General features: G+C 67.2%; 206 protein-coding genes and 2 tRNA genes (2 of these 208 cut by a window edge). 120 read left to right on the top strand and 88 right to left on the bottom strand.

Annotated elements, in window-relative coordinates:
• Positions 1-1,033: the 5' portion of a type VI secretion system baseplate subunit TssK gene (gene tssK / locus LRH25_RS04640; protein WP_141289879.1), read on the bottom strand. 323 nt of this gene lie to the left of the window's left edge; 1,033 of the gene's 1,356 nt are visible here — the first part of the coding sequence; the start codon lies at positions 1,031-1,033; its stop codon lies beyond the left edge, outside the window.
• 64 nt (positions 1,034-1,097) lie between these two features.
• The gene (gene tssJ, locus LRH25_RS04635; protein ID WP_141289878.1) at positions 1,098-1,808 is read right to left on the bottom strand and encodes a type VI secretion system lipoprotein TssJ; all 711 of its coding nucleotides are present in this window, start codon (positions 1,806-1,808) and stop codon (positions 1,098-1,100) included.
• A gap of 204 nt (positions 1,809-2,012) precedes the next feature.
• Between tssJ and LRH25_RS04630 the strand changes: the two genes are divergently transcribed.
• From LRH25_RS04630 to LRH25_RS04570, 13 genes are all read left to right on the top strand, one after another.
• Positions 2,013-2,780, top strand: coding sequence for a tetratricopeptide repeat protein (locus LRH25_RS04630; protein ID WP_231010242.1), 768 nt, complete (start codon positions 2,013-2,015; stop codon positions 2,778-2,780).
• Between the two features lie 51 nt (positions 2,781-2,831).
• Positions 2,832-3,347 (top strand): type VI secretion system contractile sheath small subunit, encoded by a 516-nt coding sequence (tssB, locus tag LRH25_RS04625; protein WP_141289553.1) that lies wholly within the window; start codon positions 2,832-2,834, stop codon positions 3,345-3,347.
• Positions 3,348-3,354: 7 nt separating this feature from the next.
• The gene (gene tssC / locus LRH25_RS04620; RefSeq protein WP_141289554.1) at positions 3,355-4,839 is read left to right on the top strand and encodes a type VI secretion system contractile sheath large subunit; all 1,485 of its coding nucleotides are present in this window, start codon (positions 3,355-3,357) and stop codon (positions 4,837-4,839) included.
• 40 nt (positions 4,840-4,879) lie between these two features.
• Positions 4,880-5,398 carry an Hcp family type VI secretion system effector gene (locus LRH25_RS04615; protein ID WP_141289555.1) on the top strand — a complete coding sequence of 173 codons (519 nt, stop codon included), beginning with the start codon at positions 4,880-4,882 and terminating at the stop codon, positions 5,396-5,398.
• A gap of 176 nt (positions 5,399-5,574) precedes the next feature.
• Entirely contained in the window at positions 5,575-6,060 is a 486-nt protein-coding gene (tssE, locus tag LRH25_RS04610; protein WP_170200986.1) for a type VI secretion system baseplate subunit TssE, read from the top strand.
• 15 nt (positions 6,061-6,075) lie between these two features.
• Complete coding sequence (tssF, locus tag LRH25_RS04605; protein WP_141289557.1) at positions 6,076-7,923, top strand: type VI secretion system baseplate subunit TssF; 1,848 nt, start codon at positions 6,076-6,078, stop codon at positions 7,921-7,923.
• Positions 7,924-7,936: 13 nt separating this feature from the next.
• Positions 7,937-9,115 carry a type VI secretion system baseplate subunit TssG gene (gene tssG, locus LRH25_RS04600; protein ID WP_231010241.1) on the top strand — a complete coding sequence of 393 codons (1,179 nt, stop codon included), beginning with the start codon at positions 7,937-7,939 and terminating at the stop codon, positions 9,113-9,115.
• Between the two features lie 46 nt (positions 9,116-9,161).
• A complete protein-coding gene (gene tssH / locus LRH25_RS04595) occupies positions 9,162-11,897 on the top strand; it encodes a type VI secretion system ATPase TssH (protein WP_231010240.1) in 2,736 nt (911 codons plus the stop codon).
• Complete coding sequence (locus LRH25_RS04590) at positions 11,894-14,980, top strand: type VI secretion system Vgr family protein (RefSeq protein WP_231010239.1); 3,087 nt, start codon at positions 11,894-11,896, stop codon at positions 14,978-14,980. Before tssH ends, LRH25_RS04590 begins: the two co-directional genes overlap by 4 nt.
• Positions 14,981-14,986: 6 nt before the next feature.
• A complete protein-coding gene (locus tag LRH25_RS04585; RefSeq protein ID WP_141287884.1) occupies positions 14,987-15,850 on the top strand; it encodes a DUF4123 domain-containing protein in 864 nt (287 codons plus the stop codon).
• 29 nt (positions 15,851-15,879) lie between these two features.
• Positions 15,880-18,852: a T6SS effector BTH_I2691 family protein gene (locus LRH25_RS04580; RefSeq protein WP_141287885.1), complete on the top strand. Its 2,973-nt coding sequence runs from the start codon at positions 15,880-15,882 to the stop codon at positions 18,850-18,852.
• A gap of 2 nt (positions 18,853-18,854) precedes the next feature.
• Positions 18,855-19,841 carry a DUF6708 domain-containing protein gene (locus LRH25_RS04575; RefSeq protein WP_141287886.1) on the top strand — a complete coding sequence of 329 codons (987 nt, stop codon included), beginning with the start codon at positions 18,855-18,857 and terminating at the stop codon, positions 19,839-19,841.
• A gap of 398 nt (positions 19,842-20,239) precedes the next feature.
• Positions 20,240-21,214 carry a hypothetical protein gene (locus tag LRH25_RS04570; protein WP_141287887.1) on the top strand — a complete coding sequence of 325 codons (975 nt, stop codon included), beginning with the start codon at positions 20,240-20,242 and terminating at the stop codon, positions 21,212-21,214.
• Here LRH25_RS04570 and LRH25_RS04565 read toward each other — a convergent pair.
• Entirely contained in the window at positions 21,211-22,509 is a 1,299-nt protein-coding gene (locus tag LRH25_RS04565; protein ID WP_231010238.1) for a hypothetical protein, read from the bottom strand. The genes LRH25_RS04570 and LRH25_RS04565 overlap by 4 nt on opposite strands.
• A 148-nt stretch (positions 22,510-22,657) precedes the next feature.
• Entirely contained in the window at positions 22,658-23,776 is a 1,119-nt protein-coding gene (locus LRH25_RS04560) for a hypothetical protein (protein WP_141289502.1), read from the bottom strand.
• A 312-nt stretch (positions 23,777-24,088) separates the two neighbouring features.
• On the opposite strand from LRH25_RS04560, the gene rpoH reads away from it, so the two are divergent.
• On the top strand, positions 24,089-25,006 hold the full coding sequence (gene rpoH, locus LRH25_RS04555) for an RNA polymerase sigma factor RpoH (protein WP_141289501.1): 918 nt from the start codon (positions 24,089-24,091) through the stop codon (positions 25,004-25,006).
• Between the two features lie 69 nt (positions 25,007-25,075).
• On the opposite strand, the gene LRH25_RS04550 is transcribed toward rpoH, so the two are convergent.
• From LRH25_RS04550 to LRH25_RS04530, 5 genes are read right to left on the bottom strand one after another with little or no spacing between them, the layout of a single operon-like run.
• Positions 25,076-25,687: an SCO family protein gene (locus LRH25_RS04550; RefSeq protein ID WP_141289500.1), complete on the bottom strand. Its 612-nt coding sequence runs from the start codon at positions 25,685-25,687 to the stop codon at positions 25,076-25,078.
• Positions 25,688-25,718: 31 nt separating this feature from the next.
• Positions 25,719-26,648: a heme o synthase gene (cyoE, locus tag LRH25_RS04545; RefSeq protein ID WP_170200979.1), complete on the bottom strand. Its 930-nt coding sequence runs from the start codon at positions 26,646-26,648 to the stop codon at positions 25,719-25,721.
• The gene (locus tag LRH25_RS04540) at positions 26,645-27,790 is read right to left on the bottom strand and encodes a COX15/CtaA family protein (RefSeq protein ID WP_231010237.1); all 1,146 of its coding nucleotides are present in this window, start codon (positions 27,788-27,790) and stop codon (positions 26,645-26,647) included. The genes cyoE and LRH25_RS04540 overlap by 4 nt, the downstream gene beginning before the upstream one ends.
• A complete protein-coding gene (locus LRH25_RS04535) occupies positions 27,790-28,461 on the bottom strand; it encodes a redox-active disulfide-containing membrane protein (protein WP_231010236.1) in 672 nt (223 codons plus the stop codon). The genes LRH25_RS04540 and LRH25_RS04535 overlap by 1 nt, the downstream gene beginning before the upstream one ends.
• The gene (locus LRH25_RS04530) at positions 28,448-29,191 is read right to left on the bottom strand and encodes an SURF1 family protein (protein ID WP_231010235.1); all 744 of its coding nucleotides are present in this window, start codon (positions 29,189-29,191) and stop codon (positions 28,448-28,450) included. The genes LRH25_RS04535 and LRH25_RS04530 overlap by 14 nt, the downstream gene beginning before the upstream one ends.
• Before the next feature lie 51 nt (positions 29,192-29,242).
• On the opposite strand from LRH25_RS04530, the gene LRH25_RS04525 reads away from it, so the two are divergent.
• On the top strand, positions 29,243-29,464 hold the full coding sequence (locus LRH25_RS04525; protein WP_211361429.1) for a twin transmembrane helix small protein: 222 nt from the start codon (positions 29,243-29,245) through the stop codon (positions 29,462-29,464).
• A 55-nt stretch (positions 29,465-29,519) separates the two neighbouring features.
• Here LRH25_RS04525 and LRH25_RS04520 read toward each other — a convergent pair whose 3' ends face one another.
• From LRH25_RS04520 to LRH25_RS04495, 7 genes are all read right to left on the bottom strand, one after another.
• On the bottom strand, positions 29,520-30,416 hold the full coding sequence (locus tag LRH25_RS04520) for a cytochrome c oxidase subunit 3 (RefSeq protein WP_375140588.1): 897 nt from the start codon (positions 30,414-30,416) through the stop codon (positions 29,520-29,522).
• A gap of 40 nt (positions 30,417-30,456) precedes the next feature.
• Positions 30,457-30,702, bottom strand: a complete 246-nt coding sequence (locus LRH25_RS04515; protein WP_141288517.1) for a DUF2970 domain-containing protein — start codon at positions 30,700-30,702, stop codon at positions 30,457-30,459.
• A 109-nt stretch (positions 30,703-30,811) separates the two neighbouring features.
• Complete coding sequence (locus LRH25_RS04510) at positions 30,812-31,438, bottom strand: cytochrome c oxidase assembly protein (protein ID WP_141288518.1); 627 nt, start codon at positions 31,436-31,438, stop codon at positions 30,812-30,814.
• A gap of 44 nt (positions 31,439-31,482) precedes the next feature.
• A complete protein-coding gene (locus LRH25_RS33340) occupies positions 31,483-31,596 on the bottom strand; it encodes a cytochrome oxidase small assembly protein (RefSeq protein WP_425551828.1) in 114 nt (37 codons plus the stop codon).
• Between the two features lie 30 nt (positions 31,597-31,626).
• Complete coding sequence (gene ctaD, locus LRH25_RS04505; RefSeq protein ID WP_141288519.1) at positions 31,627-33,249, bottom strand: cytochrome c oxidase subunit I; 1,623 nt, start codon at positions 33,247-33,249, stop codon at positions 31,627-31,629.
• 29 nt (positions 33,250-33,278) lie between these two features.
• Entirely contained in the window at positions 33,279-34,448 is a 1,170-nt protein-coding gene (gene coxB, locus LRH25_RS04500) for a cytochrome c oxidase subunit II (protein ID WP_141288520.1), read from the bottom strand.
• Between the two features lie 363 nt (positions 34,449-34,811).
• Positions 34,812-35,708: a methyltransferase domain-containing protein gene (locus LRH25_RS04495; protein ID WP_141288521.1), complete on the bottom strand. Its 897-nt coding sequence runs from the start codon at positions 35,706-35,708 to the stop codon at positions 34,812-34,814.
• A gap of 56 nt (positions 35,709-35,764) precedes the next feature.
• Here LRH25_RS04495 and LRH25_RS04490 point away from each other — a divergent pair, with 56 nt between their 5' ends.
• On the top strand, positions 35,765-36,508 hold the full coding sequence (locus tag LRH25_RS04490) for a ComF family protein (protein WP_231010234.1): 744 nt from the start codon (positions 35,765-35,767) through the stop codon (positions 36,506-36,508).
• A gap of 28 nt (positions 36,509-36,536) precedes the next feature.
• On the top strand, positions 36,537-37,007 hold the full coding sequence (trmL, locus tag LRH25_RS04485) for a tRNA (uridine(34)/cytosine(34)/5-carboxymethylaminomethyluridine(34)-2'-O)-methyltransferase TrmL (RefSeq protein ID WP_141288501.1): 471 nt from the start codon (positions 36,537-36,539) through the stop codon (positions 37,005-37,007).
• Here trmL and LRH25_RS04480 read toward each other — a convergent pair.
• The 4 genes from LRH25_RS04480 to LRH25_RS04465 all read right to left on the bottom strand — a co-directional run bounded on the left by LRH25_RS04480 (position 37,004) and on the right by LRH25_RS04465 (position 39,426).
• The gene (locus tag LRH25_RS04480) at positions 37,004-37,990 is read right to left on the bottom strand and encodes an NAD(P)H-dependent glycerol-3-phosphate dehydrogenase (protein ID WP_141288508.1); all 987 of its coding nucleotides are present in this window, start codon (positions 37,988-37,990) and stop codon (positions 37,004-37,006) included. The genes trmL and LRH25_RS04480 overlap by 4 nt on opposite strands.
• A gap of 26 nt (positions 37,991-38,016) precedes the next feature.
• Entirely contained in the window at positions 38,017-38,484 is a 468-nt protein-coding gene (gene secB / locus LRH25_RS04475) for a protein-export chaperone SecB (protein ID WP_141288502.1), read from the bottom strand.
• A gap of 130 nt (positions 38,485-38,614) precedes the next feature.
• On the bottom strand, positions 38,615-38,875 hold the full coding sequence (gene grxC / locus LRH25_RS04470) for a glutaredoxin 3 (RefSeq protein ID WP_141288503.1): 261 nt from the start codon (positions 38,873-38,875) through the stop codon (positions 38,615-38,617).
• A gap of 122 nt (positions 38,876-38,997) precedes the next feature.
• Complete coding sequence (locus LRH25_RS04465; protein ID WP_141288504.1) at positions 38,998-39,426, bottom strand: rhodanese-like domain-containing protein; 429 nt, start codon at positions 39,424-39,426, stop codon at positions 38,998-39,000.
• A gap of 103 nt (positions 39,427-39,529) precedes the next feature.
• On the opposite strand from LRH25_RS04465, the gene gpmA reads away from it, so the two are divergent.
• A complete protein-coding gene (gpmA, locus tag LRH25_RS04460) occupies positions 39,530-40,276 on the top strand; it encodes a 2,3-diphosphoglycerate-dependent phosphoglycerate mutase (RefSeq protein WP_141288505.1) in 747 nt (248 codons plus the stop codon).
• 29 nt (positions 40,277-40,305) lie between these two features.
• Here gpmA and LRH25_RS04455 read toward each other — a convergent pair whose 3' ends face one another.
• From LRH25_RS04455 to LRH25_RS04430, 6 genes are read right to left on the bottom strand one after another with little or no spacing between them, the layout of a single operon-like run.
• Positions 40,306-41,091: a lysophospholipid acyltransferase family protein gene (locus LRH25_RS04455; protein ID WP_211361428.1), complete on the bottom strand. Its 786-nt coding sequence runs from the start codon at positions 41,089-41,091 to the stop codon at positions 40,306-40,308.
• Positions 41,091-42,407, bottom strand: coding sequence for a dihydroorotase (locus LRH25_RS04450; RefSeq protein WP_141288506.1), 1,317 nt, complete (start codon positions 42,405-42,407; stop codon positions 41,091-41,093). The genes LRH25_RS04455 and LRH25_RS04450 overlap by 1 nt, the downstream gene beginning before the upstream one ends.
• A complete protein-coding gene (locus LRH25_RS04445; protein ID WP_141288507.1) occupies positions 42,404-43,366 on the bottom strand; it encodes an aspartate carbamoyltransferase catalytic subunit in 963 nt (320 codons plus the stop codon). The genes LRH25_RS04450 and LRH25_RS04445 overlap by 4 nt, the downstream gene beginning before the upstream one ends.
• The gene (pyrR, locus tag LRH25_RS04440) at positions 43,366-43,869 is read right to left on the bottom strand and encodes a bifunctional pyr operon transcriptional regulator/uracil phosphoribosyltransferase PyrR (RefSeq protein WP_231010233.1); all 504 of its coding nucleotides are present in this window, start codon (positions 43,867-43,869) and stop codon (positions 43,366-43,368) included. The genes LRH25_RS04445 and pyrR overlap by 1 nt, the downstream gene beginning before the upstream one ends.
• Positions 43,866-44,279, bottom strand: a complete 414-nt coding sequence (gene ruvX / locus LRH25_RS04435; RefSeq protein ID WP_231010232.1) for a Holliday junction resolvase RuvX — start codon at positions 44,277-44,279, stop codon at positions 43,866-43,868. The genes pyrR and ruvX overlap by 4 nt, the downstream gene beginning before the upstream one ends.
• Positions 44,276-44,854, bottom strand: coding sequence for a YqgE/AlgH family protein (locus LRH25_RS04430; protein ID WP_141289475.1), 579 nt, complete (start codon positions 44,852-44,854; stop codon positions 44,276-44,278). The genes ruvX and LRH25_RS04430 overlap by 4 nt, the downstream gene beginning before the upstream one ends.
• A gap of 75 nt (positions 44,855-44,929) precedes the next feature.
• Here LRH25_RS04430 and LRH25_RS04425 point away from each other — a divergent pair, with 75 nt between their 5' ends.
• Positions 44,930-46,474 carry a cryptochrome/photolyase family protein gene (locus LRH25_RS04425; protein WP_141289476.1) on the top strand — a complete coding sequence of 515 codons (1,545 nt, stop codon included), beginning with the start codon at positions 44,930-44,932 and terminating at the stop codon, positions 46,472-46,474.
• Between the two features lie 33 nt (positions 46,475-46,507).
• Here the strand turns inward: LRH25_RS04425 and LRH25_RS04420 are convergent, their stop codons facing one another.
• From LRH25_RS04420 to LRH25_RS04390, 7 genes are all read right to left on the bottom strand, one after another.
• On the bottom strand, positions 46,508-47,545 hold the full coding sequence (locus LRH25_RS04420; protein WP_141289477.1) for a GGDEF domain-containing protein: 1,038 nt from the start codon (positions 47,543-47,545) through the stop codon (positions 46,508-46,510).
• A gap of 59 nt (positions 47,546-47,604) precedes the next feature.
• Positions 47,605-54,135, bottom strand: a complete 6,531-nt coding sequence (locus tag LRH25_RS04415; protein ID WP_310742406.1) for an Hpt domain-containing protein — start codon at positions 54,133-54,135, stop codon at positions 47,605-47,607.
• 144 nt (positions 54,136-54,279) lie between these two features.
• The gene (locus tag LRH25_RS04410; protein WP_231010231.1) at positions 54,280-56,640 is read right to left on the bottom strand and encodes a methyl-accepting chemotaxis protein; all 2,361 of its coding nucleotides are present in this window, start codon (positions 56,638-56,640) and stop codon (positions 54,280-54,282) included.
• A gap of 51 nt (positions 56,641-56,691) precedes the next feature.
• Positions 56,692-57,219: a chemotaxis protein CheW gene (locus LRH25_RS04405; RefSeq protein ID WP_141287807.1), complete on the bottom strand. Its 528-nt coding sequence runs from the start codon at positions 57,217-57,219 to the stop codon at positions 56,692-56,694.
• Between the two features lie 25 nt (positions 57,220-57,244).
• Positions 57,245-57,610, bottom strand: a complete 366-nt coding sequence (locus LRH25_RS04400; RefSeq protein WP_141287808.1) for a response regulator transcription factor — start codon at positions 57,608-57,610, stop codon at positions 57,245-57,247.
• 63 nt (positions 57,611-57,673) lie between these two features.
• Positions 57,674-58,144, bottom strand: a complete 471-nt coding sequence (locus LRH25_RS04395) for a response regulator (protein WP_310733327.1) — start codon at positions 58,142-58,144, stop codon at positions 57,674-57,676.
• 22 nt (positions 58,145-58,166) lie between these two features.
• Positions 58,167-58,319: a rubredoxin gene (locus tag LRH25_RS04390; protein ID WP_141287815.1), complete on the bottom strand. Its 153-nt coding sequence runs from the start codon at positions 58,317-58,319 to the stop codon at positions 58,167-58,169.
• A 197-nt stretch (positions 58,320-58,516) separates the two neighbouring features.
• Here LRH25_RS04390 and thiD point away from each other — a divergent pair, with 197 nt between their 5' ends.
• Genes thiD through mpl form a run of 4 tightly spaced genes read left to right on the top strand, consistent with a single transcriptional unit; the run spans position 58,517 to position 63,060 of the window.
• The gene (gene thiD / locus LRH25_RS04385; protein ID WP_141287809.1) at positions 58,517-59,476 is read left to right on the top strand and encodes a bifunctional hydroxymethylpyrimidine kinase/phosphomethylpyrimidine kinase; all 960 of its coding nucleotides are present in this window, start codon (positions 58,517-58,519) and stop codon (positions 59,474-59,476) included.
• Complete coding sequence (hemL, locus tag LRH25_RS04380; RefSeq protein ID WP_231010230.1) at positions 59,466-60,782, top strand: glutamate-1-semialdehyde 2,1-aminomutase; 1,317 nt, start codon at positions 59,466-59,468, stop codon at positions 60,780-60,782. Before thiD ends, hemL begins: the two co-directional genes overlap by 11 nt.
• Entirely contained in the window at positions 60,779-61,642 is an 864-nt protein-coding gene (locus tag LRH25_RS04375) for a D-hexose-6-phosphate mutarotase (RefSeq protein WP_141287811.1), read from the top strand. The genes hemL and LRH25_RS04375 overlap by 4 nt, the downstream gene beginning before the upstream one ends.
• A gap of 50 nt (positions 61,643-61,692) precedes the next feature.
• Positions 61,693-63,060: a UDP-N-acetylmuramate:L-alanyl-gamma-D-glutamyl-meso-diaminopimelate ligase gene (gene mpl / locus LRH25_RS04370; RefSeq protein ID WP_141287812.1), complete on the top strand. Its 1,368-nt coding sequence runs from the start codon at positions 61,693-61,695 to the stop codon at positions 63,058-63,060.
• Positions 63,061-63,078: 18 nt separating this feature from the next.
• Here the strand turns inward: mpl and LRH25_RS04365 are convergent, their stop codons facing one another.
• Entirely contained in the window at positions 63,079-65,793 is a 2,715-nt protein-coding gene (locus LRH25_RS04365) for a zinc-dependent metalloprotease (protein ID WP_231010229.1), read from the bottom strand.
• Here LRH25_RS04365 and LRH25_RS04360 point away from each other — a divergent pair.
• The 13 genes from LRH25_RS04360 (at position 65,792) to LRH25_RS04300 (ending at position 77,972) form a co-directional block, all read left to right on the top strand.
• Entirely contained in the window at positions 65,792-65,953 is a 162-nt protein-coding gene (locus tag LRH25_RS04360) for a hypothetical protein (RefSeq protein ID WP_170201015.1), read from the top strand. The genes LRH25_RS04365 and LRH25_RS04360 overlap by 2 nt on opposite strands.
• Before the next feature lie 74 nt (positions 65,954-66,027).
• Entirely contained in the window at positions 66,028-66,663 is a 636-nt protein-coding gene (locus LRH25_RS04355) for a YqiA/YcfP family alpha/beta fold hydrolase (protein ID WP_141289918.1), read from the top strand.
• Positions 66,660-68,708, top strand: a complete 2,049-nt coding sequence (locus tag LRH25_RS04350) for a ribonuclease catalytic domain-containing protein (RefSeq protein ID WP_141289917.1) — start codon at positions 66,660-66,662, stop codon at positions 68,706-68,708. The genes LRH25_RS04355 and LRH25_RS04350 overlap by 4 nt, the downstream gene beginning before the upstream one ends.
• 50 nt (positions 68,709-68,758) lie before the next feature.
• The gene (locus LRH25_RS04345; RefSeq protein WP_141289916.1) at positions 68,759-69,655 is read left to right on the top strand and encodes an energy transducer TonB family protein; all 897 of its coding nucleotides are present in this window, start codon (positions 68,759-68,761) and stop codon (positions 69,653-69,655) included.
• Positions 69,656-69,678: 23 nt separating this feature from the next.
• Positions 69,679-70,527 carry a shikimate dehydrogenase gene (gene aroE, locus LRH25_RS04340; RefSeq protein WP_231010228.1) on the top strand — a complete coding sequence of 283 codons (849 nt, stop codon included), beginning with the start codon at positions 69,679-69,681 and terminating at the stop codon, positions 70,525-70,527.
• Positions 70,528-70,552: 25 nt separating this feature from the next.
• On the top strand, positions 70,553-71,335 hold the full coding sequence (locus LRH25_RS04335; RefSeq protein WP_141291811.1) for a transglycosylase domain-containing protein: 783 nt from the start codon (positions 70,553-70,555) through the stop codon (positions 71,333-71,335).
• Positions 71,336-71,384: 49 nt separating this feature from the next.
• A complete protein-coding gene (locus tag LRH25_RS04330) occupies positions 71,385-72,002 on the top strand; it encodes a hypothetical protein (RefSeq protein WP_141291809.1) in 618 nt (205 codons plus the stop codon).
• Positions 71,992-72,579: a TlpA family protein disulfide reductase gene (locus tag LRH25_RS04325; protein WP_231010227.1), complete on the top strand. Its 588-nt coding sequence runs from the start codon at positions 71,992-71,994 to the stop codon at positions 72,577-72,579. The genes LRH25_RS04330 and LRH25_RS04325 overlap by 11 nt, the downstream gene beginning before the upstream one ends.
• A gap of 310 nt (positions 72,580-72,889) precedes the next feature.
• Positions 72,890-73,345, top strand: coding sequence for an acetyl-CoA carboxylase biotin carboxyl carrier protein (accB, locus tag LRH25_RS04320; RefSeq protein WP_141288007.1), 456 nt, complete (start codon positions 72,890-72,892; stop codon positions 73,343-73,345).
• A gap of 7 nt (positions 73,346-73,352) precedes the next feature.
• Positions 73,353-74,702: an acetyl-CoA carboxylase biotin carboxylase subunit gene (gene accC, locus LRH25_RS04315; protein ID WP_141288006.1), complete on the top strand. Its 1,350-nt coding sequence runs from the start codon at positions 73,353-73,355 to the stop codon at positions 74,700-74,702.
• A gap of 97 nt (positions 74,703-74,799) precedes the next feature.
• The gene (gene prmA / locus LRH25_RS04310; RefSeq protein ID WP_141288009.1) at positions 74,800-75,699 is read left to right on the top strand and encodes a 50S ribosomal protein L11 methyltransferase; all 900 of its coding nucleotides are present in this window, start codon (positions 74,800-74,802) and stop codon (positions 75,697-75,699) included.
• A gap of 127 nt (positions 75,700-75,826) precedes the next feature.
• The gene (locus tag LRH25_RS04305) at positions 75,827-76,990 is read left to right on the top strand and encodes a zinc-ribbon and DUF3426 domain-containing protein (RefSeq protein WP_231010226.1); all 1,164 of its coding nucleotides are present in this window, start codon (positions 75,827-75,829) and stop codon (positions 76,988-76,990) included.
• 73 nt (positions 76,991-77,063) lie between these two features.
• Complete coding sequence (locus LRH25_RS04300) at positions 77,064-77,972, top strand: carbohydrate kinase family protein (RefSeq protein ID WP_141287700.1); 909 nt, start codon at positions 77,064-77,066, stop codon at positions 77,970-77,972.
• Between the two features lie 177 nt (positions 77,973-78,149).
• Here LRH25_RS04300 and LRH25_RS04295 read toward each other — a convergent pair whose 3' ends face one another.
• The 8 genes from LRH25_RS04295 to LRH25_RS04260 all read right to left on the bottom strand — a co-directional run bounded on the left by LRH25_RS04295 (position 78,150) and on the right by LRH25_RS04260 (position 88,918).
• A complete protein-coding gene (locus tag LRH25_RS04295) occupies positions 78,150-78,755 on the bottom strand; it encodes a hypothetical protein (RefSeq protein ID WP_231010225.1) in 606 nt (201 codons plus the stop codon).
• A 259-nt stretch (positions 78,756-79,014) separates the two neighbouring features.
• A complete protein-coding gene (locus LRH25_RS04290) occupies positions 79,015-80,253 on the bottom strand; it encodes a ribonucleotide-diphosphate reductase subunit beta (RefSeq protein ID WP_211361383.1) in 1,239 nt (412 codons plus the stop codon).
• A 214-nt stretch (positions 80,254-80,467) separates the two neighbouring features.
• Positions 80,468-83,398 (bottom strand): ribonucleoside-diphosphate reductase subunit alpha, encoded by a 2,931-nt coding sequence (locus LRH25_RS04285; RefSeq protein ID WP_141287702.1) that lies wholly within the window; start codon positions 83,396-83,398, stop codon positions 80,468-80,470.
• A gap of 438 nt (positions 83,399-83,836) precedes the next feature.
• Positions 83,837-84,397: a 1,6-anhydro-N-acetylmuramyl-L-alanine amidase AmpD gene (gene ampD, locus LRH25_RS04280; protein ID WP_141287703.1), complete on the bottom strand. Its 561-nt coding sequence runs from the start codon at positions 84,395-84,397 to the stop codon at positions 83,837-83,839.
• 23 nt (positions 84,398-84,420) lie between these two features.
• Positions 84,421-85,929, bottom strand: coding sequence for a sigma-54-dependent transcriptional regulator (locus LRH25_RS04275; protein WP_141287704.1), 1,509 nt, complete (start codon positions 85,927-85,929; stop codon positions 84,421-84,423).
• Positions 85,926-87,809: a sensor histidine kinase gene (locus LRH25_RS04270; RefSeq protein ID WP_231010224.1), complete on the bottom strand. Its 1,884-nt coding sequence runs from the start codon at positions 87,807-87,809 to the stop codon at positions 85,926-85,928. Before LRH25_RS04270 ends, LRH25_RS04275 begins: the two co-directional genes overlap by 4 nt.
• Entirely contained in the window at positions 87,806-88,090 is a 285-nt protein-coding gene (locus LRH25_RS04265; protein ID WP_231010223.1) for a PP0621 family protein, read from the bottom strand. The genes LRH25_RS04270 and LRH25_RS04265 overlap by 4 nt, the downstream gene beginning before the upstream one ends.
• Before the next feature lie 15 nt (positions 88,091-88,105).
• Positions 88,106-88,918, bottom strand: a complete 813-nt coding sequence (locus tag LRH25_RS04260) for a cytochrome C assembly family protein (RefSeq protein WP_141290191.1) — start codon at positions 88,916-88,918, stop codon at positions 88,106-88,108.
• Positions 88,919-88,989: 71 nt separating this feature from the next.
• On the opposite strand from LRH25_RS04260, the gene ffh reads away from it, so the two are divergent.
• Together ffh and LRH25_RS04250 are read left to right on the top strand one after the other, a co-directional pair.
• Entirely contained in the window at positions 88,990-90,399 is a 1,410-nt protein-coding gene (gene ffh / locus LRH25_RS04255) for a signal recognition particle protein (RefSeq protein ID WP_141290192.1), read from the top strand.
• A 66-nt stretch (positions 90,400-90,465) separates the two neighbouring features.
• Positions 90,466-90,786, top strand: coding sequence for a thioredoxin family protein (locus LRH25_RS04250; protein WP_141290193.1), 321 nt, complete (start codon positions 90,466-90,468; stop codon positions 90,784-90,786).
• 31 nt (positions 90,787-90,817) lie between these two features.
• On the opposite strand, the gene ftsY is transcribed toward LRH25_RS04250, so the two are convergent.
• Positions 90,818-92,056: a signal recognition particle-docking protein FtsY gene (ftsY, locus tag LRH25_RS04245; protein ID WP_231010222.1), complete on the bottom strand. Its 1,239-nt coding sequence runs from the start codon at positions 92,054-92,056 to the stop codon at positions 90,818-90,820.
• 163 nt (positions 92,057-92,219) lie between these two features.
• Here ftsY and LRH25_RS04240 point away from each other — a divergent pair.
• Positions 92,220-92,296, top strand: a tRNA-Met gene (locus LRH25_RS04240).
• Between the two features lie 526 nt (positions 92,297-92,822).
• Here LRH25_RS04240 and LRH25_RS04235 read toward each other — a convergent pair.
• The 9 genes from LRH25_RS04235 to LRH25_RS04200 all read right to left on the bottom strand — a co-directional run bounded on the left by LRH25_RS04235 (position 92,823) and on the right by LRH25_RS04200 (position 102,411).
• The gene (locus tag LRH25_RS04235; protein ID WP_211361271.1) at positions 92,823-93,473 is read right to left on the bottom strand and encodes a response regulator; all 651 of its coding nucleotides are present in this window, start codon (positions 93,471-93,473) and stop codon (positions 92,823-92,825) included.
• A 366-nt stretch (positions 93,474-93,839) separates the two neighbouring features.
• Positions 93,840-96,884 carry a sensor histidine kinase gene (locus LRH25_RS04230; protein WP_170200697.1) on the bottom strand — a complete coding sequence of 1,015 codons (3,045 nt, stop codon included), beginning with the start codon at positions 96,882-96,884 and terminating at the stop codon, positions 93,840-93,842.
• Between the two features lie 174 nt (positions 96,885-97,058).
• Positions 97,059-97,238 carry a DUF1330 domain-containing protein gene (locus tag LRH25_RS33265; RefSeq protein ID WP_141284606.1) on the bottom strand — a complete coding sequence of 60 codons (180 nt, stop codon included), beginning with the start codon at positions 97,236-97,238 and terminating at the stop codon, positions 97,059-97,061.
• 93 nt (positions 97,239-97,331) lie between these two features.
• On the bottom strand, positions 97,332-97,991 hold the full coding sequence (locus tag LRH25_RS04225; protein ID WP_170200698.1) for a helix-turn-helix transcriptional regulator: 660 nt from the start codon (positions 97,989-97,991) through the stop codon (positions 97,332-97,334).
• 390 nt (positions 97,992-98,381) lie between these two features.
• A complete protein-coding gene (locus LRH25_RS04220; RefSeq protein WP_141284564.1) occupies positions 98,382-99,338 on the bottom strand; it encodes a quinone oxidoreductase family protein in 957 nt (318 codons plus the stop codon).
• Between the two features lie 38 nt (positions 99,339-99,376).
• Complete coding sequence (locus tag LRH25_RS04215) at positions 99,377-100,150, bottom strand: SDR family NAD(P)-dependent oxidoreductase (RefSeq protein ID WP_141284566.1); 774 nt, start codon at positions 100,148-100,150, stop codon at positions 99,377-99,379.
• A 10-nt stretch (positions 100,151-100,160) separates the two neighbouring features.
• The gene (locus tag LRH25_RS04210) at positions 100,161-100,592 is read right to left on the bottom strand and encodes an ester cyclase (protein ID WP_141284568.1); all 432 of its coding nucleotides are present in this window, start codon (positions 100,590-100,592) and stop codon (positions 100,161-100,163) included.
• Between the two features lie 23 nt (positions 100,593-100,615).
• Positions 100,616-101,392: an SDR family NAD(P)-dependent oxidoreductase gene (locus tag LRH25_RS04205; RefSeq protein ID WP_141284570.1), complete on the bottom strand. Its 777-nt coding sequence runs from the start codon at positions 101,390-101,392 to the stop codon at positions 100,616-100,618.
• Between the two features lie 128 nt (positions 101,393-101,520).
• Positions 101,521-102,411, bottom strand: a complete 891-nt coding sequence (locus tag LRH25_RS04200) for a LysR family transcriptional regulator (RefSeq protein ID WP_141284572.1) — start codon at positions 102,409-102,411, stop codon at positions 101,521-101,523.
• Between the two features lie 99 nt (positions 102,412-102,510).
• Between LRH25_RS04200 and LRH25_RS04195 the strand changes: the two genes are divergently transcribed.
• From LRH25_RS04195 to LRH25_RS04185, 3 genes are all read left to right on the top strand, one after another.
• Positions 102,511-103,404 carry a pirin family protein gene (locus tag LRH25_RS04195; protein WP_231010221.1) on the top strand — a complete coding sequence of 298 codons (894 nt, stop codon included), beginning with the start codon at positions 102,511-102,513 and terminating at the stop codon, positions 103,402-103,404.
• A 75-nt stretch (positions 103,405-103,479) separates the two neighbouring features.
• A complete protein-coding gene (locus tag LRH25_RS04190) occupies positions 103,480-103,923 on the top strand; it encodes a DoxX family protein (protein WP_141284574.1) in 444 nt (147 codons plus the stop codon).
• A gap of 68 nt (positions 103,924-103,991) precedes the next feature.
• Positions 103,992-104,786, top strand: coding sequence for an alpha/beta fold hydrolase (locus LRH25_RS04185; RefSeq protein ID WP_211361272.1), 795 nt, complete (start codon positions 103,992-103,994; stop codon positions 104,784-104,786).
• Positions 104,787-104,874: 88 nt separating this feature from the next.
• On the opposite strand, the gene LRH25_RS04180 is transcribed toward LRH25_RS04185, so the two are convergent.
• The gene (locus tag LRH25_RS04180) at positions 104,875-105,312 is read right to left on the bottom strand and encodes a nuclear transport factor 2 family protein (protein WP_141284576.1); all 438 of its coding nucleotides are present in this window, start codon (positions 105,310-105,312) and stop codon (positions 104,875-104,877) included.
• A gap of 283 nt (positions 105,313-105,595) precedes the next feature.
• Between LRH25_RS04180 and LRH25_RS04175 the strand changes: the two genes are divergently transcribed.
• The 3 genes from LRH25_RS04175 to LRH25_RS04165 all read left to right on the top strand — a co-directional run bounded on the left by LRH25_RS04175 (position 105,596) and on the right by LRH25_RS04165 (position 108,305).
• Positions 105,596-107,158: a cation:proton antiporter gene (locus LRH25_RS04175; protein WP_141284578.1), complete on the top strand. Its 1,563-nt coding sequence runs from the start codon at positions 105,596-105,598 to the stop codon at positions 107,156-107,158.
• A gap of 68 nt (positions 107,159-107,226) precedes the next feature.
• Positions 107,227-107,715 carry a Crp/Fnr family transcriptional regulator gene (locus LRH25_RS04170; protein WP_211361273.1) on the top strand — a complete coding sequence of 163 codons (489 nt, stop codon included), beginning with the start codon at positions 107,227-107,229 and terminating at the stop codon, positions 107,713-107,715.
• 26 nt (positions 107,716-107,741) lie between these two features.
• On the top strand, positions 107,742-108,305 hold the full coding sequence (locus LRH25_RS04165) for a YgjV family protein (RefSeq protein WP_231010220.1): 564 nt from the start codon (positions 107,742-107,744) through the stop codon (positions 108,303-108,305).
• A 28-nt stretch (positions 108,306-108,333) separates the two neighbouring features.
• Here LRH25_RS04165 and LRH25_RS04160 read toward each other — a convergent pair whose 3' ends face one another.
• The gene (locus LRH25_RS04160; protein ID WP_231010219.1) at positions 108,334-108,759 is read right to left on the bottom strand and encodes an Atu4866 domain-containing protein; all 426 of its coding nucleotides are present in this window, start codon (positions 108,757-108,759) and stop codon (positions 108,334-108,336) included.
• 227 nt (positions 108,760-108,986) lie between these two features.
• On the opposite strand from LRH25_RS04160, the gene LRH25_RS04155 reads away from it, so the two are divergent.
• From LRH25_RS04155 to LRH25_RS33260, 7 genes are all read left to right on the top strand, one after another.
• A complete protein-coding gene (locus LRH25_RS04155; protein WP_231010218.1) occupies positions 108,987-109,955 on the top strand; it encodes an AraC family transcriptional regulator in 969 nt (322 codons plus the stop codon).
• Between the two features lie 105 nt (positions 109,956-110,060).
• Entirely contained in the window at positions 110,061-111,029 is a 969-nt protein-coding gene (locus tag LRH25_RS04150) for an AraC family transcriptional regulator (protein ID WP_141284582.1), read from the top strand.
• 26 nt (positions 111,030-111,055) lie between these two features.
• Complete coding sequence (locus LRH25_RS04145; protein WP_141284584.1) at positions 111,056-111,430, top strand: carboxymuconolactone decarboxylase family protein; 375 nt, start codon at positions 111,056-111,058, stop codon at positions 111,428-111,430.
• A 66-nt stretch (positions 111,431-111,496) separates the two neighbouring features.
• Positions 111,497-111,847, top strand: a complete 351-nt coding sequence (locus tag LRH25_RS04140) for a carboxymuconolactone decarboxylase family protein (protein ID WP_231010217.1) — start codon at positions 111,497-111,499, stop codon at positions 111,845-111,847.
• A 207-nt stretch (positions 111,848-112,054) separates the two neighbouring features.
• The gene (locus LRH25_RS04135; RefSeq protein WP_141284588.1) at positions 112,055-112,960 is read left to right on the top strand and encodes a helix-turn-helix domain-containing protein; all 906 of its coding nucleotides are present in this window, start codon (positions 112,055-112,057) and stop codon (positions 112,958-112,960) included.
• Between the two features lie 158 nt (positions 112,961-113,118).
• A complete protein-coding gene (locus LRH25_RS04130; protein ID WP_141284590.1) occupies positions 113,119-113,865 on the top strand; it encodes an SDR family oxidoreductase in 747 nt (248 codons plus the stop codon).
• The gene (locus tag LRH25_RS33260; RefSeq protein WP_141284618.1) at positions 113,859-114,272 is read left to right on the top strand and encodes a flavin reductase family protein; all 414 of its coding nucleotides are present in this window, start codon (positions 113,859-113,861) and stop codon (positions 114,270-114,272) included. The genes LRH25_RS04130 and LRH25_RS33260 overlap by 7 nt, the downstream gene beginning before the upstream one ends.
• On the opposite strand, the gene wrbA is transcribed toward LRH25_RS33260, so the two are convergent.
• From wrbA to osmF, 6 genes are all read right to left on the bottom strand, one after another.
• Complete coding sequence (wrbA, locus tag LRH25_RS04125; RefSeq protein WP_141284592.1) at positions 114,269-114,871, bottom strand: NAD(P)H:quinone oxidoreductase; 603 nt, start codon at positions 114,869-114,871, stop codon at positions 114,269-114,271. The two genes, LRH25_RS33260 and wrbA, sit on opposite strands and share 4 nt — an antisense overlap.
• Before the next feature lie 64 nt (positions 114,872-114,935).
• A complete protein-coding gene (locus tag LRH25_RS04120; RefSeq protein WP_259372420.1) occupies positions 114,936-115,274 on the bottom strand; it encodes a response regulator transcription factor in 339 nt (112 codons plus the stop codon).
• Between the two features lie 651 nt (positions 115,275-115,925).
• A complete protein-coding gene (locus tag LRH25_RS04115) occupies positions 115,926-116,672 on the bottom strand; it encodes an ABC transporter permease (protein ID WP_141284596.1) in 747 nt (248 codons plus the stop codon).
• 5 nt (positions 116,673-116,677) lie between these two features.
• Positions 116,678-117,610, bottom strand: coding sequence for an ABC transporter ATP-binding protein (locus tag LRH25_RS04110; protein WP_141284598.1), 933 nt, complete (start codon positions 117,608-117,610; stop codon positions 116,678-116,680).
• Positions 117,607-118,779: an ABC transporter permease gene (locus LRH25_RS04105; RefSeq protein ID WP_231010215.1), complete on the bottom strand. Its 1,173-nt coding sequence runs from the start codon at positions 118,777-118,779 to the stop codon at positions 117,607-117,609. Before LRH25_RS04105 ends, LRH25_RS04110 begins: the two co-directional genes overlap by 4 nt.
• Entirely contained in the window at positions 118,776-119,714 is a 939-nt protein-coding gene (osmF, locus tag LRH25_RS04100; RefSeq protein ID WP_141284600.1) for a glycine betaine ABC transporter substrate-binding protein OsmF, read from the bottom strand. Before osmF ends, LRH25_RS04105 begins: the two co-directional genes overlap by 4 nt.
• 166 nt (positions 119,715-119,880) lie before the next feature.
• Here osmF and LRH25_RS04095 point away from each other — a divergent pair, with 166 nt between their 5' ends.
• From LRH25_RS04095 to miaB, 6 genes are all read left to right on the top strand, one after another.
• Positions 119,881-120,663: an endonuclease/exonuclease/phosphatase family protein gene (locus tag LRH25_RS04095; RefSeq protein WP_141284602.1), complete on the top strand. Its 783-nt coding sequence runs from the start codon at positions 119,881-119,883 to the stop codon at positions 120,661-120,663.
• Between the two features lie 107 nt (positions 120,664-120,770).
• A complete protein-coding gene (clsB, locus tag LRH25_RS04090; protein ID WP_231010214.1) occupies positions 120,771-122,027 on the top strand; it encodes a cardiolipin synthase ClsB in 1,257 nt (418 codons plus the stop codon).
• On the top strand, positions 122,024-123,022 hold the full coding sequence (locus tag LRH25_RS04085; RefSeq protein WP_231010213.1) for a lysylphosphatidylglycerol synthase transmembrane domain-containing protein: 999 nt from the start codon (positions 122,024-122,026) through the stop codon (positions 123,020-123,022). Before clsB ends, LRH25_RS04085 begins: the two co-directional genes overlap by 4 nt.
• A gap of 139 nt (positions 123,023-123,161) precedes the next feature.
• Positions 123,162-124,109 carry a FadR/GntR family transcriptional regulator gene (locus tag LRH25_RS04080; RefSeq protein ID WP_231010212.1) on the top strand — a complete coding sequence of 316 codons (948 nt, stop codon included), beginning with the start codon at positions 123,162-123,164 and terminating at the stop codon, positions 124,107-124,109.
• 168 nt (positions 124,110-124,277) lie between these two features.
• A complete protein-coding gene (locus LRH25_RS04075) occupies positions 124,278-124,709 on the top strand; it encodes a hypothetical protein (protein ID WP_231010211.1) in 432 nt (143 codons plus the stop codon).
• Positions 124,710-124,818: 109 nt separating this feature from the next.
• Positions 124,819-126,159: a tRNA (N6-isopentenyl adenosine(37)-C2)-methylthiotransferase MiaB gene (gene miaB / locus LRH25_RS04070; protein WP_141290271.1), complete on the top strand. Its 1,341-nt coding sequence runs from the start codon at positions 124,819-124,821 to the stop codon at positions 126,157-126,159.
• A 22-nt stretch (positions 126,160-126,181) separates the two neighbouring features.
• Here the strand turns inward: miaB and LRH25_RS04065 are convergent, their stop codons facing one another.
• Positions 126,182-126,460 (bottom strand): hypothetical protein, encoded by a 279-nt coding sequence (locus LRH25_RS04065; protein WP_141290270.1) that lies wholly within the window; start codon positions 126,458-126,460, stop codon positions 126,182-126,184.
• Between the two features lie 95 nt (positions 126,461-126,555).
• On the opposite strand from LRH25_RS04065, the gene hemA reads away from it, so the two are divergent.
• The 6 genes from hemA (at position 126,556) to LRH25_RS04035 (ending at position 131,856) form a co-directional block, all read left to right on the top strand.
• A complete protein-coding gene (gene hemA / locus LRH25_RS04060) occupies positions 126,556-127,863 on the top strand; it encodes a glutamyl-tRNA reductase (protein ID WP_141290269.1) in 1,308 nt (435 codons plus the stop codon).
• Between the two features lie 120 nt (positions 127,864-127,983).
• Positions 127,984-129,084: a peptide chain release factor 1 gene (gene prfA, locus LRH25_RS04055; RefSeq protein ID WP_231010210.1), complete on the top strand. Its 1,101-nt coding sequence runs from the start codon at positions 127,984-127,986 to the stop codon at positions 129,082-129,084.
• Positions 129,081-129,938: a peptide chain release factor N(5)-glutamine methyltransferase gene (gene prmC / locus LRH25_RS04050; RefSeq protein ID WP_231010209.1), complete on the top strand. Its 858-nt coding sequence runs from the start codon at positions 129,081-129,083 to the stop codon at positions 129,936-129,938. Before prfA ends, prmC begins: the two co-directional genes overlap by 4 nt.
• Positions 129,939-130,078: 140 nt before the next feature.
• Positions 130,079-130,732, top strand: coding sequence for a hypothetical protein (locus tag LRH25_RS04045; protein ID WP_141285692.1), 654 nt, complete (start codon positions 130,079-130,081; stop codon positions 130,730-130,732).
• A 222-nt stretch (positions 130,733-130,954) separates the two neighbouring features.
• Positions 130,955-131,269, top strand: a complete 315-nt coding sequence (gene grxD, locus LRH25_RS04040; protein WP_141285694.1) for a Grx4 family monothiol glutaredoxin — start codon at positions 130,955-130,957, stop codon at positions 131,267-131,269.
• Positions 131,266-131,856, top strand: coding sequence for a UbiX family flavin prenyltransferase (locus tag LRH25_RS04035; protein WP_231010208.1), 591 nt, complete (start codon positions 131,266-131,268; stop codon positions 131,854-131,856). The genes grxD and LRH25_RS04035 overlap by 4 nt, the downstream gene beginning before the upstream one ends.
• Positions 131,857-131,870: 14 nt before the next feature.
• Here LRH25_RS04035 and LRH25_RS04030 read toward each other — a convergent pair whose 3' ends face one another.
• The gene (locus LRH25_RS04030) at positions 131,871-132,506 is read right to left on the bottom strand and encodes a lytic transglycosylase domain-containing protein (protein ID WP_141285696.1); all 636 of its coding nucleotides are present in this window, start codon (positions 132,504-132,506) and stop codon (positions 131,871-131,873) included.
• Positions 132,503-134,248, bottom strand: a complete 1,746-nt coding sequence (locus LRH25_RS04025; protein WP_141285698.1) for a proline--tRNA ligase — start codon at positions 134,246-134,248, stop codon at positions 132,503-132,505. The genes LRH25_RS04030 and LRH25_RS04025 overlap by 4 nt, the downstream gene beginning before the upstream one ends.
• A 116-nt stretch (positions 134,249-134,364) precedes the next feature.
• Between LRH25_RS04025 and LRH25_RS04020 the strand changes: the two genes are divergently transcribed.
• Complete coding sequence (locus LRH25_RS04020) at positions 134,365-134,970, top strand: RNA pyrophosphohydrolase (protein WP_141285700.1); 606 nt, start codon at positions 134,365-134,367, stop codon at positions 134,968-134,970.
• Positions 134,971-135,010: 40 nt separating this feature from the next.
• Here LRH25_RS04020 and proB read toward each other — a convergent pair whose 3' ends face one another.
• From proB to rplU, 4 genes are all read right to left on the bottom strand, one after another.
• Positions 135,011-136,129 carry a glutamate 5-kinase gene (proB, locus tag LRH25_RS04015; RefSeq protein ID WP_141285702.1) on the bottom strand — a complete coding sequence of 373 codons (1,119 nt, stop codon included), beginning with the start codon at positions 136,127-136,129 and terminating at the stop codon, positions 135,011-135,013.
• 7 nt (positions 136,130-136,136) lie between these two features.
• Positions 136,137-137,216 (bottom strand): Obg family GTPase CgtA, encoded by a 1,080-nt coding sequence (gene cgtA / locus LRH25_RS04010; RefSeq protein ID WP_141285704.1) that lies wholly within the window; start codon positions 137,214-137,216, stop codon positions 136,137-136,139.
• Between the two features lie 171 nt (positions 137,217-137,387).
• Complete coding sequence (gene rpmA / locus LRH25_RS04005) at positions 137,388-137,645, bottom strand: 50S ribosomal protein L27 (RefSeq protein WP_141285706.1); 258 nt, start codon at positions 137,643-137,645, stop codon at positions 137,388-137,390.
• A gap of 28 nt (positions 137,646-137,673) precedes the next feature.
• Complete coding sequence (rplU, locus tag LRH25_RS04000; protein ID WP_141285708.1) at positions 137,674-137,985, bottom strand: 50S ribosomal protein L21; 312 nt, start codon at positions 137,983-137,985, stop codon at positions 137,674-137,676.
• 325 nt (positions 137,986-138,310) lie between these two features.
• Between rplU and LRH25_RS03995 the strand changes: the two genes are divergently transcribed.
• The 11 genes from LRH25_RS03995 to LRH25_RS03945 all read left to right on the top strand — a co-directional run bounded on the left by LRH25_RS03995 (position 138,311) and on the right by LRH25_RS03945 (position 150,182).
• The gene (locus LRH25_RS03995; protein WP_141285726.1) at positions 138,311-139,252 is read left to right on the top strand and encodes a polyprenyl synthetase family protein; all 942 of its coding nucleotides are present in this window, start codon (positions 138,311-138,313) and stop codon (positions 139,250-139,252) included.
• Positions 139,253-139,367: 115 nt separating this feature from the next.
• Positions 139,368-139,444 (top strand) — tRNA-Pro (locus LRH25_RS03990).
• A 280-nt stretch (positions 139,445-139,724) separates the two neighbouring features.
• Positions 139,725-141,446, top strand: a complete 1,722-nt coding sequence (gene pilB / locus LRH25_RS03985; protein ID WP_141285710.1) for a type IV-A pilus assembly ATPase PilB — start codon at positions 139,725-139,727, stop codon at positions 141,444-141,446.
• A 123-nt stretch (positions 141,447-141,569) separates the two neighbouring features.
• Entirely contained in the window at positions 141,570-142,790 is a 1,221-nt protein-coding gene (locus tag LRH25_RS03980; protein ID WP_141285712.1) for a type II secretion system F family protein, read from the top strand.
• 3 nt (positions 142,791-142,793) lie between these two features.
• Complete coding sequence (locus LRH25_RS03975; protein ID WP_141285714.1) at positions 142,794-143,720, top strand: prepilin peptidase; 927 nt, start codon at positions 142,794-142,796, stop codon at positions 143,718-143,720.
• Positions 143,721-143,790: 70 nt separating this feature from the next.
• Entirely contained in the window at positions 143,791-144,426 is a 636-nt protein-coding gene (gene coaE / locus LRH25_RS03970; RefSeq protein ID WP_141285716.1) for a dephospho-CoA kinase, read from the top strand.
• A gap of 37 nt (positions 144,427-144,463) precedes the next feature.
• On the top strand, positions 144,464-145,219 hold the full coding sequence (gene zapD / locus LRH25_RS03965) for a cell division protein ZapD (protein WP_141285718.1): 756 nt from the start codon (positions 144,464-144,466) through the stop codon (positions 145,217-145,219).
• Between the two features lie 65 nt (positions 145,220-145,284).
• Complete coding sequence (locus LRH25_RS03960) at positions 145,285-145,497, top strand: DNA gyrase inhibitor YacG (RefSeq protein ID WP_170200753.1); 213 nt, start codon at positions 145,285-145,287, stop codon at positions 145,495-145,497.
• Between the two features lie 226 nt (positions 145,498-145,723).
• On the top strand, positions 145,724-146,014 hold the full coding sequence (groES, locus tag LRH25_RS03955) for a co-chaperone GroES (protein ID WP_141285720.1): 291 nt from the start codon (positions 145,724-145,726) through the stop codon (positions 146,012-146,014).
• A gap of 51 nt (positions 146,015-146,065) precedes the next feature.
• On the top strand, positions 146,066-147,709 hold the full coding sequence (groL, locus tag LRH25_RS03950) for a chaperonin GroEL (protein ID WP_141285722.1): 1,644 nt from the start codon (positions 146,066-146,068) through the stop codon (positions 147,707-147,709).
• Between the two features lie 124 nt (positions 147,710-147,833).
• Entirely contained in the window at positions 147,834-150,182 is a 2,349-nt protein-coding gene (locus LRH25_RS03945; protein WP_231010207.1) for a patatin-like phospholipase family protein, read from the top strand.
• A 65-nt stretch (positions 150,183-150,247) separates the two neighbouring features.
• On the opposite strand, the gene yihA is transcribed toward LRH25_RS03945, so the two are convergent.
• A complete protein-coding gene (yihA, locus tag LRH25_RS03940; protein WP_141288350.1) occupies positions 150,248-151,021 on the bottom strand; it encodes a ribosome biogenesis GTP-binding protein YihA/YsxC in 774 nt (257 codons plus the stop codon).
• 100 nt (positions 151,022-151,121) lie between these two features.
• On the opposite strand from yihA, the gene LRH25_RS03935 reads away from it, so the two are divergent.
• The 5 genes from LRH25_RS03935 to msrQ all read left to right on the top strand — a co-directional run bounded on the left by LRH25_RS03935 (position 151,122) and on the right by msrQ (position 157,220).
• Positions 151,122-151,754: a c-type cytochrome gene (locus LRH25_RS03935; RefSeq protein WP_141288349.1), complete on the top strand. Its 633-nt coding sequence runs from the start codon at positions 151,122-151,124 to the stop codon at positions 151,752-151,754.
• 124 nt (positions 151,755-151,878) lie between these two features.
• A complete protein-coding gene (locus tag LRH25_RS03930) occupies positions 151,879-154,041 on the top strand; it encodes a cytochrome c biogenesis protein ResB (RefSeq protein ID WP_231010206.1) in 2,163 nt (720 codons plus the stop codon).
• A complete protein-coding gene (gene ccsB, locus LRH25_RS03925; protein ID WP_141288348.1) occupies positions 154,038-155,423 on the top strand; it encodes a c-type cytochrome biogenesis protein CcsB in 1,386 nt (461 codons plus the stop codon). The genes LRH25_RS03930 and ccsB overlap by 4 nt, the downstream gene beginning before the upstream one ends.
• A 118-nt stretch (positions 155,424-155,541) precedes the next feature.
• On the top strand, positions 155,542-156,543 hold the full coding sequence (msrP, locus tag LRH25_RS03920) for a protein-methionine-sulfoxide reductase catalytic subunit MsrP (RefSeq protein ID WP_231010205.1): 1,002 nt from the start codon (positions 155,542-155,544) through the stop codon (positions 156,541-156,543).
• Positions 156,543-157,220, top strand: a complete 678-nt coding sequence (gene msrQ, locus LRH25_RS03915; protein WP_141291621.1) for a protein-methionine-sulfoxide reductase heme-binding subunit MsrQ — start codon at positions 156,543-156,545, stop codon at positions 157,218-157,220. The genes msrP and msrQ overlap by 1 nt, the downstream gene beginning before the upstream one ends.
• Here the strand turns inward: msrQ and LRH25_RS03910 are convergent.
• From LRH25_RS03910 to LRH25_RS03890, 5 genes are read right to left on the bottom strand one after another with little or no spacing between them, the layout of a single operon-like run.
• Complete coding sequence (locus LRH25_RS03910; RefSeq protein WP_231010204.1) at positions 157,210-158,676, bottom strand: efflux transporter outer membrane subunit; 1,467 nt, start codon at positions 158,674-158,676, stop codon at positions 157,210-157,212. The two genes, msrQ and LRH25_RS03910, sit on opposite strands and share 11 nt — an antisense overlap.
• Positions 158,677-158,680: 4 nt before the next feature.
• Complete coding sequence (locus LRH25_RS03905; protein WP_231010203.1) at positions 158,681-159,622, bottom strand: efflux RND transporter periplasmic adaptor subunit; 942 nt, start codon at positions 159,620-159,622, stop codon at positions 158,681-158,683.
• An 11-nt stretch (positions 159,623-159,633) separates the two neighbouring features.
• Positions 159,634-159,840: a DUF1656 domain-containing protein gene (locus LRH25_RS03900; RefSeq protein WP_231010202.1), complete on the bottom strand. Its 207-nt coding sequence runs from the start codon at positions 159,838-159,840 to the stop codon at positions 159,634-159,636.
• A complete protein-coding gene (locus LRH25_RS03895; RefSeq protein WP_259373855.1) occupies positions 159,837-161,990 on the bottom strand; it encodes an FUSC family protein in 2,154 nt (717 codons plus the stop codon). Before LRH25_RS03895 ends, LRH25_RS03900 begins: the two co-directional genes overlap by 4 nt.
• Complete coding sequence (locus LRH25_RS03890; RefSeq protein ID WP_231010201.1) at positions 161,987-162,487, bottom strand: MarR family winged helix-turn-helix transcriptional regulator; 501 nt, start codon at positions 162,485-162,487, stop codon at positions 161,987-161,989. The genes LRH25_RS03895 and LRH25_RS03890 overlap by 4 nt, the downstream gene beginning before the upstream one ends.
• A 287-nt stretch (positions 162,488-162,774) precedes the next feature.
• On the opposite strand from LRH25_RS03890, the gene LRH25_RS03885 reads away from it, so the two are divergent.
• From LRH25_RS03885 to LRH25_RS03860, 6 genes are all read left to right on the top strand, one after another.
• Positions 162,775-165,360, top strand: a complete 2,586-nt coding sequence (locus LRH25_RS03885; RefSeq protein WP_141289211.1) for a M36 family metallopeptidase — start codon at positions 162,775-162,777, stop codon at positions 165,358-165,360.
• 92 nt (positions 165,361-165,452) lie between these two features.
• Entirely contained in the window at positions 165,453-166,319 is an 867-nt protein-coding gene (locus LRH25_RS03880) for a hypothetical protein (protein ID WP_141289209.1), read from the top strand.
• A gap of 72 nt (positions 166,320-166,391) precedes the next feature.
• Positions 166,392-166,721, top strand: coding sequence for an SMR family transporter (locus LRH25_RS03875; RefSeq protein WP_141289207.1), 330 nt, complete (start codon positions 166,392-166,394; stop codon positions 166,719-166,721).
• Between the two features lie 32 nt (positions 166,722-166,753).
• The gene (locus tag LRH25_RS03870) at positions 166,754-167,155 is read left to right on the top strand and encodes a YfeK family protein (protein WP_141289205.1); all 402 of its coding nucleotides are present in this window, start codon (positions 166,754-166,756) and stop codon (positions 167,153-167,155) included.
• 8 nt (positions 167,156-167,163) lie between these two features.
• Positions 167,164-167,631 carry a hypothetical protein gene (locus LRH25_RS03865; RefSeq protein ID WP_231010200.1) on the top strand — a complete coding sequence of 156 codons (468 nt, stop codon included), beginning with the start codon at positions 167,164-167,166 and terminating at the stop codon, positions 167,629-167,631.
• A gap of 384 nt (positions 167,632-168,015) precedes the next feature.
• On the top strand, positions 168,016-168,525 hold the full coding sequence (locus LRH25_RS03860; RefSeq protein WP_170200890.1) for an energy transducer TonB: 510 nt from the start codon (positions 168,016-168,018) through the stop codon (positions 168,523-168,525).
• Positions 168,526-168,565: 40 nt separating this feature from the next.
• On the opposite strand, the gene uvrA is transcribed toward LRH25_RS03860, so the two are convergent.
• The gene (gene uvrA, locus LRH25_RS03855; protein WP_141287977.1) at positions 168,566-174,214 is read right to left on the bottom strand and encodes an excinuclease ABC subunit UvrA; all 5,649 of its coding nucleotides are present in this window, start codon (positions 174,212-174,214) and stop codon (positions 168,566-168,568) included.
• A 225-nt stretch (positions 174,215-174,439) separates the two neighbouring features.
• On the opposite strand from uvrA, the gene LRH25_RS03850 reads away from it, so the two are divergent.
• The 4 genes from LRH25_RS03850 to LRH25_RS03835 all read left to right on the top strand — a co-directional run bounded on the left by LRH25_RS03850 (position 174,440) and on the right by LRH25_RS03835 (position 179,784).
• Complete coding sequence (locus tag LRH25_RS03850) at positions 174,440-175,561, top strand: ABC transporter substrate-binding protein (RefSeq protein ID WP_141287978.1); 1,122 nt, start codon at positions 174,440-174,442, stop codon at positions 175,559-175,561.
• Positions 175,562-175,714: 153 nt separating this feature from the next.
• Positions 175,715-176,533 carry a winged helix-turn-helix domain-containing protein gene (locus tag LRH25_RS03845; RefSeq protein WP_231010199.1) on the top strand — a complete coding sequence of 273 codons (819 nt, stop codon included), beginning with the start codon at positions 175,715-175,717 and terminating at the stop codon, positions 176,531-176,533.
• Positions 176,534-176,709: 176 nt separating this feature from the next.
• The gene (locus LRH25_RS03840; RefSeq protein WP_141286382.1) at positions 176,710-177,426 is read left to right on the top strand and encodes an EF-hand domain-containing protein; all 717 of its coding nucleotides are present in this window, start codon (positions 176,710-176,712) and stop codon (positions 177,424-177,426) included.
• Between the two features lie 162 nt (positions 177,427-177,588).
• Entirely contained in the window at positions 177,589-179,784 is a 2,196-nt protein-coding gene (locus LRH25_RS03835) for a beta strand repeat-containing protein (RefSeq protein ID WP_141286380.1), read from the top strand.
• A 62-nt stretch (positions 179,785-179,846) separates the two neighbouring features.
• On the opposite strand, the gene LRH25_RS03830 is transcribed toward LRH25_RS03835, so the two are convergent.
• From LRH25_RS03830 to LRH25_RS03790, 9 genes are all read right to left on the bottom strand, one after another.
• Positions 179,847-180,701 carry an alpha/beta fold hydrolase gene (locus LRH25_RS03830; RefSeq protein WP_141286378.1) on the bottom strand — a complete coding sequence of 285 codons (855 nt, stop codon included), beginning with the start codon at positions 180,699-180,701 and terminating at the stop codon, positions 179,847-179,849.
• A 2-nt stretch (positions 180,702-180,703) separates the two neighbouring features.
• Positions 180,704-182,848, bottom strand: a complete 2,145-nt coding sequence (locus LRH25_RS03825) for a 3-hydroxybutyrate oligomer hydrolase family protein (RefSeq protein ID WP_375140562.1) — start codon at positions 182,846-182,848, stop codon at positions 180,704-180,706.
• Between the two features lie 19 nt (positions 182,849-182,867).
• On the bottom strand, positions 182,868-183,953 hold the full coding sequence (locus tag LRH25_RS03820) for a branched-chain amino acid ABC transporter permease (RefSeq protein WP_141286374.1): 1,086 nt from the start codon (positions 183,951-183,953) through the stop codon (positions 182,868-182,870).
• Positions 183,954-183,958: 5 nt separating this feature from the next.
• Entirely contained in the window at positions 183,959-185,008 is a 1,050-nt protein-coding gene (locus LRH25_RS03815; RefSeq protein ID WP_141286372.1) for a branched-chain amino acid ABC transporter permease, read from the bottom strand.
• A complete protein-coding gene (locus LRH25_RS03810) occupies positions 185,005-185,739 on the bottom strand; it encodes an ABC transporter ATP-binding protein (RefSeq protein WP_141286370.1) in 735 nt (244 codons plus the stop codon). Before LRH25_RS03810 ends, LRH25_RS03815 begins: the two co-directional genes overlap by 4 nt.
• Positions 185,736-186,494 (bottom strand): ABC transporter ATP-binding protein, encoded by a 759-nt coding sequence (locus tag LRH25_RS03805; protein WP_141286368.1) that lies wholly within the window; start codon positions 186,492-186,494, stop codon positions 185,736-185,738. The genes LRH25_RS03810 and LRH25_RS03805 overlap by 4 nt, the downstream gene beginning before the upstream one ends.
• Positions 186,495-186,506: 12 nt before the next feature.
• Positions 186,507-188,030: an extracellular catalytic domain type 2 short-chain-length polyhydroxyalkanoate depolymerase gene (locus LRH25_RS03800; RefSeq protein ID WP_141286366.1), complete on the bottom strand. Its 1,524-nt coding sequence runs from the start codon at positions 188,028-188,030 to the stop codon at positions 186,507-186,509.
• A gap of 68 nt (positions 188,031-188,098) precedes the next feature.
• Positions 188,099-189,289: a substrate-binding domain-containing protein gene (locus tag LRH25_RS03795; RefSeq protein ID WP_141286364.1), complete on the bottom strand. Its 1,191-nt coding sequence runs from the start codon at positions 189,287-189,289 to the stop codon at positions 188,099-188,101.
• Between the two features lie 205 nt (positions 189,290-189,494).
• The gene (locus LRH25_RS03790; protein ID WP_141286362.1) at positions 189,495-190,994 is read right to left on the bottom strand and encodes a sigma-54 interaction domain-containing protein; all 1,500 of its coding nucleotides are present in this window, start codon (positions 190,992-190,994) and stop codon (positions 189,495-189,497) included.
• A gap of 144 nt (positions 190,995-191,138) precedes the next feature.
• On the opposite strand from LRH25_RS03790, the gene LRH25_RS03785 reads away from it, so the two are divergent.
• The 9 genes from LRH25_RS03785 (at position 191,139) to LRH25_RS03745 (ending at position 201,970) form a co-directional block, all read left to right on the top strand.
• Positions 191,139-191,849, top strand: a complete 711-nt coding sequence (locus LRH25_RS03785; RefSeq protein ID WP_231010198.1) for a GntR family transcriptional regulator — start codon at positions 191,139-191,141, stop codon at positions 191,847-191,849.
• Positions 191,842-193,161 (top strand): malonyl-CoA decarboxylase, encoded by a 1,320-nt coding sequence (locus LRH25_RS03780; protein WP_141290777.1) that lies wholly within the window; start codon positions 191,842-191,844, stop codon positions 193,159-193,161. Before LRH25_RS03785 ends, LRH25_RS03780 begins: the two co-directional genes overlap by 8 nt.
• A 104-nt stretch (positions 193,162-193,265) precedes the next feature.
• On the top strand, positions 193,266-194,192 hold the full coding sequence (locus tag LRH25_RS03775; RefSeq protein WP_141290781.1) for a Bug family tripartite tricarboxylate transporter substrate binding protein: 927 nt from the start codon (positions 193,266-193,268) through the stop codon (positions 194,190-194,192).
• 13 nt (positions 194,193-194,205) lie between these two features.
• A complete protein-coding gene (locus LRH25_RS03770; RefSeq protein WP_231010197.1) occupies positions 194,206-195,027 on the top strand; it encodes an enoyl-CoA hydratase/isomerase family protein in 822 nt (273 codons plus the stop codon).
• Positions 195,024-196,568 carry a malonate--CoA ligase gene (locus LRH25_RS03765; protein ID WP_141291701.1) on the top strand — a complete coding sequence of 515 codons (1,545 nt, stop codon included), beginning with the start codon at positions 195,024-195,026 and terminating at the stop codon, positions 196,566-196,568. The genes LRH25_RS03770 and LRH25_RS03765 overlap by 4 nt, the downstream gene beginning before the upstream one ends.
• A 76-nt stretch (positions 196,569-196,644) precedes the next feature.
• Positions 196,645-197,451, top strand: a complete 807-nt coding sequence (locus LRH25_RS03760) for a hypothetical protein (protein ID WP_231010196.1) — start codon at positions 196,645-196,647, stop codon at positions 197,449-197,451.
• A gap of 294 nt (positions 197,452-197,745) precedes the next feature.
• Entirely contained in the window at positions 197,746-199,029 is a 1,284-nt protein-coding gene (locus tag LRH25_RS03755; RefSeq protein WP_141290137.1) for a ferritin-like domain-containing protein, read from the top strand.
• 15 nt (positions 199,030-199,044) lie between these two features.
• A complete protein-coding gene (locus LRH25_RS03750) occupies positions 199,045-200,862 on the top strand; it encodes a LodA/GoxA family CTQ-dependent oxidase (protein ID WP_170201042.1) in 1,818 nt (605 codons plus the stop codon).
• Positions 200,849-201,970, top strand: a complete 1,122-nt coding sequence (locus LRH25_RS03745; protein ID WP_231010195.1) for a tryptophan 7-halogenase — start codon at positions 200,849-200,851, stop codon at positions 201,968-201,970. The genes LRH25_RS03750 and LRH25_RS03745 overlap by 14 nt, the downstream gene beginning before the upstream one ends.
• Positions 201,971-202,079: 109 nt before the next feature.
• On the opposite strand, the gene LRH25_RS03740 is transcribed toward LRH25_RS03745, so the two are convergent.
• Entirely contained in the window at positions 202,080-202,649 is a 570-nt protein-coding gene (locus LRH25_RS03740; protein ID WP_231010194.1) for a general secretion pathway protein C, read from the bottom strand.
• Positions 202,650-202,718: 69 nt separating this feature from the next.
• On the opposite strand from LRH25_RS03740, the gene gspG reads away from it, so the two are divergent.
• The 11 genes from gspG (at position 202,719) to gspF (ending at position 213,947) form a co-directional block, all read left to right on the top strand.
• Entirely contained in the window at positions 202,719-203,177 is a 459-nt protein-coding gene (gene gspG, locus LRH25_RS03735) for a type II secretion system major pseudopilin GspG (protein ID WP_211361555.1), read from the top strand.
• A 47-nt stretch (positions 203,178-203,224) separates the two neighbouring features.
• Entirely contained in the window at positions 203,225-203,716 is a 492-nt protein-coding gene (locus tag LRH25_RS03730; RefSeq protein ID WP_231010193.1) for a prepilin-type N-terminal cleavage/methylation domain-containing protein, read from the top strand.
• A complete protein-coding gene (gspI, locus tag LRH25_RS03725; RefSeq protein WP_141290206.1) occupies positions 203,713-204,078 on the top strand; it encodes a type II secretion system minor pseudopilin GspI in 366 nt (121 codons plus the stop codon). Before LRH25_RS03730 ends, gspI begins: the two co-directional genes overlap by 4 nt.
• A 4-nt stretch (positions 204,079-204,082) precedes the next feature.
• The gene (locus LRH25_RS03720; RefSeq protein ID WP_231010192.1) at positions 204,083-204,844 is read left to right on the top strand and encodes a PulJ/GspJ family protein; all 762 of its coding nucleotides are present in this window, start codon (positions 204,083-204,085) and stop codon (positions 204,842-204,844) included.
• Positions 204,841-205,818, top strand: coding sequence for a type II secretion system minor pseudopilin GspK (gene gspK / locus LRH25_RS03715; RefSeq protein ID WP_141290205.1), 978 nt, complete (start codon positions 204,841-204,843; stop codon positions 205,816-205,818). The genes LRH25_RS03720 and gspK overlap by 4 nt, the downstream gene beginning before the upstream one ends.
• Positions 205,819-205,990: 172 nt before the next feature.
• Positions 205,991-207,493 carry a type II secretion system protein GspL gene (gene gspL / locus LRH25_RS03710; protein WP_231010191.1) on the top strand — a complete coding sequence of 501 codons (1,503 nt, stop codon included), beginning with the start codon at positions 205,991-205,993 and terminating at the stop codon, positions 207,491-207,493.
• Positions 207,490-208,002 carry a type II secretion system protein M gene (locus tag LRH25_RS03705; protein WP_231010190.1) on the top strand — a complete coding sequence of 171 codons (513 nt, stop codon included), beginning with the start codon at positions 207,490-207,492 and terminating at the stop codon, positions 208,000-208,002. The genes gspL and LRH25_RS03705 overlap by 4 nt, the downstream gene beginning before the upstream one ends.
• Positions 208,002-208,970 (top strand): type II secretion system protein N, encoded by a 969-nt coding sequence (gene gspN, locus LRH25_RS03700; RefSeq protein WP_231010189.1) that lies wholly within the window; start codon positions 208,002-208,004, stop codon positions 208,968-208,970. The genes LRH25_RS03705 and gspN overlap by 1 nt, the downstream gene beginning before the upstream one ends.
• A 29-nt stretch (positions 208,971-208,999) precedes the next feature.
• Positions 209,000-211,279, top strand: coding sequence for a type II secretion system secretin GspD (gene gspD, locus LRH25_RS03695; RefSeq protein WP_231010188.1), 2,280 nt, complete (start codon positions 209,000-209,002; stop codon positions 211,277-211,279).
• A 20-nt stretch (positions 211,280-211,299) separates the two neighbouring features.
• A complete protein-coding gene (gene gspE, locus LRH25_RS03690) occupies positions 211,300-212,721 on the top strand; it encodes a type II secretion system ATPase GspE (protein WP_141290264.1) in 1,422 nt (473 codons plus the stop codon).
• An 8-nt stretch (positions 212,722-212,729) separates the two neighbouring features.
• Entirely contained in the window at positions 212,730-213,947 is a 1,218-nt protein-coding gene (gene gspF / locus LRH25_RS03685) for a type II secretion system inner membrane protein GspF (protein ID WP_231010187.1), read from the top strand.
• A gap of 98 nt (positions 213,948-214,045) precedes the next feature.
• On the opposite strand, the gene LRH25_RS03680 is transcribed toward gspF, so the two are convergent.
• Positions 214,046-214,534: a hypothetical protein gene (locus tag LRH25_RS03680; RefSeq protein ID WP_141289994.1), complete on the bottom strand. Its 489-nt coding sequence runs from the start codon at positions 214,532-214,534 to the stop codon at positions 214,046-214,048.
• A 79-nt stretch (positions 214,535-214,613) separates the two neighbouring features.
• Complete coding sequence (locus LRH25_RS03675) at positions 214,614-216,179, bottom strand: methyl-accepting chemotaxis protein (RefSeq protein ID WP_141289995.1); 1,566 nt, start codon at positions 216,177-216,179, stop codon at positions 214,614-214,616.
• A 380-nt stretch (positions 216,180-216,559) separates the two neighbouring features.
• Here LRH25_RS03675 and LRH25_RS03670 point away from each other — a divergent pair, with 380 nt between their 5' ends.
• From LRH25_RS03670 to LRH25_RS03635, 8 genes are all read left to right on the top strand, one after another.
• Positions 216,560-217,555: an AAA family ATPase gene (locus tag LRH25_RS03670; RefSeq protein ID WP_141289996.1), complete on the top strand. Its 996-nt coding sequence runs from the start codon at positions 216,560-216,562 to the stop codon at positions 217,553-217,555.
• 48 nt (positions 217,556-217,603) lie between these two features.
• Positions 217,604-218,047, top strand: a complete 444-nt coding sequence (locus tag LRH25_RS03665) for a DUF2946 family protein (RefSeq protein WP_231010186.1) — start codon at positions 217,604-217,606, stop codon at positions 218,045-218,047.
• Positions 218,048-218,185: 138 nt separating this feature from the next.
• Entirely contained in the window at positions 218,186-220,567 is a 2,382-nt protein-coding gene (locus tag LRH25_RS03660) for a TonB-dependent receptor (protein ID WP_231010185.1), read from the top strand.
• Between the two features lie 11 nt (positions 220,568-220,578).
• A complete protein-coding gene (locus LRH25_RS03655) occupies positions 220,579-221,922 on the top strand; it encodes a PepSY-associated TM helix domain-containing protein (RefSeq protein WP_231010184.1) in 1,344 nt (447 codons plus the stop codon).
• Between the two features lie 33 nt (positions 221,923-221,955).
• Positions 221,956-222,411: an NfeD family protein gene (locus tag LRH25_RS03650; RefSeq protein WP_231010183.1), complete on the top strand. Its 456-nt coding sequence runs from the start codon at positions 221,956-221,958 to the stop codon at positions 222,409-222,411.
• A gap of 8 nt (positions 222,412-222,419) precedes the next feature.
• A complete protein-coding gene (locus LRH25_RS03645; RefSeq protein WP_141291402.1) occupies positions 222,420-223,370 on the top strand; it encodes an SPFH domain-containing protein in 951 nt (316 codons plus the stop codon).
• Positions 223,371-223,374: 4 nt separating this feature from the next.
• Positions 223,375-224,376: a 5'-nucleotidase gene (locus LRH25_RS03640; RefSeq protein WP_231010182.1), complete on the top strand. Its 1,002-nt coding sequence runs from the start codon at positions 223,375-223,377 to the stop codon at positions 224,374-224,376.
• A complete protein-coding gene (locus LRH25_RS03635) occupies positions 224,373-225,416 on the top strand; it encodes a DUF3466 family protein (protein WP_141290273.1) in 1,044 nt (347 codons plus the stop codon). Before LRH25_RS03640 ends, LRH25_RS03635 begins: the two co-directional genes overlap by 4 nt.
• A gap of 83 nt (positions 225,417-225,499) precedes the next feature.
• Here LRH25_RS03635 and LRH25_RS03630 read toward each other — a convergent pair whose 3' ends face one another.
• Together LRH25_RS03630 and LRH25_RS03625 are read right to left on the bottom strand one after the other, a co-directional pair.
• Positions 225,500-225,937: an acyl-CoA thioesterase gene (locus LRH25_RS03630; RefSeq protein ID WP_211361563.1), complete on the bottom strand. Its 438-nt coding sequence runs from the start codon at positions 225,935-225,937 to the stop codon at positions 225,500-225,502.
• A 77-nt stretch (positions 225,938-226,014) separates the two neighbouring features.
• A complete protein-coding gene (locus LRH25_RS03625; RefSeq protein ID WP_170201065.1) occupies positions 226,015-226,599 on the bottom strand; it encodes a hypothetical protein in 585 nt (194 codons plus the stop codon).
• A 180-nt stretch (positions 226,600-226,779) separates the two neighbouring features.
• Between LRH25_RS03625 and LRH25_RS03620 the strand changes: the two genes are divergently transcribed.
• Positions 226,780-227,624, top strand: partial view of a peptide MFS transporter gene (locus tag LRH25_RS03620; RefSeq protein WP_231010181.1) — the 5' portion only. The gene runs 631 nt beyond the window's last position; 845 of the gene's 1,476 nt are visible here — the first part of the coding sequence; the start codon lies at positions 226,780-226,782; the stop codon falls past the right edge of the window.

The following is a 227,624-nucleotide window of genomic DNA, read 5'->3' as shown; positions in this document are numbered from 1 at the left end:
CGATCTTCTGCGAGTCCAGCCGGCCCTGGAAATACGATGGTTTCTGCTCGCTCAGCGCGATGGCGAAATAGCGCGTGGAGATCACCGTTTCCAGCAGCTCGCGCAGCATGTGGTCCAGCCGCTCGAAGGCCTGGCCGGGCGCCTCGTGGCGGTAGACCGGCAGATCAGCCAGCGTGAACGAGCGCGAGAAGGTCATCAGCGCGCCGGCCAGTTCCAGCAGGCGCTCGAACAGGCGTTCGGGGTGCAGCTGCGGGTGATGGTGCAGGTGCGACAGCCCGGCAAACGCGGCACTGCAGGTGTGCAGCAGCCAGAACGACGCGATGTCGCCCGAGCGGAACTCGATCACGTGCTTGGACGGTTCGCGGTGCGTGCCGTACAGCGCCTCGACCTTGGCCTGCAGCACGTCCAGCACGCGGCGCAGCACGCCTTGCAGCACCGGCGAAGCCGCCAGCGACATGGTGGGCGGCACGAAGCCTGTGTCGACCTCGAAGGCACCGGTGGCGAGCCTGCGCACACGCACCAGCGGCAGCGAGGTCAGGTGGTCGCGCGCATCGCCATCGGCCAGCAGGCGCACCCGGCGGCGCAGCGTGGCAACGTCGGCATCCACGGCACCGGTGAACCAGTCCGGCGCAGCGTCATTGCGCTGCACGTAGCGCACCCCTGCCCGCCCGCCATCTTCCTCGGGTGTGAAATTGGTGCCGGTGCTGCGCATGGGCGCCAGCGCCAGGTGATAGACGCATTCCGACAGGCCGGACGGCCAGCCCACCAGGGACACCGGCTCAGGCAATTCGTCGTCGGCCGGCGCAGTGCACAGGTCGCCATCGGGGAAGACCACCTGCAACTCAGCCACGCGCAGCACGCCACTGGCCAGTGCGTCGGTGTCCAGCTTCAGCCGGCGCACACCCCAGCTGTACGGATGCAGTGACTGCGCCGTCTCGGCCAGCCGCCACTCGTGGTAAGCATCCTGGCGCTGGAAATGCTGCGGCCGCAGGAACAGGCCTTCGCCCCAGAGAACTTTGGAAGAGCGGATCAAGGGAATGATTCCTGTGCAGGGAGAAACGGGAAGCGAATCCAGGCAGCCGCCAGCAGGTTCGGCATCAGCTCGCGGGGCATTGCACGCCAGCCAGCCGGGTCAGCTCCAGGGCCACGTCCAGCGCCTGCCCGGTGGCCACGCTGAGCGCGCAGCCATGCACGCCAAGCGTCAGCCCGGTGGCCGCGGCGGCCCGCGTATCGAACACAAAACGCCAGCGGCCTGCGGCTGGCGCACGGAACAGCGCCACCACGCCGATGTAGCCCGCCTCGGCGGGAACGGCCTCCGTCACCTCGTAGCGCTGGCCTGGCGTGAGCGCCACTTCCTTGACCTCGACCACATCGCTGGTCAACTCTGAAGTGCGCGCCGATTTAATGTCCTGGAAAGCCGAGTCCGGCACTTGCATGAATGCAGACTTGTCTCTCAGTTTGTAAATTCTAGTAACCACCGGCAACGAATTCCCGGCAGCGTCGATATTCATCACCTGCGCCGCATGCAATCTCAATGCAACCTTGCTCGACTTAGGGTTTTGCGCGGACGGAGGAATCGACAGGTTATCGGGTACCTGCAGTTGCGGCCGTTGCAGGCCCACGGTTTGTAACGCGGTGTCAAGCGCACCACCTGTGCTGGTGGTGCCACAGCCGCCCTGCAGAAGCGCCAACGAAAGCACCGCCAAAGCGCACTGTTGCCGAGAGGAAAACGCCCATTCCTGGCTGCTGCGGGCCCGACCCTTGATGGTGCGGGAGATCGGAAAGACGGCACTCCGAATATGTTTCATTTTGCTGCAATTTGACAGAAGCCCCCACCAGACAAGCTCGGCTGGCGCGACAGTCTATCGGGCAATCCGGCGAAGAGCAGCCAGATCGACTCCCCTAAAGGAGGGTTTGCCGGCCGCCATCCGGCCATATAAAGTGCCCTGCCTGAGATTCGCAAACAGCACTCTCGGAAAACAAAGTTTCATATAACAAGGAAGTAACAAGACATGTTGTCGACGCGCCGCGGCCCCGCGCTCTCCGCCTCTGAAGGTTTCCCAGGTCCCGCACTTCGCACGCCCCTCACAGCGCTGTCCCAGGCTTTGATCCGTGGCGGTCGCTGGGCCGCCATCTCGGCTGCGCTGGCCCTCGCCGCCTGTGCCGCGCCGCCCACCAAGGGACCTGAAGCGCCGCCGCCAGTGCCGTCGATGGAAGACCTGATGAGCCAGGCCGACCAGGCCCAGCAAGCCGGCCAGCGCGAAAAGGCGCGCGACGCCTACCGCAGCGCCGCCAAGGCCTACCCGACCGCCAAGCAACCGTGGCTGAAGCTGTCGGAAGACTATTTCGCCGCCGCCGACTACGGCAACGCCGTGCTGGCCGGCCAGGAAGTGCTGCAGCGCGACCCGCAAGACGCCACCGCCAACAGCATCCTGGCCGTCAGCGGCCTGCGCCTGACTGCCAGCTCGCTGAAGGCCCTGCGCAAGGACGCCGCCTACCCGGTGGGCTCGCGCGAAGAAGCCCTGGCCGTGACCCGTTCGCTGCGCGAAGCGCTGGGCGAAACCGCGTTGCTGCCCATCGTGTCGCCGGACGACGCCGCGCAAAAGGCCGCGGCCGCACCCGTCAAGCCGCGTCCGCCGGTGCGCAAGGCCAGCACGCCGCCCGCCGCCGGTGGCGCGGCAGCACCTGCTGCAGCCGCGGCCGCAACCGCCGCGCCGGCCAGCCCGCCGCCAGCGCCGGCTGCCAAGCCCAGCGCCAATCCGCTCGACAAGCTCAAGTGAGCTCGCGCCCCGTCGTCACCCGCCTCCAACGCGCCGCAGAAGGAATCCGCCATGGCCAAGAAAGACAGCGTTCAGAAGCGACTTGAAAAAGTCCGCCCGCCCCGCGTGCAACTGACCTACGACGTGCAGGTTGGTGAAGCCATCGAGCAGAAGGAGCTGCCTTTCGTGGTGGGCGTGCTCGGCGAGTTCTCCGGCCAGGCCGATCCGGACAAGCCGCTGCCCAAGCTGAAGGACCGCAAGTTCATCAATGTCGACCTCGACAACTTCGACGACGTGATGGCCGGCATGGCGCCCAAGACCTCGTACCGCGTCAAGAACACGCTGACGGCCGACGGCGGCGAGTTCGGCGTGAACCTCGAGTTCAAGGCGATGGAAGACTTCCGGCCCGAGGCCGTGGTGCAACAGGTCGAGCCCCTGCGCAAGCTGCTGGAAGCACGCACCAAACTCTCGGACCTGCGCAACAAGCTGGCCGGCAACGAGAAGCTGGACGACTTGCTCACCGACGTGCTGTCGAACACCGAGAAGCTCAAGCAGCTCGGTACCGAATCCACCCCCGTTCAGGAGTGATGCCCGCATGACGCAGACCCTCACCGCAACGTCGGGCGGCACCACCCTGGCCGAGCCCAGCCTGCTCGACGAAATCGTCGCCCACAGCAAGGTTGCCCGCTCCGAGACCGAGCACACCCGCGCCAAGGACATCATTGCCGAACTCGTGCGCGAAGTGATGGCCGGCACCGTGGTGGTGTCGGACAACCTGAGCGTGACGCTGGATGCCCGAGTGGCCGAACTGGACGCGCTGATCTCCGCGCAGCTCAGCGAGGTCATGCACCACGCCGAGTTCCAGAAGCTGGAGTCCAGCTGGACCGGCCTGCAGTACCTCTGCCAGCACACCTCGACCGGCGCCGGCATGAAGATCCAGGTGCTGAACGCGACCAAGAAAGAGCTGGTCAAGGACTTCAAGACCGCGATCGACTTCGACCAGAGCGCGCTGTTCAAGAAGGTCTACGAAGAAGAGTTCGGCACCTTCGGCGGCGCCCCGTTCGGCGCCTTGATCGGCGACTTCGACATCTCCCGCCAGCCCGAGGACATGTACCTCGTCGAGCAGATGGCGCACGTGGCCGCTGCGGCGCATGCGCCGTTCATCAGCGCTGCGTCGCCCGAGCTGTTCGGCCTGGAGACATTCACGGACCTGGGCAAGCCGCGCGACCTGTCCAAGGTCTTCGACACCGTGGACTACGCCAAGTGGCGCTCGTTCCGCGAATCCGAGGATTCGCGCTACGTTGGCCTCACGGTACCGCGCTTCCTCGGCCGCCTGCCCTTCAACCCGAAGGACGGCACGGCCACCGAAGGCTTCAACTTCGTCGAGGAAGTGGACGGCACCGACCACGCCAAGTACCTGTGGGTCAACGCCGCCTATGCGATGGGCGCGCGCCTGACCTCGGCCTTCGAGAACTACGGCTGGTGTGCGGCCATCCGCGGCGTGGAAGGTGGCGGCCTGGTCGAGGACCTGCCGACCCACACTTTCAAGACCGATGAAGGCGAAGTGGCGCTGAAGTGCCCGACCGAAATCGCCATCACCGACCGGCGCGAAAAGGAGCTGAGCGACCTCGGCTTCATGCCGCTGGTGCACTGCAAGAACACCGACTACGCGGCCTTCTTCGGCACCCAGTCGACGCAGCGCGCCAAGAAGTACGACAGCGACTCGGCCAATGCCAACGCGGTGCTGTCGGCACAGCTGCAATACATGTTCAGCGTGTGCCGCATCGCCCACTACCTGAAGGCCATGATGCGCGACAAGATCGGCAGCTTTGCCTCCGGTCCGCACATCGAGGAATTCCTGAACCGCTGGATTCGCCAGTACGTGGTCGAGGACGACAACGCCACGCAGGAAACCAAGGCCACCTACCCGCTGCGCGAGGCCAAGGTGCAGGTCTCGGAAGTGCCGGGCCGCCCGGGCACCTACCGGGCGGTGTCTTTCATCCGACCCCACTTCCAGCTTGACGAGCTCTCCGTGTCCCTTCGTCTCGTCGCCGAGCTGCCGCAGTCCCAGAAGGGCTAATCATCACTAACGCTGTCATCTAACAGGAGCAAGAAAAACCATGAAAGACATTTACGTCAAGTTCGAAGGCGCGAGCGAGCTGCAAGGCGATAGCACCGACACCAAGCACGCCCAGGAAATCGAAGTCTCGACCTTCCAACACTTCGTGCGCCAGCCGAAGTCGTCGAGCGCTTCGTCGGCCGGCGGCCACACGGCCGAGCGCACCGAACACGGCGAAATGCTGTTCACCAAGGACATCGACAAGGCAACGTCCAAGCTGAACCGTGCCGCTTCCGCCGGCACCGTGTATCCCAAGGTCACCGTCACTTTCTACCGCGCCTACGGCGGCAAGAGCGCGACCTCGACCTCGCAATCCCGCGTCGATTACTACAAGATCGTGCTGGAAGACGTCGTCGTGTCGTCGGTCGCCACCGTGATCGAAGAAGGCGAACTGCCGGTCGAAACCTTCGGCCTGAAGTACGGCAAGATCACCTGGGAATACAAGCAGCACCGTCCGGACGGCTCGACCACGTCGACCGGCATGGCGGGCTGGGACCTGCGCAAGAATATCGCGGTCTGATCCTCCGGTCCTTGGACCGGCTTCCGGGAAGCCAGCGGGCCGGTATGGTCCGCCGCGCCTCCCGGCGGACCCAGGGCGGCCATGTGCCGCTCTTTTGCATTCAAGCCGGCCGCGTGCCGTGCGGCCTGCCCGGGCCGTGCCGCACGAGGCCGCAGTTCCAGGCTGGTTGTCGCCCCATGGATTTTTTCAGTCCCTCGCTGCTGGACAAGCTGCTCGGCGCAGACGCCGACGGCCAGCAACGCGCCACCAGCCCGCGCTGGTCGATCGAGCAGATCAAGGAATCCGTCGCCCGTGACATCGAGACCCTGCTCAACGCCCGCCCCGGCATCGCGCCCGAAGACCTGCAGGCCTTCCCGCAGCTCACGCGCTCGCTGCTGACCTACGGCCTGATCGACATCACCTCGCTGAACGTCGCCAGCGACCGGGACCGGCTGCGCATCACCGAATCCATCCGGCGCTCGCTGGCCGCCCATGAGCCGCGCCTGACGCAGGTGGAGGTGCAGGTGCGCGAAACGGCCAAGGTCGGCGCCGGCCTGTGCTTCTCGATCCGCGCCAAGCTGCAGCTGAGCCCGACGGCAGAGCCGGTCGCGTTCGACGCCATGCTGCAGCCCGGATCCAACCGCTACGCCGTGGCCCGCAGCGACCCGCGCGCCGCGCACTGATCACCGAGTTCGCCCATGCAGGACCTGCTGCCCCACTACGAACGCGAACTCGCCTTCCTGCGCACCCAGGCGGACGACTTCGCGCGCCGTTATCCGCGCATCGCCGGCCGGCTTTCGGTCAGCGGCGAGGTGCTGCAGGATCCGCACGTCGAGCGCATGATCCAGTCGTTTGCGCTGCTCAGCTCGCGCATCCACAAGCGGCTGGACGACGACTTCCCGCTGTTCACCGAGTCCTTCCTCGGCCTGCTTTACCCGCACTACCTGCGGCCCTTCCCGTCCTGCGCGATTGCCAGCTTCGACCTGGGTGGCGCCGCGGCCCAGATGAGCAAGGCCCAGGTGCTGCCGCGTGGCACGCCGCTGCACACCCGGCCGCTGCGCGGCGTGACCTGCCGCTTCCAAACCAGCACCGAAGTGCAGCTGCTGCCGCTGCGTGTCAGCGCGGCGCGTTTCCAGGGCGCGGTGATGGTGCCGGACGGCACCATCGTGCCACCGCAGACCACCGCGATGCTGTCCATCCAGCTGGAGCTGCTGTCGCCGCAGGCCAGCTTCGCCGGGCTGGGCATCGACAGCCTGCGCTTCTTCATCGACGGTGATCCTTCGCTGGTCACCGCGCTGCGCGAAGCCATGACCGGCAAGGTGCTGGCCACGCTGTTCCAGACCCAGGCCCTGGGCCCGTGGCAGGCCGCCCGCGGCGTGCTGCCGCAAGGCGCAGGCTTCGACGACGCCGAGGCGCTGATCGACTTCGACGCCCGCTCGCATCCGGCCTACCGCCTGCTGACCGAATACTTTGCGTTCCCGGAGAAGTTCAACTTCGTCGACGTGCCGCTGCCTGCCGGCGTGCTGCAGCAGGCCGGCCGCAGCCTCACGCTGCACTTCGCGCTGGGCGGCCTGCGGCCTGACAGCCATGAGTCGCGCATGCTGGAGCTGACCAGCGCGCGCAACACCGTGCTCGGCTGCGCGCCGGTCATCAACCTGTTCAGCACCCGGGCCGACCCGATTCGCATCACCCAGAGCCAGGCCACCTACCCGGTGCTGCCCGACGGCCGGCGCGCCTTCGGCCACGAGGTCTATGCGGTGGACCGGGTCTACCGTGTGCAGCAGACGGCCGAAGGCGAAGCGATCCAGGTCTTCAAGCCTTTCTACTCGCTGCAGCACGACGACCTGCTGCGCGAGGGCGAGGCCATGGGCCGCTACTGGTACACGCAGCGCCACCCGCTGGACGCCGGCCAGAGCCCGGGCTTCGAAACCGAGATCGGCCTGGTCGACCTGCACTTCAATCCCAGCCAGCCGCAGGCCGACACGCTGTCGCTGGACGTGCGCGCCACCAACCGCGACCTTCCCAGCCTGATGAGCATTGGCAGCCCCGGCGGTGACCTGTTCGCCGAAGGCGGCGGCAGCTGGCGCGAGATCAAGCTGCTGCGCAAACCCAGCGCCAGCCAGCGCTTCGAGGCCGACCGCGGCGCGCTGTGGCGGCTGATCTCGCACCTGTCGCTGAACCACCTCTCGCTGACCGCGGGCGGGCTGGACGCGCTGAAGGAAATGCTGCGCCTCTACGACCTGCCGCGCAGCGCCAACAACGAGCGCATGCTCGAAGGGCTGATCCGCGTGGAATACCGCGCCGCGCAGGCCTGCCTGCCGGGCAACCCGTTCGCCAGCTTCGTGCGTGGCACCGAGGTCCGGCTGACGGTCAACGAGCAGCACTTCGTCGGCAGCGGGCTGACGCTGTTTTCTCAGGTGCTGGACCGCTTTCTCGGCCTGTACGCCCACATCAACAGCTTCGTGCAGCTGAAGCTGATCTCCGAGCGCAGCGGCGAGGTGCTGATCACCTGCCCGCGGCGCACCGGTGACATGCCACTGCTCTGAGCTACCCGCCCGCATGGATGCCGCCCGCCACCCGTTGATCCCCGCGCCTGCCGCGGCGCTCACGCCGCCACGCGCAGCGCCGGCCCGCGCGCTGCTGGCCAGCGCGGTGGACAGGCTGTTCGCCGAGCCGCACCGCTTCGGCTTTCACCAGGCGGTGCGCCTGCTGCAGCGCTGGGCCGACAGCCACGACGCCGCCTCCAGGCCCGAGCTGCAGTTCCGCAACACGCTGTCGCTCAGCTTCCCGGCCAGCGAGATCGCCGCGCTGGAGCGCCACGCGCGCCAGCCAGCGCAACTGTTGCCGCAGACCGGCACCGGCCCTGCGGCAGACGCACTGGCCGCCTCGCTCGCCGAACTGCCCGCCGCGGCGCCGGTACCCGAGCGCATTGAGCTCACGCCAGCCTTCATGGGCCTGCTCGGCGTGATGGGCACGCTGCCACTGTCGTACACCGAACAATTCCTGGCCCGCGAGGTCTATGACCGCGACGGCGCGGCGCGTGCCTTCCTCGACATCTTCCAGCACCGCGCCGTCTCGCTGTTCCATGAAGCCTGGCGCAAGCATCGCCTGCCGCTGGCCTTCGAAGCCGACCCGCAGCGGCAGTTCCGCCCGATGGCGCTGGCGCTCGCCGGACTGGGCCTGCAGGGGCTGCAGGGCCGCATGCAGGCGCCGGAAGGCGCGGTGGCCGACGACGCGGTTGCGTTCTACGCCGGCCACCTGCAGCAGCGAGTCATCGGTGCGCGCCAGCTGCAGCAGATGCTGGCCGACTACCTCGGCCTGCCGGTCACGTTGACCCAATTCGTCGGCCGCTGGTTCTCTCTGGAGGCAGACAACTGCACCTCGCTCGGCCTGGCCAATGCCACGCTCGGCAGCGACGCGCTGATCGGCGACCGCGTCTGGCAGCGCGACCTGCGCGTTCGCCTGTCCATCGGCCCGATGACACGCACGCAGCACCGCCGCTTCCTGCCCGGCGGCCCCGGCGCGCTCGCCCTCAAGCAGCTGGTCACGCTGGCCACCGGCATCAGCCTCGAATACGAGGTACGGCTGTGCCTGAAGGCCGAAGAGATCGCACCCGCGCAGCTGGGCGAAGACCCGCAGCAAGGCGGCGCCCACCTCGGCTGGAACACCTTCCTGCTGTCCGGCCCCAGCGCCACCGACCGCGAAGAAGCGGCCTACGACATCCACGCCGCGGCCTGAGCCCCGCAGACCGCGGCCATGACAACGACAACCCCGTCCCGCTTCCATGAGCAACAACCTCAAGACGCTGATCGCCAAACTCAACAGCACCTGCCGCCGCGCCGCGGAGCGGGCTGCGTCCATCACCTTGTCGCACGGTCACTTCGAGGTGGACGTGGAGCACCTGCTGCTGGCGCTGCTCGAGTCGCCGCAGTCCGACTTCGGCCTGCTGTGCCGGCGCTATGACATCTCCACCAGCGCGCTGCAGGCCGACCTGCAACGCGAGCTGGCGCGCTTCAAGAACGGCAACACCCGCACACCGGTGTTTGCCTCGCACCTGCTGCAGCTGCTCGAGAACGCCTGGCTGATCGCGTCGCTGGACGCGCACGATGCACGCATCCGCAGCGCCCACCTGCTGCTGGCCTTGCTCACCGAGCCGGCGCTGAGCCAGCTGGCCTTCCGCGTCAGCAAGCTGTTCGTGCGGGTCAAGGTCGACGAGCTGAAGCACAGCCTGGGCGAAGTGACCCGCGGCTCGGAAGAGGCACAGCAATCGGTGAAAACCGGCGGCGCCTCCACGAGCGAGGCCGAAGCCGCCGACGAGCAGGCCGCGCCCACCGCGCAAGGCACGCCCGCGCTGGACCAGTTCACCAGCAACCTGGTGCAGCGCGCCCGCGAGGGCAGGATCGACCCGGTCATTGGCCGCGACGCCGAGATCCGCCAGGCCATCGACATCCTGATGCGGCGCCGCCAGAACAACCCCATCCTCACCGGCGAGGCCGGCGTGGGCAAGACGGCGGTGGTCGAAGGCCTGGCGCTGCGCATTGCCGAAGGCGACGTGCCCGAGCCCTTGCAAGGCGTGGCGCTGCATGTGCTGGACCTGGGGCTGCTGCAGGCCGGTGCCAGCGTGAAAGGCGAGTTCGAGAACCGGCTGAAGAACGTGATCGACGAGGTCAAGCGCAGCCCGCATCCCATCATCCTGTTCATCGACGAGGCGCACACCATGATTGGCGCCGGTGGCCAGGCCGGCCAGAACGACGCCGCCAACCTGCTCAAGCCCGCACTGGCGCGTGGCGAGCTGCGCACCGTGGCCGCGACCACCTGGAGCGAATACAAGAAGTACTTCGAGAAGGACGCCGCGCTGGCACGGCGCTTCCAGGTCGTCAAGGTCGAAGAGCCCACCGAAGAGCTGGCCTCGGCGATGCTGCGCGGCATGGCGCCGTTGATGGAAAAACACTTCAAGGTGCGCATCCGCGACGAGGCCATCACCGAGGCCGTGCGCCTGTCGGCACGCTACATCACCGGCCGCCAGCTGCCTGACAAGGCCATCAGCGTGCTGGACACCGCCTGCGCCAAGGTGGCGCTGGGCCAGGCCGCCACGCCGGCCGCGATGGAAGACCTGCAAAAGCAGGTCGGCCGGCTGGATGCGGAGATTGCCTCGCTGTCCCGCGAGGCCGCCATCGGCACCTCGCATGACACCCGGCTGGGCACGCTGCACAGCCTGCGTGAAGCGGCGCAAGCCCGGCTCACCGCGCTGAGCGACCAGTACGCCTCGGAAAAGACGCTGGTGGCCGAGGTGCAGCAGCTGCGCGCCGAACTCGAAGCCGCCGTGACGGCAGACATGGCCAGTGGCGCCGTGGTGCTTGCGCCGCCCGTCGCGGCCAGGCCGGCCAAGGCCAGGTCCGCCGCCAGCAAGGCAGCGGCAGTCCCGGCCGCGCCACCCACGCCGCTGCAAGGCAAGCTGGCCGAGCTGGCCACGCTGCAGGGCGAGCAGCCGCTGGTGCCGATCGAGGTGGACGCGCACGCCGTGTCCGCCATCGTCGCGGCCTGGACCGGCATCCCGCTGGGCAAGATGGTCAAGGACGACCTGAAGACCGTGCTGAACCTGCAGCCACTGATGGGGCAACGCATCATCGGCCAGCCACACGCGCTGGCCGCCATTGCGCAGCGCGTGCGCACCAGCCGCGCCAACCTCGAAGATCCGAACAAACCCAAGGGCGTGTTCATGTTCATCGGCCCCAGCGGCGTGGGCAAGACCGAGACGGCGCTGGCGCTGGCAGACCTGCTGTACGGTGGCGAGAAGAAGCTGGTGACGATCAACATGAGCGAGTACCAGGAGGCGCATTCGGTCTCCGGCCTGAAGGGCTCGCCACCGGGTTACGTGGGCTATGGCGAAGGCGGCGTGCTGACCGAAGCCGTGCGCCGCCAGCCCTACAGCGTGGTGCTGCTGGACGAAGTGGAGAAGGCCCACCCGGACGTGCTGGAGATGTTCTTCCAGGTCTTCGACAAGGGCGTGATGGACGATGCCGAAGGCCGCGAGATCGACTTCCGCAACACCACCATCATCCTGACCAGCAACATCGGCTCCTCGCAGATCATGCAGGCCTGCGTCAACAAGCCGGCCAGCGAGTATCCCGAAGCCGAGGCCCTGGCCGAGGCGCTGCGCCCTGTGCTCTACAAGAGCTTCAAGCCGGCCTTCCTCGGGCGCATGAAGGTGATCCCGTACTACGCGATTGGCGACGAGGCGCTCGACAGCATCATCCGCCTGAAGCTGGACCGCATTGCCAGGCGCGTGGGCAGCAACCACCAGGCCGAGTTCGCCTACGACGACAAGCTGGTCGACGCCGTGCTGGCGCGCTGCACCGAGGTCGACACCGGCGCGCGCAACGTGGACCACATCCTCAACGGCACGCTGCTGCCCGAGATCGCGGGCCAGGTGCTGGCGCGCATGGCCGAGGGCCAGGCGGTGCAGCGCATCAAGGTCAGTGCCGGCAAGAGCGGCGACTTCAAGTACACCGTGCAATGACGCTCACCTCGATGGCCACCTCGATGCTGGCCGCCGTCGGGTCATCGGCGCCGGCCGCCGTCACGTCCCTGCTGGGCGGCCACACCCAGGCCGAGCGCCTGCTGCGGCTGCACACGCCGCTGGGCGCAGATGTGCTGTTTGCCGAAGACCTGCACAGCTGGGAATGCATCGGCCCCTTCATCGGCCCCGCACTGCCGGGCAACGCGCAACTGGGACCGGCGCGCGCCGGCATGCGCCTCGTGGTGCATGCCTTCAGCGCAGACGCGCACCTGGAACTCAAGACATTGATCGGCCAGCCGGCGCTGGTCGAGCTGCTGTGCCAGGACAGCCGTGATGAACTGCGCCCCTGGCACGGCCACATCGTGGCCGCAGCCCTCACCGGCTCGGACGGCGGCCTGGCGCGCTACCGGCTGGTCATCGAGCCCTGGCTGGCCGTGCTGGCCCACCGGGTGGATTCGTTCGTGTTCCAGGACCTGTCGGTGCCGCAGATCATCGATGCGGTCTTTGCCGACTACCAGGGTCAAGGCCAGCTCGCCCCGCTGTGGCGCTGGGATCTCGCCGACGCCTCGGTCTACCCGCGCCGCAGCCTGTGCACCCAGTACCAGGAGAGCGACCTGGACTTCGTGCAGCGGCTGATGCTCGAGGAAGGCCTGTTCTGCTGGTGGGAACACACCGGTGCGGCCGACGACGACACACTGGGCAGCCACACGTTGGTGATCGCCGACCACAACGGCGCCTTTGCCGAGAACCGCCAGCCGGTGGTGCGCTTCACGCACAGCGACCACAGCTTCGGCGAAGACAGCCTGACCCGCTGGCGCAGCGTGCAGCGCGTGGCCAGCGCCCGGGTCGACCTGAGCAGCTGGGACCACCGCAGCCGCAGCACGCGGCCGGTGCAGGCTGGCGTGGAAGGCGGTCCGCTGGCCGAACTGAGCATCAGCGACACGCCCAGCAGCTACGCCTACGAGTCCATCGACCAGGGCCAGCGCCTGGTGCAGCGCCAGGCCGAGGCGCTGGGCGCCTTGCGCCAGCGCACGCTGGGCCATGGCCCGTGGCGCCGCGCCGAAGCCGGCAGCAGCTTCACGCTGGCCGAGCACCCGCGCCACGACGGCACCGACCGCGAGGCCGACACCTTCGTCATCCTGGCCTTGCAGCATCGCGCCCGCAACAACTTCCGGGCCGACGAGCAAGCCCGGCTGACGGCGCTCAGCGAGGTCTTCGCCAGCGAGGTGGCCCAGGGCACCGGCTCGTCCGACGCATCCGGTACGGACGATCGCCCGCTGCACGAGGCCGCGCTGCTGGCCCAGCCGCTGGCCGTGCCGGTGCGGCTGGCTGCGGGCCACACACCATCCTCTGGCGAACCGCGTTTCGGGGTGCTGCGCGAGCAGGTCCATGCCAACGCGGTCGACGCAGCGGACGACGCCGGCCCCGATCTGTTCGACCCGCACGCGCTGCGCACGCTGGGCCAGCCCGACGTGCGGCTGCACCGCAAGCCCACGGTGCATGGCACGCAGACGGCGCTGGTAATGGGCGGCGGAGGCAGCAGTGGCCCGGTGATGACCGACCGCGACGGCCGCGTGAAGCTGCAGTTCCACTGGCAGCGCGGCGCGGGCGCCAGCCACCGCCTGAGCCACCCGGCCGGTGACGACAACGCCCCCGCCAGCGACGCCAGCTTCACCTGGGTGCGCGTGGGCCAGGCGCAGGCCGGCGACAACCATGGCGCGGTGTTCATCCCGCGCGTGGGCCATGAGGTGGCGGTCGCGTTTGTCGGCGGCGACATCGACCGCCCGGTGGTCATCGGCTCGGCCTACAACGGTGAAGGCACGGCCGATGCGCAGGCTAACCAGGTGGCCGCGGGCGCAGCCGGTGCAGTCGGCAATGCGCCGGCCTGGTTCCCGGGCGAAACGGCTGCGGGCGACCGCCAGGGCCACCAGCACCCGGCCGTGATGCTGGGCCACAAGAGCCAGGAGTTGGGCAGCAGCGCCAGCGGCTTTGGCGGCTACACGCAGCTGGTGTTCGACGACAGCCCCGGCGCCAACCGCATCGAGCTCGGCGCCAGCACCTTGGGCAGCCGCTTGCAGCTGGGCCACCTGATCCAGCAGGACGACAACCAGCGCCTGGCCCCGCGCGGCCATGGCCTGGACCTGGCCACTGCGGGGCACGGTGCGCTGCGCGCCGGCAGTGGCCTGCTGGTCAGCGCCCATGCCGAAGCGCCCAGCACCGCCGGTGGCCTGCAATTGCAATCACGCGACCCCTTGCAGCAACTGCAAGCCGCGCAGGACCTGGTGCACACGCTGGCCGAGACGGCGCAGGCCCACCTGGCCAAGCTCAAGGACGAGCCCGACGTGCAAGGCGCCAAGCCGGAAGACACGGCCAAGCAGTTGCCGGCAGAACAAGGCATGCAGGCGCTCAACGAAAGCCTGGCCGCCACGGACAGCCGCCAGGGTGGTGCCAACCCGGCCAGCTCGGACGGCACCGTGGCCATCGAAGGCGGCTGGGGCAGCGTGCCCGCCTGGGGCAGGCCCGAGCTGGTGCTGGCCGCGCCCGCCGGAATCGGCCTGTTCACGCCTGCCCACGCCATCACCAGCAGCGGCGCCAACCTCACGCTGTCGGCCGGACAGGACATTGCCAGCATCGCCCAGGGTCACCACAGCATGGTCGCCAACGGCGGTGTCGTGCTGTTCACCCATGGCAAGGCCAACAACCCCAACAAGCCCAACGCGGAAACAGGCCTTGCGATCCATGCCGCGACTGGCAGCTTGCAGGCCAGTGCAAATACTTCGACCGCCAGTCTCGCCGCGAGCCTGTCTGTCGAAGTGGTGAGCACCACCGCGAATGTGCTGATCGGCGCGCCGAACCATGTGCTGCTGACCGCGGCGGGGGCGGCACTCGACATCCAGTCGGGGTCCATCACGCTCAAGGGGCCGGGGAAGGTGGAGTTCAAGGCGGCACAAAAGAATCTGACTGGACCAAGTTCGATGCAAGCCAATGCCCAACTCGCCAAACCCGCCGAGGTCAAGCTGTGCGAATTCCGAATGCACGGCGCCAACGCGTCCGGTGCGGCTCTGGTCGCCGCGGGCAATTGACCGGCGATGACGGTTGACCTGCCTGTCCTCGACCATCGCGTTCTGCTCGCGCAAGACTTCGCGTTGCTGAACCCGTCCGATGTCGATGAACCAATGTGGATCGCGCTCGAGGCCCAGCCGCTGGGCACCGAGCAGTTCGAATGCGACGCGCGCCTGTTGCCGCGACTGGCCTGCCTGCGTGACATCCCGCTGGCGTTGCGGCTTGAATGCCTGGACCTGGCCGAAGCGCGCATGGCCCAACAGCTGCCGCCCCTTTTCGGCGCCTTGCTCGAGACCAGTGAATCGTTCGCCAGCCTGAAGGCCCGCCTGGGCCGGCAGCTGCTGCTGCGGCTAGAACGCAGTTCCCGCTCCTATTTTTTCCGCTACCCGGACCCGCGCGTCTTCCAGCACCTGCCACGCATCTTCACCGATCAACAGCTTGATGGCTTCATCTGGCCAGCTCGGGCCTGGACCTGGTTCGATGGCCTTGCCCGAACTTGGCGGCGGCGCAGTGTGGCGAATCGCCCGGCCACCGGCCTCCGCCCGGTGCTGTCGCTTGCCCAGATCGACGCGCTGGCCCGCCTGGACCTGCTGAACCGAACCGCCCTGAAGCTGCAGGCCGACGAGTTGCTGCCCGCCCCGCCCTCGCCTGAGTCGCTCGACCAGCTGGACGATCTCGTGCGGCGCGCCATCGTCGACGAGGCGCTCGCCGACCCGGACGACCAGATCCAGTACGCAGTGAATGCGGTGAAGTTCGGGGCCGACGTGCACGACGTCGAGGCCGTGCGCCGGCTGCTCGGGCAGGTCAGGGCCGGAGAGCAAAGCTACCTCGCGGGGATGCAGGAACTGGCAGACGCGGGGCAGCTGGCGCCTTTAACCACCCGCGGCTGAACCGCCGTCGGGCCAGAAAGCAAACGAACATGTCCACATTCAAACCCGGCTGGTACGAAGTTGCGAGGGATCCCAAGACCGGCAACGTGAAGTGCTGGCACTTCACCTCGCCAACCTCGGTGACCGCCGAGTGCCACCTGACCCCTGGCGGCCTGCAGATCCTTCACTGGACCACCAAAACCCAGGGCCATGAGAAGGGCATGAGTGCGCGCTGGCAGGCGTCGTACAAGTACCTGCCCAGCGAGGCTGGCGGGCAATGGGACAACCAGAACGCCAGCCAGTCCGCGAAGAAGGCCGGCGCGGCAGCGGCGGCGCCCGCACGGTCGCCATGCGACGACTTGAGCAACAAGTGCGACCTGTGTGATCGAAGAGGGCTGCTGCTGTTCCCCGCCCTCTACGCCGTGGCGCGCACGGATGTGATGCTGCCGCAACCCGTCCCACCGCTGCGCGCGCCGTTCGGCGCCGGCTTGGCAGCGTATGCGCTGCCTCCAGCACTCACCCAATACACCCTCCGCACCGTGCGGCCCGGCTACCTGTACCTCTTCAACGAAAAGCTGGGGGATGCCGGCTGGAAGGGATACCAGGTCAGCGCCAAAGGCTACCTCTTCGAGTTCAACCTGGATCAGGCAGCCCCTCCTGCCGATGCCCCCCAGGGCGAACCCTGCGGCCGGCGGCCCGGCGCCCAGGCGGCGCGGTGCATCGCATTGCCGAACGCGAAGCACATCGGCAACGTGTACCTGACCTTCTCGGACACGCCCTGGACGCCAGCCACGTTGAAGGCCTACAAAGCCAACCAGGACAACCGTCGTAGCTCGATGCGGAAGATCGACGCCCGCGCCTGGGTGGACGGCAAGGGGGCCACGACCCAGCCCCACGTTGGCTCGCCGCTTGCGCACCTCGATGCGGTCGCCGAATTCAGCCAGCAGTCCAACAATGTGCTGGCCTGGTTTTCCTCAAACCTGCCACATCCCGCATTTTCGGACTCGCTGACGCGCTTCGAATCGCTAGCGATGACAAAGGATGGCTTCGTGCAGGCGCTGTCCAAGGTGTCCGATGGCGTACCGCCCATGATGGTGGCGCTCGATGACCCCACGGGCATCGCGGCAGACCTCAACCAGCAGATCCTGAACCGGTTGGTGGCCTGGTACGAACAGCCCGAACGGCGATGGAAGCGCGAGTCGGCACAAACGGTTGAAGTGCTCCGGCTCGCGGTGCAGAACGGCGCCGTCGAAAGCGCACGCGACTCACAGCAGACCGCAGGGGGGATCCTGCTGTCCATCATGCCCGCCCACGCGGGGCCGTTCATGCGTGGAAGTTCAATCCCAGAGAAGTACGGCAATCTCCGCTACATCTCGGAAGAACGTCAAGATGTCATTGGTGCCGAAGAATGGGAGAAGGATCACGTCCGCCTGTACCGAAAAACCGCCGTCGACAATTACCTGAACACGGAGTTTCCAAAGGAGTTGTCGGATTTCGAATCACAGGTCGTCCGCCCCTTGGATGCCATCTATCGCAAATGGCTGGAGAGCGACGCGATGGCCCAGTATTTCCAATACAACTTCGATCCGGCGGACCCGGAGAACGGCGAGGCCTATACGCTGAAGCTCTCGGTTGTCCTGAACGATGCCTCCGGCCGGCGTGGCGTATGGGAGTTCATCTCGACTCAACTCGAACAAGATCCGACCCAGGCCCGAAGCCTCATCCTCAGGGCGCTGATGCTCAACCAGGACGCTGCCCTCAAGGAGTGGACGCACAACGCCTCTGGCGATGGCGGAGATGGCAAGGCCATGCAGCTCGACCCGTTCAAATGGGACAAGATCGCGGAGAAGACATGGGGCAGCTTCAAGAAGTTGGCCAAAATCGATCACTACAAGGCACCGGTCACGACCCCGACCGCCATGAACAAGTCCATGAACGCCGTGGTACGCCTGACACAGCAAGTGGCCGGCCCCATGCTTCACAAGATCGGCATTGCATTCGACAACGCAGCCGCATGGACAGCCGCAAAGTTGCCGGAAAAGCGATTGATGGCGCTGCTGGGCTCCCTCGCAAAGGCGGGAAATCCCAATCTCGTGCTCATCGACATGCGTGCGGTGACCACCCGAAAGATGGCTGTAAGGCGACTGGCGGATGCCATTGCAGAATACTCTGGCAAGGAGAGCAATCAATATCGCACGAAGGTCAGAACCATACTGGATGAAGCCGAGGAATTGAGAGGTACAAAATATGCGTACAACGCGATTGCGCTCGTGGACAGAGTAGAGGCGGAAAGCTTGAAGGAGTACGCTTCACGCAGCCTGCGAAGCACGCGGGACGAACTCGTCGCAGGCCGTGTGCTGCAACTCCGGCAGGCGAACGACATGCTGGAATCGGGCATGCGCAACATGTTCGCGCGGGACGTGAAGATCAACATCGCCGCCAGTTTCTTCATCGCTCTCACGTTACGAAGCGCCTACACGGACATGGCAAAAGCCCATGGGTCCGAGAAGACGACAAAAATGGTTGCCTTCGCCGGTGCCATTGCATCGCTCAGCGGCGCCATCATCGAATCGGTCGGCGGAGCCCTTCAAGCCACGTCGTGGGGCGCCCAGAAACTGGGGCAGCCGGTGAAATTCCTGCTCAACAACTTGGACACCCGTGCCAAGTTGCTGGGCTATGGTGGCAAGGTGATTGGGGCTGTTGGGGGGTTCATCAGCGGCGCCTTGGCGCTCAAAGAAGGGTATCAGGCCCTGGGTATCAGTCCCACCTACGGAAGTATCGTCATTGCACTGGGGTTGTTCTCCATCGTCGGCGCCATTCTGACTTTGATCGGCTACACCGGCCCTTGGGGGTTCCTGCTATCGCTGGTGGTTGCAGCCATTTATCTGGTAGTCGGGTACTTCAAGCCAACCAAAGTCCAAAAGTGGTTGCACAAGTCATACTGGGGAAAACATGAAGATGGCGATGGATTCCCTTCACTTGCTGAAGAACTCGAGGCATTGAAGGCCTTAAGCGAGACTTGACAATGTACAGCGGATGGTTTCAGCCATTTCCACATGGCGAGCGCGTTTCGGGCGGCGAAGAAGATCGCGAACTCCTTCGTGGTCGCCGTTACTCCCGGAGTGATAATCATGCAAGTTTGATTCGCTTCAACTCCACTTTCATAGAGATCATTGATCGCCAGTTCAGGCAGCGCGGCATGATTGCCACACTGATGTGCCTACTCGCTGTGGTGCTTTTCGTCGGTTTCTGGGTTGCATCTGCAATAAAGTTGGGCTTTACTGATTGGGACGGAAATAGCCTCCTGGGGCACCAAGTCTTCTTAGCGGTTATCTTCTGGGGCAGCGGTATATTTCTTAGTAAATTAATCCTTCTCAAGGATTTTTTTACATTCACCTATTACCCTATCCGCTTTAATCGCAAGACACGCATGGTGCATGCGTTCCTCAGCAAGCGTGATGGCGGGGTGGTCAGTGTCCCGTGGGATCAGGCCTTTTTCCATATCGGCCGTGCCAATGGCGACGAGACCTTTCTGCGGGACCTCCGCTGCCACGTTTGCGATGCTGATCGGAAGATCCTGCATACCTTTGCCGTGGGGCATTATTTCGACGCTGACGAAAAGATCGAGGAGATCTGGGAATTCATCCGGAGGTACATGGAAGAAGGCCCCGAGCATGTGTTCGAAGATGCTTCCGAGCAGGCTCGCGCCGTGGCCCCCGATTTGCAAGTTCCCTTGCGCCGCATTGACCTGTCTGTCCGAACGTCTTGGCGGAACTGTTTCGACTGGGTCGTGATGGCAATGCCCGCCTCCTGGTATGAAGCCCGCTACGCTCTGTCACCGCTGTATGCGCCGCTGGCGCTCTGCCGCTGGCTGGTCTTCAAGAGCTGCAAGCTGCCCACCTGGCCTGCGTCCATTGAAGCCGAGAGTCAAATCGAAGAGAACGACCCGTTCCGGTTGCCTGAACCGCCGGTTCATGCGGCTTGGGGACCGCGGGCGGTACTGCAAGGCTGACAGGCCACTAGAGGCTGGTCATCGAACCCTGGCTGGCCGTGTGCTGGCCCACCGGGTCGATCAGCCAAGCCGACAAGGACTTTGCGCTCGGCGCTGTACCGTCAAGCCAGCCCGGGCGGCCAATGGCAGGCTGTCGAGTGGAACGATGCTGCCGTTCCGACGAACTGGCTGGAGGCCGCCAGGGAGATTGCCGTCCAGCGGGCCTTGCCCGGCCTCGCCGAGGCGAAGAGCCCTGCCTCTGCAGCGGCGCATTGATCGCGTTCGATCAGACCAGGACACAAGGGAGAGACGACGCACGGACAAGCCCCACCGCCGCGAGGTGAGCACCGGTTGGTCCTGCCGGCTTTCGCGGCCAAGCGACAATGGCGACCTGTTCCGCCCCGGGCCCTTGGCTGTCCATGCCCATCGACGACTACGACTCCAGCTCACTGGATTCTTCGCAAGACTCCCGGCTGACGCCCCGGCCCACCACGGTGCGCCAGACCCCGCGAGCCTGGCTGCCCCATGCGCTGCTGGTGGTGGGTGCGCTGGCCGCTGCCGCCACCGTGTTCTGGTTGCAGACGCAGCGCCACCATGTGCCCATCCGCATCGAGGCCGACGAAGTCATCGAAGCGGTGATGCAGCGCAACTATGGTGCCTACTCTGCGGAGCAAAAGGGCTGGCTGTGGACCGGGCCGCAGCAGGTGCACTACCTGATGCAGGTGGTGCAGCAGGCCAAGGTGGGGCCGGAAGACGGCGCGCAAGGTGACGACGAGCTGTATTTCGTCGCCGCCGGCACGCCGCTGCGGCCCACCCAGGCGGAGCCGGCGCTGACCGGGCTGTTCCAGGTCAAGGGCAACATGGCCAAGCGCGACGGTTCGCTGCTGGAGGTCAGCACGCCACTGCGGCAGGAGCAAGGTGCCAGGCCATTGCAGCCGCAGGACGTGAAGTTCATGGCGCTGGGCGCCAAGACCTGGGGCTGGGTGCTGACCACGCACTACGACGCCAAGGCGGCGGACAAGCCGGCGGCGACCTGGCAGGTGGTGATGGCGCCGCACGAGGTCGACATCGCCGAGCTGGTCCGCTTCCCGGCCTCGCTGGCAGACGGCCCTGGCAGCGCATGCGAACCCACGGCAGGCCAGGCCGGCACAGCGGTCACCGAAGCCGACGGCAAGGTGGACGACGAGGAAACGGCTGCAGCCGAAGAACAGCGGCGCTGCAGCCACGCCCGCTGGACCTACCGCGCCGGCCCGGTGCCGGCCAAGGGCTTGTTGAGCTTCAGCGTCACGGGCGGCGGATTGGTCAATGGCGAACAGCGGCCGCAGAAGACCTGGGAGCTGGCGTTCGATCCCAAGCGCTTCCGCTATGCGTTGCCGGAAGACCTGAGCTTCTAGCTCGCAGCGCTGGCGGCCGGATCGATGTTGTCGATCACGATCTGCATCTCGATCAGCGGCACCGGGTAGGCCATCTCGCAGCGCCAGCCGCGGAAGCGTTGGCCAGACAAGCCTGCGCGCTGCAGCGCCAGGGCCAGCGTGTCCTGGTGGTCCGGCACGCCGGCCAGCGCCCAGGGCTTGCTGTCGTCGGGCATGCCGTGCGGCAGGGGGTCGATGGTGGCGCTGAGGTTGAGTTGCCGGTAGTGCCGATGGGTCGGGTCCGGTGGCGCCAGCGGCACGCCGGTGGGGCCGGGCAGGAAGAAGGTGATGCGCGGGCGGGCCCGCGGCCACAGACTTTCGGCCATGAAGACGTCGCGCACCAGGCGGTGGCACGGGGTGTGCAGCATGTAGATGCGCAGGATCTGGCTGCTGGCGGCATCGTCCAGCTGGTGCCCGCGGTCGGCGCGGAAGGCAGTGGTCAGCGGACTGGGGATGGCAGCACTGTCGCCGGGCAGCACGAAGGTGTTGATGCGCCCTTCACGTTCCAGCTGCAGCGCCGGCAGCGGCTGGCCGCTGGCTTCGGCGAGGATGAAATCGGCCGCGTCGTCGGTACCGGGCCTACCTGCCAGGCTGCGCATGCGCGGCTCCTCACCATCGGGCGCGACCTCGTCCTGCACATGCAGGCTCAGCAGCGGCACCGCAGTGCCGGGTGTGACCCGCTGCAGGCCGATGCGGCGATGCACTTCGATGAAATCGAGGTGCCGGCCGTCCGGGCTCGGCACGATGAACAAGGCGGTGCTGACGGTCTCGGCGTAGTGGCCGAACAGAAAGGACACGGCCTTGAACGAGGCCTGGCGGGCCATGTGCTCGCGGCGGGCGCGCACGTCTTCCTCGTTGGCGCCGAGTTGGGCATCCAGCCCCTGGCGACCACCGGGCAGCCGGTCCAGCAGCGACTGGAAGGCGTCGATGGCCGCGGCCAGCGGGCTGACCAGCGCCTCGTCGGCATGGCCCTGGGCACCGTCGATCAGCATGCGCAGCCCGGTGGGCGATGGCAGGCGGTGCAGGAATTCGGCGTCGGACTCCGCGCGCGTGGCCTGCACCAGCCGGCTGGCCAGGCTCTTGTCCAGTCCGGCGCTGCGCATCAGCCGGATCGGCCGCGGCGGCATGCCGGCGAGCTCGGCGATCAAGGGCGTCAATGCGGCTCGCAGCGCAGTCGCAACGGCCGTCACCGGCGACGTGCCACGGGCCGGCAGGTCGGCAGGCTCAGCGGCCGTGGCATCCGACGAGGACAGCGGGGAAAGCGCGAGGGAAGACATCGAAACAGCGGCCAGCGGTGCGGGACTAGGTGGTCCCGAGTATCGGTGAAGTAACCCCGGCGACGGCGCCAGCAAAGACGGGCCTGCCGCAGTGGCAGGCCCGAAAAACACCCGCATCGGTCACGAGGACCGCGAGCGGATGCTGGACTCAAGGCGCGATGGCCGCGTCCGGCAGCGTGATCAACATGCTGCGCTGGGTGTACGGCGAGCGCTTCATGACTTCGACGATGACCAGCTTGTCGCCCTTGGGCGTGATGGCGATCACGTTGGTCAGGTTGTAGCCCCTGGACGAGTAGCCATGGGTCTTCAGGAAGTCGGCCGCCAGGACCAGGCCGGTGGCCTTGGTCCAGAGGAAGCCGCTGGTGGCCGGCGTGAAGGTGGTGCGGGCCAGGCCGCCGACCAGCTTGCCATCGTCGGACAGCGCATTGGCATAGGCCATGCCGCCCCAATCGCTGTTGGGCAGGATGCCCAGGATCTTGGTCTCCCACTTCTTGCCGTTCCACTTCCAGCGTGCGGCCGCCGGGATGCCGGTTTCCGGGTCCGGCGCCTGGCCGACCAGGATGTCACCGTCACCGTTCACTGCCTCGGCTTCGCCGTAGTTCAGGTCCAGCCAGGTGCGCTCGCCGTTCACCCACACGGCCGGCAGGCGGCTGCCGGTGTTGGGGTCTTCTTCCCAGCCGGCCAGCACGTTGCCGTCCTTGTTGGCATCGTCGATGCGGGCCGAGCCGCCAGCGGTCGGCATGCCGACCATGCCGACCTTGGCCTTCCAGACGCTGCCATGTGCGCTGCCACCTCTCTGGTTCGGGCGCCAGTACAGGCCGGTGATGACCTTGCCGTCGCGCGACATGCCCCAGACCGAACCGTCGTCGGTGTCCATCACGCCGCCATCGGCGGGCAGCGGCTTCAGCACGGTCCAGCCTTTTTCCGCGGTCCACACCGCTTGGGTGCCGTAGGTGTTGGCGTCGTTCATCACCGTGGCCGCCACCTTCTTGCCATCACCGGAAATGGCAGGAAGGCCAGGCGGCGGAATGCCGATCTCGGTGGCCATGTTGCGGCCCAGCAGGGTCAGGCCGGTGCTGGCGTTCCAGTGGAAGGTCTCGTAGGTGCCGTACATCTGGCCGGTGGCGGACTGGCCATCGGTGGACAGGTCGGTCACCAGGCATTCGCAGATCTGCACCGCGGTAGCGGTTTGGGCCTGCGCCAGCGAAGGCAGCAACGCGGCGATGGCCGCAGCGATCACGCCGGCAGCCGGCAAGGACTTGCTCATCAACATCTCCAACCCCTCTATGTTCAGACTCAATCCATCCACACGCAGGCCGGCGCGCTGCTGGCCCACAAGGTCATTGCCGGCGTGCAATCCATCACCACACCCGGCACCGTGAACCGACTTTAGCCATCTGTCATCTTTTCTTCAAGAGTTCTCCCAGAGATTTTTACGACCTTTTCACCCTTCTTTCTAGGGGAGCAAAAACCCTGGAACTCGAACCCACGCGACCCCACATGACCCGCCTTAGCACTCAACCGGAGGGAGTGCTAATATCCGCGGAACCAATTTCCTGGCACACGAGTCCACCACCACATGACCATGACCTCCACCAACGCCCTGGCCTTGCGTGATCCGTGGGCCCTGGTGCCGCCGATCGGCAACCTGGATGCCTATATCACCGCGGTCAACCGCATTCCGCTGCTCACGCCGGAAGAAGAAGGTGAGTTCGCGCGCCAGTTGCGCGACAAGGACGACGTACAGGCCGCCGGCCGATTGGTGCTGTCGCACCTGCGCTTGGTCGTGTCGGTCTCGCGCCAGTACCTGGGTTACGGCCTGCCGCAAGGCGACCTGATCCAGGAAGGCAACGTCGGCCTGATGAAGGCGGTGCGCCGCTTCGACCCGGAACAAGGCGTGCGCCTGGTCAGCTACGCGCTGCACTGGATCAAGGCCGAGATCCACGAGTACATCCTGAAGAACTGGCGCATGGTCAAGGTCGCGACGACCAAGGCCCAGCGCAAGCTGTTCTTCAACCTGCGTTCGATGAAGCAGACGCTGAAGAGCAAGTCTGGCGACCAGAGTTTCCGCGCGACGCTGACGCCTGACGAAGTGGCGACCATGGCCCGCGACTTGAACGTCAAGCCGGAAGAGGTCGTCGAGATGGAAACCCGGCTGTCGGGTGGCGACGTGGCTTTCGAGCCGCAGGGCGACGAAGGCGAGGAAACCTTCGCCCCCATCGCCTACCTGGCCGACGACACGCAGGAGCCGACCCGGGTGCTGGAAGCACGTGGCCGCGACTGGCTGGGCAGCGACGGCATTGCCCATGCGCTGGACCAGCTCGACCCCCGCAGCCGCCGCATCGTCGAGGAACGCTGGCTGAAGGTCAACGACGACAGCTCCGGCGGCATGACGCTGCATGAGCTGGCGGCCGACTACGGCGTCAGCGCAGAGCGCATCCGCCAGATCGAAGTGGCGGCGATGAAGAAGATGCGCAAGGCGCTGGAAGCGGCCTGAACGCTTCCGCCGCCCTGCGATGCAAAACGGCTCCCTCGGGAGCCGTTTTCGTTGTGGGGCCAGCCGGCCTCAGCCTTCGGCCAGCAACTGCTTCAGGTCCTGCGCCAGCACGTCCGGCCCGCCGCCATAGCGGGTGAACACGCGCACCCGGCCCTGGCGGTCGAACAGGTAGGAGCCGGCGGTGTGGTCCAGCGTGTAGCTGCTTTCGGTCTTGCCAGGCACCTTCGCGAAAAACACCTTGAAGCTCTTGGCTGCCGCCAGCGTCTGCTCCGGCGTGCCGCGCAGCGCAATGAAGTCCGGCCCGAAGTTGGCCATGTAGGCCTTCAGCACCGGGCCGGTGTCGCGCTCCGGGTCCAGCGTGACGAAGATCGGCAGCACGTCCTTGCCCTGCTCGCCGAGCTGCTGCTTGACTGCCGCCAGCTCGCCCATGGTCGTCGGGCAGACGTCCGGGCATTGCGTGTAGCCGAAGAACACCACCACCACCTTGCCCTTGTACTGGGCCAGCGTGCGCGGCTGGCCGTCCACGTCCTGCAGGCTGAGGCCGCTGGCGTATTCGGCGCCGGTGATGTCCACGCCCTTGAAGCCGGCGGTGGCGCCTGGGCGGTCACAGGCGGCGAGCGCCAGCGCGGCGGTCGCCGCCAGCCAGTGGCGACGGGACCAGGCAGTTGCTTGAGGGTTCATCGAACGGACATCGGGTTGCGACGCAGCCGGCTCAGCGCAAGCCGGCCAGCAGCGGACTCAGGTAGTGGTCCACCAGCAGCGCGGCGAACAGCAGCGCCAGGTAAAGGATGGAGAAGAAGAAGGTGCGGCGGGCCAGCGCGTCGGAGTAATTGCGCCACAGCCGGAAACCGTAGGCAATGAACCAGAAGCCCAGCACCAGCGCGCTGGCCAGGTAGATCCAGCCGCTCATGCCGTAGACAAACGGCATCAGCGTGCCGGCCAGCAGCACGATGGTGTAGAGGAACACATGCAGCCGCGTCAGCTCGGCGCCGTGGGTCACCGGCAGCATCGGCAGGCCGGAGCGTCGGTAGTCGTCGGCGCGGTACAGCGCCAGCGCCCAGAAGTGCGGCGGAGTCCACAGGAAGATGATCAGGCACAGCAGCCAGGCTTCCGGCCCGGCGTCGCCCCGCACCGCTGCCCAGCCCAGCACCGGCGGCATGGCGCCCGATGCGCCGCCAATGACGATGTTCTGCGGCGTGCGCGGCTTCAGCACCACGGTGTAGATGACGGCGTAGCCGACGAAGGTGGCCAGCGTCAGCCAGGTCGTCAGCGGGTTGACCCAGATCCACAACATGAGGCAGCCGGCCAGGCACAGCACGCCCGAGAACAGCAAGGTGTCGCGCGGCGCCAGCTCGCCCTTGGCGGTCGGCCGCCAGGCGGTGCGCTTCATGCGCTGGTCGATCTTGGCCTCGATCAGGCAGTTGAACGCCGCCGCCGCGCCCGCCACCAGCCAGATGCCCAGCGTGCCAGCTACCAGCACCCGCCACGGCGGGATGCCAGGGCTGGCCAGCAGCATGCCGATGACGGCGCAGAAGACGATCAGCTGCACCACGCGCGGCTTGGTCAGCGCCCGGTACTGGGCCCATTTGGACATCGGAGCGGGAGACGAAACAGCGGGCGCGGCGGCCATGGGCGGACTCATGTGGACAAGGCAGGGCCGCGCGACGCGGCAACGGCCGGAGAAGATGACACCTGTTGCACCCGCGCCAACCTGGCACGGGCGAGCAAGCCCACCATTGTCGCCAACAGTGCAGCCGCGCCGGCACTGTGGGCTAATGCCCCCAGCAAAGGCCACTGCAAGACCACGTTGCCAATGCCACTGGCCACCTGCAGCGCCAGCAAGGCCAGCAAGGCTTGCGCGTAGCCGCGGGCTTCGCCACCCCGGCGCCACAAGGCCACGATGAACGCCAGCATGGCCACGCTCAGCAGCGCCGCCACCAGCCGGTGCACCCAATGGATGGCCACCAGCGCGTCCAGCGCCAGGTAACCGCCATGGCCGGCCCGGCCCAGTTCGCGCAGCAGCGTGAAGCCCTGGTGGAAATCGGCCTGCGGCCACCACTGGCCGTTGCACTGCGGAAAGCCCTGGCATGCCACGACGGCGTAGTTGGTGCTGACCCAGCCGCCCAGCGCGATCTGCAGCACCAGCAGCGCCAGGACGCCGCCCGCCCCGCGCCGCAAGGCAGGCGACAGCAACAATGCACGATCGCGGTAGGCTTGGTGCTGCAGCATCAGCAAGGCCAGCAACACCATCGCGCCCAGCAGGTGGCCAGTGACGATGGCCGGGTAGAGCTTCAGCGTCACGGTGTACTTGCCGAACATGCCCTGCACGATGACCCAGACCAGCGTGAGCACCGGCCAGGCCAGCGAATGCGGCAGGCGTTTTCGGGCCATGAAGCTGAGCACCGCCAGCACCAGGCACAGGGCGCCGACGACCATCGCCAGGTAACGGTGGACCATCTCTATCCAGGCCTTGTGCCAGGTCACCGGGCCGGTGGGCATCGCGGCCTGCGCGGACTGGATCTCTTCCTGTGCATGCAAAGGGCTGGCTTCACCGTAACAGCCAGGCCAGTCCGGGCAACCGAGGCCCGAATCGGTCAGCCGGGTGAAGGCGCCGAAGGCAATCAGGTCGAAGGTCAGGAACAGCGTCAAGGCCGTCAGCGCAGCCAGCCGGGCCGGCGTATCCGCTCCGCGGCGGCGCAGCCAGACCCAGCCCAGCGGCAGCAGCGCCAGCGTTGCCGCGCCCAGCAGCAGCGGCACGAAAACCGCCCAGCGCGGGTCCAGCATCAGCGCGGCTCCCGGCCCGGCCGGTCCCAGAAAGCCGAGGCGCGCAGCAGGCGCTCCAGGTCCTTCTTGAACTTCTCTGGCGCCAGCGGCACAGGCGTGCGCATCATCCACTCGCCCATCGGATCGACAAGGTAGAGGTGGCTTTCCAGCGCCTGGCCTGGCGCCGGCTGCAGCCAGTCTGTCAAGGCCTCGCGTGGCACGCGCAGCACCGTCGCCGGCACGCCGGCCTGCATGGCCTGGGCGATGGGCGGGCGCAGCGGTGCGTCGTCCACCACCAGCCAGACGCGGTCGATGCGATCCTTCTCGCGGCCCATCATCTCGCGCAGCTGGCGCTGGTCGTACAGCAGCGCTTCGCAGCGGCTGTCGCAATCGCCGCCAGCCACGACGATCATCAGCCACTGGTTCTTCAGGCTGCCGGCGGGTACAGGCTGCCCGCCCAGGCTGCGCAGCGGCAGGTCGGCCGGCAGGCCGCGCGTGGGCTGGATCAGCTCGGCGTAGTTGCTGCGCGTCTGCGGCCGCACCACGAAATACAGGAAGTAGGACGCCGCCACCGGTGCCAGGCAGGCCAGCAGCACCAGCAGCATCGTCGCGCGGCCCCGCTTGCGCTGTGCGTCTGGCAGCGTCACGGCTGGCGTGTGCACCGTCATGGCCAGCGGATCATGCGCGGGCACGGCGGGGTCGAATGAGTTGGAACCAGACATAAAGACCCGCGATCATGGCGCAGAAAACAAACCATTGGGCTGCGTAACCGTAATGCTTGGCGACGTCGACCGCCGGCTGTGGCCAGTCGCGCAGCAAGCCATCGTCCTGAGGCACACCGCCCAAGGCCATCGGCGCCAGGGCCTGTACCGACAGCGGCCGCAGCGACAGGCCTTGCTGCGCTGCGAAAGCCTCACGGTCCAGGTTCTGGCGGATCGGCCCGGGCGCATCTTCGCCCAGCTGCGTCAGCCGAGACGGCCACGGTGCCACGCGGCCGGTGACCCGCACCTCGCCGTCAGGCGTCGGCACCTGCGGCAGGCGCGTGCGGTCCCGCTGGTCACGCGGCGCCCAGCCGCGCTGCACCAGCACCGCGTCGCCAGTGGCCAGGCGCAGCGGCGTCAGCATGAAGAATCCGGGCCGTCCCTGCATCTGCCGGTTGTCGAGGAAGACGGTGGCGCCGGGCACCCAGTGGCCTGTGAGCGTGATGGGGCGATAGGCCTGCTCGTCGGCCTGCAACTGGGTGCGTGCCAGGCTGTCGTTGCCCAGCGCCGGCAGCTGGCCGTGTTCGTTAATCTCCGCCTGCAGCGCCAGCTTCTGTTTGGCGCGGTCCAGTTGCCACAAGCCCATGCGGGCCATCAAGGCCATGCCCAACAAGGCAGCCAGCAACACCAGTCCGCGACGTTGGCCGGCCGTCATTGCCATGCGGCAAACCCTGCCCATTCCCGGGTCCGGCGAACGCAAATAATGCTCGGCATGAAAATCGTGATCCTGCTGGCGCTGTTCGCCATTGTCGTGGTGCTGGCCAGCGCCGGTGTGTTCATGCTGCGCCGGCCTGGCAGCGACGGGGCCCAACACAAGCGCATGGCGAGGGCCCTGGCGTTGCGCGTGGGGCTGTCGATCACGCTGTTCCTGCTGGTGCTGCTGGCCTGGCAGATGGGCTGGATCGAGCCGCGCGGCATTCCGCTGGGGCGGTGAAGCCGGCACAAAAAACGCCGCGTCGAGCGGCGTTTCTGTCAATCGCCGAGCGAGCTCACATCCAGTAGACGACCAGGTACAGGCCCAGCCACACCACGTCCACGAAGTGCCAGTACCAGGCGGCGCCTTCGAAGCCGAAGTGGCGCTGCGGCGTGAAGTGGCCCTTGCTCAATCGGATGGTGATGAACAGCAGCATCAGCATGCCGACGAACACGTGGAAACCGTGGAAGCCGGTCAGCATGAAGAAGGTCGAGCCATAAATCCCGGAGCTGAGCTTGAGGTTCAGCTCGGTGTAGGCATGGTGGTACTCGTAGACCTGGAAGCCCAGGAACAGGATGCCCAGCAGCACGGTCACGCACATCCAGGCAACCGTCTTGCTGCGGTGGCCGGCGATCAGCGCGTGGTGGGCAATCGTCAGCGTGACGCCGGAGGTCAGCAGGATGCCGGTGTTGATGGTCGGGATGGGCCACGGGCCCATGGTGGTGAACGGCGCCACTGTGCCTGCCGGCGAAGCGGTCATGCCGGCGGCAGTGCTGGGCCACACGGCCTTGAAGTCCGGCCACAGCAGCTGGTTCTCGATGCTGCCCAGCGACGGCAGCGCATGTACGCGAGCCCAGTACAAGGCGCCGAAGAAGGCCGCGAAGAACATCACCTCCGAGAAGATGAACCAGCTCATGCTCCAGCGGTAGGAAACGTCGATGCGGTCCGAATACTGGCCCGATTCGCTTTCGCCAATCGCCTGGCTGAACCACTGGAACAGCACGGTCAGCCAGATCAGCAGGCCGGCCGCCAGCGAATACGCGCCCCAGCCGTGGCCGTTGACCCACTGGCCGGCACCGAGGATGACGAAAAACAGGCCAACGGCCGCCATCACCGGGTGTCGCGATGGCGCCGGGATGAAGTAGTACGGCGCGGTGCCTGGGCTGCCGGCAGCGGGCATGTGAGCGGACATGTTCGGGGTCTCCTCGTCTTCTCTCGAAACTTTGAAATTGCTAGGCGCTGGCGGCCGCGCCGCTGCCCACCACCCAGTTCGCCAGCAGCACCAGCGCCAGCACGAACAACGCCGCGCCAATGACCGCCGCCACCACCAGGTGCAGCGGATTGAGCTGGCCCAGGTCGCGCTCGTAATCCGTGCCGCGGCGCACACCAAAGAAGGACCAGGCGACCGCCTTCAGCGTGCCCAGGAACGAGCCTTTGCGCGCCAGCAGCGAAGGTTCAGCAGCGGGCTTGTCGGTCATGTCAGCCCCTCGTCCAACGAATACGTCGGCCGATCCCCCGAGGGGATGCGGGCCAGCTTGGGAGCGGCCCGGCGCCCGGCCCGCGCGGAACAGGATGATGCAAAGGGGTTCATGACGGCGCTCGCACGGCGTCCGCCAGCACAGGCGACGGTGCCTGCGCGGTGTGCCCGGCCGGTGCCGCTGGCACTTTGCCGCCGACCTCGAAGAAGGTGTAGGACAGCGTGATCGTGGTCACGTCCTTGGGCAGCTTCGGGTCCAGGTAGAACACCACCGGCCACTGCCTGCCTTCACCAGGCGCCAGCACGTACTCGTTAAAGCAGAAGCATTCGAGCTTGTTGAAATACGGCGAGGCCTGGTGCGGCGCGTAGCTGGGAATGGCCTGCGCGGCCATCGTGCGGTCCTGCACATTGCGGAACTGGTACATCACGGTCGCCATCTCGCCCGGGTGCACCTGCAGCGAATTGACCGCCGGCTTGAACTCCCACGGCCCGCGTGCATTGGCGTCGAACTCCACCGTCACGGTGCGGCTCATGTCCACCTGCGTATTGGCCGGCAGCTTGCGCGCGCCGCCACCGCCATTCGGCTCGGCCAGTGACAGCACGTTGATGCCCAGCGCTTCGCAGATGTGCTTGTACAGCGGCACCAGCGCATAGCCAAACGCGAACATGCAAAACGTCACGACCAGCAGCTTGGCCGTCATCTGCAGGTTGTCGCGGCGCAGGGCGGTCAGTTTCATGGATGAAGCGGCAGACCGTCAGAGGAAAGCAAGCGGGCCTGCACTCAGTGGCCTTGGGTCAGCAAGACCTTGAGCACAAAGCCGACACCCAGCGAGATCGAGATCGTCGCCAGGATCAGGGCCAGCCGCAGGTTGGCCTTGCGTTGTTCGGGGGTCAGGGCCACGGAGGTGCGTACTCGGAAATGCGATCAGCCGATGATGCGCGTGGCGCTGGCGTCCAGCTTGGGCGGGGTTTCGAAGGTGTGGAACGGGGCCGGCGACGGCACTTCCCATTCCAGGCCCTCGGCACCTTCCCAAGGCTTTTGCGGCGCAGGCTCGCCCTTGCCGCGCATCGCAGGCACGACCACGAACAGGAAGAAATAGACCTGCATCAGCCCGAAGCCGAAGGCGCCGATGGAGGCCAGCGCATTGAAGTCGGCGAACTGCATCGGGTAGTCGGCATAGCGGCGGGGCATGCCGGCCAGACCCAGGAAGTGCATCGGGAAGAAGGTCACGTTGAAGAAGATCAGCGAGCCCCAGAAGTGGATCTTGCCGCGAGTCTCCGAATACATCACGCCGGTCCACTTGGGCGACCAGTAGTAATAGCCGGCGAACATGCCGTACAGCGAGCCGGCCACCAGCACGTAGTGGAAGTGGGCGACGACGTAGTAGGTGTCCTGCAGCTGCTGGTCGATCGGCGCCATCGACAGGATCAGGCCGGTGAAGCCGCCCATCGAGAACACGAACAGGAAGCCGACTGCGAACAGCATCGGCGTCTCGAAGGTCATCGAGCCACGCCACATCGTGGCGATCCAGTTGAAGACCTTCACGCCCGTGGGCACCGCGATCAGCATAGTCGCGTACATGAAGAACAACTGGCCCGTCACCGGCATGCCGGTGGTGTACATGTGGTGGGCCCAGACGATGAAGGACAGGATGGCGATCGAGCCGGTCGCGTAGACCATCGAGGTATAGCCGAACAGCTTCTTGCGCGCGAACGCCGGGATGATGGCGCTGACAATGCCGAAGGCCGGCAGGATCATGATGTAGACCTCCGGGTGCCCGAAGAACCAGAAGATGTGCTGGTACATGATCGGGTCGCCACCGCCGGCCGGATTGAAGAAGCTGGTGCCGAAGTGGCGGTCGGTCAGCGTCATCGTGATCGCGCCGGCCAGCACCGGCATCACGGCGATCAGCAGGTAGGCGGTGATCAGCCAGGTCCAGGCGAACAGCGGCATCTTCATCAGCGTCATGCCGGGCGCGCGCATGTTCAGGATGGTGACGATGATGTTGATCGAACCCATGATGGACGAGGCGCCCATGATGTGCATCGCGAAGATGCCGGCGTCCATCGACGGGCCCATCTGCAGCGTCAGCGGCGCGTAAAGCGTCCAGCCGGCCGCCGGTGCGCCACCGGGCATGAAGAACGATGAAACCAGCATCAGCGCGGCCGGGATCAGCAGCCAGAAGCTGAAGTTGTTCATGCGCGCGAAAGCCATGTCCGCCGCGCCGATCTGCAGCGGGATCATCCAGTTCGCGAAGCCGACGAAGGCCGGCATGATGGCCCCGAACACCATGATCAGCCCGTGCATGGTGGTGAACTGGTTGAACAGTTCGGGGTTGAAGAACTGAAGGCCAGGCTTGAACAGCTCGGCCCGGATGCACAGCGCCAGGATGCCGCCGATGATCAGCATCGTGAAGCTGAACAGCAGGTACAGCGTGCCGATGTCCTTGTGGTTGGTCGCAAAGACCCAGCGGCGCCAGCCATGGGGATGCCCATGGTCGTCGTGCGCGTGGCCGTGATCCCCGTGATGGTCGAGAACAGCACTCATGACTTTTCCTTTTCAGATCGCTCGGGGATTCAAGGCTGCTTGCGGGCCGCAACAACTTCGGCCGGCTGCACCGTCTGGCCGGTCTTGTTGCTCCAGCTGTTCTTGGTGTAGGTCACCACCGCGGCGATCTCGGTGTCGGAGAGCTGCTTCCACGACGGCATGGCGCCATTGTTCTGGCCGTTCAGCAGCACATGGACCTGCACCGTCTTGTCGGCATCCAGCACCTTGGGCGAGCCGTCCAGCGGCTTGATCGGGCCGGCGCCCTTGCCGTCTGGCTTGTGGCAGACGGCGCAGTTGGCGGTGTAGACCTTCTCGCCGCGGGCGATCAGCGCGGCCTGTTCCCAGACCTTGCCCGGATCGTCGGCCTTGGCGGCGATCTCCTTCTTCTTGCCGTCGACCCACTTGCTGTAGTCCTCGGTGGAGACAACGCGCACATGGATCGGCATGTAGGCGTGTTCCTTGCCACACAGCTCGGCGCACTGGCCGTAGTAGTCGCCCACCTTCTCGGCCTTGAACCATGTGTCGCGCACGAAGCCGGGAATGGCGTCCTGCTTGACGCCGAAGGCCGGCACCATCCACGCGTGGATCACGTCGTTGGCGGTGGTGATGACACGCACCTTCTTGTTGACCGGCACGACCACCGGGTTGTCGACCTTCAGCAGGTAGTTGTCGCCCTGCGGCGCGCCTGCGTCGGACATCTCGCGCTGCGCGGTGTCCAGCGTGGCCAGGAAGCTGATGCCCTCGCCTTCGCCCTTGAGATAGTCGTAGCCCCACTTCCACTGGTAGCCGGTGGCCTTGATGGTCAGGTCGGCGTTGCTGGTGTCCTTCTCGGCGACCACCGTCTTGGTGGCCGCGAAGCCCATCACCGTGACGATGATGAACGGCACGATGGTCCAGGCGATCTCCACGCCAACGCTCTCGTGGAAGTTCGCCGGCTTGGCGCCCAGCGACTTGCGGTGCTTCAGGATGGAATAGAACATCACCCCGAAGACCAGCACGAAGATCACCAGACAGACGATCATCAGCCCGTAGTGCAGGTTCTGGATGTCGGTGGCAATGCGTGTCACCGGGGCCTGCAGGTCCATCTGGTTGACGCCCGGGCCACCCGGTAGGTCATTGACCGGCGCCGCGATTGCCGCGCCAACCAGCAGCGGGGCGACCAGCGCCAGGGCTGTGCGCGTGACGTTCTTGCAAAGCATGGTCGTCATCATCATCGTTGTCGTCAGTTCCGTTCCAAACCCATGATCACACTGACTGCCGCAGCGTGCCCCTGATCTTCTCCGTCGTCTCGCACACCCTCAGCCGCGGCGAGCGGACCGCCAGCCCGGCAGCGCACATCGGGCAGTCCGGCCCAGCGGCCATCGCAACCGGGCTCGGCGAGCAGGCTACCGCGAATCGGGGGTCGGCCGCATCAGGTCCAGTACCGCCCCGCGTATGGACAGTGACGCGCGCGCGAACCCGAACAGCCCACACTGACCGGGCCACCGGTCTTCAATCGATCGACCGACGAAGATCCGGGCACCCAGGACTGATCAATATCAATCAGGAAATTCTATCCGAGCCTATTTGCGGCCACCGGACTTGCGCAACATCAATTTCATCGCATCCAGGCCGACGCTGGTCTCAGCGGCCACCTGTGGTCCACGGTCCGGCGCACGGAAGGCGTGACCGTAGACAAGCTCAAGCTCCAGCGCGATGCGGCCGTCAGCACCGGCCCGCGCACGCAATGCCGCGAGCAAGCGCTCGCGCCAGCGTGGCGTGCGCAGGCCGGCGAGGCGCTGTGGCTCGGTGTTGCCGCCCCACTCGCGCAGCTCTTCGAGCAGGCGCGTCGGGTCGGCATAGGTCAGCGTCAGGACCTCCTGGTCCATCACCGGATCGGCAAAACCGGCCTCGACCATCATGTCGCCCAAGTCGTGCATGTCGACAAACGGCGCATGCGGTAAAGGCCAGCCCGCCGCCGCATAGACCGCGCGCAGCATCGCCAGCGAGCCAGGGCCCACGGTCGAGAACATCACGAAGCCATCCGGCTTCAGCGCCTGGCGCCAGGCGCGCAGCGTTTGCGGTGGCTCGGCCTCGTGATGCAGCAGCATGTTGGACCAGAGCAGGTCGGCACTCTCGGCAGGCACTGCCGCGGGCGCAACGCGCGGCAATGCAGCGGACGCCCCGCGAAAGCGCGCCCACCAACCGGGGCGCTGCGGCGTGGCAGCGGCATCGCTGGCAGTGGCGTCCACCACGGTGATCGTGGCCTCGGGGTTGGCTGCTACCAGCGCCTCGGACGGCGGGCCGGCGTCCAGCGACCAGTCCAGCACCTGGGCCGGCGTGCGCAGGATCAGCGACAGCCGCTCGGCCATGCGGCGCGCGACTTCCTGATGCAGCCAGGGCATCTGACCAGCCTGAAGACGGCGCTGCATCACGCGGCGCAGGGCGGCTGGATCGAGCCGGGACGAAGAAGCGGACATGGACACCGGCTCGGAGGCTGAGAATTTTTCGGGCGCGCCAGTATATTGAGGCCCACATGTCCTGGCTTGCCACGGGTCGCTGGCCCGCACCCTGCCCCATCTGCCGCCAGTGGACGCGCGGCGGCCTGTGCAGCCCCTGCCTGCAGCGTTTTGCCGCGCCGCAGAGCCGCTGCACCGGCTGCGGCCTGGCGCTGGCCGCGGATGCCTTGACGGCCGCCCGCGCGCAAGCGCCGCGCTGCGGCCGTTGCATCGAAGACCCGCCGCCGGTCACCGGCACGCTGGCCGCGCTGGACTACGGCTTCCCGTGGGACGGCCTGATCGGTGCGATGAAGTTCGGCGGCCGGCCCGAAATGGCCGGGCTGCTGGTCAAGCCATTGCTTGAAGCCATCCAGCAAGACCAGCAGCACAGCGCCAAAGCCGTGGAGCTGCTGCTGCCAGTGCCGCTGTTCGAGAAACGGGCGCAGCAACGCGGCTACAACCAATCCTGGGAACTGGCCCGCCGTCTTGGCAAGGCGCTGGACAGGCCAGCACACGCGGACTGGCTGCTGCGCTGGCGCGCCACCGAAACCCAGTCGCTGCTGGCCGACCCGGCCGCGCGCCGCGCCAACCTGCGCGGCGTCTTCCTGCTCAGCACCGCCGGCAGCCGCCTGCTGGCCGGCAAGCGCGTGGCGCTGGTCGACGACGTGATGACCACCGGCGCCACCGCGTTCGAGGCGGCACGCACGCTGCAGCAAGCCGGCGCAGCGCAAGTCTGGCTCTGGGTGCTTGCACGAACACCGACCGCAGCGCCGAAGGATTGAGTGCGGCGACAGACGCGACAATGCCGCGATGTTCCGCATCGTGCTCGTCCACCCCGAAATCCCGCCCAACACCGGCAACGTGATCCGCCTCGCGGCCAACACCGGCTGCGCGCTGCACCTGATCGAGCCACTGGGCTTCAGCATGGAAGACAAGCTGCTGCAGCGCGCCGGGCTGGACTACCACGAGTACGCCGCAGTGCATCGCCACGCTTCATGGCAGGCCTTCCTGGACGCCGAGCAGCCCGACCCGGCGCGCTGCTTTGCCTTCACGACCCACGGCCGGCGCCGGCCCAGCGAGGTGACCTGGCAAGCAGGCGACGTGCTGGTCTTCGGCCAGGAAACCGCCGGCTTGCCGCCGGCACTGCGCGAAACCTTCCCGGCCGAACAGCGCCTGCGGCTGCCGATGCGGCCGGACCAGCGCAGCCTGAACCTCAGCAACGCGGTCGCGGTGTCGGTCTTCGAAGCCTGGCGGCAGTGCGGTTTCGAGGGCAGCGTCTAAAGCGTTTCGACGCGCGCGTCGCGCTGCATCAGCTGCGCCACCGCCTGGGCCGGCGTGCACCCACCGTTCAGCACCTGGCTCACCGCTTCGCACAGCGGCATGTCCACGCCCAGGGCCTGCGCCCGTGCAGTGACGGTGGCAGCGCTGTAGACGCCTTCAGCAACATGGCCCAGCCGGGCCAACGCGGCCGGCAAGTCCAGACCCTCGGCCAGCGCCAGGCCAACCTGGCGGTTGCGCGAAAGATCGCCAGTGGCCGTGAGCACCAGGTCGCCCAGGCCGGTGAGGCCCATGAAGGTGTCGGCGCGTGCGCCCATCGCCACGCCCAGGCGTGACATCTCGGCAAGCCCGCGGGTGATCAGCGCCGCGCGGGCGTTCAGGCCCAACCCCAGCCCGTCCGCAATGCCAGTCGCAATCGCCAGCACGTTCTTCACCGCACCGCCAACCTCGACCCCGATGGGATCGGGCGACATGTAGACGCGCAAGGCGCCACCATGGAAGGCATCCACGGCCAGACGGGTCAACGCCTCATCGGCACTGGCGGCGACCAGTGCGGTCGGCAAACCTGCCGCCACTTCCTGCGCAAAGCTGGGGCCGGACAGCACGCCTGCGCGCGCATTCGGCAGCTCCTGCTCGGCAATCTGGTGGCCCAGCAGCCCGCTGCCGGCCTCGAAGCCCTTGCAGAGCCAGAAGACCCGCGCCTGTGCCGGCAGCGCGGCCAGCGTGGCGCGCAGGCCGGCCATCGGCGTGGCGACGATGAAAAGACCGTCGTCGGCTGCATGCGCCATCGCTCGCGCCCAGTCGGCGCTGGGCAACAGGCCAGCCGGGAACGCAAGCCTGGGCAGGTAACGGGTGTTGCAGCGCGCAGCGACCATCTCGGCCACCTGTGCCGCATCCCGCGCCCACAGCAGCACCTCGTGGCGCTGTGCGGCGGCAATCGCCAGCGCAGTGCCCCAGGCGCCAGCGCCGAGCACCGTGATGCGCAGCGGCGGCGCAGCGCTTGGCACGAGGATCAGTTGATCGCTGCGGGGTTGCCTGCGGCGCCGGCAGCGGCTTGCGCCTGCTGGGCTTCGAACATGGCCTGGAAGTTGACTTCGGCCAGCAGGATGGGCGGGAAGCCTGCGCGGGTGCAGACGTCCGAGACGATGGCGCGCAGGTACGGGTAGATCATCTGCGGGCAGACCACGCCGACGATGCCCGACAGCTGCGCGTCCGGCACGTTGCGGATCTCGAAGATGCCGGCCTGCTTGGCCTCGACCAGGAACAGCGTGCGTTCGCCGACCTTGGTGGTCACGGTCGCGGTGACGCTGACCTCGAAGATGCCTTCGGCGATCGGCTCGGCGCCCATGCCCAGCTGGATGTCGACTTGCGGCTGCTGCTGCTCCAGCAGGATTTGCGGGGAGTTCGGTTGCTCCAGCGACAAGTCCTTCAGGTACATGCGTTGCAGCTGGAACACGGGGGTCTGGTCTTGTTCGGCCATGAAGCGCTTTCGGGAAAAGACAAAGCCCGCCCCGGGATGGTGGCGGGCTGCGGGCGGCATTATGGCGCAGCGCCTGTGACACTGGCCGAGGCGCAACGCCGCAGGGCCTGCACTTGGCCGCGGACGGGTTTCAGGACTTTTGCAGCAGAGGCTGCAAACCACCGCGCTGGTCCAGCGCCATCAGGTCATCACAACCGCCCACATGGGTGTCGCCGATGAAGATCTGCGGCACCGTGCGGCGGCCTGTGCGTTCGATCATCAGGTTGCGCTGCGAGGGCTCCAGGTCAACGCGGATCTCCTCGATGGATTCCACGCCGCGTTGCTTCAGCAAGGCCTTGGCGCGAATGCAGAACGGGCAGACCTGGGTCGTGTACATCTGGACTTTGTTCATGGCGTCAGCTTTGGTCAGGACAGGCCTGAATTGTCCGCCGCGGCCCACCGGCCTGCAGGGCCGCACGGCAAGGCCGCAGGCGGCATCAGGACATGCGCCGGCACAAGCCAGCCCAAGCCCACTCAGGCCTTGCTGGTTTCCACCGGCAGGTTGGCTTCGCGCCAGGCGCGCATGCCGCCGGCCAGCACCTGCACGTTTTCATGGCCGCGCTGGCGCAGCAGCGCAGCGGCCTTGTTGGCCCGTGCGCCACTGGCGCAGACGACCACGAGCGGCAGGGTCTTGTTGGACGGCAGTTCCTTGCCGGCCTTCTCCAGCGTGTCCAGCGGCACGCTGCGCGCACCCACCACATGGCCGGCGGCGTATTCGGCCGGCTCGCACACATCCACCACCACGGCCTTCTCGCGGTTGATCAGGCGCACTGCCTCGGCCGGCGAGACGCCGCCGCCCTGCGCGCCCCGGCGCAGCGACGGCAGGGCCAGCAGCCCGCCCGACACCAATGCGGCAGCGATCAGGTACCAGTTTTGAACAAAGAATTCTTGCGTGCTGCCCATGGCGTGTCTCGGCGGCCAAGGGCCGTAAGGAAAGGAATCGCGAATTATAGAATTCGGGCCTTTGCAGCTGCCACCAGCGCGCCACACCGCGCCCCAAAAGTCCATGTACAAGCTCGTGCTGATCCGCCACGGTGAATCCACCTGGAACCTGGAAAACCGCTTCACCGGCTGGACCGACGTCGAGCTGACCGACACCGGCGTGGCCCAGGCCCGCGCCGCTGGCGAACTGCTGAAGGCCGAGGGCTACGAATTCGACGTGACCTACACCTCGGTGCTCAAGCGCGCGATCTGGACGCTGTGGCACTGCCTGGACACGCTGGAGCGCACCTGGCTGCCGGTCGTCAAGGACTGGCGCCTGAACGAGCGCCACTACGGCGGCCTGCAAGGCCTGAACAAGGCCGACATGGCCAAGCAGTACGGCGATGCGCAAGTGCTGATCTGGCGCCGCAGCTACGACACGCCGCCGCCCGCACTGGAAGCCGACGACCCGCGTGGCCAGCGCCAGGACGTGCGCTACGCCAAGCTCTCGCCCGAGCAGGTGCCGCTGACCGAATGCCTGAAGGACACCGTGGCCCGCGTGATCCCGTTCTGGGACGACACGCTGGCTCCGGCCATCAAGTCCGGCCAGCGCCTGCTGGTGGCCGCGCACGGCAACTCCATCCGCGCGCTGGTCAAGTACCTGGACAACATCTCGGACGACGAGATCGTCGGCGTCAACATTCCCAACGGCATCCCGATGGTCTACGAGCTGGACGCCGAGCTGAAGCCGATCAAGCGCTACTACCTGGGCGACGCCGAAGCCGCCGCGGCCGCTGCAGCCGCCGTGGCGAACCAGGGCAAGAAGGCCTGAGAAGCTGTGAACGAGGGCCGGGCGCGGCTTCAGGTGTCCAGCCGCTGCTGGATCTGCTCGCGCAGTTGCTCGGCCAGCGCGCGGCGGTCCATCCCGGCGGTGGGCAGCAGCGGCAGGAAGTGCACCTCGACCGCCAGGCCGCGCGCCGACGCGATGCGCCAGATGCTCTGGATCAACGTGGTGTCGCCGATGTATTGCGCCGCCACGCTGAAGCCCAGGCCAGGCTCGCGGTAGCGCAACACCACAGGCTGCACCGGCGCGCCTACGCTGATGGCCGCCTGCAGCAGGTTGGCATGCATGGGCAACATCGTCGGACCCGGACCGGTCGTGCCTTCGGGGAAGACCGCCACGGTGTCGCCATCGCGCAGCGCCTCGGCCACCTGGTGCACCACGCGCAGCGCGTCACGCTTGCGTTCGCGCTCGATGAACAGCGTGCCCACGCCGTAGGCCAGTGTGCCGATCATCGGCCAGTGCGCCACGTCAGACTTGGAGACAAAGCGCGCCCGCGGCAGCGCCGCATGCACACAGGCAATGTCCAGCCACGAGATGTGGTTGGCGGCGATCAGCGCAGGCTCGGCGGCAGGCTCGCCATGCACCGTCAGCTGCATGCCGATCATCGCGAAAAGCCGCAAGCTCCAGGCCTGCACCGCCACGTGCCGCTGGGCCTGCGTCATGCCGCCGAACTGCAGCTTGATCAGCACCAGCCCACGCATCACATGACCGAAGAGCCGGACCATGCGCGCCAGCGCCGTGATGCCGTTCAGCAGCCCCCCCTCGGCACCAGGCACGGCGCCCTGCACTGCATCGCCCGCCATCAGGCCAGCGCGGGCGCCTGGTAGGCCAGGTGGCCGGCCACCAGCGTGGCGCGCACCTGGCCTGGCAATGCCGTGCCGCTGGTGGCGAAGTCGAACGGCGTGTGCTTGCCCTGGCTCTTCAGCACGCCGGGCTTGACCTGCCACAGCGCGTCCGGGTCGAACAGGCAGATGTCGGCCACGCCGCCTTCGACCAACTGGCCGGCGCTCTGCACCAGCGAGCCCAGCGTGTCGCCCAGCACCTGCACCGGCTTGCTGGTGATGCGCGAAAGCGTCTCTGGCAGGCTCAGCTTGCTTTCCTGGCCCCACTTCAGCGCCATGCTGAGCAGCAGCTCCAACCCGGTCGCGCCCGGCTCGGCCTCGCCAAACGGCAAGGTCTTGGCATCGGCATCGACCGGCGTGTGGTCGGACACCAGTGCATCCAGCGTGCCGTCGGCCAGCGCGGCACGCAGCGCTTCGCGGTCCTTCTGCTGGCGCAGCGGCGGGTTCAGGCGCATGGACGAGTTGAAATAGCCGATGTCCACGTCGGTCAGGTGCAGCGAGTTGATGCTCACGTCGCCGGTCACCGGCAGGCCTTCGGCCTTGGCCCGGCGCAGCAGCTCGACACCCGCGGCGCTGGACAGGCGGCACAGGTGCACCCGCGCGCCGGTCACGCGCACCAGCTCGAAGATGGTGTGCAGCGCAATCGTCTCGGCAATCACCGGCACGCCCGACAGGCCCAGCCGCGTGGCCATCGCACCGCTGGCCGCGACACCGCCGCCCAGCGAACCGTCCTGTGGCCGCAGCCAGACGGTGTAGTTGTAGGTCGCCGCGTACTGCAGCGCGCGCTGCAGCACCTGGGTGTTGGCGATTGGCACCTCGGCCTGCGAGAAGCCGACGCAGCCGGACTCGGTCAGCTCGACCATCTCGGTCAGCACCTCGCCCTGCAGGCCGCGCGTGAGCGCCCCCAGCGGGAACAGCCGGCACAGGCTGAGCTTGCGGGCGCGGAACTTCAGCATGTCGACCAGGCCGGGTTCGTCCAGCGTGGGGTCGGTGTCGGGCGGGCAGACCAGGCTGGTGACGCCACCGGCTGCCGCCGCGTTCAGCTCGCTCTCCAGCATGCCTTCGTGCTCATGGCCGGGTTCCCGCAGGCGTGCGGCCAGGTCCACCAGGCCAGGGGCGACGACCAGGCCCTTGGCGTCGATGTCGCGATCAGCCTGGAAGTCAGGCGACACGCTGCCGATGGTGACGATGCGGCCGTTGGCCACGGCCAGGTCGGCCAGCTCGTCGCGGCCAGTGGCGGGGTTGACCACCCGGCCGTTGCGGATCAGGACCTTCATGCTTCGTTTCCTGCAAGGGTGGACATCACGGCCATGCGCACGGCAATGCCGAAGGTGACCTGCGGCAGGATCACGCTGTGCGTGCCGTCGGCGACAGCAGAGTCGATCTCCACGCCGCGGTTGATCGGGCCGGGGTGCATCACGATGGCGTCTGGCTTGGCCAGCGCCAGCTTCTCGTCGGTGAGGCCGAAGCTCTTGAAGAACTCGCCGGCGCTGGGCAGCATCGCCCCGCTCATGCGCTCGTTCTGCAAGCGCAGCATGATGATCACGTCCGCGCCGCGGATGCCTTCGGCCATGTCGTGGCAGACGCGCACGCCCATTTCCTTCAGGTCGCCCGGCACCAGCGTCTTCGGGCCGACGGCGCGGATCTCCGGCACGCCCAGCGTGGTCAGCGCGTGGATGTCCGAGCGGGCCACGCGCGAGTGCACGATGTCGCCGACGATGGCCACGGTCAGGTTGGAGAAGTCCTTCTTGAAGTGCCGGATCGTGTACATGTCCAGCAGGCCTTGCGTGGGGTGCGCATGCCGGCCGTCACCGGCGTTGACCACGTGCACGTGCGGCGCGCAGTGCTGGGCGATCAGGTAAGGCGCACCGCTTTCGCTGTGGCGCACGACGAACATGTCGGCGTGCATGGCCGAGAGGTTGGCAATCGTGTCCACCAGGCTTTCGCCCTTGGCGGTGCTGGACTTGGCGATGTCCAGGTTGATCACGTCGGCCGACAGTCGCTTGGCGGCGATCTCGAAGGTGGTGCGGGTGCGCGTGCTGTTCTCGAAGAACAGGTTGAACACGCTCTTGCCGCGCAACAGAGGCACCTTTTTCACGTCGCGGTCATTGACCGACAGGAAGGTGCCCGCGGTGTCGAGGATCTGCGTCAGCACCGCTTTTGGCAGGCCTTCGATCGACAGGAGGTGGATCAGCTCGCCGTGTTTGTTGAGCTGCGGATTTCGCTTGGAGAGCATCAGTGCTCCTCTTGGACAGTGAAGGTGAAACGGCCATCGTCACCGCGGGCCAGCGACAGGCGCTGCGCTGCGGGCAACACGATGCGCGCGGCCGCGTAGGCCGGCTGCACCGGCAGCTCGCGCCCACCGCGGTCGACCAGCACCGCCAGCTGCACGCTGGCCGGGCGGCCGTAGTCGAACAACTCGTTCAGCGCGGCGCGGATGGTGCGGCCAGTGAACAGCACGTCGTCGACCAGCAGGATGTGGAGGCCGTCGACCGAAAACGGCAGCTGCGTGCTGGTGATGCTGGCGGACATGCCGCGCTCGCCGAAGTCATCGCGGTGCAGCGAGCTGGACAACACGCCGTGGCCGCCCGCCAGGCCCAGGTCGGCCTGCAGCCGCTCGGCCAGCCAGGCGCCGCCGGACCAGATGCCGACCAGCGACAGCTCCGGCCGCAGCAGCGCACGCACGCCTTGCCGCAGCTCGGTGTAAAGCGCCTCGGCGTCGAGTGAAAGGGTGCTCATGAAAGGTGCTCCCGAAAGAACTGCTCAAGAATCAGAACGGCCGAGGCGGCGTCGGCATCGGCGGCACCTGCGGCCAGCGCCTCGGTGGTCGTGTAGCGCTCGTCCACCTCGTGCACCGGCAGGCCGTAGCGGCCCTGCAGCTGGCGCGCGAAGCGCCGCGCGCGGCGGGTATTGTCGTGTTCGGCGCCGTCCGGGTGAAAGGGCACGCCGACCACCAGGGCATCGGGCTGCCATTCCTTGATCAGGGCCGCGATGGCCGTGAAACGCGCGTCACCTTCGGCGGCGATGGTGCGCAGCGGCTGGCCCTGGCGCAGCAGCGCCGAGCCGGTCGCCGTGCCCACCCGCTTCACACCAAAATCAAAGGCCAGAAAAGAGGAGGATGACGAAGCAATGCGCCCTGGCGGCGTCATGCATGCCCCGCTTCGGTCGACAGCATGCGCGGGTCGATGCCCAGCTCGGCCAGCGCGCGGCGGTAACGGTCGGCCACGGGAGTGTCGAAGATGATCTCCGGCGTGGCGTCCACCGTCAGCCAGTTGTTGCGGCCCAGCTCCTCTTCGAGCTGGCCGGCCGACCAGCCGCTGTAGCCCAGCGTGATCAGCACCCGCTTCGGGCCCTGGCCGTTGGCCAGCGCCTCCAGCACGTCCTTGCTGGTGGTCATGGACAGGCCACCGGGCACGCTCAGCGTGGAGTTGTACGCGCTGGCGTCGTCGTTCTGGCGGTCATGCAGCACGAAGCCGCGTTCGGTCTGCACCGGGCCACCGTAGAAGACCGGCTGCGCACCCAGGCCTTCTTCATCCAGCGCCAGGTCCACCTTCTCGAACAGGTTTTTCAGCGTGATGTCGATCGGCTTGTTGATCACCAGGCCCAGCGCGCCTTTCTCGCTGTGCTCGCACAGGTAGATCACGGCACCCGCGAACGCGTCTTCGGCCATGCCGGGCATGGCGATCAAAAACTGGTTGGTGAGGTTGATGCCGTCGGCCGCCATGGCCGGCATTCTATTTCAGGGCCGATCCCCGCACTGTTTCCGGCCCCGCCGGAAATTCAGAAGACACTGCGGACCATGCACAATTCCCTGGACCGGGCGCTGGTATGGTTCCGGCGCGACCTGCGGGCGGACGACCATGCTGCTCTTTACGCCGCCTTGCGTGCCGCGCGCCAGGTCTGGTGCGCCTTCGTGTTCGACGACGAGATCCTGGCGCCGCTGCCGCGCGCCGACCGCCGCGTCGAGTTCATCCGCGACAGCCTGGTCGACCTGGACGACCAGCTGCACAGCCTGGGGCTTTCGCACGGCGTCCAGCCGGTAAGGCTGATCGTGCGCCACGGCCAGGCCCGCGCGCTGCTGCCGCAGTTGGCTGCGCAACTTGGCGTGCAGGCGGTGTTCGCCAGCCATGACGACGAACCGGCCTCGCTGGCACGCGACAACCAGGTTCGCGGCGAATTGGCCGCGCAAGGCGTGTCGCTCTACACCAGCAAAGACCATGTGGTCTTCGAGCGGGCCGAGGTGATGACCGCCACCGGCACGCCTTACAGCGTGTTCACGCCCTACAAGAACGCCTGGCTCAAGAAGCTCACGCCGTTTTTCGTCAAGGCCTGGCCAGTGGCCCGCCATGCCGGGGCGCTGGCGCCATGGCCGGCCGAGCTGGGCGAGCCGGGCGTGCCGGAGTTGCACGACATCGGCTTCGAGCGCACCGACCTGCACCAGATGCGCCTGCCTTCGGGCAGCAGCGGCGCCCACGAGTTGCTGGCGGACTTCCTGGCCCGCATTGACGCCTACGACCGCGCGCGCGACTTCCCCGCCGTCAAGGGCCCGAGCTACCTGGGCCCGCATCTGCGCTTTGGCACGGTTTCGATCCGCCACCTGGCGCGCGAAGCCTGGCAGCGCATGCAGGCCGGCTCGCGCGGCGCGGAGGTGTGGCTGTCCGAGCTGATCTGGCGCGATTTCTATCACCAGATCCTGCACCACCACCCCCGCGTGGACGGCCACGCCTTCAAGCCGGAATACGACCGCATCAAATGGGCACACGGCAAGGAAGCCGACGCGCTGTTCGAAGCCTGGTGCGAGGGCCGCACCGGCTATCCGCTGGTGGACGCGGCCATGCTGCAGCTCAGCCGCACCGGCTACATGCACAACCGGCTGCGCATGGTGACGGCCAGCTTCCTGGTCAAGGACCTGGGGCTGGACTGGCGCCGGGGGGAGGCCTGGTTCGCACGCTGGCTGAACGACTTCGACCTGGCTGCCAACAACGGCGGCTGGCAGTGGGCCGCGTCGACCGGCTGCGACGCCCAGCCCTACTTCCGCATCTTCAACCCGGTCTCGCAGAGCGAGAAGTTCGACCCCGAAGGCAAGTTCATCAAGCGCTACCTGCCGCAGCTGGCCGCGCTGTCGGCCAAGGCCATTCATGCGCCGTGGCAGGCCTTGCCGCTGGAACTGGCTGCTGCTGAAGTCACGCTGGGCGAGAACTACCCGCTGCCCGTCGTCTCCCACGATGAGGCGCGCGAAGCAACGCTGGCGCGCTTTGCCGCTGCGCGTGGCGGCCCGGTCCAGGCCAGGGACAGCCCGCCGCGCAAGACCAGCAAGCGGTTGACGGCGATCCGCAACCACTGACGCGCCGCCAGCGCGTCGGTCGCAGTGGGCGCGTCAGAACAGCTCGACGTCGCTGGATTTCTCTTCGTCGGCCAGCAGGCCGTCGCGCCGCAAGGCCTCGCGGCAGCGCACCTGGTTGCGGCCGTTGTGCTTGGCGTAGTAGACCGCCTGGTCGGCGCGCTCGACGGCCGCCGTCGGCGAGTCGCCTGTGCGCACGTCGGTGAAGCCAATGCTGACGGTGATGTGCTTGACCTGCGGGAACAGGTAGGCCTCGACGCGGGTGCGGAAGCGCTCGAAAGCCAGCATCGCATCGTGCTCGGTGCCGCAGCGCAGCAGCAGCACAAACTCCTCACCGCCGAAACGGTAGAGCTGGTCGTAGAAGCGGAAGCTGCCGCGCATCACCCGCGCCACCAGCAGCAGCACCTCGTCGCCTATCAGGTGACCAAAGCCGTCGTTGACCAGCTTGAAGTGATCGATGTCCACGACGGCCAGCCAGTAGCGCAGCGGCGATTCCCGGCGGCGCGCTTCGTCGTCGGTCAACACCGCGACCGGCAGCGGCGCCGAGGCGCGGTAGAAGGATTCGTCGAAGCTCTTGCGATTGAGCAGGCTGGTCAGCGTGTCGCGCTCGCTGTAGTCCAGCATGCCAAGCTGGTTGCGCATCACCTGCAGCAGCGCCAGCGCATGCTTGCGCATGGTCGGCGTCAGCGCCTGGGCCGTCTCCAGCTCGATGATGGCCACCGGCGTTTCGTCAACCCACAGCGGAAACAGGCTGGTGGCCTCGGTCGGCCGCCAGGCGCGTGCCTGCTGCGACAACAGGCAGTCACACCAATCGGGCCGCTCGTCGAAACGCGGCTGGCCACGCAGGTCGGCCCACAGTGGCTCGATCTGCACCTCGGTGTGGCCGCCAGCTGCCGCAGCCTCGACGTGGGCCCGCATCAGCCAGCGCCGCCCCGGGTCTTCGCCCACCAGGCGGTGCAGCGCGACCCGGCGCGCACCGGAGAGCTCGGCCAGCGCGCTGAGCAAGCTGACATCGAGCGCGTCCCGGTCCCGAAGGCCGGTCAGTTCGGCGAGCCGTTCGACAATCGGTCGCATCGACAGCGCGGTTGCATGAACCCCCTGCTCCAACCGTCTATGCCTGGCGCCCCTTGCGCTCAGGCCGCAGCCGTCTCGCCAGCATAGTCGCGCACGAGCGAGAGCAGCAAGTCTTCGTCATAGGGCTTGCCCAGGTAGTGGTTCACGCCCAGCTCACGCGCATGCTCCTGGTGCTTCTCGGCAATGCGCGAGGTGATCATCACGACCGGCAGCTTGGCCAGGCGAGGATCGCTGCGCACGTTGTGCACCAGGTCGAAACCGTCCATGCGCGGCATCTCGATGTCGCACAGCATCACCGCCGGCGCTTCATCGGCCAGCTTTTCCAGTGCGTCCAGCCCGTCCTTGGCCAGCACCACGCGGTAGCCTTCGCGCTGCAGCAGGCGCTGCGTCACGCGGCGCACCGTCAGCGAATCGTCGACCACCATCACCAGCGGCGCCAGGCGCACCGGCTCGACCACTTCCGGCAGCACCGCTTGGGTCGCGGCATCCACCGGCGCAGCCAGCAGGCGCTGGCGCACTTCGGCACCGTACACCGCCGTCAGCGCCACCGGGTTGTAGATCAGCACCGTGTCACCGGTCGGGAGCAGCGACATGCCGGCGAGACCCGGCAGGCGCGAGAGCTGCGGCCCGAGGTTCTTGACCACCACTTCCTGGTTGGCCACGACCTGGCTGACGTGCACCGCAACCAGCTGGGCCGCCGAGCGCACGACCACCACCGGCAGGCTCTTGCCTTCAACCGGCCCGCGCAGCGACTGCTGCAGCAGGCTGCCCAGCCAGAAGAACGGCACGTCGACCTCGCCATGGCGCAGCAGGCCCGTCTGGTAGGCCGCCTCGACCTCGGCCGCCGGCACGCGGCGCACCATGTCGACCAGCGTCGACGGCAGCGCCACGGTCTGCGCGCCGGAATTCACCACCACCACCTGCGTCACCGCCGTGGTCAGCGGCAGCACCATCCGGAAGGCCGTGCCCTGGCCGGACGAGCTGGCGGTTTCGATCCGGCCGCCCATCGCGGTCACCTCGGAACGCACCACGTCCATGCCAATGCCACGGCCAGCCAGCTCGGTCACCTGGTCGGCAGTCGAGAAGCCTGGCGTGAAGATCAGGCCAGCCAACTCTGCTTCGGTCGGCCGGCTGTGTTCGTTGAGCAGGCCCATCGCGGTGGCGCGTTCGGCAATGCGGGCCAGGTTCAGGCCGGCACCGTCGTCACGCACCTCGATCTGCACTTCGTTGCCAGCCTGGCGCAGCGTCACGTCAATCGTGCCGCTGGCCGACTTGCCCATGGCCTCGCGCAGCGAGCCGCTTTCAATGCCGTGCACCACCGCATTGCGCAGCAGGTGCTCGAACGGCGGCGCCATGCGGTCCAGCACCGCGCGGTCCAGCTCGATGCCGCCGCCCTGCAGGTTCAGGCGCACCTGCTTGCCGGATTCCTTGGCCGCCTGGCGCACCACGCGGTAGAGCCGGTCAGACAGGGTGTCGAACTCCACCATGCGCGCGCGCAGCAGGTCGTCCTGCAGGTCGCGGTTCAGCCGTGCCTGCACGGCCAGCTGGTCTTCGGTGTCCTGCAGCGTCTGCTGCAGGCCGCGCTGCACGGTGCCCACGTCGTTGACCGACTCGGCCATCATGCGCGTCAGTTCCTGCACGCGGGTGAAACGGTCCATTTCCAGCGGATCGAAGTCCTGCTTGGAGTGGCGGGCCGCTTCCATGCGCGTGGCCATCTGGGTTTCGGCCTGCAGTTCCAGGTCGCGCAGCTGGCGGCGCAGCCGCTCCAGGTTGTCCGTCAGTTCCTTCAGGCCCAGCTGCATCTGGCCCATGTCGGATTCGATGCGGGCACGCGCAATGCCGACCTCGCCGGCATGGCTGACCATGCGGTCCAGCAGCGGCGCACGCACGCGCACCGAGCCGGCTGACGCCTGCTCGACCGGCAGGCCCGCCTGCACGCCTTCGCGCAGGCCGGTGCGGCGCGCCAGACGCTGCCAGTCCACCTGCACCACGACCGGCAGCTCGGCCGGCACGTCGGCAATAGCCTCGGCCGGCTGCAGCGGCTGTTCGGACACGAAGTGCTGTTGCGGTGCCTGGAAGGTCAGCGCATCGCCTCGCAGCGGCGCCAGTTCGTGAGGCCGGTCCGTCGTGTTGGCGAAGCCCATGGCCTGCATTTCGGTGTCGCCCATGTGGCGTGAGATGCCGTCGCCCGGCACCGCCGAGCCACCGCCCAGGCGCAGGCGCTGGAACTCCTCGTTCAGCGCGTCCACGCCCTGGTGCAACTGGGCCAGCACGGCGGCATCCGCGCCACCACGCACGGTCAAGCGCTCAATGGCGGTTTCCAGCCGGTGCGCCAGCTCGCCCAGGCGCATCGCGCCAGCCAGCCGGGCGCCGCCCTTGAAGGTGTGCAGCGCGCGCAAGGCGCCAACACCCGCGTCCAGGTCGTCCGGCAGACGTTCCCACTGGCGGATCTGTTCGGCCAGCACCGGCAGCAGCTCTTCGCCTTCTTCGACAAAGATCTCGAAAAGCTCGTCGTCGATCGCGTCGCGCGCTTCCAGGTCCTCGGCCAGAGAAGCCGTGGCGCCCAGGCGCTCGCTGTCGCCACGCGACGGCGTGGCATGGGTTTCCAGCGCAGGTTCGGCGGCCAGCGGCTCCAGCGCGCTGAAACGCACCTCGCCCAGCGGGTTCAGCGACGCCATCTGCGTGACCGAACCGCCAAAGCCGTCGTCCGGCTCGTCCTGATCCTGGTCCAGGTCCAGGTCGTGCTCAGCCTCAGACAGGCCTTCCAGTTCGGCAGCGCGGCTGTTGTGCTGCAGGGCGTCGGCTTCTTCGTGGCGGTCCAGGCGCTCGATCAGCTCGATCGGCACCGGCTTCAGGAAGCCGGCAGCGAACTGGTGCAGCAGCCGGCGAATCTCGTCGGCCACGTCCAGGTACAAGGCGGCCTCGGCCTCCTGGCCCAGGCCACGGGCGCAGGAACGCTCCAGCGCATGTTCCAGCCGGTGCGCCAGCGAAGACAGGTCCTGGTAACCCACGGTGGCCGAATTGCCGGCCAGCGAGTGGGCCAGCGCCACCGCGGTGTCGCCCACCGGCCGGTGCAGTTCGTGCTGCCACTCGGACAGCGCCACCGTCAGGCGGCGCGACTGTTCGTCGGCCTCGTTGAGGAAGATGTTGAACAGCGTGATCTGGATGCGCAGCGGGCCAACCACCTTGTAGCGCTCGGCATCGTCGACCGGTGCGTCCAGCGCGGGCGCTTGCGGCACCGGTTCAGGCTGCGTTTCCAGCGGCTGCGCCGTGACCATCGCATCTTCCAGGTCCAGCTCAAGGTCGACCTCGGGCAGGCGCAGGTCGCCGCCCGCCTGGTGCGTGGTTTCGGGCCAGTCGTTGGGTGCGTACTCGTCCTCGGCGGTCACCAATGGCTGCGTCGGCTCGATCACATCGCCTTCGAGCAGCGAGATCGCCTGCACAGCTTCGGTGTCGACCAGCGGCGCTTGTTGCGGCTCGCCGAACTCGGGCAACGGCAGGTCCAGGTGCTCGGCGTCCAGGCCGGCGTCCAGCTGCGGTGCGTCCAGTGCCTGGTCCAACACCGGCAGCTCGATCGGCTCGAAAGGCTGGGTCAGCTCGGCCGGCGTCCAGTCCGGCTGGTCTGGCAGTTCCAGGACTTCCGGCACATCGGCCGGGGCCTGCGGCTCGAAGGTCTCAGGCAGGCTGGCCAGTGGTTCGAGCGGCGCGGTTTGCTGGGCCCAGTCGGCCGGCGCGGCATCGCCTTCCAGCGCGTCCAGGTTCAGGTCCGGCAGATTGAGCTCGGTCAGGTCCGCAGGGCCACGGGCGAGCCCCTCGCCCATCGGCAGCGGCGCGTCGTCGCCGGCATCCAGTTCCGGCTCCGCCCCGGCTTCCGGCAGCCAGTCGCCGGAAGCGGCCAGCGCTCCGGACAGCGCGGGCGGCTGGGCTTCGGGCAGCACGTCGCCGTCCCACACGTGGTCAGGCACCGGCATGGCGTCGCCAGCGGGCAGCAGTTCGCCAGGCAGGCTGTCGATCGGCTCGAAGCCGGACACTTCGCCTGCTGCCAGCGGCGGCAAGGCTTCGTCGGACAGCGGTTCCGGCGGCAGCTCGGCCACCGGCATGGGCTCGGCAAACGCTTCGTCGAAAGCAGGGGCTGTCCATTCCGGTGCTGGCGGCTCGCTGGATTGCAGCGCCACTGCGGCCGGCTGGCGCAGTGCCAGTGCGGCAGCGATCAGGGCCGGGCCCACGTCGGCCGGCGCCTGGCCGGCGGCAATCGCCTCGACCCACTGGCGCAGCTCGGCCAGCGCCTGGGCGGTGAAGTTCTGCAGCGGCGGGTCGGCCTGCACGACGGCGTCGGCCAGGCGGGCATTGAACAGCTGTTCGCAGGCCCAGGCGGCATCGCCATACGCCTTCAGCCCGACCATGCGCGAGCTGCCCTTGAGGGTGTGGAAGGCGCGGCGCACGGCCGTCATCGCTTCGAGGTCCTGCGGCTCGCGCGCCAGCCGGGCCAGCGCTTCGCCGGCCTGCTCGATGACTTCCTGTGCCTCTTCGATGAAGACGGCCTGCATGTCGTCGTCATCGTCCAGCGGCATCTGCTTGGAGGCCGACGCTTCGGCCGGCGGCTGGCTGGCAGCTGCCAGGTCCGACAAGGCTTGCACCACGTCGGCCCGTGCGGCCTCTTCCTCCACCGCGTCCTGGGCCTTGGCCAAGGCCTGGCGCGCCTGCGTGGCGGCCACGGCCAGCGAAGGCTGGTCGGCAGCCACGGCCTGGTCGGCCAGGCCTTCGAGGTGGCGGCCCAGGTCCTCGTTGGACAGCTCGTCCTTGGCCGCGTCGCGGGCCAGGATCTGCAGCTGGTCGGCCAGGCGCGGCTCGACGGCCGGCTCGGCAGCGGCGCTGCGGGCCCGGCCCATCAGCGCCGAGAAGCGGCCGGTGTCGGCGTCGAAGCGGAACAGCGACTTGGCCAGCTGCGGCTGAACGCCCAGCATGTCGATCAGGAAGGACAAGGCGCCGAGGTTGTCGGCCAGTTCTTCGGTGGCCTTGGCGGCATCTGCATGCTGGTCGATGACGGCATGCACGTCGTCGCGCATGCGCTGCACCGCCTGCGCGGCCTGGTCCAGGCCCAGCACCGACAGCACGCCGCGCATCGCACCCAGCTGGCCGGGCACACCCAGCAGCACGTCGCGCTGTTCGGGCTCGCGGTTGAAGCGGTCCAGCTGCTGCTCAATCTCGGCCAGCGAGGCGCGCAGCTCCTGCACCACGCTGCCCATGGACTGGCGGTCCGACACGTCGCGGTACAGGTCTTCGACCCAGGGTTCCAGCGGCGCGGCCGGCAAGCCCTTGGACGCGGCCTCCAGCCGGTCGGCCAGGCGCTGGATGCGGTGCTGCAGCTCGGGCTGGTCGGGGTCCACTTCGTCCAGCGAAGCGTCCAGGCACAGCAGCGTGGTGGCAACTTCCATCGCCAGCTCGGGCCGCGGCGCCTCGCCACGGCGCACGGTGCTTTCGAGCGCCGATTGCAGCGCCTGCGCGAGGCGTGCGCCGTCGGGGTAGATCTGGTGGATCGAGTCGGCGACCAGCGTGGACTGCTCCGGGATGCCAGGCATCGCCGCCAGCTCGCCCGCGGCCACGGCCGACCAGGTTTCCTTCAGCGCGGCCACGCGGCGGCGCGCCACCGGCACCAGCGCCGGGTCGAAGCGGCCCAGCGGGCTCTGCTCGTAGTCCACCTCGGGCAGCGGCTGCAGTTGGTGGCCATTGACCACCGCGGCCAGGCGCGGCGCATTGACCGCCGGCTTGGCGCGGGCGCAGAAGAACAGCAGATCCTGCAGCAGGCGATCCGGCACCTCGGTCTGGCCACGCTCGGCAGCGCGCAGCTGGGCCAGCAGGCGCGAGGCCATGCGCTTGGCGTACAGGTCGGCCGGCAGCAGGCCCTGGGCCTGGGCTTCGAAGAAAGCGGCGGCCAGCGCCCACAGCTGGGCCAGCCGGCCGTGGCCAGCATCCGCCAGCTGGCCAAAGCGCTCGCCAATGCGGCGCGAGGCTGCGGCGTCGCCACGGAAATACTTCAGCAGCCTGGCCTCGATGGCCTGGCGGATCTGCGCCTCGGGCAGGGCCGAAGGCGCATTGTCCGAAGGCAGCGGCAGCGCAGGCGTGTCGCTCCACAGGTCGGCCGGGTGCACCCGCTCGGCACCGGCCAGCACCAGCACGTCACGGTACTGCGGGAACAGGCTCAGCTCGGAGGCCGGCTTGCCGGCCAGTTGGCGGCGCAGGTAGTCCAGCACCGCAAACGAGACACGCTCCAGCGTCTGCACCGCTGCTAGGTCGAAGGTCGCCTGGCCCAGGCTCAGCCGTTGCAGGGCCTGCTCGCTGCCGCGCAGCAAGCGGGCCGGTGCGGCCACGCCGATCAGTTCCAGTGCGCCCACGCCCTGGTGGATCAGGCTGCGGGCCTGCAGCAAGGCGGTCGGGGCGCCGCCGCCTTCGTCGCCCGCCGTGCTTTCAAGACTGCGCAGATGGCGGCGCAAGGCCTTGTGCGCGTTGTCCAGCGTGCGGCGGAGTTCATCCTGAACCCAGGCCAGCGCGCTCAGGTCACCCGGCAGTTCGTGGTCTTGTGCTTGGTCCATGGTGTTGCCGGAATTCCTGTCCATGAAATGAGCCCGCCGGACCCGCCGCGTGTTCGCGTCAGGCCCGGCTCGGGCTTTGAGTCACCGCGTCGGCACCGCCGACCCGCGAAAACACGACCCCCAACAGGCCGTGCAGCGCATCCATCAGGCGATCTTGAACCGGTCCACAGACTGGCGCAATTCGTCCGCCGAACGCGACAGGTCATGGACCATCTGAGCGGTCGAGCGCGTGCCCTCGCCGGTCTGCTCGGTCACCGCGAAAATGTGCTGGATATTGGCGGCCACCACGTTGGCGGACTCGGCTTCGCTGCGCGCTTCGCTGGAAATGCCTTCAATCAGCGACGACAGTTCGCGCGTCACACGGTCGATGTCGGTCAGTGCGCTACCGGCCGCGTCGGACAGCTGGGCGTTCTGCACCACACCTTGCGTGGACTGTTCCATGGCGGCCACGGCGTCCTGGGTGTCGGTCTGAATGGTCTTCACCAGTGCCGCGATCTGCCGCGTCGCATCAGCCGAGCGTTCGGCCAGCCGCTGCACTTCTTCGGCAACCACCGAGAAGCCCCGGCCCGCTTCACCGGCCGAAGCGGCCTGGATGGCGGCGTTCAGGGCCAGCACGTTGGTCTGCTCGGTAATGTCGGAAATCAGCTCGGTGATTTCGCCAATCTCCTGCGAGGACTCACCCAGCCGCTTGATGCGCTTGGAGGTCTCCTGGATCTGTTCGCGCAGCGTGTTCATGCCGCCAATCGTGTCGGCCACCGCCTTGCGGCCGGTGGTCGCCGCGTCCAGCGACTGGCGCGCCACCGCCGCGGTTTCCTGCGCCTGCGCGGACACCTGGTTAATCCGCGATGCCATCTGCAGCACCGACTCGCCGGTTTCGCGAATCTCGCGCAGCTGTTCGGTCGAAGCGGCCAGCAGCTCGGTCGAGGTCTGTTCAACCTGCTGCGTGGTGTCCGTCACCCGGGCCGCCGTGCCCTGCACCGAGGCCACCAGGCTGCGCAGTTCTTCCACCGTGTAGTTCACCGAGTCGGCGATGGCGCCGGTGATGTCTTCCGTCACCGTGGCCTGCTGCGTCAGGTCGCCTTCAGCCACCGTCTGCAGTTCGTTCATCAAACGCAAAATCGCGGCCTGGTTCGCATCGTTGACGCGCTTGGCTTCACGCTCCTGCTCCTCGGCCGCAAGACGCTGGCCTTCGGCCTGCTGGGCACGCAAGGCCTGATTGCGCACATACAAGCGCAGGAAGCCGACACCGCCGGCAATGATGGCCGCAGCCGACAGCAGCAGGGCCAGCAGGTAGCCAGCGCTCAGGCCGCCCTGGCCTTCCAGGCTGGACTGGACCTGCTCCAGGCCTTTTCGCAGCGGCTCGGAGTCGGCCACGATCACGGTCTGGGCTTCACGTGCCGAAACCAGGCCTTGCAGGTTGCCCAGAATGGCGCTGGCCTGCGCCCGCGTCTGCTCGTACTGGGCGACCAGCTGTTCCAGCCGTTCCTTGGTCTGCGGGTCCTTGGTGCCAGGCAGGCGCAGCTCGGGGTTGCCGTGCAACAGGCCGTCGGCGATTTCGCGGAACGAGTTCAAGTCCTTGCCGAGCAGGAACACGGCCTCGGGGCTCACGCCCTCCAGCGTCAGGAATTCGTTGGCGCTCTTGCCAATCCGCTGGGTCAACATCACCAACTGGCCGACGGCGGACAGCTCGGCCGCCGAAGCGTTGGTCTGCAGCTTCAGCGAGGACACCGTTTCAGCGGTTTCCAGCAGGTCGGACGACTGGCGGTTGATCAGGCGCAGCGCCTGGCCGACCTGCGTCAGCACCGTCTGCTGGGCCAGCACGATGCCGGCGTTCTTCTCGGCGCGGTCCACCAGCGGCAGCAGCGGCGAGACCACTTCCTGCGTGGCCGCGGGCGCGGCGGCCAGCGTTTCGCTGCCGGCGCTCAGGCCGCGCACGTTGCGCGCCAGCACCTCGCCGCTCTCGCGCACTTCGGGGAAGGCCGCCGGGCTGCCGATCAGCGCCTGCGAGACCGATTTCGCGAGCCGCTGCGACTGCATCAGCGCCTGGCCGGTGGCGGACAGCTGGCTGGCCTGGCGGTTCGCGGCGCCCAGCGCCAGCGCGCCGGTGATCACGAACACCGCCGCACCACCGCCGATCAAGCCCAGCAGCAGCCGCTGCTGCTCCAGCGCCGGACGCCGGCCGATCAACGGCAAGCCGGTGCTGGCCTCGCCGAAGGTTGACAGCTCGGGCGCCAGGCGCGAAGCGGCAGCCTCTTCTTCGCTCACCTCGGCAACGGGCGCAGCCGGAGCAGCGGCCGCGGCCAGTGCAACATCGGGCTCGATCGCCGCCTGGGCCTGCTGGCCCAGGCGCTGGTCGATCTGGCTCAGCAGCAGGTCGACTTCCTGGTCGGCATGGGCAGCCACGGCAGGCGTTGCGGCCGGCTGAGGCACGGACTCGGCTCGGGACGTCTCCTCCTCGGTCGGGCGGGCACCAAACTTGTCCTTGAACTGATCGAGCAGGCTCATGTCTTCCTCACAGGGGTTGCCGCAGCAAGCGGCAGCAGGGGACCGCCATCGTCAGGCGGCCACATCCAGAAACAACGGATCGTGGACCAGCGCAGACAGGTCCAGCTCATCCCACACGCGGTCTTGGGCGCCCCGCCACTGGCGCGGCGCAAAGGCCGGCCTCGGCGTGTCGCCCTCCGGCAGGCGCTGCAGCTGTTCGCTGTCACGCAAGCCCGCCAGACGGTCGATCAACAGCGCGCAGTTCACGCGCATCGACTGATTCAGCACCACCAGCTGGCCGCCGGTACGCGGCGCGACACCCGGCTGCGGCTCGCGCAGGCCCAGGAAGACGGCCAGGTCCAGCACGGCATGCAGCTGGCCGCGCACATTCGCAACGCCGGCCAGCCAGGGCACCGCGTGCGGCACCGGCGTCACGACGCTGGCAGACTGGATCTCGCCCGCCTGGCCCAGCGGCAGCAGCAGGCCAGCGGAGCCGCATTCCACCGCCAGCCACCCGGCTTCACGCGGCTGCTCACGCGCCGCCTGCAAGCGGCTGGCAAGCCGGAGTTGCAATTCCCTGAGGGCTTCCTTGTTGGACATCGTTGTCGCGAGCGGGCCGGGGGGCTCAGCCCAGGGCCTGGATCTTGGCCATCAAGTCATCGGCATTCACCGGCTTGACGACGTAATCGCGTGCGCCTTGGCGCAGGCCCCAGACCCGATCGGTCTCCTGCCCCTTGCTGGTGCACATGATCACCGGCACGTCGGAGAAGCGCGGGTCGCGGGTGATGGCCCGCGTCAGCTGAAAGCCGTTGGTGCCGGGCATCACGACGTCCATCAAGATCAGGTCCGGCTTGGCCTCGGCCAGCCGACGCATGGCCTCTTCACCACTCTCGGCAGTGCGCACCGAGAAGCCGCGCTTGGTCAAAAGCTCGGTCAGGAAGTGCAACTCGGTCTTCGAGTCGTCAACGAGGAGAATGTTCTGAATGGTCATGGGACTACCCAAAAAGCAGGCGGCCGCGGATACCCGCCAGCAAGAGGCGGGCCCGCCACGGTTTCAACGCTGCGTGGCGAGGGCGCGGAACTGCGCCACTGCCTGCAGCAGTTGATCCTTGGTGAAAGGCTTGGTGAGGTAATCGTCGGAACCCACCATCCGGCCGCGCGCCTTGTCGAACACGCCATCCTTCGAGGACAGCATGATCACCGGCACATCGGCAAAACGGGGGTTGCGCTTGATGATGGCGCAGGTCTGGTAGCCATCGAGCCGCGGCATCAGGATGTCGCAGAAGATGATGTGCGGCTCGTGGTCATTGACCTTCGCGAGCGCATCGAAGCCGTCCTCTGCCAGCAAGACTTCATAGCCGCCCTGGCGCAGGAAAATCTCCGCGCTGCGGCGAATCGTGTTGCTGTCATCGATGACCAATACCTTGGTCACTGCCGACGGCGTTTCCGTCAGACCTAATGTGGTCACCTTGCGCCCCTCAACGAATAGCGTCTTTGTGCGCCTGGCGAGCCCGCGTCGTGCCATGCAGCGTGCATGTGCGCGGTCTTCAGATCTGAACCATTTCGAAATCTTCCTTGCGTGCGCCGCACTCCGGGCAGGTCCAGTTCATGGGCACATCGGCCCATGCGGTGCCAGGGGCGAGGCCGTGCTCAGGATCCCCGGCCGCCTCGTCATAAAGCCATCCGCAGATGAGGCACATCCAGGTTCGGTTTTCGCTCACGGGTTCGATGCCAGATCACTACAATCGGCCCGGAGTATAGCGACGGCCCGAGGCGAAATCCCAAGGGTTTGTCGGCACATACACAACACAGCTCAAACAAAGCTCCAACAATCCACACATCGTGCCGGCCCGCCGGTTCGCGCCTTCCGCCGAACGCCTTGCGCCAGGCCATCACCATGACCACAGACATTCCCTCCGACGCCGGCACCGCCGACGACGCCTTGCAGGAAGCGCCGTCGCCGGCCTGCGTGATGAGCTTCAACGCCAGCGACCCCAGCGGCGCCAGCGGCCTGGGCGGCGACATCGCCACCATCGCCGCGATGGGCGCCCACGCACTGCCGGTGGTGACCACCATCATCATGCGCGACACCGCCGAGATCTTCGACCAGCACGTGATCGAGGGCGACGCCATCGTCGAGCAGGCCCGCAGCATCCTGGAAGACGTGACCGTCACCGGCTTCAAGGTCGGCTTCCTCGGCTCGGCCGAAAACGTCAGCGCCGTGGCCGAGATCCTGTCCGACTATGCCGAGGTGCCGCTGGTTTCCTACCTGCCCAACCTGTCCTGGGTCGACGAGGACGAGCAGCAGAGCTACCTGGACGCCTTCCGCGAGCTGATCCTGCCGGCCACCGAGGTGCTGGTGGGCAACCACAAGACGCTGACCGACTTCCTGCTGCCCGAATGGGACAACGAGCGGCCGGCCTCGCCGCGCGAGCTGGCCGTGGCCGCGGCCGAACACGGCACGCGCTTCGTGCTGGTGACCGGCGTGATGCTGCCGGCCAAGGCAGGTCAGTTCATCGACAACGTTCTGGCTTCGGCCCAGGGCGCCCTGACCGGCGAGAAGTTCGAGCTGTTCGAAGTCTCGTTTGTCGGTGCTGGCGACACCTTGTCCGCCGCGCTGGCCTCGCTGCTGGCGGTCAACAGCGAACTGCAGGCCGCCGTCGGCGAAGCACTGCAGTTCCTGGACCAGAGCCTGGACGCGGGTTTCCGCCCCGGCATGGGCCATGTGGTGCCGGACCGCTTTTTCTGGGCCTTGCCGCCCGACGAGGAAGAGCCGCCCGTCCTGCCAGGCGAGCCTGGCGCGGTGACGCCGGACGATGCCACACTGCCGCCGGGAGGCTCGCGCCGTGTCCACTGAGAATCCCAGCCAAAACCGCCGCAACGCCGGCCTGTTCGAGCGCGCCCAGCAATCCATTCCCGGCGGCGTCAATTCGCCGGTGCGCGCCTTCCGCGCCGTCGGCGGCACGCCGCGCTTCATCGCCCGAGCCGAAGGCGCCTACATGTGGGACGCCGAGGGCACGCGCTACATCGACTACATCGGCTCCTGGGGCCCGATGATCCTGGGTCATGGCCACCCGGCCGTGCTGGACGCCGTGCTGAAGGCCGCGCATGACGGCTTCAGCTTCGGCGCGCCGACCGAGCGCGAAGTCGAACTGGCCGAGGAAATCATCCGCCACGTGCCCAGCATCGAGCAGGTGCGCCTGGTCAGCTCCGGCACCGAAGCCGGCATGAGCGCGATCCGCCTGGCGCGCGGCGCCACCGGCCGCAGCAAGATCGTCAAGTTCGAAGGCTGCTACCACGGCCATGCCGATGCGCTGCTGGTCAAGGCCGGCTCGGGCCTGGCCACCTTCGGCCACCCGACCTCCGCCGGCGTGCCGCAGGAAGTGGTGCAGCACACCCTCGTGCTGGCCTACAACGACGTCGCGCAGATCGAGGAAGCCTTCCGCACGCAGGGCAACGAGATCGCCTGCGTGATGATCGAGCCGATTGCCGGCAACATGAACTTCGTGCGCGCCAGCGTGCCGTTTGTGAAGCGCATCCGCGAACTGTGCGACCAGTACGGCGCGCTGTTCGTGTTCGACGAGGTGATGACCGGCTTCCGCGTGGCCCTCGGCTCGGCGCAAAGCCTGTACGCCAAGGCCATCCCCGGCTTCCGGCCGGACATCTCGGTGTTTGGCAAGGTCATTGGCGGAGGCATGCCGCTGGCCGCGTTTGGCGCCGGCCGCAAGGTGATGCAGCAGCTCGCGCCACTGGGCCCGGTCTACCAGGCCGGCACCTTGAGCGGCAACCCGGTGGCCACTGCCTGCGGCCTGGCCACGCTGAAGGAAATTGCCAAGCCCGGCTTCTACGAAGCCTTGGCCGACAAGACCCAGCGCCTGGTACGAGGCCTGGCCGGCGCGGCCGAAGCGGCCGGCGTGCCGTTTGCGGTGGACAGCGAAGGTGGCATGTTCGGCTTCTTCTTCGGCAGCCAGCTGCCGCAGAACTATCCCGAAGTGCTGGCCACCGACCAGCCCCGCTTCAACCGCTTCTTCCACCAGATGCTGGACCGCGGCGTGTACTTCGCGCCCGCGCTGTACGAAGCCGGCTTTGTCAGCGCCGCCCACAGCGAGGCCGACCTGGCCGACACCGTGGCCGCGGCCCGCAGCGCGTTTGCCCCAGCATGAGTGAAGACCTGAATCCTGCGGTCGTGCTCGGCAGCTTCCTCGGCCAGCCCGCGCTGCGTTTGCGTGCGCCGGACGGCGCCAGCGCCACGGTGCTGCTGCACGGCGGCCACGTGGTTTCGTGGATCCCGGCCGGCGGCGAGGAGCAGCTCTACCTGTCGCCCAGCGCCAACTACGGCGCCGGGGCCGCGATCCGCGGTGGCGTGCCGGTCATCTTCCCGCAATTCAACGAACGCGGCCCGCTGCCGCGCCACGGCCTGGTGCGCACACGCTCCTGGCAGGCCACGGAATCGGTGCTGCGCGCGGGCCACGCCATCGGCGTGCTGCGCTTCACTGACGACATCGCAACCCGCGTGCACTGGCCGTACCGCTTCGAGCTGGAACTCACGGTGAGCCTGGCCGGCAAGGAGCTGGACCTGGAGCTGGCGGTGACCAACACCGGCGACAAGCCCTTCTCCTTCCAGGCCGCGCTGCACACCTACCTGCGCTGCATCGACCCCACCAAGCTGCAGGTCGAAGGCCTGCAAGGCTGCGACTTCGAGGACAACGCCCCTGACGCGACGCACAAGACCGGCCAGCAATGGGGCGACGTGCTGACGCTCGCCGGCCCCATCGACCGCGTCTACCGCCAGGTGAACCGGGCGCTGACGCTGCGCGAGATCGGCCGCAAGGCTTCGATTGCGATGCAGGGTTTCGACGACGTGGTCATCTGGAACCCCGGCGAGAGCGGTGCTGCGAAGATCGCGGACCTGCCCGACGACGACTGGCAGCATTTCCTCTGCATCGAGGCCGCCCGCATTGCCGAGCCGGTGCAACTGGCGCCCGGTGAAGAATGGGCCGGCATGCAGCATTTGCGCGCCTAAGATTTCCGCCTGGCCGAGGCGATGACGCCTCGGCCCTGCCCCTCTCCAACATGCACCTTCACATCCTCGGCATCTGCGGCACCTTCATGGGCGGCCTGGCGGCACTGGCGCGCGAGGCCGGCCACCGCGTGACTGGCTGCGACGCCAATGTCTACCCGCCAATGAGCGACCAGCTGCGCGCGCTGGGCATCGAGCTGATCGAAGGCTATGGCGCCGAGCAGCTGGCACTCAAGCCGGACATGTTTGTCATCGGCAACGTCGTGACCCGTGGCAACCCGCTGATGGAAGCCATCCTCGACGCCGGTGCGCCCTACACCAGCGGCCCGCAATGGCTGGCGGAAAACGTGCTGCAGGGCCGGCATGTGCTGGCCGTGGCCGGCACGCACGGCAAGACCACCACGACCTCCATGCTGGCCTGGGTGCTGGATCAGGCCGGGCTGCAGCCGGGCTTCCTGGTCGGCGGCGTGCCGCAGAACTTCGGCCTCTCGGCGCGGCTGGGCAGCACCGCGCCCGGCGCACCATTTGTCATCGAGGCGGACGAATACGACACCGCTTTTTTCGACAAGCGCAGCAAGTTCGTGCACTACCGGCCGCGCACCGCGATCCTGAACAACCTCGAGTTCGACCACGCCGACATCTTTGCCGACCTGGCCGCCATCGAAACCCAGTTCCACCACTTGGTGCGCACCGTGCCGGCCCAGGGTCGGCTGGTGGTCAACGCCCGCGAAGACGCGCTGCAGCGTGTGCTGGAGCGCGGCTGCTGGAGCGCGGTGCAGCGCTTTGGCGCGCGCAAGGAAGAGCCCGGCACGCTGCGCGCGCGCGGCGAGCCGCAGAGCTTCGACGTGTTGCGCGGCTCGATGAAGATCGCCCACGTCGAATGGCCGCTGCTGGGCGAGCACAACCAGCTCAACGCGCTGGCGACGATTGCCGCGGCCGAGCATGTGGGCGTGGCGCCCGAAGCCGCCGCGTCAGCCCTGGGCAGCTTCCAGAACGTGCGCCGCCGGCTGGAACTGCGCGGCGAGGCCGGCGGCGTGCAGGTCTACGACGACTTCGCGCACCACCCCACCGCCATCCGCACCACCATCAACGGCCTGCGCCGCAAGGTCGGCCTGGACCGCATCCTGGCCGTCTTCGAGCCGCGCTCGAACACCATGAAGCTCGGTTCGATGAAGGCCCAGCTGCCCTGGGCACTGGAAGAAGCCGACCTGGCCTTCTGCCACAGCGGCGGCCTGGGCTGGGACGCCGCCGAGGCGCTGGCGCCAATGGGCGAGCAGGCCGTCGTCTGCCCGACCATCGAAGCCACCGTCAAGGCCGTGGTGGCCGCGGTCAAACCGGGCGACCATGTGCTGTGCATGAGCAACGGCGGCTTTGGCGGCGTGCACGAGAAGCTGCTCGCCGCGCTGGCCGTCAGGGCCTGAAAGACCCAGGACTGCGGCTCAGCTTCGGTTCATCGTGGCCTTCAGCGCCTCGTTCAGGCTGGACAGGCTTTCGGCCAGGTGGGCGCGGCTGTCGACCGACAGCGTCGGCTTGTTGGCCGCCGTGCGCAGCTCGGTCTGCAGCTTGACGGCCTGCCAGCGCACCAGGCTGACCGCATCCGCCGGCAAGCCGGCGCCGCCGCGCGTCAGCACGGTGACCACCCGCTTCAGGTGCTCGCGCTGCAGGTTGCGGCGCATGCTGTCGATCTCCTTGCCGCTCTTGAGCTCGCTCCACACGGCAGACTGCAGCGTGCCGTAGACCTCGTCCAGCGTCAGCGTGCCCTTGCGTTCTGCCGGGCTCAGGTAGGCCGGCAGGTCCAGCACACGCTGCGCGGTGCTGGCAGCCATCAGCCGGTCCAGTGCCTGGCTTTGCAGCGCCAGCACGATGGCCGGGATGGGCACCGGCTTGTCGCGCTCCCACTCGGTGTAGTCCGGGCTCAGCGAGGCCAGGAACTCGGGGCGGAACTGGAAGCTGTCGACGCTGAACACACCGTCGGCCAGAAACTTCAGCGCCTCGCGCTGGCGCGCCGGGGCCACCGGCTTGTAGGCCGGCCGGCCGGTGGTGCCGGGCAGGTCGCGCACGGTTTCCATGCCGCCCACGTACTTGGCCGTCATCTCCGGCAGGTTGCGCAGCTGGCGGAAACCGCTGGCCAGCGAACGGCGCGCGCGCAACGGGTCGTCGCCCGCATGCGGCGTGCGGGCCTGCACGCGTTCCCACAGCTCCCTGGACAGCGTCAAGCGCTTCTTGTAATACGCCAACGGATCGTCGCCAAGGTCAAAACGGTTGGCCAACGGGTCCAGCCCGCCGATCGGGCCGCCTTCGGCATCGGCGTCGTCAGCATAGGCCAGCGCCGGCTCGGTGCTGCGGCCGGCAATGCGGCCCAGCTCGGCGGCCTCCTGCTCGGCCGGGATGGTCTTGTAGGCGTATTCGATCGCCCAGTAGTCGTACGGGCCCAGCGTGCTGTTGTTGGGCGCGGCGGCGGTCTCGCCGCGCAGCGGCAGGTTGTAGGCGTTGTAGTCCATCACCGAGCCGGAGACCCCGTGCGCCTCGGTCCAGGCCTTGTCCTTCAGCTGCGCCTGGCTGATGGTGGTGGAGGCCTTGAAGTTGTGCTTCAGGCCCAGCGTGTGACCCACCTCGTGCATGATGGTGTCCTTGATCACGGCCTGCACGAAGGCATCGGCCTCGGGGCTGTCGGGCGCGATGTCGCCACGCGATTCCAGCAGGTCCATCGCGAAGCTCATTTCGGCGGCAGACTCGTGTTCGTAGTCGCAACGCTCGGCGGCTTCACGGGCTGACAGCACGGAAGCGCGCGCGGCACTGTTCGCGCTGCTGCCACCCAGGTCTTCGACGATCAGGCGGCGCGCACCGCGGCCGAACACATCGCTCATGCCAATGTCGGCGTCCAGGATCTCGCCACTGCGCGGGTCGTGCTTGCTCGGGCCAATGGCAAAGCCCACGTCGGAGCCGACAAACCAGCGGATGGACGCATGCTCGGCATCCATCGTGTCGAAGTCGGCATCGTCCGGCTGCTGCTTGACAACCACCGCGTCCTTGTAGCCAATCTTCTCGAAGGCCTTGTTCCACTCCAGGATGCCAGCCGTGACCGCGCCGCGGTAGCGCTCGGGAATGTTGCGGTCCAGCCAGTAGGTGATGGGCTTGACCGGCTCGGACAGCGCCGCGTTCGGATCCTTCTTCTCCAGCCGCCAGCGGGTGATGTAGTGCACCCGCTGGTTGGGCTTGAAGTCGCCGCTGAAGTCGGTGAAGTCTTCGGTGAAGTGACCCAGCCGCGGATCGGCCAGGCGCGCGGCCATCGGCTGCTCGGGCAGCTTGGCCATGCTGTAGACCACCGTGACGAACAGGCTGCGCGGGTCCGGCGTGGTGGTCGGCGGCGGCGGCATCGGTACCGGCGGCGGCGTCATCGGCGGGGCCGGCAGGCGCGGGGTACTGAAGTGCAGCTTGGCGCTCAGCGAGGTCAGGCTGGCATCGGCGCGCAACTGGTCGAACGAGGAATTGCCACGGTCCAGGCCATAAGGCAGGCGGAAGGCGGCTTCCAGCCGGGTGGAGTAGCCCACCAGGTCGGCCAGCAGGAAGCTGGCGTCGATCAGGAAGCTCTTGCGCTCGGGGTGCGGCGCGCTGGCCACCGCCGCCGAGCCGATCAGGCTTTCGGAGAAGGCCTGGCGCACGCTTTCGCGCGATGCCGTGTCGGCGCCCGGGCGGAATTCATTGTTCAGCGCGACCAGCTGCACCAGGTTGCCGATGCGCCGCCACTCGACCATCCAGTCCGGCCCCATCTGGCTGGCATACAGGCCACGCTCGCCAACCGACTGGGCGATGTTGGCCGTCAGCAGGAAGGGCTTGTTCAGCTGCTCGGGCGAGATTTCCAGCCAGACCTTCTCTTCCTTGCGCCAGAACGGCAGGAAACCGTCGGTGCGGGTGGCGTCACGGCTGACGTCGGCAAAGGGCTTGGGCGCCGCCGGGTCCACAGGCTTGGCGCCGGCTGGCGCGCTGGCAGCTGCAGCGGGCGGTGCGGCTGCGGCGCCGGAGGCCGCCTGGGCCACGGCTTGTGGCGGCACCATGGCCAGCGCGGCACCGTTCAGCGCCAACAGCGCGGCCACGGTCAGAACAGAACGCGCCGGGCGCAGCCGGCGGGACAAGGCAAGGTGTTGGATGGGCATGAAGGCGATGAACGAAGCCAGCCGGGTTCTGGCTGGCAGGAAGAAAGCGGAACAACCGCCAAAAGGAGGCCGCGATCTTGTGGACCGTTGGCCTGAAGTCAAGTTCCGGCAAGTCGGCAGCCTGCTGGCCCGCCCGGTTGCAAAACCGCGCACTTTGTAGGGGCCGGCCAACGCCGTCAATGCCCAGTTTCCTCAGCAAGGCCCATGCCCAGGGCTGCAACCTACACTGGCGTGATGCCCGCCCCGCCCAGCCATTTGCTCTACCTGCACGGTTTCCGCTCTTCCCCGCAGTCGATGAAGGCCCAGGTGGTGGGCCGCTGGCTGGCCGAGCACCGGCCCGAGCTGCAGTTCTGGTGCCCGCAGCTGCCGCCCTCGCCGGCCGAGGCCATCGCGCTGGCGCTGCAGGGCGTGGCCGACTGGCCGAAGGCGCGCATGGCCATCATCGGCAGCTCACTGGGCGGCTTCTACGCCAGCGTGCTGGCCGAGCGACTGGGCTGCCCGGCGGTGCTGCTGAACCCTGCGGTCAACCCGGCGCGCGACCTGGCCAAGCACATCGGCGAACAAAGCACCTGGCAGACGCCGGAGCAACGCTTTTATTTCCGCGCCGAGTTCATCCCGGAGCTGGAGGCGATGAAGCCAGTCTCACTGACCCGGCCCGAGCGCTACGCGGCGGTGATCGCCAAAGGCGACGAGGTGCTGGACTGGCAGGAGATGAGCGCCCGCCACACAGGTGCCAGCACCCTGCTGCTGGAAGGCAGTGACCATGCACTGAGCGAATTCGCCGGCCCGCTGGCCTTTGTGCTGGACTTTCTGGGCTTGTCGGACGCGCCAGCGGCGCGTCCCATGCCTTCAGCGACAATCCGCCGGTGACTTACGCCCTGTTTGATGATGCTGGCAAATTCCTCGCCGGCCGTGTGATGTCCGAGGCCGACAGTTCGATGCAGATCGAGCTGGAATCGGGCAAGCGCGTCAAAGTGAAAACCGCCAATGTGCTGCTGCGCTTCGAGAAGCCGCAGCCGGCAGAACTGATTGCGTCCGCGCAGGCCAAGGCCGCCGAGATCGACCTGGACCTGGCCTGGGAATTTGCGCCCGAAGGCGAGTTCGGCTTTGCCGAGTTCGCGAAGGACTACTTCTCGGCCCAGGCCGGCCTCGAACTGCAGGCCGCCGCGCTGTTCCGCCTGTTCGAGGCGCCGCACTACTTCCGCCGCGCCGGGAAGGGCCAGTTCAAGAAGGCGCCGGAGGAGATCGTCAAGGCCGCGCTGCTGGCCATCGAGCGCAAGGCGCAGCAGGCCGCGCAGATCGACACCTGGGCGGCCGAACTGGCGGCAGGCAGCACGCCCGCGCCGATCCGCGATCAGCTCTACAAGATCCTTTTCAAGCCGGACAAGAATGCGCCCGAGTACAAGGCCGTGGTCGAGGCCGCCAAGCGCAGCCAGCGGGCGCCGCTGGACCTGCTGAAGGAGGCGGGCGCGATCAACAGCCCCTACCAGTTCCACTGGCAGCGCTTCCTGTTCGAGCAGTTTCCCAAGGGCACCGGCTTTCCCGCGCTGCAGGCGCCGCAGATTGCCGACGAACTGCCGCTGGCCGCCGTGCAGGCCTTCTCCATCGACGATTCGCAGACCACCGAGATCGACGACGCGCTGTCCGTCACCGGCCTGGGCTCGGGCGAGATCACCTTCGGCGTGCACATCGCCGCACCCGGCCTGGCCATTCAACCCGATTCGCCGGTCGACAAAGTGGCCCGCGAGCGCCTGTCCACGGTCTACATGCCGGGCTGGAAGCTGACCATGCTGCCCGACGAGGTGGTGCAGGCCTACACGCTGATCGAAGGCCGCGACTGCCCGGCGGTGAGCCTGTACGTGCGCTTCGACGAAGCCACGCTGGAAGTGAAAAGCACCGAGACCAGGCTGGAGCGCGTGCCGATTGCGGCCAACCTGCGCCATGACCAGCTGGACGCGGTGATCACCGAAGCCTCGCTGACCGGCGAGGCGCCGGCCGACTATGCGTTTGCGCCCGAGCTGGCCTTCTGCTTCCGCCTGGCGCGGCACCTGAAGGCGGCGCGCGAAGTGGTGCGCGGCAAGCCGGAGAACTTCAACCGCCCCGACTACAACTTCAAGCTCGACGGCAGCGGCAGCGAGCCCGCCGGCAGCGAGAAGGTCATCATCACCGAGCGCAAGCGCGGTGCGCCGCTGGACCTGATCGTCTCCGAGGCGATGATCCTGGCCAACAGCACCTGGGGCGGGCTGATGGGCGATGTGGGCGTGCCCGGCATCTACCGCAGCCAGGCCAGCATGGCGCCGGGCGTGAAAGTGCGCATGGGCGTGCGCCCCGCCCCGCATGCCGGCATGGGCGTGGCGCAGTACAGCTGGGCCACCTCGCCGCTGCGCCGCTACGTGGACCTGGTGAACCAGTGGCAGATCATTGCCTGCGCGCGCCATGGCCGCACCGCCGCACTGGTCGCGCCGTTCAAGCCCAAGGACGCCACGCTGTTCTCGGTCATCTCGGCCTTCGACGGCGCCTACAGCGCGTACAACGGTTTCCAGCAGGCCATCGAGCGCTTCTGGACGCTGCGCTGGCTGGAGCAGAACGAGGTGACCGAGCTGGATGCCAGCGTGATGAAGGACGGCCTGGTACGGGCCGAGACGCTGCCGCTGGTCTTCCGCGCGCTGGGCACCGAGGCCATGCCGCGCAATGCCCGCGTGCGCGTGCGCATCACCGGCCTGGACCTGCTGACGCTGGACCTGCACGCCAACCTGCTGGTGCGCCTGGACGACCCAGGTGCAGCACCGACCGAAGGCGCCGACGAGCCCATGGACGACCAGGACGAGGCGCCGGCCACTGGTGGTCTGACGCTGGCCATCGACCTCAGCGATGGCGATGCTGCGCCACCGGCGCCGGCTGCCGACGCCGGCTGAGCCCGACCTTCGCAGTTCCACCCCGCCACCGCCCACCTCGCCTGCCGACGATGAGTTCGCCTGCCGCTGCCGCCCCACCGCCCCGCACTTCATGGCGCCCCTCGGTGCTGCAGACCGCGCTGCTGGTCTCGGTCGCGGTGCATGCCGTGCTGCTGAGCCTGCGCTTCGTGGACCCGGAGCGCTTCAACCGCATCTTCGAGGACACGCCGCTGGAGGTGGTGCTGGTCAATGCACGCAGCGATGAGCGGCCTGAGAAGGCGCAGGCGATCGCCCAGGCCAGCCTGGCCGGTGGTGGCGAAGCCGAAACCGGCCGCGCCACCTCGCCGCTGCCGCCCTCGCCTTTCTCGCTGCCCGGCGAGGCGCTGGATGATGCACAGCGCCAGATCAAGCAGATGCAGGACGTGCAGCAACAGCTGCTGGCCGACATCCGCCGTGAACTCGCGCTGCTGCCGCCACCGGACCCCAGCAAGCCGGTGATGTCGCGCGAAGAAGCCGAGCGCGAAGAGCGTCGGCGCCAGATGCTGAGAACGCTCGCCGAGATCGAGAAGCGCATCAACGAAGAAAACGCGCGGCCGAAGAAGCGCTACATCAGCCCGGCCACGCGCGAGGAGGTCTACGCGATCTACTACGACAGCCTGCGCCGCAAGATCGAGGAACGTGGCACGCGCGACTTCCCGCAGTACAAGGGCCAGAAGCTGTACGGCGAGCTGACGATGAACCTGACCATTGACGCCGCCGGCCAGGTGATAGACGCCGACGTGGTGCGCCCCTCGAAGTCAGCCGAGCTGAACCGCCGCGCGGTGGCCATCGTGCATGCCGCCGGGCCCTTCGGCAAGTTCACCGACGCGATGCGCCGCCAGGCCGACCAGATCGTCGTCACCTCCCGCTTTCGCTTCACCCGCACCGACGGGCTGGAAGCGACTGCCGAAGCGACGATTCGCCAGTGACTTCCCCGACCGCCTTTGCACCGATGCCCGAATCCTTGGCCCGCTACGCCGTCTTCGGCAATCCGATCTCGCACAGCCGCTCGCCGCGCATCCACGGCTGGTTCGCCGAGGCCACCGGCCAGGCGCTGCGCTACGAAGCGCTGCTGGCGCCGGTGGATGGCTTTGCCGCATCGCTGCAGGCTTTTGCCGACGCTGGCGGCCTGGGCTGCAATGTCACGGTGCCGTTCAAGTTCGAGGCTTTTGCGCTGGCGCACCAGGCTTCGCCACGCGCCCGCCTGGCCAGCGCTGCCAATTTCCTGCGTCGAGAAGGCCAGGGCTGGTGGGCCGACAACACCGACGGTGCCGGCCTGGTGCGCGACCTGGTGCATAACGCGCAGCAAACCATTGCCGGCAGCCGCGTGCTGCTGATCGGCGCCGGCGGTGCCGCAGCCGGCGTGCTGGGACCGCTGCTGGCCGAAGCGCCGGCCGAGCTGCGCATCGTCAACCGCAGCCCGGACAAGGCGCTGCGCCTGGCGGCAAGCCACCGTGCGCTGGCAGCCGAACACGGCGTGGCGCTGCAGGCCGACGGCCTGGACGAGCCAGGCAGCGCGTTTGACCTGGTGCTGAACGCCAGCGCCAGCAGCCTGGCCGGCCAGGCCTCGCCGGTGCCAGCCAAGGTGCTGGGCTCGGATTGCCTGGCGGTCGACCTGATGTACGGCCCCGCCGCGCGACCCTTCCTCGGTTGGGCGGCCCAGCACGGCGCGCGTGGCCGCGACGGCTTGGGCATGCTGGTCGAACAGGCAGCCGAAGCGTTTGCGCTGTGGCGCGGCATGCGACCCGAGACTGGCGACGTGCTGGCCCGGCTGCGCGCCGAGGTGGATGCAGCGGCATGAAGGCCGCCGGATCGAGAAGCGCGGCATGAAGGCCGCTTGGGGCCAGCTCGCCCGCTTGCTCGCACTGCTGGTGCTGAGCACGGTCGCGCTGCAGCTGTATTTCCTGCTGCGCGTGGCGCTGATGCTGGTGATAGACCCGCAGTCCACCAGCTTCCAGCGCAGCGAAGCCTGGCGGCTGCTGCGCGAGACGCACCAGCTGAGCTGGTCGCAGGACTGGGTGGCCGATGAAGAGATCTCGCCCAACCTCAAGCGTGCGGTGATCGCCAGCGAAGACGCCGGCTTTGTCGAACATGCGGGCGTGGAGTGGGACGCGATCGAGAAGGCCTGGGACCGCAACCAGAAGGCCGAGGTGCGGGCCGAGAAGGTCAACGAGCGCATCGAGCAGCGCGAGGCCACGCGCAAGACGGCACCTGCCAAGCCGCCCACGCGTGCGGTGCCCAAGGTCGTCGGCGGCTCGACCATCTCCCAGCAGTTGGCCAAGAACCTGTTCCTCTCAGGCGAACGCACGACGCTGCGCAAGGCGCAGGAGTTCGTCATCACCTTCATGCTCGAAGGCCTGCTGGGCAAGCGCCGCATCCTGGCCATCTACCTCAACAGCGTCGAGTGGGGCGAAGGCGTGTTTGGCGCCGAGGCTGCCGCGCGCCACTACTTCCATGTGGACGCCAGCAAGCTGTCGGCCCCGGCTGCAGCCCGGCTGGCGGTGATGCTGCCAGCCCCCAAGCGCTTCGAGAAACAACCCGGCTCGGCGTATGTGCTCGGCCGATCGGGCACCATCGTCGCCCGCATGGGCGCGGTCGAACTGCCCTGATCGGTGCCTGCGGCCGCGCCGCCGTGAACCCTTTGCCCAGGAGCGCTGCATGAGCCAAACGGAAGCCACTGCCCAGATTGCCGCGACCGCCGCCAGACTGGTGGTCGAAGAAGGGATGGAATACAGCGCCGCCAAGCGCAAGGCGGCGCGTGACCTGGGCCGCCGCAGCAGCCGCCAGGGCGAGCTGCCGTCCAACGAGCAGGTCGAAGACGAGGTGCGCGACTACCTCGCGCTGTTCTGCGCCGACACCCAGCCGGCCGAGTTGCGTGCGCTGCGCGAATTGGCTTTGCGCTGGATGACACGGCTGGACCAGCTTGGCGAATTCCGCCCGCACCTGGGCGGCGCCGTTTGGCGCGGCACGGCCACCCGGCTGTCCAACCTCATCCTCGACCTGTATTGCGACGATGAAAAAGCCGCCGAAATTGCCTTCCTGAACGCCGGCCTGGATTTCGACAGCGGCGGCGCAGGCGAACACGAAGCGCTGGTGCTGAGCACTGTCGACCGCACGCCCGGGCTGGCCGAGCCGGTGACACTGCACTTTGTCGTGCACGAGTACCTGGCACTGCGCGGCGCGCTGAAACCCGACACCCAAGGCCGCAGCTGGCGCGGCGACGCCAACGCCTTGCGCCGCCTGCTGGCCAGCGAGGCGCAAGACCATGCGCACTGAAGCCGAAGCCACGGCTGGCGCGGACGCCAAAGACGGAACGGTTCGCGACGCCGCCTCGCGCCGCTGGCTGCTGGGCCTGGCCGCCGTGGGCGCGCTGGGCGCTAGCGTGGGCTGGCAGCGCTGGGGCTCGTCGCCAGACCCCACCGCCGCCGCGCTGGCACGGCTGTGGCAGCTCGAACTGCCGACGCCGGCCGGTCCGCCACTGGCCTTGCGGGCCTTCCAGGGCCGGCCTTTGCTGGTCAATTTCTGGGCGGCCTGGTGCCAGCCCTGCGTGGCCGAAATGCCGGAGCTGGACCGTTTTGCGGCGACCTGGCAGTTGCAGGGCGGTCAGGTACTGGGCCTGGCCATCGATCAGGCGGAGCCCGTCAAGCATTTTCTGACGCAAACTCCTGTAAGCTTTCCGATTGCGCTGGCCGGCGCCACGGGCCTGAATCTGGTGCGGGATCTGGGCAACAGCGCCGGCGGCCTGCCCTTTACTGTGCTCATCTCCGCCGAAGGTGAAGTGCACGGCCGAAAGTTGGGAGCGACCACGGAAGCTGAGCTGCTCGGCTGGGCAGCTGCGCTGCGCAAGCGCTGAGGACCAAGCGCTCATCTACATTATTTTGGTCCAATTCATCGCAAAAACCGACCAAAGCGCGTAAAGTCCGCGCTTCCTCAGTCAAGCCAGCGTGGCCTGACAGCTGCTGGAGCGAGCAAGATGCCTCCTAAAGATAGGGGGCGTAACTTCCAGTTAGCGCCAGATTCCGCATAATCCAGCGCTTTGCTGCACGTAGCGTGCAGTCGATTTGGTGACGGCACGGCGCTTGCATGTGCTAGCACCTTCCAAGACGTGCCACCCGGCCGTGACCGGGGCCCTTCCCTTCTTCCTGACAGGAGAAAAAATTCCCATGGACCTGCGCAAACTCAAGACCCTGATCGATCTGGTGTCAGAGTCGAACATCGCCGAGCTGGAAATCACCGAGAACGAAGGCAAGGTGCGCATCGTGAAATCGGGCGGCGCCGCCTTTGCTGCGCCGATGATGCCGATGCCGATGGCCAGCGCCCCCATGGCGCCTGCCCCGGCGCTGCCAGCCGCCGACGCCGCACCGGTTGCGCCGGCCGCCGCGACCGGCGTGGCCATCAAGTCGCCAATGGTCGGCACTTTCTACGCTTCGTCCACCCCGGGTGGCAAGCCCCTGGTCGAAGTGGGCAGCGTCATCAAGCTCGGTCAGCCGGTCTGCATCATCGAAGCGATGAAGATCATGAACGAGATCGAAGCCGAAATCACCGGCACGGTGACCCAGGTGCTGGTGCAGAACGGCCAGGCTGTCGAATTCGGCCAGCCGATGTTCATGGTCGAGTGATCGCACCATGTTCAAAAAAATACTGATCGCCAATCGAGGCGAAATCGCGCTGCGCATCCAGCGCGCGTGCAGGGAAATGGGCATCAAGGCGGTGGTGGTCTATTCCGAGGCCGACCGCGACGCCAAGTACGTCAGGCTGGCTGAGGAAGCCGTCTGCATCGGCCCGGCGGCCTCGTCGCTGAGCTACCTGAACATGCCGGCCATCATTTCCACCGCGGAAGTGACCGATGCCGAAGCAATCCACCCAGGCTACGGCTTCCTGTCGGAAAACGCCGACTTCGCCGAGCGGGTGCAGCAAAGCGGTTTTGTCTTCATTGGCCCGACGCCCGAATCGATCCGCCTGATGGGCGACAAGGTCTCGGCCAAGCAGGCCATGATCAAGGCCGGTGTGCCTTGCGTGCCGGGCTCGGAAGGCGCGCTGCCTGAAGACCCGAAGGAGATCATCAAGATCGCCCGCACCGTGGGCTATCCGGTCATCATCAAGGCAGCAGGCGGCGGCGGTGGCCGCGGCATGCGCGTGGTGCACACCGAAGCAGCGCTGGTGAACGCCGTGCAGATGACGCGCACAGAAGCGGGCGCGGCCTTCGGCAATCCGCAGGTCTACATGGAGAAGTTCCTGGAGAACCCACGCCATGTGGAAATCCAGATCCTGGCCGACGAGCACAAGAACGCCGTCTGGCTGGGCGAGCGCGACTGCTCGATGCAGCGCCGCCACCAGAAGATCATCGAGGAAGCGCCGGCACCAGGCATTCCACGCCGCGTGATCGAAAAGATCGGCGACCGCTGCGCAGCGGCCTGCAAGAAGATGGGCTACCGCGGCGCAGGCACTTTCGAGTTCCTGTTCGAGAACGGCGAGTTCTATTTCATCGAGATGAACACCCGCGTGCAGGTGGAGCATCCGGTGACGGAACTGGTCACCGGCATCGACATCGTGCAGATGCAGATCCGCGTGGCCGCTGGCGAGAAGCTGCCTTTCCTGCAGCGCCAGATCGAGATGCGCGGCCATGCCATCGAATGCCGCATCAATGCCGAGGACGCGTACAAGTTCACGCCGTCGCCAGGCCGCATCACGATGTGGCATCCGCCGGGCGGCCCGGGCGTGCGCGTGGATTCGCATGCGTACACCAACTATTACGTGCCGCCGAACTACGACTCGATGATCGGCAAGATCATCGTGCACGGCGACACCCGCGAGCAGGCGCTGGCCCGCATGCGCACCGCTCTCAGCGAGATGGTGGTCGAGGGCATCCAGACCAACATCCCGCTGCACCGCGAGTTGATGGCCGATGCCAAGTTCATCCAGGGTGGCACCAGCATCCACTACCTGGAACACTGGATGAGCGAGCACACGCGCTAAAGGCGCAACGCCACCTTCTTGTGACCCCGACAACGGCCAGGCGCGCACCCGCACGCCTGGCCGTTGCCCCTTGGAAAAAAGGAATGCCGAAGTGGCTTTGTTCGAGTTGGTGCTGAGCGCGCCGCAGACTTTGGTCGAACCGGTGTCCGAGGCCTTGATGAACGAGCTGGACGCCCTGGCCGTGTCGGTCGAGGATGCCGACGCGGACACCGAAGCCGAGCATGCGCTGTTTGGCGAACCGGGCATGCCGGCGCCCAAGCCCGGCTGGGACCGCTCCACGCTGAAGGCCTTGTTCGACACCGAGGACCTCGCCGTGCAGGCCAGCACGCTGCTGCTGGCCCAGGACTGGGCGGCCGGCCTGGGCGTGAAGAGCCTGGGTGAAGTGCCCGAACAGGACTGGGTGCGGCTGACGCAGTCGCAGTTCGAGCCGGTCGAGATCACGCCGGCGTTCTGGATCGTGCCGAGCTGGCATGAACCCCCCGCTGCGGCGAGTCGGGTGATCCGCCTGGATCCGGGCCTGGCCTTTGGCACCGGCACCCACCCGACCACCCGCATGTGCCTGCGCTGGATCGCCGAGCACGCACCGGCGCTGTCGGCCAGCTGGGACAGGGTGCTGGACTACGGCTGCGGCTCCGGCATCCTGGCCATCGGCGCGGCGCTGCATGGCGCAAAGCAGGTCGACGCGGTCGACATCGACCCGGCCGCGGTGACCTCGTCCGAGCACAACGCGGCAGCCAATGGCGTGACGCTGCGCTGTGGCCTGCCGGAACTCGCGCAGGGCAAATACCCGCTGGTGCTGGCCAACATCCTGGCCACGCCGCTGAAGCTGCTGGCACCGCTGCTCAGCACCCACCTGGCGCCCGGCGCGCACCTGGTGCTGGCCGGCATCCTGGACCGACAGGCCGCCGAGTTGCAGGCCGCCTACGCACCCTGGGTCAAGCTGGAAGTGCTGAACCAGGACGACGGATGGATCCTGATGGGCGGCCAGCGCTTGTGACCCGCCCGGACCTTGCGCAGCGCGGCTGCGCAACGCGTTGTGCCGTCGCAGCACGGGCCAGCGCGATGGGCACTGCTCAACCGGCCACGGCCCGGAATCCCCCTGCCGTCATGGCATCATTCCCCGCATGAGTCTGGCCACCCGTTGTCCTGCCTGTGGCACGGTTTTCCGTGTGGTGCAAGACCAGTTGAAGGTCTCGCAGGGCTGGGTGCGCTGCGGCCAGTGCCACGAGGTCTTCAACGCGCTGGAGGGGCTGTTCGAGCTGCCTCCACAGCCGCCCGTCGCGCCACCGCCCGTGCCGGCGCACGGCTTCGGGCCGTCCATCGTCGACCGGTCGACATTCGGCGCCACCTCCGCGGCGACGCAGGCAGTCAACACCGCCAGCGCAACAAGCGCCCAGGCGCCGATGCCGCAATCGTCCTCGGTGGTGTTTTCCGACCTGGACGACGACGAGGCCGCGCAACGTGCCTTCGAAGCCACCGAGCCAGCCGCGCTGGATGCCCTGGCCGAACGCCCAACACGCGGCGAGCGGCCCGACTTCACCTTCACGCGCAGCCCCTCCGAACGCGAAGCGGCCGAGGCGCTGCCACCACCACCACCGCCGCCAGTTCCCCCCGTCGCCACAGAGCCGGTTTCGTCCTTCGTCGCGGAAAGCCCGTCTGCCCTGGAAGACGAAGCGAGGTTGCTGGACACCGACGCCCTGGCCGCGCCTTTCGACGCCAGCGAGACCCCGGACAGCAGCTTTGCACCCGGACGGCAGCGCGACCCGCACCTGCCGCGCCAGCCCGAGTTCATTCGCCAGGCCGAGCGCGCGGCCCGCTGGCGGCATCCCGCCGTGCGCGCGGTGCTGGCCAGCGCATGCGGCCTGCTGGGCCTGCTGCTGCTGGGCCAACTGGCGCTCTACCAGCGCGACGTGCTGGCCGCCCGCTGGCCCAGCCTGCGGCCCGCCCTCAACGCCGCCTGCCAGACCCTGCGCTGCCGCGTGGCCAGCCCTTACGCGCTCGACCAGATCGTGCTGGATGCCAGCCACCTCAGCGCCACCGACAAGCCTGGCGTGCTGCGGCTGGACGCCGACCTGCACAATCGCGCCGAGCACCCGGTGCGCACTCCGGCGCTTGAGTTGAGCATTTCTTCTGACAGCGGCAGCGTGCTGTTGCGCAAGGTACTGCTGCCAGCCGAGCTGGGCCACGGCGACACGCTGGAAGCCGACGGCGCCTGGCACCTGGACCTGCGGCTGGACATTGGCGAGCTTCACGTGGCCGGCTACACGCTGGAAGTCTTCTACCCCTGAGCCCCATCGTTTCCTGATGCCCGGCGCCGGCCCCAAGCCGCTGCGCCGCCCTTCCTCCATCCGACAACACACCATGGCCAGCCTCGTCTGCGGTTCCCTCGCCTTCGACACCATCACCACCTTCCCGGGCCGCTTCGCCGAGCAGATCCTGCCCGAGCAGGTCCACATCCTGAACGTCTCGTTCCTGGTGCCCACGCTGCGGCGCGAATACGGCGGCTGCGCCGGCAACATCGCCTACACGCTGAAGGCCCTGGGCGGCGAGCCTGTCGTGCTGGCCGCGCTGGGCAATGACGGCGGCGACTACCTGGCGCGCTTCCAGCAACTGGGCATCGACACCAGCAGCCTGCTGCAGGTGCCTGACAACTACACCGCCCAGGCCATCATCATCACCGACCGGGACAACAACCAGATCACCGCCTTCCACCCCGGCGCGATGCAGCAGGCGCACGAGATCGGCCTGCCGGCGCGCGACGACATCAAGCTGGCGCTGATCGGCCCGGACGGCCGCGACGCGATGCTGCGTCGCGCCCGAGACCTGCATGCCGCCGGCATCCCGTTCGTGTTCGACCCGGGCCAGGGCCTGCCCATGTTCAACGGCGAAGAGTTGCGCGCCTTCGTCGCGCAAGCCACCTGGGTGGCCGTCAACGACTACGAAGGCCGCATGCTCAGCGAGCGCACCGGGCAAAGCCTGGCAGAGATGTCGCGCTCGCACCTGGCCGGCATCATCGTGACGCTGGCCGCCGAAGGCTGCGAGCTGTGGATCCAGGGCGAGCGCACACTGGTGCCAGGCGTGAAGGCCACCGAAGTGGTGGACCCGACCGGCTGTGGCGACGCCTTCCGCGCCGCGCTGCTGTTCGGCCTGGAGCAGGGCTGGCCGCTGGCACGTTGCGTGGCACTGGGCAACCAGATGGGCGCGCTGAAGATCGCGCAGCGAGGCGGCCAGAACCACGTGGTGGACCGCACGGCGCTCGGCCTCGGCTGACGACGGGGGGATGCCAGAGCGGCGACGCCCGATCGAGGAAGAAAGCCCGGCGCAAGGCCGGCAGGATGCCCAAAGAAAAGCCCGACGCAGGGCCGGCAGGGCACTCAAAGAAAAGCCCGGCGCAAGGCCGGGCTTTGGGAGTTGAGCCAAGGGCCGGCTTCACGCCGGCCCAAAGGCTCAGGGCTTGTTGCCCGTAGGGAACGGCCAGGCGGCCGCGGGGCTCAGCGCAGTCTTGGCTGCAGGCGCGGCGGGGGCAGAAGCCGCAGGCGCAGGCGCAGGGGTGGGCGCAGCCTTCTTGGCAGCGGCCTTCTTTGCAGCCTTCTTGGCGGGGGCCTTGGCCGTGGCGGTCTTCGCAGGCGCGTCGGCGACCTTCTTGGCGGGCGCAGCCTTCTTGGCCACAGGCTTCGAAGACACTGCCTTGGTCGCCGGCTTCACCGGCGCCACGGCCTTGGTTGCCGGCTTCACCGGTGCAAGCGTCTTCTTGGCCGGAGCCTTCTTCGCCGGAGCTGCCGCCTTCTTGGCCGGTGCAGCCTTCTTCGCCGGAGCCGCCGCCTTCTTGGCCGGTGCAGCCTTCTTCGCCGGAGCTGCCGCCTTCTTGGCCGGTGCAGCCTTCTTCGCCGGAGCTGCTGCCTTCTTGGCCGGCGCAGCCTTCTTCGCCGGTGCAGCGGCCTTCTTCGCCGGTGCTGCCGCCTTCTTGGCCGGAGCGGCCTTCTTTGCCGGAGCTGCAGCCTTCTTGGCCGGAGCCGCCTTTTTGGCCGGAGCGGCCTTCTTCGCAGTTGCCATTTCAAACTCCTTGATCAAGTTGCAAAAATACCGGGCCGCTCGATACAGCCCGGCAATTCACCGCCCGCGGTGTTGTCCCGGCCAAAGCCGGGTGCCCCCTCGGTGCGGTGAATGGGGAGACGACTCGCCGCATGGTTTCTGATGCCCGTGCTGCACGCGTCGCGGATCTTGATCTCTCAACATGCTGGGAAGGACTGCTCTCTGGCAAGCCTCTTGAATGCGACAAGAGGCCGGTACAGGACCGGCCTCTTGTTCACCTTCAATCCCAGCTCAATGCGCCACCGGATTGATACTCGATGACGCGGGTTTCAAAAAAGTTGCGTTCCTTTTTCAGGTCAATCATTTCGCTCATCCACGGGAACGGGTTTTCCTCGTTCGGGAAGAGCGCATCCAGGCCGATCTGCGTGGCCCGCCGGTTGGCGATGTAGCGCAGGTAGCCCTTGAACATCGAAGCGTTCATGCCCAGCACGCCACGCGGCATGGTGTCTTCGGCATAGGCGTACTCCAGGTCCACCGCCTTCAGGAACAGCGCGGTGATCTCGGCCTTGAAGTCCGCGGTCCACAGCTGCGGGTTCTCGAGCTTGATCTGGTTGATCAGGTCGATGCCGAAGTTGCAGTGCATGGACTCGTCACGCAGGATGTACTGGTACTGCTCTGCGGCACCGGTCATCTTGTTCTGGCGGCCCAGCGCAAGGATCTGCGTGAAGCCGACGTAGAAGAACAGGCCTTCCATCAGGCAGGCAAAAACGATCAGGCTCTTCAGCAGCGTGCGGTCGTTTTCCAGCGTGCCGGTCTTGAAGTTCGGGTCCATGATCGCGCCGATGAACGGGATCAGGAACTCGTCCTTGTCGCGGATGGACTTGACCTCGTTGTAGGCGTTGAAGATCTCCGATTCATCCAGGCCCAGCGACTCGACGATGTACTGGTAGGCGTGGGTGTGGATCGCTTCTTCGAAGGCCTGACGCAACAGGAACTGGCGAGCCTCGGGCGCCGTGATGTGGCGGTAGGTTCCCAGCACGATGTTGTTGGCGGCCAGCGAGTCGGCAGTGACGAAGAAGCCGAGGTTGCGCTTGACGATGCGGCGCTCGTCTTCGGTCAGGCCGTTGGGATCCTTCCAGGTCGCGATGTCGCGCGACATGTTGACCTCTTGCGGCATCCAGTGGTTTGCACAGGTGGCGAGGTATTTCTCCCAGGCCCACTTGTACTTGAACGGCACCAGCTGGTTGACGTCGGTCTGGCCGTTGATGATGCGCTTGTCGGCAGCGTTGACGCGGCCACTGGAGACGGGGGTCGCATGCGAGGCTGTGACCACCGCAGCGCGAGCGGCGGCAGCTTGGACAGTGGCTTGCGCAGTGGACATCGCCGATGCGGCGGACGATGAAGAAGGGGTCAACGCAGACGGCGACAGGTCGGCTGTCCGTGCGCCGGCAGTCGGCTCGGGCGCGGTACGTTGAACAGGATTCGGCGGGGTACGAGCGTCGTCTTCCCAGACCAGCATGGCGTGTTTCCTTGGGGTGGAATTATCAGAGTGTTGTGTTCAAACACCAAGCACTTCTTGACAGCGCAAACGCCTGCGTGTTGCCTCTCAACATCGTCTCGATGCGAGCGATGCGGCAGGCTTCACGCAGCGCGTGGTGTGAACACTCGATGAGCCGATGAAGAGAAGCGCATCGCAGGCCTTGCATGCGGTGCGCTTCACGTTCACTTCAAGCTCACTGGCAGGCTTCGCAGGTCGGGTCGTCGACGCCGCAGAACTTGATGTCAGTCGCAGGCGTGGCCTGCTGCGCGGCCATCATGGCCTGGGCTTGTGCGGCCGCTGCGTCGAGCGCCGACATCACTGGCGCGGCATGCGAACCACCGATGCCGCCGGACGAGGGCACGCTGTTCATCGCACCCGCTGCGACCGTGCTCTTCTCTGCGTGCGTGGCACCCACGGTGCGCAGGTAGTAGGTGGTCTTGAGGCCACGCAACCATGCGAGCTTGTAGGTGTCGTCCAGCTTCTTGCCCGATGCGCCGGCGATGTAGATGTTCAGCGACTGGGCCTGGTCGATCCACTTCTGGCGACGCGCCGCGGCCTCGACCAGCCACTGCGTTTCCACTTCGAAGGCGGTGGCATAGAGGCGCTTGATGTCCTCGGGCACGCGGTCGATGCGGCGCAGCGAACCATCGTAGTGCTTGAGGTCCATGACCATCACGTTGTCCCACAGGCCGAGCTGCTTCAGGTCGCGCACCAGGTACTCGTTGACCACGGTGAACTCGCCAGACAGGTTGGACTTGACCGACAGGTTGCCGAAGCAGGGTTCGATCGACGCGTCCACGCCAATGATGTTGGAGATGGTCGCGGTCGGTGCGATGGCCACGCAGTTGCTGTTGCGCATGCCGTGGGTGGCAATGCGCTGGCGCAGCGCGTCCCAGTCCAGCGTCATGCTGCGGTCCACTTCGACGTAGCCGCCACGCTGCTCGGCCAGCAGGTTCAGCGAGTCCAGCGGCAGGATGCCCCGGTCCCACAGCGAGCCGTGGTAGGTCGAGTAGCGGCCACGCTCTGCCGCCAGGTCGGTCGACGCCCAATAGGCGTGGTAGCAGATGGCTTCCATCGACTGGTCGGCAAACTCGACCGCTTCCTGGCTGGCGTAGGGCAGGCGCAGTTCGTACAGCGCGTCCTGGAAGCCCATCAGGCCCAGGCCGACCGGGCGGTGACGCAGGTTGGAGTCACGCGCCTTCTTGACCGCGTAGTAGTTGATGTCGATGACGTTGTCGAGCATGCGCATCGCCGTCGACACGGTCTTCTTCAGCTTCTCCTGGTCGACCTTGCCATCCTTCAAGTGCTGGGCCAGGTTGACCGAGCCCAGGTTGCAGACGGCGATCTCGTCTTCATTGGTGTTCAGCGTGATCTCGGTGCACAGGTTGGACGAGTGCACCACGCCCACGTGCTGCTGCGGCGAGCGCACGTTGCAGGCGTCCTTGAAGGTGATCCAGGGGTGGCCGGTCTCGAACAGCATCGAGAGCATCTTGCGCCACAGGTCGCGGGCGGCCATGCGCTTGAAGAGCTTGATCTCGCCACGGTCGGCCTTGGCCTCGTAGGCCACGTAGGCCTTCTCGAAGGCGGTGCCGAACAGGTCATGCAGGTCCGGGCAGGTGGACGGGCTGAACAGCGTCCAGTCGCCACCGTCCATCACGCGGCGCATGAACAGGTCAGGCACCCAGTTCGCGGTGTTCATGTCGTGCGTGCGGCGGCGGTCGTCGCCGGTGTTCTTGCGCAGTTCCAGGAACTCTTCGATGTCCAGGTGCCAGGTTTCCAGGTAGGCGCAGACAGCGCCCTTGCGCTTGCCGCCCTGGTTGACCGCCACGGCCGTGTCGTTGACCACCTTCAGGAACGGCACCACGCCTTGCGACTTGCCGTTGGTGCCCTTGATGTAGGAACCCAGCGCACGCACGTTGGTCCAGTCATTGCCCAGGCCGCCGGCAAACTTCGACAGCAGCGCGTTTTCCTTCAGCGCTTCATAGATGCCGTCCAGGTCGTCGGCCACCGTCGTCAGGTAGCAGGACGAGAGCTGCGAGCGGCGGGTGCCGGCGTTGAACAGCGTGGGGGTCGAGGACATGAAGTCGAAGCTCGACAACACGTTGTAGAACTCGATGGCGCGCGCTTCGCGGTTGATCTCGTTCAGCGCCAGGCCCATGGCCACGCGCATGAAGAAGGCCTGCGGCATTTCGATGCGCTGCTCTTCGATGTGCAGGAAGTAGCGGTCGAACAGGGTCTGCAGGCCCAGGTAGTCGAACTGGAAGTCGCGGTCGGCCTTCAGTGCGGCGCCCAGCTTGGCCAGGTCGAACTGCAGCAGCTTCTCGTCCAGCAACTCGGCCTGAACGCCCTTCTTGATGAACTTCGGGAAGTACTCGGCGTAGCGGGTGTGCATGTCGGCCTGCGTCAGCTCCTCGCCGAGGATCTCGCGGCGGATCGTGTGCAGCAGCAGGCGGGCGGTGGCGCGGGTGTAGCCGGGGTCGCTCTCGATCAGCGTGCGCGAGGCCAGGATGGCGGCCTTGTAGACCTCGTCGATCGGCACGCCGTCGTACAGGTTGCGGCGGGTCTCGGCCAGGATCGGGTCCGGCTTCACGTCAGCACCCAGGTCGGCACAGGCCGACACGATCAGGGCCTGCAGCTTGGCCTCGTCCAGCGGCACGCGCTGGCCCTTGTCGATCACCGTCAAGGTGGTCACGGCCACCGGCGCCGCCTCCACGCCCTGGCGCGCACGCTCCTGCGACCGGCGCTCGCGGTAGAGCACATAGGCACGCGCCACTTCATGGTGGCTGCCGCGCATCAGGCCCAGCTCGACCTGGTCCTGCACGTCTTCGATGTGGAAGGTGCCGCCGCCCGGACGCGAGCGCATCAGCGCACGAACCACGCTCTCGGTCAGCACGTCGACCGTCTCGCGCACGCTGGCCGAGGCCGCGCCTTGCGTGCCATGCACCGCCAGGAAGGCCTTCATCAGCGCGACGGCGATCTTGTTCGGCTCGAACGAGACGACCGCGCCGTTGCGGCGAATGATCTGGTAGGCGTGGAAGGCACTGGCCGGCGCGGCGGCGCTGGCAGTGGAGGCGGCGCTGGGACGCGCAATGGCGGCGTCGACGGTGCTGGAAACAGCTTGCATGGATTCCCCTGTGTGGATTCGGTGAAGACGAAAGAAGTGCGGGCGCTGCGGCCGCTTCGGGTCCGCGCCTGTCAGGCCAAACGTCAGGTCAGACGTGGCCGGCTGTGGCAAGGCAATCGCCAGGCGTCACGGCCCTGAGGTGGGCGCGGCGCCTGGCGTTCGTCGACTGCTGCATCTCCACCCCCAGGGAGAAGCGAAGAGGTGCTGCTGGCAGCCCGCCAACACATGGCTGGCGGGGTCAAGCAAAGGCATGTCGACGTGCTTGAACATGGCGAATTTCCGAAACCCGAGGTTATCACAGCGGACGCTAGATGTAGGCTGGGAAACCCTGTCGGACACTACCGGTAGCGTCTATTTTTCCACCAAGCCAAGCCCGGAAGGGCTTGACTCGCCTTCGGAAATGCGCCAGCCGCGAGCTGCTCGGAAGGGCTGTGCGGCTCAACCGGCCGCGGGAAAACAGCTCACCGGCCAGCCCAGCCGGACGCGCAATGCGGCCCAGTCGAAGCCGGGGCCTGGGTCCTGCTTGCGGCCCGGTGCCACATGCTCGTGGCCGACCACTCCCTGCAGCGGATAGGCAGCCGCCAGGGCCGGCAGCAAGCCCGCCAGCGTGTCGTACTGGGCCTGCTCGAAGGTCTCGCCCTCCAGGCCTTCCAGCTCGATGCCGATCGAAAAATCGTTGCAGCCTTCGCGGCCCTGCCAGGCCGAGCGGCCGGCATGCCAGGCCCGCTGGTCACACGAGACGAATTGCAGCGGCTCGCCAGTCCGCCGGATCAGAAAATGGGCTGAGACTTTCAAGCCGCGGATGCCCTGGAAATACGGGTGCGCATCCCAGTCCAGCGTGTTGGTGAACAGGCGCTCGATCTCGTCACCACCGTATTGGCCTGGGGGCAGGCTGATCGAATGGATCAGCGCCAGGTCGATGCACGTGCCCGCCGGGCGAGGACCGAAGTTGGGGGACGGCACAGCCCGCGCACCGGACCACCAACCGTCACGCCACATTGCGTCACCCGTTTGCGGGACGCTCACGACAGGTCGTCACCGCCAGCGTCCTGCGCCGCCTCGGTGATGCCCAGACGCGCCATGCGGTAGCGCATCTGCCGCAGCGACAGGCCCATGCGCGCGCCGGCCGCCGTGCGGTTGAAGTTGTGCTGCTGCAGCGCCCGCACCAGGATGCCGCGCTCGACCTCATCCAGGTACAGCGCCAGGTCGTCCGGCAACGGCGGCGGGCCGCTGGCAACGCGGGGCGCCGCCAGCGCTTCGACCGGCACCAAGCTTTCGACCGCCAGCGCCGCAGCCTTGTCGGCAGGCTCCTCGTCGCCCGCGCTGTCCTCGAAGAGCGTGTCCGGCAGGCCCAGGTCGGCCGCCTCGATCAGCTCGCTGCTGCTCATCGCCAGCGCGCGGTGCAGCAGGTTCTCCAGCTCGCGCACATTGCCCGGGAAGCTGTAGGCCGCCAGCAGGCGCCTGGCGCCGGCCGACAACCTCGGCACCGGCGAGACGCCCGCGTCCCGCGTGATGCGGTCCAGCAAGGCGCTGCTGATGCTGTCCAGGTCGTCCAGCCGCTCGCGCAGCGGCGGCACCGGAATGCGGATCACGTTGAGCCGGTAATACAAGTCCTGCCGGAAGCGGCTGGCCGCCACTTCCGCGGCCAGGTCCTTGTGCGTGGCGCTGACGATGCGCACGTTCAGCGGCAGTTCGTTGACCGCGCCGATGGGCCGCACCGCGCGCTCCTGCACCACGCGCAACAGCTTGGACTGCATGGCCAGCGGCAGCTCGCCAATCTCGTCCAGGAACAAGGTGCCGCCATTGGCCGCCTGGAAGAAGCCGCTGCGGTCCTCGTTGGCACCGGTGAACGCGCCTTTCTTGTAGCCGAAGAATTCGGACTCCAGCAGGTTCTCCGGAATGGCGCCGCAGTTGACCGCAATGAAGGGCTGGCCCGCACGCGCGCTGACCTCATGGATGGCCCGCGCGACCAGCTCCTTGCCGGTGCCGGATTCGCCTTCGACCAGCACCGGCGCCATGCTGCGCGCGACCTTCTCGATCAGGTTGCGCACCTGCAGCATCGCATCCGAGCGACCGACCAGTTTGGCCAGCGGCGCGGCCGACACCGGCGGCGCCACCGCGCCCGGCGCTGCCACCGCGGGTTGCGACACCACCCGCCCCATGGCCGCAGCCACCACGCCGCGGAACTGCTTCAGGTCGACCGGCTTGGTCAGGTAGTCGAACGCGCCAGCCTTCAGCGCCTCCACCGCGTTCTCGGCCGAGCCATAAGCGGTGATGACGATGACCTTCTCGCTGCGGTTCTGCTCTTCCAGCCTGTGCAGCAGCGTCATGCCAAAGCCGTCGGGCAGCCGCATGTCGGTGATGACCAGGCGGAACACGCGCTGCTGCAGCAGCGCCCAGGCCTCGGCCACGCTGGCCGCGGTCTCTACCTCCAGGCCCTCGCGCAGCAGGGTCAGCTCATACAGGGTCAGCAGGTCCGGTTCGTCGTCGACGACCAGCACGCCATTCCCGGCGCTCAGCGATTCATTCATAGGTGCAGCCGGCCTTCCGCCGCGAGGCTGTCGCGGCGCATCACGATCAGGAACACATTGCCGTGGCGCACGCCTTCATGGCGCACATAGTCGATGATGGCCCCATGGCGCGCGCACAGCTCGCGGCAAATGTACAAGCCCAGCCCGGTGCCGCGGCTGCGCGTCGAGTGAAACGGCTCGAACAGGTGCGGCTCGACCTCGGGCGCGATCAGCTCACCGTCACTGGCCACGGCCAGCCGCGCAAACGCACCTTCCAGCGCCTCCAGCGTGACCACCACCGCGCCGGGTTGGTCAGTGGCATGGCGCAGCGCGTTGTCCAGCAGGTTCACCAGCACGCGGCGCAGGTGGTCCACGTCGAAAGACACGCCCAGCGTCTCGGCCGGCAACTGCACCTGCAACCGGCTGCCGGCGCCCAGCGGCAAGCGCTCGGTCTGGGCCCAGTCGGCAATGATGGCGCCGACTTCGGCACTGCCGTCCAGCGTGCGCGACGGCGCGCTGCCGCCGGGTGCGGCTTCCAGCACGTCATTGACGATGCGCTTGAGCCGCTCGACGTTGTCGGCCACGATGCCCACCAGCCGCTGCTGGTCCGGCCGCAGCACGTCTTCCTGCAGCAGCGCATTGGCCTGCGCCACGGCGGCCAGCGGGTTGCGGATCTCGTGCGCGATGCCGGCCGAGATGCGGCCCATGGCCACCAGCCGCTCCTGCCGCTGGCGCGCCAGCACCGTGCGCAGCTCTTCGGCAAACAGCACCGCCAGCACCTCTTGCCGGCCCCGCACCTGGCCGGCCACCAGCAGCCGCGCGCCACGCGTGAAACGAGCCCGCAGGCGGATCGAACGCGGCACCTCGCCATTGGCGCTGATGGTCAGGTCCTGCGTGCCGCCTGGCCATTCGCCGGTCTCGAAGGCCTGCGTCACCAGGTCCAGCAGGCTGCGCCAGCCCGGCTGTTCGCCCAGGTGGAACGGCGCTTTCGGGCAGCTGCCGTCCTCGGCCAGCAGCTGGCGCGCGGCCGGGTTCGCGGCGCGCACCCGGCCGCGCCGGTCCACCACCAGCACGCCGTCGCCCATCTCGTCGATCACCAGCCGGTTCAGCTCGGCCTGCTGGTGCGCCAGCGCCAGGCTGCCACGCGCGGCGCGCTCCTCGCGCGCCAGCCGGCCCGCCATCTGTCCGGCCACCAGCGCAATCACGAACACGCCCGCGCCTGCCATGCCAGCCTGCGACAGCAGGTTGCCCATGTCGCCGCCCAGCAGGATCTTGTGCACCGCGGTGGCCAGCAGCAGCAGCGTGACGGCCGCCGCGGTGGCCAGCGCCGGCACACGGGCACTGAGCACGCCGGACATCAGCACCGGCAGCACCAGCAGCGCGCCATAGTTCAGCGCTGCCGAAGTGTCCAGCCAGTGCATGGCACCAAAGGCCGCGACGTCGAAGCCAATGGTCGCCCACCAGTGCAAGGTCGACAGCCGCGGCGCGCGCGCTGCTGCACGGCCCAGCCACAGCCACCAGATGATGGCCTGCGTGGCATGCACGCTGCAGACGATCAGCATCCAGCTCGGCCCGCGGCCAGCCAGCCAGCCCATCACCGCCTGCGCCAGCACCAGCGCAAAGCCCAGGCCGGCGCGCACCAGCAGGTAGGTGAGGAAGATGCGGCGGTGCGTGGTGTCGCCGCTCTGCAGCAGGCGCTGCACCTGGCGGGTCAGGAAATGGCTGTCTTCCGACGCCGAATGCGTGTCGCCCCAGCGCCCGCCCAGGCTGGTGGCCACGCCACCGGTGCTGTCCAGGCTGCTGTGGTCGCCACCCAGCCCGCCGAACCACGAGCCGCCGTCAGGCTTCTCATCGTTGCGGTGCTTGGCACGCCGGTCCGCGCCCTGGGACCAGAGACTCATGACGAATGGCCCGCCGGGCCCAGCGCGCGGTGCGCCTCGCTGCAATAAGCCAGGCCTTGCGAATCAGTCAACACGTCGTCCTGCGGCAGGTGCAGCCCACACTGCGCGCAGCGCAGCATGGGTTTGGCGGTGGCGACAGGCCGGGTAACCGGCGGCGCGACAGGCCGGGTAACCGGCGGCGCGACAGGCGCCTGACCGGCATCGGGCGGCGGCCGGCGCCGACGCCCGACCCACCAGATCGCCGCCAGCACCAACAAGATCAGCAACACGACACGTGACATGGCACTCCGCGGCCTTCAGGTCAGCTGGCGCTGCAGGACCACTTCCATCACGAAGCGCGAACCCACGTAAGCCAGCAGCAGCAGCAAAGCTCCGGCATACAGCCAGCGCGTGGCCTGCCGGCCGCGCCAGCCGCGCCACTGCCGGCCGGCAATCAGCGCCGCGAACGTGGCCCAGCCGAGCAGCGACAGCACCGTCTTGTGGTCCCAGCGCCAGTAGCCTGGAAAACTCAGGCCCAGCGCAAGCGCCAGCGTCAGCACCGCGAAGCCGGCCTCGACGAAGCGGAAGGTCAGCCGCTCCAGTCGCAGCAGCGGCATGCCAAAAGCGGCGGTCGCCGGCCCGCCGCTGCGCAGCCGCTGCTCGGCCGAGTCCAGCATCATGCCGTGCAGCACCGCGGTGCCGAACAGACCGTAGGACGCCAGGCCCAGCACCCAATGCAGCGGCGCCCAGCGCGAATGCGCCACCGCGCGCAGCTCACCGGGGAACAGCCAGGCCAGCAGCATTGCAGCCGCGCTGAACAAGGCCAGCACACGCCGCATGCCCACCACCGGCAACAGGCGGCTCTCGATCACGTGCACCGCCAGCACCAGCCACAGCGTGAACGACAGCACCGGCGCAAAGCCGATCAAGAGGCCTCGCTCCGGCTCGCCGGGCACGTCGGGCGCCCAGATGCCGGTGCCTGCCAACAGGGCGAGCGCATGCAGGCACCATGCCGCCACCAACACCCGCAGCGGCCAGCGCTGGCCGGGTGCCGCGGGCCAGGCCGCCGCCAGGTAGCCGACGATGGCCAACCAGGCCAGGGGGTCAGCGGGGGCGGCGGATAAAATCATCCTCACAGTTTACCGGCGCCCTGCGGCCAGCCCCTCCGTGCTGGCGCAAAGGAGCGCACTGCCCCGCACGCATGGCCACTACCCTCACCGATCGCCTGTCACGCCTGGTCAAGACCATGCGCGGCCAGGCCCGCATCACCGAAGACAACGTACAAGAGATGATGCGCGAAGTGCGCATGGCCTTGCTGGAAGCCGACGTCGCGCTGCCCGTGGTGCGCGACTTCATCGCCCGCGTGAAGGAAAAAGCGCTGGGCCAGGAAGTGGTCGGCTCGCTGAACCCAGGCCAGGTGCTGGTTTCGGTGGTCAACAAGGAACTCGCCGCGACCATGGGCGAAGGCGTGGCCGACATCAACCTGAACGCGCAACCGCCCGCCGTCATCCTGATGGCCGGCCTGCAGGGCGCCGGCAAGACCACCACCACCGGCAAGCTGGCCAAGCACCTGATCGAGAAGCGCAAGAAAAAGGTGCTCACGGTCTCGGCCGACGTTTACCGCCCGGCCGCCATCGAGCAGCTGAAGATGGTGACCAAGCAGGCCGGTGCCGAATGGTTCCCGTCCGAGCCGAACCAGAAGCCGCATGACATCGCGCTGGCCGCGATCGACTACGCCAGGCGCCATTACTTCGACGTGCTGCTGGTCGACACCGCCGGCCGGCTGGCCATCGACGAAGCGCTGATGGCCGAGATCCGCGACCTGCATGCCACGCTGAACCCGGTCGAGACGCTGTTCGTCGTCGACGCGATGCAGGGCCAGGACGCGATCAACACCGCCAAGGCCTTCAAGGAAGCACTGCCGCTGACCGGCATCGTGCTGACCAAGCTGGACGGCGATTCGCGCGGCGGCGCGGCTTTGTCAGTGCGGCAGATCACCGGCGCGCCGATCAAGTTCGCCGGCACCTCCGAGAAGATCGACGGCCTGGAAGTCTTCGACGCCCAGCGCCACGCCGGCCGCATCCTCGGCATGGGCGACATCGTCGCGCTGGTCGAGGAAGTGCAGAAGGGCGTGGACGTCGAGGCAGCGCAGAAGCTCGCTGAAAAGCTCAAGAGCGGCAGCGGCTTCGACCTGAACGACTTCCTGGCCCAGATCAGCCAGATGAAGAAGATGGGCGGCCTGTCCAGCCTGATGGACAAGCTGCCCACGCAGATGACCGCCAAGGCCGGCCAGCCCGACATGGACAAGGCCGAGCGCGACATGAAGCGCATGGAAGGCATCCTCAACGCGATGACCGCCAAGGAGCGCCGCCAACCCAGCCTGCTGATGGATGGCAAGAGCAAGGCCAGCCGCAAGCGCCGCATTGCCACCGGCGCCGGCGTGCAGATCCAGGACGTCAACCGCCTGCTGAATCAGTTCGACCAGATGCAGGGCATGATGAAAAAGATGAAGGGCGGCGGCCTGATGAAGATGATGAAGCGCATGGGCGGCATGAAAGGCATGGGTGGCCCCGGTGGCATGGGTGGCATGGGCGGTGGCATGGGTTTCTGAACCCGCTGAACCCTGGCGTGTCTCCAGGGTCCATCCATGACGTGAACACTGCCTGGAGACCTCGCCATGCCCACCTCCGTGCCCTATGAACCCGAAGCGCCCAGCCGGGCCGAAGTCGATGCGCTGAGCGGCGCCACGCTGCTGGAGTTCGGCACCGACTGGTGCGGCTGGTGCCGCGGCGCACAGCCCTTCATCGATGCAGCCTTGGCGGCCCATCCCGGCCTGCGCCACCTGAAGATCGAGGACGGCCCGGGCCGTGCGCTGGGCCGCTCGTTCAAGGTCAAGCTCTGGCCCACGCTGATCTTGCTGCGCGACGGCCAGGAACTCGCCCGCGTGGTGCGGCCCGGCGAGCAAGACGCCATCGCCGAGGCGCTGGCCCTGCTGTAGCGCCAGCCCTCCCGGGCGGCGCCGTGCCCACTCAGCTGAGCAAAGCCTGCGCGAACTCGCTCGCGCGGAACATCTGCAGGTCTTCCAGCTTCTCGCCCACGCCGATGAAGTAGACAGGCAGCGGCCGTTCGCGGGCAATCGCCGCCAGCACGCCGCCCTTGGCCGTGCCGTCCAGCTTGGTGACGATCAACCCGGTCAGCCCCAGCGCATCGTCAAAGGCCTTGACCTGGGTCAGCGCGTTCTGGCCGGTGTTGCCATCCACCACCAGCAGCACCTCGTGCGGCGCGTCCGGCTGGGCCTTGCCGATCACGCGCTTGATCTTCCTCAGCTCTTCCATCAGGTGGAGCTGCGTGGGCAGCCGACCGGCCGTGTCGGCAATCACCACATCGCAGCCACGCGCCCTGCCCGCGCTGACGGCATCGAAAGTCACCGCCGAAGGGTCGCCACTCTCCTGGCTGATGATTTCGACCTGCGTGCGGTCGGCCCACACCGCCAGCTGCTCACGCGCCGCCGCCCGGAACGTGTCGGCCGCGGCCAGCAGCACCTTCTGGTCAGCATCCGCCAGGTGGCGCGTCAGCTTGCCGATGCTGGTCGTCTTGCCGGCACCGTTGACGCCCACCACCATGATCACGGTCGGCTGGTGCTCGCCCACCACCAGCGCGCCCTCCAGCGGCTTCAGCAGCGCCGTCACCGCCTCGGCCAGCAGCGCCTTGACCTGCGACGGCTCGGTCGCCTTCGCGTCCTTCACGCGCCGCTTCAGGTCCAGCAGCAAGGCCTCGGTCGCCTTCACGCCGGTGTCGGCCATCAGCAGCGCCGCTTCCAGTTCTTCGTAGAGCTCGTCGTCAATGCGCGTGCCGGTGAAGACCTGGGCAATGCTGGAGCCGGTGCGCGACAGCCCTTGCGTGAGCTTCTTCAGCCAGTTGGCCCGCGTGGGCTCGGCCGGCGGTGTCGCCGGTGCCAGGGCAGCGACCGGCGGCGGCGCTGGCACCACAGGCGCCTTCGCAATGATGGGCACAGCACGCGGCGCGGCAGGCGGCGGCGCGACCGCCTCTCGCGCCGGCACAGGCGCGGCCACCACAGGCGGTGGCACCGCAGGCTCCGGCGCCTTGACCGGCGCTCCGGTGACCCACGAGGCCAAGGTGTTCCAGGCAGACGGTGCCGATGGCGCTGGCGGCGCTTCAACGGCAGGCGCCGGAGCGGCAGGGGCGCTGGCCTCGGCCGGCGAGGCGGCATCTTGCGCGGCCGGCTTCTTGCGGAAAAAACTGAACATCCGCCTATTGTCACCGGTCACCACAACAGGCTCGCACTTCCCTCCCCCTTCCACGCTCCCAGGATGCGCCGCTGCAGCGCGCCCTGCGCCAACCCGCCCGGCAAACTTTTTTCCCAAAAGTCTTGCCCAATTCGCTTTTCCCACCCTAGAATAGAAGGCTGTTGGCGCTTTAGCTCAGCCGGTTAGAGCGACGGAATCATAATCCGCAGGTCCGGGGTTCGAATCCCTGAAGCGCCACCAAAATCTGGAAGGCTTGTGAGTCGACGACTTACAAGCCTTTTTCTTTTCCAGGGGTGCCACTTGGGCTCCATTTCGACACCAAGGCTGTACCGCAAACCGTGCGGTACCTACTTTCTTCGCGTCCTCTTGAGCGCCGGGCCTTCAGGCCCCGGCCAGGCCAGCCGAAAACGTCGTGAGGTCGCTGCTCGTTGCGGACCAGGAATCCCGGCCAGGCACGCGCCATCACGGCCTGGGCCAACGCAAGGTTGGCGCTGGCTCTCACGATGAGCGACCGCGACGAAATTCTCAGAGCCCCGGGGTAACAACATCCGCACCCGGACCATCGGACCAGGCGGCATTTCCGCGTTCATGACATTGGCGCGCACCACCTTTCGCGCTTCCTGGACTCGGTGTCCAGGGTGACCGACACGGACGGGGCAGCCACCGACGAGGCGGCGGCGCCGCGCACGCTGACGAAGAAGATTTCAGGGCGCTGTGAAAGGTCGCAGCGAAGACGAAGGAAAGCAATGTGCCGGGAAAGCGGTTGCTATAGGCACAAAACACCTCTCTGCACGGCGATTGCCACGGCATGGGCACGGTCGGCGGCCCCCAACTTCGCGAGGATGCGGCAGAGATGGCCCTTGACAGTTTGCTCGGAGATCTCGAGCTGACGTCCGATGGCCTTGTTCGAACCGCCCGCGGCGACGCGCTTGAGGACATCGACTTCGCGCGCGGACAGGCCAGGCTCGTCCACACGAAGTGCGATATCGCGAGCCACTTCGGCGGAGATGAATTTCTCGCCGGCGTGGACTCGACGCACTGCGTCCACCAGTTCCATCTCCAAAGCACTTTTCAAGATGAATCCTGATGCGCCAGCCTTGAGCGCCTGGACTGCCAGCATGTCACCGCGATAGGTCGTGAGGATGATGACCTTGGCCTGCGGATCCGCTTCGCGTATGCGCTTCAGCGCCTCGATTCCATTGATGTCGGGCAGACTCACGTCCATCAAGGTCACGTCAGGGCGCAGTTTCCGATGCTGCTCCACCGCTTCTGTCGCCGTCGTCGCTCCACCTACGAAGCAGATGTCCGGGCTTTGTTGCACCACGGCCTCAATGCCATTCAGGATGAGCAGGTGGTCGTCGACGGCCAACAGTGCGATTGCGGAAGCATGGCCCCGGTCATCAGTGGGCATCACCATTTGGTCTCTCCATTTCTTGCCTATCAATAGGCATGCGCGCACTGCCCTGGTTGCAGATACTCTTTGGATGTCCCATCCGTCCCTCCTCATCTTCGGCGCTGAGAAAAGTCTTGGACTTTTGGTGCTACGAGCCACGCTGTTCTGCTGCCTGATCTGGATTGTGGTGAAGCTGAGCGATGGCCAAGTCGTTGGACTCTTCGGCTTTTTATCCGCAATTCTGCTGTTGGTAGGTTACCGAACGCGCGCTGCAGCAGTGACTGCGACAGTTGTGCTATCGATTGCTTGGTACACCGAAGCCTCCCCGTTCCACGCCATCGTTCTCTCAGGCTGTGTGGCCGCAGCGTTGGCATTGACCGGCCCCGGTCGCTACTCTGTAGACGCATGGCGCTCCGCCCGAAGGATTGTTGTGGTTTCGATGCGGCGCCGGCGCTGAACCAACTGGCTCGGCTTGTGCAAGCGTTCAGCCACAGGGAGGGTGAGCTGCACGGTCGTACCAGGGCTGCCGCCCAAGATTTCGAGCGCACCTCCCAGAGATTTGGCGCGCTCGCGCATGCCGACGAGGCCGAAGTGGCCAGCCTTCAGTGCTTCATCTGCTCTGTCGGAAGGCAGTCCGATGCCGTTGTCGCTTACCGTCAATCGCAAGGCGCCCGGGGTATACAGGAGCAAAGCTTCAATGCGTGTCGCAGACGAATGCCGGAACGCGTTGGTCAACGCCTCCCGCGCGATGCTGTAGACCTCAACGGCCCTGTCGAACTCCATGCCCACTTCGTCGCCTTCAACCGCGACTTGATAAGAGGCCTCAACATGCAGGCGGCCCAGTTCGACACATGCTTCGGCCACAGCCTCAGAAAGCGCGCCCGAGGCCAGGCGCTCCAGGTTCGGCGCCCCACGCAAGCCTTCCAAACGTTCGCGCCCCTCTCGCATCACTGAGCGTGCCCCTTGAAGTGCCGCCTCCAGCCGAGCTTTTGTCGGGTTCTCGGTTGGAAGCTGCTCCGCGGCCGCCCTCACCTGCAAAGTGAGCGCGGTGACGCCCTGCAGCACCGTATCGTGCAGGTCGCGCGCAATGCGCTCCCGTTCGATGGTCCGCGCTTCGATGTTCGCTCGAACTGAAGAGGCCACGGCACGCAGCCGCAGTCGATACGCAAGATGCAGCAAGGCCAAAAGCACAGCACCAGCCAAGACGTAGAACCATCGCGTCTGCCAATAGAACGGAAGCACGGATATCTTCAGCGAAGCTGGCTCTGCCGCCTCCAAACCTTCATTCGTTGTCGTCCTCACCAGGAACTCGTAGTTGCCTGGGGGCAGATGCGTATAGATGGCCTGACGTCGATTGCCTGCCTCGTGCCAGTCATTGTCGTAGCCGACCAAACGGTAGGCAAAGCGCAGACGAGTTGCGTCTGACAGCTGAGGTGCCGTGTAGCCAATTTGGAGCAGCGAGACGCCCGCCGGGGCCTGCAGGCCGGGCTGCCGAATCAATTCGGCATCGTCGGCGAGCACCTGCCGGACAAATGCCTTCGGAGCCTGGTTCGATGCAAGCTCCTCGGCGGGGTCGATGCGGCCCAGTCCCGCCTGGGTGGCAACCCAGACCACCCCGTCATTCGATACGACAAGCGTCGGCGTCTTCTGCAACTGCGGGATGGCACCTTCCAATCCATCCCTGAAGTCGTAGCGACGCGCCTTCACCGCGTAGTTCTTCTCTGTCGCTGCACGCATCCATTCGGCCTGAGAGATTCTGACGACGCCGTTGACCTCAGCGAGCCACAGGTCGCCCGAAGGAGACAGCGCGATGCCGGTCACGCCCGAGAGCTCCGGCTGCGCCGCTTCCAGGCGAATTGGCAACATGTGTCCATCGGGCGTTCGCAGGACCAGGCCTCGCTCCCCCCCAAACCAGGTTCCAGCGCTGCTTGCGTGGACGGAAAGGACGTTCCCGACCGTCAAGCCGTCTTCTTCCTCTACAGATAAAACTTGCCCGTCAGCGCCCACACGCCGTGCTCGCCCCGCCATGTAGGTCAACCAAACGCCGCCGTCCGTCTCCGCCGCCATGGCTATCGCCGTGCCTTTGGGCACACCCTGGAACTCTGACGCATGACGCCACTGGTCTCCCACTCGCCGGAACACGCCCGCGCGGGTGATTGAGGCCCAGAGAATCCCTTGAGCATCCTCGACTATCGCCTGATAGCGGTCGTGATTCGCGCCGCCTCGTCTTGGCCCAACGCCGTCAGGCGGCATGAGCTCGAGTCGTTGACCGTCGGTGACGTGCCAAAGCCGGTCATACGAGGCCGCCCAAGCTCCCCCATCGTTCGCCGATGCGATGGCGAAGATTTCCTCCTTCGGGCCGATTTTCAAAAGTTCGGCCTTCTCCTTGTTCAGCCTGAGCAGTCCGTCGTCTGAAGTGCCGACCCAAGCACCGCCGGCCTGGGACCGAGCCACCACTGGGTACTGCATGTTCGCAACCGGGAACTGCATCTGCACCGCTCCGCGCCGAAAGCGGTCCAGCCCTCCCGTCGTTGCAATCCACATGTTTCTCTTCGAATCCTCGAACATGTAGGTCGTCGTGCCGCCTGACATGCCCTGCGCCTGTGGAAAGCTCTCAAAAGTCCCTTGTGTAAGGTCGCCGGCTCCAGAACGGTCAACGACTCTGGTCACCCCTTCGTCGGAAAGAACCCACCCCGCCCCGTCGGCATCAACGACCAGTCGGTCCGAGTACGCCGAAGCCGGCAGTGCGAGTTGAGACTGGCCGACCTTGTACGAGCCGTCTCTGTACATGACCTCGCGCAACTTGCGCTTGTCAGCCGTCATCATCCATAGACGACCATCCGCGCCGGCCATGACCATCGCGAGCTCACCCTCAGACCCCGGCAGGAAAACGAAGTCTTCGTCGTTGACTCGCCTATACCAAACGCCTTTGGCGTCGTCAGTGAAGATGGTGCCGCGCGCGTCTATCTCCAGCAGGAGGCCAAAGTGCCCCTTGTCCTTTCGTTCGGTCCGCTGCCACCTTTTCCCGTCGAAGCGCGCGATGCCCTGCCCACAGCCAGCCCAAATTGCGCCGTCGGGCGCCTGACGAAAAAATTGGACCGTGCCGGTAGGCAGTCCCTCGGCAGGCTCGTATGTCTTCAGCGCCCCGTCCTTGAACACGCTCACGCCGCCCATCTGATATCCGATGAACAAGCGCCCGTCAGGGAACGCGCGCACGGATTGGACACTGTTGGCGGGAAGGCGAACTCCGCCCAGGGAATTGAAGCGTTCGAACGTCGCTCCGTCGAAACGGTAGAGGCCACTTTTGGCGCCCAGCCAGAGGAAGCCCTCACGGTCCTCCGTGATGCCAGCAATGCTCGACGGAGCCCCGTCGGCTTGGCGCCAAGCTGAGTGTTGGAACTGCCTGATGAGTGGAATGGGAGACGGGTCTGCCAAGACCGGAATGGGGCCAAGCCAAAAAATTCCAACCAGCAAAACTCGGACGAGATTTCTTCCCATTGGCAGCGCGGACGAGGATTCAGGGCGGGGGAGAGAACAAGCATGAATCGAGCCGCCGCCGTCAATTCGGCAGCACGGTCGCCCAGGTGCGACCGGCACCAGACCAGCCCGTCATGCGAACCGCGTTTCCACCACCACGATGCCGTTGGATCTTGCAGCCCCGAAGCGCATTTTCTTCAAAGGTTCGTACTCTGGTGAGTCATGGAAGCGCTTCACTGCTTCTTTGCTCGGAAACTCCAGCACCACAACAAAATTAGGCTGCCATATACCTTCGTAATTGACAGGCTGCAGGTCCGCACGCTATGGGCTTGGCGCCATGCTTTGCGAGCAGCGCGATGGCAGCCTGTCGCGCAGACGGCGAACCGCGAGGCGCCTGCGGCGTCGCTACCTGCGTCGGCCGATACCGTCCTTGCCATCGCGCTCGCCTTGGGCCTCTGCTGCAGGCGGCGATGGTTCCTCAGCAGTCCGAGTATTCAGAGCCCTCAATGGGCCGGCAGAGCGCGCCGCCAGGCGTGCAGGATGAGGAACTGCAATGAGACCGCGGCGCACGGAAATTTGCACCGCTTCCGTGCGACCCGAAGCACCCAGCTTCGAGAGGATCGACGTCACATGACTCTTGACCGTGCCTTCGGTGATTCCCACCTTCTCTCCCACGGCCTTGTTGGGCAAACCAGCGGCCAGGCACTGCAGGACCTCAAACTCTCTGCTGGTGAGCTCCGGCGAGTACGCGTTCTCCGCCATGGCCGCAGCGAGTTCCAAAGGAATGTAGCGTCCGCCAGAACGCAGCTTCAGCAGACACGCAGCCAACTCTTCCGAGGTGGTCCCGACCTGGAGCAGGCCTCTCACCCCCATGCGCAGCATTTCCCGCGCAGAGAGGTCACCAAAAACATCCAGGACCGCTATCACCACCGGCGTCGGCGCCGCATCTTCAAGTAGCCGCTTCACCACGGTCATGCTCGCAACCACGAGTGCGCGGTTTGGCAGCTGTGGCAGTTCGTCGTCACGCTCGAACTCGCCCACTTGACAGCCCATGGCCTTCAGCATGACGCCGAGCCCCCTCCGAACAACTTCACATTCATGGACGACCCAGATTCCTCGGTCTGAGGTCTGCCTCCCGTACATCGCTGAACCTCCGCATGCGGCGAAGGTCGCAGTGTCCCCAACGCGAGCGGGACGCACCAAGCCTACGAACGCATCGACGTGAGATACCCCATTTGGCATAGGCCAGCGGGCCACCTTGTGGGCCATGTGTGGGCCATGCGAACGCCTCTCGCTTCAATAGGGACCACGCGCGCCGGTTCGGCGTTTCGCCGGCGAAAGATGCCGCGGTAAAACACCAAGCCATCCGCGCCATGGTCTCGCGCCAGAGAACACGGTCGACATCCGCCGCCGCCTACGCACAGGCATGAGCTGCAGCGAGGCTGAGCAACAGAATTAAGGCAGCAGTACCAGTGAGCCGGTCTTGGCGCGAGCCGCGATGTCTTCGTGCGCCTTGGCGGCGTCACGCAGGGCGTACGTGGTGATGGCGACTTCGCCGAAGACACCGGCCTTGAGGGCGCTGAAGACGTCACTGGTCGCCTGCTCGACACGGCCGGACAGGTAAGTGGCCATTGGGCCGCCGACCATCTTGAGACCGCGCTTGGCCACCGCGTCCCTGTCGACATTCGGAGCACCGGACGCCGAACCTATGGAGACGATGGTGCCACCGTCTTTCACCGCCACAAGCGTCGCATCGAACGTCGCCTTGCCGACGAACTCGTAGACCACGTCCACGCCGGTCGGAACGAGCTGACGCACCTGCGCTCCCAAGTCGGGTGCGTCAGAGGCCAAGACGTGGTCGATGGCACCCACGAGCGCGGCACGCTTTGGTTCGCTGCCCGCGGTGCCGATGACGGTCGCACCTCGCGCCTTGGCCCAACGTGCCAGCAGGCTGCCGACGCCGCTGGACGCCCCCTGCACCAAGACCGTCTGCCCGGCCTGCAACTTGTGATAGCCGTTGAGGCCGGCCCAGGCCGTCAGGCCTTTGGTCAGAACAGCGGCAACTTGCTCAGCGCCGAGGTCATCGGGCACTGCGACCAGCGCACTGGCGTCCACATGCCGCGTTTGGGTGTAGCTGCCCGGGGCCAGGTAGTAGGCAACGCGCTGCCCGACCTGGACGTTGTTGACACCATGGCCAATCGCCTCGATGACACCAACGCCTTCGACGCCGGGAATGGCGGGCACAGGCAGGGGGAAGACGCCCTGACGGAACATCGTATCGATGAAATTCACGCCGATGGCCAGCTGGCGCAGGCGGACCTGGCCATCGCCGGGCAGGCCGATGTCTGGGTTGTCCTCGACCTCCAGGACTTCAGGGCCGCCGTAGGAATGGTAACGGATGGTGGTGTTCATGATGACTTCTTTCGCAGTTTTTGAATGCGTTGGCGGGCTCAGATGACGGCGAGCAGGCCGCCATCCACGAGCAGCGCAGTACCGGTCACGTAGCTCGACAGGTCCGAGCCCAGGAATGCAACGGCGTCGCCGATTTCCGAAGGCTGGCCCAGGCGGCGCAGCGGGGTGCGCAGGCGGAAACCTTCTGCAGCCTCGGCAATGCCCGGTGCCGTGCGCAGCAGGTGGGTGTCGATGGTTCCTGGCGCCACGGCGTTCACGCGAATGCCGTCGGGTCCCAGCGCGTCAGCCAGCGACTTGGCCATCAGCACGACGCCGCCCTTGCTGGTCGAATAAGCGACCGTGATGCCTGCACCGGAGAGTCCGCCCATGCTGGCCATGAGCACGATGCTGCCTTTCTTGCCGTTGGCCTTCATCTGACGGGCTGCGGCTTGTGCGCTGAAGAGCGTCCCGTCCAGATTCACGGCCAGAAGCTTGCGGAAGTCGTCAGCAGAAACGTCGGGGCCGTCGGCCTTGAGGCTGATGCCGGCATTGGCCACCATCACGTCCACGCCACCGAATTCGGAGGCCGCCTCAACGAGCGCGTCGACCTCTTCCTTCTTGCTCACGTCCGCCTTCACAAAGGTCGTCGCAACGCCGAGCGCCTTGATTTCGTCGGTGGTTGGCACACCGCCTTCGCGAGGGTCCGGGCTGATGTCTGAAACCACCACCGCCTTGGCGCCATGCCTGGCCGCATTGATGGCGATGGCACGGCCAATGCCGCTGGAGCCGCCAGTGACGACGACGACTTTGTTCTGCAGGATGTTGGTGTTCATGTCGCTCTCCTTATTGCGGCAGTGCATTCAGTTGCTTCAGGACCGAGTACAGGTTGGCGACGCCCCAGTGCTCGGTAATCTTTCCGCCTTGCACTCGCATGGCGTCCACTGTTTCAAAGTGGATGGGTTTGCCGCTGGCGGGAAGGCCCAGGAAATCGCCCTTGTGGGTGCCGTGATACGTCTTGTAGGTCGTCACGACATCGCCGTCGGAGCGCTGCCAGTGGATGACCGCATGGAAATCCGGGAATGCTTCGCGCAGCTTCTTGTAGAGGCCGAGGGCGCCAGCCTTGTCGGGTGTGCAGTTCGGCTGCGGCGTGTGGTCCAGGAAGTCGTCAGAGAAGAGCTCGTCAAACAGGGCCCAGTTGCCGCCACCTTGCACTTCGGCGGTGTTTCGACGAATGACGGCCTTGGCGGCCTCGCTGATGTTGGTGGTGTCAGTCATGTTGATTCTTTCGAGTGAGAGGTTCAGATTTCGAAGCCGCCGATGGTCATGCCGCCGTCCACGACGAGCATCTGACCCATGACGTAAGAAGAGGCCTCAGAGGCCAGCCACACTGCAGCAGCGGCAATCTCGGAGGGAAGGGCGCCGCGCTTGGCCGGGATGGCCGAGGTAGCGAGCTCTGCGAAGCCGGGGTTCTGGGCACTGGCTTCCTTGACCATGGGCGTCTCGGTCCAGCCAGGGGCCAAGGCATTGATGCGCAGGCCATGCGCGGCGTTTTCCATGGCCGCGACTCGAGTGAGCCCGTGGACGCCATGCTTCGACGCCGCATAGGCACTCATGCCGCCCGGGCCGGTCAAGGCCGCCACCGACGCGGTGTTGACGATGGCGCCGCCGCCGGTGCGTCGCAGCAGCGGGATCTGGTGCTTCATGCCCAGGAAGACGCTTTTGAGGTTGACCGAAATGACCCGGTCAAAGTCTTCCGTGGGGTAGTCCTCGATGCGGTGTGCCTGACCCGTGATGCCGGCGTTGTTGAACGCCACGTCCAACCGACCCAGGTCCTTGTCGATTCGAGCGATGAGCTCACGTACCTGCGCCTCGCTGGAGACGTCCATCGGCGCCGTCAGCACGCGGCCGCCGAGCTCGGCAATGAGGTCTCGGGTGGCCGCAAGGCCGCCCTCGTTCAGGTCCGCCGCAACGACGATTGCGCCGCGGCTTGCGAAGGCCCGAGCGGCCTCGCGACCAATCCCGGAACCAGCCCCGGTGACCAGCGCCACCTTGTTCTCAAAATCCTTTGGTGCCATTTGCTACTCCTTGAAGTGGTGCAGCTCGTTGCTGCATGGTTCGAAGAGTAGGGACAGTAGGGACGCAGGACCTATCGCGGTAGCCTCTTTGTTTCGATGGAATTTATCGTCAATGCAGATACATTGACTCAAGCCTCCTTGAGCCGGGCGATGAACCATCGCCCGGCTGGCCCGGGTGGCGCGTCCCCTCGATAAACGGCGTACATGGCGATGCTGGGCGTGCTCGGCTGGTGCACCTCCAGGCTGAGCGACACCAGTTCGCCGCTGTCGATGTCTCGCTGCACCATCTCGCGTGGCATGTGGCCCCAGCCGAAGCCCGCTTTCAGAAAGGCGTGCTTGGCGCCCAGGTCCGCCAGTCGCCAGATCTGCGCCGCCAGGACGCCGTAGCTGCGACCTGCGCTCAGCGTGGTCCGGTCGGTCAGGACCAGTTGAACGTGGCGCTCCAGCTCGCTGGAGCTGAGTGGGCCCTGCAGGGACGCAAGGGGGTGCGATGGCGAGACGACGGTCACCATCGGCACCTGCGCCAGGGCCTCTGACCTCGTCCCTTCCGGCACGACGGGAAGCGAGCCGACGATGCCGATTTGACAAGTCCCTTCCAGCACCGGTTGCACAACGGCGCCGAGCGCTTCGACGTACATCCGCAGCGGCGTTGTCGGGAACTGTTCCTTGAAGGCTCCTACGGCCGCTGTCAGTGCGCTCATCGGGAACATCACGTCCACAGCAACCGACAACTCCGGCTCCAGGCCTTCCGACAGGGTGCGCGCGCGAGCCTTGAAGCTGTCCATGCCATGAATGACGGCCTTGGCCTCGCCCAGCAGTGCCTTGCCCTCCTCCGTCAGCACCGGATACCGGGCTGAACGGTCGAACAGAGTCACCCGGAGTTGGCCCTCCAGATTGGCCAGCGTCTGGCTCACCACGGACTGGGCGCGTCTGAGCTTGCGGCCTGCGGCGGAAAAGCTGCCCTCCTCGGCGGCAGCAATGAAGGTGCGAAGTTGGTCCAGAGAGACGCCGTCGAGCATCTATCGCTCCCGATGATGGATTCCATCTAAACATATAGGCTTCCCAGCTGGCTGTCCAGTTTTTAAGCTTCGTTCCATCGCATTAGACGGAGCACAGACATGAAAGCCATCTACCAAATGCCGCATCAAACCAGTACCTCTGAACGGGCTTTGCACCGGGCCAGCGATGCGCACACTTCTCACCGCGGCATCGCCGCTCGCACCAGCGGTCGCATCCACGGGCCAGTGAACCGCCTTGTGAGTCCCGGCATGGCGGGCAGCTATCTCAAGCCGTTCGTCTTCCTGGACTACTTCGACTTCCAGTCGACCGGCGAGACGATGTTCCCGATGCATCCGCATTCGGGCATTGCAACCACGACAGTCCTGCTGGAGGGCGGCATGCGCTACGAAGACACCACTGGCGCCAGCGGCGTGCTGAAGGCAGGTTCCGTGGAATGGATGCGGGCCGGAAAGGGCGTATGGCATGACGGTGTGCCGCTGCCCGGCCAGCGCCTGCGCGGCTACCAGCTGTGGCTGGCTTTGCCCGAGGCGCTTGAATTGGCCCCTGCCCAGAGCCAGTACCTCGAGCCTGCCGAAGTCCCCGTCGTGGGCAAGGTGCGCGTCATCCTTGGCCAGTACCAGGGCGCGCACAGCAAAGTCAACTCTCCCGAAGGCATCCAGTACCTGCACGTGTCACTGAACGCAGGCGAAAGCATCGAGCTTCAGCCGCCTCCAAGCCACCAGGTGGCTTGGCTACATGTCGGCAGCGGTTCCCTGTTGAGCGGCATGGAACGCATTGCCGATGAGTTGGTGGTCTTCGAAGAAGGCGACCAGGCGGTTCGGCTTACCGCTGAGCACGCCTCCGACTTCATCTTCGGCACCGCGCGCAAACACCCGCACGACCTGGTGCTGGGCTCGTATTCGGTTCACACCTCCCATGCTGCGCTTCGGCTCGGCGAACAAGAAATTGCTCGGCTTGGCGAGCAACTCCGCGCAAGCGGGCGGGCCATCTAAGACCCACCTCACCCAAGTTACCCCTTCTCTTTACCAACGTCCTTTCAATCCAAAGCTTCATTCAGGAGTTTCATCATGCAATCGACCAATACCGTCTCCACTCCCGTCAACGTGTCCGTGCTGCCGCTGCTCGGCCGCCTGCTCATCGCCACCATCTTCTTGGTCAGTGGCTTCGGCAAGCTGACGGCTCCGAGCGCCACCATCGGCTACATCGCGTCGGTCGGCCTGCCCCTGCCCGAGCTCGCATACGCGGGTGCTCTGGCCGCCGAGCTGGGTGGCGGACTGCTGCTGGTGCTCGGCTATCGCACCCGCTGGGTCGCCGCTGCTCTTGCTGCGTTCTCTGTCGTCTCTGCGGTGCTGTTCCACAACGCACTGGGCGACCAGAACCAGATGTTCCACTTCCTGAAGAACCTGGCCATGGCCGGCGGGCTGCTGCAGTTCGTCGCCTTTGGCGGTGGCACGCTGAGTCTGGACGAGCGCAAGTCTGAAGTGACCGGCGTTTTGAGCACCGCACGCTGAACCGATGGGTGGACCTTCCATCACGGGCGGTCCACCGCTGACGCACCTCACCAAATCCGATTCAAGCCATGAAGCCAATTCCCGCCCTCGCCGTCGCCATCCTCAGCGCCACCACCATGGTCGCAAGCGCAGTGACCGCCGCGCCAGCTGTGCCTGCGCATGCCGACACCGTCATCAAAAACGTCGTCCTGGTCCATGGCGCCACAGTTGACGGCTCCTACTGGGAACAGGTCTATCGCGAGTTATCTCAAAAGGGTTACCACGTCACCATCGCCCAGCACCCGCTGACCAGCTTTGGCGCCGACGTCGCCGCCACCCAACGAGTCCTTTCGCTGCAGGACGGTCCGGTCGTCCTTGTCGGTCACAGCTACGGCGGAGCCGTCATCACCGCCGCAGGAAGCGACGAGAAGGTCAAGGCGCTCGTCTATGTTGCGGCACATGCTCCCGACGCCGAAGAGAGCGTCGCCGACCTGAACGGAAAATACCCGATGGAAAGCCTGAAGGCGGTGCAAGCCACGCCAGACGGCTACATCTACGTCGACCGGTCGAAGTGGCGTGAGGTCATCGGTGCCGACACGCCCAAGTCCTATTCCGACTTCGCTGCCGCCAACCAGGTACTGACCAATGGCGAAGCGTTCGGCGCGAAGCTGCAAACCGCAGCTTGGCATCTGAAGCCGACCTACGCCCTCGTCACGACCGACGACAAGACTGTGAGCCCAGACCTGCAGCGCTTCATGTACGAACGAGCGAAAGCTCAGACGGTCGAGGTCAAGGCCAGCCATTCAGTGCTCGTGTCTCAACCGAAGGCAGTGGTTGACCTCATCGTCACGGCCAGCAAGCTTCGCAGCTCCGTAGCGCCATGAGCGCCCAGAGAAAAAGACCGGGCACCGACCATCAAGTCGATGTCCCGGCCTAGCCGCTCAGAACCGCGATGCTTTCAACAGCCAGTGATCAGGCGGCAACGGCGAGGTCCTGAACCAGCTGCTTGTGCAGGCCATAGAAGTCGAAGTAACTGTCAGCACGGACAATCTTCCCGTCCTTGAGTTGGTAGACATCGCAGAAGTTCACCTGCATCTTGCGGCCTGTCGGTTCGATGGTGCCGGCCGGTGAGTGAAAGACACCTTCGTGGGTACCGCGGCCGATGCCCTGTGCGACGACGTGGTCCCCAAGGGCCGTCAGGCTGCGCACTTCGCAGGTCGCATCCGGGAAGATATTGAACCAGCTCTTCCACGGGTCAATGATGGCATTGACACCGGTAGAGGTGAAGTTGAACGGGACATCCAGCCATTCACTCTCGGGAGCACCGAAGCCAGCGATGGTCTCCAAGTCCTTGGTGTTCACGGCTTCATACAAGGCGCGGATGCGGTCGACGTTCTGTTGGGTGTTCATGGTGGTTCCTTTCAGTTGAACCTCGCTGATGAGGTGAAGAAAGTCTAGGAATCACCGCCGACCGGCACCTGCCTAAAACGCTGCATCCGCTTGCCAATTTCTGCAAACAGCTCAAGCGACCCTCACCATCTGCAGACTGGCAAGGCGCCACCAATGCTTGCACGAAGCGACAAGTAGCTTGGTCGAACGGGCAAGTCGAACATGGCCCCGCTTTGTAGAGTGACGACAAAGCGCGGACATTGCCCATGAGCCCGCGTGCTTGCGGAACAACACGGTGGCGGCCATGCAACTCTTCGAAAACATGCTTCTTCTCCTTGCCCTGGCGGTCTTGCTGCTACAGGTATCACGACGCATGTCCTTGCCTTATCCCTCCATGCTCGCGCTCGCGGGCGCGGTGGCGGGGCTGCTGCCATGGGCGCCGCAAGTGAGCATCGAGCCTCATCTGGCACTGGTCCTCTTCATCGCCCCGGCGCTTCTCGATGCGGCTTACGACACCTCGCCGCGGGAACTTGTCAGAAACTGGTTGCCGTTGACCGCGCTCGTCGTGGTGGCGGTGCTTCTCACCACGGCGGCTGTTGCTTGGGTGGGATGGGCTCACGGAGGCCTGCCTTTGGCTGCGGCCATCACCCTTGGAGCCATCGTCGCTCCGCCTGATGCGGTGGCTGGAACGACCGTGATGCAGAACTTCCGTATCCCACGCAGGACACTGTCCATCATCAACGGCGAGAGCCTGCTCAATGATGCCGTGGCGCTACTCATCTTCGGCGCGGCCGCCGCGGCAGCCATGACCCCGCACCTGGCCATCTCATCTCAGCTACCTATTCTGGCCGCGTCGGTACCAGCTGGCGCCCTGCTGGGGTACTTGCTCGGCAAAGCCTTCGTGCATCTGGCCCCTATCGTGGCCGGCACGATGTCGGCCACCATCGTCGAGTTCGTGATGACCTTCGGCGCATGGCTCATTGCAGAACATCTGAAGATTTCCCCAATCATTGCCGTCGTCGTGTTCGGCATGACCGTCGCCCGCTACTTCCCCTCCCGGAGCAACGCCCGCGACCGCGTCCACTCGTACGCCGTATGGGGCGCCGCAGTGTTCGCGCTGAATGTTTTGGCATTCCTGCTGATGGGACTCCAAGCGCGCAACATCATTGCCCAACTGTCCGGTCAAGCGCGCATGGATGCACTTGCCTTCGCTGGGGCCGTGCTTGGCACCGTCATCGTCGTGCGTCTGGCCTGGGTGCTCGCCTATGGGACCGTCATCCGCGCGCTCCATCCTGCGTTCGAACGCCTGGGCGTTGAAGTCCCGGTGGCGCCCAAACGAGTGGGCGTGCTGGTCGGGTGGTCCGGCATGCGTGGCTTGGTCACGCTAGCGACAGCTTTTGCCCTCCCCGCGGACTTCCCAGGTCGCGACACCATCGTGCTCGCGGCCTTCGCGGTGGTGTTGGGAACTCTCGTCTTGCAGGGTCTGACCCTGGGCCCGCTCATCAAGCGGCTGGGCATACAGCCCGATCATTCGCTTGAGCACGAGCTCGCTTCTGCCAGGACAAGGCTGGTCGACGCCGCTCTCCAAGTGCTCGAAGGGCAAGAGACCCACAAACCGGGCGTAGCAGAAGTCATTCAAGAGCTCCGGGCCGACCGCCGCGCTCTGAGCAACCCTGCTGAGGCCTCCACCGTCACAGAATTGGACGAAGCCCGGCTACAAGCGCTACGGTCCCAGAGGCGTTTGCTACACGAGCTCAGGGCCTCTGGGGAAATCGAGGACGACGTTTTCCACGTCATCGAGGAGGAGCTCGATTGGGCCGAGCTGAACGCATCAGCTGCGGCACAGGCCCGCATCGCCAGTGTCTAGGAAATGCCGTGAGCAGAAGTCCCTCTTCTACATCTGCGCCTGGTTGGGCTGACCTCCCCGCACCGCTTGTGGCCGAGCCGATTGAAATACGGTCAGCCAGCGTTTTGCAACATCAGGGGCAGCACCAACACAGCATCTGGTTTGTTCACGGCGGCATCTTGAAGGCCTGCCATTACACAGAGAGCGGCAGCGAAAGGGTGAAGGAGTTCTACTTCCCCGGTGAGTTCTGCTTCCTCTATCTGTCCTGGCTCACCGGCCAGCCTGCCAGCTACCAGATCGAGGCGGCGGAGGACTCGGTTGTCACCGAAATTCCGCTGAGCTGGCTCGATACCAGGGACGCAGAGGCCACAGTACTGCGGTTGCTTCGCATGCAGCTCGCTTTCAAGGAACGCAAGGAGGAGATGTTCCTCCTCCATTCCCCCGCGCAGCGCTACCAATATGTCCTCAAGCACTTCCCCGTGTGGACGAGCCTGCTGAGCCAAAAACAGCTCGCGGCCTACATCGGCATCACCGAAGTGTCGCTGTCGCGGATACGCGGCAGACTTAACAAACGTTAATGGCAGCCTCCGTCGATGCAACGAGGATGAGGCTCCCCAACCTGCCATTGGCGCTGTCCGTGAAGCTGTATTTCATTCTTGCTCAAGGCCTTGCGGCGGTTTCGTTTCTGCTGGACCTTGCGTCGTTCCAGATTCGCCGAAAGGAACTGGTACTCGCGGCTCTGAGCGCTTCGACATGTCTGCTTGCCGCTCAGTATGCGTTGCTCGATGCCTGGGCGTCGGCGGCCATGATGCTGTTGGCAAGCCTGCGATTCCTCGTGAGCAGCGTAACCCGCTCACCACGCGTCGAGCAGATCTTTCTTTTCACCGCCACAGCGGTATTCGTTGCGCTTCCCCTCTCCTCAGCGAGCTGCTTGGCATGGCTTGGAAACTGCATCCAAACGCATGCGGCTTTCAACGCATCGGACCGCCGGATGCGACTACAGATGATGCTCGGGTCGGGACTTTGGATTGCGCATAACGTGCACATCGACGCTTGGGTGAGTGTTCTGGCCGAGGCAGGTTTCCTGCTCAGCAATTGCGTGGGCTACTACCGCTTCCACATGGCCGCTCGGGCGCCCGAAACGACTTCGGGCGCTCCAGCGACCTGAAGCGCCCGAATCGAGCCGAGAGTCCGGGTCAATCGCGCTTGTCCTCGCGGTACAAGACCATCCCTGCGTGGTGAAGAACGCCATCGCGGAACTCCCCGTCGGCGGTGAAGCCGGTGTCGTCGACGTAGTCGATGTGGTTGCCCGTGACGCGGTAGCGACCTTGGTACGCGCTCTGCCTCTTTCCACGGGCCTCGTCGTAACGACCATTCGAAAGAAGTTCATGCCGGATGTAGCCGTCCGCGGTGACCCACATGCCCGCGTAGGGGTGGCTGTCGTGACGCTCGGTCTTGGCGGAATGGCTTTGCGTGGCTGTCGTGCTCATGGTTGATCCTGTGCTTTGGGGTTCAGAACTGTTGCCCCGGGCGGCCCATGCGGCATCCGGTGCGGCCCACATCACCGCCGAAGCAACGGAAAGCAGGACCGTGATTCCGTAAGTTGAGGTTTCTCGCTTCATCGCATCTCTCCAACGATTCGTTGCGTGGGATGAGAAGAAGTCTAGGAAGCGAGGCACGATGACATTGGCCGGATTGGCTTGCCAATTTGCCTGTTCCTGCAAACTGCGTGGCTTTGCGATGACGGGCCCAAAAGGTCACTTGTCTATTTCTCGCGGATGCTTGCACTCGGCGCTTGCGAAGACCCACGATGCGCCCAAATCAGTGCGCAGAGTTCTAAGCTGGCGCCATGTCCAGCAACACCGCAACTTCCATGCGCCAGGAACGCCAAGATTCGGTCCTGCAGGTCATGTTGCGCAGGGCGGAACTTGCAGCGTGCATCAAGCGGCACGCACCTCGTGAAGGCGTCTTCTTCACGAAAGTCCCTCGCCTGACGCTGATACGCGTGCACCGAGTCGACCACCCGGTTCACGCTGTCCATGAACCTGCTGTGTGCATGCTCGCTCAGGGCAGCAAGCGGCTCCTGCTCGGCGGCGAGGCCTACGTCTACGACCCGAACACGTACCTCGTCGTGTCTCAGCATTTGCCGGTCTCCGGTCAAGTCATCGACGCGACACCCGAGTTGCCGTATCTCGCCATCCGGTTGGAATACGACACCAAGGAACTGGCCTCGCTGATGCTTGGCATGGGCATGAAGAGCCAGACCCTCAAGCAAGGCGCCTCTCGCGGCATCGTGACCGCCGACGTCACCCCCTCGCTGCTCGACGCCATGGTGCGACTGGTGAGGCTACTGGATACGCCGGAGGACATTAAGCCGTTGGCTCCGCTGACCATTCGCGAAATCTTGTATCGGCTGCTCAGAGGCCCTTGTGGCCACCAACTCGCACAGCTGGCGCTGACGGACAGCGCGAGCCATCGCGTAGCCAGGGCGATCGATTGGCTCCGCGAGAACTACCACGGACCGCTGGAACTGGACAGGATGGCCGAGATGGCCCATCTAAGTGTTTCCGCGCTTCGCACCCATTTCAAGGCAGCCACCGCGATGAGCCCGCTGCAGTATCAGAAGAACCTGAGACTGCAAGAAGCCCGACGCATGCTCATCGCCGAGCGACTGGACGCGGCAAGTGCAGGTCATCGCGTCGGCTACGAGAGCGCTTCTCAATTCAGCCGCGAATACGCCCGCATGTTCGGCGCACCACCAGCCAGGGACGTCAGGCGCTTTCGGGAACACCAAGGCCTCCCTACCCCTTTTGGATGAGAGCGCGTCGTCCTGCTAATGTCGCCAGGCCGGCTTGCCGAGTTTGGCTTGCCCATTCCAGTCGTCGCCCATCCCTGAAAGTCTCCTACACAGCAACGTTCAGCCATGGCTACTCAAGACATCGCTTCAACCGCTGCGGCGCCTCGATTCGCCGCCGTGCCGAACCTCCCGCCGCCCGACGCGGGCCGCATTCGCGAGCTCGCCGGGTTGGTCGAGCGACATGCCCCTCAAGAAGGAATCTGCCCGACATCCATTCCGAGACTGTCGGCCATCAAGCTGTCCGCTCCCAGCGAGGAACTGGTCCACGCATTGCACCAGCCCGCTGTCTGCATCATCGCCCAGGGTGGCAAGCGCGTCATGTTGCGCGATGAGGTCTACACCTACGATGCATCCAGATTCCTGGTGTTCTCCACGGACCTGCCCATCAGCGCCCAGGTCACCCACGCAACGTTCAATGCGCCGTACCTGTGCTTCCGTCTGGACCTGGACCCAGCAGAAGTATCAGAGCTGGTACTGCAACTCGGCCCTCCGGCGGTTCCCCGAGCCAAAACCTCGCGGGGTCTGTTCCTGAGCAAGGTCACGGACGGCATGTTGGACGCAGCCATACGCCTCATGCGGCTGCTCGACTCGCCGGAAGATGCTGCCATGCTGGCGCCGCTGGCGGCCCGTGAACTGGTGTACCGACTGCTGCGCAGCGAACAGGGCGAACGACTGGCCCAAGTGGCAAGAACCGACAGCCACGCCAGCCGGGTGTTGCGCGCCGTTTCCTGGCTCAAATCCAACTTCGCCGAACCGCTGAAGGTAGATGAACTGGCGCGTGATTGCTGCATGAGCACATCGTCGCTGCACCACCATTTTCGTGCAGTGACGTCGATGAGCCCACTTCAGTACCAGAAGCAGCTTCGTTTGCAGGAAGCAAGGCGTCTGCTCCTGAGCGAAGGGATTGAAGTCTCGCGCGCAGGCTACACGGTTGGCTACGAGAGCGCCTCCCAATTCAGTCGTGAGTACAGCCGGCTATTTGGCGTTCCTCCATCCAAGGACGTCTCTCGCCTGCGCGATGCAGGTGGCCAATGAACTCGCACAGGGACAAGGAGCAATTCATGTCATCGGACACAACAAGAGACGCTGGCCTGAAAATTCTCAAGACAATCGAGGCAACAGATACGCCAAGCATCATCGCCTCGCTGCGCGACGTGGCGCCGGACCTCGCCGACTTGGCCATCTCGTTTGCATATGGGCAGGTTTACGCGAGGCCTGGCCTGACGCTCCTGCAGCGCCAGATGGCAACGGTCGCCATGCTCGCAGCCGTGGGCGGCCTTGAACCGCAGCTCAAGTTCCACCTGCGGGGCGCTCTGAACGTCGGGGCTTCGGCGGCGCAGTTGGTGGAGGTCATGACCCATCTCGTGGTCTACGCCGGCTTTCCCGCTGCGCTGAACGGCGTGGCTGCGCTCCGCGACATCCTCCAGCCGGCTTAACTGCCAACTGTTCCCGATGCTTCCAAGGCGCCGAGTGACACGCGCTACCAAGCCGGCCTGGCAGCGTTGGGAGCGATTGACGGCTCAGCGGGAGAGAAAGTCATCGCGTCTCTTGCCGCGATTGCGCCCGACCTAGGACGATTCATCATCGAGTTCGCCTTCGGCGACATCTACACGCGTCAGGCCCTGGACCTGCACACACGTGAGCTGGTAACGGTTGCAGCGTTGGCGGCGATGGGCAACGCCAGGCCCCAGCTGAAAGTGCACACCCACGGTTTTCTTAACGTCGGGGGCAGCAGAGAGGAGCTTGTGGAACTGGTCATCCACACCGCCCCGTACGCCGGCTTTCCGCGAGCCATCAACGCAGCACTGGCCGTCCAAGAGGTGCTGGCGGAGCGAAAGGGCGGGGTTCACTGAATCGCGGCGAGGAGCAAGCGCGTTTCCCTTTCACGCCGCTCCCTGTATAGAGGCACCTGCAGGACGATGCCATTCCGTTGCGCATGGCGCGGGCAGCGCGCCTGGGATATTTCCGAGCCACGGCCAATTGGCGCCGACATGGAAATGCCTGACGCGGCGCCCGTGCCCCGCCGCGCAAACTGACCGAAAACTGAAGTGCGAGGAACCATGGACTTCGAACTTGGCACCGCCGAGGCACTCGACGAACGTGTTCCCGGCGAACTGATTGCGACCAGCAAGGGAACGCCATGGCGTGACCTCCTTGTCCAGATGTACACCCGCAGGCCTGTTCAGGACAGTCTCCTGATACCGGCTGTTCCGGAGCCACTCATCGTGTGGGTCGTGTCGGGAACCGCGCTGGTAGAGGAGCGACCACTGCAGGGCGAATGGATGGCCAATGAGGTCAGGGAGGGCGACTTCTTCCTTCAAACGTCTCCCCGCCCGTGCGAGCTGCGCTGGCGAACGCTCACCCATGAGCCGTTCCGGGTGATGCACGTCTACCTCGGTCTGCCACTCGTTCGCCGGGCCGTCATCGACGTCCTCGGGCCAGAGGCTGGGACCGTGCAGCTACGCGAAATCTCCGGCGGCAGCGATGCCATCATCAGCAATCAATTGCGCATGCTTCGCGACGAGCTTGTTGACAGGCGCACGCCCAGCACGATGCTGGTCCAGGGCCTGGCGAGCAGCCTGGCTGTTCACCTGGTTCGCTCTTATGCGAGCGAGGCGCAGGTTCCGGCGACACCGCATGGGGGCCTCCCGGCATTCAAGATGCACCGCGTTCTTCACGCAATGCAGGAGCGTCTTGACCAAGAGCTTGACCTGAGCCGTCTGGCGCGTGAGGTTCAGCTGAGCGACTCGCACTTCTCTCGCGCCTTCAAAAAGAGCACTGGCTTCTCACCGTCGCAGTACCTCACCCGATTGCGCATGGAACGCGCACGTCGTCTCTTGAGAGAAACGGACATGCCAATCGTGGAAGTGGGCTTGGAGGTGGGGTACGCCAGTCCAAGCCATTTTGCGCAGGTGTTTCGCAAGGAGGTTGGCGTGCTTCCAAGCGACTATCGAAGCGTTCGCTGAGCCCCCCCCGAGAGCCGGCAGCAAAACTTCGATATCGAGAGCAAAACCACGAGCGACCAAGCAAACATCCATCGGCACCATGGGAACCGTGGCAGCTACGGAAGACAAGCGATTCGTAGCCACCGCGACCTCCAACCCAACTGCCGAAAGGAACTGTCATGACACTCAATGGAAAAGTCGCTCTGGTCACCGGTGCTTCGAGTGGCATCGGCGCTGCAACGGCTCTGAAGCTGGCTGCCGCTGGCGCCAAGGTCGGCCTGGCCGCCCGTCGCCTGGACCGGCTGAACAAGCTGGTCGACCAAATCAAGACCGCCGGCGGCGAAGCCATCGCCATCCAGATGGACGTGGTGGACCGTGGGTCCGTTGAAGCAGGCGTCAACAAGCTGGTCGAGACCTATGGCGGTCTGGACATCGTCTTCAACAACGCTGGCCTGATGCCCATCTCCGACGTCGAGACACTGAAGGTCGACGAGTGGCACCGCATGGTCGACGTCAACGTCAAGGGTCTGATGAACAGCACCGCGGCGACACTGCCGCAGCTCATCAAGCGCGGCTCTGGTCACTTCGTGAACACGTCGTCCATCGCCGGCCGCAAGGTGTTCCCGGGTCTGGCTGTGTACTGTGCGACGAAGCACGCCGTGTCTGCCTTCACCGAGGCATTGCGCCTGGAAGTTGGCAAGAAGCACAACATCCGCGTCACCAGCATCCAGCCCGGCGCCGTGGACACCGAGCTGTTCAATCACATCACTGACAAGGGCTACCGCGACCAGATGGAGGGCCTGCGCGAGCAGATGTCTTTCCTGAGCAGCGACAACATCGCCGATACGGTGCTGTTCGCCCTGCAGGCTCCGGCGCACGTCGACGTGGCCGAGCTGTTCGTGCTGCCTACCGACCAACCCTGGTAATCGCAGGAAGCTGGCATCGGAAACACGACCGGCAAGGACTCGATAAGTTCGAGCATTTTGGACTCACGGCCCAGAGTGCCGACGATGTCGATGCACCACTCATCGGGGAGGCATATGCCAACTTCGAGTGCAAGCTGCACGACGGCAGCAAGGTCGGAAGCTTCAACCTCTTCATCTGGGAGATTGTGAAAGCTCACGTCGCTGCCAACCCAGCCCACCCCGAGACCGTTCATCACTTTTGGCCGAAGCCACGGTGCGCCAGCCCGGGCTGGCGTTGTATCGCTGGCTTGAGCGCAGCTGTCCTTCTGGCGGTCAGCTTTTCCTTCAGTGGTGCCCCGGCCATCGGCCAGTCTGTCAGGCAGCTGCCAGCTGCAGCGTGGCTGGCCGATGTGCCGTCTGTCGATTAGCCGAAGAGCTTGACGGCAGTCTTGGCCACCTGCTCGCCCTGGTGACGCGCGCCTGCCAAGTCGATCTCCGTGGGCTGACGGGAGCCGTCGCCGGCAGCCACCGTCGAAGCACCGTATGGTGAGCCGCCAACGATTTCGCTCACGGTCATCTGCCCGGCGTGGCTGTAGGGCAAGCCAACGATGACCATGCCAAAGTGCAAGAGGTTCGTGATGACCGAGAACAGCGTTTGTTCTTGCCCACCGTGCTGAGTGGCTGTCGAGGTGAACGCACCACCCACCTTGCCGTTCAGCGCGCCGCGGGCCCACAGGCCACCGGTTTGGTCAAGGAACGCAGCCATCTGCGAAGCCATGCGGCCGTAGCGAGTTGGCGTTCCAACGATGATGGCGTCGTACTGCTCCAGCTCAGCCACCGTTGCCACAGCAGCGGCTTGCTTCAGCTTGAAGTGCGCGCCCTTTGCGATTTGCTCAGGGACCGTTTCGGGAACACGCTTGACGTCCACGACGGAAGCTCCGCCAGCGCGGGCCCCTTCGGCGACCGCTTGGGCCAGTTGTTCAACGTGTCCATAGGACGAGTAGTAAAGAACCAGAACCTTGGCCATGCGGCACTCCTGAAAAAATTGCGGCGAGATGCCGCGTTGTGAAAAGTCTTCATTGCGGGAGGAGTCAGGCGGCCACCGACGGAGCCCCTGCCAATTGACGGCCCCGAGTCACTCTGTTCGCCCACGAGAACACGTCTGACACCAGGGACGGGTCACCGTCCGGCTGAGCGTCCAGCAAGTCGGCGCCCAACTTGAGGATGCCGCGCTTGCCCGCCATGGCGACAGCCTGCGTCCGGTTGCTGGCACCAAGCTTCGAGAAGATCGACCTTGCATGCGTCTTCACCGTGCCGTCTGAAATGCCCAATACCCTGGCAATGGCCTTGTTTGACATGCCTCTAGCGAGCAGTTCCAGCAGCGTGGCCTCTCGGCAAGTCAAACCTGGGGCTCCAACGTGCTCCGCCATCACAGACGCCACTGGCGGAGTGATATGGCGACGCCCCGCACCAACACGCAGTACCGCCTGTTGGAGTTCGTCACAAGCAACCGAAAGAAGCAGCAGCCCGCGGGCGCCTTTTCGAATCAGGGCTCGCGCTGCCTGGTCCCCAAAAGAGGAAGCCACAACGATGATTGCAGGCCCCTCCCGGCATGGCAGGAGTTGCTCGAGGAGCTCCAAAGCGAGGTCCTGGCTCGTCAGCAAGACGCGGGCAGACAAGAGCTCCTCAGGCACCGGTGTGCCCTGGCCCACACCAGGGCCCCTGAGGTCAAGACCTTGGTGCCCGCTGACCATGGCAGCAAGACCCTGGCGAATCACTTCGGACTCGTGAAGCACGCCAACACTGAGGCGACCTGGAGAATGCAACATATCCCGACTCCTCTGTGAGCGCAGTTCGTCATACCGACTGGGGGAGTGTCGGAGTTGATTCATCGGCAGCCAAGAGCGCCATCGGGTCGCTATCGGACAACCCAAATGGGGGGTGTGGTCGCCTGCAGCCCAGGCAGACGCAACTGCAGGCCTTGCCTTGCTCGGCCTTCAATCAGGGCGCAGGTCGAAGGGCCGAGAGGCTAAGCCGTTGATTTGCACGCCAAACGTCCGCGAACTTGAAGTTGGTCGCGCTCAGCCCGCCTCGCTCATGCGCCAACGGCTCACCCACCGCGCCAGCGCCGAGAACCCCAGATCCGCCACGATGGCCAGCAGGCCGACCAGCATCGCGCCCTGGATCACATACGCCGTGTTGTAGCCGCTCAGGCCGACGATGATCGGCGAGCCCAGGCTTTTGGCGCCGACGGTGGAGGCGATGGCGGCGGTACCGATGTTGATGATGACCGAGGTGCGGATGCCGGCGAGCATGACCGGGAGCGCGAGCGGGAGTTCGACCTGACGCAGCCGCTGCCAGCTGCTCATGCCCAGGCCCTCGGCGGCTTCATGGGCGCTGGCGGGCACGGCTTCGATGCCGGCGATGGTGTTGCGCACGATGGGCAGCAGGCCGTAGAGGGTCAGCGCGATCAGCGCGGGTGCCTCGCCGAAGCCGATCAGCGGGGCGGCCACGGCCAGCACCGCGACCGGCGGGAAGGTCTGGCCCATCGCGACCACGGTCTCGACCAATGGGCGAAATTCGCGCCCGGCCTGGCGGGTGACGAACAGGCCGGCGGACACGCCCAGCAGCACCGCGATGCCGCTGGACAGGCCGACGACCTGCAGGTGCGCCCAGACCAGCTGGGCGAACGTGTCCTGCTCGTACAGCGGCCGGTCCAGCGCGGGGAAGGCGGCAGCGAACAGCGGCTTGAGCAGCGGCATGCCCCAGGTCAGCGCGAGCAGTGCGGCCAGCGCCCAGGGCAAGGGTTGGCGCAACAGGCGGACCATTGTGCTCAGACGGCGCTGTGCAGCAGGTCGGCGAAATGCAGCGTGCCGAGCGGACGGCCTTGTGCGTCCACCACCGGCAGCCGCTCGACACTCCGGGCGACGAAAACCGACAGGGCGTCGCGCAGGCTCAAGGTGGCCGCGATCGGCTCGCCCTCGGCGAGCTCGTTGGGTCGCACACGAGCGGCCACGGTTTCCAGGCCCAGCAGCTTGATGCCGATCTCGCCGCGGCCGAGGAAGTCGCGCACGAAATCGTTGGCGGGGCGGCGCAGCAGTTCGGTTGGCGTGCCGGCCTGCACGATGCGGCCCTGGTCCAGCAGCACGATGCGCGTGGCCAGGCCCAGCGCTTCGTCGATGTCGTGCGTCACCAGCACGATGGTCTTGCCGGAGGCGCGGTGGATGCGCGCCATTTCCTGCTGCAGTGCGCCGCGGGTGATCGGGTCCAGCGCGCCAAACGGCTCGTCCATCAGCAGCACTTCCGGGTCTGCCGCCAGCGCGCGAGCCACGCCCACGCGCTGCTGCTGGCCGCCGGAGAGTTGGTGCGGGTAGCGCCCCTGGTACTGATCGGGCGGCAGGCCCAGCAGGCCCAGCAGTTCGGCCACCCGCTGGGCGATGCGCGCCGCCGGCCACTTCAACAACTGCGGCACGGTGGCGATGTTCTGCGCCACGGTCCAGTGCGGGAACAGCCCGGTGGACTGGATCGCATAGCCCATGCGGCGGCGGATGTCCTCGGGCTTGAAGCTGCGGATCTCCTGGCCCTGGAACAGGATGCGGCCGGCATCGTGTTCGATCAACCGGTTGATCATCTTCAGCGTGGTCGACTTGCCCGAACCCGAGCCGCCGATCAGCACCGTGAACTCACCGCGTTCAATGCTCAGCGACAGGTCGCGCACTGCCGCCGCGTCGCCAAAGGACTTGCTGACCCCGAGGAACTCGATCATGGCTGGTGCCTTTGTGCCCATTGGGTCAACACCGCGAACAGCGCGTCCACCGCAACAGCCATTGCCACCACCGGCAGTACGCCCAGCAGCACCAGGTCCAGCGCGCTGCTGAGCAGGCCCTGGAACATGATGGCGCCCAGCCCGCCGGCGCCGATCAGCGCGGCGACCACGGCCAGGCCGATGGCCTGCACCGTCGTCAGCCGCAAGCCCGAGAGCAGCAGCGGCAGCGCCAGCGGCACCTGCACGCGCCAGAACACCTGGCGCGGCGTAAGCCCCATGCCGGTCGCTGCTTCGACCACCGCTGCCGGCACCTCGCGCAGCCCCGTCAAGGTGCTTTGCACGATGGGCAGCAGCGAATAAAGCGTCAGCGCAATGACCGCCGGCGCCAGGCCGATGCCGCCGATGCCCAGCGCTGGCAGCGCCAAAGCCAGCGCGGCCAGCGGCGCCATCAGCAGGCCGAACAGCGCGATGGACGGCACCGTCTGGATCACGTTCAACAGCGCAAACAGCGGTGCGCCAAAACGCGGATGCCGATGCGCCGCCACGCCCAGCGGCACGCCGAGCAGCAAGGTGGGCAACAAGGTGACGCCGACGATCTGCGCATGCCGCCACAGCGCTGCGTCGAACACGTCCTGCCGGTTGTCGTATTCCTTGAACAGCGACAGCGCAGCCAACTCGCCCGATGCCGCCAACACGACCACTGGCGCCAGCACCGCAGCCAGCGCCAACGTGCGGCCCAGTGGGGCGAGCTTCAGCCGCTGCACCGCATCCGCCGCGGCCAGCCAGCACAGCACCGTCAACACCCAGAAGCCGCCGCCAAACGAGGTGCGCCCGGCGCTGTTGCCGGCCGCTTCCGCGGCGTCGGCCATTTGCGTCGCATGTGCGCCGGCCAGCCAGACCAGCACGGCCAACAGCGTCGCGGCAGCGGCCGTCACCAGGCCCTGCGTGGCCACCGAAGGCTGCCAAAAGACGGCCAGCGCCAGCAACGCAAAAGGCCCCCCGACCAGCGCCCAGTTCGCGCCATGCAACAGCGTGCGCAACGGCACGCCCACGCCCGACACCAGCCGGTTCGGTGCCTGCGTCACGAACGCCAAAGAGAGTGCCGCAACCAGACCCGCCAGCACCAACACCAGCAGCACCCGATTGGCCGGGCGCAGGGCCACGCTCACTTGATGAAGCCCTTGGCCTTCAGGTAGGTGGCGGCTACCTTCTTCGCGTCCTGGCCGTCGAGCGCGATCTTGGCGTTCAGCGCCTGCAGCGTGGCACTGTCCAGCGACTGGAAGACCGGAGCCAGCAGCTGGGCGATCTGCGGCTGGCGGGCCAGCACTTCGGCGCGGATGACAGGCGCCGGCGCATAGATTGGCTGCGCCGACTTCGTGTCTTCGAGGATCTGCAGGCCCAGCGCAGCAACCGGCCCGTCGGTGCCATAGGCCATTGCAGCGTTGACGCCCGAGGTCTGCTCGGCGGCGGCCTTGATGGTGACGGTGGTGTCGCCGCCGGCCAGCGTCAGGATCTGGTCCTGCGAGAGCTTGAAGCCGTAGGTGCCCTGGAAGGCCGGCAGCGCATCGGGCCGCTCGACGAACTCGGCCGATGCGGCCAGCTTGACTTTGCCGCCGCCGGCCACCCACTTGCCGAAGTCCTCCAGCGACTTCAGCTTGTTCGCCGCGGCCACATCCTTGCGGATGGCGATCGCCCAGGTGTTGTTGGCCGGCGCCGGCGTGAGCCAGACCAGCTTGTTCTTCTGCTGGTCCAGCGCCTTGACCTGCTCGTAGCCAGCCTTGGCGTTTTTCCAGGCCGGGTTCTTTTCGTCGGAAAAGAAGAAGGCGCCGTTGCCGGTGTACTCGGGGTAGATGTCGACCTCGCCAGCCACCAGCGCGCCACGCACGATCTTGGTCGCCCCCAGCTGCAGCTTGTTCTGGGTCTTGATGCCACCTGCTTCCAGCACCTGCAGGATCAGGCTGCCAAGCAGAGAACCTTCGGTGTCGATCTTCGAGGCCACGCGCACCGGCACGCTGGCCTGGGCCAGTGCACCGCCGGCGGCGAGCAGGCAGGCGGCAGCGGTCGCGGCCAGCAGCGCACGGCGGTGGTCATGGAACAAGGTCATGCTGGGCTCTCCTGATTGAAGCCGACCGAGCATGCATCGCCCGGCCGGAATTACGCATGGCACGACCCTAGCATGGCATCGCGCAGTTTTTACCGAGGCGCCGTCCTACAACCTGGTGCTGCGACGGACGACGCAGCCGCGCTGGCGCCCCGGTGAGACTGGCTGCATGCTTGCCTCGAACTCGGCTCCGTTCGGCCCGCGTGGTTTTTGCGTGCTGACGATCAACATCCACAAGGGTTTCAGCAGCCTGAACCGCCGCTTCGTGCTGCCCGCGCTGCGCGACGCGATGCGCGCGGTGGGGGCCGACGTGGTGCTGTTACAAGAGGTGCATGGCCGGCATGCCGGCCACGGCGCCCGCGTGGCCGACTGGCCCAGCGCGCCGCACTATGAATTCCTGGCCGACACCGTGTGGCACCAGCATGCCTATGGCCGCAACGCGGTCTACACCGAGGGCGACCACGGCAACGCGGTGCTGTCCAAGTTCCCCATCGTGCGCTGGCACAACCATGACATGCCGCACGAAGGCGCAACGCAGGCGCCCGAGGCGCGTGGCCTGCTGCACTGCGTGCTGGACTTGCCCGGCCAGACGCAGGTGCACGTGATCTGCGTGCACCTGGGCTTGCGCGAGCGCGAGCGCCAGCAGCAGATCCAGCGCCTGGGCCAGGTCATGTCGCAGCAGGTACCCGAAGGCGCACCGCTGATCGTGGCCGGCGACTTCAACGACTGGCGCGGCCTGGCGCATGCGCCGCTGATGAAGCTGGGCCTGCGCGAGGTGCATGCCAACGTGCCCGGCGGCATGCCACGCACCTTCCCTGCCCGCCTGCCGCTGCTGCGGCTGGACCGCATCTACGTGCGCGGCATGCGCAGGCAGGCGCCGCTGCGGCTGCCGCGCCGGCCCTGGGCCCACCTTTCCGACCATGCGCCCTTGGCGGCGCACATCGAGCCATGAACACCTCCGACCACATCCATGGGGGCCAAGAAGTCGACGGGCCGCCCCCAAGGCTTCTTGACCCCGTTGGGGGATCGGTCGACACACTCGCCGGACGAGGGGCTGCCATGCACCGCCTGGACTGGACCGACGGCAACCAGATCCGCCTGCTGGAAAACGGCGAAGCGTATTACCCGGCCGTCTTCGAGGCGATTGCCCAGGCGCAACAGGAGGTGCGGCTGGAGACCTTCATCCTGTTCGAGGACAAGGTGGGCCTGCAGTTGCGAGAAGCCTTGGTCGCTGCGGCCAACCGCGGTGTGAAAGTGAACCTGCTGATCGACGGCTGGGGCTCGCCGGACCTGTCGCCCAACTACGTCGACTCGCTGGTCACGGCTGGCGTGCAGCTGCACTTCTTCAAGCCCGTCAAACGCTTGCTGGGCCAGCGCCTGAACCTGTTCCGGCGCATGCACCGCAAGATCGTCGTCGTCGACGGCCGCATTGGCTTCATTGGCGGCATCAACTTTTCGCTGGACCACCTGGCCGAATTCGGCCAGCAGGCCAAGCAGGACTATGCGGTGGAGATCCGTGGGCCGCTGGTCGAGAAGCTGCGCGAGCTGACGCGCGCCAGCCTGAAGCCGCCTGCGGTGGCGCAGCGCTGGCAGCGCCTGCTGCGCCGCGTGGGCCAGGCGGCAGAGCCGGCCGAGCAAGCCGGCGCGAAGGCGGCGGTGGTGGTGCGCGACAACCATCACCACCGCACTGACATCGAACGCCAGTACCGTCTGGCCATCCGCCAGGCCCGCCACCGAATCGTGATCGCCAACGCCTACTTCTTCCCCGGCTACCGCCTGCTGCGCGAGTTGCGCCGTGCCGCGCAGCGTGGCGTGGACGTACGGCTGATCCTGCAGGGCAAGCCGGACATGCCCATCGTCAAGACGGCCGCCTCGCTGCTGCACGGGCACCTGCAACGCGCCGGCGTGCGCATCTTCGAATACTGCGAGCGGCCACTGCACGGCAAGGTGGCCGTGGTGGACGACGAATGGGCCACCGTCGGCTCCAGCAACCTGGACCCGACCAGCCTGGCGCTGAACCTGGAGGCCAATGTGGTCGTGATGGACCGCGACTTCAATGCCACGCTCAGCGAGCGGCTCACCCACCTGATGGCAGAAGCCTGCCACGAGGTGCCACAGGTGCAACTCTCTGCCTGGGGTTCCGCCTGGGCGCAGCTGCGCGGCGCGGTGGTGTTCTTCGCACTGCGGCGCTTTCCGGGCTGGCTGCGCAACGTGCCGGCCGCCGTGCCGGCGATCCAGCCGGCGCGGCCCAGTGCGTCTTGCAGCAGCGGCGACTGTGGTGACGGGGCCATGGCCCGGGCGCAGGTTTCGCCATGACCGTGGCTGCGCCGATGCCGGCACGCCCAGCGACGCCGCTTGTTGTGCCCTGGTACCAGGCGCGCTGGTTGCGCCAGGCCCTGGTGGTGCTGTTCCTTGTCGGGGTGGCGGTGTTGCTGGTGCATGCAGGGCGCAAAGTGCCTTGGGCCGAGGTTGGCAAGGCCTTGCAGGAGACACCGGCGTGGCAGCTGGCGGCGGCGCTGTTGTTCTCCGTTCTCAGCTATTTGGCCTATGCCGGATTCGACATCCTGGGTCAGCAGGTCACAGGCCACAAGGTCAGCCGCCTGGCGGTGTTGCGCGTCGCGGCCGTCAGCTTTGCGATCAACCAGAACCTGGGCTACATGGTCGGTGGGCTGGGACTGAGGTTGAATCAATACACCGCGCTGGGCCTGCGACCAGCCGTGATTGCCGCCGTGGCCGGCACCAGCGCGCTGACCAACTGGCTGAGCCACTTCGCACTGTTCGGCGCCTTGCTGGTGTTCGGCACGCAAGCGCTGCCGCGCCTGTGGGGCGTGGCGTCGGGGGTCTGGCAGATCGCGGGCGGCGTGGCGCTGGCCCTTGTGGTTGCTTATGTGTGGGCCTGCGTGGCATTCAAGCGCCGGCAGTGGCGCTGGCGTTCGCTGGAACTGGACCTGCCAAACGGCCGCATGGCGCTGCTGCAGCTGGCACTGGGCGCGCTGCACTGGGGCTTCACGGCAGCCATCGTCTGGGTCGCCCTGCCAGCGGGGGCCAACTTCACGGCCGTGGCCACCGCACTGCTGCTGGCCGCGGTGGCCGGCGCGCTGGCGCACGTGCCGGCGGGCGTTGGCGTGCTGGAAGCGGTGTTCGTCGCGTTACTGAGCGACCAATGGCCGGTGCAGCAAATCATTGCCGCGGTGATGGTCTACCGTGCGGTCTACCAGTGGCTGCCGGGCGCGCTGGCCGCGCTGGTGCTGCTGGTGGTGCAGCGGCGCGGCAGGGCGGCGGGCCGGCTGGCCGCGGCACCGAAAGCCTGACGGCCGACGCGCGGCGGAGTTTCACGGGTGGTTCAAGTTGGGGGAAGCCACGCCACATGGTGGTCAACCCGGGCCGAAAGCCTGCTCTTGCTGGGACATAATCGCCGCGCCGTCTTTACCACCCCACAAAGGCACCTGAATGGCTGTACCCAAGCCCGGCGCTCGCGCCACCACTGCCAAAAAGTCAGTGGCCGAAAAGAAATCCAAGCCTGCCGCAGCGAAGCAAGCCGCCGCAGCTGCCCCCAAGCCCAGTCCCAAGGCCGCGGCCCGGCCTGCGCCGAAGCGAGTCGCCAAGCCTGTGCCCAAGGCGCTGGTGAAAGCGGCGGCAAAGCCCGCCGCCAAGCCACGCACCACTGGCTTGCCGACGACCCAGGCCGAAGGCCGGGCCAGCACGTCGCTGGTCAAGCGGGCGGTCGACGCACTGCGCCAGCGCATCCTGGCCGTCACCGGTCCGGACGATGCGTTCCTTGGCTCGGAAGAGCAGTTGATCGCCACCTTGGGCGTCAGCCGGCCGACCTTTCGGCAGGCCGCACGCCTGCTGGAGCACGAGGCGCTGCTGAAGATCAAGCGCGGCATTGGGGGCGGCTTTTTCGCCCAGCCACCATCGGTGCAGGCCGTGTCCCGCATGGCGGCAATCTTCCTGAGCTCGCAAGGTGCCACGCTGCAGCAGATTGCCAATGCCACCGCGCCGGTGATCGAAGAAGCCGCCGGCGCGCTGGCTGGCACGTCCGACGCTTCGGTGCGCCGACGCCTGGCTGAGCATGTGAAGCAACATGCAGGCTTCGAGGCTTCACCCGACGAGGGCCACCGCGTGCAAGCGGTGCTGGCCTTCGACGCGCTGGTCGGCCAACTGAGCGGCAACCCCGCGCTGGCGCTGATGCTGAACCTGCTGCACGGCCTGGTGCGCGACCCGGAGCACGGCCTGTTCCGCGTCACGCCGGCCCGGGCCCGGGCGCATGCCGAATACCAGCAGCAACTGGCAGCGGCAGTGCAGAAGCGCGACGTGGCCACCGCCCGGCAACTGGCCCGCCAGCACAGCGCCTCGCTGAGCAGCGGCCTGCCCAAGGGCACGCTCGCAGCGGCCTGAGGCATCTGCAATGCCCCCGGGGCAGACCGGGCGGCACCCGGCTCGCTACAATCGGCGACTCGCCGGCTGCAGCGAAGCCCCCGTGGGTGGCGCGCTGCGCGCGGCACCGCACGGCCCGAGGCTTGCAGCGCTCGGGCCGCTTCCTTTCACAGCCCCTGGATACACACCATGCACCGCTGTGTGACGACGCGCCGCTTGCTGGCGCGCGCCCTGCTGGCCGCCGCGCCGGCCCTGCTCGCCTTTTCCGCCCTGGCCACGCTCAGTGCGCCGGCAGCCGCCTGGCAAGCCCGCAATTTCCCCGCCACGGCCCTGCGCGGCGTGCTGGTGGTCACCGCCCCGCCGGAAGCCACGCTGAACGGCCAGGCCACGCGGCTGGCTCCCGGCGCCCGCATCCACGGCGCGGACAACCTGCTGCAGATGTCCGGTGCCCTCGTGGGCCAGAAGCTGGTCGTCAACTTCACGCTGGACGCGATGGGCCAGCCGCTGGAAATCTGGGTGCTGCGCGACGACGAAGCCAAGGTAAGCCCGTGGCCGCGCACGCTGGGGCAGGCGCAGAGCTGGAGTTTCGACGCTGCTGCGCAGACCTGGACGAAACCATGAACGCTGTCACTACCGCCAATGTCGTGCGGGCCGAGCGCCGGGCCGCTCCCAAGCCGGCCCGCGTCCCCTCGGGGGACCGGTCGCAGTACCCTGCGGACGAGGGGTTGTCATGACGAAGAAGGTTTTCATCAGAACCTTCGGCTGCCAGATGAACGAGTACGACTCGGACAAGATGGCCGACGTGCTGCGCGCCGCCGACGGTTACGAGCCGACGCAGGACGTCGAAGAGGCCGATCTGGTGCTGTTCAACACCTGCTCGATCCGCGAGAAGGCGGCCGAAAAGGTGTTCTCCGACCTGGGCCGCGTGAAGCACCTGAAGGAGAAAGGCGTGCTGATCGGCGTGGGCGGCTGCGTGGCCAGCCAGGAAGGCGCGGCCATCATTGACCGCGCGCCGTATGTGGACCTGGTGTTCGGCCCGCAGACGCTGCACCGGCTGCCGCAGATGATTGCCCAGCAAAAGGCGCAGAAGCGCTCGCAGGTCGACATCAGCTTCCCCGAGATCGAGAAGTTCGACCACCTGCCGCCGGCACGGGTCGACGGCGCGACCGCCTTTGTCTCCATCATGGAAGGCTGCTCGAAGTACTGCACCTACTGCGTGGTGCCCTACACCCGCGGCGAGGAAGTCTCGCGGCCGTTCGAGGACGTGCTGACCGAGATCGCCGGGCTGGCGGACCAGGGCGTCAAGGAAGTGACGCTGCTGGGCCAGAACGTCAACGGTTACCGCGGCACCATGGGCGGCACCAGCGAGATCGCCGACTTCGCGCTGCTGCTGGAATACGTGGGCGAGATCCCCGGCATAGCGCGCATCCGCTACACCACCAGCCACCCGAACGAGTTCAGCCAGCGGCTGATCGACGTCTACGCCAAGGTGCCGCAGTTGGTGAACCACCTGCACCTGCCGGTGCAGCATGGCTCGGACCGCATCCTCTCTGCGATGAAGCGCGGCTACACCTCGCTGGAATACAAGAGCGTGATCCGCCGGCTGCGCCTGGTGCGGCCGGACATCCAGCTGTCGACCGACTTCATCGTCGGCTTCCCCGGCGAAACCGAGGAAGACCATGCCAAGTCGATGAAGCTGATTGACGACATCGGTTTCGACGCTTCATTCAGCTTCATCTTCAGCGCCCGCCCCGGCACCCCGGCTGCGGCGCTGCACGACGACACCCCGCACGAAGTGAAGCTGGCCCGGCTGCAGGCGCTGCAGGCCAGGCTGGAAGACAACGTGCGCCGCTACAGTTTGGCAATGCAGGACACCGTACAGCGCATCCTCGTCGAAGGCCGCTCGCGCAAGAGCGCGGCCGAACTGATGGGCCGCACCGAGTGCAACCGCATCGTCAACTTCCCCGGCACGCCACGCTTGATCGGCCAGCTGATCGACGTGCGCATCACGCAGGCGATGCCGCACTCGCTGCGCGCCGAGGTGGTGACGCAGGACAGCGTGACGGCCTGAGCGGCTGTCGCTGGGGAGTGGTTCAATGGGGGCGGACCCAGCCGCGCCACCACAGTGCCAGCGCGGTGGCGGCGACCAGCATCGCATAGGTCGCCATGCGGCCATCCCGACCGAACAGCACCAGGCCAAACAGCAGCACCAGGGCGCCTGCGCCCATGGTCCAGAGCGCCAGCCGGGCAAACGGCACCCGCCTGAGCGGCCGGTGCCACATCAGCTTGGCCAGCCCGGTGGCGATCAGCCCCACGCCCAGCGCGGGACCGAAGAAATTCAGCAAGTGCCAGATGGCATCCAGAGGGCCCATGGTGACGACGTCCTGCTTTGATTCCCGTCAATTGCGCCACAGCGTCAGCAACCGACCGTATGCTGAGGGCAAGGTAAGGATTTTATAATTCGGTCATGAGTGTATTTGCGCTCGGCTTGAACCATCACACGGCCCCGCTGGATTTGCGGGGCCGATTTGCGTTCGCGCCCGAGCAGCTGACACCCGCGCTGCAGGCGCTGCGCGACCAGTTGCAGCGCTCCGCGCCGGAAACGGCGATCCTGTCGACCTGCAACCGCACTGAAATCTATGTGGCCAGCGGGCCCGAGCGCGCCCGCGAACTGGTACGCCCGGCGCTGGACTGGCTGGCCCGCCAAGGTGGCGTGGCCGAGCAGCATTTGCAGCAGCACACCTATGTGCTGGAAAACCGAGAAGCGGCCCGGCATGCCTTCCGCGTGGCCTCCGGGCTGGACTCGATGGTGCTGGGCGAGCCGCAGATCCTCGGCCAGATGAAGCAGGCGGTGCGCGGCGCCGACGAAGCCGGCACGCTGGGCACCACGCTGCACCAGCTGTTCCAGCGCTCGTTTTCGGTCGCCAAGGAAGTGCGCACTTCCACCGAAATTGGCACGCATTCGATCAGCATGGCCGCAGCCACGGTGCGCCTGGCCTCGCAGCTGTTCGAGGACCTGCAGAAGATCAAGGTGCTGTTTGTCGGCGCTGGCGAAATGATCGAGCTGGTGGCCACCCATTTCTCGGCCAAGGAGCCGCAGATGATGGCGGTGGCCAACCGCACGCTGGAGCGCGGCGAGAAACTGGCCACCCGCTTCGGCGCGCAGGCCATGCGCCTGGCCGACCTGCCGGCGCGGCTGCATGAATTCGACGCGGTGATCTCCTGCACCGCCAGCTCGCTGCCCATCATCGGGCTGGGCGCGGTGGAGCGGGCACTGAAGGCGCGCCGCCGCCGGCCGATGTTCATGGTGGACCTGGCCGTGCCGCGCGACATCGAACCCGAAGTGGCGCGGCTGTCAGACGTGTATCTCTACACCGTGGACGACCTGACCGCCGCGGTGCAGACCGCCAGCCAGAAGCGGCTGGCTGCCGTCGAGCAGGCCGAGGCCATCATCGATGCCGGCGTGCAGAGCTTTGCCCATTGGCTGGACCAGCGCGCCAGCGTGCCACTGATCCAGGCGCTGAACCGCCAGGCCGACGACTGGCGCGCGGCGGAAATTGGCCGTGCCCGCAAGCTGCTGGCCCGTGGCACCGATGTGGACACGGTGCTGGAAGCGCTGAGCCGCGGCCTGACCCAGAAGATGCTGCATGGCGCGCTGGCCGAGCTGCATGGCAGCGAAGGCGAACAGCGCCACCAGACGGCCGAGATGGTCTCGCGCCTGTTCCTGAGACAGGCGGCGCGCGGCCCTTCGGACGGCGACGACAACGGGCGCTAGCGGCGCTCGCCGCGTGACGGCCGAACCTTCGGCCTGCCTGCTGGCATCACCGCCAGCCCCCCGCTTCTCCGCACGGCGCCTCGCCGTCGCCCTGCTGCCGGCCCCGCGCCGCCTCCCCACATGAACCCCTCGCTGCGCCAGCAATTGCAACGCCTCGCGATGCGCCTGAGCGAACTCGACGCGCTGCTCGCCGACCCGCAGGTCACCGCGGACATGAAGCGCTACCGCACGCTGTCGCGCGAGCAGTCGGACGCGGCGAGCGTCGTCGGCCTGTTCCGCCGTTTCGAGCAGCGCGAGGCCGACCAGGCCGGCGCGCAGGAGCTGCTGGCCGAGGCTGACAAGGCGGGCGACAGCGAGATGGCCGCGATGGCGCGCGAAGAGGCCGCCACAGCCGCAGCCGACCAGGCCGCACTGCTGGCCGAGCTTCAAACCGCCCTGCTGCCCAAGGACCCGGACGACGACCGCAACGCGTTTGTCGAAATCCGCGCCGGCACCGGCGGCGAAGAGTCGGCCCTGTTCGCGGCCGACCTGGCGCGCATGTACCTGCGATACGCCGAGGCGCAGGGCTGGCGCAGCGAGCTGATGAGCGAAAGCCGCTCGGACCTGGGCGGCTACAAAGAAGTGGTGATCCGGCTCGAAGGCCCGCAGGTCTATGCGCGCATGAAGTTCGAGTCCGGCGGCCACCGGGTGCAGCGCGTGCCGGCGACCGAAACCCAGGGCCGCATCCACACCAGCGCCTGCACCGTGGCCGTGATGCCAGAGCCGGACGAAGCGGCCGAGGTGACGCTGAACCCGGCCGACCTGCGCATCGACACCTTTCGTGCCAGCGGCGCCGGTGGCCAGCACATCAACAAGACCGACAGCGCGATCCGCGTGACGCACATTCCCACCGGGCTGGTTGCCGAATGCCAGGACGACCGCTCGCAGCACCGCAACAAGGCCAAGGCGCTGGCCGTGCTGCAGGCCCGGCTGCAGGACAAGGAGCGCAGCGAGCGCGACGCCAAGGAAGCCGCCACGCGCAAGGCGCTGGTCGGCTCCGGCGACCGCTCCGACCGCATCCGCACCTACAACTTCCCGCAGGGCCGGTTGACGGACCATCGCATCAACCTGACGCTGTACAAGCTGGGCGCGGTGATGGAGGGCGAGTTGGGCGACGTGACCCAGGCGCTGCAGGTGGCGCGGGCGCAGCAGCAGATGGCGGCGCTGGAGACCGGCGCGTGAGCACCACCGTCACGCAAGCCCTGGCCACGGCCCGCGCTGCCGGCGTGGACCGGCTGGACGCGCAACTGCTGCTGGGCCACGTGCTGCAGAAAGACCGCGGCTGGCTGGTGGCCCATGATCAGGACGAGCTGCCGCCCGACGCGCTGGCCGGCTTCCAGGCCTTGTGGCAGCGCAGCGCCGCCGGCGAGCCGACCGCCTACCTGCTGGGCGAGCGGGAGTTCCATGGCCTGACGCTGCAGGTGAGCCCCGCGGTGCTGGTGCCGCGGCCGGACACTGAAACCCTGGTCGACTGGGCGCTCGAACTGCTTGCCGGCGAGCTGGCAGACCGCCCGGTGCCACAGGTCGTCGACCTGGGCACCGGCAGCGGCGCGATTGCGCTGGCGGTCAAGCACCGCTGGCCGGCGGCGGCGCTGACCGCGCTGGACGCCAGCGAGGCGGCGCTGGCGGTGGCGAGCGCCAATGCCCAGCGGCTGGGCCTGGCCGTTCGCCTGCTGCACAGCAACTGGTGGCAGGCCGTCGCCGGCAGCACCTTCGACCTGGCGCTGAGCAACCCCCCCTACATTGCCGGCGACGACCCGCACCTCGCTGCCTTGCAACACGAGCCACGCAGCGCGCTGACGCCAGAAGGCGACGGGCTGGCGGCGATCCGCTCGCTGGTGGCTGACGCGCCGCCGCAGCTTCGCCCCGGCGCGTGGCTGCTGATCGAGCACGGCTGGGACCAGGCCGAGGCGGTACAGGCGCTGCTGCAAGGCGCCGGTTTTGCCCAGATCCAGACGCGGCACGACCTGGCCGGCCACGGCCGCTGCACCGGCGGTCGGCGGCCAGCCACCGGTCAGCCAGCTGGCACGCCATAGCGTGGTGCAGTCCGCACAACAGCGGCAAAACCCGCCTTTTTTCGGGCATTGAATATAGGCAAAGGAGTAGCATCTTTTGCATTGGGACGCGCAGATCCGGAAGCCACCGGGCGAGGCGCGACAACACCACCGGGGGCCGTATGCACACCGTCGACAGCCGCTTTTCCGCGCGCCAGACATTTCGCCATGCCTTGCTGGCCGGCGTGATGGGCGCAGCCACGCTGGCCGCATCGGCGGCGTCGGCGGCGTCGGCCGCGACCGTGGGCGACGGATTGCGCCTGAACGGCGACAGCGCTGCCTGGCCGCAGTGGCAAACCCGGCTGTCCATTGGCGCCCAGCCGCTGGGCCCGGCACCCAACATGCTCGACAGCCGCCTGTCGCTGGGCGCCAGCCTGGCGGGCGACCGTTATTTCGACATTGGCCGCATTGGTGACGGCGGCGGCCTGCGGGCCACTGGTGCCTTGCTGTTCGGCTCGCCTTCGGTGGCCTTGGGAGCGCCCGGCGCCTACGGTTCAGGCAGCCTGCTGATGAGCCGCGCCACATTCGGCGGCAGCAGCCAAGCCAGCGAAAGCGCGTTGGACACCACCGCCACGCCCTACCTGGGCATGGGCTACACGGCCTGGTGGGCCCGCTCCGGCCTCGGCCTGAGCGCCGACCTGGGCTTGCTGGCCACCCGCAATGCAGGTGGCTCGCGCCGCTTGCTGTCCGGCAACCCCAACAGCGGGCTGGACGACCCCAGCAGGCCCTACCAGCTGGCGCCGGTGCTGCAGGTTCAGCTGTCCTACTCGTTCTGAACTTTCTGCTGCCATTCGGCCACGGGCCGGAACCCCGGCCCGCACGCGCGATCACACCACGCAGGCACCGGCGTGGATGGTTGCCTTTTACCAGGGCGCCACGTCAGGCCATCGCCAGCCTGTGCTGCGCCTGCCTGCCGGCTTGTCGTATAAAGCTGGATGGTGGCATCGACCCTATTCCCGCCCCGACATTCGCCCCCGATATTTCCCGAAAGCACAGCCATGAGCGACGTTCAGCAACGCATCGACCAACTCGTCAAGAACCACAAGGTGGTCTTGTTCATGAAGGGCACGGCCCAGTTCCCGATGTGCGGCTTCTCCGGCCGCGCCATCCAGATCCTGAAAGCCTGCGGCGCGGGTGACCTGACGACGGTCAACGTGCTGGAGGACGACGCGATCCGCCAGGGCATCAAGGATTACGCCAACTGGCCAACGATTCCGCAGCTGTACGTGAACGGCGAATTCGTCGGCGGCTCGGACATCATGATGGAGATGTACCAGTCCGGCGAACTGCAGCCGATGATCGAAGCCGCGTGACGCTGGCCGAGCCGGCCGCCACGGTGGTCCCGCGCATCGTCGTGGGCATCACCGGCGCTTCGGGCGCGATCTACGGCGTGCGGCTGCTGCAGCGATTGCGCACGCTGGGTGCACGCACGCACCTGGTCGTGACCTCGGCCGGTGTGCTGAACGCGCACCACGAGCTGGACCTGGACCGAAACGCCCTGGAAGCCCTGGCGGACGAGGCGCATCCGCTGGGCGACATCGGTGCCTGCATTGCCAGCGGCAGCCACCCGGTGGACGCGATGGTGATTGCGCCCTGCTCGATGAGGACGCTGGCTTCCGTGGCCCACGGTTTTGGCGACAACCTGCTGACCCGCGCGGCCGACGTGACGCTGAAGGAACGCCGCCGGCTGCTGCTGATGGTGCGCGAAACGCCGTTCAACCTGGCCCACTTGCGCAACATGACGGCAGTGACCGAAATGGGCGCCATCGTGTTCCCACCGCTGCCGGCGTTCTACCACCGGCCACAGTCGATCGCGGAAATGGTGGACGACACGGTGGAGCGGGTGATCGCGCTGCTCGGCGTTGGCAATGCCACGCCCAGGAACTGGAACGGCCTCTGAACCTGGGCCGGAGCTCAGGTGACGACCCACTGCTTGCGGGCGCCGAACACCATGTTCGGATACTCGGGCTGGCCACGGCTGCCGTTGTAGCGGCCCAGCGCGAGGAACAGGTCGCCCTGCTCGCGGTCCAGGTAGTGGCGCAGGATGACGCAGCCAAAGCGCAGGTTGGTCTGCATGTGGAACAGGCGCGAAGCGTCACCGTCGCCGATCAGCCGGGACCAGAAAGGCATGACCTGCATGTAGCCGCGCGCGCCGGCCACGCTGATGGCGTACTTGCGAAAGCCGCTTTCCACCTGCACCAGACCCAGCACCAGAGAAGGCTCCAGCCCAGCCCGCTTGGCCTCGTACCAGATGGTTTCGAGGAACTCGATGCGCGTCTGGTCCTCGGACTTGCGCTTCTTCAGCCGGTCGCTGTTGGTGCCCAGCCAGCGCAGGTAGACCAGGCGGTCATCGAAGTTGGCAAAGCTGGGCTTGGGCGGCGCCTTGTTGGCAATGGCAGACGACAGCGCGCTGCGCACCGAGTCGATCAGCGGTTCCTCGGCTTGTTTGCCAGCCCAGGCCGGTGCGGCCCAGGGCGCGAGCAACGCAGCACCACCGGCTGCCAGGCAGGCCCGCCGGCTGACGGACCGCCCTGCCCCAACAGCGCTCATGCCGACAGGCGCGCCTTCACGACGGCACCCACTTCGGCCACGGCGATTTTCTGCGCCTCGGCCTCGCGCCGGCCCTGCATTTCGAGCAGGCCTTCCTTGAGCCCGCGATCTGACAGCACCACGCGCAAGGGCACACCAATCAGCTCCCAGTCGGCGAACATCGCGCCGGGGCGCTCGCCGCGGTCGTCCAGCAGCACGTCGATGCCGGCGGCGGCCAGTTCGTCGTGCAGCGCGTCGGCCGCGACCTTCACGTCGGCCGAGCGGTCATACCCGATGGGGCAGAGCACGACCTGGAACGGCGCGATGCTGATCGGCCAGATGATGCCGCGGGCATCGTGGTTCTGCTCGATGGCCGCGCCGAGGATGCGGGTCACGCCAATGCCGTAGCAGCCCATCTGCATCAGCTGCGGCTTGCCGGTTTCGTCCAGGTAGTTGGCGTTCATCGCCTTGGAATACTTGGTGCCAAGGAAGAATACGTGGCCAACCTCGATGCCGCGCTGGATTGCCAGCACGCCCTTGCCGTCCGGCGAAGGATCACCTTCGACGACGTTGCGGATGTCGACCACAGCGTCCGGCTCGGGCAGGTCGCGGCCCCAGTTGACGCCGGTGAGGTGGAAGTCGGGTTCGTTGGCACCGCAGACGAAGTCGGCCATGTTGGCCACCGTGCGGTCGGCAATCACTTTGACCGGCTTCCTCAGTCCGACAGGCCCCAGGTAACCGGGCTTGCAGCCGAAGTGTTCCTCGATCTCGGCCAGGGTCGCGAAGCGGAAACCGCCTTTCAGGCCCTCGACCTTGCCGGCCTTGACTTCGTTCATGTCATGGTCACCGCGCAGCAGCAGCAGCCAGACCGTGGTCTTCTTGACGTCGCCGTGCTCGTCCAGTTCGTCGGTCGCCAGCACCAGTGACTTGACGGTCTGCGCCAGTGGCAAGCCCAGCAGCGCGGCCACGTCGGCACAGGTACTCTTGCCAGGCGTGGACGTCTTGGCCATGACGGCACCTGCGGCAGCGCGCACGGACAGCAAAGCCACGCCTTCGGCCAGTTCGATGTTGGCGGCGTAGTCGCTGGTCGGGCAGTAGACGATGGCATCTTCGCCGGTCTCGGCAATCACCTGGAATTCGTGCGACAGGTCGCCGCCGATGGCGCCCGTGTCGGCCGCAACGGCGCGGTATTCGAGGCCAAAGCGGTCGAAGATGCGCTTGTAGGCGGCGAACATGGCTTCGTAGCTCCTGGTCGCGCCGGCTTCGTCACGGTCGAAGGAATACGCGTCCTTCATCGTGAACTCGCGGCCACGCATCACGCCAAAGCGCGGCCGGCGCTCGTCGCGGAATTTCGTCTGGATGTGATAGAAATTCCTGGGCAACTGCTTGTAGCTGCGCAGTTCCTGGCGGGCGATGTCGGTCACCACCTCTTCGGAGGTCGGCTGGATGATGAAGTCGCGGTCATGCCGGTCCTTCACCCGCATCAGTTCCGGGCCCATCTTGTCGAAGCGGCCGGTCTCCTGCCACAGCTCGGCCGGCTGCACCACAGGCATCAGCAATTCAACCGCGCCAGCACGGTTCATCTCTTCGCGAATGATGCCCTCGACCTTGCGGATCACCCGCAGGCCCATGGGCATGTAGTTGTAGATGCCGGCGCCGAGGCGCTTGATCATGCCAGCGCGCATCATCAGCTGATGGCTCACGACTTCGGCGTCTGCAGGAGCCTCTTTGAGGGTGGAGATGAAGAACTGGGAGGCTTTCATGGGCGCGACGTTACAGCCTGCAGAGGCGCCCGGCGCAAGCTCCGGGTTAGCGAGAGCCTGGGCGGGGAGCCCCGTGGGTGCTATATTGATTTCAGTTCAAAATTTGGGGTTCGATTATGCTCGACCGGGAAGGCTACAGGCCCAACGTCGGCATCATCCTGCTCAACGCCCGCAACCAGGTGTTTTGGGGCAAGCGGCTGCGCACCCACTCCTGGCAGTTCCCGCAAGGGGGCATCAAGTATGGCGAGTCGCCTGAGCAGGCGATGTTCCGCGAGTTGCACGAGGAAGTCGGTTTGCTTCCCGATCACGTGGAAATTCTGGCGCGCACCCGCGATTGGCTGCGCTATGACGTGCCCGATCATTTCATCCGCAAGGATGCACGCGGCCACTACAAGGGGCAAAAGCAGATCTGGTTCCTGTTGCGCCTGATGGGCCGCGACAGCGACATGAACCTGCGCGCGACCAACCATCCGGAATTCGACGCCTGGCGCTGGAACGACTATTGGGTGCCGCTGGACGTGGTGATCGAATTCAAGCGCGGCGTCTACCAGATGGCGCTGACCGAACTGGCGCGCTTCATGCCGCGCATGGCCTACCAGAATCGCTACCTGCGCGGTGGCATGCGCCCGCATCGGGATGGCCGCAGGCCGCCGGACGGGGTCATGGACGAGGCCATGGGGCCTGCACTGCCGCTGATGTCGCCGCCGGGCGCGCCAGAGTAAGTCGCCCAGCCTTCAGTCACGCCGACCAGGCGGCAAGCGCTCAGCTCAGCACCAGATTGTCGCGATGGATCAGTTCGGGCTCGGCGACATAGCCGAGCAAGCCCGCGATCTGCGACGAGGGCTTGCGGGCAATCAGCCGGGCCTCGGCGCTGGAGTAGTTGGCCAGTCCACGCGCAACCTCTCCACCAGCGGAGCTGCGCACCGCAATGACATCCCCGCGGTGGAACTCGCCCTGCACCTCGACCACGCCAATGGGCAACAGGCTCTTGCCTTCCTCGCGCAGTTTGATGACCGCGCCATCGTCTATCACCACGGCGCCCCGCATCTGCAGGTGATCGGCCATCCACTGCTTGCGGGCGGCCAGCTTGGGCGTGCCTGCCAGCAAGGCGGTGCCAATGGCCTCGCCCGCCATCAGGCGCAGCAACACGTCAGGCTCACGGCCCCATGCGATCACGGTGCTGGCACCGCTGCCTGCGGCGCGCTTGGCGGCCAGCACCTTGGTGATCATGCCGCCGCGGCCGATGCTGGAACCAGCGCCGCCGGCCATGCGTTCCAGCGCCGGGTCGCCCGCCTCTGCCACGTCGATGAAACGGGCGTCCGGGTCCTTGCGCGGGTCGGCCGAGTACAGGCCCTTCTGGTCGGTCAGGATGATCAGCGCATCGGCTTCCACCAGGTTGGCGACCAGCGCGCCCAGCGTGTCGTTGTCGCCGAACTTGATCTCGTCATTGACGACGGTGTCGTTTTCGTTGATGACCGGCAGCACCTTCAGGCCCAGCAGGGTCAGCAGGGTCGAGCGGGCATTCAGGTAACGTTCGCGGTCCGCCAGGTCGGCATGCGTGAGCAGCACCTGGGCGCTGCCCATGCCGTGCTCGGAGAGCTTGCTCTCGTACATCTGCGCCAGGCCCATCTGGCCGACGGCAGCGGCAGCCTGCAACTCCGGCAGTTCCTTGGGTCGGGTCGTCCAGCCCAGGCGTTTCATGCCTTCGGCAATCGCGCCGCTGGAGACCATCACCACTTCGCAGCCCTGCGCCGCCAGGCCGGCCATCTGTCGGCACCAGTTGCCGACCGCCTCGGCATCCACGCCCCGGCCTTCGTTGGTCACCAGGCTGGAGCCAACCTTGACGACGATGCGCCGCGCGCCCAGAAGTGCTGCACTCATCGCGGGGTCACTCGTCGGCAGCGGTCGTGTCGGCAGCGGCGTCGAAACGCGGATCGGGCTCAGGCGGCGGCTTGACCTGTTCGGCGGCCACATGCTCCCAGATGGCGTGGATCAACGGCTGCAGGCCGTCACGGGCCAGCGCCGAGATCTCGAACACGGGGCCCTTCCACTTGTAGCGCTTGACGAAATCCTTCACGCGCTTGGCACGCTCGTCTTCGGGCACCATGTCCAGCTTGTTGAGCACCAGCCAGCGCGGCTTGTCGTGCAGCGCCTGGTCGTACTTGCGCAGCTCTTCGACGATGGCCTTGGCCTGCTTGACCGGATCGACCTCGTCGTCGAACGGCGCCAGGTCGACCACATGCAGCAGCAAACGCGTGCGCTGCAAGTGGCGCAGGAACAGATGACCCAGGCCGGCACCTTCGGAAGCACCTTCGATCAGGCCCGGAATGTCGGCTACCACGAAGCTCTTCTCGGGGCCGACGCGCACCACGCCCAGGTTCGGGTGCAAGGTGGTGAACGGATAGTCGGCAATCTTTGGCCTGGCGTTCGACACTGCCGTGATCAGCGTGCTCTTGCCGGCATTGGGCATGCCCAGCAGGCCCACGTCGGCCAGCACGCGCAGTTCCAGCTTGACCTTGAAGCCTTCACCCGGCCAGCCCGGCGTGTGCTGGCGCGGGGCGCGATTGGTGCTAGTCTTGTAGTGCAGGTTGCCGAAGCCGCCATCGCCACCCTTGGCCAGCAGCACCGGCTCTTCGGGGTCGATCAGCTCGGCCATCACGCGGCCGGTTTCGACGTCGGTGATGATGGTGCCGACGGGCATGCGCAGCATGATGTCGTCCGCAGCAGCGCCAAAGCAGTCTGCGCCACGGCCGGCCTCGCCATTGCGCGCTTCGTGGCGGCGGGCATAGCGGTAGTCGATCAGCGTGTTCAGGTTGCGGTCGGCCACGGCATAGACGCTGCCGCCCTTGCCGCCGTTGCCACCGTCTGGTCCACCAAAGGGGATGAATTTCTCGCGCCGAAAACTCGCGCAGCCCGCGCCGCCGTTGCCCGCGGCGATGTCGATGGTGGCTTCGTCAACGAATTTCATGGTGTTCGGATGGTATCGGAGGGCCGAAACCGGCCCGAGTGTCTTGGGTTCGCCGCCAGCGATGTCGGGCACTGTGCCCGCGCCGGCCCATCAAGACAAAAGCCCCGGCAAGCCGGGGCTTTGGACGCTTGGTCCAGCCAGAGGCAGACCAAGGCGAAGGCTGTGGCGCGATTACAGCGGCGTGATGATCACGGTGTGCCGGTTCAGCGCGCCCTTGACGGCGAACGAAACGGTACCGTCGACCAATGCGAACAGCGTGTGGTCACGGCCCATCGCGACATTGGTGCCGGCATGGAACTTGGTGCCACGCTGGCGCACGATGATCGAGCCCGCCGAGATGACTTGGCCACCGAAGGCCTTGACACCCAGCATCTTGGGTTGAGAGTCGCGGCCGTTCCGGGTGGAACCGCCGCCTTTTTTCTGTGCCATGGTTCAGAACTCCTGTTGAGGCGCTGAATCAGCCGTTGACCGCGCTGATTTCCAGCTCGGTGTAGTTCTGGCGATGACCGCCATGCTTCTGGTAGTGCTTGCGGCGGCGCATCTTGAAGATGCGAACCTTGTCGTGACGGCCATGGGCCACCACGGTTGCCACCACTGTTGCACCGCTCACCAGGGGAGTCCCGACCTTCAGATCTGCGCCGCTACCGACAGCCAAAACCTGGTCAATCACGATTTCCTGGCCAACGTCCGCAGCAATCTGTTCTACCTTGATCTTTTCGCCGGCTGCAACCTTGTATTGCTTGCCACCGGTTTTTACGACCGCGTACATATGTGCCCTTTGCTTGAAGTGCGCAAGACCTGTTGGCATGCCCTGAACATCAGACCCGTTAACTCAACAGGCCTCAAATCCAGGAGGCGCCACACCCGCCAAACGCATCTCATCAATCGCCACGGACCATTCCGAGGCGAAGCTTGGGATCATAGCATAGCGAGCACCAAGCTGCCAAGGGCCCGACACGCGAATGGCAGAGGCCGCCAACGCTGCGCCGGTCGCTTCCTATAATCGACGGGTTTTGCCGTCATCGGGTTCGCTCCCCCGCCTCATGTCGCCCTCCTCCACGACGCTGCCCACCCCCAACATCGACTTCGACCCGATGGCCGATGACATGCGCCAAGTCGACGAGGTAATCCGGCAGCGGCTGTCCTCGGACGTCGCGCTGATCGAACAGATTTCCCACTACATCATCGGCGCCGGCGGCAAGCGCATCCGCCCCCGACTGGTGCTGCTGTTCGCGGACGCCCTGGGCTACAAGGGCCCACACAAATACGAACTGGCGGCCACAGTCGAGTTCATCCACACCGCCACGCTGCTGCACGACGATGTGGTCGATGAATCTTCGCTGCGGCGCGGCCGGGACACTGCCAATGCGGTGTTCGGCAATGCCGCCAGCGTGCTGGTAGGCGACTTCCTGTACTCACGCGCCTTCCAGATGATGGTTTCGGTGAACAGCATGCGTGTGCTCGACGTGCTGGCCGATGCGACCAACGTCATCGCCGAAGGCGAGGTGCTGCAGCTGATGAACATGCATGAGCCAGACGTTGCAATCGAAGACTATCTGCGCGTGATCCGCTACAAGACCGCCAAGCTGTTCGAGGCCAGCGCGCGCCTGGGCGCCGTGATTGCCCAGGCACCCCGCGAGATCGAAGAAGCCTGCGCCGACTACGGGCGCTCGCTGGGTACGGCCTTCCAGCTGGTCGACGACCTGCTGGACTACCAAGGCACGACCACTGCACTCGGCAAGAATGTGGGCGACGACTTGCGCGAAGGCAAACCCACACTGCCGTTGCTGATCGCCATGAGCCGAGGCTCCGCCGCAGAACGCGACTTGATCCGCCACGCCATCGAACAGGGCGAGGTCGAACGGCTGCAAGACATCATCGGCATCGTGCACCGCACTGGCGCACTGGAAGCCACGCGCGACGCCGCCCGCACCGAAGCCGAAGCGGCCCGCCTGAGCCTTTCTTCCCTGCCTCTTTCCAACTCGCTGAATTTGCTGCTAGAATTATCTGCTCGATCGGTTGAGCGCTCTTCTTGAGCGAACCAGGCAGAAACTGCAGGCATCACCAGAGATGCACGAGGCGATCAGGGTCAGCATGCCAAGCGCTGCGAACCCGGATGCCAACAGGGAATGCTTTGGCAGCAGGTCATTTCGGGGTGTAGCTTAGCCTGGTAGAGCGCTACGTTCGGGACGTAGAGGCCGGAGGTTCGAATCCTCTCACCCCGACCAAATCACTGTGAATCATTGCCAAAGCGCAGGAAGTTCAAGCTTTCTGCGCTTTTTGCATTTGAGCGCCCGCATCATGCCCCCTCTCGAAGAGGCAATTCCCGTTGCCGACCCACATTGCCGTTGCAGCGCTTCGCCGCCTGCGTGCGTTCAGTCACAACTTGTGACCACTGGAGCCCGGTTTTCTCGCTGCATTGACCAGCAAAGCCGCCGATATACAGTACCGTGCCAAAGGGCGTTGATGCCCGGCCCATTCTTGTTGTAGCCCTCTTGCCGTTCAGCCGTGGATACTGTTGCCGACGCCTCCAAAGCCTTCTTGTCAGGAGTGGCACGTGTACTGGTCCATGGCGGCAAGCTTCAGCCAGCCAAAGCCGAGGAACTGGTTCGCAGCGCCAAGGAAAAGAAGCTTTCATTCATCGCTGAACTGATCGGCAGCAACACGATGACGCCACTGGCACTGGCGCAGTCGCTGTCCCAGGCTCTTGCAGCGCCTCTGCTGGATCTGGACGCAGTTGACACGCAAAAGCTGCCAAAGTCCTTCATCGACAGCAAGCTGATTGGCCAGTACAAGATCTTGCCGCTGGGCAAGCGCGGCAGTCGCCTGTTCCTTGCCTGCGCCGACCCGACCGACCAGGAAGCCAGCGAGCGCATCAAGTTTGCGACCCAGCTTTCGCCTGAATGGGTGGTCGTCGAATACGACAAGCTGATCAAGCTGGTGGACGGGCAGACCACCTCGGCCAATCAGGCGCTGGAGACGATTGCTTCTGCCGACTTCGAATTCGATGTCACTGAAGAAGAGGTGGGCGGCGCTTCGCCGTCGCCGGAGGCAGTCGCGGAGGTCGAAGATGCGCCCGTCGTGCGCTTCCTGCAGAAGATGTTGATCGACGCGATCAATCTCCGCGCTTCCGACCTGCACTTTGAGCCCTACGAATTCCATTACCGCGTGCGCTTCCGGGTGGACGGCGAGTTGCGCGAGATCACGCAACCACCGATTGCGATCAAGGAAAAGCTGGCGTCCCGCATCAAGGTCATTTCACGGCTGGACATCTCGGAAAAGCGCGTGCCGCAGGATGGCCGGATGAAGCTGCGCTTTGGCAGCAAGTCAATCGACTTCCGGGTCAGCACGCTGCCCACACTGTTCGGCGAGAAGATCGTCATCCGTATTCTCGACTCTTCCAGCGCGAAGATGGGCATCGAGGCGCTCGGTTATGAACCGGAGGAAAAGGAGCGGCTGATGCACGCGGTGCACCGGCCCTATGGCATGGTGCTGGTGACCGGGCCAACCGGCTCGGGCAAGACAGTGTCGCTCTACACCTGCCTGAACATCCTGAACCAGCCGGGCGTGAACATCTCGACCGTGGAAGACCCGGCGGAAATCAACCTGCCCGGCATCAATCAGGTCAATGTCAACGACAAGGCTGGCCTGAACTTCGCCTCGGCACTGAAGTCCTTCCTGCGCCAGGATCCGGACGTGATCATGGTCGGCGAAATCCGCGACCTGGACACTGCGGACATTGCGATCAAGGCCGCGCAGACCGGCCACTTGGTGCTGTCCACGCTGCATACCAACGACGCACCGTCCACCTTGACCCGGTTGTTGAACATGGGCGTGGCGCCTTTCAACATCGCGTCCAGCCTGTTGCTGATCACCGCCCAGCGCCTGGTACGCCGCTTGTGCGAAAGCTGCAAGGCGCCTGCCGACTACCCCAGGCCGGCGCTGTTGCGTGCAGGCTTCACCGAAAGCGAACTCGACGGCACTTGGCGCCCTTACCGCGCCGTGGGCTGCTCTGCCTGCAACAATGGCTATCGTGGTCGTCTGGGCATTTACCAGGCCATGCCGATCACTGACGCGATTCAGCGGCTGATCCTGGCCAATGGTTCGGCCAACGATCTGGCGATACAGGCTCGCGAAGATGGGGTGCGCGATTTGCGCCAGTCCGGCTTGCTGAAGGTCAGGTTGGGCGCAACCTCGCTGGAAGAAGTCATCGCCGCGACCAACGAATAGCGGCACGCGAAACAATCAAGGCAACACCGGTTTGCACCGGGCGAAGCCAGGGTCCTGAGAATCCACCCGCGTTGCGGGCGTCGACTACAACTGATCACACCGTCGGGAGCGGCCGGAGGCTTTATGGCTACAGCAGCGGCAGCAAGAAGCGCCAAGGATTTCACCTTCGAATGGGAAGGCAAGGACCGCAACGGCAAGGTCGTGCGCGGGGAATTGCGCGCCGGCGGAGAAGCCGCCGTGAGTGCCAGCCTGCGCCGGCAAGGCGTGCTGGTCACCAAGGTGAAGAAGCGCCGCAGTTCCGGCGGCAAGAGCATCAAGCCCAAGGACATTGCCATCTTCACGCGCCAGTTGGCGACGATGATGAAGGCCGGGGTGCCCTTGCTGCAAGCCTTCGACATCGTCGCCCGCGGCAGCACCAATGCCACGCTGACCCGGCTGCTGATGGACATCCGTGCGGACATCGAGACAGGTACCAGCCTGTCTGCTGCGTTCCGCCGGCATCCGAAATACTTCGATGCCCTGTACTGCAACCTGGTCGAGGCCGGCGAAGCTGGCGGTATTCTGGAATTGCTGCTCGGTCGTCTGGCGCTTTACCAGGAAAAGACGCTGGCACTGAAGCAGAAGGTCAAGTCAGCGCTGATCTACCCGATGTCGGTGCTGGTGGTCGCCTTCATCGTGGTCACGGTGATCATGATTTTCGTGATCCCGGCCTTCGAGGACGTGTTCAAGAACTTCGGCGCCGACTTGCCCACGCCCACGCTGTTGGTGATCGCCATGAGCAAGTTTTTCGTCTCCTATTGGTGGGCCATTTTCGGCAGCATCTTCGGCGGCGGCTACATGTTCGTGCGCACCTGGCGGCGTTCGGAAAGAATCCAGTTTTTCATGGACCGCCTGTTCCTGCGCATGCCGGTCTTCGGTGAGCTGGTTCGGAAATCCATCATCGCGCGATGGACCCGGACCCTTTCGACATTGTTTGGTGCGGGTGTCCCGTTGGTGGAGGCGCTGGACTCGGTTGGCGGCACCGCAGGCAACAAGGTCTATGCCATCGCCACCGAAGCGATTCAGCGTGACGTCGCCTCCGGCACCGCACTGACTTCGGCCATGACCGCAACCGGCGTGTTCCCGAACATGGTGTTGCAGATGGCTGGCATCGGCGAAGAATCGGGCGCGCTAGACGACATGCTTGCACGCGCCGCGGAGTTCTACGAAGAAGAAGTCGACGAGATGGTGAAGGGGCTGTCAACCTTGATGGAGCCCATCATCATCGTGTTCCTTGGCACCATCATTGGCGGCATCGTCGTGTCGATGTACTTGCCCATCTTCAAGCTCGGTCAGGTGGTCTGACGCATGGCGCAGACCGGAGAGTGGGCGATCTGGTTGTCGCCCTGGGTGCTGGGCGCGTTGGGCCTTTGCATTGGCAGTTTCCTGAACGTGGTGGCGCACCGCCTGCCGCGCATGATGGAGCGGCAATGGTGGCGGGACGTGGCCCAGCAGCTGAGCGACAGCGAGTCTTTCCAGCGGACTTTTGGACGGGGCGCGCCCAAGCCACTCGCCGCCACATCGGGTGAGCTTGAGCAGGAACTGGACAAGCTCGGCCGGTTGACGCTTTCCAAGCCCGCCTCACGCTGCCCGGCCTGCCAGCACAGGATCCGCTGGCACGAGAACATTCCGCTGGTGAGCTGGTTGCGGCTGCGAGGCCGCTGCTCCGCATGCGGCACCCGCATTTCGGTGCGCTATCCGCTGCTGGAACTGGCCACCGGCCTGCTGTTCGCCGGCATTGCCTGGCGCGTGGGCCCGCAACCGGTGGCGCTGGCCTGGTGCGGCGTGGCCGCCACGCTGGTCGCGCTGACTGCCATCGACTGGGACACCACCTTGCTGCCGGACGCGCTGACGCTGCCGCTGCTGTGGGCCGGTCTGTGCGCCGCAGCGCTGGAGTGGACGCTGCCGCTCAGCACCTCACTCTGGGGTGCCGTCGTGGGCTACCTGTCGCTGTGGTCGGTGTACTGGCTGTTCAAGCTGACGACAGGCAAGGAAGGCATGGGCCACGGCGACTTCAAGCTGCTGGCCGCGCTGGGGGCCTGGCTGGGCTGGAAAGCCATCCTGCCCATCGTGCTGATGGCTTCGGTGATCGGCGCGGTGGTCGGCATCGGCATGAAGCTCAGCGACACCTTGCGCGAAGGGCGCTACGTGCCGTTCGGCCCGTTCCTCGCCGGTGGCGGACTGGTGCTGATGCTGGCGGGCACCGAAACGGTATTGGGTTGGATAGGGCAGTGAGCCCCGCACGGCCGCCCGAAGGGTCTCATTCCCGCCCGGCGGGACCGGCCGCAGGCCGCAGGGTGCGCCAGTGAGCGCTGTGCGCGTGGGCTTGACCGGCGGCATCGGCAGCGGCAAGAGCACCGTTGCCGCGCTGCTTTCGGCCCGCGGCGCCAAGGTCATCGACACCGATGCAATCTCGCGCGCGTTGACCGCGCCACAAGGCGCTGCGCTGCCCGCCATCGCCGCGGCATTTGGTGCCGACATGGTCGATGAACATGGCGCATTGGACCGCGCCCGCATGCGCCAGCTGGCCTTTGGCCAGGCCCCGGAAGCGCTGCAAGCCAAGCAGACGCTTGAGCACATCCTGCACCCATTGATCCAGGCCGAGACGGCACGCCAGGCCGCGCAGGCAGAACCTGGCCAGCCACTGGTGTTCGACGTGCCGCTGCTGGCCGAGTCGGCCCATTGGCGTGGCCGGGTGGACAAGGTGCTGGTCATCGACTGCAGCGAGGCGACACAAATCCGACGCGTCATGGCCCGTTCCGGCTGGCCTGCGCAGGAGGTGCAGCGCGTGATCGCGCTGCAGGCCACGCGGGCAGAGCGCCGCGCCATCGCCGATGCCGTGATCCTCAACGACGGGCTGAGCCTGGCGCAATTGCAGGCCGAGCTGGACGCACTCTGGCAGCAAGGTTTTTTCGGTCCGGCCGCTGCGCCCGGGGTGTGAAACAATCGCCGCCAGCCAACCGCCCGGAAAGCGCCTTTTGGTCCTCTACGAATACCCGTTCAACGAAAGCATCCGCACGATGCTGCGGCTCGAACACCTGTTCGGCCGACTGAACACCCTGGTGCCGCGTGACGAAGCGGTCGACCATCATTTCTCCCTGGTCACGCTGTTCGAGATCATGGACGTGGCCTCGCGGGCCGACCTGAAATCCGACCTGCTCAAGGAACTGGAGCGCCACAAGGCGCAGCTGCAAAGTTATCGCGGCAACCCGCATGTGTCGGAAGCCGCGCTGGACGAAGTCGTGGCTCGCATCGACCATGCCTTCAACGGCCTGAACCAGTTCGCGGGCAAGGCGGGGCAAGCGCTGACCACCAACGAGTGGCTGATGAGCATCCGCAGCCGCATCAGCATTCCTGGTGGCACTTGCGAGTTCGACCTGCCGGCCTACTTCGCCTGGCAGCAGCACAGCCCTGATCGACGCCGCGCCGACCTCGCCCAGTGGCTCAGCCACCTGTGGCCGCTGGGCGAAGCGCTGCACGTGTTGCTGGGCCTGCTGCGGGACGCCGGCATGCCGCACAAGGTCGTGGCCCAGGGCGGCCAGTACCAGCAAACCCTGCCCCAGGGCCGCACCTACCAGCTGCTGCGAGTGCGGCTGGACGACGGGGTGGACCTGGTGCCAGAGATCAGCGGCCACCGCCTGATGGTCTCGGTGCGGCTGATGCGGGCCGACGCCGAGGGCCGCCTGCGCCCCGCCGCGCAGGACACCGCGTTTGAACTCTCGCTCTGCGCCTGAGTCCCATCGCTTCGTCATTCGTTTCCGCCTCGCCCTTGCACTTGCAAGCACCGCCGGCGCCTGCCGTGAACCAGCCCAAATCCAGCCCCCCATCCTCCGTTGCCGCCAAGGCCATCGAGGTCAACTGCCCGGCCTGCGGCGAGCGCACGCTGTATTCGCCTGCGAACGCCTTCCGGCCCTTCTGCAGCGCCCGCTGCCAGGGCCATGATTTCGGCGCCTGGGCCAATGAAGGCTACAGGGTGCCGACCAAGCCCAGCAGCGAAGAGCCGGAGCCCTGAGCCGGCCACGCACCGACCTCAGGCCGGTTTTCGTCACACCCGGGCACTCGCCTGCTCTTGAAACCCGGCAGACGGTGCCTATAATGGGATTAGCACTCAACCAAGTCGAGTGCTAACAGTTCTGGCGCCGGCCTTCCTGGCCGGCGTTCCTGAGCACCTGATGTGATGCAGCGCCCTTTGCCGGTGTTGCCTTCCTCGCTCAAAGCCACTGCATTTAGGAGATGCCATGAAACTTCGTCCGTTGCACGATCGCGTGATCGTCAAGCGCCTGGAACAAGAAACCAAGACCGCCTCCGGCATCGTCATCCCTGACAACGCCGCCGAGAAGCCTGATCAAGGCGAAGTCCTGGCCGTTGGCCCGGGCAAGCGCAACGACAAGGGCGACTTCATCGTCCTGAACGTCAAGGTCGGTGACCGCGTGCTGTTCGGCAAGTACTCTGGCCAGTCGGTCAAGGTCGACGGCGAAGAGCTGATGGTCATGCGCGAAGAAGACCTGTTTGCCGTCGTCGAGAAGTAATCCTTCTCCCTCTGCACACACCTCTTACTGAACTGAATTCGGAGAATACAAATGGCAGCAAAAGACGTGATCTTTGGCTCTGACGCCCGCACCCGCATGGTTGAAGGCGTGAACATCCTGGCCAATGCGGTCAAGGTCACGCTGGGCCCCAAGGGCCGCAACGTGGTCCTGGAGCGCTCTTTCGGCGCCCCCACCGTCACCAAGGACGGTGTCTCGGTGGCCAAGGAAATCGAGCTGAAGGACAAGCTGCAGAACATGGGCGCGCAGATGGTCAAGGAAGTTGCTTCCAAGACTTCTGACAACGCCGGTGACGGCACCACCACCGCCACCGTGCTGGCGCAAGCCATCGTGCGCGAAGGCATGAAGTACGTGGCCGCCGGCATGAACCCGATGGACCTGAAGCGTGGCATCGACAAGGCGGTCACCGCCCTGGTCGCCCAGCTGAAGGCGGCCTCCAAGGCCACCACGACCTCCAAGGAAATCGCGCAAGTCGGCACCATCTCGGCCAACAGCGATTCCGAAGTCGGCCGCATCATCGCTGAAGCGATGGACAAGGTCGGCAAGGAAGGCGTCATCACCGTCGAAGACGGCAAGTCGCTGGACAGCGAACTCGACGTCGTCGAAGGCATGCAGTTCGACCGCGGCTACCTGTCGCCCTACTTCATCAACAACCCGGAAAAGCAAGCCGCACTGCTGGACAACCCGTTTGTCCTGCTGTTCGACAAGAAGATCTCGAACATCCGCGATCTGCTGCCGACCCTGGAACAAGTGGCCAAGGCTGGCCGTCCGCTGCTGATCATCGCTGAAGAAGTCGATGGCGAAGCGCTGGCGACCCTGGTGGTCAACACCATCCGCGGCATCCTGAAGGTCGTCGCCGTCAAGGCCCCGGGCTTTGGCGACCGTCGCAAGGCCATGCTGGAAGACATCGCCATCCTGACCGGTGGCAAGGTCATCGCCGAAGAAGTCGGCCTGTCGCTCGAGAAGGTCACGCTGGCCGACCTGGGCCAGGCCAAGCGCGTCGAAGTGGGCAAGGAAAACACCATCATCATCGATGGTGCCGGTGCCGCTGCCGACATCGAAGCCCGCGTCAAGCAAGTGCGCGTGCAGATCGAAGAAGCTTCGAGCGACTACGACCGTGAAAAGCTGCAAGAACGCGTGGCCAAGCTGGCCGGCGGTGTTGCCGTCATCAAGGTCGGTGCTGCCACCGAAGTCGAGATGAAGGAAAAGAAGGCCCGCGTGGAAGACGCGCTGCACGCGACCCGTGCCGCCGTTGAAGAAGGCATCGTCGCCGGTGGCGGCGTGGCCCTGCTGCGCGCCCGCCAGACGGCAGGCACCATCAAGGGTGACAACGCTGACCAGGACGCCGGCATCAAGCTGATCCTGAAGGCGATCGAAGCCCCGCTGCGCGAAATCGTGTCGAACGCCGGTGGCGAACCCAGCGTGGTGATCAACGCCGTGTTGGCTGGCAGTGGCAATCACGGCTTCAACGCCGCGAACGACACCTATGGCGACATGATCGAAATGGGCATCCTGGACCCGACCAAGGTGACCCGGACCGCGCTGCAAAACGCCGCTTCGGTCGCTTCGCTGATGCTGACCACCGAATGCATGGTCGCCGAAGCCCCGAAGGACGACGCGCCTTCGATGCCCGGCGGCGGCATGGGCGGCATGGGCGGCATGGGCATGGACATGTAAGCTGTCCTGCCTGAGCGTCCCCGCTCTCGCAAGCATGCAAGGCCACCTTCGGGTGGCCTTTTTTGTTGTGTCGCCGCACCCGGTGCCGCCCGGACACACGGCGCACCACGCCACAATCCGCCGCATGACGCGTGCGCTGTTGTCCCTGCTGTTGCCCTTGGTCGGTGTGATTGGCGCCTCGTCTGCAGCCCTCGCCGCAGCGCAGGCAGTGCAGCCCGAGCCAACGCGCAGCGCCAGCACGGCAAGCGGTTCGCCGGGCACACCGGCCGAAGCCCGAACGCTGGCCCAGGGCGTGCCGGCAGCGCAAGCCCCCGCCGCCCTGCCACGGTTGCGCATCGGCCTGGTGCTTTCGGGCGGCGGCGCGCGCGGGCTGGCCCACGTTGGCGTGCTGAAGGCGCTGGAGCGCGCGCAGGTGCCCATCGATGCGATTGCCGGCACCTCGATGGGCGCGGTGGTCGGCGGGCTGTATGCCAGCGGCATGCCGGCGGACACCATCGAAGCCGAATTCAACAAGGTCAACTGGAGCCGGCTGTTCGCCCAGCGCGTGGGCCGCCAGCAGCTCTCCCAGCGGCGCAAGGAAGAGGACTTCGACCTCTCGACTGCCATCGAGCTGGGCTACCGCGACGGAGAGTTCCGTGCGCCGCAAGGCGCCGTCTCCAGCCGCGGCCTGGAAACCCTGCTGCGCCGCTACACCTTGCCGGTGCGCGCGGTGCAGGACTTCGACCAGCTGCCGATCCCGTTCCGCGCGGTCGCCACCGACATGGAAACCGGCGCGCTGGTCATCCTGGACCAGGGCGACCTGGCGATGGCGCTGCGCGCCAGCATGAGCGTGCCCGGCCTGTTCCCGCCCAGCGAGGTGGAAGGCCGCGTGCTGGGCGATGGCGGCCTGGTCAACAACCTGCCGGTCGACGTGGTGCGGGCGATGGGCGTGGACGTGGTGATCGCCGTCAACATCGGCACGCCGCTGGCCGGCCGCGAAACGCTGAACTCGGCCATCGGCCTGACGGCGCAGATGATCAACATCCTGACCGAGCAGAACGTGCACCGCAGCCTGGCCACGCTGGGCAAGCAGGACCTGCTGATCGCGCCGGACCTGGGCAAACTGAGCTCGGGCGACTTCGACAGCGCCAAGGCGCTGATCACGCTGGGCGACGGCGCCACCGAAGCGCTGGCCGAACCGCTGCGGGCCCTCGCGCTGACGGCCGAACAATATGCCGACTGGCGCGCGCACCGCAGCCCCGCTGCGCAGCCGCCCAGCACCCTGCAGTTCGTCGCCTTCGAAGGCACCACCGCCACCAACCCGCAGCGCCTTGAGCCCCAGCTCCAGTCGCACCAGGGCGAGGCCTTCGACCCGCAAAAGGCCGAGGCCGACACCCAGTACCTGGCCGCCAGCGGCGACTATGTGCGCGCCGACTACCGGCTGGTGCACAGCAACGAGCGCGGCGACGGCCTGGTCTTCGACCTCGAAGACAAGCCCTGGGGCCCGAACTACCTGAACATCGGCCTGGACCTGTCGACCGACTTCGATGGCCGCAGCGCCTTCAACGTCAAGGTCAGCCACAACCGCCACTGGCTGACCGACAACGGCACCGAATGGCGCAACCGGCTGCAGATCGGCGAGGTGCCACAGGTGTCCACCGAGCTGTACCACCCACTGAAATGGACGCTGGGCCTGTCGAACGACTGGTTCGTGGCCGCCTCGGCCAGCGCCGAGCGCCGCAACCTCTCGCTGTTCGAGGACAACGGCGGCGAGAAGATCGGCGAAGTGCAGCGTTCGGTGGCGCGCGCCGGGCTGGACCTGGGCCAGCCCTGGGGCAGCCTGGGCGAGTTGCGCTTCGGGCTGGACTACCGCGCAGGCCGCAACCAGCTGCTGCTGCGCAACGACCTGGCCGACACGCTCTACACACCCCAGGCCTGGCAGGAAGCCGGCCTGCGGCTGCGGGTGGTGATGGACCAGCTGGACTTCGCCAACTTCCCGCAGCGCGGCTACCGCGCCGAGGCCGAGGCCTTTGTTGGCAAGCGGCATGACGACGGCACGCGCAAGCTGCTGCGCCTGGAAACCCAGGCCACCACGGCCAGCACCTGGGGTAACCAGACGCTGAACCTGCACCTGATGGCGCGCGGCTCGAACGAGGACCGGCTGTCGCCGGTTGGCCGCTATTCGCTGGGCGGCTTCCAGCAGCTCTCGGGCTACCAGGTCGGCCAGCTGACCGGCAACGTGGTGCTGCTCGGCCGGCTGGGCTGGTACATGCGGCTGGCCGAAACGCCGGTGTTCGCCCGCGGATTTTTCGTCGGCGCCTCGCTGGAAACCGGCAATGCCTGGCTGGACACCCACGAGATGCGCAAAGGCGGCCTGCGTCAGGGCGGCAGCCTGTACCTTGGTGCCGACACCGGCCTGGGGCCGATGTACCTGGGCCTCACCTGGGCGCCACGCGGCGAGGCCGGCCTGGTGCTGTTCGTCGGCCGGCCCTAGACATGGACCACCCGCCTAGCGGGTCGCGCAGCCGCCTTGGTGCGGCCCGGCGCCGGCTGCTTGGCTCAGGCCTCGTCGGACGGCGGTGCCGGTTCGGCGGTCGTTTCGGCTGCGGTGCTGGATGCATCGGTCTTGTCAACGGCATCCGCATCGCCCACCGGATGCATCCAGCCGTGCAGCGTCTCGGCCAGATCGTGCAGGCCGATGTGCTTGGGCGCCGAGAACAGCAGGATGCCGACGTCCGACGCGTCGGTCACGACCGAGGCCAGCGCGTCCTGCACCTTGGCCAGCGAAGCCTGCTGCTCCTTGCGGTTGAGCTTGTCGGCCTTGGTCAGGACCACCAGCAGCTTCACCGCACCGTTCACGACACGCGGCGAGATGAAATTCAGCAGCCTTTCGTCCAGCGGCGTCAGCCCCAGCCGGCTGTCGACCAGCAGCACCACGCCGGTCAGGTTCCGTCGCACCTCCAGGTAGTCGGCCATCACCCGCTGCCAGCGGACCTTGGCCTCCCGGTTCACCGTTGCGTAGCCGTAGCCTGGCAAGTCGGCCAGGTAGGCGTCGGGTTCGTCCTTGGGGCCGAGCGCAAACAGGTTGATGTGCTGGGTACGGCCCGGGGTTTTGGATGCGAAGGCCAATTGCCGTCGCTGTGCCAGCGCGTTGATCGAGGTCGACTTGCCGGCATTGCTGCGGCCGACGAAGGCGATTTCGCCCAGGTCGCCCTGCGGCAACTGGTCAAGCTGGCTGGCGGTGGTCAGGAAGCGGGCGCTGTGGGCCCATGCCAGTGCAGCGAGGGCTTCCGCACTGGGCGGCTTCGCGTCTTTGCGGAGGGAAGCAGTCATGGAGCATTGTAAGATTCATTGGTTTTGTTGCCGGGCGTCATGCCTGGAACCTGCACGAAGAATCAAAATCCGAGACAACCCAAACCCGAGGCCCTTTCCGATGAAGACTTCCGTCGCCGTCGCCAGCTCCGTCGTGCTCGCCGCCTTGCTCGCGGCCCCTGCGTTCGCTGCTGAGGCCAGTGCGGCACCAGCCAAGATCGATCTGGTGCGAGGCTCGGAAATCTCGTCCACGGTTTGCGCCGCCTGCCACACGGCAGACGGGTCGCGCGGCAGCCCCGCGAATCCGATCCTGCAGGGCCAGCATGCCGACTACCTCTACAAGCAGCTGACCGAGTTCAAGGCCGGCAAGCGGCCCAGCGCGGTGATGAACGGCATGGCCGCCACGCTCAGCGAGTCGGACATGCGCAACGTCGCCGCGTTCTACGCCGGCAAGACCGCCAAGCCAGGCGCCGCGAAGAATCCGGACACGGTCCAACTGGGCCAGAAGATCTACCGCGGCGGCATTGCCGAGAAGAACGTGCCCGCCTGTGCCGGCTGCCACAGCCCGAATGGCGCCGGCATCCCGGCCCAATACCCCCGCCTGGCCGGCCAGCATGCCGACTATGTCGAAATCCAGATGAACAACTTCCGCAGCGGCGCGCGGCCCAACAGCGTGCCGATGGCCGGCGTGGCCTCTCGAATGAGCGACAAGGAAATCAAGGCCGTGTCAGACTACATCGCCGGCCTGCGCTGAAGCCGGGCCCCAGGCGCGAGCAGACCCGCACGCGCCGGCCCGCAACGACCCCGTCGCCCGGGCCGGTCCATGACCGGCCCTTTTCACATCGGCGAGCCAGACCTCTTTCGCAGCACCTTTCCCGATGAACGCCACCGTTCCCTCTCCCGACGCTGCCAACAGCCGCTTCGCCACCACGCGCCGCGAAACGCTGGCTCTGCTGGCCTCGATGCGCTTTGCCATCACCTTGCTGTGCGTGATCTGCATTGCCTCGGTCATTGGCACCGTGGTCAAGCAGGGCGAGCAGCTGCCGGACTATGTCAACAAGTTCGGTCCCTTCTGGGCCGAGCTGTTCGGCCATGTCAGCCTGTTCACCGTCTACAGCGCGCCCTGGTTCCTGCTGATCCTGGCCTTCCTGGTCACCTCCACCAGCCTGTGCATCGCGCGCAACGCACCCAAGATCCTGGCCGACCTGCGCAGCTTCAAGGAAGGCGTGCGCGAGCAGTCGCTCAAAGCCTTCCATCACAAGGCCGAAGGCGGCATCGCGCTGCAAGGCCAGGCAGCGCTGGACCATGTGTCGGCCGTGCTGGCCCGCCACGGCTGGCAGGCCAAGGCCCAGGTGCGTGCCGGCGGCACCATGGTCGCGGCGCGCAAGGGCCGGGTCAACAAGCTGGGCTACCTGTCGGCCCATTCGGCCATCGTGCTGATCTGCCTGGGTGGCCTTTTCGACGGTGACCTGGTGGTCAAGGCGCAGATGGCGCTGACCGGCAAAAGCACCTTCGAAGGCGGTGGGCTGATCCGCGACGTGCCGCCCGAGCACCGCTTGCCCGCCGGCAACCCGACCTTCCGCGGCAACCTGATGGTGCCCGAGGGCGCACGCAGCGGCACCGCCATCCTGCAGATGCCGGACGGCATCGTGCTGCAGGACCTGGACTTCGACGTCGAGCTCAAGCGCTTCATGGTCGAGTACTACGAGACCGGCATGCCGCGGCTGTTCGCCAGCCAGATCGTGCTGCACGACCACGACGGCAGCCCGCCGGTCGAGGCCACGGTCAAGGTCAACGAACCCGTCACCCACCACGGCGTGGCGATCTACCAGAGCAGTTTCGAGGACGGAGGCTCGACGCTGAAGCTCAAGGCCTTGCCGCTGCAGGCCGGCGGCCAGCCCTTCGAGATCAACACCCGCGTCGGCGACAGCGTGCCGCTGCAGCAGGGCAAGTCCCCGCTGACGCTGGAAGTCACCGGGCTGCGCGTCATCAACGTCGAAAACCTCGGCGCCGCAGAAGGTGCCGGCACTGATGTGCGCAAGGTTGACCTGGGCAGCACCTTGAACAAGCATCTGGGCAGTGGCGTCAGCCCCGACAAGGCCAAGCAGCTGCACAACGTCGGCCCGTCCATCACCTACAAGCTGCGCGACGCCAGCGGCCAGGCACGCGAGTTCAGCAACTACATGGTGCCCATCGAGCTGGACGGCCAGCGGGTGTTTGTCGTCGGCGTGCGCGACACGCCGGCCGACAGTTTCCGCTACCTGCGCCTGCCGGTCGACGAACAAGGCAGCCTGGACGGCTGGCTGCGGCTGCGCCAGGCGCTGGGCGACACGGCATTGCGCGAACAGGCGGCAAGCCGCTACGCCAGGCAGGCCGCACCGGCCGACAAGCCCGAAATGATCGAGCAGCTGCGCGTGACCAGCGCACGCGCGCTGGCCCTGTTCGCTGGCGTAGAGCCCGCCAGCAAGAAGAGCACACCCGGCGCCCAGCCCAGCGCCGGCTTGGTCGCGCTGAGCCAGTTCATTGACGACAGCGTGCCCCAGGCCGAGCGCGCCCGCGTGGCCGACGTGCTGCTGCGCATCCTCAACAGCGCGCTGTACGAACTCAACGACATCGCCCGCGAACAGGCAGGCTTGAAACCGCTGGGCAGCGAAGCGGCGGCACAAAGCTTCATGGCCCTGGCCGTCATCTCGCTGTCCGACAGCTTTTTCTACCCGGCCCCGGTGCTGCTGGAGCTGCAGGACTTCCAGCAGCGCCAGGCCAGCGTGTTCCAGGTCGCCCGCGCACCCGGCAAGACCCTTGTCTACCTCGGCGCAGTCTTGCTGATCATCGGCGTGTTTGCGATGCTCTACGTGCGCGAACGCCGGCTCTGGGTCTGGCTGCACGGCGCTGGCGAAGCCAACCCTGGCAGCCGCATGCTGATTGCCCTGTCCACGCCAAGGCGCACACTGGACGTGGATGCAGAATTCACTGCCTTGCGCCAGGACTTGCTCGGCGCATCCGCCGCCGCCGAACCCGCTGTCATTGGAGACACGCCATGAACACCACCACGACCGGCAATGCGCCCCTGGCGTCGCTGCCCATGGGCAAGTCCGGCTGGCTCGCCGGCCGCAGCTTGCTGGACTGGCTCTATGCGCTGCTGGTGCTGGGCGGCGCAGGCTATGCGTTCCAGCGCTACGGCGCGTCAATGGACGGCTACGAACGTGGCATCCTGGCTGGCGCCACACCGGCGCTGATCGCGCTGGGCTGGTTCTGGCGCCCGCTGCGCGCGCTGGCGCTGGCCGTGGGCCTGGCCAGCCTGCTGGCCATCTCGCTCTACAACCGCCACACCGACGGCTTCGGCGCCGACCTGGCCGCCGCCGACCAAGTCTTCTGGCTCAAGTATTTCCTCTCCAGCCAGAGCGCCATCCTGTGGATGAGCGTGCTCTTTTTCATGAGCACGATCTTCTACTGGCTGGGCTTCCTGGGCAAGGCAGAAGGCGGCAACGCCGTGGGCCAGCGCATCGGCTCCGGCCTGGCCTGGGCCGCTGTCTTCATGGCCTTGACCGGCACCATGGTGCGCTGGTTCGAGAGCCACCAGATCGGCCCGGACATCGGCCACATCCCGGTGAGCAACCTGTACGAAGTCTTCGTGCTGTTCTGCTGGCTGACCACGCTGTTCTACCTCTACTTCGAAGCCCACTACAAGCTGCACGCCCAGGTGCGCGCGCTGGGTGGCTTCGTGATGCTGGTGGTGAGTGCCGCGGTCGGCTTCCTGCTCTGGTACACGGTGGCGCGCGAAGCGCAGGAAATCCAGCCGCTGGTGCCCGCGCTGCAAAGCTGGTGGATGAAGCTGCACGTGCCGGCCAACTTCATCGGCTACGGCACCTTCTCGCTGTCGGCCATGGTGGCCCTGGCCTGCGTGCTGAAGGAAGCCAGCGCCAAGGCTTTGTGGCTTGGCCTGGTGGCGCTGCCGGCTGCGGTGCTGGTGCTGGTCGCCGGCTACGCGGTGGGCGGCAGTGACCCGGCCGCAGCCGGCGCCGCCGCCAAGGCGGCACGCTTGATCGGCGGCACCGGCCTGTTCTTCGCCATCATGGTCGCACTGCGCCGGCCCATCAACGCCCGCACGCCCAGCGTGCTGCTGATGGACGACCTGATGTACAAGGCCATCGCAGTCGGCTTCGCGTTTTTCACCATTGCAACCGTGCTGGGCGCCTTCTGGGCCGCAGAAGCCTGGGGCGGCTACTGGAGCTGGGACCCGAAGGAAACCTGGGCCCTGATCGTCTGGCTGAACTACGCCGCCTGGCTGCACATGCGGCTGATGAAGGGCCTGCGCGGCGCCGGCTCGGCCTGGTGGGCGCTGGGCGGCCTGGTCGTCACGACCTTCGCCTTCCTCGGCGTGAACATGTTCCTCAGCGGCCTGCACTCCTACGGAGAGTTGTGAACGTGGCGACTGGCTGAGGGGAACCACCCGCCCGCAGCACGATCCATCCGAAAGCTGTAAGGTCCGGCGCAGTCATCCCGACTGATGCTGACCTCGCACTCGCTTTCGGAAGTTCGCCATGCCCTTGATCCGTACCCGCGGCCCGCACGACCCGCTGCCCTCGGAAATCACCTCTCCCGAGCTCTACCACTCGCGCCGGGCCTGGCTGCAGCGCACGGCCGCGGGGGCCGCCGGCCTGGGCCTGGCCAGCTGGGCGCAGCGCGAAGCCTTCGCGCAAGGCATGCCCGCCACGCCGCCGGGCAAGCTGGCCAAGCTGCCCGGTGCACGCAGCGGTGTCGCAGGCGCGCTGGTCAACGACAAGCTGACGGCTTATGGCGACGTCACCACCTACAACAACTTCTACGAGTTCGGCACCGACAAGTCCGACCCGAACCGCAACGCCGGCAGCCTGAAGCCGCGGCCGTGGACGGTGAGCATCGAAGGCATGGTCGCCAAGCCGCTGACGCTGGACCTGGATGCGCTGCTGAAACTGGCGCCAATGGAAGAGCGGGTCTACCGGCTGCGCTGCGTGGAAGGCTGGTCCATGGTCATTCCGTGGGTCGGCTATTCGCTGTCCGAGATCATCAAGAAAGCCCAGCCGCTGGGCAGCGCCAAGTTCGTGGAATTCACCAGCCTGGCAGACCCGAAGCAGATGCCCGCCCTGCGCGCTGGCGTGCTGGACTGGCCTTACGTCGAAGCCCTGCGCATGGACGAAGCGATGCACCCGCTGGCGATGATGGTCTTCGGCCTCTACGGCGAAGTGCTGCCGAACCAGAACGGCGCGCCGCTGCGGCTGGCCGTGCCCTGGAAATACGGCTTCAAGAGTGCCAAGTCCATCGTCAGGATCCGTTTCATGGACAAGGCACCCACCACCAGCTGGGAAGGCTCGGCGCCATCCGAATACGGCTTCTACTCCAACGTCAATCCACAGGTCGACCACCCGCGCTGGAGCCAGGCCACCGAGCGCCGCATTGGCGAAGACGGGCTGTTCGCGAAGAAGCGCGCCACGCTGATGTTCAACGGCTACGAAGCCCAGGTGGCATCGCTGTACGCCGGCATGGACCTGAAGAAGAACTTCTGATGGCGGCGACAGGCGTTTCTACGGCCGCGCGCCGCGCGCCGCCTAAGGGCCTGGTGCCGCGGCTCAATGGCTGGTTGCTGCACCCGGTCGTCAAGCCGCTGCTGTGGCTGTTGCTGGCCATGCCGGCCGGGCTGCTGCTCTGGGGCGCCATCCAGAACCAATTGGGACCGAACCCCACCGAGGCGCTGATCCGCGGCCTGGGTGACTGGACGCTGCGTTTGCTCTGCGTCACGCTGGCCATCACCCCGCTGCGCCAATGGACAGGCCTCAACAGCATCGTGCGCTGGCGCCGCAACCTGGGTGTCGCGACCTTTCTCTACGGCACGCTGCACTGGCTTTCATACGCCTGGTTCGACCAGAACCTGGACCTGCAGGCGCTGCTGCACGACGTGGCCAAGCGGCCCTTCATCCTCGTTGGCACTGCCGCCTGGCTGGCGATGCTGCCGCTGGCGCTGACCTCGTTCAACGCAGCCATCAAGCGCCTGGGCGGCAAACGCTGGCAGGCGCTGCACAAGACCATGTACGCGATTGCGCTGGGCGGCCTGCTGCACTTCTTCTGGCTGCGCGCCAGCAAGCACAACTTCGCAGAAGTCGCGGTCTACGCCACGGTCATCTTCTTCCTTCTGGGCTGGCGCGTGTGGCGCTGGCTGCGCAGCCGCCGGCCGGTCATGGCTTGACGCTGGCGACTGGCGAGGCAGGCAAAGCCTCCCAGCCGCCACCGAGGGCCATGAACAGTTGCACCTGGTCGTCGGCCAACTGCGATTCGGACGCGGCCAGCGCTGCGTCCGCACTGGCCAGCGAACGGTCTGCGTCCAGCGCATCGAGGTAACCGGTCTTGCCACCGCGGTAAAGCTGGGCGGACTGCTGTGCCACCTTGGCTGCGGCCTCGCGCGCAGCCGTCAAGGCCGCACGACGATCCAGCTCGCGGGCATAGGCGTTCAGCGCGGTTTCGGTTTCGCGCAAGGCCGTCAGCACGGTGCCGTCGAATTTCGCCAGCGCACCGCGCGTGCCGGCCTCGGCCTGCGCGATGCGGGCCTGCACCGCGCCGGTGTTCGGAACCGTCCACGAGATCAGCGGGCCCAGGCCCCAGGCCAGCGAATCGCTGTGGCCGAAGTCCGGCGCCGGGCCCGCCGACGAGGCCGACAGGCCCAGCGTGATGTGCGGGTACAGCTCGCCGGTGGCGACGCCAATGCGCGCGGTCGCCGCGGCGAGTTCACGCTCGGCCTGGCGCACATCGGGCCGGCGGCGCAGCAGCGCGGCGCCGTCGCCCACGGGCAGCGCCTGCATGACCTGCGGCGGCGCGGCGCAGTCGGCCACGCCGGCCGGCAGGTCGCCCGGCAGCGCACCGGTCAGCGTCGCCAGCCGCAGCAAGGCCGCTTCGCGCTCGGCCTGCAGCGGCGGCATCGCAGCGTTGAGCTGTTCCAGCTGCGCCTTCGCGCGGTTCAGGTCCAGCATGCCGACACGGCCGGCGCGCTGCAACTGGCCAGCCACGTCCAAGGCCTCGCGCTGCAGCTGCACCGAGTGCTGCGCAGTCTGCCAGCGCAGCCCGGCCGAGCAGGCCTGCGCATAGGCCCGCGTGGTCGCGCCCACCACGCTGACGCGCGCCAGGTCCAGCCCGGCCTCTGCCGCGCCGGTGTTCGCCTCCGCGGCCTCGATGCTGCGCTGCAACTGGCCCACCAGGTCCAGCTGGTAGGACAGCGCGACGCCCGCACTCGCGCTGAAGTGGTTGGGCGGCACGTAGCCCTTCTGCAGGTAGGACAGGCCCGAGGCGTGGCCAAACGACGGGCCACCGCTCAGCGCCGCACTCACGCCCCGCGCGGCACCCGCTTCATCGGCCTGCGCCTGCACCTTCTCCAGGTTGGCCGTGGCCTGGCGCAGGTCGGTGTTGTGGGCCAGTGCACGCTGCACCAGTTCGTCGAGCCGCGCATCGTCGTACAGCCGCCACCAGTGCGGCGGCAGCGGCGTCGTCGTGAACGACGCACCGGCGGTTTTGGCCGCCTCGTTGAACTGCGCCGCCGCCGCGGGTTGCGCAGCCAGCGACTGCGCGGGCAGCACGTAGTCCGGCCCGACCGGCGTGTGGCTGCAGGCGGCCAGCAAGGCTGACAGCAAAAAGGGGATCAACAAGCTGCGCATGGGTTCAGCTCCGCGAATCCGCCGGGCCAGCATTGGCGGTGCGCGCTGGCGCAGCAACCGGCGCCACTTCCAGCACCTGCACCGTGACGGTCTGCCCTGCGACCAGCCGCACGTCGGCAGGCAACGGGTCCAGCTTGACCTTGACCGGAATGCGCTGCGCCAGCCGCACCCAGTTGAAGCTGGGGTTCACGCTGGACAGCAGGTTGGCGCTGGTCGAGCGGTCGTGGTCGGCAATGCCGGCGGCAATGCTGTCAACCACGCCGGGCAGCGCGCGGCTGCCACCCATGGCCGTGACGCGCACGCGGTCGCCCACGTGGATGCGTGGCAGCTGCGTCTCCTCGAAATACCCTTCGACGTACAGCGAACGCTGGTCCACCAGCGCCAGCGCGGCGTGGCCGGCCGAGGCATAGGCGCCGGCGCGCAGGTCCAGGTTGGTGACCAGCCCGTCCACCGGCGCGCGCACCGCCGCGCGTTCCAGGTTCAGCTGCGCCGCGCTGACGGCCAGCTCGGCCTGGGCCACCGCGGCCTGCGCCTGCTCCACGCGCATGCGCGTCTGCTCGCGCTGCTCCTGCGAGATCAACAAGGCCAGCCCGGCGTTGCGCTGGTCCTCGCGGCCGGCCTGGGCCAGCACGACGCGCTGCGCGGCCAGCGCCGAGCGCGCCTGCTTCAGCGCCAGCTCATAGCGCACCGGGTCCACGTCGAACAGCAACTGGCCGGCCTTCACCGCCTGGTTGTCCTGCACCGGCACCGCGGTCACCAGGCCGGACACATCTGGTGCAATCTGCACCACATTGGCCCGCACGCGCCCATCCCGGGTCCAGGGTGCCAGCTCGTAGTGGTCCCACAGCTGCAGCACCGCCCAGCTCGCGGCGGCCACCGCGGCGAGCGTGACGCCAACGCGCAACACCGGCACGGCCACGCGGGAAGAAAGCCAGTGCTTGTTCATCAAAGCCTCGTTCATTGCATCAAGACGGTGAGACGGCTGAGCGCCCACACCAGCAGCGCATACAGCGCCAGGTCAAACAAGGCGGGGTGCCAAACCCAGCGGTACAGCCCCGTGGCCGCCAGCACCCGCCGCACGCCCCACAGGGCGCCCAGCGCGGCGCCGCACAGCAGCATCAGCCAGGGCAGGTAAAGCCCGTAGACATGCGCCTCGCCAATCATCGGGACATCTCCATCGTCAAACCTTGGGGCGGCGGCGCACCCGGGCAAAGGTTGCGCCGCAGGCCGACCAGCGCGGCCACCGCGCGCGCCTGTTCGCCGGGCAAGCGGGTTGGTTCGGCCAACACACCTTGCAGCGCCGCGTCCAGCTGCTGCTGCAGCGCAGCCGGTCGCTCGCGCCGGCCCGCCTGCAGCGCCTCGAAAAACGCCGCCACCTGGGCCAGCACCGCGGCGCGAGCCCCTTTGGGCAGCGCCGAGCGGGCGCGCTGCAGCGCGACGATGTCGGCCCCGGCGCGCAGGTCGCGCAGCGCGTCGTCTGTCACCACACCCTCGATGCGGCCACCGGCCTGCGCAATGCGCGGCGCCAAGAGGCCGATGCGGTCCAGCAGACGCGCCGCGTAGCTGTCTTCGCGCAACTGGCGCCTGCCCGCGCCGGCCGGTGCGCTCAGCTCGGCCAGTTCGCGCCAGCTGGCGCGCTGGATGCGGCGGGCCACCACGTCGGCGCCAATCGAGCGCACCAGCGCGGTCATGCGCGCCGCGGCCACCACACCCAATACCTGGGCCAGCATCGAATTCGCGAAGTTCACCAGATCGGCGGTGGCGGTGTCGTGCATCGACAAGGCGCCAGCCACGCCAAACAGGATGGGCATCGCCAGGTTGCCCGGCGTGGCCCGCGGGATGAAGCAGCCCAGCAGCAGGAACACCGGCGCGCACAGCAGCACTAGCATGCCGAAGTCCTGCACCAGCGGCATGGCCAGCACATAGGCCGCCGCCAACGGCACCGACCACAGCGTGCCTTTGAGGAAGCCGTGGATCATCGGCACCGGGTCGTCCATGGTCGCGAAGAAGCTGCAGAAGACCGCGGCCATCATCGCCATCGCCGAGCCGCTGCGCCAGCCGGTGGCGATCCAGATCGCGCAGCAGGCCAGCACCGCCAGCGCCGCGGCGGTGGCAGACAGCAGCGCAAGCCCGCGGTCGCGGTGCAAGGCCTGTGCGCCCAGCGCCGGCAGGCGCCGCGTGGGCACCGGCGCACCCCCCAGGCCTCGGCCAATCTCGTCGCGCAGCTCGGCGCAGCGCTGCCAGGCCAGCACCAGTTCCTCCAGCCGGCTCGCCAGCGCCAGGCGCAGGGCATGCGACCAGGCTGGCAAAGGCGTCTCGCCCGCCAAGACCCCCAGTGCCCGCACGTCGGCCAGCAGCGCCTGCACCTGCGCTTCGTCCACCGGCGAGGCGGTCTCGGAGATGCGCGACGGCAGTGTTTGCACCCAGGCGTCCACCCGCGCGGTCATCGCCTGCACGTCCGGCGCCAGGTCGCCTTCGGCCTCGCGCAATGCCTGCAGCCGGTCGTCCACCGCCGCCAGCAGCGAGGTCAGCGCCGCGGTGGCGTGCTGCATCGCGGCCAGCGCGCCGCTGGTCCAGCGCAGGTGCGAGGTGTCGAAAGGCACGTGGGTGGACAGCATGCGCAGCTGCGTCACATCGGCTGCCAGCCGGCGGCGGTCGGCGTCGAAGGTCTGGCGCGCGGCGCCCTCGCCTGCGTCAGCCCGCAGCACGTCGTGCAGCCACTGCCGGCTGTCGCGCGCGGTGCGGTCCAGCAGGCCCAGCACGGCCGGCGCCAGGCCGGTCGGCAGCAACAGGCTGTGCACCAGCGACGCGCAGAGAATGCCCAGGCCGATCTCCTCGACGCGGGCCAGCGCGGTGTCGAAGATGGCGGTGGGCGTCTCGACCGACGGGAAGCCGATCAAGGCCGCGGTGTAGCCCGCCAGCATGAAAAGATAAGCGCGGGGCGTGCGATCCAGCAGCGAAACGTACAGGCACAACGCCACCCACAGCGCCAGCGCCAGTGCGGTCAGCTCCGGCGTGTTCGACAGCGCCGGCACGATCAACACCGTTGCAGTGCTGCCGATCAAGGTGCCGCAGAAGCGGTACAGCGCCTTCGAGCGCACCGCGCCAGCCATCGGGTTGGCCACCACATAGGCCGTCAGCATGGACCAGAACGGCCGCGGCAGCCCGGCCCGGCTGGCCACATACATCGCCAGCATCGCGGCGGCAAAACACTTCAGCGAGAAGACCAGCTCGGCCCGCGTGATCGAACCCAGCAGCCGCGGCCACCACAGCAGCGTGCCACGCCAACGTGGCTCGGGCACCGAGGCCGTCATGCCGCGTCGTCCTTGCGCCGCGCGCGCGGCTTGCCTGGCATCACCGGCACGCTGCAGCCCAGGCGCTCGCCCAGGGTGTCGAAGACCCGAAGGCAGGCGGAGAGGTCCTCTTCGGACAGCCCGGCAAACAGCTCGCCACGAAACGTGGTCAGCGCCGCTTCGATCTGCTCCCAGGCAGCATGCCCGGCGGCCGTGAGATGCAGTGTCCTGGCCCGGCCGTCGGCCGGGTCGCTGTGGCGCTCCGCCAGCCCGGCCTCCACCAACTGGTCCACGGAACGCGCCAGCGAAGGCGCCTCGATGCCCAGCATGTCGGCCACCACGCCAGGCCGCACATGGCCCCCGAGCCGCCCAATGATCATCAGCGGCCAGGCCATCGCATGCGACAGGCCAACGTGCGCCACCGCCTTGTCGGCCGCAGCGCGGTAGCTCCGCTGGAGCACACCCAGCGCAATGCCGAACTTCATCTGTGAGGCAGCGCGCGTCGGTGCAGCAGTCATGGCAAGCAAGGCGCCGGGCCGGAAGCGGCACGGGCCAATAGATAGTTAGCTTGCTAATTACTATAACGGGGACGCTACAGCCCCGTACGGCACTGGGTTTTTGTCTACCCCCTAGTTCGAATGAGCACAGGGTTAGCCCGCGATGTCTGGCATGTCAACGATGGCACGGAGATTGCAAAATGTTTTCTCTTCGTTCGCCCCTCGCGCCACAAGCGCCCGGGGCGGTGTTGTTGCCAAACGCCCTGCCGCCGCGGGTGCCAAGGCCTTCCCTGTAGGAACTCTCGACCATGCGTCAATTTGCTTTGGGGGCGGTCGCCGCCCTGTTTGCTGCCAGCAGCTTTGCAGCACCTGCGGCGTCGCCGATCTCCGGCCGCTTCGTCTCGGCTGACAAGCCCAACTTCGATGCCAACGCGCAAGCCGCGGCCGTCGCCACAACCTCCCTGCGCCAGAACGTCGAAGCCCGCAAGTCGCGCTTCGGCTTTGCCAGCCACTACGACGCCCAGCTCGGCACCACCTTCCTGTGGGCGCAAAAGGGCAGCAGCCAGTCCACGCTGAAGACCAGCCTGACCGGCGCGGCCCTGCGTGAAGCCACCGCCCGTCACTTCCTGAGCCGCAACGCCAGCGCCCTGGGCCTGAGCGCCGCCGCGATCAGCAATGCCAAGCTGTTCGACACCCAGGATCTGGGCAACGGCCCTGTCATCAGCCGCTTCCGCCAGCATGTGGGCGGTGTCGAGGTGTTCAACCGCGACATCAACGTGATGACCGACCGAAGCGGCCGCCTGGTCGCGATCTCGGGCTACTTCGCACAGCAGAGCGATGCCGCCTCGGCCCGCGCCGCCAGCTTCTCGCTGAAGGAATCGACCGCCATCACCAAGGCCTTCGCGGACCTGGGCGGCAGCGTCGCCGACAGCTTCGCCGCTGGCGCCACCAAGGGCGCGTACAGCACCTGGAAGCGTCCCGCCAGCCAGGGCGACCTGCAGCTGCAAAGCGATCCGCGCGTCAAGAAGGTGATGTATGCGCTGGGCAGCTCGCTGGTGCCCGCCTACTACGTCGAACTCTCGGCCGCGACCCGTGACGGCGCGACCCAGGCCGACTATGCCTACGTGGTCTCGGCCGCCGATGGCTCGGTGCTCTTCCGCATGAACCAGGAAGCGCACGACAGCGCGGTCACCTACCGCATGTTCGCCGACAAGAACGGCGTGCCCTTCGACTCCCCGATGGGCAACGGCATGGTGCCGTTCAAGAAGGACCTGCCGACGCAAACCGTCAAGCGCACCGACGCAGCGTCCAACCTGGTGACCGTCAACAGCGTTGGCATCTCGACCAACGACCCCTGGCTGGCCGCAGGCGCCACCACCCCGGTCGGCAACAACGTCAGCGCCTACCTGGACCTGGCCTCGCCGAACGGCTTCCAGGCCCGCCGTGGCGACGTGCAGCCCACGACCACCAGCACCGCCACCTTCGACTACCCGCTGGCTGGCGACGTGGACCCGAGCACCGACGACGCCAAGAAGTCGGCCGTAGTGAACCTGTTCTACATGAACAACTACCTGCACGACCTGTGGTACGACCACGGCTTCAACGAAGCCGCCGGCAATGCGCAGACGAGCAACTTCGGCCGCGGCGGCGTCGAAGGCGACCCGATCCTGGCCGAAGGCCAGGACTATTCGGGCCGAAACAACGCCAACATGAGCACCCCGGCCGACGGTGGCTCGCCGCGCATGCAGATGTACCTGTTCGACGGCCTGGTCAAGGGTGATGTCTCCATCACCGCCCCGGCCTCGCTGGCAGGCAAGCTCACCTTCGGCACCGCCGGCTTCGGCGCCTCGGCGTTCGACGTGACCGGCACCGTGGTCCTGTCAGACGACGGCACCGCGCCGACCGGCGATACCTGCACCGCCCCGGTCAACGCAGCAGCCCTGGCCGGCAACATCGCGCTGATCGACCGCGGCTCCTGCGACTTCGACGTCAAGGTCAAGTTCGCACAGAACGCTGGCGCCACCGCCGTCATCGTCGCCAACAACGTGACCGGCTCGGCGATCACGATGGGCGGCGACGACACCACCGTGACCATCCCCGCCGTGATGATCACGATGGAAGACGGCGCGAAGATCAAGGCCTCCGGCTCGCCGGTCACCGTTCACATGGTGAAGGAAGCCGCGCTGGACCTGGACGGCACGCTCGACGAAAGCGTGATCGCCCACGAATACTTCCACCATGTCTCGAACCGCCTGGTCGGCAACGCCAGCGGCCTGTCGAACAACCAGGGTGGCGGCATGGGCGAAGGCTGGAGCGATGTCGCCGCGTTGATCCTGAGCGTGCGCAAGAAGGACACCGACGTCGCCAACAACAGCGACTGGCAAGGTGCCTACGCGATGGGCGGCTACGTGACCGGCGAGATGTACTACGGCATCCGCCGCGCCCCGTACTCGACCGACTTCGCGAAGAACCCGCTGACCTTCAAGCACATTGAAAACGGCGTGGCCCTGCCCACCACCGCACCGCTGGCCTTCGGCCAGGACGGCGCCAGCAACGCCGAGGTGCACAACACCGGTGAAGTCTGGGCCAACATGCTGTGGGAAGCGTATGCCGGCTTCCTGAAGGATGGCCGCTACAACTTCAAGCAAGCCAAGGCCAAGGTGCAGGACTACGTGATCGCCGGCCTGAAGATGACGCCGAACGCCCCGACCCTGGTCGAAGCACGCGACGCCATCCTGGCAGCAGCGGACGCCACCGACGACGCCGACTTCATGATCTGGGCCACCGCCTTCGCCAAGCGCGGCATGGGCGTGGGCGCTGTCGCCCCGGCGCGCAACAGCACCACCAACTCCGGCGTGGTCGAAAGCTACATCGTCGCCACCCCGACGCCGTAAGCTCTCACTGCCTCACCGCTGTGCAAGGCCCGCTTCGGCGGGCCTTTTTCATGCAGCAGCTGCAAGCCGCCATCACACACGCTGCCCCTCTCATGTCACAAGACCGTTCCCCGCTGACGATTGGCACGCTGCTGGTGCTTCTGCTGGCCTTCTTGTCCGTGTTCGGAGGTACTTTCGGCACCGTGCAATGGCCGTTCAGCGGACTGAGGCCGGATGCCGAGATCGCCTTCAGTCAGCGACTCGTTTCAGCGTTGTGGGAAGGCCAGGAAGACAAGCTTGCGGAGGCCTTCCGGCCCGAACTGCGCAAGGACGTGCACGACCATTTCGGCGCCATGACCGCGCTCCTGCCCAGCGGCCAACCCAAGCAAACAGATGTTTTTTCCTGGGCCATCCATCGCCAGGACGGTTCCACCTACTACACCTTCGGCTTTGAGTATGCCTACGAGCACGCATGGCTCGTCGCGAGCGTGTCCTTGCAACGTGAACCGGGAGGTCCCCTGCAACTGACAGGTCTTCATCTCACACCGCAGGTCGAACCCCTTGAGGTGCAGAACCGTTTCGCCTGGTCGGGCAAACCGGCAACTCAATGGGCCCTGCTTGCCATCTGGGTCGCTGAGCTGGGTCTAGTGCTGTTCGCCATGATCAGTTGCCTTTGCGCCGAGGGCTTGCGCCGCAAGTGGGTGTGCCTGCTGATCGCGCTGTTTGGCATTGGCCGATTCACGCTGGACTGGCACACGGGCGCCTACAGCATCCAACTGCTCTACCTCGGCTTGCCCACGCTCGGCGCCTTGAAAGCCGGGCAGGGATCACCTTGGTGTTTCCAGCTCAGCTTGCCTGTCGGGGCCGTTTTCCTGTTGGTCATGCTGCACCAGTCCAAGTCGTCACGAGCCAGGCAGCAGGTCCCATCCAGCGAGTCCCCGCCGCACGTCGATGCGCCTCACCCCGCCGAAAAATCCTGATCCCAAGGGCACCCGGGGATCAGGCGCACGTCTTGACACTCCTCATCAGGAAGCCACCGGACGACAACGGCCATGACATACCTTTGCCTGGGCATCGCCATCGTTGGCGAGGTCGTCGCGACGACTGCGTTGAAGGCCTCGGAAAGTTTCACGCGGCTGGGGCCGAGTGCCCTGACCGTGGCGGGGTACGCACTGGCGTTCTACTGCCTGTCGCTGTCCTTGCGCGCACTTCCCACCGGCATCGCCTATGCGATCTGGTCCGGTGCGGGCATCGTGCTGATCTCGCTGATCAGTTGGCTGGTCTACCGCCAGTCGCTGGACCTGCCGGCCGTCGTCGGCATGGCGCTGATCCTGGCCGGCGTGCTGGTGATCAACCTGTTCTCGAAGAGCGTGGCGCACTGACGCGCACCGAAGCGGGCCTAAGATCCGCAGTCATGAGCTTCACTTTTCACCTTCCTGGCTTGCCCGCACTGGGCATCGCCGCGTTGCTGGCCGCCCTGGCCCAAGGCGCGCTGGCCGCACCTTCCCCTGCCCACGCCGAGATCGACGCCCTGCTTGGCCGGCTGGCCAGTTCCGGTTGTGAGTTCAACCGCAATGGCAGCTGGTACCCGGGCGCCGAGGCCAGAACGCACCTGCAGCGCAAGCTGGGCTACCTGGAAGACAAGGACGCCGTGCCCACGACCGAGAAGTTCATCGAGCTGGGCGCCAGCACCAGCAGTTCCAGCGGCAAGCCTTACCTCGTGAAGTGCGGCAACGCGGCGCCGGTCGACAGCGGGGCCTGGCTGCGCACGCAGCTCACCGCGATGCGTGCCGCCGCCCATGCCCCCAAACCCTGAACACAGCCATGCGCAAACCTCGCTCACCCTTGCCCGCCGTCCTGCTGCAAGTCGTCGCGCTGGCCGCCTGCGCTGCCCCTGCCGCCACGCCGCCAGCGACGCCGCAGGTGCTGACCTTGAAGCTGAACACGCCGGTGACGCTGAACGGTGACGGCACCGTCGTCAGCCTGGTCGCGGTGCGCGACAGCCGCTGCCCAACAGGCGTCAACTGCATTCGTGCTGGCGACGTGCAGGCCGACCTGCAGGTCACACCCGCCGGCCAGCCGCCGCAGCCGGTCACCGTCGGCTGGGGTGACGGTCGGCAAGCGGCAACCGCACCGTCGCAGGCCGCAGGCCGCCAGTTCTGCTTCCTGGACCTCAGCCCGCGGCCCAGCGCCGGTCAGGAGGTGGCGCCCGCGAGCTACCGGCTGCAGTTGCACGTGCTGCCACTGCAAGCGGGCGCCGCCGATTGCAAGACCGGCGCCGCCGAGCGCTGAACCCGTTTCTTCCCAACACCTGCGCCGTGCTGACTGTTGGTTGGGTGACCCGGTGAACACCTCGCAGCCGCATGCATCACGGACGATGCTGCGAGCTCGCCAGACCTGCCACGACCTTAGGCGGCCCCCACCGACTTCACGAAACCCAGAGCGATTCAGCATGTCGCCCGCCGAAGATCGGCCATCGACCAATCCATGCAAATGTTCCCACCCTTCTTCAAGGCCTGTCTCAGTGCATCCCTCGCATGGCTGACGATGGTCACTCATGCGCATGCGGTAGAGCGACAGGCAGAGGCCTCGCTCGTGGCGCCCTTCACAGCGTCTTTCGTCCAAGGATCGTGCGCGCCTCTTCCCAGCACGCTAAGTGGGGCTCGTTTAGGCCGCTTGGACATCCGATTCAGGGTATCCGCCGCAGGCGAATTGCTCCAGGTTGAGCAGGTCGGCCAGACCCGCTATCCGGACTTTGACAATGCCATGCTCGCTGCGCTGAAGACATGCCGATTCCAACCTGGGACTGTCGAAGGCAAGCCCGCGGAAAGCGTTGGCCAGATCTTTGCGGACTATGTGTCGCCTAACAAGATCGGGGACACCAACATGGCGCAGGAACAGCGCATGAGAGTCGACGTAGCAACGTGCGCACCGACCGGTGCCGAATACCCACCCGAGTCAGCCTCACTTGACGAGAGGGGGACGGCGAATGTGACGATCACGGTGTCCGCAGAAGGCAAACTGGAGAAGGCCGTGATCCGAGACTCCAGCGGGTACCCGAGATTGGATGAAGCGTCACTGAAGGTGGCGACCAGGTGCAAATTCGCCCCTGGTCGGAACCTTTTCGGAGGCGACCAAGGTGCCACGCTGACCATCAACTACCGCTGGACTTTGGAAGAGCGCTGAGCCGCGCAAACGCATCGTCAGAGGGCTCGGGCGGGCACCGTCAGCGGCCTAGCACTGGCGCCAATGCCACACCAGTCGCCGTGCCGGTCGCCACCAGGGTTTCGGGCGTGCCAGCGCAGACGATGCGGCCACCCGCGTTGCCGCCATCCGGGCCCAGGTCGATGACCCAGTCGGCTTCGGCGATCACGTCCAGGTCGTGCTCGATCACCACCACGCTGTGGCCGCCGTTGACCAGGCGGTGCAGCACGTGGATGAGCCGTTCGACGTCGGCCATGTGCAGGCCCACCGTGGGCTCGTCCAGCACGTACAGCGTGTGCGGCGGCTTCTGGCCGCGGCGGGTCACGTCGTCGCGCACCTTGCTGAGTTCGGTCACCAGCTTGATGCGCTGGGCCTCGCCGCCGGACAGCGTGGGCGACGGTTGCCCCAGCGTCAGGTAGCCCAGGCCCACGTCCTTCAGCAACTGCAGCGGGTGGCCAATGGCCGGCATCGAGGCGAAGAATTCCACCGCCTCGTCCACTTCCATCTGCAGCACGTCGCCAATGCTCTTGCCGCGCCAGGAGACGGCCAGGGTTTCGGCGTTGAAGCGCTGGCCGTGGCACAGGTCGCAGGGCACCTTCACGTCCGGCAGGAAGCTCATTTCCACCGTGCGCATGCCCTGCCCTTCGCAGCCGGGGCAGCGGCCTTCGCCGGTGTTGAAGCTGAAACGGTTGGGCGCATAGCCCCGCGCCTTGGCTTCCAGCGTCTCGGCGAACAGCTTGCGGATCGCGTCCCAGAAGCCGATGTAGGTCGCAGGGCAGGAGCGCGGCGTCTTGCCGATGGGCGTCTGGTCGACTTCCAGCACGCGGTCCACCGCGCCCCAGCCAGTGAGGGACGCGCAGCCGCTCAGGATGACGGATGACGCGGCCGCCTCGTCCGGCTTGCGGCCCTTGGCGATGACCAGCGCGGCGACGTTGGTCAGCAGCACGTCACGCGCCAGCGTGCTCTTGCCGGAGCCTGAAACGCCCGTGACGGCGACCAGCCGGTGCAGCGGCACGTCCACATCCACGTCCTGCAGGTTGTGCAGCTTGGCGCCGCGCAGCGCGAGCGAGGGCGTGGCGCCGCTGAGCACGCGCCGCTCGTGCAGCGGGTGCTTCAGCGGGTTGGCCAGGAAACGGCCGGTGATGGAATCCGGGTTCGCGGCCAGCGCCGCCGGCGAGCCTTCGGCCACCAGGCGGCCACCGCGCTTGCCGGCGCCGGGGCCGATGTCGATCACATGGTCGGCACGGCGAATCGTGTCCTCGTCATGTTCCACGACGACCAGCGTGTTGCCCTTGTCGCCCAGCTTCTGCAGCGCATTCAAGAGGATGCCGTTGTCGCGCGGGTGCAGGCCAATGGTCGGCTCGTCCAGCACGTAACACACGCCTTGCAGGTTGCTGCCCAGCTGGGCGGCCAGGCGAATGCGCTGCGCCTCGCCGCCGGAGAGGGTTGGCGCGGCACGGTCCAGCGTCAGGTAACCCAGGCCGACCTCGGACAGGAACTCCAGGCGGTTGCGGATCTCGGTGATCACGTCGCGCGAAATGCCGGCCTCGCGGCCTTCGAGCTGCAGCCCGGCGATCCAGGCATGCGTGTCGCGCACTGACCATTCGGCCACGTTCTGGATGCCCAGGCCGCTGAAGGTGACCGCGCGGGACACCGGATTCAGGCGTGCGCCGTGGCAGTCCGGGCAGGACTGGTCTTCCAGGCCCTCGACTTCCGGCTCCTCGCTGGGGAAGCTTTGCTCGCGGCCCTTGTTGTCGTCGTCGCGCACGCTGTCGTCGAAGGCCTTGCGCTGCTCGCGCGTCAGCGCCAGGCCTGTGCCCACGCAGCCGGTGCACCAGCCGTGCTTGCTGTTGTAGCTGAACATGCGCGGGTCCAGCTCGGGATAGCTGGTGCCGCAGACAGGGCAGGCGCGCTGGGTGGAGAAGACCTGCACCTGGCCGATGCCCACGGTGCTGTCACCTTCCTCGATGCGCTCGGCCAGTCCGTCCAGCGGGAACAGCAGGTGCATCACGCCCTTGCCCACGTCCAGCGCCTCGGCCAGCAGGCGGCGCAGCTCGGGTTCGTTGTCCGCGCTCAGTACCAGGTCGCCGACCGGCAGCTCCAGCGTGTGTTCCTTGAAGCGGTCCAGCCGCGGCCACGGGTCCACGCGCACGAACTCGCCGTCCACCCGCAGGTGGCTGTGGCCCTTGCCCTTGGCCCATTTGGCCAGGTCGGTGTACACGCCCTTGCGGTTGACCACCAGCGGCGCCAGCAGGCCCACGTGCTGGCCCTTGTGGTCGCGCAGCAGCTGGGCGGCAATGCTCTCGGCGCTCTGCGGCATCACCGGCGCGCCGTCCTTGGTGCAGTGCTGCAGGCCCAGTTTGACCCACAAGAGGCGCAGGAAGTGCCAGACCTCGGTGGTGGTGGCCACCGTGCTCTTGCGGCCGCCGCGCGACAGGCGCTGCTCGATGGCGACCGTCGGCGGAATGCCCCACACCGCGTCCACCTCTGGCCGGCCGGCCGGCTGCACGATGGAGCGCGCGTAGGCGTTCAGCGATTCGAGGTAGCGGCGCTGGCCTTCGTTGAACAGGATGTCGAAGGCCAGCGTGGACTTGCCCGAACCCGAGACGCCGGTGACCACCGTGAACTTGCCGCGCGGAATGTCCACGTTCAGCGACTTCAGGTTGTGCTCACGGGCATTGATGATGCGGATCGCGTCCTCGCCTTGCCGCTTGGCCTTCACCGCCTTGCCCAGGTAAGCCCCGGCCGAGACCTCGCCGGCATGCAGCGCACCGTCGTACTCGCGCAGCGCCTGGCCGGTGTGCGAGGTGGGGTGGGCACGCAGGTCTTCCGGCGTGCCGGTCGCGACCAGCTCGCCGCCGGACTCGCCGCCTTCCGGCCCCAGGTCCACCAGCCAGTCCGCGGCGCGGATCACGTCCAGGTTGTGCTCGATCACCAGCAGCGAGTGGCCGGCATCCAGCAGCTTGCGCAGCGCGCGCATCAGCTTGGCAATGTCGTCGAAGTGCAGGCCGGTGGTCGGCTCGTCGAAGACGAACAGCGTGCCCTTCTTCGCCACGGGCTGGCGCGGCGCGCCGGCCGCTTCGGCCAGGTGGCCGGCCAGCTTCAGGCGCTGGGCTTCGCCGCCGGACAGCGTGGGCACCGGCTGGCCCAGGCGCACGTAGTCCAGGCCCACGTCGACGATGGGCTGCAGCGTGCGCACGACTTCGCGGTCATTGGCGAACAGCGTGACGGCTTCATGGACAGTGAGTTCCAGCGTGTCAGCAATCGACAGGTCCCGCCCGCCACGCTGGATCTTCACGTCGAGGATCTCGTTGCGGTAGCGGCGGCCGTCACAGTCCGGGCAGCGCAGGTAGACGTCCGACAGGAACTGCATCTCCACGTGCTCGAAGCCCGAGCCGCCGCAGGTCGGGCAGCGCCCGTCGCCGGCGTTGAAGCTGAACATGCCGGCGGTGTACTTGCGCTCCTGCGCCAGCGGGGCGACCGCAAACAGCTTGCGGATCTCGTCGAACGCTCCGACGTAGCTGGCTGGGTTGGACCGCGCCGTCTTGCCGATGGGCGACTGGTCCACGAACACCGTGTCCGACAGCCAGTCCGCACCCAGCAGGAGGTCGAAGGCACCAGGCGATTCGGTCGCCTTGCCGAAGTGGCGCTGCAGCGCCGGCACCAGCACGTCCTGCACCAGCGTGCTCTTGCCGGAACCCGAGACGCCGGTGACGACGGTGAGCCGCTGCAGCGGGAATTCGATGTGCAGGTTCTTCAGGTTGTGCTCGCGCACGCCCTCCAGGATCAGCTTGGGCGTGTTGGCGTCCACGAAACGCCGGAAGCCCATGCCCACGCTCTTGCGTGCGCCCAGGTAGGCGCCGGTCAGCGTGTCGGCATTGCGGGCCTGCTCGGGCACACCGTCGAACACGATCTGCCCGCCGCGCTCGCCGGGGCCGGGGCCCATGTCGATCAGGCGGTCCGCCGCCAGCATCACCGCCGGGTCGTGCTCGACGACGACCAGCGTGTTGCCTGCGTCGCGCAGCCTGTGCATGGCCTGCACGATGCGGTTCATGTCGCGCGGATGCAGGCCGATGCTGGGCTCGTCCAGCACAAACAGCGTGTTGACCAGCGAGGTGCCGAGCGCGGTCGTCAGGTTGATGCGCTGCACCTCGCCGCCGGACAGCGTGCGGCTCTGGCGGTCCAGCGTGAGATAACCCAGGCCCACGTCGCTGAGGTATTTCAGCCGGTGCTGCACTTCTTCGAGCAGCAGCTTCAGCGCTTCGTCGCGCAACGCGTCCGGCAAGCTCAGCTTGTCGAAGAAGCCGCGCAGCCGGTCGATCGGCAGCTGCATCAGGTCGTGCAGCGCCAAGCCGGGCAGCGCCTCCAGCTGCTCGCGGGTCCAATCCACGCCGACCGGCATGAAGCGCCGCTCGGCCGGCAGCTGCGCGTCCGCATTGGCCTTGGTGCCCACGCGCCACAGCAGCGATTCCAGCTTCAGCCGCGCGCCGCCGCAGGTGGGGCACGGCGTGTAGCTGCGGTACTTGGACAAGAGCACGCGGATGTGCATCTTGTAGGCCTTGCTCTCCAGGTACTCGAAGAAGCGGCGCACGCCGTACCACTGCTTGTTCCAGTTGCCGGTCCAGTTCGGCGAGCCGTTGATGACCCAGTCGCGCTGGCCTTGCGTGAGCTGGCCCCAGGGCGTGTCGCGCGGGATGCCGGCCTCGCCGGCGTAGGTGATCATGTCGTCCTGGCTCTCCTTCCAGGCCGGCGTCTGCATCGGCTTGATCGCGCCGTTGCGCAGCGTCTTGCGCTCGTCCGGGATCACCAGCCCCAGGTCCACGCCGATCACCCGGCCAAAGCCGCGGCAGGTCTCGCAGGCGCCGTAGGCGGAGTTGAACGAGAACAGCGCCGGCTGCGGCTCGCCGTAGCGCAGGTCGCTCTCGGGGCAGTGCAGGCCGGTGGAGTATTTCCAAAGGTCCTGCTCGCCCTCCTCCTTGAGCGCATAGACGGCCAGGCGGCCCGTGCCACGCTTGAGGCCCAGCTCGATGGCTTCCATCACCCGCACACGCTCGGTGTTCGAGAAGCGGAAGCGGTCGGCCACCACGTCGAGTTGCTTCTTGTCGTCCACCGTGCGCTCGGCTTGCACGCGGTTGAAACCGCTGGCGGCCAGCCACTGTTCGAGCTGCTCGGCGCTGGTGTTCGCCGGCAGTTGCACAGGGAAGGTGACGACCAGGCGCGGGTCACCCGCCGCCTCGGCCCTGGCCTTCAGGTCCTCGTAGATGGTTTCCGGCGTGTCGTGGCGCACCGGCAGCGCGGTCTTGCGGTCGAACAGCTGGCCGGCGCGGGCGAACAGCAGCTTCAGGTGGTCGTTCAGCTCGGTCATCGTGCCGACCGTGCTGCGGCTGGTGCGCACCGGGTTGGTCTGGTCGATGGCAATCGCCGGCGGCACGCCGTCCACCCTGTCCACCGCCGGCCTGTCCATGCGGTCCAGGAACTGGCGGGCATAGGCCGAGAAGGTCTCGACGTAGCGGCGCTGGCCCTCGGCATACAACGTGTCGAACACCAGGCTGGACTTGCCCGAGCCGCTGGGACCGGTGACCACCGTCATCTCGCCGGTGCGGATGTCCAGGTCCAGGTTCTTCAGGTTGTGCTGGCGGGCGCCGCGGATTTGGATCAGGCCAGAGGACATGGAAGGGGTGCGAGGCAGGCAGAACCCGATATGTTGTCACGCCCCGGGGGCCTCGCGGCGGCCAGGGTTGTTGCCAAGGTGCAACCTTGCGTGCAACGCTCATGCTCGCGTCATGGGCAGGCGAGACAATCCCCGCGCTTGCTGCGGGCCGGTCAACCGGCACTGCAGCGCGGAAGAGCTGCCAGACCAGCCACCTTTTTTCTTGTCGTTGTCGTTGGGAATCACATGAAATTGAACCGTCACTGCCGCGGATGGGTTGTTGCGACCCTGGCATGCCTCGCCCTGTGCCCCGCCTGGGCCCAGATCAAGATCGGCCAGACGGCCGGCTTCACCGGCCCGGTGGCGGCTGGCGTCAAAGAGACGACCGAGGGCGCCAAGCTCTACCTCGACAGCGTCAACAAGAACGGCGGCATCAACGGCCAGACCATCGAGCTGATCTCGCTGGACGACAAGTTCGAGCCACCGCTGGCCGCCGAAAACGCCAAAAAGCTGATCGACGACGGCGTGCTGGCGCTGTTCCTGACCCGCGGCACGCCGCACAACCAGGCCATCATCCCGCTGGTGACGGCCGCCCGCGTGCCGCTGATCGCGCCGTCCACCGGCTCGATGGTGATGCACCAGCCGGTGCAGCCCTGGGTTTTCAACGTGCGCGCCTCGTACCAGCGCGAAGCCGAGCGCGCGGTGCGCCACCTGAGCCTGATCGGCATGTCGCGCATCGGCCTGGTCCACGTCAACGATTCGTTTGGCGAAGACGGCGCCAAGGGCGCGATGACCGGCTTCAAGGCGGTGGGACGCGAACCGGCAGTGGACGAGAAGTTCGACCGCGAGAAACCCGACCTGGCGCCCGTGATCGCCAAGCTGGTCAAAGCCGACGTGCAGGCGGTGATCGTGGTCGGCAGCGGCACCGTGGTGGCCGACACGCTGGGCAAACTGCGCGCCGCAGGCTCGAAAGCGCAACTGGTCACGCTGTCGAACAATGCCTCGCAAGGCTTCATCAAGACCCTGGGCGACAACGCCCGCGGCACCATCATCACCCAGGTCTTCCCGTACGAGCGCTCGATGAACAACGGCATGGTCAAGGAAGCCATGGGCCTGGTGGCCGCGCAGGGCAAGGGCGTGGAGCTGACGCCGGCGATGCTGGAAGGCTTTGCCGGTGCCAAGGTGCTGGTCGAAGCCCTGCGTCGCGCCGGGCCAAACATCACCCGCGAGCGCATCAGGTCCTCGCTCGAAAGCTTCAAGCGCTACGACCTCGGCGGCCTGGAAGTGAGCTTCTCCAGCACCGACCACAGCGGCCTGGACTATTCGGACCTCTCCATCGTCGGCGAGGACGGCCACTTTCATCGTTGAGCACGGCCAGCGGGCTTTTGTCACGACCGGCCTCGCTGTGTTGCTGCAAGGTTAAGCGCAGGTGAATAGGGGGCTGTCCACCGGACTGATCCCCGGCTGCGATCAAGGGGATGTCCGTAGGCTCTCAGGCATGGATTGCTTTGCCTGAATGCCATGTCCGACCACCCCACCCCGACTGCCCTGCCACCCGCCGACCGGCGCCCCCACCCTGCTGCCCGCGTGCTGGTGGTGGACCCCGACGCCGACAGCCGCCAATGGCTGAGCATGTGCCTGGAGCCGCACGGCCACCAGGTGCAGGCCACCGACGACACCCAGCTCATCGAGCACGCCGGCCGGCGAGGCTTCGAGCTGCTGGTGATGGACCCCAGCCCGTCGCGCAGCGGCCACCGGCCCGATGCTTGGCAACAGCTGCGCAACCTGCGCGAGCTGGGCAGCCACATGCCGGTGCTGGTGCTGCAGGCCGCCAGCCACGCGGCCGACCGCGCCGTGGCGCTGGAACTCGGCGCCGACGCGGTGCTGGACAAGCCCTTCCACCCCGGTGAGCTGCGGGCCCGCGTCGGTGCGCTGCTGCGCCGCTCGCGGGACGACGTGGGCGGGCCGCCACCGGCCGCGGCGACCACCGCGGCGGCCGCCAAGGCCACCTCGGCGCTGCGCTTTGGTCAGTGGCGGCTGGACCCGGCCACCCGCAGCTTGGAAGCGCCCACCGGCTTGCGGGTGCCGCTGTCGCAGGCCGAATTCCGCCTGCTCAAGACCTTCATCGCCCACCCGCACTGCACGCTGGACCGGCAGCAACTGCTGGACCTGGCGCGCGGCGAAGGCGTGGAACAGCTGGACCGCAGCATCGACCTGCTGGTTTCGCGGCTGCGCCACAAGCTGGACGACGACCCGCGTTCGCCGCAGATCATCCGCACCGTGCGCGGCGTGGGCTACCTGTTTGCCGCGCTGGACGAGCCCCACAAGGCCAAGAGCTGACTGGGGGCCCCGGAAGGCTGGCGCTCACTTCTTTGTGTCACGCCGGCAACCAAGTCGACAAACGCCGCTGACGCACCCGCCCGAACATGCGCACACCGCCGAAGCGTCTTTGACAGCGATCCGGCGGCCCACCCCGCCCGCCCCCGCTTCTCTTCATCCCTGGAAAGCCCCTCGTCATGAACGTCTCATCGGCCACGTCGAACAACAGCATCTGGCAGATGCTCACCGCCCGCGCACAGGCCAACGCCCGCAGCAGCGCGACCAGCAGCACCGGCAGCGCAGGCGGCAGCACCAACACCGGCACCGCTGACGCGACCAGCAGCACGACCACCAGCCGGCCGGACGGCCCGCCACCGCCGCCCTCGCAGTTCGACATGGCGATGATGAGCACGGCCCAGTTCGCCGGCATGGGTGGCATGCCCCCAGGCGGCCAGGGCAGGCACGAGGACCCGATGGCCTCGCTGGACAGCGACGGTGACGGCAGCGTCTCGTCCGACGAATTCGGCCTGGACAAATCCAGCGACGCCGCGCAGGCCTTGTTCAAGGCCATCGACAGCGACGGCGACGGCGCGATGTCTGCCAAGGAAATGAGTGCCTTCCGCGACAAGATGACCGCTGCAATGGACCAGGCCCGAGAGCGGCAGGGCAGCGAAAGCGGCGCCGGCATGTCCGGCACGGGCATGCCCCCGATGGGCCCGCCACCCGGCCCGCCGCCGGGCGAATCGTCCTCGGCCAGCGGCGCCAGCGACAGCAGCACCGATTCGACCAGCAGCAGCGCAGCCAAGCCGAAGATCGACGTGCACGCCTTCATCGAGCAACTGGCCGCGCGCTACGCCAGCATGGCGGCCGACAGCGCAGGCTCGACCACCGGCCTGGTCAGCACTTCAGCGTGACCCCCTAGAACAGGCAGCGCAACACGTCTGCAGAGGTAGGGACAGTCAGCGCCGGCTGTCCCCCCTACACTAGGGTTTGGGAGCATGGCCGCTCCTGGGCATCCTGGTGCGCGCCCCACAGGCGCGCCGCCCGGTGTCTTCTCAACCTCGTGCAGGATGATCATGCTATTGCGTTTGTTCGGGGGCCGCGTGCTCCAGGCGGCCTTCGCGGCCCTGATGTTGATGGGCCTGCTGGCAGGCTGCGGCGGCGGTCGCACCGACCCCACGCTGAACCTCAGCGTGACGGTGGACGGCACTGCCATCGACGGCTCCCCGCTCTCGAACAGCGGCAGCACGACGATCACCCTCCAGTCTGGCCAGAGCCTGAGCATCAGCTCGAACCTGACGATGGACGTCGTCAACTCCCCCGCCGGCGCCACCGTCAGCCCGCTGACCCGCACCGGCACCAGTTGGATCGGCACGGTCAAGAGCGACGTCGCGACGACGATGACCATGACGCTCAGTTCCAGCGACTATCCGGAGATCAGCCGCACGCTGACCGTGAACGTGGTGCCGACGGCATTGGCGGTGACCGTGCAGGTCGACGGCAGCCCGGTGACCGCCACGCCAGTGGGCGCAGGCGGTACCTATGCGCTGACCGTCAACTCCGGCCAGCTGGTGACGGTGACTTCCAACACGAAAGCCAACTTCGGCCCGACGCTGACCAACACCCGCGCCAGCCGCATCTTCACCAACACGACCACCTGGCAAGCACAGTTGGTCAGCAGCGCATCCGGCAGCTCCGCGTCGCTGACGGTCTCGCCGCAAGGTGACACCAGCCGCACCGCGACAGTGAACATCACCGTGACGCCCACGCCATTGACGGTGACCGACCTCACGGCCAACGGCGCATCGCTTCCTTCGGTTCTTGCCGGCGAAATCCGCGCCATCAGCATCCATTCCGGGCAGACACTGTCGTTCTCGACCACGGTGCCGGTGACGGTGGAGCAGACGCTGGGCGAGATCACCAAGAGCAACAGCGCGACCACATCGACCTCCTGGTCCGCCAAGCTGAGCGGGGCAGCCGCTGCCACCGCGACACTGATCGTGCGCTCCCAGGCAGACAACACCGTCTTCGCCACGCTGCTGGTGACGGTGGACCCGAATCCGGTCGTGCTGACCCTCACGCTCTCTTCCGGCACCACCACGATTTCCACCGCGACCGTCAACCAGGGTGAAAGCCCAACGCTGGCGGTGAGCTCTGGCCAGACCGTGACGATCGCCTCGGCAGATGGCGCGGCCATCAGCGTCGCCGAGTCGCTGGGCAACGCCTACAAGTCCGCCGTCAGCCGCTCGAACACGAACTGGCAGGCCACGCTGAATTCCGGTGTCGCCACCCAGGTGGTGCTCACGGTCAGCGCCAAGGGCGACAGCAGCCGCTTCGCCACCATCACGCTGCAGGTCGCCGCCACACCGCTGGTGGTCTCCACCATTTCCGTGGCCGACCTCCCGGTCCTGACCGACGTGCCAGCAGGCCAGGCCGTCACGGTCAACATGAAGTCGAACCAGAAGCTGTTCGTGCAGACCGGCACCAACGCAGTCTTCAGTGCCGCGCTGGGCGGCGTCACGCAGGATCACCTCAACACGACTTCGACCACCTGGGTCTCGACCCTGGCCAGCAACGCGCCCACCACGGTGCAACTGCTGGTCACGTCGAACGCCGACAGCAGCCAGGTCGTGACCATCAACGTGGTGCTCGACCAGCTGCCGTTTGCGGTCAACCTGAACATCGACGAAGTGGCGCAGTCACCCTCGCCTATCCCTTCAGGCAGCACCCAGACCTACGCAATCAACTCCGGGCAGAAGGTCGTCATTGGCTCGGCCTCCGGACTGCCGATGGACTTCAGCCCGGACCTGGGCTCGGCGACGGCCAACAGCCTGACGACCAGCAGCACGCTGTGGGGCGCGGTGCTGACCAGCCGCACGCCGACCACCACGGTGCTGACGGTGACACCGCAAGGCGAGACCACGCCAGTCATCACGCTGAACTTCAACATCACGCCCACCATCCTGACACTGAGCACGGTATCGGTGAACGGCGTGGCCAAGGCCAGCAACGTGCAGTCCGGCACCACGCTGACCCTGCCGACGACCTCGGCCAACAGCGGCGCCGGCGTGGTGTTGCGGTTCAACGGCTCGATCGCCATGAGCGTGACCCAGGACGCGAACGCGGCCATCACCTTGATGGACACCAGCGTGGAATCCACCACCTACTACGGCAAGTTCAACACCAGCGCAGCGACCACGCTTGTGCTGCACGCCGCCTCAGTGGCCGATCCCACCAAGATCATCACGATCAACCTGCCGATCACGCCCTGAGCCAGATCGCACCCGGTAAAAAGGCCGCCTCAACAGGCGGCCTTTTTTTGCCTGCGCAGGCTTCAGCAGTGGCGGCTCAGGAAGTCTTCCACCAGCGCCCACTGCGCCGGCACGTTCAGCGCCGGGGCATGGCCGCAGTTGGCAATCGTGGCCAGTTCGGCGCAGGGGCCGGTGCGCGTCATGGCCTCGGCGACTTCGGGGGTCAGCAGGTCTGAGGTTTCTCCGCGCAGGCACAGCACCGGCAGATGCAGCTGGTCCCAGGCGGTCCACTGCGTGTAGTCGTCCGGGTGGTGCTCGAACTGCTGCGCCATCGCCGGGTCGTAATGCGGCGTGACACTCCCGTCCGGCAGGCGGCGCGCCGAGGTTTCGGTCATGCGGCGCCATTGGGCATCGCTCAGCTCACCATAGGGCCTGTAGACCTGCCGCAAATAGGCTTCGAGTTCACTGACGGTGCGGAATGCGGCCGGCTGGCCGGCATAGGCACGGATGCGCGCCACCGCGGGCCCCGCCAACTCGGGGCCGATGTCGTTCAGCACCAGGCTGCGGATGCGGCCCTTCAGCACGCCCGCGGCCGCCCGCAAGCCGATGGCGCCGCCCATGGACGTGCCCAGCCAGTGCACCTGCTGCAGCCCGAACTGATCGAGCAGGTCGACCGCCTGCTTCACGTAGAAGTCCAGGCAGTATTCAGCATCAGGCACCGGGCTCCATTCGCTGAGACCCCGGCCGACGGTGTCCGGGCAGATGACCCGATAGCGATCGGCCAGGTGGGCAGCAATGTCGTCCATGTCCCGCCCGGTGCGGGCCAACCCGTGCCAGGCGATCAGCACCTCCGGGTTGCCTGCGCCCCACTCGGTGAAGTGCAGCTCGCGGCCAGCGCAGCGGAGGTAGTGCGAACGCATGGTTTGGGCTGGGTGCATGCTCAATCGGGGATCACGAGCGTGCCGCCATCCATGGTGATCGCGTCGCCATCCGGCGCTGTGCTGATCGGCGGCACGTTGCTGGCGGCCAGCGCGGCGGCGCCGCTGGCGCGTGGCGTCGTGTGCACGACCTGGCTGGGCGGCAGCGCGGCGCCGGTGCTGAGCTTGGCGTACATCGCATCCATCGCCCGGTTGAAGTAGACGTGCAGCGGGATGAAGCGGGTGTCGTAGCCCATCAGCGCGCCGAAGGCGATGAAGCCGTCGAAGTGCTGGGCGTTGGTGACCTCGATGTAGCGCACGTTCGGGCCCTTGGCGTCGGCCATCTGGGTCTTGCCGAAGTAGGCGCGCGCAGCGTGGTTGATCGGCAGCAGCGCATCGCTGCGGCCGGCCACGATGATCACCGGCAGCTTGCCCAGCTTGGCCGTGCGCTGCACCTCGTTGATGCCGGCCTTCACGCGCTGCGACTGCGCCGCCAGCGTGCCCGTCAGCGGCGCGCCGGTCACTGGGTCCTTGCCGGTGACCAGCGAGCGCAGGCACAGCGCGCCGTCCAGCGCGAAGTCGGCCTGGCCGCTGGTCGGCGACACGGCCATGAAGTCGAGCTTGCCGCCGCCCACCGAGCTGTTGTAGACGATGTTAACGCCGCTGGTGGGCGGCACGCCGTTGCCGGTCGAGAACAGCCCCGCCTGCAGCAGCGGGTTCTGCGCCGCCACGCTGCCGGCGGCGTCGGTGTTGGCGAAGCTGAAGCCGCAGACGCTGTCGGCCACGCTGAAGCGGCCGGCCGCGTTGACGTAGGTCATCGCGATCGAATTGGTCGCGAAGCGGAAGTGCGACTGGTGCAGGAAATCCGCCTCGGGCGTGTAGCCGTGGGCGTGCAGCTGGGCCAGCGCGTCGTTCGCCTGGTCGGCCGTGGTGGCGCCGGTGACGAGGCCACGCGCGGCGAGGGCTGCGCAGCGCTGCGTCGCAGCATCGGTGTACGTTGTCGGCCAGAAAGCGGCATTCAGGGACAGCCCCGGCGCCAGCAGCGCGCAGGGTTGGTAGACGTCTGCGAAGGTGAAGTACTCGGCCAGCGGCTTGCCGATCAGCGGCACGGTCTGGCTGCCCTGGCGGATCGTCAGGCCCTTGACGCCGTTGGGCTGCGCGTTGGGCTCGCTGACGGCCACGCCGTCGATCAGTTTCTCGGTGTCCTGCTCGGCCGCGGCCAAGGCAGCGCCCGCGCCGTTGGACACGCTGGAGGCAATCACCAGCGTGTTCTTGGGCTTGAAGGCCACCAGGTGCTGGTTCGGGTTGTTCGGGTCCACCGGGCCGTAGCGTTCGTTCAGCACGTAGAAGGCGAAGCGGATCGCATCCAGCGTGTGCTTGCCCCAGTCCTTCTCGGGGTTCTGCTGCGAGTGCGCGTGCTTGTAGGCCACGCGGTTGGGCAGCGCGGTATTGAAGGCGGCCAGTTGCTCTGGCGTGAGCGCCGGCGTGAAGGGCGATTCGATGCCGGCAGCAGTGGCCGTCGTCAGCGTGCCGTCGCGCGCGATGACGGTGCCGGTCATCGGGTCGAACAGGCCGTTGCCGCCGCCCTTGTCGGTGTAGGCCACCGCGCAGCCGTGCTTCAGGCCCCACTCGCCAGCGGTGGCAATGGCGCCATAGATGCCGCGCGAGCCGGACGAAGTGGCGCTGACGATGCAGGGCTTGCTGGTGTCGAAACTGTCGGGCACCTGCACCATCATCGCGACGTTCTGCTGGCCGCTGCCGTCGTCGGCCCAGGCAATGGATTCGCGGCCGGCGATCTTGCCTTCGCCAAGCGTGTCGTTGCCGTTCACGTCGATGTTCGGTCCGTAGAACACGCCCATGCCGCCCAGCGCGGTGTAGTCCACCAGCGCACGGTAGTTGGTGTAGATCGCATTGCGGCGCAATTCGGCCGGGGTGGGCGCGGCCGGGTTGACGAAGACGGGCGTGGCACCCATCAGCCCGGTCTTGCCCAGGCCACCGGTCAGCAGGTCGTCGCTGCTGCCGTCGTACGCCTTCTCGACGATGGGGCCGCGCAGCGCGGTGGGCGGTTGGTTGACCGCCGCGGCCCAGGCGGGTGAGGCCAGGGCCGAGGCCAACGCGGCGCCCAGCACCGACAACACAGGGAACAGATTCGAGCGAGTCTTCATCATGGTCTCCTTGATCGACGTTTCATTCAGACGTCGCAGGCCGGCCGGGCTTTGCCCGCAACCGGCCCACCACGCCACTCGGGAAGTGGTACACGCACAGCACAAAACCCAGGCCCAGCCAGAACAGCCAGCGGTCTGGCGAGACCAGGGCCGAGAGCACTGGCACGCCTTCGAGCGCCCGCGCACCCAGCGCCAACAGGTCCTGCAGATAGTTCTGCGCCAGCACGAACAGCGCAGCGCCCAGCACCGCGCCGTAGAGCGTGCCCATGCCGCCGATCACGACAATCAGCAGGATGTCCAGCATCACCTCGAAGCTCAGCGTGGTGTCCGGGCCGGTGTAGCGCAGCCACAGCGCCAGCAGCCCACCGGCGACCGTCGCCACTGCCGCGGCCAGCACGTTGGCCAGCGTGCGCCAGACCACCACGCGGTAGCCGATGGCTTCGGCCCGGAAATCGTTTTCACGGATCGCCTGCAGCACGCGGCCGAACGGCGAGTTCACGACCCGCAGCAGCGCCAGGAAGCCCAGCGCCACGACGATGAACAGGCCGTAGTACGCGATGACCTTGCCGTCGATCATCAGCCCGAAGACCGGCTCGGCTAACGGCTCGAACGACGGCGACAGCAGCGCCGGCACCTTGTAGCTCAGGCCGTCCTCGCCACCGGTCAGCTCCGAGAGCTGCGAGGCCAGCGTCTGGAAGGCCGAGGCCACGGCCAGCGTGATCATCGCGAAGAAGATGGCTTTCACGCGCAGCGAGAACAGGCCGATGACGAGGCTGAGCAGCAGCGACAGCAGCAGCGCGCCGCCCAGGCCCAGCGCCACATGGCCCCAGCCCACGCCGCTGCCGGCACGCGCACAGGCAATGGCCACGCCATACGCCCCGATGCCGAAAAACATCGTGTGCGCGAAGCTGACGATGCCGGCATAGCCCAGCAGCAGGTCGTAGCTCGCCACCAGCAGGATGAAGACCAGCACCTTGGCCGCCACGTTCAGCGCCTTCGCGCCATGGAACAGGAAGGGCGCCAGCAGCAGCGCCGCGGCAATGAGCAGCAACGCCGCAGCCAGCCAGCGGCTGCGCGGCAGGTCGTGCGAAAGCAGGCGGTTCAGCATCGTGTTCACCGCACCGGATACAGGCCTTGCGGCCGCCACAGCAGCACCGCCACCATCAGGCCGATGTTGGAGAACAGCGCCAGCTTGGGCGCCAGGAAGCCGGTGTAGTTGGCCATCAGCCCCACCGCCAGCGCGCCGACGAAGCAGCCCAGCGTGGAGCCCAGCCCGCCCATGATGATGACGATGAACAGCAGCGTGTTCAGCTGCGCGCCGATCTGCGGCACCACGCTTTGCTGGTACAGCCCCCACAGCACGCCGCCCAGCCCGGCCAGCGCCGAGCCGGCGACAAACACGCCCACGAACAGCCGCCTCACCCGGTAGCCCAGCGCCTCGACCATCTCGCGGTCCTGCACGCCGGCGCGCACCAAGAGGCCGAGCTTGGTGCGGTTCAGCAGCCACAGCAGGCCGGCGAACACCGCCAGGCCCAGCACCACCGCAAACAGCCGGTACTTCTCGACCGCAGCCGCCTCGCCGCCGAACCAGGGAACCAGCACCGCGCCGCGCAGCGCTTCGGGCATGGGCATCGGCAGTTGCTGCGGGCCCCAGATCAGCTTGATCAGCTCCTCGCCCACCGTCATGCCGCCCATGGTGATCAGGATCTGCTTCAGGTGCTGGCCGTAGACCGGCCGCACGATCACGCGCTCAAAAGCCGCGCCCAGCGCCGCGGCCACCGCCATCGCGGCCAGCATCGCCAGCGCCACCGCGCCCAGGTTCTGCAGCGCCGAGGCACTGCCCACCCAGCCGGCCATGCCAGCCAGCACGCTGGTGCCGACAAAAGCGCCCGCGGCAATGAACACGCCGTGGCCAAAGTTCAGCACGTCCATCAGGCCAAAGACCAGCGTCAGCCCCGAGGCCATGATGAAGACGATCAAGCCCATCGCCAGGCCGGCCGCGGTCAGCGTCAGCCAGCTCGCGCCATTGCCGATCAACGGGAAGGCCAGCAGCGCCAGCGCGGCCAGCAGCCACAGCGGCTTCGCGTCGAATCGCGCGCCGGGCAAGGCCACTTCGCCCGGCTGCGTCGGCAAGCTGCCGGTGGGCAAAGGCGAATCGGTCATGCCGCCACTCCCAACGACAGCCCCAGCAAGCGCTGCTGCAGTACCTCGTCGTCCGCGAGTTCCGCCATCGCGCCGGTGTGCACGATGCGGCCGTTGTCCATCACCGCCACGCGGTCGCCCAGCGCCTTGGCCATCGCCAGGTTCTGCTCCACCATCAGCACGGTGCAGCGCTGGCGCTTGAGTTCGGTAAAGGCCTCGATCAACTTCATCACCATCGCCGGCGCCAGGCCCTTGCTGGGCTCGTCGACCAGCAGCAGTTCGCACGGTGCTATCAGCGCGCGGGCAATCGCCAGCATCTGCTTCTGGCCGCCGCTGAGCTTGCCCGCCGGATGCAGCCAGAACTTGTGCAGCGCCGGGAACAGGCCGAACAGCCAGTCCAGCCGCGTGCGGTCCAGGTCCTCGGCGCGCCGCGCGGCGCGAGCGCCCAGCACAAGGTGGTCGCGCACCGTCAGCTCGCTGAAGATGCCCATGGTCTCGGGCACGTAGGCGATGCCGAGGCGCGCAATCTCTGGCGTGGTCATCGCGGTGATCGCCTGCCCTTTGAAGCGCAGCACGCCAGCCGAGGCGGGCCACAAACCCATCACCGTGCGCAACGTGCTCGTCTTGCCGGCGCCATTGCGGCCCAGCAGCATCGTGACCTGGCCGGCGGGCACATGGAGGTCCACACCATGCAAGATGTGGTACGGGCCGACGTGAGTGTGAACGCCTTCCAGCGACAACGCATTCGTCATGCCGCCTCCTGCACCGGCGCCACGCCCAGGTAGGCCTGCTGCACCAAAGGCGAGGCCATCACAGAGGCAGGCTCGCCATCGGCCACCAGCGCGCCCTGGTGCAGCACCACGATGCGGTCCGCCAGCTCGCGCAGCACGTCCATCTTGTGCTCGACCAACAGGATGGTGCGGTCGCGCCTGGTCTTCAACCGGCGGATCAGGTCCAGCACCACAGGCGCATCGTCAGCGCTCATGCCGGCGGTCGGCTCGTCGAACAGGTAGACGCGCGGGTCCAGCGCCATCAGCATCGCCACCTCCAGCTTGCGCTGGTCGCCATGCGGCAGGCTGGCGGCCAGCGCGTCGCGCTGCGGCCAGAGCTGCGTCTCGGCCAGGATCTCGCGGGTTTCCTCCAGCCAGTCCTGGCGGTCCAGCCACACGCGCCAGCAGTTCAGCCCGCCCCCATGCCGCGCCTGCACCGCCAGCCGCACGTTTTCCTGCACCGAGAGCTGCGCGAACAGCTGCGTCAGCTGGAAGGCCCGGCCCAGGCCGCGCCGCGTGCGCTGCGGCGCGCCGAGGCGTGTGATGTCCATGCCGTCCAGCAGCACCTGGCCTTCGCTGGCCGGCAGCTGGCCCGAGATCAGGTTGAAGTAGGTCGTCTTGCCCGCGCCATTGGGGCCAACGATCGCGGTCAGCGTGCCCGGCGTGAAGACGCAGGACACACGGTTGACCGCGACGTGGCCGCCGAAGCGGATGCTCAAGTGGCGTGTCTCAAGCATGGGCTTTCTTGCTCATGGGCAGGTGCCGATCACATAGTAGTTCGGGGCCGTGTTCTTCAGCGTGGTCGTGACGAAGACATTCCACAACCCCATGTTCTGATTGGAACCATTCGCCAGCGCGTAGCCACCACTCTGGTGGGCGCGACCAGCCGAGACGTGCGCGTAGTTGCTCGCGGTGGTGCAGGTGGCCGCGGCGCCGGTGGTGGTGCCGCTGGCGGGGCTGGACATGGCGCCCTGCACATTGCTTGCATCGACCGCAGCCACGGTCCAGCTGTAGGTGGTGGCGGCCGTCAGCCCGGTGTCGCTGTAGCTGGTGCCGGTGACCAGGCCGCTGCCGCTGACCAGCGCGCCGCCGCGGAAGACCCGGTAGCCAGCCGCCCCGGTCACGGCCCCCCAGGCAATGCTCATGCTGGTGTTGGTGGCATTGGACGTGGCCACGCCGGTCGGCGCGGGCAACGCACCGCCGCCGCCGCCACCACCGCTGCCCGAGCCGGACGCCACGTGGTCGACCATGGCCTTGAGCGCGGCCATCTGCGTACCGGACTTGCGTGCGAAGTCGCTGCCGTACCAGCCGATCCAGTCCCAGCAGCCGTTGGGGTTGCCCAGCGAGCCGCTGGCGGACGTGCTGTGGCTCGTGCTGTCGACCTTGGTCTGCGGGAACAGCACGATGATGTGGTTGGTGTCGGCCCAGCGGGTGTAGCCGGTGTTCTTCAGGAACTTGTCGCCGATGGTCGCGTAGTTCTGTTGGCAGCCGTGCAGCGCCACGTGCAGCTTGCACTGGGTGCCGGCGGCGCAATCGGCCGGCACGTAGAGCCAGCCGGTCGCGGCCATGCCCGGGTTGCCGTTGCTGTAGGCGGTCTGGTCGAACTCGATGTAGTTGGCGGCTGCCGGCGAATCGTTGCGGGCCGCCAAGGTGCCGTAGAACTGCGTGAGTGCGGCCTTGGCGCCGTCGTAACCGCAGTTGGCGATGTAGGGCGAGCTGCTGCTGTTGCAGGCGTTGTCTCCCGTGCCGGCGAAGTCGGTCGGGAAGACGTGCGCGGTGCTGGCGCGCTGCACGTAGCTGAGGTTGCCGGCCGGCACGCCGTTGTTGCCGTACTGGGTGTTGACGGCGTTCATCGGGTTCGGGCCGACGGTGTAGTCACTGGTGCCGACGAACAGGAATATCTTCTGGCTGGCGACATTGGCCAGCGCATCGTTCAGCGAACCGCTCCAGTTGTTCAGGTCGGCCTGCATGGTGCTCAGCATGCTGGCGCTGATGCTGGCGTTGTACATGCAGGCCGTGTAGTTGCTGTGGCCGGCGCACATGTAAGGCCCGCCGGCGAAAACGCCCACGCCCTTGAAGGTGCCTGAATAAGCGTAGCCCAGCTGGTTGGCCATGAAGCCACCGGACGAAAGGCCGGAAACCGTCGTCTGGCTGGTGTCGACGTTCAGCGCGGGCAGCGCGACGGCGGCCTGGGCTGGAACGGTGGAAAGGCTGGCGAGTGTGATCGCGGCGAACGCCGCGACGGCACCCGCGCTGCGGGCAGAAAATCTCATGGCTTTGTCTCCGTTGGTCTCGGAACTTCGCAGCGGCAAGCGGGAGGCCTGCGCCGCGCCCAGGCGGCTCAGCGCGTGTTGCGCACCGGCACGTCCATTTCTTCGGCCTTGATCTCGCGCACCAGCTCAGGCACGCCCCAAGGGAAGGCCGGGTCCACCTTGATCTTGAAGTGATACATGCTTTGCAGGGCCTGGTGGTCCTGCTTGCGGAAGGTCATCGGGCCTTTGGGCGACTCGAAGCGCAGGCCTTCCATGGTGGCAATCAGCTTGTTGGCCGAAGCATCACCGCCGGTCTTCTTCAGCGCCTCGACGATGGCGATGCCGGCCGTCATGCCGCCGGCGGTGAAGAAGTCCGGCGGCGCCTTGTACTGCTTGTAGTGGTTGGCCACCAGCCACTCGTTGACGGGGTTCTTCGGAATGCCGAAGTAGTAGTAGGTGGCGCCTTCCATGCCGGGGAAGTTCTTGTAGGCGGCCATCGCGGGCAGGATGTTGCCGCCGGTGGCGATCTCGATGCCGTAGCGCTTCAGGTCCAGGTCGGCGATCTTGAACGGGTTGCCGGCGCCGGCCCAGACGATCCAGATCAGCTTGCGGCCCGGCAGGTCCTTGAGCTTGTCGATCAGGCGCTGGGCGCCGGCGGTGAAGTCGGTGGTGCTGGTCGGCAGGTATTCCTCGTGCACGACCTTGGCCTTCTTGATCGCTTCCTTGAAGGCCTTCACGCCGTCACGGCCAAACGCATAGTCCTGCGCCAGCGTGGCGATCACGGTGCCGGGCTTGTCCAGCGCCACCGCGTTGGAGATCGCGTCCTGGCTGCTGTTGCGGCCGGTGCGGAAGATGTACTTGTTCCACTTGTCGCCGGTGATGCTGTCGGCCACCGCCGGCTCCACCAGCAGGATCTTCTTGTACTCCTCGGCGACCGGCAGCATCGCCAGCGCCACGCCGGAAGACGTGGGGCCGATGGCGACGTCGGCCTTGTCGTCGCCATAGGCGGCAGCCAGCAGGCTCTTGCCCAGGTCCGGCTTGCCCTGGTCATCTTTCTCGATCAGGACCAGCTTCTTGCCGGCCACGGTCATCGTGCCACCGGTCGCGTAGTCCAGCCCCATCTGCAGGCCGATCGCCGTCTGCTTGCCGTAGGCCTCCAGCGGGCCGGTGCGGCTGTAGACATGGGCGATGCGGATCTCGCCGTCCGCGGCAGCGGCGGCCAAGGTGACCAGTGCGGCCGCAGCGGCGAGAACCTGCTTGCAAAAAGCCTTGAGCGGCATGCCGTGTGTCTCCTGCGTGTTCTTGTGTGCCTGCAACACCGCAAAGCCCGTGCCGCAAGCGGGCAGGGCCGGGAAAACACCGAAGGCACGTGGCGTCAGCGGCCGCCGGCGGTGTCGTGCGAAAGCTTCAGGGTTGTCCGTCCGGCAGACAGCGTCTGTTTTCCAGACACCCATCGCCGCATGTGCATGGCCACCAGACAGGGTTTCAACCCAGCTGGCCCAGCTTCTCGTACAGCGTGGCCCGGGCAATGCCCAGCAGACGCGCAGCGGCCAGCTTGTTGCCCTTGGTGGCGCTGAGTGCAGCGCGGATCGAACTCGCTTCCAGTTCGGCCACTGCGACCGGCAGCGGCTTCAACAGGCTTTGCATCAAGGCTTCGCCCAGCGGCCGGGCGCCCTGCAGCAAAGCCTCGGAAGGCTCGTCTCGCAGCGGCATGCGGGCCCGCGTCGGCATGTCCATCGGCACGGGCAGCAGGTCGCCGAAATGCCGGGCGGCGAGGCGCAGGTCGTCGGTCATCAGGCAGGCGCGTTCCAGCGCGTTACCCAGTTCGCGGATGTTGCCGGGCCAGCGTTGCGCGGCCAGCAGGTCCATCGCGTCGGCGCTGAGGCTTTTGTGCGGCTGGCTGTTGCGGCGGGCAATGTCGGCCAGCAGGTGGTCGGACAAGGCGTCCAGGTCCGGCATGCGCTCGCGCAGCGCGGGCAGGCGGATCGGCAGCACGTTGAGGCGGTAGTAAAGGTCCGCCCGGAAGCTGCCTTCGGTGACCATCACCGCCAGGTCGCGGCTGGTCGCGGCAATCACCCGCAGGTCCAGCTTCTCGACCTTGTTGCTGCCCAGCGGCTCCACTTCCTGTTCCTGCAGCACGCGCAGCAGCTTGGCCTGCAGCGCCAGCGGCATGTCGCCAATCTCGTCCAGGAACAGCGTGCCGCCGTCGGCCAGCTTGAACTTGCCTTCGCGGCCCTTGCGCTCGGCGCCGGTGTAGGCGCCAGCTGCCACGCCGAAGAACTCAGCTTCGAGCAAGGTGTCCGGCACCGCGGCAATGTTCACCCCCACGAACGGCCGCGCGGCGCGCGCGCTGTCGGCATGGATGGCCTGGGCCAGCAGCTCCTTGCCGGTGCCGGTCTCGCCCAGCAGCAGCACGGTGCTGGACGTGCCCGCTGCGCGGCGGGCCTGGCGCTTCACTTCGATGGCGGCCGGGCTGTTGCCGATGAAGCTGGCAATCGTGTAGCGGGTGCGGCGGTGCACCGCCAGCTCGCGGCGCGCGTCGTCCAGCTCGCGCTGCAGGCGCACGAACTTGGCCATCAGCGGCTGCAGGCCGGCGCCGGGGTGGTCCAGCAGCACCATGCCCAGTGCGCCAATGACCTCGCCTGCATCATTGCGCAGCGGCAATCGGCTGACCAGGAAGGTGCCGGCCTTGTTGGTCAGCAGGTCCACCAGCATCGGCTGGCCGCTGTCGATGACCTCGGCCATCAGCGTGTTGGGCACCACCTGCTCCACCGGCTGGCCGACGAAGTCGTGCTCGTCGCTGAAACCCAGCGCCGGCAGGAAACGCTTGTAGCCTTCGCTGATCCAGACGATGCGGTGGTGCTTGTCCACCACCAGCATGCCTTGCGCCGTGTTCGCGAAAACGTCGAACATGCTGCGCGCGGCCAGCTTCAGCACTTCATCGGCATCTTGCGGCAGGGCCATGGCGGCAGCGGGAACAGGCATCGGGCCAGTTTACGGAGCACGGACTGCTGGCGCGGGCGGGGCTCGGGTTTGTCCGGGCCAGGTTTGTCCGCTTGAAACAGCCTGTGGGCGGCTGCGGGTTGACCCCAGGTCCGTCGCCGTAATTACAAAATTACGATGCAGCCCATGGCCCTTGCCCCTCCCGTCGCCCCCTCGCTGCGCGGCGCTTCCCTGCACGACGGCGTGGCCACGCGGCTGCGCATGATGATGTTCGAGCAGGAATTGCTGCCGGGCCAGTGGATCGACGAGAAGGCGCTGGCCACCGAATGGCAGATCAGCCGCACCCCTCTGCGCGAGGCGCTGAAGGTGCTGGCGGCCGAGGGGCTGGTCGAGCTGGTGCCGCAGCGCGGCTGCCGCGTCGTCGAGCTGGACGACCACGACGCCGAGCAGCTGTTCCCGGTGATGGCCATGCTGGAAGGCCGCTGCGCCGGCGAGGCCACGCGCCAGATGAACGACGCCAGCCGCGCCGAGCTGCGCCACTGGCACGAGGAGCTGGAGCGCCACGCCGAGGCCGGCGACCGCGATGGCTACTACCGTGCCAACCACGAATTCCACAGCCTGGTGCAACGCCTGGCCGGCAACCGCTGGCTGGCCCGCTGCACCGGCGACCTGCGCCGCTTCGTGCGCCTGATGCGCGGCCGCCAGCTGCTGATGCCGGGCCGCATGCAGGCCTCGATTGGCGAGCACCGCGAGCTGCTGGCCGCGCTGCTGGCCAGCGACGCCGAACGCGCCGAACGCGCGATGCACGACCACCTGATGGCCCAGCTCGTCGCGCTGAAGGCGCTTCGGGACCAGGAAGCCCAAGAGACCTACGCCAAGGCCCACCCGAATGCTTGACGGACTGCTTCAGAAAGCCCAGGCGCGCAGCCACGAACGCGCGGTGCGCCAGCTGCGCCAGGACTGCCATGACCTGCTCTCGCTGCGCGGCGAAGCCAGCAGCCCGGTGATCGCCAGGCGCGTCATCGAACAGCTGGCGATCTTGAGAGACGACGGCCCGGTGCGCAGGCTGGACGACTTCTTCGAACTGCTGCTGGCCGACTTCAGCCCCAACCCGGCGGCGGTGCTCGAAGGCGCCCAAGCCTACGCGGCAAAGCCCGATGCCGAAGCGCTGATCCGACTCAGCGAGCTGGTCGAGCCGCCGCGCCAGGAGCTGTTCCGTCGCATCAACCGTGCGCCTGGCGGCACCGCGGCCTTGATCGCGCTGCGCCATGCGCTGCTGGAGCGGCTGCCCAAGCGGCCGGCGCTGAAGGCGGTGGAAGCCGACCTGCTGCACCTGCTGGGCAGCTGGTTCAACCCCGGCTTCCTGGAGATGCGCGAAGTCAGCTGGCAGTCGCCAGCGCAGTTGCTGGAGCAGCTGATCCGCCACGAGGCGGTGCACGAAATCGACGGCTGGGACGACCTGCGCCGCCGCCTGCAGCCCGACCGCCGCTGCTTCGCGTTTTTCCACCCGCAGCTGCCCAACGAGCCGTTGATCTTCGTGGAAGTGGCGCTGGTGCCGGCGATGGCCGACGCGATCGCGCCGCTGATCGCCAAGCGCGCCGAGCCGCTGCCGCCGGGCGACTGGAAGGTTGCCGTGTTCTATTCGATCAGCAACTGCCAGCCGGGGCTGCGCGGCGTGTCGCTGGGGAACTTCCTGATCAAGCGCGTGGTCGAGCAGCTCAAGCACGAGCTGCCGCAGCTCAAGACTTTCTGCACCCTCTCGCCCATTCCCGGCTTCATGGCCTGGCTGGGCAAGGCCGGGCCGTTTGCCGAGCTGCCCGGCGTGCGCACCACGGCCGCCGCGAAACTGGAAGCCGCGCGCACCCTCCTGCTTGCAGCGGGCGACGGCGACCTCGCCGCCCTCACCCGCCCGGCCGCGCACGAGGCAATGCGCCCGGAAGTGCAGCAGGCGCTGCTGCAGCTGGCCGCCTTCTACCTGAACCATTTTTCGCCGCAGCCCGGCGGCGACCCGGTGGCCCGTTTCCACCTGGACAACGGCGCCCGCCTGGAGCGGCTGAACCCGAATGCCAACCTGGCTGCCAAAGGCTTGAAGCAATCGGCCGGCATGATGGTGAACTACCTGTACGACCTGGCGCGCATCGACACCTGCCACGCGCGTTTCGTGAACGGCGAGGTGGTGCATTCCCGCGCCATCGCCGCGCTGCTGTGACCCCGCACCCATTCCAACAAGTCATCCCAAAGGAACCCAGCGTGACCCCAAGCTTCCACCGCCGCCGCCTGCTGTCGGCCCTGACCCTCGCCAGCCTCACCGCCATGACCGGCACTGCGCTGGCGGCCGACGCCTGGCCGGCCAAGCCCGTCACCATCATCGTGCCCTTCCCGGCCGGCGGCGGCACTGACGCCTTCGCCCGCCCGCTGTCGGCCGTGCTCTCGCACAACACCGGCAAGCAGTTCCTGATCGACAACAAGGGCGGCGCCGGCGGCACCGTGGGCGCAAGCATTGCCGCCCATGCTGCGGCGGACGGCTACACCTTCTTCATGGGCGCGGTGCACCACGCCATCGCCCCGGCCATGTACCCGAAGCTGGACTACAAGCTGGACACCGACTTCGTGCCGGTCGGCCTGATCTCCAGCGTGCCGCAGGTCATCGTCGTGAACCCGCAGAAGGTGCCGGTCAAGGACCTGGCCGGGCTGCTCGACTATGTGCGCAAGAACCCGGGCAAGCTGAACTACGGCTCTGCCGGCAACGGCACCTCGCACCACCTGGCCGGCGAGCTGTTCAAGCTGCAGACCAAGACCTTCATCACCCACATCCCGTACCGCGGCGCCGGCCCGGCGCTGCAGGACTTGATGGCCGGCCAGGTCGACCTGATGTTCGACGGCCTGGCCTCTTCGGCTACCCACATCAAGAGCGGCCGCATCAAGGCGCTGGCCGTCGCCTCAGACAAGCGCGCGCCGGGTTTCCCGGACGTGCCCACCTCCATCGAAGCCGGCGTGCCGAGCTACCAGGTCGCCACCTGGTACGGCCTGTGGGCGCCCAAGGGAACGCCCAAGGAAATCGTCGCCGCGATGCAGGCCGAGTTGAAGAAGGCCTTTGCCAGCGACGAGCTGAAAGGCATCTGGAACGGCCTGGGCGCCAACATGCCCAACCTCTGGGGCGACGACTTCGGCAAGTTCGCCGCGTCCGAAACCAAGCGCTGGGGCGAGGTCGTCAAGGCTTCTGGCGCAAAGCTCGATTGATGCGCTTCTCTGCATGACCGGCCAAGTCCACTTCCTGCCTGCCGACGCACAGGGCGTGGCCCGCGTGGTGTTCGACCACCCGGGCAAGCTCAACGCGCTGAACGCGCAGATGTGGCGCGAGCTGCGCACCGGATTCGACGCGCTGGCCACGCAGCCCCAGGTGCGCGTGCTGCTGCTGCAGGGTGCGGGCGGCGCCTTCGTGGCGGGCGGCGACATCGAGGAGTTCCCGGCCTTCCGCTTCCAGGCCGACACGCTGGCCCACTTCCACGAAGAGCTGGTGGCACCGGCGCTGGAGGCCATGTGGTGGTGCGACCTGCCGATGGTCGCGCAGATCGAGGGCGCCTGCGTGGGCGGCGGGCTGGAGATCGCCGCCTGCTGCGACCTGCGCCTGTGCGGCGAGGCCAGCCGCTTCGGCGTGCCCATCGCCAAGCTGGGCTTTCCGATGGCGCCCCGCGAGATCGAGATCGTCGCCCGCGTGATCGGCGAGACGGTGCTGCGCGAGCTGCTGCTCGAAGCCCGCGTGCTCAACGCCCAGGAGGCCCGCGAGCGCGGCCTGGTGACCCGCGTGCTGCCGGACGCCCTGGTGGCAGACGAGGCGCTGCGCTGCGCCAGGCAGATCGCCCGCCTCTCGCCGCAGGCCATGAAGCTCAACAAGCAGGCGCTGCGCCGCTTTGCCAGCGGCCCGCCCAGCCAGCGCGCGGAGCGCGAGCCGCACTACGCCTACGCGCCCTCGGCCGAGCACCGCGAGGGCCTGGCCGCATTCAACGAAAAACGACCGGCGCGCTTCGACGCTCCGGCCCAAGAACCCCCACCTTCCAGCGAATCCTCATCATGAGCCAGCACACCCTCTTTGCCGCGCTGCGCGCCGGCTTCCCCGCCGACCTGGACGGCATTGCCATCGAAACCGTGGACGGCCCCGGCGCGCCACTGCACTACACCTGGCGCGACCTGGACCATGCCAGCGCGCGCATCGCCAACCTGCTCGATTCTCTGGACCTGCCGCCAGCCAGCCGCGTGGCGGTGCAGGTCGAAAAAAGCGTGGAGGCGCTGATGCTCTACCTCGGCGTGCTGCGCGCCGGCCACGTCTTCCTGCCGCTGAACACCGCCTACCAAGCCGGCGAGATCGAATACTTCCTGGGCAATGCCGAGCCGGCGGTTGTCGTCTGCTCGCCGCAGAACTTCACCTGGGTCAGCCGCCTGGCCTTCCAGTGCGGCAGCAGCCATGTCTACACACTGGGCGACAACCGCAGCGGCACGCTGCTGGACCGCGCCAGCTTCCACCTGGACAGCCACACGCCAGCCCAGCCCGCCGAGGACGACCTGACCGCCATCCTCTACACCAGCGGCACGACCGGCCGCAGCAAGGGCGCGATGCTGACGCAGCGTAACCTGCTGTCCAACGCGCAGACGCTGAAGGCCTACTGGGGTTGGCAGGCTGGCGACGTGCTGATCCACGCGCTGCCCATCTTCCACGTGCACGGCCTGTTCGTCGCCATCCACGGTGCGCTGCTGAACGGCAGCAAGATGATCTGGCTGAACAAGTTCGACCCCAAGGCCGTGCTGGCCAAGCTGCCCGAGGCCACCGTCTTCATGGGCGTGCCCACGCTGTATGTGCGGCTGCTGGGCGAGGCCGGCCTCAACAAGGAAGCCTGTCGCCACATGCGCCTGTTCATCAGCGGCTCGGCGCCCTTGCTGATCGAGACCTTCCAGCTCTGGCAGCAACGCACCGGCCACACCATTCTGGAGCGCTACGGCATGAGCGAGACCGTGATGCTGACCTCCAACCCCTACCGCGCCGAAGACGGCGAGCGCCGCGGCGGCACGGTCGGCTTCCCGCTGCCCGGCGTGGGCCTGCGCGTGCTGGACGATGCGGGCCAGCCCATGCCGGCTGGCGAGATCGGCGGCATCCAGGTCAAGGGGCCCAACGTCTTCAAGGGCTACTGGCGCATGCCGGAGAAAACCGCCGAGGAGTTCACCGCCGACGGCTGGTTCAAGACCGGCGATGTCGGCAAGGTGGACGCTGCCGGCTATGTCAACATCGTCGGCCGCAGCAAGGACCTGGTGATCAGCGGCGGCTACAACGTCTACCCGGCCGAGATCGAGGGTTACCTGAATGATCTGCCCGGCGTGGCCGAGAGCGCGGTGATCGGCGTGCCGCACCCGGACTTCGGCGAGGCGGTGGTGGCCGTGGTCGTGGCCCGGCCCGGCGAAGCACCAGACGCAGCGGCACTGATCGCGGCGATGAAGGGCCAGATCGCGGCATTCAAGGTGCCCAAGAAGGTCTTCGTCGTGACCGAGCTGCCGCGCAACACCATGGGCAAGGTGCAGAAGAACCTGCTGCGCGAACAGCACAAGGGCTTGTTCGTGGCAGGCTGAACCACGCACGGGATGCTCCGGCTTCCCCTGGGGCCGCTGCCCATGCAGAATGGCCCGAACAGGAGATCCACCGACGATGCGGATGACCCGTTGGGACCTTGCCTTGCTGGCATGCTGGGGCACCACTGGCGCCGCGCTGGCCGCCGGCCCCGCCGTCCCCGTCATCCCTGCGGCGGACACACCCGCCGCACCGCCCGCGGCCTCCAGCTGGTCAGACTGCGTCGCCCACCAGCCGCCACTGAGCTGCGCCGACGCGCGTGAACCCGCCGCGCTGGCCCTGGCCGGCGAACAGCGCGCCAAACGCGAAGACGACACGCTGACATTGCAACTGTTCGGCCCTGGGGAGCCGGCGCTGGTGCTGATCGACCAGCCCGCCGCCCCGCGTGCCGCGAGCAGCCCCGCCGTCTCGGCCGGCGGCCTGCGCTACCGCCTGCTGGGCCCGCTGGAACATGCCGACGCCTGGCTGGTGGCCCAGGTCGCCGCCGGGGACGACACCCGTGCACCCCGGCTGCGGCTGTTCAGCGCCGGCAACCCCGCCGGTCTGCTGCTGGCCGACTGGCCCTGGGTGGCGCCCAACGGCCGCCTGATCGTTGTCGTCGACAGCCCGGAAGGCGGCCATGCGCCCGGCAGCGTCACGCTGCTGCAGAAGGCCGGCCCCCGCTGGTCGCAGGTTTTCCGCTACGAGCCTGCCGCGAGCACGCACCTCTATTTCCGCAGCTGGCGCGCCGACAGCGCCGCGCTGCGCCTGGATTGGCAACGCAGCGGCCCGAACTGCACCGGCGCAGCACAAGGCACGCTGCAACTGCGCGACGGCCCCTACGGCTGGGATTTCCTGCCTGAACCACCGTCAGCCTGCGCCAACAATCCGGTGGACCGCAACTGAGCCTTGCTCGCGCGTCCATCAACCGCGCTCAAGCGCCGCCCCTTCGGCAACAACGCAAAAACGCAAAAACGGCCCAAAGCCCGACATCACCCGACCTGTCAACTCTGGCAGATAGGCGCTGAAGGCCGACCTCACTACAGTCCGCCACGCACAACACCACCTCGCCAGCGCGGACCTCTCGGTGCGCAGGGGTGAACCACCGAAAGTTGTGTGCAGTTTCGAAGGCAGCCACGACGGACAGTTGTTGTTCATCGCGCCCCGCCATGTCGCAACACTCGTTGGGAGCCCCCACCCATGCCCTCCGAAGCATCGCGCCCCCGCTCGGGCCGAGGCCTGCAAAGCCCACGCCCATTCGGTCATCTTTTTGATCGCCTGCCCGGGGCCCGCACACCCCATGGCCTGCAGGCCCGAACCACCAACGATCAGCTCCATGACCTGCGCAGCGCCGCACAACTGGCGCTGCAGGTCGAGTTTTCGACCATACCCGTGTACCTCAGCGGCCTGTACTCGATTTCCGACACCGGTTCGAAGGCCTACCAGGCGCTGCGCAGCGTGGTCATGGAAGAGATGTTCCACGTCAACCAGGCCGCCAACCTCGTCGTCGCACTGGGCGGCCAGCCGCGCTTCACGCAAGCGTTCGCGCCCGTCTATCCCGGCTACCTGCCGCACGCAAACGAGAACACCACGCCCTTGCTCGGGCTGTACCGCGCATCGATCGACGTGTTCTCGAACGTCTATGCCGCCATCGAGACGCCCGCGCCCTGGGATGCGCCAGCACAGGGCGACCACTACGACACGATCGCGCAGCTGTACCAGTCGCTGGTGAATGCGATCGAAGCGTTTCCGGGCGACCCATTCAGCGCCAAAACGCCCGAGTTCCGGCAGCGCACCGACATCTACCTGGGCAAGTTCGGCGGCAAGGTGATCGAAGTGCGCGACAAGGCCAGCGCCCTGGCCGGCATCGACCAGATCGTGCGCCAGGGCGAAGGCAAGGTACCTGCCGACCAGCCCCTGGTGGCGCGCCAGCCCTATGGCGCCTACAACCAGTACGGCATGCGCAGCGATGGCACCTACGGGCCCATCCTGGGCACGCCCGAGGAGCTGAGCCACTTCATGAAGTTCCGCGAGGTTTCGCTGGACCTGGCGAACTTCCCGCCCACCCTGCCCGCCACCTCCAACCCACGGCTGGAGGACTTCTCCAATCCCGAAGCGCTGAGCCTGGCCAAGACCTTCAACCAGCACTACAGCGTGATGCTGCGCGGCTTCGAAAAAACCTTCATGCGCGGCGAGCACGACCCCTTCTTCGGCGTCGTGCTCAACCTGATGCACGAGGTGCTGCCGAACCTGGCCATCTCCTTGATGAACACGCCGGCCCATGCCAATGGCGACAGCGCGGTCGGCCCCAACGCCGCGCCGACCTGGAGCTGGGACGAAGGCGCCGACACGCGCACGCTGGCGCACGGCTTACGGCAGGAAATCCTCAAGGCGCCCAGCGGCAGCGTGCGCGCGGCGCACCTGGTGCGCGCGATGCGCGGCCTGGACAAGCTGGCTGCCACCGGCGCCGGCCATGTGCTTTGAACCGGAGGCAAGACCATGAGCAACTACAAGATCTACCCGAGCATTGGCGTGGCACGCGTGGGCAATGCGCCGGCCAAGTTCTACATCGGCCCCGAGGCCTATCGGGGCCTGCCGACGCTGCCCGACGGCGCGCCCTTCACCGAGCGCGACTTCCGCGACGACCAGGGCCGCATGTGCCGCCAGGCGGCGCGCTTTCGCATCTACCGCGAAGGTCCGGACGGCGCCGAAGAGATCACCCTCGGCACGCCCGGCATTGCGGCCATCACCTGGACGGCCCACATCGCGAACAAGAAGGCGAGCTGGTACACCTTCGTGACCAACGAAGGCGAACAGGGCTACGCACCCAACCACCCGCTGCGCAATGCCGCAGAGCCGGACCGCAACAAGCTGATGATCGACGCCGGGCCGCGCACGATCGCCGGGGCCGCGCAATCCGGCGTGCATTTCGATGCGGCGAGTGCACCGCCGGACTACCGCGGCGTGAACTTCCCGCCCGGGCCGCTCAACCCGACCGGCGAGACCATCGCCAGCCTGGGCGAATTGCGCACGGATGACGCCGGGCGCCTGCTGGTGCTGGGCGGATTCGGCATCTCGGGCACGCCCTCGCCCGATCCGAAGATCCACGACTACGCCAACAACGACGGCTGGTGGGACGACACCTCGGACGGCCCCATCTTCGCGGTGATCCGGCTGACCGATGGCACCGAGGTCCAGGCCGATGCCTCCTGGGTGCTGGTGGGCCCGCCTTCGTACGCGCCGCAGATCCCCAACCTGGTCTCGCTGTGGGACACCATCTTCGACGCCGGCGTGCGCGCGGGCAAGGTGCCGCAAATCCTCGACCAGGGCCTGTGGAAGTCCGGCCCCTCGGGCTACCGGCCCAACTTCCAGACGGAGATCCAGCCGCTGCTGGAGCGCGGCACGCTCTACCCCTGGGTGGCGGCCATCCCGCCCAAGCCGCACAGCTTCAACTTCGCGCAACTGGGCACCGTGCCCAGCTCGCCGGACAGCGATGAGTACAAGGGCCTGCGCACCTGGATCCTCGACGTGCTGCGGCCACCCAGTTCGGAGAACGTCATCGTCGGCAACAGCAGCGGCAGCAGTGGCCGCACGATGATGCCGTACCTGGCGGGCGACAACTGCCTGATCCCCGGCACGCTCACCTCCAAGTACCTGCGGGTGACGGACACGCAGTTCTTCTTCCTGCAGCAGTGGGCGGCCGGATGGTTCTCCAACGAAGCACCGTCTCCCGAGTCGCCCATCGGCCTGACCCGCAACGTGCTGGAAAACTGCGTCGGCGGTGCCTTCTCGCCGGGCATCGAGATGGGCTGGATCTCACGCAACACGGCCATCTACCAAGCCGACGACCCGCTGCGCATCAACGCCTGCCCGGTGCTCGAGGGCCCGCTGAGCGCCGGCTTCGACCCGGCCCGCATGCAGCCCGGCGACATCTGCCGCTACATGGCCGTGCCGTGGCAGGCGGACTTCAACGAATGCTCCTCGCAGCCCATGGACGGGCGGGTCATCTGGTGGTGGCCAGCGCAGCGGCCGGAGTTCGTCTACCTGGAGCCGCCCGCACCGCGCGCTGCCGGCCTGGCCGCCGCCCCACCTCCGCCAGGGCAGCACAGCGGCGCGCAGGTCGCCTGGGTCGGCACGGACTTTGACCAGCTGCGCGACGACTTCATCTCCTTCGCCGACGATGTGGACATGGTGAAGTACTGGCAAGGCCTGGGCTTCGTGATGGAAAAGACCGTGCAGGGCGAACTGCGCTTCGTTGAGGTCGCCCGCGCCCTGCCACGACCCTTCTTCCCGCCCGCCGCAGGTGACGCCGCTTGACGTGCTGATCTGCGGCGCGGGGCCGGCGGGTTGCGCCACGGCCCTGGCGCTGCGGCAGGCTGGTGTGCGAGACGTCGGCCTGGTCGACTGGCCGCTGGCGCGCCCTTGGGCCATCGGCGAGTCGGCCACGCCCGACGTGGGGACCATGCTTTCGCGGCTGGGTCTGCCCGGCGCGATGCAGGCGCACGCCCCCTACCAGGCCAACCTGTCGCTGTGGGGGGAACAGCGGCAGATCGACGACTTCCTCCACCGCGGGCAAGGCAGCGGCTGGCACCTGGACCGCCAGGCCTTCGACACCATGCTGCGCGAAGCCGCCGTGGCCCAGGGCGTGCGCCTGATGCGGCCGGCCAAGATCGACCAGCTGGCCTGGCAAGGCGCAAGCTGGGCGCTGCGCCTGAACGACGGCAGCACCTGGCGCCCGCGGGTGCTGGTGGACGCCAGCGGCCGGCGTGCCGAGTTGGCCACGCGCCTGGGTGCCACGCGAAGGCAGGTCGATGCGCTGGTGGCGCTCGGCGCCATCGTGCCGCGGCCGGCGGCAGGCGGCCTGGCGGGCCTGTCGCTCATCGAGCCCGTCTCTTTCGGCTGGTGGTACGCCGCGCCATTGGCCGGTGAACGCGCCGTGGTCTGCCTGATGACGGACCGCGATCTCGCCCAAGCGCATCGCCTGCGCTCCGGCGACCCCTTCCGACAGGCCTGGTGCGACACCGAGGAGCTGGTGCGCCGCCTGCCGCCGCCGGCAAATGCACTGCGAATCGCCAGCTTCCCGGCCCACAGCACCTGCCTGGATCGCGCCACAGGCCCGGGCTGGATGGCGGTCGGCGATGCGCTGATGGCTTTCGACCCGCTCACATCTTCAGGCATCTCGGGCGCGCTGGCCGATGGCCTGGCCGCGGCCGACACGCTGGCCGCCTGGCTGGCAGGACAGCCCATGGTGCCATCGGGGCGGGCCTGGGCGCAGCGCGCCGACACCAGCTGGCGGCGCTACCTCGAGCAGCGCCGCATGCACTACGCAGCCGAACGCCGATGGCCGGACAGCCCGTTCTGGTCGGCCCGGCAGACCGCGCCACCCCCGGACCCGCGCCCCGCGAATTCACCGCGATTCGAGTGAATCGCCGGCCTGAGCTGGCCGCAGGTATCGGTGTCCTCGCCCAGGCGCATGGATCAGTGACGCGATCTTGGAGGGTGGTTCGGCGTATTCGCCGAACCGGGTGCCCCATTCACTCGTCGTCGTCGTTGCTCTGGGCGGGCTGCGGGGCCGGCTGCGCGGTCATCGGGCGGGGTTGAGCCAATGGGCCCTGACCCTGCGGGCCGTGCACGCCACCGGCGCCAATCGACAGCACCGGCCGGGCCGGCGAGGCCGCGGCCACGGCAGGCTCCGGCAGGTTCAATTCGGCGCTGACCGGGCCGCCCTTGGGGCCCAGCTGGGCCGAACGCTTGCCAACCGACAGCAGCACCGTGTCACCATCGACCACCGCGCCGGTGCGCCAGGCCCTGGCCGGCTGGTCGCCCACGGCGATCAGGGCCACACCGGGGCCGATATGGCCCGCGGGCGCCACGACGCCCAGCAGCTTGAAGCGGTCGCTGGCGTCTTCGGGCTCCTCTTCGGCCGCGGCCACGACCACCGTGCCCAGCAGCCGGCTCAGGTCGCCGCCCTGGGACACGACCTGCCGGGTCGCCTGCGCGTTGTCGGGCAAACCACGGGCATGGGTGAACAGTTTCAGGCCCCAGAAGAGCCCGCTGGCAGCCACCAGCGCCCACACCACAAACGTTAATAATCGCGAAGCCATCGGGCGATTATCATGCAAGCCCACCCCTCGCCCGACGGCCCACGAGGCCTCTTTACCGACATGTCTGCCATGCCCCGATCACCCCTCCGCCCAAATGGCCTGAAAGGCCTGCGCCAAGCGGCGCAAAAGGGTTTCACGCTGATCGAGCTGATGGTGGTGCTGGTCATCATCGGCGTGCTGGCCGCGCTGATCGTTCCCAACGTGCTGGACCGCGCAGACCAGGCCCGCGTCACGGCAGCCCGCACCGACATCGGCGCCCTGATGCAGGCGCTCAAGCTCTACAAGCTGGACAACCAGCGCTACCCGACCGCCGAACAAGGCCTGGACGCGCTGGCGCACAAGCCCACCGTCGGCCAGATCCCGCCGAACTGGCGACCCTACGTCGACAAGCTGCCGGATGACCCATGGCACCGCCCGTACCTGTATGCCAACCCCGGCGTGCAAGGCGAGATCGACGTCTTCAGCCTGGGCGCCGACGGCCAGAACGGCGGCGAAGGCACCGACGCCGACATCGGCTCCTGGCAATAAGCGGTGCTGCACCGGCTGCCGGTCGCACCGTCTCTCGTGGCACCGCATTGACCTCGACCCGCGGGCCTGCCCGTTTCTCTCCTGATCGCCGTCACGGCCTCCAGCGCGGTTTCACGCTGCTGGAGCTGATGATCGTGGTCGCCATCATTGCCATCGCGATGGGCATTGCCTCGCTGTCGCTGCGCGACCGGGCGGCCAGCAAGCTGGAGGAAGAAGGTGCTCGGCTGAGCGCCTTGCTCGAAGGCGCCCGCGCCCGTTCGCGCTCGATGGGGCTGGAAGTGACCTGGCTGCCGCGCAGCGATGGCCCGGGCTTCAACTTCCTCGGCCTGCCCGACAGCATCCAGTTGCCCACCCAATGGCTGGACGAAAGCACCCGGGCCGAAGTCGTTGGTGGTGGCCCGCTGCGGCTGGGGCCGGAACCGGTCATCGGCGCGCAACAGGTGGTGCTGCAGCTCGAAGCACGCCGGCTGGTGCTGGCCACCAATGGGCTGGGCCCGTTTGTGCAGGTGGATGCGGCCAACGCGGCGGTGACGCCGTGAACCCCAGGGCAGCGCACGGCTTCACGCTGGTTGAAGTGCTGGTGGCGGTCGCCATCGTGGCCATTGCGCTGGCAGCCGGCAGCCGGGCCGGCGGCTCGCTGCTGAACAACGCCCAGCGCCTGACCTCGGTCACAGAGGCCCAGTGGTGCGCCGACAACGAGCTGACCGCACTGAAGCTGGCCCACCGCTTCCCCGACATTGGCGAGAGCACGGGGGAGTGCATGCAGCTGGCACACACCTACCGCAGCGTGGTGCGGGTACAGGCCACGCCAAACCCGAATTTCCGCCGCATCGACGTGGTGATTGCCAACGACAGCGGCCAGCAGCTGCTGACGCAGTCCACCGTGCTGCCGCGTTACTGAGCGCATGTTCCAGATGTACCCGCGCCCTCCTTCTTCTGCGCCGCAAGGCCGCGCCGCGCCTGGCTTCACGCTGATCGAGGTGATGGTCGCGCTGTTCATCATGGCCATCCTGGCCGCGATGGCCTGGCAAGGCATGGACGGACTGGTGCGCGTGCGCGACGGCGCCCAGGGCAGTACCGAACGCACGCTGCAGATGGCCACCGTGATCTCGCAATGGGAGCAGGACCTGCAGCAACTGCAGGCCAGCCCCGGCGCGCCGCCGCTTCGCTTCGACGGCAGCGCGCTGCGCCTGACCCGGCGTGCGCCGGACGGCCTGATGCTGGTCGTCTGGACGCGCCAGGAGAACACGCTGTACCGCTGGGCCTCGCCGCCGGTGACCAAGCTGCAGGACCTGCAGGAATGGTGGATGCGCAGCCAGCAATGGAGCAGCCTGCGCGACGGCGCGCTGCCGATGCTGACCGAGCTGAGCAACTGGCAGGTCTTCTACTACCGCCAGGGCGACAACAGCTGGAGCAATGCGCAGTCCAGCGGCAACCGCACGACGAAGTCCACCACGACGACGAACACGCAACCGATGGATGATAAGAGCGCGGGAACCGGGACTGGTGATGCAGCAGCTGCGGCTGCGGCTGCGGCTGCCGCAGCGGCAAACGCCAGCAGCGACGACGATGACCTGCCGCAAGGCGTGCGCCTGGTTCTGAGCCTGCCGGCAGGCGTGCTGACCCGCGACCTTCAGTTGCAAGGCACACAAGGAAGCGGCGGATGACCGCCCAACACCTCAACCGCCACACGCAACGCGGTGCGGCCCTGCTGCTGGCGATGCTGATCGTCACGCTGGTGGCCACGTTGGCGGCGGGCATGGTCTGGCAGCAGTGGCGGGCCATCGAGGTCGAGAGCGCGGAGCGCGCGAGGGCGCAGTCGGCCTGGCTGCTGGGTGGTGCGCTGGACTGGGCGCGGCTGATCCTGCGCGAGGATCAGCGCGATGGCGGCGGCGATGCCTTGACCGAGCCGTGGGCCACCGGCCTGGCGGAAATCCGGCTGTCGACCTTCCTGGCGGCCGACAAGGACAACACACAGGACACCGGGCTCGACGCCTTCCTGTCCGGCGACATCGTCGATGCGACCTCGCGCTACAACCTGCGCAACCTGGCCAACGACGACGAAGAACAGGCCAAGCTTCAGTTGCTGGCCTTCACCCGGCTCTGCGACACGCTCGGGCTGCCCGTGGGGGTGGCGCAGCGCATCGCCGAAGCCATGGCGGTCTCCAGCGACGCGGAAGATCTGGTCGATGGTGGTCAGAAGGCCCAGGCCAGTGCGCCGATCCGGCCCCAACGCGTGGCCCAGCTGCGCTGGCTGGGGCTGGATCAAGCCACCATCGACAGGCTGACGCCCTACGTGACCATCCTGCCAAACACAACCACGGTGAACCTCAATACCGCCTCACCCGAGGTGCTGATGTCGGTGATGGAAGGGTTGGACCGCTCCAGCGCGCAGCGCCTCGTGCAGCAGCGCGCGCAGCTGAAAAAGGGGTTCGATTCGGTCGGCTCAGCGGCCAAGGCGCTGGGCGACAAGTTCAGCACCAATGCCACCGCATGGGGCAAGGTGGCCGGCATCGCCAGCCAGTACTTCGAAGTCACCGGCCAGCTGCGCTACGAAGACTCGGTGCTGCGCGAGATTTCGCTGGTCCAGCGGCAGGGGGCCGAGGTGCGCGTGCTGTGGCGCGAGCGCCTGTCCAAATGAAGCGCCAGACCCACTCCCCACAAACGTGGGCCGACGCCGCTCCGGCTCGCGCCACAATAGCGGGTTGCAGGGCACCGGCGTGCCCACGCCGGACGGCCATCAGCCTGCCCGGCGGCTCGCCATGCCTGTTGCCTGATACCCCCATGCCTTCCGCGTCGAGTTTCCGCCGTCCATGTCCACTCTGATCGTCCAGTTGCCAGCCCAGCCCCGGCTGGCCGCCCAGCAAGCCGAGCCGGCGACGCTGGGTGAGCCCGCGGACGTCGCGTTTGCCTTCAGCGCCGACGGCAGCCACGTGACCCGCCAGGGCCGCGCCGCGGTCGCCGAGCTGCCGCAGGCACAGCAGGTGGTGGCCGTGCTGGCACCGGCCGACGTTGGCTGGCACCACGCGATGCTGCCCAAGGCCCCCGCCAGCCGCATGCGCCAGGCCCTGGCCGGCGTGCTGGAAGAGGCGCTGCTGGAAGATGAATCCGAACTGCACCTGGCGCTCGCCCCGGGTGCCAGCGCCGGCAGCCTCGGCTGGATTGCCGCGCTGAACAAGCCCTGGCTGGCCGGCCAGCTGGCCCGGCTGGAAGCCAGCGGCCTGACGGTGGACCGCGTGGTGCCCGCCTGGGTGCCCGAAGGCCCGCCGGCCGGCCACGTCTACGAAGACGACAAGGGCCTGCAACTGGCCTGGCGCGACGAGCAAGGCCCCCTGTGCCTGCCGCTGGACAGCCCGGCCACGCGCGCGCTGCTGGCGCGCCAGCCGGCCGACGTCAGCATTGCCTGGTCGGCCAGCCCCGGTGGCGCGGCCGAAGCGGCCCGGCTGGCGGGTGCGCCGGTGGCCTCGCAAAGCGACACCGAATTCCTGCAGCAGGCCGCGCGCAGCGGCTGGAACCTGCGCCAGTTCGACCTGGCGGCCCAGCGCCGCGGCCAGCGCGCCTTCAACGAGGCGCTGGCCAACGCGCTGCACGACCCGAGCTGGCGCTGGGTGCGCGGCGGGCTGGTGCTGCTGCTGGTGCTGCAACTGGTGGGCGCCAACGTCTGGGCCTGGCAGCAGCGCAGCGCGCTGGCGCAGCGCAAGCAGGCCATGAACACGCTGCTGCAGACCACTTTCCCGCAGGTGCGCGGCGTGATCGACGCGCCGCTGCAGATGCAAAAGGAAATCGACCTGCTGCGCACCGCCTCCGGCAAGCCGGGTGATGGCGACCTGGAAACCCTGATGTACGCCGCGCAGGCCGCCTGGCCGGCCTCGCGCGGCCCGGCCAACGGGCTGCAGTTCGAAAACGGCCGGCTGACGCTGGAGAGCCCGGGCTGGAGCCCGCCGGAAACCGAAACCTTCCGCAACCAGTTGCTGGCCATGGGGCTGGACGCCGAAACCAGCGCCAACGGCCCCATCGTGACCCGCGCCAAACCTGGCAGCCGGCCGCCGGCCAGCGCTGGCGGCGTAACGGGCGCCACCGGCACAGCGGGCGCACGCCCTGGCGGCGCCACCGGCGCGGCTGGCGGCTCGCCCGGCCTGCCACCGGGCGCAGCCCCGAACGCTCAGCGCCCGGCAGGCGTTGGCGAGAGCGGCCCGATGCAGATGCGCCAGCCGGTGGGCATGCTGCCGCAGCCCGGCGGCAAGCCGGCCGGCCCGGTGATGCGCCCGATGGGCGGCCCCGAACCCAAGCCCGGTGACGACGAGGACGAAGAATGAACCGCAGCGTTTCGACCAACGCCGCCCTGCAGGCCCGCCTGGCGCCGCTGCAGGCCCGCTGGGTGGCGCTGTCTGCCCGCGAGCGCCAGCTGGTGCTGGTGATGGGCATTGCGCTGGCGGTGCTGCTGGTCTGGCTGATCGCCGTGCAGCCGGCCTGGCGCACCTGGCGCGAGGTGCCGGCACAAGCCGCCGAGCTGGAACTGCAGTGGCTGCAGATGCAGGCCCTGGCCAGCGAAGCCGGCCAGCTGAAGGGCCAGGCGCCCGTCAGCACCGCCGACGCCAGCGCTGCGCTGAAGGCCTCGGTCACCCGGCTGGGCAACCACGGCACGCTGGCACTGCTGGGCGACCGCGCCACGCTGACGCTCAAGGCCATGCCGCCCGAAGAATTCCGCAGCTGGCTGGCCGAGGCCAGGCTGGCGGCGCGTGCACGGCCGGTGCAGATGAAGCTCTCGCGCGCCGATGACGGCCTGAGCGGCACGCTGGTGCTGCAGTTGCCAGGCTCACCTTGATGCGCAAACCGGTGCTGCCCTCGCCTGCGGCCACGCACACCGCCGCGCACACCGCCGCGCGTTTGCGCCGGCTGGCCCGGCGCCCGCGTGCGCCGGCCAGCGCGCAGCTGGCGCGCGGCGGGCTGAGCCTGGGCGGCATGCTGCCGGGCCAGGCGCCAAGCCGCGGCTGGCTGTGGAGCGGCGCGCTGGTCGGTGGGCTGCTGGCATTGGCGTCCCAGCTGCCGGCCTCGTGGCTGGCCGGCTGGGTGGCCGGTGCCACCGAGGGCCGGCTGCAACTGGCCGAGGCCGAGGGCACCTTGTGGCATGGCAGCGCCTTGCCGGTGCTGACCGGCGGGCCGGGCAGCAAGGACGCACGCGTCATGCCCTCGCGGCTGGCCTGGCGGCTGTCGCCGCTGTGGCTGGGCCTGGGGCTGCAGCTGACGCAGCCCTGCTGCATGGCCGGCGGCGCGCGGCTGGAGCTGCGCACTGGTTGGCGCCGCATGCAACTGACGCTGACGCCACTGAGCACGGTCGGCGGCGCCGGCGGCAGCGACACCACGCTGGGCCAATGGCCTGCGGCTTGGCTGGAAGGCCTGGGCGCACCATGGAACACCGTCAAGCCTGGCGGCCAGTTGCGCCTGGCCAGCCCGGGGCTGACGCTGAGCCAGCAGGCCGGCGGTGCCTGGCAGGTCCAGGGCAGTGCCGAGCTGCAGCTGCTGCAGACCTCGTCCCGGCTCGCGCCGGTCGACCCGCTGGGCAGCTACCGCATCTCGCTGACGGCGCCCAGCCAGCCTGGCCAGCCGCCGGTGGTGCAATTGCAGACGCTGGAAGGCGCCTTGCAACTGCAGGGCCAGGGCGAACTGCGCCCTGGCGGCCTGCACTTTCGCGGTGATGCGCGCGCCGCGCCGGGGCAGGAGCCGGCATTGAACAATCTGCTGAACATCATCGGGCGGCGCCAGGGTGCGTCGTCCGTCATTTCGATCGGGTGAACATGACTTCGTCGCAGCCTCAAAACGCCATGCGCAGCACGCGCGTCCAGCAGCCCGGTGCCAGCCGCACGCGCGCTGTCCGCCGCCTGGCGCCGCTGGTCGTGGCCATGAGCCAGGCTTTCTCGGCCCTGGGCGTGGCCGGCGCCGCCTTCGCGCAGGACAACACCGAGCCGCCGATGCCGGCCACCCGCGCCAAGGCGCCGGTCACGCTGAACTTCGTCAATGCCGACATCGAGGCCGTCTCGCGCGCCATCGGTGCAATGCTGGACCGCCAGATCCTGGTCGACGCCCGGGTGCGCGGCCAGATCACCGTGACCAGCGAAAAGCCGCAGCCGCCGCTCGAAGCCTGGCGCAGCTACCTGGCTGCGCTGCGCGGCCTGGGCTTCACGGTGGTGGAAAACGCCGGGCTGCTGAAGGTGGTGCCCGAGGCCGAAGCCAAGCTGCAGGCCGGCACCGTCTCGGTGGGTGCGCCCACGGTGCGTGGCGACCAGATCCTGACGCAGATCTTCCGCCTCAACCACGAGAACCCGAACAACCTGGTGGCCGTGCTGCGGCCGCTGATCAGCGCCAACAACACGATCAACGCGAACCCCGGCAACGGCTCGCTGATCATCACCGACTACGCCGACAACCTGCAGCGCCTGGCCAAGATCATTGCCGCGCTGGACCAGCCGGCGGCTTCCGAAGTGGAAGTCATCCCGGTGAAGTACGCGCTGGCCGCGGACCTGGCGCCGCTGGTGCAGAAGCTGACCGAGACCGCGACCGCAGGCGTGCCCGGTGCCGCCGCCGTGTCCGGCTCGGCGACCTCGGTGATGGTCGAGCCGCGCAGCAACTCGCTGATCGTGCGCGCCGCCAACCCGACGCGCCTGAACAATGCGCGCTCGCTGATCGAGAAGCTGGACAAGCCGATTCCCGGCGGCGGCCCGGCCGGCAACATCTGGGTCGTCTACCTGAAGAATGCCGACGCGGTGAAGCTGGCCGAAGTGCTGCGCGCCGCGATGGCCAGCGGTGCGGCCTCGGCCAGCAGCGCGGGCGGCACCAACAGCAGCGGCCTCACCGGCCTGTCCGGCGCCAGCCGCCCGACGCCAGCCCAAAACCAGCCCACCGGCATCCAGACCAGCGGCACCAGCAGCGGTCAGAGCAGCGTGGCGAGCACGCCTGTCTCGGCTTCGGCCGGGCCGTCCACCGGCGGCCAGATCCAGGCCGACCCGTCGACCAACTCGCTGATCATCTCGGCGCCCGAAGCCGTCTACCGCCAGATGCGCCAGGTCATCGACCAGCTCGACACGCGCCGCGCGCAGATCTATGTCGAGACCATGATCGTCAAGGTCGACGCCGCCAAGGCTGCCGAGTTCGGCATCCAGTGGCAAGGCGTGATCGGCAGCACCAAGAACAACACCATTGGCTACGCCGGCACCAACTACGGCAATGGCGGCAACAACCTGCTGAACCTGACGCTGGCCCAGGTGGCGGGCTCTGCCGCGACGACGACCGCTGCCAGCAGCGGCACCTCCACGGTGCCGGGCCAGGGCCTGAACCTGGGCATCCTGAACAGGATCAACGGCGTCTTCACGCTGGGCGCGCTGGCGCGCTTCCTGGAGAGCAACACCGGCGCCAACGTGCTGTCCACGCCCAACCTGGTGGCGCTGGACAACGAGGAAGCCAAGATCGTGATCGGCTCGAACGTGCCCTTCACCACCGGCAGCTTCACCAACACCGGCACCGGCAATGGCGCGGTCAACCCGTTCCAGACCATCGAGCGCAAGGACGTCGGCATCACGCTGAAGATCAAGAGCCAGATCGGTGAAAACGGCACCGTGCGCATGACGATCTACCAGGAGAGCAGCTCGCTGCGCCAGGATGGCTCGCAGATCACCGACAAGAGCTCGATCGAGAGCACCGTGGTGGTGGACGATGGTCAGACCATGGTGCTGGGCGGTCTGCTGAAGGACGAATACGGCGACTCCGAAGGCCGCGTGCCGGGCCTGGCCAGCATCCCGTGGGTGGGCAACCTGTTCCGCAACGAATCGCGCACCCGCACCAAGAGCAACCTGATGCTGTTCCTGCGCCCTGTCGTGCTGCGCACGCCGGGCGCTGCCGACGCCGTCACCGTGGACCGCTACGATGCGATTCGCGCGCTGCAGCAGAACAGCCAGCCCAACCCGGACTTCATCGCGCCGATCACCGACTCGCCCATCATCCCGCAGCGCATGCCGGGCAGCGGCGCGCCGGCCTCGCCGATCACCACGCCGCCGAATCCGCCCGAAGGCCCGAACGCGCCCGCCGCGCCGGCCCCTTCCAGCAACTGAGCGCAGACCAGGCACCTGACATGGCCCAACGCCACCCCCTGCCCTACGGCTTTGCCAAGGCCAACACGCTGCTGCTGGAAGACGATGGCGGCCAGTTGCTGCTGCGTTTTGCCGACAGCACGCCGCGCAGTGCCTTGACCGAGGTGCTGCGCCTGTATTCGGTCGACCAGCTGGAACACGAAGACAGCGCCGCCCTGGCCCAGCGCCTGGCCGAGGCCTACTCGGGCGGCGAAGGCAGCGCCGCTTCGGTGATCGGCGAAGTCGAAAGCGCGGTCGACCTCTCGCGCATGATGCAGGAGCTGCCGGCGGTCGAAGACCTGCTGGAAGCCGCCAACGACGCGCCCATCATCCGCATGCTCAACGCGCTGCTGACGCAGGCCGCGAAGGACGGCGCGAGCGACATCCACATCGAGCCCTACGAGCGCAGCTCCAGCGTGCGCTTCCGCGTGGACGGCACGCTGCGCGAAGTCGTGCAGCCGAACAAGGCGCTGCACGCGGCGCTGATCTCGCGCCTGAAGATCATGGCCGAGCTGGACATTGCCGAGAAGCGCCTGCCGCAGGACGGCCGCATCTCGCTGCGCATTGGTGGCCGGGCGATCGACGTGCGGGTTTCGACCCTGCCTTCGGCCCACGGCGAACGTGCGGTGCTGCGCCTGCTGGACAAGAGCGAGTCCAAGTTCACGCTGGAAGGCCTGGGCATGGACGGCGACGTGCTCGCCGCGTTCGACCGCCAGGTCCACCAGCCGCACGGCATCGTGCTGGTCACCGGCCCGACCGGCTCCGGCAAGACGACCACGCTGTACGCGTCCCTCGGCCGGCTCGACACCGCCACCACCAACATCCTGACGGTGGAAGACCCGGTCGAATACGAGCTGGCCGGCATCGGCCAGACGCAGGTCAACGCGAAGATCGACCTGACCTTCGCCAAGGCCTTGCGCGCCATCCTGCGGCAGGACCCGGACGTCATCATGATCGGCGAAATCCGCGACTTCGAGACCGCGCAGATCGCCATCCAGGCCTCGCTGACCGGCCACCTGGTGCTGGCCACGCTGCACACCAATGACGCGCCCTCGGCCGTGACCCGGCTGATCGACATGGGCGTCGAGCCCTTCCTGCTGAGCTCCTCGCTGCTGGCGGTGCAGGCCCAGCGCCTGGTGCGCAAGCTCTGCCCGGTCTGCCGCAAGCAGGACGGCGAAGGCCGCTGGCACCCCGTCGGTTGCCCCGCCTGCAGCATGAGCGGCTACAAGGGCCGCACCGGCGTCTACGAACTGATGGTGGTGGACGACAAGGTGCAGGCGCTGATCCACAACCAGGCCGCCGAGAGCGAGATCATCGAAGCCGCCCGCCTCAACGGCCTGCGCTCGATGCGCGAGGACGGCGAACGGCTGGTCGCCGCCGGCATCACGTCACTGGAAGAAGTTCTCCGCGTCACCCGGGAATGAGTTAGTCCATGCCCGCCTTCAAGTACGAAGCCCTCAACGCCGCCGGCAAGCAGGTCAACGGCCTGGTCGAGGCTGACCATGCCAAGTCCGCGCGGGCGGCCGTGCGCGGCCAGGGCCTGGTGCCCTTGACCGTCACGCTGGTGGCCATGGTCGAGGCTTCGACCGGCAACAGCGTCAAGTTCAACCGCCGGGCCTTCAGCAAGAGCGGGCTGACGGTCTGGACCCGGCAGCTGGCCGGCCTGGTCTCGTCCGGCCTGCCGCTGGAACGGGCCTTGACGGCGCTGGCCGACGAATCCGAAGAGCCGCGCCAGCGCGAGCTCATCGCCCACCTGAAGAGCGAAGTCAACGGCGGCAGCCCGTTCGCCCGCGCACTGGCCTCGGCACCGCGCGAGTTCGACGACGTGTACCGTGCGGTGGTCGCCGCAGGCGAGCAGAGCGGCGCACTCGGCGGCGTGCTGGAGCGCCTGGCCGATGACCTGGAGGAACGCCAAGCGCTGCGCAGCAAGCTGATCGGCGCGATGCTGTACCCGGCCATCGTCTCGCTGATCGCGGTCGTCATCGTCACCTTCCTGGTCACCTATGTGGTGCCGCAGGTGGCTTCGGTGTTTGTCAACGGCAAGCACGCCCTGCCCATCCTGACGGTCATCATGCTCGCCGTGAGTGCCTTCGTGCGCAACTACGGCCTCTACTTCGTCGCGGTGATGACCGTGGGCGTGGTGCTGCTGCTGCGTGCGCTGCGCAACGAAGCCTTCCGCCAGCGCTTCGACGCCGGCATGCTGAACGTGCCCTTGATCGGCCGGCTCACGCGCGGCTACAACGCCGCCCGCTTCGCCGGCACGCTGGCGATGCTGGCGGGCGCCGGCGTGCCCATCCTGAAGGCGCTGCAAGCCGCGGCCGAGACCCTGGGCAACCGCGCGATGCGGGCCGATGCGATGGACGCGCTGGTCCAGGTGCGCGAAGGCGCGCCACTGGCCTCGGCCATGGCCGCCAAGAAGCGCTTCCCCGGCCTGCTGGCCATGTTCGCCCGCCTCGGCGAGCAGACCGGCCAGCTGCCGCGCATGCTGGACCGCGCCGCCAAGCAGCTTGGCGGCGAAGTGCAGCGCCGCGCGCTGGCCGTGGCCACCATCCTGGAGCCGCTGCTGATCGTCGCGATGGGCGGCGTGGTGATGCTGATCGTGCTCGCGGTCATGCTGCCCATCATCCAATTGAACGACTGGGTCAAGTAGGCCCCCGACGGCAGGCGTACCTGCCATCACCCCCCGAGGGGGTCGCAGGCCGCTTCGGAGCGGCCGTGCGCTGGCCTGCGCGGTGAGCCCCCGACATTTCAACGCCCGGCCGCACGCCGCGTCGCGGCCGCCTTCAACTCCCGCTGCAACCAGCGCCCGAATGCCAGCGTGACCGACTCGGGTGGCGCCGATTGGCACAGCCGCTCGGCCAGCAGGTCGGCGCGGAGCTGGACGTGACCGAAGTGCATGCGCAGCGCCCCGGCTGGCAGCAGTGCTTCGGCCGGCAGCTTCACGCCGAACTTGCGCACCACCTCGGCCTCGAACCACAGCTGGTCCTCGCCGTCCCGGTCCAGGCACAGCTCGTGGCCACGGAAGGCGCAGAGCCTGCGCCCGGGTTGCTCCAGGTCACGCATGGCCATGCGTTTGGTGCCACGAAATGCGGCCGAAATGCCGTCGATCAGCGGCCCCGTCCACAAGGCGCCAAACAGCGGCGAGACCATCAGCAGCGTGATTGGGTTGCCGGTGTACCACCAGAGCGACAGCGCGCCCAGCGTGAGCAGGATGCGGCTGGTGAGGTAGGTGGGCATGGCGCCCGCCATCTGACCACAGCCACGCACCAAAAGAAAAGGCGCCCGAAGGCGCCTGGGTGCGGAGCGAAAGTGACGATCAGGCGGCCGTCAGGCGGAAGGTGCCGACCACGCTGCTGAGGCGGCCGGCCTGGTCCTTCAGGCTTTCGGCGGCTGCAGTCGACTCCTCCACCAGCGCAGCGTTCTGCTGCGTCATCTGGTCCAGCTCGGTGACCGCCAGGTTGACCTGGCCAATGCCCTGGCTTTGCTCGGTGGAGGCGGTGCTGATCTCGCCAATGATGTCGGTGACCCGCTGCACGCTGGCGACGATCTCGTTCATCGTGTTGCCGGCATCGCCGACCAGGCGGGCGCCGGACTCGACCCTGTCGACGCTGGCGCCGATCAGGCTCTTGATCTCGCGCGCAGCTTCGGCACTGCGCTGGGCCAGGCTGCGCACCTCGCCGGCCACCACGGCAAAGCCGCGGCCTTGTTCGCCCGCGCGGGCAGCTTCCACGGCCGCATTCAGCGCCAGGATGTTGGTCTGGAAGGCGATGCCGTCGATCACGCCGATGATGTCGGCGATCTTCTTGCTGGACTGGTGGATGTCGCCCATGGTGCTGACCACCTGGGCCACTGCCGCACCGCCACGCTGGGCCACCTGGGCGGCCGAGCTGGCGAGCTGGTTGGCCTGGGAGGCAGCGTCGGCGCTGCTGCGCACGGTGCTGGTCAGCTGCTCCATCGCGCTGGCGGTTTCCTGCAGGTTGGAGGCCGTCTGCTCGGTGCGTGCGCTCAGGTCGTGGTTGCCGGTTGCGATCTGGGTGCTGGCGGTGGAGATGCTGTCGACCACGCCGCGCACCTCGTGCAGCGCGGTGCGCAGCGCCTGGCGCATCGCATCGATGGCGTGCAACAGCTGGCCGGTTTCGTCGCTGCGGTAGCTGGTTTGCGCCGCGCCGGTCAGGTCCATGTCGGCGATCGCGCGAGCCGCGCGCTCGGCCTGGCGCAGCGGCACGGTGATGCTGCGGATCAGCATCCAGCCCAGCGCAGAGCCAGCCACCAGCGCCAGCGCGGTGCAGGCCAGTAGCAGCGTGACGGTGCGCGAGCGCAGCGACTCGACGCGCGCAGCCGATTCGTCCAGCTGATCGCGCTGGACCTTGACCAGCCCGCCCACGGCCTCGAGGTAAAGCTTGGAGGACGGCTCGAACCGCTCGTTGAAGATTCGCGTGGCGGCTTCCGCATCACCCGCCTTTTTGACCTTGCTGATTTCTTCCCGTGCGGCAAGGTAAGTCTTGCGCAATTCGCTGATCTTGGCGAACCGCGCCTTTTCATCCGCCGAATCCAGCGCGCCTTCGATGAGCTTCTGCAAGTCGTTGGTTGCGGAGATGGAGGCTGCAGAGGCGGGCGCGAAGTAGTCGATCAGCGCCGGGTCGCTGCTCTTGGCAATGGCCGCGGCGCGCTGGATGCCGGCGGTGGTGTAACGAAGCCAGTCGGACCCGGCCCGCTCGACCTTGAGGTTGCTGCTGAGCATCACCTCGACTTCTTGGCCCAGATGGCGCAGTTGCACCACGGCAACGATGCTGCTGAGCAGCGAGAGTCCCAGGATGGCGGACAGCACCAGCACGAGCCTGCGCCCGATGGAGCCCTTGCGGGCAAAGGAAGCTTGCGGCATGGAAAAACTTCTCCGGCAAAAAAGACGGTAAACAACGAGACGAGATGGCTTGTCCGTTTGCTAGGCGACGGGGCGATGGCAGCGGCCAGGCGCGGATCCGAGCGAGCAACGGAGAAGCGTGAATTCTTCGGCGACTCCCCTCGTTTCAAGCGCCGGATAAGCCGCCTGGAAGCCGCCAATTCACCGAACTTGTCATGAGGTCTCTTGCAGCGGCCCCGTCAGCACCAGCCGCGAGCTGGCCGGCAGGCTCGCGATTTGCTTGAGCCCGATCAGCCCTGGTTTTGCGCCGCTGATCCGGCGCTGGCCCGGGCAGGTCATTTGCTGCAATGCAGTTGCCGGCCCTCTCGTTTCAAGCCGGTGATTGCCTGGATGGAGGTCTGATGTCCACATCTCACGAGCTCGTTTCGGTCGGCAGCGGCGCAATTCCGATTGCCCGCATGCGCAGCCTGTACCGCGTCGCCGAGGTGCAGCAGCGGCTGCACAAGCTGCCCGACCGGGAACACGAAACGCTGCGCTCCACCTACGAGCGCATGCTCGAAAAAGGGCCCGAGCGTTTCCAGGTCAAGCCTTCCGGCCTGCCGGCCATGGGCCACCTCTACGACGAACTGCCCAACTTCCACGGGGTGCTGGACGCCGTGCGCCGCCAGCTCGCGCTGTGCGAGGACAGCCGCGACGCGCTGGAGATCACGCCCATGCTGCTGCTCGGCCCGCCGGGCGTTGGCAAGACCCATTTCGCACGCGAGATCGCCCAGCTGCTGGGCACCGGCATGGGCTTCCTGTCGATGAGCTCGCTGACCGCCGGCTGGGTGCTCTCCGGCGCCTCCAGCCAGTGGAAAGGCGCGCGGCCCGGCAAGGTCTTCGAGACCCTGGTGGACGGCAACTACGCCAACCCGGTGATGGTGGTCGACGAGATCGACAAGGCCCGCGGCGAACATGCCTACGACCCGCTGGGCGCGCTCTACGGCCTGCTGGAGCACGACACCGCGCACAGCTTCACCGACGAATTCGCCGAAGTGCCGATCGACGCCAGCCAGGTCATCTGGGTCGCCACCGCCAACGACGAGCGCGCCATCCCCGAGCCCATCCTGAACCGCATGAACGTGTTCGAGGTGCAGATGCCGGACGCCGCCGCGGCGCGCGCCATCGCCAGCCGGCTGTATGCGTCCATCCGCGGCGCCCATGCCTGGGGCGAGCGCTTTGACGAGACACCGTCCACCGCCGTGCTGGACCGCCTGGCCGACATGGCGCCACGCGAAATGCGCCGCGCCTGGATGACCGCCTTCGGCAACGCCAGGCTGGACGGCCGCGGCACGCTGCTGGAAAAAGACCTGCCCAACGCTTCAGGCAACAAGAACCGCATGGGTTTCGTGCACTGAACGCGAGGCGGCCAAAGCCGCACCGCCCACCCACATAATGCGGGCCTCATGGCCTGCTGCCTGCGCTCGCATCGCCTCCACCTCGCCACCTGGTGCTGGTGGCTGGCGGCGCTGTGCCTGCTCAAGTTGGCGGTGCCGCTGATCGCGATCGCCGCGGCCCACCACCGCGGCGTGGAACTGGTCGAGGTCTGCTCGGTGTACGGCATGCGCACCATCGCGTTGACGCCTTCGGGCGCCGACGGCACGGCGGCCCTGGAACACGGAAACCTCAGCGCCGGTCCGGCGCAGCACACCAGCAACACTGCGCACGATCACTGTGCACTCGGCGGCATGCTGGGCGGCGCGATGCTGCTGCTGGCGGTGCTGGGCTGGCTGCTGCCGGGCCGTGCGCGGCCTGACCCTGCCCCGCCCGTCCCCCGGCCCACGCGCCGGCCGGACCCGCTGCTGCGCTGGCTTGGCGCACGCCTGCACGCCCCGCCGCTGCCGGCCTGACGCGCTCCGGCGCGCCCTCCCACCTTCCTGCTGACCCGGGTCCGGCCACCGCGCCGCGACCCGGCGGCGCCCTGCCATCCGCAAGCCGCACCTGCGCCACCCCGTGCCAGCACCGGCCTGCCCGATCACTGTTCAACCATGCCATTCCCCTCCCTGCCGATCCAGCTGCAGGCGCCGCCTGGCGTCGCCCTGCACCTGCTGGCCTGGGCTGCCGCGTTCGCAGCCCCCTGCACCCAAGCCCTGGCCCAGGGTGTTGCCAGCGATGCCGAGCTCACGCCGGTGATCGTCGTCACCGGCACTGCCTCACACACCGGCCTGCCCGCCAGCCTGCCCAGCGCCACCGCCAGCAAGACGGCCGAACAGCTGCGCGAGCAGAACCTGTTTAACCCCGAAGACGCACTGCAGTACATGCCCAACACGACGGTACGCAAGCGTTACCTGGGCGACCGCAACGCGCTGCTCGCCGGCCGCAGCTTCGGCACGCTGCAGCCGTCCCGCGCGCTGGTCTACCTGGACGGCTACCTGATCAGCAACTTCCTGGGCCGTTTCGACGCGCCGCGCTGGAACATGGTCTCGCCCGAGGCCATAGCCCGGGTGGACATGCTTTACGGCCCCTACTCGGCGCTGCTGCCGGGCAACTCGATCGGCAGCACCGTCAGCGTCAGCCAGCGCGTGCCCAAGGGCTTCGAGGCTTCGGGCCGGCTCATCGGCAGCCAGCAGCGCTTCAGCCAGTACGGCCACGCGGACAACTTCGGCAGCGGCCAGCTCTCGCTGCACCTGGGCCAGGCGCTGGCCAGCGGCCTGTGGCTGAGCGCGGACCTGAATCACCAGGACGCCACCTCGCAGCCCATGCAGTACGCGACCGTGACCGCCGCCGCCAACGGCAGCTTCCCGGCCACCAGCGGCACGGCCACGCGGGTCACCGGCATCGTCTACGACACGGAACCCAAGGGCTTGCGCCGCGCGGTGTTCGGCGCCAACGCCGGCGCCATCGACCACACCGTGCAGGACACGCTGAACCTGCGGGCCGGCCAGAAGCTGAGCGCCACGCTGGAGGCCAGCGCCATGGCCAGCTGGTGGCACAACGACACCCACACCCGCGACCAGAGCTTTCTGCGCGACGCCAGCGGCGCCACCGTCTGGTCCGGCGTGGTGACCGACGGCAGCAACAGCTTCAGCATCCCGCTCGCCAGCTTCGCGCCGGCCAACCGTACCGAGCTGCACCAGCAACTGGGCGCCAGCCTGAAGACGCGGCGCGGGCCGGGCTGGAATGCCTCGCTGGTGCTGTCGAGCTACCGCATCCTGGACGACGCCGCACGCCAGGCGAACAATCCCGACCCGGTCGCCGCTCAGGGCGGCGCCGGCAGCGTCACGCGGCGCGACGGCACCGGCTGGCAGACGGCCGAAGCCCAGGCCACCTGGACCCCCAGCGCCGACGACTGGACCGCCGGCCGCCACAGCCTGGCATTCGGCCTGCACCGCAACACCTACCACCTGGACAACGCGGTGGCCAATGTCGGCGCCGATGGCGACTGGCGCAGCGATGAAGGCACGCGCTCGCAGGACTACCAGGGCCGCACTTCCGTCACCGCGCTGTATGCGCAAGACGGCTGGCGCCTGGCCGACGACTGGAAGCTCACGCTGGGCTGGCGCGAGGAGTGGTTCAAGGCCTACGACGGCAGCCAGCTCGCCAGCGGCATGAGCGTGCCCTATGACGACCGCAGCCTGCGCGGCCACTCGCCCAAGGCCGCCCTGGCCTACCAGGCCAGCGACAGCCTGCTGCTCAAGCTGAGCCTGGGCCGCGGCGTGCGCTTTCCGAACGTGGAAGAGCTCTACAACGGCACCGTCACCGCCACCAGCCAGACCCTGTCGGACCCGAACCTGCAGGCCGAAACCTCGGACGCGATGGAGCTCAGCGCCGAGCAGGAATGGGAGCACCAGCGCCTGCGTGTTTCGCTGTTCCGCGACGCCGTGAAAAACGCCATCCTGCGCCAGAGCACCAGCGACGCCGCCGTCTGCAAGACCACCGCCACCGGCGCCAGCAGCTACACCTGCGTGCAGAACGTGGACCGGGTGAAGACCCAGGGCGTGGAGCTGGCCTGGTCGGCCCAGGACCTGTGGCTCAGCGGCCTGGCGCTGGACGCCAGCTTCGCCCACAACTTCCAGAGCAAGGTGACCGCCAACCGCAACGACCCGGCCATGGTCGGCAAAAGCTGGCTGCGGGTGCCGCGCCAGCGCGCCACGCTGCAGGCCAGCTGGCGGCCCGAGGCGCATTGGTTGCTCGCGGTCAGCTGGCGCTACGAAGGCCGGGCCTACAACGACGCCTACAACCTGGATGTGAACCCCAACGTGTATGGCGGCGTGTCGCAGGTGCGCCAGCTGGACCTGCGCAGCGCCTACCGCTTCAGCCCGCAGCTGGAACTGGCGCTGGGCGTCAACAACGTCGCCGACCAGCCGGCCTACCAGTCCCACCCCTACCCCGGCCGCACGCTCTTCGCCGAGCTGCGCTTCAGCTTGTGAGCGCCCCCACCATGAACAACGCCGCGCTGCAGCGCATCTTCTGGCGCCTGCATTTCTGGGCCGGCCTGCTGTGCGCGCCCATCGTGCTGTTCGCCTCGCTCACCGGGCTGCTCTACGTGCTGTCGCCGCAGATCGAAGCCTGGCGCTACGCGGCACTGGACCACGTGGCCCCGGCCGCACAGCCACTGGCGCTGGACGCCCAGGTGCAGGCCGCGCTGGCCAGCCAGCCCGGCAGCACGCTGCGCCAGGTGATACCGCCGCATGCCGCGGACGACAGCACCCAGGTCGTGCTGAATCCTCCCCGCCAGCCGCATGAGCATCACGCGATGGCGGACGGGCCGGACCATCACGGCCTGCCCGACGGCGTGCTGGTCTATGTGAACCCGGCCACCGGCCAGGTGCTGGGCAGCCTGCCCGAACTGGCCCGCTTCAGAACCTGGGCCAAGAAGCTGCATGCCAGTGCGCTGCTGGGCGACGGCTGGCGCTGGCTGATGGAGCTGGGCGCCAGCTGGATGCTGGTGCTGATGGCCACCGGCACCGTCATGTGGTGGCCGCGCTCGCAGGCCCGCGGTGGCCCGGGCTGGCGCGCACTCAGGCCGCGCTGGGACCGAGGCCGCGCGACCTGGCGCGACCTGCATGCCGTCGTCGCGCTGGCGCTGGGCGGCGTGCTGGCGGTGGTGCTGGTCACCGGCCTGACCTGGTCACGCCACAGTGGCGCAAGGTTCAGCGCCTTGCAGCAGCAGCTGGGACAGGACAGCCCACGCCCGCCCAAGGCGCTGCAGTCGGCCCCCGGCAACGGGCCGATGCTGAGCTGGCAGGCCGCCTGGGACCGGGCCCGTGCGCTGGCGCCGGACGTCCGCCTGCAGATCAGCCCTCCGGCGGGCGACACCGGCACCTGGCGCGTCGAGAACCAGGACCGCAGCCAGCCCACCGCCCGCTTCAACCTGGTGCTGGACGCACGCAGCGGCGCGCCGCTGTTCCAGAGCGGCTGGGACCAGCTGCCGCTGCTCTCGCGTGCCACCGCGGTGGGCATTCCCTTCCATCGTGGCGAGTTCGGCCTGTGGAACCAGGTCTTGCTGGTGCTGACGGCGCTGGCCGCGGTGTTCTCGGTGGTCTCCGGCCTGGCCATGTGGTGGCTGCGCCGCCCGCGGGGCCAGCTGGCAGCCCCCACGCTGCAGCGCCGGCAGCTGCGCCAGGCGCCGCTGTGGCTGTGGCCGCTGATGGCGGCGCTGGCCTGGGCCCTGCCGGTGTTCGGCTGGAGCCTGCTGGCGATGCTGGGCATCGAGGCCCTCAGGCTGTGCTGGCCGGCGGGTGCCCAAGGCCACAGACCCGACCCACCCGCGGGCCTACACTGAGCTGCCGGCCAAGCGTCGGCAGAGGATGAACCGATGGACTTCTCCGTTTCGACCTGGTGGTGGGTGGCCGCCGGGGCCCTGGTGGCCCTGGAACTGGCCACCGGCACCTTCTACCTGCTGATGCTGGCGCTGGGCGCGGCGGGCGGCGCGCTGGCGGCGCTGGCCGGGCTGGCCGCCGGCCCGCAGTGGCTGGCCGCGACCCTGCTCGGGCTGGGCGCCACCGCGCTGTGGCACCGCCACCGCGGGCGCCAGCGCCAGGCCCCCGCGCCCTCGCACAACCGCGATGTCAACCTCGACATCGGCAACCAGGTCCAGGTCGATGCCTGGGGCGCCGACCGCAGCGCCCGCGTGAACTACCGCGGCACCCAGTGGCAGGCCAGGCTGGCCGAAGGGGCGCATGCCGCCCCCGGCCCACACCGCATCAGCGCCGTCGAAGCCAACTGGCTGGTGCTCAGCCCGCTGCCCGCGGCGGCAACCCCAACCCTCTGAAAGCGCCCATGGAAATCGCACTCGTGCTGGCCGTCGTGGCCATCGTCTTCATCATCAAGACCATCAAGATCGTGCCGCAGCAGAACGCCTGGGTGGTCGAAAAACTCGGCAAGTACGACCGCACGCTGACCCCTGGGCTGGCCTTCGTCACGCCCTTCATCGAGAAGGTCGCCTACAAGCACTCCCTCAAAGAGGTTCCTCTTGATGTGCCAAGCCAGGTCTGCATCACAAAGGACAACACCCAGCTGCAGGTCGACGGCATCATCTACTTCCAGGTGACCGACCCGATGCGCGCCAGCTATGGTTCCAGCAACTACATCTTCGCCATCACCCAGCTGGCGCAGACGCTGCTGCGCTCGGTGATCGGCAAGATGGAACTGGACAAGACCTTCGAGGAACGCGACCACATCAACCTCGCGGTCGTCGCCTCGCTGGACGAGGCCGCGGCCAACTGGGGCGTGAAGGTGCTGCGCTACGAGATCAAGGACCTGACGCCGCCAGCCGCCATCCTGCATTCGATGCAGGCGCAGATCACCGCCGAGCGCGAGAAGCGCGCGCTGATCGCCGCCTCCGAAGGCCGCAAGCAGGAGCAGATCAACATTGCCACCGGCGAGCGCGAGGCCTTCATCGCCCGCTCCGAGGGCCAGCGCCAGGCCGAGATCAACAAGGCCCAGGGCGAGGCCGCCGCCATCGTCGCGGTGGCCGAGGCCACCGCCAAGGCCATCCGCCAGGTGGCCGAAGCCATCCAGTCGCCCGGCGGCGAGCAGGCGGTGCAGCTGAAGGTGGCGGAGAAGGCGGTCGAGGCCTATGCCCAGCTGGCGCAGAAGAACAACACGATGATCGTGCCCGGCAACATGAGCGAAGTGGCAGGCCTGATCGGCACCGCGATGGCGCTGATGAAGCAGCCGCCCAAAGACACGACACCCCGCCCGCCGTCCACCGTGACCGGACTGCGCTGAGCCCATGCCGGCCTCCCTCGACAACCGCCTCGTCGTCGCGATCTCTTCCCGCGCGCTGTTCGACTTCGAGCAGGAAAACCAGGTCTTCGAGGACGGCGACGACCGCGCCTACATGGACCTGCAGCTCAAGCTGCTGGACCAGCCAGCCGCGCACGGCGTGGCCTTTTCGCTGGTGCAGAAGCTGCTGGACTTCAACCGTGGCGCGCAGCCGCTGGTGGAGGTGGTGATCCTGTCGCGCAACGACCCGGCCTCGGGGCTGCGCGTGTTCCGCTCGGCGCAGCACTACGGCCTGGGCATTGAGCGCGGTGCCTTCACCCGCGGCGCCAGTCCCTGGCGCTACCTGCGCCCGCTCGGCGCCCACCTGTTCCTGTCGGCCAACGAGGCCGACGTGCGCCAGGCCCTGGCCGCCGGCGTGCCGGCCGCGCGTGTGCTGCCACAGGCCGCGCGCGCCTCGGCCGCGCACCCCACCGAACTGCGCATCGCCTTCGACGGCGACGCCGTGCTGTTCTCCGACGAATCCGAGCAGGTCTTCCAGCGCGGTGGGCTTCAAGCCTTCCAGGACCATGAGGTCGAACAGGCGCAAACCCCGCTGGCCGCCGGCCCGTTCAAGCCGCTGCTGGACGCCCTGCACCGCCTGCGCGCCAGCGCCGAAGACACTGGCATGACGCTGCGCACCGCCCTGGTCACCGCCCGCGGTTCCCCGGCCCACGAACGCGCCATCCGCACGCTGATGGCCTGGGGCGTCGAGATCGACGAAGCCTTCTTCCTCGGCGGCCTCACCAAAGGCCCGTTCCTGCGCGAATTCGAACCCGATTTCTTCTTCGACGACCAGACCGGCCACGTCGAGGGCGCAGCGCCGCATGTGCCGTCCGGCCATGTGGCGGCAGGCGTGTCCAATCTCGTACCAGTTCCCCCTAGGAACATCAGTGGAACAAGCTGGCCGGATCCGCCAGAATCAGTTCGCTTTCAATACCAAGAAGGCGCGGAGGGCGCCGATCGATCATGAAGAACTTTTTTTTGATCGCGACAGCAGCCTATGTCGCGACTTGCAGCATTGCGCATGCGGCCTCTACCTATTCGCTGACCATTTTGGATGACTACCCTGATTCGATGCTTGGCTATCCCGTTCCGGGTGGCTTCAACAAGCAAGGCGTTGTCGTAGGTCAGTCATCGTCTCCATTTGGGCTGGCGATTAAATGGATCAATGGCCAGGCAATAGCCTTGTCATCCATTGGCAACCATAGCGCCGCCCTGAGCGTGAATGCCGCAGGGCAAATTGTTGGAAAGTTCAGCGACACGGTTGACGGCGTCGATCTTCCCGTCGTCTGGAACACAGATGGAACCACGACACGTCTCAAGCCACTTGATCCCACAGCTAGTACCGCAGCAACCGGTATCAACAAGAAGGGGCTGATCGTCGGCTATAGCCATCGCATCGACCCTAACAACTCCGCCGATGACAGAAGCCATGCCGTCTTATGGAAAAACGGCAAAGTGATTGACTTGGCCATGTTGCCCAGTGGATTCCAATCGACAGCTGCGGCAATCTCCGACAGTGGCGTGATCGTCGGCAACTGCTCAATGAGCGATGGCTTTTCGCATGCGACAAGATGGATCGACGCTCAACCAGAAGATCTTGGCGCCCTGGGTGAAAACGCATCGTCATCCGCAACGTCGGTGAACGCTAGTGGTCAGATCGCGGGCTGGTCACAGGGTGCGAACCGGACCGGTATGTACGCTGTGACATGGCTAGACGGCTCGTTGATTTCATTGGGAGCATTGGACGATGACGATGCAGAAGCCTTGGCAATCAACAGCAAAGGCGCCATCGTCGGTCATGCCGTGACCAAGACCTGGGAAGACCGGGCGATGCTCTGGCAGGGCGGCAAGATTATCGATCTCAACACCAAGATCAGTGACAAGAAGCGGCAGCACGGCTGGGTATTGAAGAGCGCTGTGGGGATCGATGACAGCGGCAAGATCATCGGCCTCGCCTATGACGGGTGGACTGGCAGCTGGCATACCTATCTGCTGACTCCACAGTAATGTCTGAAGGAAGGTCGACCATGAGGCCAAGCCTGCCGTGTTGACCAGATTGTGATCCGCAGCGCCCGCGGCCTCACTGTGCATCAGTCAATGGGCACCACCGCGGCCTGATACGCCGCGACGAACTCCGGCGGCATGCGGCGCGGCTTGCCGCTGCTGATCTCGATGCAGATCAGGTCCCAGCGGCCACGCATCAGCGTCTGCCCGTCGCGGGTGCGGCGCAGCTGGAAGCGGCGTTCCATCGCCAGCTTGCCGTCGCTGGCCGTCAGCCAGGTGGCGATCTGCAAGGCTTCGCCCTGCGAGGACGGCAGCAGGTAGTCGTAGTGGCCGTGGCGGATGGCCATCGCGCGGTCCAGCCGGCGGTAGTCGGCCAGGCTCAGGCCCAGGTGCTCGGAGTGCGCCCAGCCCACCCGCTCGCACCACTGCACGTAGACGGCGTTGTTGGTGTGGTCCAGGCCGTCGATGTCCTGCGGCTGCGGGACGACTTCAAGGGTGAACGGATCGGGCAGGTCCCAGCTCATCGGCGCGGCGCTTGGTGCAGACAGACACGGCGCCGATGATACGGACGGCGGCCGATGCGGCCTGCCACTTGGGTGACTCAAGGTTCGAAGCCTTTCGCTTCGAGCCGCACCAGCCCGATGCGCGTGCCCTTGCCGTCCGGCCCGGGCTCCAGGCTGACCTGGAACTGGCGGCTGGACAGGCCGGCTTTCAGCAGCCGGCCGCCGGGCTTGGGTTTGTCGTTCTTGCAGCGCAGCACGTCGTCGCTGCCGCTGGCCTTGGGCAGGGGTGTGTCGACCTGGCCGGGCTGGCCGCAGTCCAGCACCGTGCCCTTCTTGGCCAATGCGTCGCGGTAGAACGCGGCGACGCGGTCTGGCGGGTCGCTGCTGAGGAACTGGCCGGCGGCCAGCGTGAAGCCGAAGCTGCCGCCCCACAGGCGGATCTGCGCCGAATCCTTTTCGTCGTTCTTCTCGGTCCAGGGCTTGGCACCGGGGTAGAGCGGCAGCCCGATGTCGGCCGGCGTGGCGGCTTCGTCGATGGACAGCCCGGCCTTGAAGCCTTCGGCCCAGGCCAGCGTGGTGCCCACCAGGGCCAGGCTCAAGATCGATGTGCCCACGATGGCCAGCAGGCGCAGCGGGCGAAATGCGGAAGTGCGGGGGGAGCGGAACGGAGTGGAGCGGGTCATGGCGGAGGCACCTGCAACTGGATTCGATGCCTGCATGTTCGGCCACCAGCCCCTGGCACTACAGCTGCTTGCGACGAACCGTCGCCTCGGCGGCACAGGCCGCGCAGTGGCCGGCCAGGGCGACAATGCGGCCGCGCCAACTCGGCGCCCGGTCACCTCCACGTTCAGCCCACCCGCACCTTGAACACCACCTTGCCCGCCAGCGCCGAACCCGTGCGCCACCCACCCGGCCTGAAGGTCATCTTCCTGACCGAGATGTGGGAGCGCTACAGCTACTACGGCATGCGGCTGCTGCTGGTGCTCTACCTCACCAAGGCACTGGGCTACCCGCGCGCCGAGGCGCTGAGCCTGTACGGGCTCTACACCGGGCTGGTCTACCTGACGCCGCTGTTGGGCGGCTACATCGCGGACCGCTGGCTGGGCGCGCGGCTGACCTCCATCATCGGCTCCACGGTGATGATGCTGGGCCATTTCGCCATGGCCTTCGAGCCGCTGCTGTTCATCGCACTCGGGCTGCTGGTGGTCGGCAACGGGCTGTTCAAGGCCAACACCTCGTCCATGGTCGGCCTGCTGTACGACGGCCCGGACGATCCACGCCGCGCCGGCGGCTACACGATCTTCTACATGGCGGTGAACGTCGGCTCGCTGCTGGCGCCGCTGGGCGCGGGCACGCTGGGCGAGGTCTATGGCTGGCACTGGGGCTTTGCCAGCGCCGGCGTGGGCATGGCGCTGGGCCTGGTGGCCATGCTGTGGCTGCAGCCGCTGCTGGGCCGCGCCGGGCTGCGCGAGGACCAGACCGGCGTGACGCGCCAGCACCTGCCGCTGGTGCTGGCCTTCTGCGTGGGCAGCCTGCTGCTGGTGCTGGCGGTGATGCAGGTGTCAAGGCTGCTCAGCGGCGTGCCGATGGGGCTGCAGCTGGTGCTGGGCGTGGCCGCGGTGGTGCTGGTGCTGTGGTTCAGCGGCCGGCGCCAGCGTGGCGCTGCAACCGCCCGGCCGGCCCTCAGCTCGCTTGAACGCCAGCGCGT

It is taken from the genome of Ideonella azotifigens (assembly GCF_021043325.1).
In the GTDB taxonomy this organism is placed as follows: Bacteria; Pseudomonadota; Gammaproteobacteria; order Burkholderiales; family Burkholderiaceae_C; genus Ideonella; species Ideonella azotifigens.
Note: the sequence above shows the minus strand (reverse complement) of the source record. Positions and strands in the feature narration are given on the sequence as shown.

Bases quoted from the DNA above. Each gene is read 5' to 3' on its own strand.
- LRH25_RS03645 (WP_141291402.1), top strand. From the start codon at position 222,420: ATGGAAATCGCACTCGTGCTGGCCGTCGTGGCCATCGTCTTCATCATC.
- LRH25_RS03780 (WP_141290777.1), top strand. From the start codon at position 191,842: ATGCTTGACGGACTGCTTCAGAAAGCCCAGGCGCGCAGCCACGAACGC.
- LRH25_RS04205 (WP_141284570.1), bottom strand. From the start codon at position 101,392: ATGGCACCAAAGGATTTTGAGAACAAGGTGGCGCTGGTCACCGGGGCT.
- LRH25_RS04375 (WP_141287811.1), top strand. From the start codon at position 60,779: ATGAGTGAAGACCTGAATCCTGCGGTCGTGCTCGGCAGCTTCCTCGGC.
- yihA (WP_141288350.1), bottom strand. From the start codon at position 151,021: ATGACTGCTTCCCTCCGCAAAGACGCGAAGCCGCCCAGTGCGGAAGCC.
- accB (WP_141288007.1), top strand. From the start codon at position 72,890: ATGGACCTGCGCAAACTCAAGACCCTGATCGATCTGGTGTCAGAGTCG.
- rpoH (WP_141289501.1), top strand. From the start codon at position 24,089: ATGACCATGACCTCCACCAACGCCCTGGCCTTGCGTGATCCGTGGGCC.
- gspL (WP_231010191.1), top strand. From the start codon at position 205,991: ATGTCCACTCTGATCGTCCAGTTGCCAGCCCAGCCCCGGCTGGCCGCC.
- LRH25_RS04560 (WP_141289502.1), bottom strand. From the start codon at position 23,776: ATGAGCAAGTCCTTGCCGGCTGCCGGCGTGATCGCTGCGGCCATCGCC.
- msrP (WP_231010205.1), top strand. From the start codon at position 155,542: ATGCCCTTGATCCGTACCCGCGGCCCGCACGACCCGCTGCCCTCGGAA.
- LRH25_RS03890 (WP_231010201.1), bottom strand. From the start codon at position 162,487: ATGACTGCTGCACCGACGCGCGCTGCCTCACAGATGAAGTTCGGCATT.
- secB (WP_141288502.1), bottom strand. From the start codon at position 38,484: ATGGCCGAACAAGACCAGACCCCCGTGTTCCAGCTGCAACGCATGTAC.
- LRH25_RS03905 (WP_231010203.1), bottom strand. From the start codon at position 159,622: ATGAACAAGCACTGGCTTTCTTCCCGCGTGGCCGTGCCGGTGTTGCGC.
- LRH25_RS04465 (WP_141288504.1), bottom strand. From the start codon at position 39,426: ATGGGCAGCACGCAAGAATTCTTTGTTCAAAACTGGTACCTGATCGCT.
- clsB (WP_231010214.1), top strand. From the start codon at position 120,771: ATGCACCGCCTGGACTGGACCGACGGCAACCAGATCCGCCTGCTGGAA.
- gspG (WP_211361555.1), top strand. From the start codon at position 202,719: ATGCCCCGATCACCCCTCCGCCCAAATGGCCTGAAAGGCCTGCGCCAA.
- LRH25_RS03785 (WP_231010198.1), top strand. From the start codon at position 191,139: ATGGCCCTTGCCCCTCCCGTCGCCCCCTCGCTGCGCGGCGCTTCCCTG.
- rplU (WP_141285708.1), bottom strand. From the start codon at position 137,985: ATGTACGCGGTCGTAAAAACCGGTGGCAAGCAATACAAGGTTGCAGCC.
- LRH25_RS03760 (WP_231010196.1), top strand. From the start codon at position 196,645: ATGCGGATGACCCGTTGGGACCTTGCCTTGCTGGCATGCTGGGGCACC.
- LRH25_RS04165 (WP_231010220.1), top strand. From the start codon at position 107,742: ATGAGGCTCCCCAACCTGCCATTGGCGCTGTCCGTGAAGCTGTATTTC.
- pyrR (WP_231010233.1), bottom strand. From the start codon at position 43,869: ATGAGCACCCTTTCACTCGACGCCGAGGCGCTTTACACCGAGCTGCGG.
- LRH25_RS04175 (WP_141284578.1), top strand. From the start codon at position 105,596: ATGCAACTCTTCGAAAACATGCTTCTTCTCCTTGCCCTGGCGGTCTTG.
- cyoE (WP_170200979.1), bottom strand. From the start codon at position 26,648: ATGAGTCCGCCCATGGCCGCCGCGCCCGCTGTTTCGTCTCCCGCTCCG.
- LRH25_RS03850 (WP_141287978.1), top strand. From the start codon at position 174,440: ATGAAATTGAACCGTCACTGCCGCGGATGGGTTGTTGCGACCCTGGCA.
- LRH25_RS04405 (WP_141287807.1), bottom strand. From the start codon at position 57,219: ATGTCCAACAAGGAAGCCCTCAGGGAATTGCAACTCCGGCTTGCCAGC.
- ffh (WP_141290192.1), top strand. From the start codon at position 88,990: ATGGCCACTACCCTCACCGATCGCCTGTCACGCCTGGTCAAGACCATG.
- LRH25_RS03975 (WP_141285714.1), top strand. From the start codon at position 142,794: ATGGCGCAGACCGGAGAGTGGGCGATCTGGTTGTCGCCCTGGGTGCTG.
- LRH25_RS04080 (WP_231010212.1), top strand. From the start codon at position 123,162: ATGGCTGTACCCAAGCCCGGCGCTCGCGCCACCACTGCCAAAAAGTCA.
- gspD (WP_231010188.1), top strand. From the start codon at position 209,000: ATGCGCAGCACGCGCGTCCAGCAGCCCGGTGCCAGCCGCACGCGCGCT.
- miaB (WP_141290271.1), top strand. From the start codon at position 124,819: ATGACGAAGAAGGTTTTCATCAGAACCTTCGGCTGCCAGATGAACGAG.
- LRH25_RS03800 (WP_141286366.1), bottom strand. From the start codon at position 188,030: ATGAGATTTTCTGCCCGCAGCGCGGGTGCCGTCGCGGCGTTCGCCGCG.
- LRH25_RS04575 (WP_141287886.1), top strand. From the start codon at position 18,855: ATGTACAGCGGATGGTTTCAGCCATTTCCACATGGCGAGCGCGTTTCG.
- LRH25_RS04155 (WP_231010218.1), top strand. From the start codon at position 108,987: ATGTCCAGCAACACCGCAACTTCCATGCGCCAGGAACGCCAAGATTCG.
- LRH25_RS04275 (WP_141287704.1), bottom strand. From the start codon at position 85,929: ATGAATGAATCGCTGAGCGCCGGGAATGGCGTGCTGGTCGTCGACGAC.
- LRH25_RS04330 (WP_141291809.1), top strand. From the start codon at position 71,385: ATGAGCCAAACGGAAGCCACTGCCCAGATTGCCGCGACCGCCGCCAGA.
- LRH25_RS04110 (WP_141284598.1), bottom strand. From the start codon at position 117,610: ATGATCGAGTTCCTCGGGGTCAGCAAGTCCTTTGGCGACGCGGCGGCA.
- rpmA (WP_141285706.1), bottom strand. From the start codon at position 137,645: ATGGCACAGAAAAAAGGCGGCGGTTCCACCCGGAACGGCCGCGACTCT.
- LRH25_RS04400 (WP_141287808.1), bottom strand. From the start codon at position 57,610: ATGACCATTCAGAACATTCTCCTCGTTGACGACTCGAAGACCGAGTTG.
- LRH25_RS04430 (WP_141289475.1), bottom strand. From the start codon at position 44,854: ATGGCGGCCGACGGCATCAACCTCACCAACCAGTTTTTGATCGCCATG.
- LRH25_RS03660 (WP_231010185.1), top strand. From the start codon at position 218,186: ATGCCATTCCCCTCCCTGCCGATCCAGCTGCAGGCGCCGCCTGGCGTC.
- LRH25_RS04510 (WP_141288518.1), bottom strand. From the start codon at position 31,438: ATGAAACTGACCGCCCTGCGCCGCGACAACCTGCAGATGACGGCCAAG.
- LRH25_RS03865 (WP_231010200.1), top strand. From the start codon at position 167,164: ATGCGCAAACCTCGCTCACCCTTGCCCGCCGTCCTGCTGCAAGTCGTC.
- LRH25_RS03790 (WP_141286362.1), bottom strand. From the start codon at position 190,994: ATGCCTGTTCCCGCTGCCGCCATGGCCCTGCCGCAAGATGCCGATGAA.
- accC (WP_141288006.1), top strand. From the start codon at position 73,353: ATGTTCAAAAAAATACTGATCGCCAATCGAGGCGAAATCGCGCTGCGC.
- ampD (WP_141287703.1), bottom strand. From the start codon at position 84,397: ATGTGGCGTGACGGTTGGTGGTCCGGTGCGCGGGCTGTGCCGTCCCCC.
- LRH25_RS03765 (WP_141291701.1), top strand. From the start codon at position 195,024: ATGAGCCAGCACACCCTCTTTGCCGCGCTGCGCGCCGGCTTCCCCGCC.
- ruvX (WP_231010232.1), bottom strand. From the start codon at position 44,279: ATGACGCCGCCAGGGCGCATTGCTTCGTCATCCTCCTCTTTTCTGGCC.
- LRH25_RS04185 (WP_211361272.1), top strand. From the start codon at position 103,992: ATGAAGCCAATTCCCGCCCTCGCCGTCGCCATCCTCAGCGCCACCACC.
- gspF (WP_231010187.1), top strand. From the start codon at position 212,730: ATGCCCGCCTTCAAGTACGAAGCCCTCAACGCCGCCGGCAAGCAGGTC.
- LRH25_RS04145 (WP_141284584.1), top strand. From the start codon at position 111,056: ATGTCATCGGACACAACAAGAGACGCTGGCCTGAAAATTCTCAAGACA.
- LRH25_RS03840 (WP_141286382.1), top strand. From the start codon at position 176,710: ATGAACGTCTCATCGGCCACGTCGAACAACAGCATCTGGCAGATGCTC.
- gspN (WP_231010189.1), top strand. From the start codon at position 208,002: ATGCGCAAACCGGTGCTGCCCTCGCCTGCGGCCACGCACACCGCCGCG.
- LRH25_RS04260 (WP_141290191.1), bottom strand. From the start codon at position 88,918: ATGATTTTATCCGCCGCCCCCGCTGACCCCCTGGCCTGGTTGGCCATC.
- LRH25_RS03655 (WP_231010184.1), top strand. From the start codon at position 220,579: ATGAACAACGCCGCGCTGCAGCGCATCTTCTGGCGCCTGCATTTCTGG.
- LRH25_RS04425 (WP_141289476.1), top strand. From the start codon at position 44,930: ATGCACAATTCCCTGGACCGGGCGCTGGTATGGTTCCGGCGCGACCTG.
- LRH25_RS03740 (WP_231010194.1), bottom strand. From the start codon at position 202,649: ATGGCTTCGCGATTATTAACGTTTGTGGTGTGGGCGCTGGTGGCTGCC.
- LRH25_RS04265 (WP_231010223.1), bottom strand. From the start codon at position 88,090: ATGTCACGTGTCGTGTTGCTGATCTTGTTGGTGCTGGCGGCGATCTGG.
- aroE (WP_231010228.1), top strand. From the start codon at position 69,679: ATGCCCGAATCCTTGGCCCGCTACGCCGTCTTCGGCAATCCGATCTCG.
- LRH25_RS04180 (WP_141284576.1), bottom strand. From the start codon at position 105,312: ATGAACACCCAACAGAACGTCGACCGCATCCGCGCCTTGTATGAAGCC.
- LRH25_RS03705 (WP_231010190.1), top strand. From the start codon at position 207,490: ATGAACCGCAGCGTTTCGACCAACGCCGCCCTGCAGGCCCGCCTGGCG.
- LRH25_RS04455 (WP_211361428.1), bottom strand. From the start codon at position 41,091: ATGGCGGGCGATGCAGTGCAGGGCGCCGTGCCTGGTGCCGAGGGGGGG.
- gpmA (WP_141288505.1), top strand. From the start codon at position 39,530: ATGTACAAGCTCGTGCTGATCCGCCACGGTGAATCCACCTGGAACCTG.
- gspE (WP_141290264.1), top strand. From the start codon at position 211,300: ATGGCCCAACGCCACCCCCTGCCCTACGGCTTTGCCAAGGCCAACACG.
- LRH25_RS04195 (WP_231010221.1), top strand. From the start codon at position 102,511: ATGAAAGCCATCTACCAAATGCCGCATCAAACCAGTACCTCTGAACGG.
- LRH25_RS04490 (WP_231010234.1), top strand. From the start codon at position 35,765: ATGTCCTGGCTTGCCACGGGTCGCTGGCCCGCACCCTGCCCCATCTGC.
- uvrA (WP_141287977.1), bottom strand. From the start codon at position 174,214: ATGTCCTCTGGCCTGATCCAAATCCGCGGCGCCCGCCAGCACAACCTG.
- LRH25_RS04235 (WP_211361271.1), bottom strand. From the start codon at position 93,473: ATGGTGATGCCCACTGATGACCGGGGCCATGCTTCCGCAATCGCACTG.
- gspK (WP_141290205.1), top strand. From the start codon at position 204,841: ATGACCGCCCAACACCTCAACCGCCACACGCAACGCGGTGCGGCCCTG.
- LRH25_RS04550 (WP_141289500.1), bottom strand. From the start codon at position 25,687: ATGAACCCTCAAGCAACTGCCTGGTCCCGTCGCCACTGGCTGGCGGCG.
- LRH25_RS04390 (WP_141287815.1), bottom strand. From the start codon at position 58,319: ATGTGCCTCATCTGCGGATGGCTTTATGACGAGGCGGCCGGGGATCCT.
- LRH25_RS03835 (WP_141286380.1), top strand. From the start codon at position 177,589: ATGCTATTGCGTTTGTTCGGGGGCCGCGTGCTCCAGGCGGCCTTCGCG.
- tssH (WP_231010240.1), top strand. From the start codon at position 9,162: ATGAGCAACAACCTCAAGACGCTGATCGCCAAACTCAACAGCACCTGC.
- LRH25_RS03880 (WP_141289209.1), top strand. From the start codon at position 165,453: ATGTCACAAGACCGTTCCCCGCTGACGATTGGCACGCTGCTGGTGCTT.
- LRH25_RS04420 (WP_141289477.1), bottom strand. From the start codon at position 47,545: ATGCGACCGATTGTCGAACGGCTCGCCGAACTGACCGGCCTTCGGGAC.
- thiD (WP_141287809.1), top strand. From the start codon at position 58,517: ATGACCACAGACATTCCCTCCGACGCCGGCACCGCCGACGACGCCTTG.
- LRH25_RS03635 (WP_141290273.1), top strand. From the start codon at position 224,373: ATGAAGAACTTTTTTTTGATCGCGACAGCAGCCTATGTCGCGACTTGC.
- LRH25_RS03930 (WP_231010206.1), top strand. From the start codon at position 151,879: ATGAACGCCACCGTTCCCTCTCCCGACGCTGCCAACAGCCGCTTCGCC.
- LRH25_RS04630 (WP_231010242.1), top strand. From the start codon at position 2,013: ATGTTGTCGACGCGCCGCGGCCCCGCGCTCTCCGCCTCTGAAGGTTTC.
- grxD (WP_141285694.1), top strand. From the start codon at position 130,955: ATGAGCGACGTTCAGCAACGCATCGACCAACTCGTCAAGAACCACAAG.
- LRH25_RS04450 (WP_141288506.1), bottom strand. From the start codon at position 42,407: ATGAAGGTCCTGATCCGCAACGGCCGGGTGGTCAACCCCGCCACTGGC.
- LRH25_RS04580 (WP_141287885.1), top strand. From the start codon at position 15,880: ATGTCCACATTCAAACCCGGCTGGTACGAAGTTGCGAGGGATCCCAAG.
- LRH25_RS03755 (WP_141290137.1), top strand. From the start codon at position 197,746: ATGCCCTCCGAAGCATCGCGCCCCCGCTCGGGCCGAGGCCTGCAAAGC.
- ftsY (WP_231010222.1), bottom strand. From the start codon at position 92,056: ATGTTCAGTTTTTTCCGCAAGAAGCCGGCCGCGCAAGATGCCGCCTCG.
- LRH25_RS04045 (WP_141285692.1), top strand. From the start codon at position 130,079: ATGCACACCGTCGACAGCCGCTTTTCCGCGCGCCAGACATTTCGCCAT.
- wrbA (WP_141284592.1), bottom strand. From the start codon at position 114,871: ATGGCCAAGGTTCTGGTTCTTTACTACTCGTCCTATGGACACGTTGAA.
- LRH25_RS04355 (WP_141289918.1), top strand. From the start codon at position 66,028: ATGCCCGCCCCGCCCAGCCATTTGCTCTACCTGCACGGTTTCCGCTCT.
- LRH25_RS04150 (WP_141284582.1), top strand. From the start codon at position 110,061: ATGGCTACTCAAGACATCGCTTCAACCGCTGCGGCGCCTCGATTCGCC.
- LRH25_RS03650 (WP_231010183.1), top strand. From the start codon at position 221,956: ATGGACTTCTCCGTTTCGACCTGGTGGTGGGTGGCCGCCGGGGCCCTG.
- LRH25_RS04025 (WP_141285698.1), bottom strand. From the start codon at position 134,248: ATGAAAGCCTCCCAGTTCTTCATCTCCACCCTCAAAGAGGCTCCTGCA.
- LRH25_RS04135 (WP_141284588.1), top strand. From the start codon at position 112,055: ATGGACTTCGAACTTGGCACCGCCGAGGCACTCGACGAACGTGTTCCC.
- LRH25_RS04115 (WP_141284596.1), bottom strand. From the start codon at position 116,672: ATGGTCCGCCTGTTGCGCCAACCCTTGCCCTGGGCGCTGGCCGCACTG.
- LRH25_RS04585 (WP_141287884.1), top strand. From the start codon at position 14,987: ATGACGGTTGACCTGCCTGTCCTCGACCATCGCGTTCTGCTCGCGCAA.
- LRH25_RS04085 (WP_231010213.1), top strand. From the start codon at position 122,024: ATGACCGTGGCTGCGCCGATGCCGGCACGCCCAGCGACGCCGCTTGTT.
- LRH25_RS03770 (WP_231010197.1), top strand. From the start codon at position 194,206: ATGACCGGCCAAGTCCACTTCCTGCCTGCCGACGCACAGGGCGTGGCC.
- LRH25_RS04225 (WP_170200698.1), bottom strand. From the start codon at position 97,991: ATGCTGAAGGCCATGGGCTGTCAAGTGGGCGAGTTCGAGCGTGACGAC.
- LRH25_RS04270 (WP_231010224.1), bottom strand. From the start codon at position 87,809: ATGAGTCTCTGGTCCCAGGGCGCGGACCGGCGTGCCAAGCACCGCAAC.
- LRH25_RS04030 (WP_141285696.1), bottom strand. From the start codon at position 132,506: ATGAGCGCTGTTGGGGCAGGGCGGTCCGTCAGCCGGCGGGCCTGCCTG.
- LRH25_RS03845 (WP_231010199.1), top strand. From the start codon at position 175,715: ATGTCCGACCACCCCACCCCGACTGCCCTGCCACCCGCCGACCGGCGC.
- LRH25_RS03935 (WP_141288349.1), top strand. From the start codon at position 151,122: ATGAAGACTTCCGTCGCCGTCGCCAGCTCCGTCGTGCTCGCCGCCTTG.
- LRH25_RS04410 (WP_231010231.1), bottom strand. From the start codon at position 56,640: ATGAGCCTGCTCGATCAGTTCAAGGACAAGTTTGGTGCCCGCCCGACC.
- LRH25_RS04525 (WP_211361429.1), top strand. From the start codon at position 29,243: ATGAAAATCGTGATCCTGCTGGCGCTGTTCGCCATTGTCGTGGTGCTG.
- LRH25_RS03750 (WP_170201042.1), top strand. From the start codon at position 199,045: ATGAGCAACTACAAGATCTACCCGAGCATTGGCGTGGCACGCGTGGGC.
- hemA (WP_141290269.1), top strand. From the start codon at position 126,556: ATGAGTGTATTTGCGCTCGGCTTGAACCATCACACGGCCCCGCTGGAT.
- trmL (WP_141288501.1), top strand. From the start codon at position 36,537: ATGTTCCGCATCGTGCTCGTCCACCCCGAAATCCCGCCCAACACCGGC.
- LRH25_RS04120 (WP_259372420.1), bottom strand. From the start codon at position 115,274: ATGGCGGAGCACGTTGGAGCCCCAGGTTTGACTTGCCGAGAGGCCACG.
- LRH25_RS04305 (WP_231010226.1), top strand. From the start codon at position 75,827: ATGAGTCTGGCCACCCGTTGTCCTGCCTGTGGCACGGTTTTCCGTGTG.
- LRH25_RS03895 (WP_259373855.1), bottom strand. From the start codon at position 161,990: ATGACGGCCTCGGTGCCCGAGCCACGTTGGCGTGGCACGCTGCTGTGG.
- LRH25_RS03900 (WP_231010202.1), bottom strand. From the start codon at position 159,840: ATGATTGGCGAGGCGCATGTCTACGGGCTTTACCTGCCCTGGCTGATG.
- LRH25_RS03995 (WP_141285726.1), top strand. From the start codon at position 138,311: ATGGCCGATGACATGCGCCAAGTCGACGAGGTAATCCGGCAGCGGCTG.
- LRH25_RS04200 (WP_141284572.1), bottom strand. From the start codon at position 102,411: ATGCTCGACGGCGTCTCTCTGGACCAACTTCGCACCTTCATTGCTGCC.
- LRH25_RS03665 (WP_231010186.1), top strand. From the start codon at position 217,604: ATGGCCTGCTGCCTGCGCTCGCATCGCCTCCACCTCGCCACCTGGTGC.
- LRH25_RS03825 (WP_375140562.1), bottom strand. From the start codon at position 182,848: ATGATGAAGACTCGCTCGAATCTGTTCCCTGTGTTGTCGGTGCTGGGC.
- LRH25_RS04075 (WP_231010211.1), top strand. From the start codon at position 124,278: ATGCACCGCTGTGTGACGACGCGCCGCTTGCTGGCGCGCGCCCTGCTG.
- groES (WP_141285720.1), top strand. From the start codon at position 145,724: ATGAAACTTCGTCCGTTGCACGATCGCGTGATCGTCAAGCGCCTGGAA.
- LRH25_RS04250 (WP_141290193.1), top strand. From the start codon at position 90,466: ATGCCCACCTCCGTGCCCTATGAACCCGAAGCGCCCAGCCGGGCCGAA.
- mpl (WP_141287812.1), top strand. From the start codon at position 61,693: ATGCACCTTCACATCCTCGGCATCTGCGGCACCTTCATGGGCGGCCTG.
- ctaD (WP_141288519.1), bottom strand. From the start codon at position 33,249: ATGAGTGCTGTTCTCGACCATCACGGGGATCACGGCCACGCGCACGAC.
- LRH25_RS04290 (WP_211361383.1), bottom strand. From the start codon at position 80,253: ATGCTGGTCTGGGAAGACGACGCTCGTACCCCGCCGAATCCTGTTCAA.
- LRH25_RS03795 (WP_141286364.1), bottom strand. From the start codon at position 189,289: ATGCCGCTCAAGGCTTTTTGCAAGCAGGTTCTCGCCGCTGCGGCCGCA.
- tssC (WP_141289554.1), top strand. From the start codon at position 3,355: ATGACGCAGACCCTCACCGCAACGTCGGGCGGCACCACCCTGGCCGAG.
- LRH25_RS03670 (WP_141289996.1), top strand. From the start codon at position 216,560: ATGTCCACATCTCACGAGCTCGTTTCGGTCGGCAGCGGCGCAATTCCG.
- LRH25_RS04190 (WP_141284574.1), top strand. From the start codon at position 103,480: ATGCAATCGACCAATACCGTCTCCACTCCCGTCAACGTGTCCGTGCTG.
- proB (WP_141285702.1), bottom strand. From the start codon at position 136,129: ATGAGTGCAGCACTTCTGGGCGCGCGGCGCATCGTCGTCAAGGTTGGC.
- tssG (WP_231010241.1), top strand. From the start codon at position 7,937: ATGGATGCCGCCCGCCACCCGTTGATCCCCGCGCCTGCCGCGGCGCTC.
- osmF (WP_141284600.1), bottom strand. From the start codon at position 119,714: ATGACCTTGTTCCATGACCACCGCCGTGCGCTGCTGGCCGCGACCGCT.
- LRH25_RS04445 (WP_141288507.1), bottom strand. From the start codon at position 43,366: ATGCTCTCCAAGCGAAATCCGCAGCTCAACAAACACGGCGAGCTGATC.
- LRH25_RS03805 (WP_141286368.1), bottom strand. From the start codon at position 186,494: ATGCTTGAGACACGCCACTTGAGCATCCGCTTCGGCGGCCACGTCGCG.
- LRH25_RS04345 (WP_141289916.1), top strand. From the start codon at position 68,759: ATGAGTTCGCCTGCCGCTGCCGCCCCACCGCCCCGCACTTCATGGCGC.
- LRH25_RS04565 (WP_231010238.1), bottom strand. From the start codon at position 22,509: ATGTCTTCCCTCGCGCTTTCCCCGCTGTCCTCGTCGGATGCCACGGCC.
- LRH25_RS03640 (WP_231010182.1), top strand. From the start codon at position 223,375: ATGCCGGCCTCCCTCGACAACCGCCTCGTCGTCGCGATCTCTTCCCGC.
- LRH25_RS03625 (WP_170201065.1), bottom strand. From the start codon at position 226,599: ATGACCCGCTCCACTCCGTTCCGCTCCCCCCGCACTTCCGCATTTCGC.
- LRH25_RS04515 (WP_141288517.1), bottom strand. From the start codon at position 30,702: ATGACCGACAAGCCCGCTGCTGAACCTTCGCTGCTGGCGCGCAAAGGC.
- LRH25_RS04215 (WP_141284566.1), bottom strand. From the start codon at position 100,150: ATGAACACCAACATCCTGCAGAACAAAGTCGTCGTCGTCACTGGCGGC.
- coxB (WP_141288520.1), bottom strand. From the start codon at position 34,448: ATGCTTTGCAAGAACGTCACGCGCACAGCCCTGGCGCTGGTCGCCCCG.
- LRH25_RS04065 (WP_141290270.1), bottom strand. From the start codon at position 126,460: ATGGGCCCTCTGGATGCCATCTGGCACTTGCTGAATTTCTTCGGTCCC.
- grxC (WP_141288503.1), bottom strand. From the start codon at position 38,875: ATGAACAAAGTCCAGATGTACACGACCCAGGTCTGCCCGTTCTGCATT.
- LRH25_RS03810 (WP_141286370.1), bottom strand. From the start codon at position 185,739: ATGACGAATGCGTTGTCGCTGGAAGGCGTTCACACTCACGTCGGCCCG.
- cgtA (WP_141285704.1), bottom strand. From the start codon at position 137,216: ATGAAATTCGTTGACGAAGCCACCATCGACATCGCCGCGGGCAACGGC.
- LRH25_RS04570 (WP_141287887.1), top strand. From the start codon at position 20,240: ATGCCCATCGACGACTACGACTCCAGCTCACTGGATTCTTCGCAAGAC.
- LRH25_RS04335 (WP_141291811.1), top strand. From the start codon at position 70,553: ATGAAGGCCGCTTGGGGCCAGCTCGCCCGCTTGCTCGCACTGCTGGTG.
- LRH25_RS04130 (WP_141284590.1), top strand. From the start codon at position 113,119: ATGACACTCAATGGAAAAGTCGCTCTGGTCACCGGTGCTTCGAGTGGC.
- prfA (WP_231010210.1), top strand. From the start codon at position 127,984: ATGAACCCCTCGCTGCGCCAGCAATTGCAACGCCTCGCGATGCGCCTG.
- msrQ (WP_141291621.1), top strand. From the start codon at position 156,543: ATGGCGGCGACAGGCGTTTCTACGGCCGCGCGCCGCGCGCCGCCTAAG.
- tssB (WP_141289553.1), top strand. From the start codon at position 2,832: ATGGCCAAGAAAGACAGCGTTCAGAAGCGACTTGAAAAAGTCCGCCCG.
- LRH25_RS03875 (WP_141289207.1), top strand. From the start codon at position 166,392: ATGACATACCTTTGCCTGGGCATCGCCATCGTTGGCGAGGTCGTCGCG.
- tssJ (WP_141289878.1), bottom strand. From the start codon at position 1,808: ATGAAACATATTCGGAGTGCCGTCTTTCCGATCTCCCGCACCATCAAG.
- LRH25_RS03820 (WP_141286374.1), bottom strand. From the start codon at position 183,953: ATGCTGAACCGCCTGCTTTCGCACGACCTGCCGCGCAGCCGCTGGCTG.
- LRH25_RS04095 (WP_141284602.1), top strand. From the start codon at position 119,881: ATGCTTGCCTCGAACTCGGCTCCGTTCGGCCCGCGTGGTTTTTGCGTG.
- tssE (WP_170200986.1), top strand. From the start codon at position 5,575: ATGGATTTTTTCAGTCCCTCGCTGCTGGACAAGCTGCTCGGCGCAGAC.
- LRH25_RS04530 (WP_231010235.1), bottom strand. From the start codon at position 29,191: ATGGCAATGACGGCCGGCCAACGTCGCGGACTGGTGTTGCTGGCTGCC.
- tssF (WP_141289557.1), top strand. From the start codon at position 6,076: ATGCAGGACCTGCTGCCCCACTACGAACGCGAACTCGCCTTCCTGCGC.
- LRH25_RS04300 (WP_141287700.1), top strand. From the start codon at position 77,064: ATGGCCAGCCTCGTCTGCGGTTCCCTCGCCTTCGACACCATCACCACC.
- LRH25_RS04520 (WP_375140588.1), bottom strand. From the start codon at position 30,416: ATGTCCGCTCACATGCCCGCTGCCGGCAGCCCAGGCACCGCGCCGTAC.
- LRH25_RS04210 (WP_141284568.1), bottom strand. From the start codon at position 100,592: ATGACTGACACCACCAACATCAGCGAGGCCGCCAAGGCCGTCATTCGT.
- ccsB (WP_141288348.1), top strand. From the start codon at position 154,038: ATGAACACCACCACGACCGGCAATGCGCCCCTGGCGTCGCTGCCCATG.
- LRH25_RS03815 (WP_141286372.1), bottom strand. From the start codon at position 185,008: ATGACCGATTCGCCTTTGCCCACCGGCAGCTTGCCGACGCAGCCGGGC.
- LRH25_RS04220 (WP_141284564.1), bottom strand. From the start codon at position 99,338: ATGAACACCACCATCCGTTACCATTCCTACGGCGGCCCTGAAGTCCTG.
- LRH25_RS03630 (WP_211361563.1), bottom strand. From the start codon at position 225,937: ATGAGCTGGGACCTGCCCGATCCGTTCACCCTTGAAGTCGTCCCGCAG.
- LRH25_RS04615 (WP_141289555.1), top strand. From the start codon at position 4,880: ATGAAAGACATTTACGTCAAGTTCGAAGGCGCGAGCGAGCTGCAAGGC.
- LRH25_RS04325 (WP_231010227.1), top strand. From the start codon at position 71,992: ATGCGCACTGAAGCCGAAGCCACGGCTGGCGCGGACGCCAAAGACGGA.
- LRH25_RS04020 (WP_141285700.1), top strand. From the start codon at position 134,365: ATGCTCGACCGGGAAGGCTACAGGCCCAACGTCGGCATCATCCTGCTC.
- LRH25_RS04160 (WP_231010219.1), bottom strand. From the start codon at position 108,759: ATGAAGCGAGAAACCTCAACTTACGGAATCACGGTCCTGCTTTCCGTT.
- LRH25_RS04395 (WP_310733327.1), bottom strand. From the start codon at position 58,144: ATGGCACGACGCGGGCTCGCCAGGCGCACAAAGACGCTATTCGTTGAG.
- LRH25_RS03775 (WP_141290781.1), top strand. From the start codon at position 193,266: ATGACCGGCACTGCGCTGGCGGCCGACGCCTGGCCGGCCAAGCCCGTC.
- LRH25_RS03945 (WP_231010207.1), top strand. From the start codon at position 147,834: ATGACGCGTGCGCTGTTGTCCCTGCTGTTGCCCTTGGTCGGTGTGATT.
- LRH25_RS03675 (WP_141289995.1), bottom strand. From the start codon at position 216,179: ATGCCGCAAGCTTCCTTTGCCCGCAAGGGCTCCATCGGGCGCAGGCTC.
- LRH25_RS03720 (WP_231010192.1), top strand. From the start codon at position 204,083: ATGTTCCAGATGTACCCGCGCCCTCCTTCTTCTGCGCCGCAAGGCCGC.
- LRH25_RS04360 (WP_170201015.1), top strand. From the start codon at position 65,792: ATGAAGGCGATGAACGAAGCCAGCCGGGTTCTGGCTGGCAGGAAGAAA.
- LRH25_RS03885 (WP_141289211.1), top strand. From the start codon at position 162,775: ATGCGTCAATTTGCTTTGGGGGCGGTCGCCGCCCTGTTTGCTGCCAGC.
- LRH25_RS04285 (WP_141287702.1), bottom strand. From the start codon at position 83,398: ATGCAAGCTGTTTCCAGCACCGTCGACGCCGCCATTGCGCGTCCCAGC.
- LRH25_RS03830 (WP_141286378.1), bottom strand. From the start codon at position 180,701: ATGCACCCAGCCCAAACCATGCGTTCGCACTACCTCCGCTGCGCTGGC.
- LRH25_RS03870 (WP_141289205.1), top strand. From the start codon at position 166,754: ATGAGCTTCACTTTTCACCTTCCTGGCTTGCCCGCACTGGGCATCGCC.
- LRH25_RS03910 (WP_231010204.1), bottom strand. From the start codon at position 158,676: ATGCGCAGCTTGTTGATCCCCTTTTTGCTGTCAGCCTTGCTGGCCGCC.
- LRH25_RS03980 (WP_141285712.1), top strand. From the start codon at position 141,570: ATGGCTACAGCAGCGGCAGCAAGAAGCGCCAAGGATTTCACCTTCGAA.
- LRH25_RS04415 (WP_310742406.1), bottom strand. From the start codon at position 54,135: ATGGACCAAGCACAAGACCACGAACTGCCGGGTGACCTGAGCGCGCTG.
- LRH25_RS04365 (WP_231010229.1), bottom strand. From the start codon at position 65,793: ATGCCCATCCAACACCTTGCCTTGTCCCGCCGGCTGCGCCCGGCGCGT.
- LRH25_RS04295 (WP_231010225.1), bottom strand. From the start codon at position 78,755: ATGGCAACTGCGAAGAAGGCCGCTCCGGCCAAAAAGGCGGCTCCGGCC.
- LRH25_RS04495 (WP_141288521.1), bottom strand. From the start codon at position 35,708: ATGTCCGCTTCTTCGTCCCGGCTCGATCCAGCCGCCCTGCGCCGCGTG.
- LRH25_RS03680 (WP_141289994.1), bottom strand. From the start codon at position 214,534: ATGCCCACCTACCTCACCAGCCGCATCCTGCTCACGCTGGGCGCGCTG.
- LRH25_RS04540 (WP_231010237.1), bottom strand. From the start codon at position 27,790: ATGCTGGACCCGCGCTGGGCGGTTTTCGTGCCGCTGCTGCTGGGCGCG.
- groL (WP_141285722.1), top strand. From the start codon at position 146,066: ATGGCAGCAAAAGACGTGATCTTTGGCTCTGACGCCCGCACCCGCATG.
- LRH25_RS04590 (WP_231010239.1), top strand. From the start codon at position 11,894: ATGACGCTCACCTCGATGGCCACCTCGATGCTGGCCGCCGTCGGGTCA.